The 192975-nt window shown below is 55.3% G+C and carries 214 protein-coding genes, 7 tRNA genes and 4 pseudogenes (1 of these 225 only partly in view); 73 read left to right on the top strand and 152 right to left on the bottom strand.

What is annotated here, in order from left to right; translation table 11 throughout:
* Positions 1–220: 220 nt before the first annotated feature.
* Positions 221–949, top strand: a complete 729-nt coding sequence (locus E3E51_RS08460) for an alpha-glucosidase (protein ID WP_167912647.1) — start codon at positions 221–223, stop codon at positions 947–949.
* An 8-nt stretch (positions 950–957) separates the two neighbouring features.
* Here the strand turns inward: E3E51_RS08460 and E3E51_RS08455 are convergent, their stop codons facing one another.
* Both E3E51_RS08455 and E3E51_RS08450 read right to left on the bottom strand, forming a co-directional pair.
* Positions 958–1275: a P-II family nitrogen regulator gene (locus E3E51_RS08455; RefSeq protein WP_167912698.1), complete on the bottom strand. Its 318-nt coding sequence runs from the start codon at positions 1273–1275 to the stop codon at positions 958–960.
* 65 nt (positions 1276–1340) lie between these two features.
* Positions 1341–3332 carry a 1,4-alpha-glucan branching protein gene (locus E3E51_RS08450; protein ID WP_167912646.1) on the bottom strand — a complete coding sequence of 664 codons (1992 nt, stop codon included), beginning with the start codon at positions 3330–3332 and terminating at the stop codon, positions 1341–1343.
* Between the two features lie 129 nt (positions 3333–3461).
* Here E3E51_RS08450 and rqcH point away from each other — a divergent pair, with 129 nt between their 5' ends.
* Entirely contained in the window at positions 3462–5414 is a 1953-nt protein-coding gene (gene rqcH / locus E3E51_RS08445) for a ribosome rescue protein RqcH (RefSeq protein ID WP_167912645.1), read from the top strand.
* Here rqcH and nikR read toward each other — a convergent pair.
* Positions 5411–5827 carry a nickel-responsive transcriptional regulator NikR gene (nikR, locus tag E3E51_RS08440; protein ID WP_167912644.1) on the bottom strand — a complete coding sequence of 139 codons (417 nt, stop codon included), beginning with the start codon at positions 5825–5827 and terminating at the stop codon, positions 5411–5413. The genes rqcH and nikR overlap by 4 nt on opposite strands.
* A 251-nt stretch (positions 5828–6078) precedes the next feature.
* On the opposite strand from nikR, the gene E3E51_RS08435 reads away from it, so the two are divergent.
* Positions 6079–6525, top strand: a complete 447-nt coding sequence (locus tag E3E51_RS08435; protein ID WP_167912643.1) for a hypothetical protein — start codon at positions 6079–6081, stop codon at positions 6523–6525.
* Here E3E51_RS08435 and E3E51_RS08430 read toward each other — a convergent pair.
* A complete protein-coding gene (locus tag E3E51_RS08430; RefSeq protein WP_167912642.1) occupies positions 6522–7523 on the bottom strand; it encodes a TIGR00341 family protein in 1002 nt (333 codons plus the stop codon). The genes E3E51_RS08435 and E3E51_RS08430 overlap by 4 nt on opposite strands.
* Positions 7524–7639: 116 nt before the next feature.
* Between E3E51_RS08430 and E3E51_RS08425 the strand changes: the two genes are divergently transcribed.
* Both E3E51_RS08425 and E3E51_RS08420 read left to right on the top strand, forming a co-directional pair.
* Positions 7640–8989, top strand: coding sequence for a hypothetical protein (locus tag E3E51_RS08425; RefSeq protein ID WP_167912641.1), 1350 nt, complete (start codon positions 7640–7642; stop codon positions 8987–8989).
* A gap of 245 nt (positions 8990–9234) precedes the next feature.
* Positions 9235–10557: a TrpB-like pyridoxal phosphate-dependent enzyme gene (locus tag E3E51_RS08420; protein WP_167912640.1), complete on the top strand. Its 1323-nt coding sequence runs from the start codon at positions 9235–9237 to the stop codon at positions 10555–10557.
* 14 nt (positions 10558–10571) lie between these two features.
* Here E3E51_RS08420 and asd read toward each other — a convergent pair whose 3' ends face one another.
* The 18 genes from asd to E3E51_RS08330 form a co-directional block, all read right to left on the bottom strand.
* Entirely contained in the window at positions 10572–11576 is a 1005-nt protein-coding gene (gene asd, locus E3E51_RS08415) for an aspartate-semialdehyde dehydrogenase (protein WP_167912639.1), read from the bottom strand.
* Between the two features lie 9 nt (positions 11577–11585).
* Positions 11586–12461, bottom strand: coding sequence for a homoserine kinase (locus tag E3E51_RS08410; protein WP_167912638.1), 876 nt, complete (start codon positions 12459–12461; stop codon positions 11586–11588).
* The gene (locus E3E51_RS08405; protein WP_167912637.1) at positions 12461–13528 is read right to left on the bottom strand and encodes an aspartate kinase; all 1068 of its coding nucleotides are present in this window, start codon (positions 13526–13528) and stop codon (positions 12461–12463) included. The genes E3E51_RS08410 and E3E51_RS08405 overlap by 1 nt, the downstream gene beginning before the upstream one ends.
* Complete coding sequence (locus E3E51_RS08400; protein ID WP_167912636.1) at positions 13528–14538, bottom strand: methionine synthase; 1011 nt, start codon at positions 14536–14538, stop codon at positions 13528–13530. Before E3E51_RS08400 ends, E3E51_RS08405 begins: the two co-directional genes overlap by 1 nt.
* A 1-nt stretch (position 14539) precedes the next feature.
* Positions 14540–15469, bottom strand: a complete 930-nt coding sequence (locus tag E3E51_RS08395) for a 5-methyltetrahydropteroyltriglutamate--homocysteine methyltransferase (protein ID WP_167912635.1) — start codon at positions 15467–15469, stop codon at positions 14540–14542.
* A complete protein-coding gene (locus E3E51_RS08390) occupies positions 15466–16524 on the bottom strand; it encodes a methylenetetrahydrofolate reductase C-terminal domain-containing protein (RefSeq protein WP_167912634.1) in 1059 nt (352 codons plus the stop codon). Before E3E51_RS08390 ends, E3E51_RS08395 begins: the two co-directional genes overlap by 4 nt.
* On the bottom strand, positions 16514–17620 hold the full coding sequence (locus E3E51_RS08385; RefSeq protein ID WP_167912633.1) for a cystathionine gamma-synthase family protein: 1107 nt from the start codon (positions 17618–17620) through the stop codon (positions 16514–16516). The genes E3E51_RS08390 and E3E51_RS08385 overlap by 11 nt, the downstream gene beginning before the upstream one ends.
* A gap of 250 nt (positions 17621–17870) precedes the next feature.
* On the bottom strand, positions 17871–19529 hold the full coding sequence (locus E3E51_RS08380) for an ABC transporter ATP-binding protein (protein WP_167912632.1): 1659 nt from the start codon (positions 19527–19529) through the stop codon (positions 17871–17873).
* A gap of 51 nt (positions 19530–19580) precedes the next feature.
* On the bottom strand, positions 19581–20240 hold the full coding sequence (locus E3E51_RS08375; protein ID WP_167912631.1) for a Ribonuclease P protein component 3: 660 nt from the start codon (positions 20238–20240) through the stop codon (positions 19581–19583).
* The gene (locus E3E51_RS08370) at positions 20237–20692 is read right to left on the bottom strand and encodes an RNA-binding protein (RefSeq protein WP_167912697.1); all 456 of its coding nucleotides are present in this window, start codon (positions 20690–20692) and stop codon (positions 20237–20239) included. The genes E3E51_RS08375 and E3E51_RS08370 overlap by 4 nt, the downstream gene beginning before the upstream one ends.
* 48 nt (positions 20693–20740) lie before the next feature.
* Positions 20741–21868, bottom strand: coding sequence for a hypothetical protein (locus E3E51_RS08365; protein WP_167912630.1), 1128 nt, complete (start codon positions 21866–21868; stop codon positions 20741–20743).
* Positions 21865–22941 (bottom strand): hypothetical protein, encoded by a 1077-nt coding sequence (locus E3E51_RS08360; protein WP_167912629.1) that lies wholly within the window; start codon positions 22939–22941, stop codon positions 21865–21867. The genes E3E51_RS08365 and E3E51_RS08360 overlap by 4 nt, the downstream gene beginning before the upstream one ends.
* On the bottom strand, positions 22928–24067 hold the full coding sequence (locus E3E51_RS08355) for a hypothetical protein (RefSeq protein ID WP_167912628.1): 1140 nt from the start codon (positions 24065–24067) through the stop codon (positions 22928–22930). The genes E3E51_RS08360 and E3E51_RS08355 overlap by 14 nt, the downstream gene beginning before the upstream one ends.
* Positions 24057–25319, bottom strand: coding sequence for a hypothetical protein (locus E3E51_RS08350; RefSeq protein WP_167912627.1), 1263 nt, complete (start codon positions 25317–25319; stop codon positions 24057–24059). The genes E3E51_RS08355 and E3E51_RS08350 overlap by 11 nt, the downstream gene beginning before the upstream one ends.
* Positions 25320–25401: 82 nt before the next feature.
* Entirely contained in the window at positions 25402–25716 is a 315-nt protein-coding gene (locus E3E51_RS08345) for a DUF4855 domain-containing protein (RefSeq protein WP_167912626.1), read from the bottom strand.
* Between the two features lie 2 nt (positions 25717–25718).
* Positions 25719–27242 carry a hypothetical protein gene (locus E3E51_RS08340; RefSeq protein ID WP_167912625.1) on the bottom strand — a complete coding sequence of 508 codons (1524 nt, stop codon included), beginning with the start codon at positions 27240–27242 and terminating at the stop codon, positions 25719–25721.
* The gene (locus E3E51_RS08335; protein WP_167912624.1) at positions 27227–28150 is read right to left on the bottom strand and encodes a hypothetical protein; all 924 of its coding nucleotides are present in this window, start codon (positions 28148–28150) and stop codon (positions 27227–27229) included. Before E3E51_RS08335 ends, E3E51_RS08340 begins: the two co-directional genes overlap by 16 nt.
* A 257-nt stretch (positions 28151–28407) precedes the next feature.
* Entirely contained in the window at positions 28408–28992 is a 585-nt protein-coding gene (locus tag E3E51_RS08330) for a 50S ribosomal protein L15e (RefSeq protein ID WP_167912623.1), read from the bottom strand.
* A 127-nt stretch (positions 28993–29119) separates the two neighbouring features.
* Here E3E51_RS08330 and E3E51_RS08325 point away from each other — a divergent pair, with 127 nt between their 5' ends.
* On the top strand, positions 29120–30190 hold the full coding sequence (locus E3E51_RS08325) for a Xaa-Pro peptidase family protein (protein WP_167912696.1): 1071 nt from the start codon (positions 29120–29122) through the stop codon (positions 30188–30190).
* Here the strand turns inward: E3E51_RS08325 and E3E51_RS08320 are convergent.
* The 5 genes from E3E51_RS08320 to E3E51_RS08300 are packed head-to-tail and all read right to left on the bottom strand — an operon-like array spanning position 30177 to position 34325.
* Positions 30177–31748 (bottom strand): amidohydrolase family protein, encoded by a 1572-nt coding sequence (locus E3E51_RS08320; RefSeq protein ID WP_240924287.1) that lies wholly within the window; start codon positions 31746–31748, stop codon positions 30177–30179. The two genes, E3E51_RS08325 and E3E51_RS08320, sit on opposite strands and share 14 nt — an antisense overlap.
* Positions 31749–31799: 51 nt before the next feature.
* Entirely contained in the window at positions 31800–32180 is a 381-nt protein-coding gene (locus E3E51_RS08315; RefSeq protein WP_346765960.1) for a DUF257 family protein, read from the bottom strand.
* A 47-nt stretch (positions 32181–32227) separates the two neighbouring features.
* Positions 32228–33409, bottom strand: coding sequence for an RNA-guided endonuclease TnpB family protein (locus tag E3E51_RS08310; RefSeq protein WP_167912621.1), 1182 nt, complete (start codon positions 33407–33409; stop codon positions 32228–32230).
* Complete coding sequence (locus E3E51_RS08305; protein WP_167912694.1) at positions 33390–33998, bottom strand: IS607 family transposase; 609 nt, start codon at positions 33996–33998, stop codon at positions 33390–33392. Before E3E51_RS08305 ends, E3E51_RS08310 begins: the two co-directional genes overlap by 20 nt.
* Positions 33999–34043: 45 nt before the next feature.
* Positions 34044–34325, bottom strand: a complete 282-nt coding sequence (locus tag E3E51_RS08300) for a DUF257 family protein (protein WP_167912620.1) — start codon at positions 34323–34325, stop codon at positions 34044–34046.
* A 254-nt stretch (positions 34326–34579) separates the two neighbouring features.
* Between E3E51_RS08300 and leuS the strand changes: the two genes are divergently transcribed.
* Positions 34580–37480 carry a leucine--tRNA ligase gene (gene leuS / locus E3E51_RS08295; RefSeq protein WP_167912619.1) on the top strand — a complete coding sequence of 967 codons (2901 nt, stop codon included), beginning with the start codon at positions 34580–34582 and terminating at the stop codon, positions 37478–37480.
* Here leuS and E3E51_RS08290 read toward each other — a convergent pair.
* A complete protein-coding gene (locus E3E51_RS08290) occupies positions 37468–38007 on the bottom strand; it encodes a hypothetical protein (protein WP_206204522.1) in 540 nt (179 codons plus the stop codon). The genes leuS and E3E51_RS08290 overlap by 13 nt on opposite strands.
* 207 nt (positions 38008–38214) lie before the next feature.
* Between E3E51_RS08290 and E3E51_RS08285 the strand changes: the two genes are divergently transcribed.
* On the top strand, positions 38215–39018 hold the full coding sequence (locus E3E51_RS08285) for a class I SAM-dependent methyltransferase (RefSeq protein ID WP_167912693.1): 804 nt from the start codon (positions 38215–38217) through the stop codon (positions 39016–39018).
* Here the strand turns inward: E3E51_RS08285 and E3E51_RS08280 are convergent.
* The 5 genes from E3E51_RS08280 to E3E51_RS08260 form a co-directional block, all read right to left on the bottom strand.
* On the bottom strand, positions 39008–39517 hold the full coding sequence (locus E3E51_RS08280; RefSeq protein ID WP_167912617.1) for an Lrp/AsnC family transcriptional regulator: 510 nt from the start codon (positions 39515–39517) through the stop codon (positions 39008–39010). The genes E3E51_RS08285 and E3E51_RS08280 overlap by 11 nt on opposite strands.
* Before the next feature lie 154 nt (positions 39518–39671).
* Positions 39672–40979 (bottom strand): cytosine permease, encoded by a 1308-nt coding sequence (locus E3E51_RS08275; RefSeq protein WP_346765962.1) that lies wholly within the window; start codon positions 40977–40979, stop codon positions 39672–39674.
* A gap of 24 nt (positions 40980–41003) precedes the next feature.
* Complete coding sequence (locus E3E51_RS08270; protein WP_167912616.1) at positions 41004–42098, bottom strand: aminopeptidase P family protein; 1095 nt, start codon at positions 42096–42098, stop codon at positions 41004–41006.
* A complete protein-coding gene (locus E3E51_RS08265; protein WP_167912615.1) occupies positions 42088–43833 on the bottom strand; it encodes a hydantoinase B/oxoprolinase family protein in 1746 nt (581 codons plus the stop codon). The genes E3E51_RS08270 and E3E51_RS08265 overlap by 11 nt, the downstream gene beginning before the upstream one ends.
* A gap of 4 nt (positions 43834–43837) precedes the next feature.
* Positions 43838–45910 (bottom strand): hydantoinase/oxoprolinase family protein, encoded by a 2073-nt coding sequence (locus tag E3E51_RS08260; protein WP_167912614.1) that lies wholly within the window; start codon positions 45908–45910, stop codon positions 43838–43840.
* Between the two features lie 249 nt (positions 45911–46159).
* On the opposite strand from E3E51_RS08260, the gene E3E51_RS08255 reads away from it, so the two are divergent.
* Positions 46160–46483 (top strand): cupin domain-containing protein, encoded by a 324-nt coding sequence (locus E3E51_RS08255; RefSeq protein ID WP_167912613.1) that lies wholly within the window; start codon positions 46160–46162, stop codon positions 46481–46483.
* 5 nt (positions 46484–46488) lie between these two features.
* On the opposite strand, the gene E3E51_RS08250 is transcribed toward E3E51_RS08255, so the two are convergent.
* The 5 genes from E3E51_RS08250 to fni all read right to left on the bottom strand — a co-directional run bounded on the left by E3E51_RS08250 (position 46489) and on the right by fni (position 53326).
* Positions 46489–48009, bottom strand: a complete 1521-nt coding sequence (locus E3E51_RS08250) for an MFS transporter (protein WP_167912691.1) — start codon at positions 48007–48009, stop codon at positions 46489–46491.
* 91 nt (positions 48010–48100) lie between these two features.
* On the bottom strand, positions 48101–49132 hold the full coding sequence (locus E3E51_RS08245; RefSeq protein ID WP_167912612.1) for a polyprenyl synthetase family protein: 1032 nt from the start codon (positions 49130–49132) through the stop codon (positions 48101–48103).
* Positions 49133–49203: 71 nt separating this feature from the next.
* On the bottom strand, positions 49204–50526 hold the full coding sequence (locus E3E51_RS08240) for an RNase J family beta-CASP ribonuclease (protein ID WP_167912611.1): 1323 nt from the start codon (positions 50524–50526) through the stop codon (positions 49204–49206).
* A gap of 133 nt (positions 50527–50659) precedes the next feature.
* Positions 50660–52015, bottom strand: a complete 1356-nt coding sequence (locus E3E51_RS08235) for a hypothetical protein (RefSeq protein ID WP_167912610.1) — start codon at positions 52013–52015, stop codon at positions 50660–50662.
* A 192-nt stretch (positions 52016–52207) separates the two neighbouring features.
* The gene (gene fni, locus E3E51_RS08230; protein WP_167912690.1) at positions 52208–53326 is read right to left on the bottom strand and encodes a type 2 isopentenyl-diphosphate Delta-isomerase; all 1119 of its coding nucleotides are present in this window, start codon (positions 53324–53326) and stop codon (positions 52208–52210) included.
* Between the two features lie 136 nt (positions 53327–53462).
* Between fni and E3E51_RS08225 the strand changes: the two genes are divergently transcribed.
* The 4 genes from E3E51_RS08225 to E3E51_RS08210 are packed head-to-tail and all read left to right on the top strand — an operon-like array spanning position 53463 to position 57593.
* Positions 53463–55397: an aldehyde ferredoxin oxidoreductase family protein gene (locus tag E3E51_RS08225; RefSeq protein WP_167912609.1), complete on the top strand. Its 1935-nt coding sequence runs from the start codon at positions 53463–53465 to the stop codon at positions 55395–55397.
* A complete protein-coding gene (locus E3E51_RS08220) occupies positions 55398–55955 on the top strand; it encodes a 4Fe-4S dicluster domain-containing protein (RefSeq protein WP_167912608.1) in 558 nt (185 codons plus the stop codon).
* Positions 55955–56404, top strand: a complete 450-nt coding sequence (locus tag E3E51_RS08215) for a 4Fe-4S dicluster domain-containing protein (RefSeq protein WP_167912689.1) — start codon at positions 55955–55957, stop codon at positions 56402–56404. The genes E3E51_RS08220 and E3E51_RS08215 overlap by 1 nt, the downstream gene beginning before the upstream one ends.
* A 4-nt stretch (positions 56405–56408) precedes the next feature.
* Positions 56409–57593 carry an FAD-dependent oxidoreductase gene (locus E3E51_RS08210; protein WP_167912607.1) on the top strand — a complete coding sequence of 395 codons (1185 nt, stop codon included), beginning with the start codon at positions 56409–56411 and terminating at the stop codon, positions 57591–57593.
* Here E3E51_RS08210 and E3E51_RS08205 read toward each other — a convergent pair whose 3' ends face one another.
* The 7 genes from E3E51_RS08205 to E3E51_RS08175 all read right to left on the bottom strand — a co-directional run bounded on the left by E3E51_RS08205 (position 57594) and on the right by E3E51_RS08175 (position 62820).
* On the bottom strand, positions 57594–58304 hold the full coding sequence (locus tag E3E51_RS08205; RefSeq protein ID WP_167912688.1) for a hypothetical protein: 711 nt from the start codon (positions 58302–58304) through the stop codon (positions 57594–57596). It abuts the gene before it with no gap.
* Between the two features lie 68 nt (positions 58305–58372).
* Complete coding sequence (locus E3E51_RS08200) at positions 58373–59164, bottom strand: isopentenyl phosphate kinase (protein WP_167912606.1); 792 nt, start codon at positions 59162–59164, stop codon at positions 58373–58375.
* Complete coding sequence (locus tag E3E51_RS08195) at positions 59161–60165, bottom strand: mevalonate kinase (protein ID WP_167912605.1); 1005 nt, start codon at positions 60163–60165, stop codon at positions 59161–59163. The genes E3E51_RS08200 and E3E51_RS08195 overlap by 4 nt, the downstream gene beginning before the upstream one ends.
* On the bottom strand, positions 60162–60500 hold the full coding sequence (locus E3E51_RS08190; RefSeq protein ID WP_167912604.1) for a DUF86 domain-containing protein: 339 nt from the start codon (positions 60498–60500) through the stop codon (positions 60162–60164). Before E3E51_RS08190 ends, E3E51_RS08195 begins: the two co-directional genes overlap by 4 nt.
* On the bottom strand, positions 60497–60805 hold the full coding sequence (locus E3E51_RS08185) for a nucleotidyltransferase family protein (protein WP_167912603.1): 309 nt from the start codon (positions 60803–60805) through the stop codon (positions 60497–60499). The genes E3E51_RS08190 and E3E51_RS08185 overlap by 4 nt, the downstream gene beginning before the upstream one ends.
* A 37-nt stretch (positions 60806–60842) precedes the next feature.
* Positions 60843–61721 (bottom strand): MEMO1 family protein, encoded by an 879-nt coding sequence (locus E3E51_RS08180; RefSeq protein ID WP_167912602.1) that lies wholly within the window; start codon positions 61719–61721, stop codon positions 60843–60845.
* Positions 61722–61755: 34 nt separating this feature from the next.
* Positions 61756–62820: a pyridoxal-phosphate dependent enzyme gene (locus E3E51_RS08175; RefSeq protein WP_167912601.1), complete on the bottom strand. Its 1065-nt coding sequence runs from the start codon at positions 62818–62820 to the stop codon at positions 61756–61758.
* Between the two features lie 69 nt (positions 62821–62889).
* On the opposite strand from E3E51_RS08175, the gene udp reads away from it, so the two are divergent.
* A complete protein-coding gene (gene udp / locus E3E51_RS08170; RefSeq protein WP_167912600.1) occupies positions 62890–63723 on the top strand; it encodes a uridine phosphorylase in 834 nt (277 codons plus the stop codon).
* 1 nt (position 63724) lies between these two features.
* Positions 63725–64798 (top strand): hypothetical protein, encoded by a 1074-nt coding sequence (locus E3E51_RS08165; RefSeq protein ID WP_167912599.1) that lies wholly within the window; start codon positions 63725–63727, stop codon positions 64796–64798.
* A gap of 415 nt (positions 64799–65213) precedes the next feature.
* Here E3E51_RS08165 and E3E51_RS08160 read toward each other — a convergent pair.
* Positions 65214–65291: transfer RNA gene (locus E3E51_RS08160), tRNA-Gly, on the bottom strand.
* 112 nt (positions 65292–65403) lie between these two features.
* Here E3E51_RS08160 and E3E51_RS08155 point away from each other — a divergent pair.
* Positions 65404–65481, top strand: a tRNA-Arg gene (locus E3E51_RS08155).
* Positions 65482–66207: 726 nt separating this feature from the next.
* Complete coding sequence (locus E3E51_RS08150) at positions 66208–67689, top strand: TROVE domain-containing protein (RefSeq protein WP_167912598.1); 1482 nt, start codon at positions 66208–66210, stop codon at positions 67687–67689.
* 31 nt (positions 67690–67720) lie between these two features.
* Here E3E51_RS08150 and E3E51_RS08145 read toward each other — a convergent pair whose 3' ends face one another.
* From E3E51_RS08145 to E3E51_RS08125, 5 genes are all read right to left on the bottom strand, one after another.
* Complete coding sequence (locus E3E51_RS08145) at positions 67721–69058, bottom strand: FAD-dependent oxidoreductase (RefSeq protein WP_167912597.1); 1338 nt, start codon at positions 69056–69058, stop codon at positions 67721–67723.
* Between the two features lie 123 nt (positions 69059–69181).
* Entirely contained in the window at positions 69182–69985 is an 804-nt protein-coding gene (mtnP, locus tag E3E51_RS08140; protein ID WP_167912596.1) for an S-methyl-5'-thioadenosine phosphorylase, read from the bottom strand.
* Positions 69986–70026: 41 nt separating this feature from the next.
* Entirely contained in the window at positions 70027–71328 is a 1302-nt protein-coding gene (locus E3E51_RS08135) for a hypothetical protein (protein WP_167912687.1), read from the bottom strand.
* Between the two features lie 91 nt (positions 71329–71419).
* The gene (locus E3E51_RS08130) at positions 71420–71629 is read right to left on the bottom strand and encodes a hypothetical protein (RefSeq protein ID WP_167912686.1); all 210 of its coding nucleotides are present in this window, start codon (positions 71627–71629) and stop codon (positions 71420–71422) included.
* Between the two features lie 82 nt (positions 71630–71711).
* Positions 71712–72566 carry a damage-control phosphatase gene (locus E3E51_RS08125; RefSeq protein WP_167912595.1) on the bottom strand — a complete coding sequence of 285 codons (855 nt, stop codon included), beginning with the start codon at positions 72564–72566 and terminating at the stop codon, positions 71712–71714.
* 415 nt (positions 72567–72981) lie between these two features.
* On the opposite strand from E3E51_RS08125, the gene E3E51_RS08120 reads away from it, so the two are divergent.
* From E3E51_RS08120 to E3E51_RS08100, 5 genes are read left to right on the top strand one after another with little or no spacing between them, the layout of a single operon-like run.
* Complete coding sequence (locus E3E51_RS08120) at positions 72982–74328, top strand: signal recognition particle protein Srp54 (RefSeq protein WP_167912594.1); 1347 nt, start codon at positions 72982–72984, stop codon at positions 74326–74328.
* Positions 74325–74564, top strand: coding sequence for an Lrp/AsnC ligand binding domain-containing protein (locus tag E3E51_RS08115; RefSeq protein ID WP_167912593.1), 240 nt, complete (start codon positions 74325–74327; stop codon positions 74562–74564). Before E3E51_RS08120 ends, E3E51_RS08115 begins: the two co-directional genes overlap by 4 nt.
* 4 nt (positions 74565–74568) lie before the next feature.
* On the top strand, positions 74569–75069 hold the full coding sequence (locus E3E51_RS08110) for a YkgJ family cysteine cluster protein (protein ID WP_167912592.1): 501 nt from the start codon (positions 74569–74571) through the stop codon (positions 75067–75069).
* A gap of 54 nt (positions 75070–75123) precedes the next feature.
* Positions 75124–75840, top strand: a complete 717-nt coding sequence (locus E3E51_RS08105; RefSeq protein ID WP_167912591.1) for a phosphoribosyltransferase family protein — start codon at positions 75124–75126, stop codon at positions 75838–75840.
* A gap of 5 nt (positions 75841–75845) precedes the next feature.
* Entirely contained in the window at positions 75846–76172 is a 327-nt protein-coding gene (locus tag E3E51_RS08100) for a hypothetical protein (RefSeq protein WP_167912685.1), read from the top strand.
* Here E3E51_RS08100 and E3E51_RS08095 read toward each other — a convergent pair.
* Positions 76158–76607, bottom strand: coding sequence for an Lrp/AsnC family transcriptional regulator (locus tag E3E51_RS08095; RefSeq protein ID WP_167912590.1), 450 nt, complete (start codon positions 76605–76607; stop codon positions 76158–76160). The genes E3E51_RS08100 and E3E51_RS08095 overlap by 15 nt on opposite strands.
* Positions 76608–76677: 70 nt before the next feature.
* Between E3E51_RS08095 and E3E51_RS08090 the strand changes: the two genes are divergently transcribed.
* A tRNA-Arg gene (locus E3E51_RS08090) sits at positions 76678–76755 on the top strand.
* A 649-nt stretch (positions 76756–77404) separates the two neighbouring features.
* On the top strand, positions 77405–78160 hold the full coding sequence (locus tag E3E51_RS08085) for a metallophosphatase family protein (RefSeq protein WP_167912589.1): 756 nt from the start codon (positions 77405–77407) through the stop codon (positions 78158–78160).
* On the opposite strand, the gene E3E51_RS08080 is transcribed toward E3E51_RS08085, so the two are convergent.
* Together E3E51_RS08080 and E3E51_RS08075 are read right to left on the bottom strand one after the other, a co-directional pair.
* Complete coding sequence (locus E3E51_RS08080) at positions 78132–79454, bottom strand: lipopolysaccharide biosynthesis protein (protein WP_167912588.1); 1323 nt, start codon at positions 79452–79454, stop codon at positions 78132–78134. The genes E3E51_RS08085 and E3E51_RS08080 overlap by 29 nt on opposite strands.
* Before the next feature lie 24 nt (positions 79455–79478).
* On the bottom strand, positions 79479–79778 hold the full coding sequence (locus tag E3E51_RS08075; protein ID WP_167912587.1) for an FUN14 domain-containing protein: 300 nt from the start codon (positions 79776–79778) through the stop codon (positions 79479–79481).
* 112 nt (positions 79779–79890) lie between these two features.
* On the opposite strand from E3E51_RS08075, the gene E3E51_RS08070 reads away from it, so the two are divergent.
* A complete protein-coding gene (locus E3E51_RS08070; RefSeq protein ID WP_088179880.1) occupies positions 79891–80217 on the top strand; it encodes a PadR family transcriptional regulator in 327 nt (108 codons plus the stop codon).
* Positions 80218–80286: 69 nt separating this feature from the next.
* Here E3E51_RS08070 and E3E51_RS08065 read toward each other — a convergent pair whose 3' ends face one another.
* From E3E51_RS08065 to E3E51_RS07805, 53 genes are all read right to left on the bottom strand, one after another.
* On the bottom strand, positions 80287–80445 hold the full coding sequence (locus E3E51_RS08065) for a 50S ribosomal protein L40e (protein WP_012571071.1): 159 nt from the start codon (positions 80443–80445) through the stop codon (positions 80287–80289).
* Between the two features lie 58 nt (positions 80446–80503).
* Positions 80504–80591, bottom strand: a tRNA-Leu gene (locus E3E51_RS08060).
* A gap of 40 nt (positions 80592–80631) precedes the next feature.
* Positions 80632–81237 carry a 30S ribosomal protein S2 gene (rpsB, locus tag E3E51_RS08055; protein ID WP_167912586.1) on the bottom strand — a complete coding sequence of 202 codons (606 nt, stop codon included), beginning with the start codon at positions 81235–81237 and terminating at the stop codon, positions 80632–80634.
* Positions 81238–81250: 13 nt separating this feature from the next.
* On the bottom strand, positions 81251–82276 hold the full coding sequence (locus E3E51_RS08050) for a hypothetical protein (RefSeq protein WP_167912585.1): 1026 nt from the start codon (positions 82274–82276) through the stop codon (positions 81251–81253).
* Between the two features lie 6 nt (positions 82277–82282).
* Positions 82283–82456, bottom strand: a complete 174-nt coding sequence (locus tag E3E51_RS08045; protein WP_055430129.1) for a DNA-directed RNA polymerase subunit K — start codon at positions 82454–82456, stop codon at positions 82283–82285.
* Positions 82457–82477: 21 nt separating this feature from the next.
* Positions 82478–82555, bottom strand: a tRNA-Pro gene (locus E3E51_RS08040).
* Between the two features lie 16 nt (positions 82556–82571).
* A complete protein-coding gene (locus E3E51_RS08035; RefSeq protein ID WP_055430130.1) occupies positions 82572–82769 on the bottom strand; it encodes a DNA-directed RNA polymerase subunit N in 198 nt (65 codons plus the stop codon).
* A 34-nt stretch (positions 82770–82803) separates the two neighbouring features.
* Positions 82804–83211 (bottom strand): 30S ribosomal protein S9, encoded by a 408-nt coding sequence (locus E3E51_RS08030; RefSeq protein WP_167912584.1) that lies wholly within the window; start codon positions 83209–83211, stop codon positions 82804–82806.
* An 11-nt stretch (positions 83212–83222) separates the two neighbouring features.
* Positions 83223–83651, bottom strand: coding sequence for a 50S ribosomal protein L13 (gene rplM / locus E3E51_RS08025; RefSeq protein WP_167912583.1), 429 nt, complete (start codon positions 83649–83651; stop codon positions 83223–83225).
* 6 nt (positions 83652–83657) lie between these two features.
* On the bottom strand, positions 83658–84023 hold the full coding sequence (locus E3E51_RS08020; protein ID WP_167912582.1) for a 50S ribosomal protein L18e: 366 nt from the start codon (positions 84021–84023) through the stop codon (positions 83658–83660).
* Positions 84024–84091: 68 nt separating this feature from the next.
* Positions 84092–84179: transfer RNA gene (locus E3E51_RS08015), tRNA-Leu, on the bottom strand.
* A gap of 1 nt (position 84180) precedes the next feature.
* Positions 84181–84966, bottom strand: coding sequence for a DNA-directed RNA polymerase subunit D (locus tag E3E51_RS08010; RefSeq protein WP_167912684.1), 786 nt, complete (start codon positions 84964–84966; stop codon positions 84181–84183).
* Between the two features lie 28 nt (positions 84967–84994).
* Positions 84995–85417, bottom strand: a complete 423-nt coding sequence (locus tag E3E51_RS08005; RefSeq protein ID WP_167912581.1) for a 30S ribosomal protein S11 — start codon at positions 85415–85417, stop codon at positions 84995–84997.
* Entirely contained in the window at positions 85414–85956 is a 543-nt protein-coding gene (locus tag E3E51_RS08000) for a 30S ribosomal protein S4 (protein WP_167912580.1), read from the bottom strand. The genes E3E51_RS08005 and E3E51_RS08000 overlap by 4 nt, the downstream gene beginning before the upstream one ends.
* A gap of 10 nt (positions 85957–85966) precedes the next feature.
* Complete coding sequence (locus E3E51_RS07995) at positions 85967–86416, bottom strand: 30S ribosomal protein S13 (RefSeq protein ID WP_088179872.1); 450 nt, start codon at positions 86414–86416, stop codon at positions 85967–85969.
* A gap of 39 nt (positions 86417–86455) precedes the next feature.
* Positions 86456–86542 (bottom strand) — tRNA-Ser (locus E3E51_RS07990).
* Positions 86528–87115 carry a class I SAM-dependent methyltransferase gene (locus E3E51_RS07985; protein ID WP_167912579.1) on the bottom strand — a complete coding sequence of 196 codons (588 nt, stop codon included), beginning with the start codon at positions 87113–87115 and terminating at the stop codon, positions 86528–86530. The genes E3E51_RS07990 and E3E51_RS07985 overlap by 15 nt, the downstream gene beginning before the upstream one ends.
* Before the next feature lie 40 nt (positions 87116–87155).
* Positions 87156–87830 carry a hypothetical protein gene (locus E3E51_RS07980; protein WP_167912578.1) on the bottom strand — a complete coding sequence of 225 codons (675 nt, stop codon included), beginning with the start codon at positions 87828–87830 and terminating at the stop codon, positions 87156–87158.
* A gap of 338 nt (positions 87831–88168) precedes the next feature.
* Complete coding sequence (locus tag E3E51_RS07975) at positions 88169–89173, bottom strand: RNA-guided pseudouridylation complex pseudouridine synthase subunit Cbf5 (RefSeq protein ID WP_167912577.1); 1005 nt, start codon at positions 89171–89173, stop codon at positions 88169–88171.
* Positions 89112–89423 (bottom strand): type II toxin-antitoxin system HicA family toxin, encoded by a 312-nt coding sequence (locus E3E51_RS07970; protein WP_167912576.1) that lies wholly within the window; start codon positions 89421–89423, stop codon positions 89112–89114. The genes E3E51_RS07975 and E3E51_RS07970 overlap by 62 nt, the downstream gene beginning before the upstream one ends.
* Positions 89395–89616 carry a type II toxin-antitoxin system HicB family antitoxin gene (locus E3E51_RS07965; protein ID WP_167912575.1) on the bottom strand — a complete coding sequence of 74 codons (222 nt, stop codon included), beginning with the start codon at positions 89614–89616 and terminating at the stop codon, positions 89395–89397. The genes E3E51_RS07970 and E3E51_RS07965 overlap by 29 nt, the downstream gene beginning before the upstream one ends.
* Positions 89617–89664: 48 nt before the next feature.
* Complete coding sequence (locus E3E51_RS07960; protein WP_167912574.1) at positions 89665–90372, bottom strand: SDR family NAD(P)-dependent oxidoreductase; 708 nt, start codon at positions 90370–90372, stop codon at positions 89665–89667.
* 74 nt (positions 90373–90446) lie between these two features.
* Positions 90447–90698 carry a 50S ribosomal protein L14e gene (locus E3E51_RS07955; RefSeq protein WP_167890261.1) on the bottom strand — a complete coding sequence of 84 codons (252 nt, stop codon included), beginning with the start codon at positions 90696–90698 and terminating at the stop codon, positions 90447–90449.
* Between the two features lie 13 nt (positions 90699–90711).
* On the bottom strand, positions 90712–91293 hold the full coding sequence (gene cmk, locus E3E51_RS07950) for a (d)CMP kinase (protein WP_167912573.1): 582 nt from the start codon (positions 91291–91293) through the stop codon (positions 90712–90714).
* A gap of 10 nt (positions 91294–91303) precedes the next feature.
* Positions 91304–91576, bottom strand: a complete 273-nt coding sequence (locus tag E3E51_RS07945) for a 50S ribosomal protein L34e (RefSeq protein ID WP_167912572.1) — start codon at positions 91574–91576, stop codon at positions 91304–91306.
* A 42-nt stretch (positions 91577–91618) separates the two neighbouring features.
* On the bottom strand, positions 91619–92146 hold the full coding sequence (locus E3E51_RS07940) for an EMC3/TMCO1 family protein (protein WP_167912571.1): 528 nt from the start codon (positions 92144–92146) through the stop codon (positions 91619–91621).
* On the bottom strand, positions 92139–92729 hold the full coding sequence (locus E3E51_RS07935; protein ID WP_167912570.1) for an adenylate kinase: 591 nt from the start codon (positions 92727–92729) through the stop codon (positions 92139–92141). The genes E3E51_RS07940 and E3E51_RS07935 overlap by 8 nt, the downstream gene beginning before the upstream one ends.
* Positions 92730–92805: 76 nt before the next feature.
* On the bottom strand, positions 92806–94251 hold the full coding sequence (secY, locus tag E3E51_RS07930; RefSeq protein WP_167912569.1) for a preprotein translocase subunit SecY: 1446 nt from the start codon (positions 94249–94251) through the stop codon (positions 92806–92808).
* 36 nt (positions 94252–94287) lie between these two features.
* Positions 94288–94734 carry an uL15 family ribosomal protein gene (locus tag E3E51_RS07925; protein ID WP_167912568.1) on the bottom strand — a complete coding sequence of 149 codons (447 nt, stop codon included), beginning with the start codon at positions 94732–94734 and terminating at the stop codon, positions 94288–94290.
* Positions 94735–94745: 11 nt separating this feature from the next.
* The gene (locus E3E51_RS07920) at positions 94746–95213 is read right to left on the bottom strand and encodes a 50S ribosomal protein L30 (protein WP_167912567.1); all 468 of its coding nucleotides are present in this window, start codon (positions 95211–95213) and stop codon (positions 94746–94748) included.
* 11 nt (positions 95214–95224) lie between these two features.
* Complete coding sequence (rpsE, locus tag E3E51_RS07915; protein WP_088179860.1) at positions 95225–95932, bottom strand: 30S ribosomal protein S5; 708 nt, start codon at positions 95930–95932, stop codon at positions 95225–95227.
* Entirely contained in the window at positions 95929–96534 is a 606-nt protein-coding gene (locus E3E51_RS07910; RefSeq protein WP_167912566.1) for a 50S ribosomal protein L18, read from the bottom strand. The genes rpsE and E3E51_RS07910 overlap by 4 nt, the downstream gene beginning before the upstream one ends.
* A 10-nt stretch (positions 96535–96544) precedes the next feature.
* Complete coding sequence (locus tag E3E51_RS07905) at positions 96545–96991, bottom strand: 50S ribosomal protein L19e (RefSeq protein WP_167912565.1); 447 nt, start codon at positions 96989–96991, stop codon at positions 96545–96547.
* A gap of 5 nt (positions 96992–96996) precedes the next feature.
* Positions 96997–97380 carry a 50S ribosomal protein L32e gene (locus tag E3E51_RS07900; RefSeq protein WP_167912564.1) on the bottom strand — a complete coding sequence of 128 codons (384 nt, stop codon included), beginning with the start codon at positions 97378–97380 and terminating at the stop codon, positions 96997–96999.
* Positions 97381–97390: 10 nt separating this feature from the next.
* Positions 97391–97945 carry a 50S ribosomal protein L6 gene (locus tag E3E51_RS07895; protein ID WP_167912563.1) on the bottom strand — a complete coding sequence of 185 codons (555 nt, stop codon included), beginning with the start codon at positions 97943–97945 and terminating at the stop codon, positions 97391–97393.
* A gap of 10 nt (positions 97946–97955) precedes the next feature.
* Entirely contained in the window at positions 97956–98348 is a 393-nt protein-coding gene (locus E3E51_RS07890) for a 30S ribosomal protein S8 (RefSeq protein ID WP_088179855.1), read from the bottom strand.
* An 11-nt stretch (positions 98349–98359) separates the two neighbouring features.
* Positions 98360–98530: a 30S ribosomal protein S14 gene (locus tag E3E51_RS07885; RefSeq protein WP_014012546.1), complete on the bottom strand. Its 171-nt coding sequence runs from the start codon at positions 98528–98530 to the stop codon at positions 98360–98362.
* 1 nt (position 98531) lies between these two features.
* Entirely contained in the window at positions 98532–99083 is a 552-nt protein-coding gene (locus E3E51_RS07880; protein WP_167912562.1) for a 50S ribosomal protein L5, read from the bottom strand.
* A gap of 11 nt (positions 99084–99094) precedes the next feature.
* Positions 99095–99826 carry a 30S ribosomal protein S4e gene (locus E3E51_RS07875; RefSeq protein ID WP_167912561.1) on the bottom strand — a complete coding sequence of 244 codons (732 nt, stop codon included), beginning with the start codon at positions 99824–99826 and terminating at the stop codon, positions 99095–99097.
* Positions 99826–100191: a 50S ribosomal protein L24 gene (gene rplX, locus E3E51_RS07870; RefSeq protein WP_167912560.1), complete on the bottom strand. Its 366-nt coding sequence runs from the start codon at positions 100189–100191 to the stop codon at positions 99826–99828. The genes E3E51_RS07875 and rplX overlap by 1 nt, the downstream gene beginning before the upstream one ends.
* A gap of 10 nt (positions 100192–100201) precedes the next feature.
* Positions 100202–100627 carry a 50S ribosomal protein L14 gene (locus E3E51_RS07865; RefSeq protein ID WP_055429656.1) on the bottom strand — a complete coding sequence of 142 codons (426 nt, stop codon included), beginning with the start codon at positions 100625–100627 and terminating at the stop codon, positions 100202–100204.
* 5 nt (positions 100628–100632) lie between these two features.
* Positions 100633–100968, bottom strand: coding sequence for a 30S ribosomal protein S17 (locus tag E3E51_RS07860; RefSeq protein ID WP_088179851.1), 336 nt, complete (start codon positions 100966–100968; stop codon positions 100633–100635).
* Positions 100965–101342: a ribonuclease P protein component 1 gene (locus E3E51_RS07855; protein ID WP_167912559.1), complete on the bottom strand. Its 378-nt coding sequence runs from the start codon at positions 101340–101342 to the stop codon at positions 100965–100967. The genes E3E51_RS07860 and E3E51_RS07855 overlap by 4 nt, the downstream gene beginning before the upstream one ends.
* Entirely contained in the window at positions 101228–101494 is a 267-nt protein-coding gene (gene yciH / locus E3E51_RS07850; RefSeq protein WP_206204009.1) for a stress response translation initiation inhibitor YciH, read from the bottom strand. Before yciH ends, E3E51_RS07855 begins: the two co-directional genes overlap by 115 nt.
* Positions 101495–101530: 36 nt before the next feature.
* On the bottom strand, positions 101531–101731 hold the full coding sequence (gene rpmC / locus E3E51_RS07845; RefSeq protein WP_167912558.1) for a 50S ribosomal protein L29: 201 nt from the start codon (positions 101729–101731) through the stop codon (positions 101531–101533).
* Positions 101718–102350 carry a 30S ribosomal protein S3 gene (locus E3E51_RS07840; protein ID WP_088179848.1) on the bottom strand — a complete coding sequence of 211 codons (633 nt, stop codon included), beginning with the start codon at positions 102348–102350 and terminating at the stop codon, positions 101718–101720. The genes rpmC and E3E51_RS07840 overlap by 14 nt, the downstream gene beginning before the upstream one ends.
* Positions 102351–102355: 5 nt before the next feature.
* Positions 102356–102826: a 50S ribosomal protein L22 gene (gene rplV / locus E3E51_RS07835; RefSeq protein WP_167912557.1), complete on the bottom strand. Its 471-nt coding sequence runs from the start codon at positions 102824–102826 to the stop codon at positions 102356–102358.
* A 10-nt stretch (positions 102827–102836) separates the two neighbouring features.
* On the bottom strand, positions 102837–103238 hold the full coding sequence (locus tag E3E51_RS07830) for a 30S ribosomal protein S19 (RefSeq protein WP_088864072.1): 402 nt from the start codon (positions 103236–103238) through the stop codon (positions 102837–102839).
* Between the two features lie 2 nt (positions 103239–103240).
* The gene (locus E3E51_RS07825) at positions 103241–103960 is read right to left on the bottom strand and encodes a 50S ribosomal protein L2 (protein WP_058937894.1); all 720 of its coding nucleotides are present in this window, start codon (positions 103958–103960) and stop codon (positions 103241–103243) included.
* 13 nt (positions 103961–103973) lie between these two features.
* Complete coding sequence (locus tag E3E51_RS07820) at positions 103974–104234, bottom strand: 50S ribosomal protein L23 (protein WP_167912556.1); 261 nt, start codon at positions 104232–104234, stop codon at positions 103974–103976.
* 6 nt (positions 104235–104240) lie between these two features.
* The gene (gene rpl4p / locus E3E51_RS07815) at positions 104241–105008 is read right to left on the bottom strand and encodes a 50S ribosomal protein L4 (protein ID WP_167912555.1); all 768 of its coding nucleotides are present in this window, start codon (positions 105006–105008) and stop codon (positions 104241–104243) included.
* A gap of 10 nt (positions 105009–105018) precedes the next feature.
* A complete protein-coding gene (locus tag E3E51_RS07810; protein WP_167912554.1) occupies positions 105019–106062 on the bottom strand; it encodes a 50S ribosomal protein L3 in 1044 nt (347 codons plus the stop codon).
* 1 nt (position 106063) lies between these two features.
* Positions 106064–106834, bottom strand: a complete 771-nt coding sequence (locus E3E51_RS07805; protein WP_167912553.1) for a putative RNA uridine N3 methyltransferase — start codon at positions 106832–106834, stop codon at positions 106064–106066.
* A gap of 1167 nt (positions 106835–108001) precedes the next feature.
* On the opposite strand from E3E51_RS07805, the gene E3E51_RS07800 reads away from it, so the two are divergent.
* The gene (locus E3E51_RS07800; protein WP_167912552.1) at positions 108002–109084 is read left to right on the top strand and encodes an ATP-binding protein; all 1083 of its coding nucleotides are present in this window, start codon (positions 108002–108004) and stop codon (positions 109082–109084) included.
* Between the two features lie 191 nt (positions 109085–109275).
* On the opposite strand, the gene E3E51_RS07795 is transcribed toward E3E51_RS07800, so the two are convergent.
* From E3E51_RS07795 to E3E51_RS07785, 3 genes are all read right to left on the bottom strand, one after another.
* Complete coding sequence (locus E3E51_RS07795) at positions 109276–110418, bottom strand: RNA ligase (protein ID WP_167912551.1); 1143 nt, start codon at positions 110416–110418, stop codon at positions 109276–109278.
* A gap of 144 nt (positions 110419–110562) precedes the next feature.
* Positions 110563–111111: a 50S ribosomal protein L16 gene (locus tag E3E51_RS07790; protein WP_088179840.1), complete on the bottom strand. Its 549-nt coding sequence runs from the start codon at positions 111109–111111 to the stop codon at positions 110563–110565.
* A gap of 89 nt (positions 111112–111200) precedes the next feature.
* Positions 111201–112364: an MFS transporter gene (locus E3E51_RS07785; protein WP_167912550.1), complete on the bottom strand. Its 1164-nt coding sequence runs from the start codon at positions 112362–112364 to the stop codon at positions 111201–111203.
* A 165-nt stretch (positions 112365–112529) separates the two neighbouring features.
* Here E3E51_RS07785 and E3E51_RS07780 point away from each other — a divergent pair, with 165 nt between their 5' ends.
* Positions 112530–113684, top strand: coding sequence for an alanine--glyoxylate aminotransferase family protein (locus tag E3E51_RS07780; RefSeq protein WP_167912683.1), 1155 nt, complete (start codon positions 112530–112532; stop codon positions 113682–113684).
* A 29-nt stretch (positions 113685–113713) separates the two neighbouring features.
* The gene (locus tag E3E51_RS07775) at positions 113714–114499 is read left to right on the top strand and encodes a hypothetical protein (protein WP_167912682.1); all 786 of its coding nucleotides are present in this window, start codon (positions 113714–113716) and stop codon (positions 114497–114499) included.
* Here the strand turns inward: E3E51_RS07775 and E3E51_RS07770 are convergent.
* Positions 114492–115073, bottom strand: a complete 582-nt coding sequence (locus tag E3E51_RS07770) for a Flp pilus assembly complex ATPase component TadA (protein WP_167912549.1) — start codon at positions 115071–115073, stop codon at positions 114492–114494. The genes E3E51_RS07775 and E3E51_RS07770 overlap by 8 nt on opposite strands.
* A gap of 199 nt (positions 115074–115272) precedes the next feature.
* Here E3E51_RS07770 and E3E51_RS07765 point away from each other — a divergent pair, with 199 nt between their 5' ends.
* Both E3E51_RS07765 and E3E51_RS07760 read left to right on the top strand, forming a co-directional pair.
* Positions 115273–116175: an asparagine synthetase A gene (locus E3E51_RS07765; RefSeq protein WP_167912548.1), complete on the top strand. Its 903-nt coding sequence runs from the start codon at positions 115273–115275 to the stop codon at positions 116173–116175.
* Positions 116176–116282: 107 nt separating this feature from the next.
* Positions 116283–117461, top strand: a complete 1179-nt coding sequence (locus tag E3E51_RS07760; protein ID WP_167912547.1) for an aminotransferase class V-fold PLP-dependent enzyme — start codon at positions 116283–116285, stop codon at positions 117459–117461.
* Positions 117462–117470: 9 nt separating this feature from the next.
* Here E3E51_RS07760 and E3E51_RS07755 read toward each other — a convergent pair whose 3' ends face one another.
* The 4 genes from E3E51_RS07755 to nuoE form a co-directional block, all read right to left on the bottom strand.
* Complete coding sequence (locus E3E51_RS07755) at positions 117471–118850, bottom strand: ATP-binding protein (protein ID WP_167912546.1); 1380 nt, start codon at positions 118848–118850, stop codon at positions 117471–117473.
* Between the two features lie 144 nt (positions 118851–118994).
* The gene (locus tag E3E51_RS07750) at positions 118995–121853 is read right to left on the bottom strand and encodes an NAD(P)-binding protein (protein ID WP_167912545.1); all 2859 of its coding nucleotides are present in this window, start codon (positions 121851–121853) and stop codon (positions 118995–118997) included.
* A gap of 1 nt (position 121854) precedes the next feature.
* Positions 121855–123657 carry an NADH-quinone oxidoreductase subunit NuoF gene (gene nuoF, locus E3E51_RS07745; RefSeq protein WP_167912544.1) on the bottom strand — a complete coding sequence of 601 codons (1803 nt, stop codon included), beginning with the start codon at positions 123655–123657 and terminating at the stop codon, positions 121855–121857.
* Positions 123650–124114 carry an NADH-quinone oxidoreductase subunit NuoE gene (gene nuoE / locus E3E51_RS07740; RefSeq protein WP_167912543.1) on the bottom strand — a complete coding sequence of 155 codons (465 nt, stop codon included), beginning with the start codon at positions 124112–124114 and terminating at the stop codon, positions 123650–123652. Before nuoE ends, nuoF begins: the two co-directional genes overlap by 8 nt.
* 167 nt (positions 124115–124281) lie before the next feature.
* Between nuoE and shyB the strand changes: the two genes are divergently transcribed.
* From shyB to E3E51_RS07700, 8 genes are all read left to right on the top strand, one after another.
* Positions 124282–125286, top strand: coding sequence for an NAD(P)-dependent hydrogenase/sulfhydrogenase 2 subunit beta (gene shyB / locus E3E51_RS07735; RefSeq protein WP_167912681.1), 1005 nt, complete (start codon positions 124282–124284; stop codon positions 125284–125286).
* Complete coding sequence (shyC, locus tag E3E51_RS07730) at positions 125283–126158, top strand: NAD(P)-dependent hydrogenase/sulfhydrogenase 2 subunit gamma (protein ID WP_167912542.1); 876 nt, start codon at positions 125283–125285, stop codon at positions 126156–126158. The genes shyB and shyC overlap by 4 nt, the downstream gene beginning before the upstream one ends.
* Positions 126155–126895 carry an NAD(P)-dependent hydrogenase/sulfhydrogenase 2 subunit delta gene (gene shyD, locus E3E51_RS07725; protein WP_167912541.1) on the top strand — a complete coding sequence of 247 codons (741 nt, stop codon included), beginning with the start codon at positions 126155–126157 and terminating at the stop codon, positions 126893–126895. Before shyC ends, shyD begins: the two co-directional genes overlap by 4 nt.
* Entirely contained in the window at positions 126892–128139 is a 1248-nt protein-coding gene (gene shyA, locus E3E51_RS07720) for an NAD(P)-dependent hydrogenase/sulfhydrogenase 2 subunit alpha (protein WP_167912540.1), read from the top strand. The genes shyD and shyA overlap by 4 nt, the downstream gene beginning before the upstream one ends.
* A gap of 123 nt (positions 128140–128262) precedes the next feature.
* Positions 128263–128946: a DUF257 family protein gene (locus E3E51_RS07715; RefSeq protein ID WP_240924284.1), complete on the top strand. Its 684-nt coding sequence runs from the start codon at positions 128263–128265 to the stop codon at positions 128944–128946.
* Entirely contained in the window at positions 128933–129592 is a 660-nt protein-coding gene (locus E3E51_RS07710; RefSeq protein WP_167912539.1) for a DUF257 family protein, read from the top strand. Before E3E51_RS07715 ends, E3E51_RS07710 begins: the two co-directional genes overlap by 14 nt.
* A 4-nt stretch (positions 129593–129596) precedes the next feature.
* Complete coding sequence (gene pbp11 / locus E3E51_RS07705) at positions 129597–129917, top strand: tRNA-binding protein Pbp11 (protein ID WP_167912538.1); 321 nt, start codon at positions 129597–129599, stop codon at positions 129915–129917.
* Between the two features lie 9 nt (positions 129918–129926).
* Positions 129927–130772 carry a TatD family hydrolase gene (locus tag E3E51_RS07700; RefSeq protein ID WP_167912537.1) on the top strand — a complete coding sequence of 282 codons (846 nt, stop codon included), beginning with the start codon at positions 129927–129929 and terminating at the stop codon, positions 130770–130772.
* Here E3E51_RS07700 and E3E51_RS07695 read toward each other — a convergent pair.
* The 3 genes from E3E51_RS07695 to rtcA all read right to left on the bottom strand — a co-directional run bounded on the left by E3E51_RS07695 (position 130748) and on the right by rtcA (position 132632).
* Positions 130748–131068, bottom strand: coding sequence for a nucleotidyltransferase domain-containing protein (locus E3E51_RS07695; protein ID WP_167912536.1), 321 nt, complete (start codon positions 131066–131068; stop codon positions 130748–130750). The genes E3E51_RS07700 and E3E51_RS07695 overlap by 25 nt on opposite strands.
* Complete coding sequence (locus E3E51_RS07690; RefSeq protein ID WP_167912535.1) at positions 131043–131456, bottom strand: HEPN domain-containing protein; 414 nt, start codon at positions 131454–131456, stop codon at positions 131043–131045. Before E3E51_RS07690 ends, E3E51_RS07695 begins: the two co-directional genes overlap by 26 nt.
* Before the next feature lie 147 nt (positions 131457–131603).
* Positions 131604–132632, bottom strand: a complete 1029-nt coding sequence (gene rtcA, locus E3E51_RS07685) for an RNA 3'-terminal phosphate cyclase (protein WP_167912679.1) — start codon at positions 132630–132632, stop codon at positions 131604–131606.
* An 89-nt stretch (positions 132633–132721) separates the two neighbouring features.
* Here rtcA and E3E51_RS07680 point away from each other — a divergent pair, with 89 nt between their 5' ends.
* Positions 132722–133312, top strand: coding sequence for a hypothetical protein (locus E3E51_RS07680; RefSeq protein WP_167912534.1), 591 nt, complete (start codon positions 132722–132724; stop codon positions 133310–133312).
* Here E3E51_RS07680 and E3E51_RS07675 read toward each other — a convergent pair.
* Together E3E51_RS07675 and E3E51_RS07670 are read right to left on the bottom strand one after the other, a co-directional pair.
* Complete coding sequence (locus tag E3E51_RS07675; RefSeq protein ID WP_346765959.1) at positions 133293–134141, bottom strand: hypothetical protein; 849 nt, start codon at positions 134139–134141, stop codon at positions 133293–133295. The two genes, E3E51_RS07680 and E3E51_RS07675, sit on opposite strands and share 20 nt — an antisense overlap.
* A gap of 101 nt (positions 134142–134242) precedes the next feature.
* Positions 134243–134755 (bottom strand): metallophosphoesterase, encoded by a 513-nt coding sequence (locus E3E51_RS07670; RefSeq protein ID WP_167912533.1) that lies wholly within the window; start codon positions 134753–134755, stop codon positions 134243–134245.
* A gap of 144 nt (positions 134756–134899) precedes the next feature.
* Here E3E51_RS07670 and E3E51_RS07665 point away from each other — a divergent pair, with 144 nt between their 5' ends.
* The 9 genes from E3E51_RS07665 to E3E51_RS07625 all read left to right on the top strand — a co-directional run bounded on the left by E3E51_RS07665 (position 134900) and on the right by E3E51_RS07625 (position 145192).
* Positions 134900–135394 (top strand): DNA replication complex GINS family protein, encoded by a 495-nt coding sequence (locus tag E3E51_RS07665; protein ID WP_167912532.1) that lies wholly within the window; start codon positions 134900–134902, stop codon positions 135392–135394.
* The gene (locus E3E51_RS07660; protein WP_167912531.1) at positions 135394–138921 is read left to right on the top strand and encodes a DNA replication licensing factor; all 3528 of its coding nucleotides are present in this window, start codon (positions 135394–135396) and stop codon (positions 138919–138921) included. The genes E3E51_RS07665 and E3E51_RS07660 overlap by 1 nt, the downstream gene beginning before the upstream one ends.
* Positions 138922–138975: 54 nt before the next feature.
* Positions 138976–139422, top strand: a complete 447-nt coding sequence (locus tag E3E51_RS07655; RefSeq protein ID WP_167912530.1) for a translation initiation factor IF-2 subunit beta — start codon at positions 138976–138978, stop codon at positions 139420–139422.
* Positions 139423–139552: 130 nt separating this feature from the next.
* Complete coding sequence (locus E3E51_RS07650) at positions 139553–141121, top strand: carboxyl transferase domain-containing protein (RefSeq protein ID WP_167912529.1); 1569 nt, start codon at positions 139553–139555, stop codon at positions 141119–141121.
* Positions 141122–141139: 18 nt separating this feature from the next.
* Positions 141140–141514 (top strand): OadG family protein, encoded by a 375-nt coding sequence (locus E3E51_RS07645; RefSeq protein WP_167912677.1) that lies wholly within the window; start codon positions 141140–141142, stop codon positions 141512–141514.
* A gap of 2 nt (positions 141515–141516) precedes the next feature.
* Positions 141517–141969: an acetyl-CoA carboxylase biotin carboxyl carrier protein subunit gene (locus E3E51_RS07640; protein ID WP_167912676.1), complete on the top strand. Its 453-nt coding sequence runs from the start codon at positions 141517–141519 to the stop codon at positions 141967–141969.
* A 6-nt stretch (positions 141970–141975) separates the two neighbouring features.
* Positions 141976–143181, top strand: a complete 1206-nt coding sequence (locus tag E3E51_RS07635) for a sodium ion-translocating decarboxylase subunit beta (protein WP_167912528.1) — start codon at positions 141976–141978, stop codon at positions 143179–143181.
* A gap of 122 nt (positions 143182–143303) precedes the next feature.
* Positions 143304–144149, top strand: coding sequence for a CBS domain-containing protein (locus tag E3E51_RS07630; protein WP_167912675.1), 846 nt, complete (start codon positions 143304–143306; stop codon positions 144147–144149).
* Positions 144150–144190: 41 nt separating this feature from the next.
* Positions 144191–145192 (top strand): homoserine dehydrogenase, encoded by a 1002-nt coding sequence (locus E3E51_RS07625; protein WP_167912527.1) that lies wholly within the window; start codon positions 144191–144193, stop codon positions 145190–145192.
* Here E3E51_RS07625 and E3E51_RS07620 read toward each other — a convergent pair.
* Positions 145189–145563: a hypothetical protein gene (locus E3E51_RS07620; protein ID WP_167912526.1), complete on the bottom strand. Its 375-nt coding sequence runs from the start codon at positions 145561–145563 to the stop codon at positions 145189–145191. The two genes, E3E51_RS07625 and E3E51_RS07620, sit on opposite strands and share 4 nt — an antisense overlap.
* A 60-nt stretch (positions 145564–145623) precedes the next feature.
* Between E3E51_RS07620 and E3E51_RS07615 the strand changes: the two genes are divergently transcribed.
* Positions 145624–146148, top strand: a complete 525-nt coding sequence (locus E3E51_RS07615; RefSeq protein ID WP_167912525.1) for an ASCH domain-containing protein — start codon at positions 145624–145626, stop codon at positions 146146–146148.
* Here E3E51_RS07615 and E3E51_RS07610 read toward each other — a convergent pair.
* From E3E51_RS07610 to E3E51_RS07575, 8 genes are all read right to left on the bottom strand, one after another.
* A complete protein-coding gene (locus tag E3E51_RS07610; protein ID WP_167912524.1) occupies positions 146145–146771 on the bottom strand; it encodes a ZPR1 zinc finger domain-containing protein in 627 nt (208 codons plus the stop codon). The two genes, E3E51_RS07615 and E3E51_RS07610, sit on opposite strands and share 4 nt — an antisense overlap.
* A gap of 66 nt (positions 146772–146837) precedes the next feature.
* Entirely contained in the window at positions 146838–147242 is a 405-nt protein-coding gene (gene sepF / locus E3E51_RS07605) for a cell division protein SepF (protein WP_167912523.1), read from the bottom strand.
* Positions 147243–147423: 181 nt separating this feature from the next.
* Positions 147424–148233, bottom strand: coding sequence for an exosome complex protein Rrp42 (gene rrp42, locus E3E51_RS07600; RefSeq protein WP_167912522.1), 810 nt, complete (start codon positions 148231–148233; stop codon positions 147424–147426).
* 1 nt (position 148234) lies between these two features.
* Positions 148235–148984: an exosome complex exonuclease Rrp41 gene (rrp41, locus tag E3E51_RS07595; protein WP_167912521.1), complete on the bottom strand. Its 750-nt coding sequence runs from the start codon at positions 148982–148984 to the stop codon at positions 148235–148237.
* Positions 148981–149751 (bottom strand): exosome complex RNA-binding protein Rrp4, encoded by a 771-nt coding sequence (gene rrp4 / locus E3E51_RS07590; RefSeq protein WP_167912520.1) that lies wholly within the window; start codon positions 149749–149751, stop codon positions 148981–148983. Before rrp4 ends, rrp41 begins: the two co-directional genes overlap by 4 nt.
* On the bottom strand, positions 149748–150458 hold the full coding sequence (locus tag E3E51_RS07585; protein ID WP_167912519.1) for a ribosome assembly factor SBDS: 711 nt from the start codon (positions 150456–150458) through the stop codon (positions 149748–149750). Before E3E51_RS07585 ends, rrp4 begins: the two co-directional genes overlap by 4 nt.
* Before the next feature lie 11 nt (positions 150459–150469).
* Positions 150470–151252, bottom strand: coding sequence for an archaeal proteasome endopeptidase complex subunit alpha (gene psmA / locus E3E51_RS07580; protein WP_167912518.1), 783 nt, complete (start codon positions 151250–151252; stop codon positions 150470–150472).
* 78 nt (positions 151253–151330) lie between these two features.
* The gene (locus E3E51_RS07575) at positions 151331–151552 is read right to left on the bottom strand and encodes a hypothetical protein (RefSeq protein ID WP_167912674.1); all 222 of its coding nucleotides are present in this window, start codon (positions 151550–151552) and stop codon (positions 151331–151333) included.
* Between the two features lie 55 nt (positions 151553–151607).
* Between E3E51_RS07575 and E3E51_RS07570 the strand changes: the two genes are divergently transcribed.
* On the top strand, positions 151608–152057 hold the full coding sequence (locus tag E3E51_RS07570; RefSeq protein ID WP_167912673.1) for an HIT family protein: 450 nt from the start codon (positions 151608–151610) through the stop codon (positions 152055–152057).
* Here E3E51_RS07570 and E3E51_RS07565 read toward each other — a convergent pair.
* Positions 152047–152364 (bottom strand): nucleotide pyrophosphohydrolase, encoded by a 318-nt coding sequence (locus tag E3E51_RS07565; protein WP_167912517.1) that lies wholly within the window; start codon positions 152362–152364, stop codon positions 152047–152049. The genes E3E51_RS07570 and E3E51_RS07565 overlap by 11 nt on opposite strands.
* A 9-nt stretch (positions 152365–152373) precedes the next feature.
* Complete coding sequence (locus E3E51_RS07560; RefSeq protein ID WP_167912672.1) at positions 152374–152661, bottom strand: hypothetical protein; 288 nt, start codon at positions 152659–152661, stop codon at positions 152374–152376.
* Between the two features lie 81 nt (positions 152662–152742).
* Between E3E51_RS07560 and E3E51_RS07555 the strand changes: the two genes are divergently transcribed.
* The 4 genes from E3E51_RS07555 to E3E51_RS07540 all read left to right on the top strand — a co-directional run bounded on the left by E3E51_RS07555 (position 152743) and on the right by E3E51_RS07540 (position 156677).
* On the top strand, positions 152743–153003 hold the full coding sequence (locus E3E51_RS07555; RefSeq protein WP_346765958.1) for a hypothetical protein: 261 nt from the start codon (positions 152743–152745) through the stop codon (positions 153001–153003).
* 5 nt (positions 153004–153008) lie between these two features.
* Entirely contained in the window at positions 153009–153287 is a 279-nt protein-coding gene (locus E3E51_RS07550; RefSeq protein WP_167912516.1) for a hypothetical protein, read from the top strand.
* 84 nt (positions 153288–153371) lie between these two features.
* Positions 153372–155276: an indolepyruvate ferredoxin oxidoreductase subunit alpha gene (gene iorA, locus E3E51_RS07545; RefSeq protein WP_167912515.1), complete on the top strand. Its 1905-nt coding sequence runs from the start codon at positions 153372–153374 to the stop codon at positions 155274–155276.
* A 90-nt stretch (positions 155277–155366) separates the two neighbouring features.
* Positions 155367–156677 (top strand): hypothetical protein, encoded by a 1311-nt coding sequence (locus tag E3E51_RS07540; protein ID WP_167912514.1) that lies wholly within the window; start codon positions 155367–155369, stop codon positions 156675–156677.
* Between the two features lie 254 nt (positions 156678–156931).
* Here E3E51_RS07540 and E3E51_RS07535 read toward each other — a convergent pair whose 3' ends face one another.
* Positions 156932–157615 (bottom strand): DUF4152 family protein, encoded by a 684-nt coding sequence (locus E3E51_RS07535; protein ID WP_167912513.1) that lies wholly within the window; start codon positions 157613–157615, stop codon positions 156932–156934.
* Positions 157616–157671: 56 nt separating this feature from the next.
* Between E3E51_RS07535 and E3E51_RS07530 the strand changes: the two genes are divergently transcribed.
* Complete coding sequence (locus E3E51_RS07530) at positions 157672–158148, top strand: hypothetical protein (protein WP_206204520.1); 477 nt, start codon at positions 157672–157674, stop codon at positions 158146–158148.
* Here the strand turns inward: E3E51_RS07530 and E3E51_RS07525 are convergent.
* Entirely contained in the window at positions 158114–158434 is a 321-nt protein-coding gene (locus E3E51_RS07525; RefSeq protein ID WP_167912670.1) for a hypothetical protein, read from the bottom strand. The genes E3E51_RS07530 and E3E51_RS07525 overlap by 35 nt on opposite strands.
* A gap of 54 nt (positions 158435–158488) precedes the next feature.
* On the opposite strand from E3E51_RS07525, the gene E3E51_RS07520 reads away from it, so the two are divergent.
* A complete protein-coding gene (locus E3E51_RS07520) occupies positions 158489–159535 on the top strand; it encodes an AI-2E family transporter (protein ID WP_167912512.1) in 1047 nt (348 codons plus the stop codon).
* Here the strand turns inward: E3E51_RS07520 and E3E51_RS07515 are convergent.
* Together E3E51_RS07515 and E3E51_RS07510 are read right to left on the bottom strand one after the other, a co-directional pair.
* Positions 159462–160007, bottom strand: a complete 546-nt coding sequence (locus E3E51_RS07515; protein WP_167912511.1) for a nicotinamidase — start codon at positions 160005–160007, stop codon at positions 159462–159464. The two genes, E3E51_RS07520 and E3E51_RS07515, sit on opposite strands and share 74 nt — an antisense overlap.
* A 252-nt stretch (positions 160008–160259) precedes the next feature.
* Positions 160260–160658, bottom strand: coding sequence for a DUF2240 family protein (locus E3E51_RS07510; protein WP_167912510.1), 399 nt, complete (start codon positions 160656–160658; stop codon positions 160260–160262).
* A 53-nt stretch (positions 160659–160711) separates the two neighbouring features.
* On the opposite strand from E3E51_RS07510, the gene E3E51_RS07505 reads away from it, so the two are divergent.
* A complete protein-coding gene (locus E3E51_RS07505; protein ID WP_167912669.1) occupies positions 160712–161098 on the top strand; it encodes a PaaI family thioesterase in 387 nt (128 codons plus the stop codon).
* Here the strand turns inward: E3E51_RS07505 and E3E51_RS07500 are convergent.
* Complete coding sequence (locus E3E51_RS07500) at positions 161068–161886, bottom strand: helix-turn-helix domain-containing protein (protein ID WP_167912509.1); 819 nt, start codon at positions 161884–161886, stop codon at positions 161068–161070. The genes E3E51_RS07505 and E3E51_RS07500 overlap by 31 nt on opposite strands.
* An 83-nt stretch (positions 161887–161969) precedes the next feature.
* Here E3E51_RS07500 and E3E51_RS07495 point away from each other — a divergent pair, with 83 nt between their 5' ends.
* Genes E3E51_RS07495 through E3E51_RS07480 form a run of 4 tightly spaced genes read left to right on the top strand, consistent with a single transcriptional unit; the run spans position 161970 to position 165279 of the window.
* Positions 161970–162692: an ABC transporter ATP-binding protein gene (locus tag E3E51_RS07495; protein ID WP_167912668.1), complete on the top strand. Its 723-nt coding sequence runs from the start codon at positions 161970–161972 to the stop codon at positions 162690–162692.
* The gene (locus E3E51_RS07490) at positions 162693–163754 is read left to right on the top strand and encodes an ABC transporter permease (RefSeq protein WP_167912508.1); all 1062 of its coding nucleotides are present in this window, start codon (positions 162693–162695) and stop codon (positions 163752–163754) included.
* Positions 163755–163803: 49 nt separating this feature from the next.
* A complete protein-coding gene (locus E3E51_RS07485; RefSeq protein WP_167912667.1) occupies positions 163804–164094 on the top strand; it encodes a PadR family transcriptional regulator in 291 nt (96 codons plus the stop codon).
* A 3-nt stretch (positions 164095–164097) separates the two neighbouring features.
* Positions 164098–165279 carry an MFS transporter gene (locus E3E51_RS07480; RefSeq protein WP_167912507.1) on the top strand — a complete coding sequence of 394 codons (1182 nt, stop codon included), beginning with the start codon at positions 164098–164100 and terminating at the stop codon, positions 165277–165279.
* A 64-nt stretch (positions 165280–165343) separates the two neighbouring features.
* Here E3E51_RS07480 and E3E51_RS07475 read toward each other — a convergent pair whose 3' ends face one another.
* From E3E51_RS07475 to E3E51_RS07465, 3 genes are all read right to left on the bottom strand, one after another.
* Positions 165344–165559, bottom strand: coding sequence for a hypothetical protein (locus E3E51_RS07475; RefSeq protein ID WP_167912666.1), 216 nt, complete (start codon positions 165557–165559; stop codon positions 165344–165346).
* A gap of 39 nt (positions 165560–165598) precedes the next feature.
* Complete coding sequence (locus E3E51_RS07470; RefSeq protein ID WP_167912506.1) at positions 165599–165853, bottom strand: hypothetical protein; 255 nt, start codon at positions 165851–165853, stop codon at positions 165599–165601.
* Between the two features lie 83 nt (positions 165854–165936).
* Positions 165937–168162 (bottom strand): DHH family phosphoesterase, encoded by a 2226-nt coding sequence (locus tag E3E51_RS07465; RefSeq protein ID WP_167912665.1) that lies wholly within the window; start codon positions 168160–168162, stop codon positions 165937–165939.
* 203 nt (positions 168163–168365) lie between these two features.
* Here E3E51_RS07465 and E3E51_RS07460 point away from each other — a divergent pair, with 203 nt between their 5' ends.
* Positions 168366–170594, top strand: coding sequence for a methyl-accepting chemotaxis protein (locus E3E51_RS07460; protein ID WP_167912505.1), 2229 nt, complete (start codon positions 168366–168368; stop codon positions 170592–170594).
* 16 nt (positions 170595–170610) lie between these two features.
* Here the strand turns inward: E3E51_RS07460 and E3E51_RS07455 are convergent, their stop codons facing one another.
* Together E3E51_RS07455 and E3E51_RS07450 are read right to left on the bottom strand one after the other, a co-directional pair.
* Positions 170611–171774 carry an MFS transporter gene (locus tag E3E51_RS07455; RefSeq protein ID WP_167912504.1) on the bottom strand — a complete coding sequence of 388 codons (1164 nt, stop codon included), beginning with the start codon at positions 171772–171774 and terminating at the stop codon, positions 170611–170613.
* Between the two features lie 161 nt (positions 171775–171935).
* Entirely contained in the window at positions 171936–173414 is a 1479-nt protein-coding gene (locus E3E51_RS07450; protein WP_346765957.1) for an S-layer protein, read from the bottom strand.
* Positions 173415–173469: 55 nt separating this feature from the next.
* On the opposite strand from E3E51_RS07450, the gene E3E51_RS07445 reads away from it, so the two are divergent.
* From E3E51_RS07445 to E3E51_RS07425, 5 genes are read left to right on the top strand one after another with little or no spacing between them, the layout of a single operon-like run.
* On the top strand, positions 173470–174009 hold the full coding sequence (locus E3E51_RS07445) for a DUF2391 family protein (RefSeq protein ID WP_167912503.1): 540 nt from the start codon (positions 173470–173472) through the stop codon (positions 174007–174009).
* Positions 174010–175041: a DUF3226 domain-containing protein gene (locus tag E3E51_RS07440; RefSeq protein WP_167912502.1), complete on the top strand. Its 1032-nt coding sequence runs from the start codon at positions 174010–174012 to the stop codon at positions 175039–175041. It abuts the gene before it with no gap.
* 40 nt (positions 175042–175081) lie between these two features.
* Entirely contained in the window at positions 175082–175786 is a 705-nt protein-coding gene (locus tag E3E51_RS07435; RefSeq protein WP_167912663.1) for an HAD family hydrolase, read from the top strand.
* Between the two features lie 32 nt (positions 175787–175818).
* The gene (locus E3E51_RS07430; protein WP_167912501.1) at positions 175819–176001 is read left to right on the top strand and encodes a hypothetical protein; all 183 of its coding nucleotides are present in this window, start codon (positions 175819–175821) and stop codon (positions 175999–176001) included.
* Between the two features lie 3 nt (positions 176002–176004).
* On the top strand, positions 176005–176259 hold the full coding sequence (locus E3E51_RS07425) for a type II toxin-antitoxin system RelE/ParE family toxin (protein ID WP_167912500.1): 255 nt from the start codon (positions 176005–176007) through the stop codon (positions 176257–176259).
* Positions 176260–176488: 229 nt separating this feature from the next.
* On the opposite strand, the gene E3E51_RS07420 is transcribed toward E3E51_RS07425, so the two are convergent.
* From E3E51_RS07420 to E3E51_RS07405, 6 genes and pseudogenes are all read right to left on the bottom strand, one after another.
* Complete coding sequence (locus tag E3E51_RS07420; RefSeq protein ID WP_167912499.1) at positions 176489–176881, bottom strand: type II toxin-antitoxin system VapC family toxin; 393 nt, start codon at positions 176879–176881, stop codon at positions 176489–176491.
* Positions 176868–177089, bottom strand: coding sequence for a hypothetical protein (locus tag E3E51_RS07415; protein WP_167912498.1), 222 nt, complete (start codon positions 177087–177089; stop codon positions 176868–176870). Before E3E51_RS07415 ends, E3E51_RS07420 begins: the two co-directional genes overlap by 14 nt.
* Before the next feature lie 56 nt (positions 177090–177145).
* The gene (locus E3E51_RS13285) at positions 177146–179035 is read right to left on the bottom strand and encodes a DNA polymerase domain-containing protein (protein WP_346765961.1); all 1890 of its coding nucleotides are present in this window, start codon (positions 179033–179035) and stop codon (positions 177146–177148) included.
* A gap of 24 nt (positions 179036–179059) precedes the next feature.
* A pseudogene (locus E3E51_RS13280) lies at positions 179060–180757 on the bottom strand (LAGLIDADG family homing endonuclease); the annotation flags it as partial.
* A gap of 18 nt (positions 180758–180775) precedes the next feature.
* Positions 180776–182251: pseudogene (locus E3E51_RS13150) on the bottom strand (DNA polymerase); the annotation flags it as partial.
* Between the two features lie 83 nt (positions 182252–182334).
* A complete protein-coding gene (locus E3E51_RS07405; protein ID WP_167912497.1) occupies positions 182335–182901 on the bottom strand; it encodes a hypothetical protein in 567 nt (188 codons plus the stop codon).
* A 301-nt stretch (positions 182902–183202) separates the two neighbouring features.
* On the opposite strand from E3E51_RS07405, the pseudogene E3E51_RS07400 reads away from it, so the two are divergent.
* A pseudogene (locus E3E51_RS07400) lies at positions 183203–183522 on the top strand (transcription antitermination factor NusB); the annotation flags it as partial.
* On the opposite strand, the pseudogene E3E51_RS07395 reads toward E3E51_RS07400, so the two are convergent.
* The 3 genes and pseudogenes from E3E51_RS07395 to E3E51_RS07385 all read right to left on the bottom strand — a co-directional run.
* Positions 183523–183873, bottom strand: a pseudogene (locus E3E51_RS07395) (DNA polymerase); the annotation flags it as partial.
* Between the two features lie 73 nt (positions 183874–183946).
* The gene (locus tag E3E51_RS07390; RefSeq protein ID WP_167912496.1) at positions 183947–185020 is read right to left on the bottom strand and encodes a hypothetical protein; all 1074 of its coding nucleotides are present in this window, start codon (positions 185018–185020) and stop codon (positions 183947–183949) included.
* A gap of 19 nt (positions 185021–185039) precedes the next feature.
* On the bottom strand, positions 185040–185864 hold the full coding sequence (locus E3E51_RS07385; protein ID WP_167912495.1) for a hypothetical protein: 825 nt from the start codon (positions 185862–185864) through the stop codon (positions 185040–185042).
* Between the two features lie 222 nt (positions 185865–186086).
* On the opposite strand from E3E51_RS07385, the gene E3E51_RS07380 reads away from it, so the two are divergent.
* Positions 186087–187442, top strand: a complete 1356-nt coding sequence (locus E3E51_RS07380) for an RsmB/NOP family class I SAM-dependent RNA methyltransferase (RefSeq protein ID WP_167912494.1) — start codon at positions 186087–186089, stop codon at positions 187440–187442.
* Here E3E51_RS07380 and E3E51_RS07375 read toward each other — a convergent pair.
* On the bottom strand, positions 187439–188056 hold the full coding sequence (locus E3E51_RS07375; protein ID WP_167912661.1) for a TIGR00296 family protein: 618 nt from the start codon (positions 188054–188056) through the stop codon (positions 187439–187441). The two genes, E3E51_RS07380 and E3E51_RS07375, sit on opposite strands and share 4 nt — an antisense overlap.
* A gap of 94 nt (positions 188057–188150) precedes the next feature.
* Between E3E51_RS07375 and E3E51_RS07370 the strand changes: the two genes are divergently transcribed.
* Genes E3E51_RS07370 through E3E51_RS07355 form a run of 4 tightly spaced genes read left to right on the top strand, consistent with a single transcriptional unit; the run spans position 188151 to position 191505 of the window.
* Positions 188151–188453: an MTH1187 family thiamine-binding protein gene (locus E3E51_RS07370; RefSeq protein ID WP_167912659.1), complete on the top strand. Its 303-nt coding sequence runs from the start codon at positions 188151–188153 to the stop codon at positions 188451–188453.
* Positions 188446–189579 carry a DUF373 family protein gene (locus E3E51_RS07365; protein ID WP_346765956.1) on the top strand — a complete coding sequence of 378 codons (1134 nt, stop codon included), beginning with the start codon at positions 188446–188448 and terminating at the stop codon, positions 189577–189579. Before E3E51_RS07370 ends, E3E51_RS07365 begins: the two co-directional genes overlap by 8 nt.
* Positions 189557–190618 carry a hypothetical protein gene (locus E3E51_RS07360; protein ID WP_167912493.1) on the top strand — a complete coding sequence of 354 codons (1062 nt, stop codon included), beginning with the start codon at positions 189557–189559 and terminating at the stop codon, positions 190616–190618. The genes E3E51_RS07365 and E3E51_RS07360 overlap by 23 nt, the downstream gene beginning before the upstream one ends.
* 41 nt (positions 190619–190659) lie before the next feature.
* On the top strand, positions 190660–191505 hold the full coding sequence (locus E3E51_RS07355; protein ID WP_167912658.1) for a deoxyribonuclease IV: 846 nt from the start codon (positions 190660–190662) through the stop codon (positions 191503–191505).
* On the opposite strand, the gene E3E51_RS07350 is transcribed toward E3E51_RS07355, so the two are convergent.
* Positions 191502–192975: the 3' portion of a radical SAM protein gene (locus tag E3E51_RS07350; RefSeq protein ID WP_167912492.1), read on the bottom strand. Its footprint extends 134 nt past the window's final position; only the last 1474 of its 1608 coding nucleotides appear in the window; its start codon lies off the right edge, out of view; it ends in the stop codon at positions 191502–191504. The genes E3E51_RS07355 and E3E51_RS07350 overlap by 4 nt on opposite strands.

Raw genomic sequence — 192975 nt, 5'->3', positions numbered from 1 at the left:
ATGGCCATCAAGAAGAAGTACGGCGAGGAGCTTGCAAAGAACGAGGTGCTCATAAAGGTCTGAGGTGATGAAGATGGACGCAGGCGCTCTGGCTTTCCTAGTCTTTGCTTGGGGCTCCATATTCATATTAATGTACTGGAGCATTACCAAGCTCCTGCACCATGAAAAGCAGCAAAAGGCTTAAAGCTCCCTTTTCTTTTACATTTAGGAGGTGCGGTTAATGAAAAGCGCAGAGATTCTGCGAGATGTTGCGCAGACGTTAGAGGATGTTGAAAAAAGGATAAACTCACTCAAAAACCTCTCAGATAAAAATAAACAGAAGGCCCTCAGGCTCATCCATGAGTCCCGCGAGAACTTCCTCAAGCTATCCGAAACCCTCGCCGTGGACAACGAAGAACTGGCCAACTTCTTCCTCAAAAGAGCGGTCAGACTGAAGAACAACACGACGGACAAATACATCGAGAAAATGGGGGAAAGGGAGTACATGAAGGACGTTACCGCGATGAACAAGTACTCCAAGGTTGCACCGTACGACTTCGCGGGTGAGGTCAAGGTTCTCCGCAGGGCGTACTTTGCATTCCTCGCGGGTATGGTCCCGTTCTATATCATCTCGGGCATATTCGGCCCGATGTACGCGTTCACCGCGCTGATACTGATAATCCCCACGCTCCTGGCGATGCTGAGTCTGAGGAAGAGGGGCAACCTCGGCCTGATGCTCTCGTTCGCCGTGATGCCCATCCCGATGGTCATGGGGGCGTTCTCGATAAGGTACGCAATCTACGCGTTCAACGATCCGACGGAGCTCTCAAGGATAGCGGAAGCTTTCGGCAGGAGCATATCGTTCGCCCAGGGGGTCGTAGCCGTTATAGGCGTTCTCGGAGCGGCCATACTGATCCTGCTCGGATACGCGAGCTACATGCTCTACAAGCACAGGCATGCGTTCCTATGAAAAAGCCCTCAGTAGAGGGCTTCGTTGCCCTTCTCCCCCGTTCTTATCCTCACTGCATCCTCCACAGGGAGGATGAATATCTTTCCATCTCCGGGTGTTCCGCTCCTCGCGTTCCTGACGATGACGTCTATTACCTTCTCCAGGTCTCTGTCCTTCACGACGATCTCAATCTTCATCTTCGGGAGGAGGTCGTAGGGCGGAACGCCTCCCTGAACGCCCCTCCCCTGCACGGGGTAAGCCGTCATGGGCACGATGCCTACCTGCTTGAGGGCGTTCTTCACGCGGTCGAAATCGTTTCCCCTAATAATCGCCTCAACCTTTTTCATGGCAACCACATAGATAGTTTGTCAAAACTTCAGAAAAGGCTTTCGAAACGAAACAAAAGGAAGATTCAGGAAATCTGGGCCAGAAACTTCCTCAGCCTTTTGGGTGAGATACGCGTTTTCTTGGCCAGCTCCTCAAGATCGGCACCCTTGAGGTCTTCGATGCTATGAATCCCTGCCCGCCGGAGCTTTGCCAGCGTTTTCGGCCCGATGCCCTTTATCCGCAGAAGGTCGCTCTCACCTGTGGGGGACTTCCTCTTCCCCCGCGCCAGGGACTTTCTGGATTTGCCCGAGCTGGGCCTCTTCACATTTCCGGGAGGTCTAACGGCCATCTCCTTGACGACCTCCGTGGCGTAGGCCCTCTCCGGAAGCTCCTCCCTCGGCCGTTCAACCGGCTCTTCGCCCCTTTCGGGCGGAACCTCCGGCGGTTCGACGTACTCCTGAACCTCCGGTGGACTCTCGCTCACGTAGCCGCCGACAAGCACAGGAGTGAATGGATTATCGCGCTCCTCAAGCCCCTTAAGGAGCCCAACGTCAAAGCTTCCGGTTTTGACGTACCTCACCAGCTCGTTGGCCAGCCTGTGAAAGTCCCCGCTGTGCACCAGAACCCGCCTCTTTCCGTACTCCCTCGCCTGACCGGTCGTTATAAGAAACTGCCAGTCGCTGGCTTCGAGTATCAGCAACTCCCTCGCGAGCTGTTCGAGGATTCTATCGGTGGTCCTGTCCCTTCCGTAGTACGCGCTCGCCAAGGCCACCATACGCTCCTCGGCGCTGTAGACGTGCCCCCACGTCCACTCGGTCTCCGCGTTCCACCACGTCGAGTGGTCCGCATTGGCCCCCCACGATCCCTCTGGGAGTTCAATCTCATACCTCTCGCCGGTGTAGCGGTCAAGGAACGCCGAAAGCGTCGTGGTGAATATTCCCCTCTCCGCCATCAGCTCAAGAACCCTGCCAAGCCATTTGACGCCCTCGAACCACCAGTGGCCGAAGAGCTCCGTGTCGTAGGGCGAAACGATTATGCCCTTCTCCCCGAACCTCTCCTCGAACTCACCCAGCAGCCTCTCCGCCAACGAGACGAAGTGCCTCGCGTGCTCCTCGACCCGCTCCAGGGCCTTCTCAGGGTCGTAGAACTCCTTCTCGCCGAGATCAACGTTTTTCCCTGTCACACGCCAGTACTGGCCGCCGCTCTTCTCGGCCTTCCTGTGGAACTCCCTGTACCAGAAGTCGCCGGGATAGCCGTAGTGCGCGCTCCAGACCTGGTGGCCGGTTTCCCGGTTGCGGGCGAAAACAGCCACCCGGGAACCCCTAATCCAGTAGGGCCTCAGCGTGCTCTTCTCTCCCTCGTAGAGCGGGATCTCGCCGTAGCCCTTCGTCACCGGGCCCTCATCGACCAGGTTGCTCTCCACAAAGAAGTACTCGATGCCGAACTCCTCCAGGAATTTTTCTATGCCCTGCCTCTCAACCTTCCTCCCGTCCGGCAGCTCCCACTCCCCCGCCGGCCTGTAGGCGCATTCGGGCAGCCATATTCCCCTCGGCCTCCTGCCGAAGTGCTTCTCGTAGGTCGCTATCCCGTTGGCGAGCTGGGCCCTTATCGCCTCGTCCCTGCCTAGGAGTGGCAGGTAGCCGTGCGTTGCCGCTGAGGTTATCACCTCGATGTATCCCGCGTCCTGGAACTCGCGGAACTTTCCTATGATGTCGCCGTTTATGGCCCTCCAGTAGTCGTAGACCTTCCTGAAGTGGTTCAGGGAGGCCCTAACTGCCCTCTCGTCGTACTTGCCCGATTTCAGGTCTTCCTCGGTGGTCTCAATCTTCCGGGTTAGGTACCTCTCGAACTCGGCCTTGATGTAGTCGTCGGCCAGCTGCTCGGCCAGGACGGGGGTTATGTTGATCACGAGCTGGAACCTCACCCCCGAGGAGCGGAGGCGCTCGAACTCCATGAGAAGGGGCAGGTAAGTTTCGCTCATGGCCTCGTAGAGCCATTCCTCCCCAAAGGGCCATTTGCCGTGCTTCCTAACGTAGGGGAGGTGGGTGTGGAGGACGAACGTGAAGTAGCCTTTCACTCTGTATCACCGAGGGTGTTATCGCACTTGGAGTATTTAACCTTATCCAGAACAGAGTTGGGCCCGTGAACACTTACGAACACCGGTTAGGTTTAAAGGGTGGAGGGACAATCCGTGAGGGGTGAGAGGATGAAGGAAGAGATGAGCAGCGTTGATATCCGCTACATCGTGAGGGAACTGCAGTCCCTGGTTGGCTCTCGCGTTGACAAGATTTACCACGACGGCGACGAGATTAGGATAAAGCTCAGGACGAAGGAGGGGAGGCAGGACTTAATCCTCCAGGCCGGGAAGCGCTTCCATGTGACGACGTACGTGAAGGAGGCGCCGAAGCAGCCGTCGAGCTTCACCATGCTCCTCAGGAAGCACCTCAGCGGCGGGTTCATAGATGCGATAGAACAGCACGGCTTCGACAGGGTAGTGAAGATTCGCGTTGGGGACTACACCCTCGTCGGCGAGCTATTCAGGAGGGGAAACGTGATACTCGTGGACGGGGAGAACAGAATCGTTGCGGCGTTACGCTACGAAGAGTACAAGGACAGGGCGATAAAGCCCAAGGCGGAATACCGGTATCCCCCAGCCAGGGAGAACCCGCTCGATGTAACGCGGGAGAGATTCATTGAGCTAATGCGTGAAAATGAGGAACTTGAGCTCGTGCGCGCCCTGGCGAGGAAGCTCAACATGGGCGGAATGTACGCGGAGGAGATTTCCATCAGGGCAGGATTTGACAAGACGACCCCGGTTAAGGAGCTGAGCGACGACGACCTGCTGAGGGTCTACGAGGCGATGATGAACACGTTCAACGATGAAGCGAGACCCAACATAGTCATCAAGGACGGAAACATGCACGACGTCGTTCCGATAGAGCTGAGAATCTACGAGGGATTCGAGAAGCGCTATTTTACCACCTTCAGCGAGGCCCTCGACGAGTACTTTGGAAAGATAACCCTGGAGAAGGCAAAGGTCGAGCAGACGAAGAGGCTTGAAGCCAAGAAGAGGCAGCTCCTCATGACGCTCAAGAAGCAGGAGGAGATGCTCAAGGGCTTCGAGGAGGGTGCGAAGGCCAACCAGGAGATAGGGGACCTGATCTACGCGAACTACGCCCTCATAGAGAGGCTTTTGGAGGAGTTCAGGAAAGCCACGGAGACCCTCGGCTGGGACGAGTTCAAGAGGAGGATAGAGGAAGGCAAGAAGGCCGGCAACAGGGTCGCGCTCATGGTGAAGGGAACCGACCCGAAGGAGAAGGCCGTCACGATAGAGCTTGAGGGGAAGAAGGTCAGGCTGTACCTCAACAGGAGCATAGGCGAGAACGCCGAACTCTACTACGAGAAGGCCAAGAAGTTCAGGCACAAATACGAGGGGGCGCTTAAGGCCTACGAGGACACGAAGAGGAAGCTTGGCGAGGTAGAGAGGCTCATCGAGGAGGAGCTCAAGAAGGAGCTCAGCGTTAAGAGGATAGAGAGGAGAAAGAAGAAGTGGTTCGAGAAGTTCCGCTGGTTCGTTTCGAGCGAGGGCTTCCTTGTTCTGGCCGGCAAAGACGCCGGCACCAACGAGATTCTCATAAAGAGGCACATGGACGATAACGACCTCTACTGCCACGCCGACGTTTACGGCGCCCCCCACGTCGTCATCAAGGACGGGGGGAAGGCCGGAGAAAAGACCGTCTTCGAGGCCTGCCAGTTCGCGGTTTCGATGAGCAAGGCATGGAGCAGGGGCGTTTACAGCGAGGACGCATACTGGGCGCATCCGAGCCAGGTCACCAAGCAGACGCCCAGCGGCGAGTACCTGGGCAAGGGGGCCTTCATGGTCTACGGCAAGAGAAACTGGCTCCACGGGCTTCCGCTCAAGCTCGCCGTCGGCGTAATCAACTACGAGGGCGAGGACTTCGTGGTCTGCGCGCCCATCGAGGCCATAAAAGCCCACACGGACCGGTACATCGTAATCCGGCCCGGCTCACTCAAGAAGAGCGAGCTGGTGAAGAAGATAAAGGGCATCCTCGAAAAGTGGGGATACAAGGTAAGGGAAGAGGACATCACCTCCGCCCTGCCGCCGGGGAACGGCGAGATAGCTGATGTCGTTGGCTAGACCAGCTCCTTTCCCGTTCCCGTCATCACCAGCTTGCCGTGCTTTACACCCTTGAGGCTCAGCAGCCTGTCCGCTATCTCCTTTATCCTGTTCGCTTTGCCCTTAACTATGACAACCTCCAGGCAGTTGTGCTCGTCCATGTGGACGTGAATGCTGGAGATTATCTCGCTCAGATAGTCGTGCTGGAGGTCGAGGAGTTCCTTGACCACCTCCGCCTCATCGTGGTTGTAGAGCATGGTTATCGTGCCGGCGACCTCACCCTCGCCCTGCTCCCACTCGTGCCGGACTATGAAGTCCCTCATCATGTCCCTTATTGCCTCGCTTCTGTTGACGTAGCCCTTCTCCTCGATTATACGGTCGAACCTTTCGAGCAGCTCATCCGGAACCGACACACCAAAGCGAATAATCTTCATGACACCACCGTATCATTTTTGGAGCCAATCGTTAAAAGCTTGACTTTTTCTTTTCACGGGCCCCCGCCTTTTGAGATGGGTGGGCATCTGGAAAATTAGCCTCCAGCGAAGAAAGCGGGATTATCCCATTCCCACGCCTGGTGTTTCACTGACCTCCTCCTAGCTGGGGGCGAGGTTCGGCTTAACCCCTCACCATTGACGGGAAGGAGGTCATGCGAAAGCCTTTTATTCGGGCCCGAGAAGGTAGCCCCATGGCGATGGAGGAACTCTACGCAATAGCCCAGAGGGAGCTCGCCAAGGACCTGGTGTTCGAGATAGACGAGGAGCCAGTGACTCTCTCCATACGGGGCGTTCTGCTGGCGAGAACCGACTCCAAAAGCTACAACTTCTCCTTCTTCGAGCTGAGCGAGGACGAATTCGTTCTCGCGGTTCAGATGAAGGGCTTCGTCGTCTACCTCGGCATCGAATCGGACGAGGAGCTGGAGGAAGAGGTCTATCCCGAACTCGTCAGGGCTCTCCTGGAGCACCTCACGCCGCAGATAGCCCTACTCATCACGAAAGCTGAGAAGGAGTACTCCGGCAGGGCCGACCTGCTCCTCGACGACGAGATGGGTCCTGACATGAAGGAGTTCTTCTACGGCCTCCTGGTCAAGCACAGGAAGGGAAAGCCGGTCTACGAGCAGACCGAAGTGGCCTAGCCGAGGAGTTCCACCAGGACAAGGGCGGCGAGCATAATTGCCAGCACCAGCATCGTCCTCTTCGTGTACAGCTTCGCGGCCCTCCGCTCGTAATAGCTCCTGGGAGAGACGTTAAGGACGTAGAGTCCAAGGAGGGAGCCGCTGAGAAGACCGAGGACGTTCTCAACGGTGAGGGCGAGGGAGCCCCTAAAAATCCCCCACCAGCCCATCGCAAGGGATATCCCAATCACAGTCGTCGGTGGAACGAGGGCGGCCGCGATTGAAACCCCTGCCAGAATCTCGGGGATTCTGCTCACTATGGCAACTATTCCGGCGTAACCGAGGATTAGGGCCAGGAATATGTAAACCAGGCCCGAGTCGCCGCGGACGAGTATCTCATGGGTTGGTTCGGGGGGCATTGAGCCCGCAAACCTGAGGGCCAGGGATACAAGGAAAGCGGACAGGAATATGACGCCGAGGAGTTTGAGAATGGAGGAAACGGCATCGAGGGCATCCCTGCCCCTGCCCATGACGATGTTGAGGGAGAAGCCGTAGAGCGGGCCGAGGATCGGTGAGAGAAGCATCGCGGAGATTATCATGACTATGCTGTCGTTGATGAGGCCGAAGAGGGCTATGATCGAGGCAACGGCACCGAGGGTGAGCTGAATCGGGTCGACCCGCGCCTGGTTGTTGGCGTTCTCGATGAGCCCCTCTATGGCCGCCAGGGTCCAGCGGCGCTTGAACTTTTTAAGGGACTTTACCGAGTTGGCGTACTTCACGGACTTCCCGCTGACGGGGGCCCAGGTTATCGATGAATGCCCCTTCCGCAGGTCAACAGCCTTCATCAGCTCATCGACGACGTCGTTAATCACGAAATCCGGCACGAGAGCGGTGAATTTGAGCGCCCTATGCTCGTTGCTCTGCACCTCCTCGGCGTAGAACTGAAGGCTCCACTTGGTCAGAACCTCCCTGACCTTCTCACCCTCGCCCTCGTCGCAGTAGATTTCCAGCCGAAGCATGGCCCATCGGAGGGACTACGGGCCCGGCACTAATAACCCTTGTGGAAACACTTCAGGATAATTTGAAGCGATTGTAAACCTTATAACCCTCTGCGACGTAGAGGGTAAGGGGGAACATGGCGGGCAAACTGATTGCTTCCGTTGCCGTTTCGGCGTTGCTCTCATCCCTCGCGTGGATAATCCTCCAGCTCAACCACCTCCTCGGAGTCCTCCTCTTTATCTCCGCGGTTATCGTACCCCCAGTGGTTTTCAGGAACTACTACAGCAAAAGGCCCCTCCGGCTGGCACCGTTTCTGGCGGCATCGCTCATCCTGATGCTCCTCTTAATGCCCCCTCCAGTCACGGGCCCGAACGTCGAGTTCGGCCTACACTTTGTTACGGACTGCCGGGGGAGAGAGGGCGTCACCTGGCCGCTGGGAGGTGGGGAGCTTACCTGCTCCTGCAACGAAACGGTTGCGTACTCAACGATTCTCGTCAGCGGGGCTGCCTGGAAGTCCGCAGGGGTCAGACTTCCCGTCCTCGGTCGTTCTGTGACCATATATGAGCCAAGAGGGAAGGCCGATAGTGCCTACCTCGGGGCCGTGGAACGCGTCGAATCGGAGGGCTACCTAGGGATTGTGGAGAACTACGGAACGTACTCTCGCATCATGAGAGACGCCCTCTTCGCTAAGGGCGAGGAATGTATATATCTGGCCGAAACAAGGATTCTCGGTGGAGGTATCGCCGTTATCTCGGCGCGGGGCCCCTGCAGGGGCGTCAAGGGGTTTGCGCTTCGCCGGCACGAGTACTACCTCTGGAACGCGAGCGAGCCGCCGATTTTTAGAGAATACCGCTTCAACTGGAGCCCAAGCGGGAGCGTCAGAGTCGGAAGGTTTCTGCCATCGGACTGGCCGGAGGAATGGGTGAGGAACACCTACAAAGCCATAGGAATCGAGCTCAAGGGAACCGGATACGTCAAGCGGATGGAGGGAAAAAGCGGGGACTGCAGGTGGTCCCTCTGGGTAAGGAATGAAGAGTCGCACTACGTTGCCCTTAATGGGAAGGAAATCCTCGTTTTAAGCGGAAAAACCGGAGAAGTGAAAAACTTGGCGGAGGAGATTTCACCCTGCGGGCTGAGGAACGGCCGGGAAGTTAGAGGGCCGGCGCCTGAGGAGGTGCTCAACGCCGTAATTGGGGAGCTCAACGGGAGCCTCGTCCTGAAACCCGCCGGAGAGCCTGCCCTCTGGGCCCTCGCTGGAAAGGAGTTTTTGACATCTGTGGGTGAGAAGAACGTCAGCGTGACCCTTCTCGTGTACGGAATTCGTGGACAGTGCGACTACGCCCGCTACCTGCTCGACACTTCCGACGGAAGAACGACCTCCATCTGTCTCGAACGCGGAGGATACTTCATCGCTGTGGCAGTTAAAGGGGAAGCCAAAGATGTACAATTCGTCTTATCGTCAATAAAGCAACCGAAAAGAACTTAAGGGAGACTGACTTCCATACTCCGATGTCCCATGGCTGTCAGGAGTGATCGTTTTTGGCTTTGAGGGGACGCCCTTGATTCCAGGGAAAGCGGTTAGGCGGGATTGTTTTTGGCGCTGAGCTGAACAGGGGGGCTTGTTTTTGGCCGCACAGTTCTGTCACTTAAACGCTCCGGTTTAGTCCTCACGCTCTTATTCCCTCACCCTTTGGGACTTCCCTTCTCGAACGGGTTAAAGGAGGTGCTGGAATGAAAGCCGTTCTGCCGGATTCGAAAATACCAAAGAGGTGGTACAACATACTGCCGGACCTTCCGGAGCCGTTAGCCCCGCCACTCGACCCGGAGACCGACGAGCCGATGGATCCGGAGAAGCTGCTGAGGATTTTCGCGGGGGAGCTCGTGAAGCAAGAGATGAGCACCGAGCGCTACATCGAGATTCCAAAGAAGGTCCGCGAGCTGTACGCCAAGATTGGAAGGCCAACGCCGATTTTCAGGGCGACAAACCTCGAAAAGGCCCTCGGGACGCCGGCGAGGATTTACTTCAAGTACGAGGGAGCAACCGTAACGGGAAGCCACAAGATAAACACCGCCCTGGCTCAGGCGTACTACGCGAAGGAGCAGGGGATAGAAAGGCTCGTGACCGAAACCGGTGCCGGCCAGTGGGGAACGGCTCTGAGTTTGGCAGGAGCGCTTTTAGGTCTCAAAGTTCGCGTTTACATGGCGAGGGCGAGTTACCAGCAGAAGCCCTACAGAAAGACGATAATGCGCCTCTACGGGGCTGAAATCTACCCGAGCCCAAGCGACAGGACTGAGATAGGAAGGAAGTTTCTCAGGGATGACCCGAACCACCCTGGCGGCCTTGGAATAGCGATAAGCGAGGCTATCGAAGATGTTCTCCGCGACGAAAAGGCCCGCTACGCCCTCGGGAGCGTTCTGAATCACGTGCTCATGCACCAGACGGTGATAGGCCTTGAGGCCATGGAGGGGATGAAGGAGTTCGAGGAGCCGGACGTTATAATCGGCTGCGTCGGCGGTGGAAGCAACTTCGCCGGCCTTGCCTACCCCTTCGTGAGGGACGTCCTGAGCGGAAAGGCCGACTACGAGTTCATAGCGGTCGAGCCAAGGGCGGCGCCGAGCATGACAAGGGGAGTTTACAGGTACGATTTCGGGGATTCCAGCGGCTACACTCCAAAGATGAAGATGCACACCCTCGGACACACATACTACGTCCCGCCGATTCACGCCGGAGGGCTCCGCTACCACGGGCTCGCTCCAACGCTGAGCGTCCTGATAAACCACGGAATAGTTAAGCCGGTGGCGTACCACCAGAATGAAGTCTTCCAAGCCGCGGAGCTGTTCACCAAAACCGAGGGCATAATCCCCGCCCCCGAAAGCGCCCACGCGATAAAAGGCGTCATAGACAGGGCACTAAAGGCGAAGGCGGAAGGGGAGGAGGAGGTGATACTCTTCAACCTCAGCGGCCACGGTCTTCTCGACCTCAAGGGATACGAAGATTATCTGGACGGAAGACTGGAGGACTACGAGCCGGACCACTTCCCGGCCCTCGGCTGACCCCTTTTCATTTTTTAGATGTAGCCGAGCCTCTTCGCGAGCTCCGCGTTGAGGAGCGATCCCCCGGCCGCCCCGCGGACGAGGTTATGGCCCGTAACCACGTACTTGAAGAATGAACCGCTCCCCTCCAGCCTCCCGACGGTCACAGTAAAACCCCGTCCCCTGTCCCTGTGGAGCCGCGGCTGGGGAACGTTGGTGTAGACGAGCGGCCTCTCGTAGCTTGGGAGGCCAAACTTCGCGAGGGGATCGAACGACTCGAAGGCCCCCCTGATTTCATCGGCACTTCCGCGCTCAAGCTCTATGAAGACTGCCTCGGTGTGCCCGTGCAGAACCGGGACGCGCGTCGCTATCGCGGACACCTCAAAGGGTGCCGGTTCTATCCCCTCCCCTCTCAAACGTCCGAGGATTTTCCTGCTCTCGGTCTCAATCTTCCACTCCTCACCGCGTATGAGTGGAACCACGTTGTCCTGTATAGCGAGGGCAGAGAGGCCCGAGAAGCCCGCGCCGCTGATGGCCTGCATCGTGGCCACGTGAACCCGTCCGATTCCAAACTCCATGAGCGGAGCGAGGGAGACGGTTAAGACCGCAGTGGAGCAGTTCGGGTTCGTAACTATGAAGCCGTCCCAGCCCCTCTTTTCACGCTGGGTCTCGATGAGCTTCAGATGCCCGGGGTTGACCTCAGGGACGAGTATGGGCACGTCCTCGTCGTAGCGGTGGGCCCTGGCGTTGGTGAAAACGGGAATTTCCTCGGCGAGCCTCTCCTCGACTTCCAGGGAGAGGGAAGCGGGCAGGGCGTTGAAGACGAGCCCCACGTCCGGGTCTTTGAGGAACTCCTTCAGGGAGACGACCTCGATGTCCCTGAACTCCTCTGGGGAGTCGTCAACGAGTTCGCCGTAGCGCCTTCCTGCCGAGCGCTCCGACGCGACCAGCTTCTCAAGCCTGAACCAGGGATGTCCCGCGAGGAGCCTCACGAAAGTCCTCCCGACCATGCCAGTTGCCCCAAGAACGGCGACGTTCATTGGAATCACCTACCAGACCGCCCCAATTCCGGCTTTCGTAACGTAAACCTCCGAATCGACTCCCATCTCGGCAAGGGTCTCTGCAACCGCCATCCCTATCTCCTCTGGATTATCCCCCAGAGCGAACACCGCAGGACCCGAGCCAGAGACCGAGAGCCCATAGGCGCCGGCTTCAAGCGCGGCTTTCCTGACCCCATCGTACCAGGGCATGAGCTTCCTTCTGTACGGCAGGGCTATCGGGTCGTCCAGGAGTCTGCCCACGGCGGGTAAATCGCGCTCTTTCAAAGCTAGAACAAGGGAGCTGGCGAGCGAAAGGGCTCTAACAGCGCACCCCAGTGGAATCCTCTCGGGGAGAACTGCCCTGGCCTCCCTGGTTGGAATCTCAAGCAGGGGAAGAACAACGACGATGTCAAAATTCACGGGGATCCTCCAGACCCGAAGGGGCCCGGTCGACTCTATAACAGTGAAATCGCCGTAGTATGCGGGAACAACGTTGTCACCGTGAGCGCTACCCGAGGCGTACCTCTCCCCCTCCATCGCCGCCCGGAGTATGAGGTCTTCATCCTCGACGCCGAGAACCTTGGCCACCGCCAGTGCCCCAGCCAGGGACGAGGCCCCGGAGCTTCCGAGGCCGCCCCCTGGCCGTATCCCCTTCCGAAGCTCCATCCTGAGGGCAACCTCTTCCCCCAGGAGCGAGGCGAGGGCCTTCGCTGAGACGAGCGCAACGTTTCTTCCATCGGAGGGAACATCGAAGCCCTTAACCCTCACCTCCCACTCGTCGGATTCCCTGAAGGTCAGCTCATCGTAGGGCTCTCCTATGCCGACTCCGAATACATCGAAACCAGGTCCAAAGTTCGCTATGGTCGCATGGACTCGAAGGCGCATCACACCACCACCGGGAATGCGAGTTTCCTCGTGCCCATGAGGGCCCAGTGAAGGGAGTTTAGGAAGCCTCCGAGGGAGGAGCGCTCCACCCAGAACGAAACCACCCTGACGCCGTCAAGCTCGAAGGTCTCGCCTTCGTAGCCATGAACCGCGTCGGCGCCGACGACCGAGACCCGGAAGAGTCCGCCCTCCCTGGTGTGGGCGATGATCGGCGTCCCCGAGTCGGTGTCACCCACGACGGTGGAGAAGGCCCAGTCGTCAGTCCTGCCGAGGAGCAGCGGAACTTCAAACTCGGTGGCCCGGGGATGCAGCGCCCTCATGCCGAGGAGTGAGGCTACCCTCGCCCTCTCCCTTGAGACGAAGGGTACAGGGCGGGCGAAGGGAACCCTCCTCGGATCGGCGGTGTAGATTCCATCGACGTCGCCCATGATGAGAACGGCATCCGCACCTATCGCCTCCCCGAGGACGGAGGCGGTGTAGTCGCTCCCATTCCTCCCAAGGGTCGTCCTGAGGTCGAGGTGGCCGCCGATGAAGCCCGGAACAACCGCTACAAAACCCTCCTCAACGGCCTCCCTCACCGGGGCGCTCCGGGAGAGGGTCTCCCTGAAGTTGACCCCCGCGTTCCCGAAGTTGCCGTCGGTCGCTATGACCTCCCAGGGGTCGAAGAGCACAACCGGAATTCCCCTCGACGAGAGGGCCTCGGCGAAGGCCCTTGCCGACAGCAGTTCGCCGAAGGAAACCACGTGGTCACGGAACGCCCTTAAACTCGGGAAGGAGTCCCTCGACTCAACCGATTTCCTCAGCTCCCGGAGGAGGGGCGAAAAGATTGAGGGGTCGAGGCCGTGCCTGAGTGCGAAGTCCCTGTGGAGTTCGCCTATGCCCCCAATGCCGTCCCCGGTTTCGGCAAGCATGAGCAGGGCGTCCGTGACCCCTTTCAGGGCGGAGACGACGACGGCCACCTCCCCGGCATCCCACAGGCGGGCGGTGAAGGAAACCGCCTCGTCGAAGTTCCTCCTCATCGAGCTCCCACCGAACTTGGCGACGAGCCTCCTCCCGGGACAGAGCATCAGACCGACCTCCTGAATGGTATGGTCTCCTTCCCTTCCCTCGCGAGCTCCTTCCTAACAATCTTGACGCCCTTGACCATGTTCACGAGCTTCCCGTAGGCTATCCTCCTGTCGAGGAGCTTCAGCCCGCAGTCGGGGTTGATGTAAAGCCTCTCTGGCTCGACGTACCCCATGACCTTCCGTATCGCCCTCGCAACCTCCTCCGGACTCTCGACGCGCGGGTTGTGGACGTCAACCGCGCCGAAGCCGAGCTCCCCGTGGGCGAGCTTTCTAAGGAAGTCCATGTCGCGGAAGTTCCTGTTGGCGAACTCAAGGGCGAACTGGCTGACGTTGAGCTCATCGAAGTAGTCGGCGAGGAGGTGGTAGTTGGAGTAGCAGACGTGGAGGCCGAACTTCACATTAACCCCCTTCACCGCCCTGTTGATGGCCTCGACCGCTATGGGCACCTCGTCCGGGTGGTTGAGCATCGCGGGTTCGTCGAGCTGGATGAACGTTGCCCCCTCCTTTTCGAGGAGCCTGAACTCCCTGTTGAGGATTCCGGCGAGCTCAAAGGCCAGCTCCTCCTTGCTCGAATAGTACTCGTTGAAGCTCCACTCTGCTATCGTGTAGGGACCGGTGATCGGGACCTTAACCACCTCCCGCGTCGTGTTAGCTTTGATTATGCGGAACTCGTCGAGGACTAAGGGCTCGCTGTACTCAAGCTTTGAAACCGCTGATGCCTTGTTGAAGTAAGCATTACCCCAGACCCTGACGGGGCCGTAGAAGCGGAAGCCCTTTATCCTGGCCGTGAAGTGCTCCGTCATCTCGCTCCTGCCCATCTCACCGTCCCAGGGGATGTCTATTCCGGCCCTCTCGTGCTCCCTTAGAACGGCTACGCTCGCGTCCCTGACTGCCTCCCTGAAGTCGTCCTCCGGGAGCCTGCCGAGGGAGTAGAGGTTATACGCCCGCAGGAGCCACCTCGGCTTGGGATAGCTCCCTATCACACTGGTTGGAAGGATTGGAAGCTCCACTTCACTCACCCCCAAGTCTTCCGAGGAGTTTCAGCTTCCTCCACGCGACGCTCTCGGGGAGGAAGTCGAGGAGAGTGTTCGGCGTAACGTAGAGTTCCCCGTACCTCCGGAGGAAGGGCCTGAGCCTGTCCGCGAGCCTGTCACGCCTCTCCATCTTCGTTCCCCTCGCGTTTACTATCCCGAGCCCGAGTCTCCCGGAGTAGCTCTCCGGAACGGAGCCCTCGATGAGGTCGAAGTTCACGATGACGCCCTCCGGGAGAACCCTCGGGGTTCCGAAGTAGGTGACGACCCAGAGCTCCCTCACCCCCGCGAGGTTTTCTATGAGCCTCTTCGCAGTTCCTGGCGATACTGAGTCGCTCTTCTCCCGCGTTGCCCTCGAAAGCTCTGCTGAGAGGGCCGGCTCCTGAAGTTCGACGAGCTTTACCGGCAGTTCCTTCATGAGCTCGGCCAAAACTTCGGCGTAGGCCTCCGCCAGCTCGTCGAGGCTTTCATAGGCCTCGTTTATCGAGTGATATGCGAGAGTCACCGGCCCGGGGAGGACGGCTTTGAGCGTCGCTTCGGGGTAGACTTCTTCCTTTATCCCAAGGGCAGCGTTGAGCCACTCTGAAATCGGGTTCTCCTTCAGCGAGAGCTCGCCTCTGACCACCGGGGAGCGGTAGAAGAAGTTGTTCTCGTAGAACTTGAAGAGCCCGTTGACCTCGACGCCGTCTACGAACCTTATCAGCGGGTTGAATATGTCGTCCCAGCGGTAGAGGCCGTCGGTGATTACCCTTATGCCGACCTCCCCCAGCTTCACAAAGGCCCGCCTCGTGTGCTCCAGGTAGGCCTCTTCGAGCTTCTCCTCGCTCAATCTGCCTATGGAGTACTGCTCTATTTTCTTTGCCAGCGAAACCGGCCTCGGAAGGCTACCGATTAATGCCGGAACTATCATCCGAACACCTCCTTGATCAATTCTTTCGCCTCCTCCCAGAGTTCAAGCCATTCATCAACGGTTTTCGAAACCACAATCAGATTGACTCCCCCTTTCACGTCGAGCGCCTTAACCTCCTCAAGGAGCACCTCAAATGTCTCGTTGCCCGTTGGAATGCCCATCCTCTCAAGGAATGGCTTCATTTCCTGCCGCAGGGGGTAGAGGAGCGAAACGACGACCGGAACGTCGGCCCCGTAACTCCTCTCGACCTCCCTAAGGGTTTCCGAAATCGCCCGGACGCTCTCCTTCCTTGCGACGACCTGGGTGAAGAAGACCTCCGCCCCGGCGACGAGCTTCCGAATGAGCCTCCTTGCCTCGGCCCTCGGTCTGTAGTGGGGACTCATCGCCCCCGCAACCCGGGGGCGGCTATCAACAGGGACGCGCTCGCCGGGAGGCAGTACGCCCGCAAAGACGAACCTTGCGAGCCTAATTAGGTTCGGCGAATCGAGGTCGAAGACGGGTTTGCTGGGCATCGAGAGGCCGGGCCAGTCCCCGGTCGTGAGCAGAACGGCCTCAAAGCCGAAAATCTGGGCAGTTCTGAGCTCAGATGCCAATGCCGAGAGATTTCTGTCCTTGGCAGTTATATGGGGCATCACGCCGAAGTTTGAACCGATGTCCCTCAGACGGATGCTAAATGCAACGGGGTCAAAGTGTGGGTAGCCGAGGGGATTGTCTGGAACCGTGAAGAGGTCTGCATCTACTGCGCTCATAATCCTGAGTATGTCCCTCTCGGAGCGTATGGTTCTGACCGGAAACTCAACGGTGAAGGCTTTGCTGCGTTCGATGTTCTTCCAGAGGAATGAATCCACCGGCTTTGAGTCCGATTCAACCAGCCTCTCAAGCTCCGCCAGGAGAGGATGCTCGTCAAAGAGCATCCACGGCTCAAGGGAGGAGAGGCGCTCGATTACACCGGTCCAGGGGCAGGGCTTGCCGTTAACCTCACATGCCCCGTCAAGGACTCCGCCACAGGGCCCGTTGAGAAGCTTTCTTGGACAGGTGTATACCCTAAGTCCCATCACCCCCCAACGCTTTGTCAACGTCCTCGATGAGCTCGTCAACGTCCTCAAGGCCAACCGAGAGGCGTATCAAGCCGTCGGTGATTCCGAGGAGCTTCCTCCGCTCCACCGGCATCGTCTTAGCGGCGCTTATGGCAGGGTAGGAGGCTATGCTCTCAACGCCCCCGAGGGAAGGAGACGGAAAGATTCTCCTCAAGGAACGGAGGAAGCTCACCGCCCCGGCCTTCCCGTCCGCATGCTCGAAGGAAACGACGCCCCCGTAGAGGGACCTTTCAAAGAGCCTGCGCGCGGTTTCGTGGTGGGGGTCGTCCCTCAGCCCGGGGTAGTGCACTTCGCTCACCTTTGGATGCTCGCTCAGGAACTCCGCGATGGCCAGCGAACTCCGGCTCTGCCTCTCAAAGCGGACTTCGAGGGTCTTCATGCCCCTCACAACGAGCCAGGCCTCGACCGGCTGAATTATTGAGCCAAGCCTCCTGCGCCAGTGCCAGATGGAACTCGCGTCTAGGCTCCCGAGCACTATCGCTCCGCCAAGGACGTCGTTGTGACCGGCGATGTACTTGGTGAGGCTGTGGATTACAGCGTCGGCACCGGCCTTAAGCGGATGAAAGACGAGGGGCAAGAATGTGTTGTCAACGACGACCCTCGCCCCAACTTCCCGGGCCCTCTTCACGACCTCAGGGACGTCTATCACCTTCAGGGTGGGGTTGGTCATTGTTTCGAGGAGGACGAGGGACGTGCCGGGGGTTATTGCTTCGACGAGTGACTCGGCGCTGGGGTAGGCGAGCCTGACGCGGATCCCGAACTTGTGGAGTTCCTCCGCTAGCTGAATCGTCGTCCCATAGGCCTCCATTGGAAGGAGAACCTCGTCCCCGGAGGAGAGCTGTGAAAAGTAAAGGCAGCTTATCGCCCCCATTCCGCTGTTGAACGCTAAGGCGTCGCTCCCGCCTTCGAGGGCCGAGAGCTCGCGCTCCAGAACCCTGACCGTTGGGTTCTCCTCCCTGCTGTACTTCAGGTCGAACCCCCTGTCCGAGACCTCTGTTTCTCCTGGCTGTCTGAACGCAACTGTAACGTAGACCGGCTCGTGGAGGGGTTTCATATCACCACCGTCTTGGAATGGGGGGTGCAATTTATATATTTTTCGACATATTTTTGGGTACTAAATATTCCTACTAGTTATACAACTCAGAAAAGTTACAGAGAAGGAGTTTAAACTCCCCTTTTTCAGCCGGTTTTTAACATATTGCCGGCAAATTTTGGCATGTTTCTTATCAGAATTTAAAAATAAAAGCAAACCAGCTTCCAGCGTTTTCAGGAAGCCGAAACCGGTACGAAAGCAGTTCAGACGCTCAGTTTCGTCTCTGCTCCATGAACAGCTCGCGGTAGCGCGTGCAGTTCTCGAAGAGCTCGTCGTGCCGCCCCCTGCAGACGATTCTACCCCTATCAAGCACCCATATCTCATTCATTCCCCTGACCGTTGAGAGCCTGTGGGAAATGACGATTAACGTCATCCTGCTTTCCAGGAGCCTCTTGAGAACCCTCGCCTCCCTCTCGGAGTCCATGCCCGAGGTGGCCTCGTCGAGGATGAGAATCCTCGGGTTCCTCGCCAAGGCCCTCGCGAGGCCAATCCTCTGCCTCTGCCCCAGCGAGAGGTTTTTACCCCCTTCCTCAATCCGATAATCGAGGTCAAAGTCAGCGAGCTCCACAGTCTTTAGAAGTTCCCTTAGCCTCTCGTCCGGGATTTCCCTGCCGAGCGTCAGGTTCTCGCGCAGGGTTCCGGTGAAGAGGTACGGATGGGAGGGAACGTAGATGAGTGACTCGCCGAGCAGGGAAGCCGGCGGACAGTTCCCAACGCTCACCTTGCCTCCGCTCGGCTCGATAAGCCCAGCAAGGAGTAAAGCGAGTGTTGTCTTCCCAACCCCGGATGGCCCGACTATCCCGAGCTTTCCGCCCTCCGGAATTCTTCCGATTATCCCATCAAGAATCTTTGAATCCCCGTAGGACAGGGAAACGTCCCTCAGTTCCACCTCGTAGGACTCGGGGGAGCAGACCGGCCTTTCCCGCTTTGGAATCTCCCGCTCGATGACGCCCCATATCCTCTCGATAACCGGAACCGCGCGGTGGTAGCTACTCCAAAAGAAGGCGAAGCGCTCGACGGGGTAGTAGACCCTTCCGAGGTAGGAGAAGACCGCCACCGCAGAGGAGAGCGTCGCCATGCCCTTCTTGACAAGAACGACGCCGGAGAGAAGAACGAGGAGAGGGAGAATCGTTGAGAGATATGACTGCAGGCCGTAGTTGGCACTGCTGTAGAAGGCGACCCTTTTGGATGCCTCAACCCATTCGTCGAGCTTCTTTGAGACCCTGTCCACGAGGTAGTCGAAAGCGTTGAGGGACTTCGCGTCGAGCCTGCCGTCGAGGCCCTCCTTGAAGTACTCCACCGTTTTAGAGTACCTCTTCCTCTCCTCGGCCGAGGCTGTCTTGAGGCCGTGGATGAAGGCCCTCAGCGAGAAGCCGTAGATGGGCAGGGTGAGGAGCGTTATAACGCCGAGGTAGAAGTTCAGCCTGAAGACAACGATGACCGAAACGAGGAGCGAGAATGCCTCGATAATCACCGCCGGGATTAGGGACATTCCCATCCTGCCGACTATCTCCGTGTCGGACTGGATGCGCGAGAGGGCATCGCCGGTGTCGATGTTTTCAGCCAAGAGTGTTGAGATGAAGAGCTTCCTCTTGAGCCAGGCGGCGGCCTTGGTCTCGGCGAAGTTGCTCACGAAACCGGAGTAGAGGTAAACGACCGTCGAGGCCGTGTAGAGGAGAACGATTATCCCGATGTACTCAAGGATTTCCCCCGTGCCCAGCCCTCCAAGGTTCGCGAGGAGGTCCCGGAGGTAGAATGGCACCATTGCCGAGAGGAGCGTCGAGATAGCCCCAAGGACTACGAGGAGAACCATGTAACGCCTGTGGGCCAGTCCGATTTGGAGGACCTTTCCAACGTTACCACCTAACAACGTTCCCCCCAGAACTGAGAAGATTGAAATATTTTTAAACTTTTCCACGGGTTAAACCGAAGAGAGGAGCCTTCGCGGATAGAAGTTCAAACCAGCCCTTGCCTTCGGCGTCTCCATGCCGATGCTTATTCCAAGGCTCATCAAATCCCTTGGAGAGCGAACTTCCCATTTGGTCTCGGCGGAGCTCGTTATGAACCTCGGAACCGAGTACTTGTCAACGAGCTGCCAGGTTTTGGCCATGAAGCGGAGGAGTTGAACCCTCTCGTAAGGGCCAGCGGTGAGGAGAGGGGAAAAGGAAAACCCTATAGCCACTCCCTTCCTTGCCGCAATCTTGGCCAGCACATGGTCGAAGCCCGGATCCTTCCTCCCCAGCCACGGGCTTATCAAGGCGTCAACACCGGCCTCAAGGGCGAAGCGGTTGACCCTCATATCACCGCCCAGGACGTAAAGCAAAGCTCTTAGGTTGCGGTTCTTCACCTCGCGGATGAGGCTGGGCTTTTTCGTAACGAGAAGGAGGGCTATTTTCCCATATTTATCGCGGAGCTCCCTGAGCTCTTCCTTAAGCTTCCCCCAGTCGGGGGAGCCTTCAAGGACGAGCTTTTTGGTGAAGACGACCTCGTCGAACCACTCACTGGCCAGATCGTATGCTTCACCGCTCCTGACGTCCATCTCAACGAAGTAGTCCCTTGAAAAGGAGACCTCCACGCTCATTCCTCCAGCCACTCCCGAACGGCTTTGACGACCGCTTCCTTCCTCATGGGAAAGGCCTTGACCTTTATCCTGACCTGGATGGTGTCGCCGCCCTCGTCCACCTCCGGATCGCCGAGGTACGCTTTTTGCTTGTTGAAGCGGACGTAGAGCGTCCCTTCCTCGTCCACCTTTTCATCGAGGTTCTCGATGAGGTAGCGCCTGTCCTCCTCGCTCAGCAGCCCTTTGAAGTAGTCAATGAACTTTCTAACGGCCCTGCTCCGCTTTATCTCCACGTTGACGACCTTGATGGGGTTTCCGAAGAAGCCCGTGGTCTCGTCTATATCAAAGATGACGTCCTCGTCGTCTATCTCTTCGGGAATGAACGTAGATATTGCCTCAAGAACCTTGTCCTCGTCCTCGGTGGCGTGGATGAACGTGGTAATCCTGACGTGATGCGCCCTTATCTTTGCCATCGCTCTCACCAGGGAAAGAAACGCGGAGGGGTTTAAAAGGCAACCGCTTTATATTTCCCTCTCGCTGACATTACTTTCCCTTCGCCTCCTGGCCAGGCTATAGCCTATGAGCACTCCAAAGAGGGCCCCTGCAACGAGCCCCAGAGGGAGCAGGAACCGGGAATAACCGGTCGGGGTGCTGGAGGTTTGTCCCATCGTTGTGCCCGTGGGCGTTTTTGGCGCGGTGACTGTCCCATTCTTTGATGCCCCGGCACAGAGAGGAACGTGGAACATCTTAACGTTCGGGGCAAGGGTTACCCCGCCGGGTTCTGTCGGGTCGTACTTTAACAGCGGAATGAAGCCGCGAGGGTACCAGAGGACACCGTAGTACGGCATTTCACTCCAGTTCGAGTAGGATTTAACGGCCGAATAATTGAACTTCTCACCCAGAAGGTCGGAACTCACCGGTTTCACGAGGTAATACCTGTTGGAACAGTTCATGAACATCATTTCGGGAATTAAGAGGAGGCTCTTACCATCCGCAAGCGCCATTGCTCCAGTAGAAAGCCCCGTTGTGCTGGGACCGAAGTAGCGGTTGAGAAGGGCCTTTGAAACGTTGAAGTAATAACCTATCTGAGATTTTAAGCCCGGTTGAAATATTATGTAATCCCCACGAGTCCTTGCATTGGATGGGACTAAGTCGAAGCTCGCCTCGTCATTGTTCAGAATAACCGTTGAGTTAGTGAGACAGGTCCCGTTGAAGCGATAGACTCCAATGATGTGCTTCGGGTAAGTGTACTTCCTGGGCAGGGCCGTTTCAGTGGCCCAGTGGTCGAGGAGCAGGTACCAGGAGCCGTTGTAGTATCCAACAATTGGCTTGATATGGGAAACACCACCAGCTAAAGAGCACGAGGGGTACTCCTCCATTAACACGAAGTACGCCCCGGATTCGTTCACGTAGAAGAGGTACTCGTGTGGAAGCATGTCTCCTTCGGGCGGGTAGCCGCTCGTGAAGTTTGTGCCGTTTGGGAACACGTAATAAACGTCTATCCTGACAAAAGCCGCGTCCTTGCCAGGAGAAACGTCGGAAGACGTTATGAAAACACCCGAACAGCCGCTCCACCCGCTCGCGTAGGGGAGGAAGATAAAGGAAAGGGCCAGCAAGAGGGCGATTGCTGTAGGTCCGTTATCCTTCATTGTTCATGCCTCCTTTTGCTCACGAACAAATAACCGATAACGACCCCAATAAGGATTCCAGGGATTAACGCCAGGGAAAATGCCCGAAGGTTCCACTCTGAGGAACCGAAAGCTGTAAATGTCGAAGTGGTGTTATTGGACGGAAGCACCGTGCCGTTGCATTCCCTTAGCTTCCAGGCCCCCTTTATCAGCGGGGTGGTCGTGTAGTTCCCCACCCCAACCTCAAGCACAGGAATGACCCTTAAGGTTTCCCGAAAGAGAAAAACGTAGTCCCTCGGCTCCCAGGACTTAAAGATAGGGATGAACTCGTTTCCCCTGAACGTCCCCGCGTAGGTTGTGTTGTTCCCGGGGAAGTACGAGAGCGTTGGGAAGTAGAGCACTATGGAGCCATCTTCAAGTCGGACGGCCGCCAGTGACTCCGCGAGGGCGGAGGAATTAGTCACGTTTAGGTACCTCTCAAAAGAGTCCAGCGGAACCGTCACCGGGTTTCCGCCCGGAAACGAGACAATTAGCTTACCGCCTTCTAGTTCCACTCTTCCATGGATTACTGAGGAGTAAGGGGCAACGGGAACGGGTTTGATGCATCCATTTCTTATCCGAAAAATCATCGGGCTGTCCAAAGACGTGTTGTACGGGCTGACGTTTGTGAGGGGGCGGCCGTTTATCCGGAGGTGAGGGGCACCCCCGTAGAGGAACAGGTACCACGAGCCGTTAGAGTAGAAGGCCGCTGAAGGGAAACTCGGGAGGTAATACAGCCAATTTCCACTCCAGACGTAGTAGCTCCGATTTGAAACGTAAAACAGAAACATCCAATCGGGGAGAGAGTCCTCAATGAGAATTCCCGCCGGTATCACCCTTCCGTGGACGAGCAAGTAGTTTACGCCGCTCAGGTTAAAGTTGAATGGGAGAACACCAATCTGGTAAGTGGAGACGGATACAAAGAAGTCGTCCCTTCCAGGAGAGACACTGGTTACAACGTTTACGCCGTTCACGACCTTCCCCCCGGCGCTGACCGCCGGAATAACCAGCAGGAGAACCAGCACTGAAACCGCGAGGAAGTTAATTCTCCTCATGCTTCTCCCTCCCCCGTCCCAGCACCGCTCCGATTATCAGTCCAATTCCCACGCCCGATATGCCCCCCATCAGAGACATGCCCACTGGAAGAGTGCCCGAGGGATTCCGAGAAGTTCCTGCAGGACTGGATGTCAGGACCCTTCTGGGTGTGGCCGTGGCGTTGCCTCCGGAAGCCGTTTTGCACAAAGGAACTCTAAACGGTTTGACCTCCTGGGCAAGGCTCACCCGGCCGGGTTTCGTCGGATCGTACCTCAGCAGGGGTATAAATCTCCCAGGATAAACGAGCACGCCGTAATACGGCATCCTCCTCCAGTCCGAGTAGGCCGCGACCACCGTGTAATTAGCCCCTGCTGGGTCGAACTTAACCGGCTTGAGGAAATAGTAGCTCCCGTTCCCCTCAAAGAACCCTTCGGAGGGGATTATCAGGACCGCACTGCGGTTCATAAAGACCACACCAAACACCGAGTTACGTGTCGTGTTCGGACCGAAGTGCCTGTTGAGGAGGGCCTTTGAAACGTTGAAAGGAGTCCACCCAAGGGAACCTTTAGCCTCAGGGTCAAAAAGCATGTAGTTCCCGTAGTCCTCTATCAGCGCTAACGTGCTCCCCTCCAGCTGCCAGGGGAATTCCGTCGAGTTCTCAACCGCTGTCTTTTCTAAACAGCTCCCGTTGAAGCGGTAGATTCCGATTGCATGCCTGGGCTGGAGTGACAGGCTTGTCCTGTTGTGGTCGAGGATGAGGTACCAGACGAAACGCCCCGAACCCTCGTAAGCATAGGAGGGGAACGTGAACCGAACTGGGGAGGGGGAGTCCGGGGTAATCGTCTCCACGAGGTAGGCACCGGAGCCGTTGATGTAGAAGAGATAATCAGTCCAGTTGTTCCACCAGCCATTATCCGGCGGATACCTTATCGGAGGATTGGGGATGTCATCCATGTCAAGCATGAAGTTTGGACTCCCCGTGCTCACGCGGTACACTCTGACGGCAATGAAGGCGGAGTTAAGGCCAGTGTTCCAGCCCGAGTTTGTTATTATAATTCCCCTGTAAACGTCCCCGCTCGCGTAAGGGAGAAAGATAAAGGAAAGGGCCAGCAAGAGGGTAATTGCTGTAAGCCCTTTACTCCTCATTTTTTTGCCTCCTGTTCTTCATTAGCAGGTACCCGATGAGAGCTCCGAGGATAAGCCCGGGGATTAAACCATACAGAAAAATCTTCCCGGTATTCTCCCCCGCCCTACAGGGGGGAACGGGGCGCAAAGCTCCGCCTGAGGAGGTGTTAACCTGCAAAACCTTCGGTCTGAAGGCTTTCACGGCCTCTGTCCGTTCCACAGCCGAGGAGTTTTCCGGAATCCTGAGCAGGGGAAACGTCCAGATGGAGTTTGTCGTGGAGTTGTAGAGGGCAACGCGGTACTCATTGAAACCCCCCGTTGAGTTGAGGGGAATCAATTCCTCCCCCATGAGACGAACAGTCCGGTTGGCAGGGGCTTTGCCCCACCATGCCCGGTCCCATTTCGTCCAGGCCATGAGCACCGTCCGGTTCCAGCGTTGCACCTTTTCCCCCGATTCATTTCCAGAGCAAAAAACATGGTAAACAATCCTGAGGTTTTCATGGTAGAGGTACATCCATTCCGGCTTATCCACCGGGAAACAGTACTCTTCCCCTTTGAACGTGCCCTCCGTGCAGTTAATGAGGTCTGGAACGGCCATCGTGAGCACTGGAGCGCTTAAACCGAGGTTTCTCCTCACGAGGTCCTCCGGAACAGTCCAGGAATATCCGGCCTGAGAGTGCGCGTAAGCCGGACTGGAATAGTCAACCGTGAAGTTCACGAAGTAGTGGCTACCGACCCTTATCCCCTTCACGTACGGGTAACCGGGGAGAGTGGTGGCATCTTGTGTGAGTATGCCGGGCATGGTGGCGGCAACGTCTGTAGGCTTGCCCACCGCCTGGACACGCGAGCCGTCGAACGCAAGATAGCCTTCCAGGAGGCTCATGTTGGCGTTGTAACCCTTGGACTTTAGAAAGGCCGTGAAAAGCGGGTTGACCTCACCGAGGTGGAATCGGAAATACCACGTTCTCCGCTTCTCACTGTACAGAATTACGGGAGCGCCTTCTTTGTCGCCCTCGTAGAGCAGGTATGCCCCGGAGGAGTTTAGATAGAAGACGTAGACGGTATCCCACAAGACCTCGGTGAGGTTGTACCGGTTCAGTTCGGAGAAGTTAAACCTATCGAAGACCGGAACCCACCCGTACAGCTTCGTATGAACGACTGCAATTGCATCCCCCGAACCAGGGATGACCGTCGTGTTGAGGGCGAGCATCTCAACCTTGACGTATGACCAGTGATACTCTCCTGCACGGACCGGCCCAAAAGCGGACGCCATAAAAACAAAGAGCGTAAAAAGAGCAACGAGAGTTTTTGTTGCCGTCATTTCTGCTCACTCTCCTAAACCAGGGATTTGGCAATCAAATGTAATCCGGACATTGTTCTTTCACGAGCCTCAGGTTCTCCACGTCGGCATCAAAGTAGTACGCCCTGTGCGGGAAGTTCTTGGCGTACTGTACATATTTACATGCCCGGGTTCTTAATTCCTCTGAACTTTTAACCCCATTGTCGCACTCCATCTCCATGTAGAGGTTGTTGAGGCTGTATTTATTCCTGAAATCCTCAAAATTAGTGAACCATTCCTTAAGGTTCAGAGTCTTCCTAAAGTAGTAACCTGACTGAGCGAATATGTATTTGAAGTACCCATCCAAGGTTTTAATATCCGTGTGCTCCAACGTTACCGCCTCCTCCTGTGTAGTGCGAGCAGGAGTAGAACAGCCGCTACACCGGTTATGATGAGTGTGAGTGCCCTTTTTGATAAGGGGATAGTGTTCTCGCCGGTTTGAGTGTTAACTGGTGAACTGGTGGTTCCATTAGTGGCTTCCCCTGCGGAGGAAATGGTGAGTTTCAGTTCCGCGAACTTCCCGTCTTTTAAAGTGTACACTTCACTCTTCGTGAAGAGTAGCCACTCTCCTGAACAATAAGTCACATTGTAGTTTCTTCCCCTCAAGCCAGCTGGAAGGGGCGTCCTCTCGCCCGTGAGCAGGTTCATGGCGTGAGTGGAGTTGAAGAGCATTATGGTATCACTCGTGTAGAGGATTAAACTGGAGTGATTGTTCTCTTTGAAAGCCGGGAATCCCAGGAAATCCTTAACCCCGTACCGGTAAGGGTAACCACTCGTCCTGAAAGTCCGTACTAGCTCCTTCTTACCCCCCTTAATGGCGAAGAGTTTCATCATCGTTACTCTCCTCTCACCCCCAGCCATCATACAGAGGATGAAAACACGCCCGTCAACCGACACTGGGGTAAGCTCACTGCAATCATTGAACGTCCCCACCCTTGAAAACCCGGTTCCATTGAAGATGAGAACGGTATCATTGAGAATCCCTGTGGATTGAATGAGAATTGGATTGCCGTTCCAAGCCAGTTTCTGGGGCCAATTCCCCCATGTAGCTATTGGAATGCCAATGCTCCCATTAGCATCCTCATGATGCACTCTCCGGGCAACGTTTCTCCCCAGCAGGTAAACCTCAATGTGAGTGAGATTCCCCTCGGCCCAATCCAAGACGAGCCAGGCCGTACTGCCGTTGTACGCGATTTCACTGCCGTACAATCCCTGTAGTGTAACATTCAAGAACACCACGCCACCGGTTTCATTAATCAGGGCGATTTTTTCCATCTTGTCACCTTCGAACCAATCCACCCCGGTAGCGAACCATTCTTTTATGGGTGGAACCCAGGTCATGGTTCCTGAGACGTTCAGGGGGATTAACTTATCATTCAGGAGGAGGTACATGTCCGTGGGGTAGTAGCACTCCCCGGTGGCAGGATTGTCGTTTGGACTGCTCTTCAGGAAGGTTAAGAGGTACTCCTCACCATTCCACCAGATTCTGAGGTCGTTGTATGCACAAATGGTACCGTTCACGAAAGTTTTAACGTGCTTGAGCGAACCGTTGTAAATGTAAAGCTCAACCACTGGCCCCAATCCCTTCTGGAGGAGCCAGTACTCCCCGTTCCAGTGCACTGGAGAGTACGTTCTCAAACTGAAGTTCAGGGGGCGCATTCGTGTAAAGCGACCGTCTTTATATGCCAGCTCCATCAGCTGATTGTTGCTCGTGTTCACGACGAGGAACGCAGCTTTATCCCCAATAGAGTAAACATTGATAATCTTGAGATTTTCGGCTGAAGAAACGAGAGGAAGGGTAATGAGCAGGGAAAGAACGAAAAATGATGCAATTTTAAAGCTCACCAATCGGGACAATGCCTCTTCACCTCGCGAGCGTTGTTCAGATCAACACCGTAGTAATATGCCCTTTTAGGCCAGAGACCTCCGACTTCCGATCGCCTTTGAGCAGAGACATAGTCACATGCTTTGTGTAGCAGTTCTGGATATTGGTTTATACTCCCATCTACTTCCAGTTCCAAATACCCGTTTGGGACATTTTTTCGTACCCAATTCAGAACCTCTACCAAAGCACTAACACCTGTTTCCGAGTCCAGGTAGGGATATTCACTAGGGGATCCATTCAAGGTTCCAGTATAGTACTCCCTCCATCTTTGGTAGTAATGTGGTTGTACAAAAACATACGTGAAATATCTTGCCAGAGACTTTATGTCAGTATTGTCGCGATTAATTGTATCATTAACATTTGGTATCCAGATGAATTGCTGGCCCCAGCCAAGGATTTTGTCGGACAGCTCTCTTATGGCACTCTCGCTGACCACTCCCTTCACGACCTGCCACGGATACTCCAGGTTCCAGTAGAAGCCGCGCTCCAGCCTGCCCGTGTTCATGTAAACGCCGTCAACCCAGCCCTTCCAGTAATCGAGGCCCCTGACCGCAGGTTTTACTGTATGGTGTGAGTCTTCAAACTCCTTCCACTGCTCCTTACCATCCTTAACGAGCACCGGGATCTCAACAAGGTACGGGAGCCCCGGGCTCACTTCCCGTTCAATCCACTGTGCGAGCTTTTTACCGTCGTTATAACCTGCTTCATAGGTATAGCCGCTCATCGGCATCTGTCCGAACTGCCCGTCTTTACCGCAGGTGTGGAGGGCTATTATGTAGTCAAACCCAAGATTCCCCAGCTCGGAAGTCGGCGTATTGGTATCAAATACTGCATAGTTCCCACCAAAAGGCTTGAAATACCAAAGTGCATACTTCGCCATGGTATCGCCTTCGAATTTTGTTAGTACATCATGCACAAATCATCCTTATAAATTTTACTATTTACTGCGATTAATTAATCTTCCCTTTTTTCCCAAGAATGAATTTTTTCGGAACAGGGTTTCACAATCATTCTTGGTCAGAAAAAGCCTGAGTAAGGGAGTTGCATGACAATGCAACGGGTTAGAATGAGAACCCGGAAGAGGCTTCAACCAAACTTCGAGCTGCTGATGGAGACAATTGAAAGAATAGAAGGGCCTCACTTGCCCTTGCCCTTGTTGGCCCTTATGCTGGGCCTGACCTTCTCGGCGCCCTTGCCCTTGTTCCTCAGGCCGCGGCTCTTCCTGCCGGCGCTGGTGAGTCCGCGGAAGACGCGACCCTTGTGGGCCTTTCCGGCTATCCAGTTGATCTTGGGGTCAGCCTTGATGACCGGGTGGTGCGGGTCGACCATTATGACCTCAAACCACCTGTACATTCCGTCCTCGCCGACCCAGTAGCTGTTGAGGACCTCAAGGTTCGGGAACTTGCGAGCGGCCTTCTCCTCGGCTATCCACTGGAGGCTCTTCTTCGGGCTGTACTTGACCATACCCATCTTGCTCGGCTTCCTTCCGCCTTTCCACCTGGGTCTCTTCCTTCCGCCCTTTCTCACGCGAACGCGAACCATGACATAGCCCTGCTTGGCCTGGTAGCCGAGGCTCCTGGCCCTGTCGAGCCTGGTCGGCCTCTCAATCCTAACGACAACAGGCTCACGGCGCCACTTTATCATCCTGACCTTGAGAAGCTCCCCAACGTAGCTCTTCTTGGGGCTCTTCCAGGCTTCCCTAATGTACTTGTACATTCCCATCTTGCTCCCTCCTTCCGTGTTTGTGGTTCTCCCTTACGGGAACATCCCGCGGGCTGAGCCCGCCCAGTCGGTCGAGGTTCGAGGTTGAGTTTTTAAGCCTTGCGGAGTAGTTAATACGGTGAAACCGATGCGCCTTCAAAAACTCGTATCCCTCATGAAGGAAAGGAACTTCGACGGTGCTCTAATAAGCCCCGGGACAAACCTCTACTACCTTACGGGGCTGAAGATACACGAAGCGGGCGAGAGGCTCACGGTGCTGATTGTAAGCGCTGACGGTGAGTACAGGCTTCTAGCCCCGAGCCTCTACGAGAACGTGGTCAGGAACTTTCCGGTTACGTTCTGGCGCGATGGGGAGAACCCCTACGACAAGCTCGCATGGATTTTAGCGGAACTCCACCTCTCAGACGGCAGGCTCCTGGTAGAGGACACGATGCGCGCCGACTGGCTGATGAACATCATAAGGCTCGGCCCCTTCGAGTTCTATCCCCTGAGCTCGCTCGTCAGGGAGCTCCGCATGGTGAAGGACAAAGGGGAGATTGAGGCCATGAAGCACGCTGCCAAGGCCGCGGACCGGGTTTTTGAAGAGATCCTGAGCTGGGACCTTGCGGGAATGCGGGAGCGGGAGCTTGCTCTGAAGATAGAGCTGACATTGAGAGAGCTCAGCGATGGAATCTCCTTCGAGCCGATAGTGGCGGGCGGTGAGAACGCGGCCAATCCGCACCACGAGCCGGGAAACAGAAGGCTCAGGAAGGGGGACATGGTGATACTCGACTACGGGGCCAAGTGGAAGGGCTACTGCTCCGACATAACGAGGACGATAGCCCTCGGAAGTCCGAACGAGAGGCTCGTGGAGATCTACGAGGTGGTTAAAGAGGCCCAGGAGAGGGCCTACCGGACGGTGAGAGCGGGGATAATGGCAAAGGATGTCGATGGGGCCGCGAGGGAGACGATAGCAAAAGCCGGCTACGGCGAGTACTTCACCCACAGGACCGGGCACGGCCTTGGACTGGACGTCCACGAGGAGCCCTACATAGGGCCCAATGGGGAGGTCGTCCTCGAAAACGGCATGACCTTCACGATAGAGCCCGGAATCTACATTCCCGGCCTCGGAGGGGTTCGCATAGAGGACGACGTCGTCGTTCATGATGGAAAAGGAAAGAGGCTGACAAGGGCAGAGAGGGAGCTTATAAGGCTTTGAAGACCCTTTTTCCTCCGAGGTACGTTTCCAGCACCTTTATTTCCCTCAGCTTCTTTTCATCTACCTCAAACGGGTCATCACTGACGAGTATGAAGTCCGCGAGCTTGCCCTCTTCGAGGCTTCCAAGGTCATCTTCCATGAGGACCTCCGCGGAACCTGCGGTGTACGCGTGGAGCGTCTCTTCGAGCGTCAGCGTCTCGTCCTCTGTTAGCGCCGCGAGGGGAACGCCTTCATACTTCCCGCGCGTTACCGCGGCGTAGACTGTTTCCCAGGGATCGAGGGGCTCCACCGGGGAGTCCGTGCTGAGCCCGAAGGGTATTCCTGCCCTGGCAATGCTCCTGAAGGGGTAGATCCACCCCGCGCGCTCCTCTCCAACGCGCTCAACTACCCACCAGTCGGTCATGACGAAGTGCGGCTGGAGCGCAAGACGGATTCCGAGCTTCTTTATCCTCTCTATCTGATCCGGCCGTGTGATCGAGGCGTGTTCTATCCTGTGGCCTGCCCTTTCGGCGTTTCCAATGGATTCGTAAACGTCGAGGACCATGTCCATCGTTGCGTCGCCTATCGCGTGAACGGCCATCTGGAGCCCAGCCTTGTGGGTTTTCCCAGCCACCAGCTCAAGCCACTCCTTCGTCACGTTGGGATGTCCACTCGTTTCCGCGTCGCTGTATGGCCCCGAGAGCCAGGCAGTCCTTGCGCCGAGGGAGCCGTCGGCGAGAACCTTTATCCCCCCGATTTTCAGTCTCTTCCCACCGAAACCGCGCTTTACACCGAGCCTTTTGAGCGATTCAAGAACCTCAAGATTCTCACCTGGATTCAGGTAGACCTTCACCCGGAGATTCAGCAGACCCTCCGCGTCAAGGGCGCTCAGAACCTTCAGGGCCCTCTCACCAACGCTGACGAAGCCCACCGCGGTTATTCCCCTCGACAGGGCGTATTCGGAAGCCTTGAGCATGTACGCCCTGTACTCCTCGTCGGTTATCATCTCCCTGAACTTCCCGACCGCGAAGCTGAAGGCCTCCTCCTTCACGATGCCTGTGGGTTCCCCGTTTTCATCCCTGAGAACGTCCTCCGAATCCCAGTCGATTAGTCCCGTCTCCTCAAGGGCCTTGGTGTTCAGAACGGCAGCGTGGAGACAGACGCGGGAGAGCATGACCGGCCTGTCGCTCACGACCTCGTCCAGATCGTGCCTCGTGGGCCAGCGCTTTTCCTCGAAGAGCTCCTGGTCCCAGCCGTGGCCGCGGAGCCAGCCATCCTTTTTCTCAGCAAACCTTCTAAGCCTTTCCTTCAGCTCCTCGATGCTCCGCACTCCCCGGAGGTCGAGCATGCCGAGGTACTCCCCGAGCTCGTCGAGGTGCATGTGGGAGTCTATGAAGGCCGGCAGAACCGTTCCCCCGCGGAGGTCAGTTATCTCAGCGTTCAGAACTTCGGCGGCCTTGAGGATTTCCTCCGTGCTCCCGAGCATTGCAATTTTTCCGTCCACCGTTAAAAACGCCTCAACGCGCCTGACGGGACGGAATGAGACGTAGACGTTCCCGTTTATAAAAGCACGTTTCAATCACATCACCGAATAGAGGATGGCAAAAGGGAAGAAAAGGGTTTCGAAGTGTCAGATGATGGCCTCAACCGAAACCTCTATCTCCCATCCCGTCATCCTTATGTCCGGGGATTTGCGTATCCTCCCGATCAGCCTGTTGCCGTCGAACCTGACGTCCAGGAAGGTGCTCGCAATCTTCTCCAGCTCGGGCAGGGGATTGATGGGAATCCTCTCACAGATGTTCCTGTCGAGCAGGTAGAACGCTTTTCTCTTCCGGTTTCCGAGGAACCGGTCTATGCTGGAGATTATCTCATAGAAGTTGCGGTAGCTGTCAACAAAAGCGAAGAGCTTTTCCAGCCCGATTACGGCATTTATGGCGCTCTCCAGGCCAGAGAAAGCCTTAGTACTGGCTTCCTCATACCTGCGCAGGTAGATTGAGGCCTCGCTCTCCACATTCACCCTGTCAACAACCCTTCCAACGTTGACAATTCCCGTTCTGGTTAGCCGTAACTTGTGTAAAGTTTGTAAACGTCGTTACGGATAACCTTCCCCGCTCTCATCTTCATCGTGGGGCTTTCGGGGGGAACGGTGACTCCCCACATCTTCAAGGCCCTCAAACGAATATTCCAACTCCCAACAACATCCCTGTCAGCCTCAAACCCACAATTCAAACACTTCAAAACCCTGCCCCCATTCGGGCTTAACTTACCCCCACATACCGGGCACAGGGAGGAAGTATGAGCAGGATTCACAAAAACAACCATAACACTCTTCAACTTCGCCTTGTATTCGATGAGTGATTGAAACTTCCTAAAACTCCAACGGTGAAGGCGACCATTCAGCTCAGCAGAATACCTGATTGACTCCCTGATTTCCGTTAAATCCTCTAAAGCAATCCCACCGTATTTCTCTGCTAACTCGATGATTTTGTTGGCGAGCTTGTGATAAAGGTCGTTAAGCCTGTTCTTCTCCCTCCGCCCGTATTTTTCAAGGAGTTCTTTCCTCTTCTTTCCAGTCCTAATCTTCCGCTGGATTCTTCTCCTCTTCACGAAATAACTCGTCCTAATCTCCCGCTCGTGAGTGATGATTTGGAGGAACTCTCCATTTGGGAGTGAAAGCGTAACGTTGTTCTCGTTCAAATCAACTCCAACAAAGGCTTTAGGCTCTTTAACCTCAACTTCCCTTGAGAAGGCAACATTGAGAAAAGTTCCTTTTGGAGTTCTCACTAACCACGCTTGGCCAATCTTCCAGTCCTTGAACCGCTCATGGTATTTGGCCGGGTAAAACTCTAACTGGATTCGTCCCCTGGGAGTGGAGAGTTTCACGGTTTTATTTTCCAAATCAAGTTTGAACAGGTGATCGTCCAGCATTATGACTTCTTTCTTAAAAACAGGCTTTCCATTGGCTTTACCCTTCTTTCTCCGCTTCCTAAAGCTTTTGAATATTGCCGTCGCCATCTGACAACCCGTGTAAAGGTAGTGACTCGGTAGTTCTGGATACTCTTTCCGGAGGCTCTTGTAAGTCTCCTTTTTCAGCCGGTAAAAGCTGGTTACATTGTTCTCAAAAGCGTGAGTGATGAGAAAGTTCACGATTTCCCGGTAAGTCTGGAAAAGCCCATCTAATCCTTCGGGTGTTCCCTTGAGTTTGAATTTTGCCGTGAGTTTAATCGTCTCTGAGGGCATTCTTTACCGCCTCAACGAGGCGTTTTTTCTTATGAGAACGAGCCCCGTAAAGCTTTCCAGCGAAGGAGGTTACGATGGCTAATAAGTCCTCAACAAGTTCTTTTTCTGGTGTTTTCTCCTCATCGTCGAAGATTACTTCAATCTCAACGCCGTGTGAGTTGAAGTATTGTTCGAGGTATTTGAAGCCGAAGCGGGTGAGCCTGTCCCGGTAAGTTATGATGACTTTAGTAACTTCTCCGCTCTCGACGAGTTTGAAGAGCTGTTTTAATCCCTTCCTGTTCTCGTTCAATCCGGAAGAAATGTCCGTAATGATTTTGGCCACTTGGTAGCCTTTGGATGAGGAGTAATTCTTAAGGTATTCAACTTGTCTTTCTAAGTCTTCCTTCTGGTCTCTGCTTGAAACTCTTGCGTAAATCACGACCTTATCAGGGATTTTGCCCTCAAGAATCCTCTTAATTTCGCTTTCTGGAACTCGGTATTCTTTGCCAACCCGATACGCCTTAATCTCGCCGGATTTTATTTTCCTAATTAGTGTCGGCTTGCTGATGCCTAAGAGTTGTGAGGCCTTGCCCGTCCGATAAAGCCTCATACCCCACTCCACCAAAATGAATTATGAGATAAAAACACTTAAACTTTACGCTTTTAACCCTTTATAAAACAGCCCCGTCTTCAGCACGAAGGCATCGTCGAAAATACCCCTCACCCCAAAGAACTTGAGGTGCTCGTTGATAACGTGGAGCGTGTCCAGATGATCGTCAACGACGAAGGGATAACCCCTGTCATCGGCGTAGCGTTTCAGAAGGAGCACCATGAAGTCAAGGGTGTAGTTGGGTGAAGTGTACTCGACGAGCACGGTTTCCCCGAATCCAATGGAATCCATGAACTGAAACACCTCGCCGAGCTTTTCCACAGCCACCACCCCACAGGTTAATCAAACGGATCCAAGATATATAACAACTTTGGTTCGGAAGATGCCGAAAAGTAAACTGCGGGAACCACCCAAGCCCAGCAAAAGATTTAAATATCAGGAATCCTACTCGCTCCGATGCCAATGAGGGGGGAGTGTCTTCTCCATCGCTCGAATCGCAACCGCGCCTGATTTCCCGGATAACCCCCCTATTCTGGAGTATCGCTCACGCTCTTTTGAAAAAATTCTGAGGAGGTATGGCCATGGCTGAGCTTAACTTCAAGGCCATTGAGGAGAAGTGGCAGAAGCGCTGGCTGGAAGAGAAGGCCTTCGAACCGAAAGCGAATGAAAAGCCCAAGGAGAAGAAGTTCTACATCACGGTCGCCTTCCCGTACCTTTCGGGGCACCTCCACGTCGGTCACGCGAGGACCTACACGATTCCCGACGTTATAGCGCGCTTTAAGAGAATGCAGGGCTACAACGTCCTCTTCCCGATGGCCTGGCACATCACCGGTGCGCCGATAGTCGGAATCGCCGAGAGGATAAAGCACCGCGACCCAAAGACGATACACATCTACCGCGACGTCTACAAAGTCCCCGAGGAGATACTCTGGAAGTTCGAGGACCCGAAGGAAATCGTCAAGTACTTCATGAAGGCCGCCAGGGAGACCTTCATCAGGGCTGGCTTTTCCGTCGACTGGACGCGCGAGTTCCACACGACGAGCCTCTTCCCGCCCTTCAGCAAGTTCATAGAGTGGCAGTTCTGGACGCTCAAGGAGGAGGGACTGGTCGTTAAGGGCGCCCACAGGGTCAGGTGGGACCCGGTCGTTGGGACTGCCCTCGGAGACCACGACATAATGGAGGGCGAAGACGTCCAGATACTGGACTACGTCATCATCAAGTTCATTCTCGAAGAGAACGGCGAGGAAATCTACATGCCGGCCGCGACGCTGAGGCCGGAGACGGTTTACGGCGTCACCAACATGTGGCTGAACCCCAACGCCACCTACGTCAAAGCAAAGGTCAAGCGCGGCGAGAAGGTGGAGAGGTGGATAATCAGCAAGGAAGCAGCTTACAAGCTCTCCTTCCAGGACAGGGAGATTGAAGTATTGGAGGAGTTCAAGGGCGAGAAGCTGATAGGCAAATACGTGAGGAACCCGGTCACCGGCGACGAGGTCATCATCCTGCCGGCAGAGTTCGTTGACCCGGACAACGCGACTGGAGTCGTTATGAGCGTCCCGGCTCATGCGCCCTTCGACCACGTGGCCCTTGAAGACCTCAAGAAGGAAACCGAGATTCTGCTGAAGTATGAAGTCGACCCGCGCGTGGTTGAGGAGATAAGCTACATCTCGCTGATCAAGCTGGAGGGCTACGGCGACTTTCCAGCTGTGGAAGAGGCTGAGAGGCTCGGCGTAAAGAGCCAGAAAGATGCTGAGAAGCTCGAAGAGGCCACCAAGAACATCTACAAGGCCGAGTACCACAAGGGAGTCTTCAAGATAGAGCCCTACGCAGGCAAGTCAGTCCAGGAGGCCAAAGACCTCATAGCCAAGGAGCTCCAGGAGAAGGGCATAGCCGAAATAATGTACGAGTTTGCAGAAAAGCCGGTCATTTCGCGCTTCGGCAACCAGGCGGTCATCAAGATAATCCACGACCAGTGGTTCATAGACTACGGCAACCCCGAGTGGAAGGAGAAGGCCCGCGAGGCCCTCGCAAACATGACCATCTATCCAGAGAGCAGAAGAACCCAGTTCGAGGCAGTCATAGAGTGGCTCGACAAGAAGGCCTGCGCGAGGAAAGTTGGACTGGGAACGCCGCTGCCGTGGGATCCCGACTGGGTCATCGAGAGCCTGAGCGACTCGACCATCTACATGGCCTACTACACGATAAGCAGGCACATGAACAGGCTGAGGGAGGAGGGCAGGCTCGACCCGGAGAAGCTCACGAGGGAGTTCTTCGACTACCTGTTCCTGGAGGAGTTCAGCGAGGAGCGCGAAAAGGAACTCGAAGGGAAGACCGGAATCCCGGCTGAAACCATCCACGAGATGAAGGAGGAGTTCGAGTACTGGTACCCGCTCGACTGGCGCTGCTCTGCCAAGGACCTGATACCGAACCACCTGACGTTCTTCATCTTCAACCACACGGCGATTTTCAGGAAGGAGCACTGGCCGAGAGGAATAGCCGTCAACGGCTTCGGAACGCTGGAAGGCACCAAGATGAGCAAGAGCAAGGGCAACGTGCTGAACTTCATCGACGCCATCGAAGAGAACGGGGCAGATGTGGTGAGGCTCTACATAATGGGCTTAGCCGAGCACGACAGCGACTTCGACTGGCGCAGGAAAGAGGTCGGGAAGCTCCGCAGGCAGGTTGAGCGCTTCTACGAGCTGGTGAGCGAGTTCGCAGGCTATGAGGCGGAGGAGACCGAGCTGAAAGACATCGATAAGTGGATGCTGCACAGGCTGAACAAGGCCATCGAAGGGGCAACCCAGGCGCTCGAAGAGTTCAGGACGAGGACTGCTGTGCAGTGGGCATTCTACAGCATCCTCAACGACCTGCGCTGGTACATGCGCAGAACCGAGGGCAGGGACGACAAAGCGAAGCGCTTCGTTCTCAGAAAGCTCGCCGAGGTCTGGGTCAGGCTGATGGCGCCGTTCACGCCGCACATCAGTGAGGAGCTCTGGGAGAAGCTGGGCGGAGAGGGCTTCGTGAGCCTGGCGAAGTGGCCGGAGCCGGTTCCGGAGTGGTGGAACGAAACCATCGAGGCCGAGGAGGAGTTCGTAAAGGCCCTCATCGAGGACATCAAGGAGATAATCCGCGTGGCAAAGATAGAGGACGCCAAGAGGGCATACGTATACACTGCACCGGAGTGGAAGTGGCGCGTTGTCGAGGTCGTCGCGGAGAAGAGGGACTTCAAGTCAGCCATGGCAGAGCTGATGAAGGACCCAGAGATGAGGAAGCACGGCAAGGAGATAAGCAAGCTCATCCAGAGGCTCATCAAGGAGAGGGCCTTCGATGTCAAGCGCATAAACGAGGAGAAGGCCCTGAGAGAAGCCAGGGACTTCATGGAGAAGGAGCTCGGAGTCGAGATAATCATCAACCCGGAGGAGGACAAGGGAGGAAAGAAGAAGGCCGCGATGCCGCTGAAGCCTGCGGTTTACGTGGAGTGATATGGATTTTGTTCTTCTTCCCATATTTTGACTATTATAGGTTTTTCAATAATTTGATATTTCCCATCAATTTTTGGATTCAAAATATGAACTTTATCTGATCCCTCTAGGTACAAATCTATACTGACTATCTCACCAGGATTGAAATCCTCGATAATAACTTGCAGGTAATTACCTCTGCCTCCCCATGTTTTTATGTTTCCTGTTCCCCTTATGCTATAGTTTTCCAAAAATCCCTCTGTTCTTATTTCAAATGAAACAAACTTAGAAGTGGCTTTCCCAATATTTTCGACTAATACTGTGACTACAGGGTCTGTTTGAGGTAGTTGCTCTTGGAGGGAGATTCTTATTAGTGGTTTTGGTTGTAAAGCACTGTTAATCTTATTGGCGATCAAAGTTGATGCTACACCTACGAGAATACCTACTATAAACCCTAAGATTTGTTTTTTGGTGCTAGGACTTAACATACTCTCCCCTATTAGTTTTTTAGATAGTGAGAGAAATTTAAGTTTTATCGTATTCAGCATTAATCTGAGTATACACAAAAAACCAAAAATCAACATAATGATAAAAGAGAATCGTAATGGCAGAGTTCACAAGCAACAGAAATGAGGGAAAAACCAAGAAGACATCCATTGAATTTTTAACCCCACCATTAATTCTCCCCAACTTATAAAACCTTTTCTCCGAAAAAGCCTTAAAGAGAACGTCTTTAGCCGTTTTCGGTGTCATCCATGCCCGTTGACGAAGAGACATTTAAGAAAGAAGTTCTTTCCAAGATTCCTCCCCGAAACGAGCCTCCCCTACCCTCAGACTGGCTTCACACCGAAATGCTCGAACGCTTCCGCGTCATCGGGTTCGCGCCTATCAAAGAGGGCATGAACGTCCTTGAGGTTGGCTGCGGTGCTCACGCGCTAACCACCGTTCCGTTAGCGTACCTCGTTGGCGAGACAGGTCGCGTTGTTTCCATAGACCGCTCCCGCTGGCGCTTCTTCGAGGAGGTGACGTCATCTGCAGGACTAAAACACAGGATAATCCCTCTCAAGACCGACGCAAGGGAGCTTCCCTTCCCGTTCAAGACCTTCGATTTAGCCGTTCTCGTTCACGGAATCAGGAGCCTGAAGAGCGAGGAAACAATGGTCAAGGTCATCTCGGAGATGCTTCGGGTTTCCGAAGAGGTCTTCATCGCAGAGAGCCTGCCCACAGCGAACAACGAGAGGCAGAGGGCACACCTTGAGCTCTACAACCTCCGTGAAGAGATTTTTGAGGCGCTGTTCGGCGAGAAGGACGACCTGCATTACCCCACGCTCGAAAAACTCCACGAGCTCGTAGAGGAAGCCGGGGGAGAGATAATCAAAAGTGGGACATTCGAATCTGGCCTGCCTCACTACCTCGCCTACATCCCCCGCGAATACGTGGGACGGATAAAAGACGAGAGAAAGCGCACGGAGCTTTTGAGGCGCTGGGATGCGGCCTACGAGAAATGGAAGAAAGGCGCGGAGCATCCGCCGGTTGGCTGGCTGGTGGCTAGAATTTAATTTTAAACGATTTGTACCAGGCTTTGGGGCTACCAATCGCGGGATATATCATGTAATGTTCGACTGCATCCCTGTTCCGGAGGAATTTGTCTATGTGGTACCTCAGCTTTTCGTTGTTGCTCTCCAGAAACCTCAGCAGAATGTCGTAGTCGCCGCCCAGATACTCCGTTACCTCATATATCCTCGGGTTGTTAATGGCATCCGCTAGAAATTCGTTTATTTCCTCCACCTTCGCATGCTGGTTGAGCTTTACCATTACATCGGCATATGCCACGTCCGCGGCTCTCAGGAGCAGAAGGCCGATAATCTGCAGGTATCCCTTCTCCTGGAGCCTCAATCTGCGACGTCGGACCGTTGTTATTGACACGCCCACCCGTTTAGCGATTTCAGTGTCGCTCATTCTGCCGTTTTCCCGCAGAGCTTGGTATATCTTCAGGTCAATATCATCGAGCTTGTTCTTGAAGATACCCTTCATGACAACAACTTCATCATCCTCCATCCAAACGCCCCCATGAAATCTCATGGCTAAAACTTAAATAAATTTTTCATCATTTCGAATGTTTGTGATCAAATTCCTGCATAAATCGACAAAATCTAAACATGGGCTTTCTAAGAGCAAAAGTCGCTGTGGACATAATTGAAAAGAAAAGGCGTCAAGAAAGCCAGTGCCTTGGTGTAAATTTGTCAGGGGACGTTGACGCCTTCAGTCTCATTAGGAGGTAGTAGGCAATTGATGTTATTATGAAGGTCTGGATTGCTGGAAGCCCAAAGAAGTGCTTGTACTGCATATAGTACCCCGAGAGTATTCCAACGACCAACGCTAGGGTGGCCATTAAGTTCCATCCCTGTATATCCTCCCACTCCTCCTTCCGTAGCACAAAAAAGTCCGTCATCATGACGGCCGCTATTGGGGGAAACACTATGCCCAGGAGCAGGAGGAAGTCCATGTACCTGCTCAGTATTCCCGCAAGCGCTAGGAGCATGCCCACTATAACTATGCCGGCGGTTGCCATCGCTCTAGCCCTCCCCGTCCGAAGGTTAAGCATGTTGGAGAGTGCAAGCCCCGGAGTGTAAACGTTGACTATCTGAGTGGTCCACTGGGCAACGAACATCATGAAGTACGCCCAGAACGGATATCCAAGCGCCACCATGACCGCGACGATGTCCCACGTGCCAACGCCCACAGCCATTATTGCACCAACGACCATCAGGATGAATCCCACCGCCATTGTGAGGGAAGGAACAAGAACCGCGTTCTTCCATCCCGGCTTTGTCTGTCTGCTGTAATCTGATATCATGACCCACTGAACCACGTTGACTCCTATAACCGTGGAAATGGCCACCGCTATAGTCATCTGCGGGGTGGGGTTCCAGTTTATTATCCCGGACACGCCATGCTTCATTACCGAGAGATAAACGCCGAGGCCGAATATAAACAGTCCCACTGGAACGGCAAGGTAATCCGTCCATTTCATTGAAGTATAGCCCAAAATTGCCGGGATTCCGAATATCACTCCAAGGATAACTACGATTAACGCCCACGCCCCCCAGCTAGCAGTGTAGTCTATCCCCAAGGCTATTGAAATCGCATTGGCCATTATGGCTGTTTGAACTCCCCACCAGCCGAGACCCATTATGATAACCAGCAGAGCCACCAGGGTTCTTGCCTGAAGGCTCCCAAAGGACTGCCTGGCTATGACCGTCGAGGCCCTGCCGGTTTTTGCACCAATGTAGGCGTTGAGGGAGTCGCCCACCCAAGTTATCAGCAACGCCACTGCAACTATCATCGCAACTTTCGCCACGCTAAAGCTCCCAACGAGTCCTGCACCCACCATCACAACGCTCAGAGTGAACTCCACCCCGGCGTACACCACGGCGGGGCTAACCCAGGATTCCCTGCGCTCCAGAGGCACAGCGTCTATAGCCACGTCTTTCTCCTCAGAATGCTTTAAATTCTCCACAATTCCCAACCAGACCACCTCCAGTTAGACACACAACAACTCCCTTGTGGCTTTGGTAAGTCTGAGTCCGTGTCCGCCCTCCACGAGGACGTCATCCTCAATCCGTACCCCAAATTTCCCGGGTAGGTAAATCCCCGGCTCTATTGTGAATACCATGCCCGCCCGCAGGGCTACGGAACTTTCCGGCGAGATGTAGGGCTCTTCATGTACGTCGAGGCCTAGTCCATGTCCCGTCCTGTGGATGAAGTACTCGCCGTAGCCGGCTTTTGCTATCGTCTCCCTTGCAACCGCATCAACATCCCTCGCAAGAACACCAGCACGAACAGCCCTGCAAGCCCCCTCCTGAGCCTCCTTAACTACCTCGTAAACAGTCAGCACGTTTTCACTGGGTTTTCCTACGACAACCGTTCGGGTTACGTCAGAACAATAGCCCCCGTACCTAGCCCCATAGTCGAATACCACGACATCGCCCTTTCGGATTTTCCGATCAGTTGACCGGTGATGGGGATTCGCACTGTTCGGCCCAGATGCCACAATCGGTTCAAAAGAAACCCCTTCCGCCCCTAAGCGCTTCATCGCGCAATCCAGCCAGGTAGCGAGCTCTTTTTCCGTTCTGCCCTCCAGCCCCTGCTCTAAGAGGGCGTAGAATGTCTTGTCCACTATCTCCGCCGCTTTCTGAAGAAACTCGACCTCCTCACGGCTTTTAATAACTCTAAGCTCAGACACAATCGGACCAATGCGCTCCAGCCGGTACTTCCCGAGTATTCCCGTTCCAAGGAGCAGTCCGATCGGCATGGCATCGTCAACAAAGAGCGACCCGCCCTCAGGGGCATGTTCGGATAGAACCCCTCTGAAAAGGCGGTACGGGTTTTCCCCATCCCGCCAGAGAAGGATTCTTCCGAACTCCCAGTTTCCAAGTTCATTTTCGTACAGCTGTGGTGCTATTACGACCGGCTCCCCCTCCGCCGGCAGGAGCAGGAGAAAAAGCCTCTCCAGCGAGCCCAGGGGCGCCATTCCGGTTAGGTAATAAAAGTTGGAGCCGGGAACTAGGACGGCTCCCACGGCTCCGTTCTCCCGTATCATGTGTTGAAGCCTCAGCAACCTCTCTCTATAATCCATTAACGCTGCCTCCCACTTTCTCTCTGAGCGATCTAGTCCGTTCCCAATCGACCTCCATCCTCTGCGGATCAATGACAACGCCATAGATTTCCCTGGCAGCTTCAAGGGAGATGAGATCATTCCTGTAGTCCTCCAGAACAAGCTCCGGGGCCCTTTCCAATGGGTTCCCCCAGCCCCCTCCGCCGGAGGTTCTGATGCTTATCAAATCTCCCCGTTTCAGCAACTCCGCAGAGATTCTGCGTATCTCCTCCCCCCTGCCATCACGATAGACAACGACCCTGTTTCCCGGGCCGGGGAGACCTCCGTCCACACCCCAAGGTGGGAAGTCGTGTCTGCCCACCTGGATCGTAACCAGGGCCTGACTGTTCAGTATTCTGTACTCCCTGATAACGCCGAAGCCGCCCCGGTGCTTTCCGTGTCCAGCGCCGTCCTCAACGTTCAGCATGTATCTCTCAACGAGAACCGGGAAGTTCCTCTCGTAGACTTCCGACGATGCTATATACGTCTCCCCATCCCCGCAAGCCACGAGCCCACTCGTTCCGTCCATGTCATGGCCCGCGCCCCATCCTCCGGGCTGGGGCTCGACTATTGCAAAAGGTTCGCCGGTCCGGTCGTTGATACCACCGACTATCGTTGCTATTATGGAGAGGAAATGCCCTGCGGTCAGCTTCTCTGGGATATGCGGTGCCAGCGCCTTCCAGACCAAATCGGTGGCAAAGGCTATTGCCTCCCAGTCCGTTGATGTTGGTGCAGGTTTTATGGGGTGGAAAACCGTACCCTTTGGTGCTATAATCTTCAAGGGGCTAAAGAATCCCCCGTTCGGATAGGCATGCGGATCAGTAATCGCCATGTATACCTCCCTGACCCCCGAGACCGTGGCGGGATATGGGGAATTTATGGGACTCATCACCTGCTCCGCACTGCCGGTAAAGTCCACGGTAACGTCTTCATCCGTTATCGTGATTTTTGCCCTCACGTAGAGGGGCTCCTCAGTCCCAGCGATGGAGCCGTCTATGTAATCCTCGGCCTCGAATTCCCCCTTCGGCAGTTCTTTGAGTTTCATTAGGGCATACTTCCTTCCATCCTCCAGAAGCTTTCTCATGGCAAGGAGGACGTTGTCAACACCGTATTTCTCAATGAGAGCCTGTATCCTCTTCTCCGCGACCTTCATGGATGCCGCCTGGGCCTCCATGTCCCCGAGCGTGTACTCCGGCAGGCGGGAGTTCTCAAGGATTATATCTATAACGTCCCTGTTGGGCTTCCCCTCACTGTACAGTTTGACGCAGGGGAGCTGAATTCCCTCCTGGTATATCTCCGTGGCATTGGGGTTCCAGCTTCCAAAGGCCATGCCGCCCACTTCGGTCCAATGTCCCTTGTTGAGTATCACGCCTATCAGCTCGTCCCTGTAAAAGACCGGCAGGGCAAGTGTGACATCGTTCAGGTGCGTTCCGGATTCATAGGGCACGTTGCTGACGATAACATCCCCCGGATGGAGGGAATCCCCCCATTTATCCAGAACCTCCCTAGCGGCAAAGTCGAGAACCCCAGAGAACGCGGGGACGCCGGGTGCCTGTGCAATCAGGTTACCTTCGGAATCCGTCATCCCAACGGCAAAATCTAGGACCTCGTAGATAACAGGGCTCTTGGCGGTCCTTGCAAATGCCTGGAACATCTCCTCGTTGGCAACAACGAGACCGTTCTTTATAACTTCCAAAGTGAATGGGTCCGCGCTCATTCCATCACCCCCTCCGGATAATAATGTTGCCATACCGATCCCTCACGAGTTCTTGGTTCTCAAGAACGAGGACCGTTGAGGTAGGATCCTCAAGAATGGCAGGTCCTTCAATCCCCGTCTCCACCGGTATCTTCCTCCTGTCGAGGACCGGCATATCGACGAAATCGCCGTGTATGAAGACGTTTCTGTGCTCCTTAACGGCATCATCCAGAGAAAGACCCTCGGCGTCGACTTCACGTATCGCCGGCCTTCTGACCTTTACGATTCCCACCCCATGGAAATTGACTATCTCCACGGGACTGTCCGGAAGCCTAAAGCTGTATGCCCTTTCATGGTATACGTGGAACTTTTCAATGATGTCCGGAATGTCGCTCTCTTCGAGGGTTCCAGTCTTTATCGGCACCTTAACGGTGTGTTCCTGACCCTTGTACCTCATGTCCGCATAGTGGAAAACCGTCAGCTCCCCGGCACTGATGCCTTCCTCCTCCTCAAATATCCTGGTTACCCTTTTATCGACCTCGGAATACGTTCTGTTTATACTGTCCACGTTCCCGGCCTCAACTTTGACAACGTTGGTGACTATCACGTCGTGTCTTATGTCGGTAAGCAGCATCCCCCACGCCGAGAAGACTCCTGGGGGTATCGTCGGGATTATTATTTTTCTAATCTCCAGATCCTCCGCTATAAACGGCGCAAACATCGGGCCCGAGCCACCGTGGGCTATTAAAGAGAACTCCCTTGGATCATAACCTTTCTGCACAGAGATTATTCGTATGGCGTTCGCCGCGTTCTCGTTGGCAATCCTGACTATCCCCTCGGCGGCCTCCTCCACAGAGATGCCGTAATGGTCAGCTATCTTTCCTACGGCATCCACCGCCAGGTCTCTGTATATCTTCATCTCACCGCCCAGGAGATACTCGGGGTTTATTAGGCCGTTCACCACGTAAGCATCGGTAACCGTTGGTTCGGTTCCACCCTTGCCGTAGCACGCGGGCCCCGGGTCTGCACCCATTGCCATTGGACCGACCCTGAGGTTCCCGACTTCATCAATCCATGCCACACTCGTTCCGCCGTTTCCAACCTCCTCAATCTCTATGACCGGGACCTTCACGGGGTAGCCGGGATTGAACTTATCGCGCCCAACGAAATATTCACTGTGAACCTTTGGTGTCAGGTTCTCGACAAGGCTGGCCTTGGTCGTGGTGCTGCCCCCGTCGAGGATTATCACGTTCTTTTCGCCCAGGAGTTCGGCTATCGCTATACCCCCAATGACACCCGCGATTGGGCCGGACTCTATTGAGTATATCGGAAACTCTTTGACAAAGCCAAAGGATGCCATTCCTCCGTTGGACAGCATGGAAAAGAAAGATCCCCCGTACCCCATGCCCCGTATCTCCCTCTCAAGAATGGAAAGGTACCTAACCATCTTCGGCTTCACAAACGCGTTAAGAACAGCGGTGTTTGTGCGCTCGTACTCACCCCACTCCCGGGTAATCTCGTGTGCCATCGTCACGGGGAGGCCCTCAAGCCCCTCCTCCTTCAGAACATCCTGGGAGATTCTGGCAGCTTCAATCTCATGGGAGGGATTCGCGTAGGAGTTAAGAAAGCTGATGCATATCGACTCCACCCCAGCATTGAGAAGCCGCTTCACCGCCCCCCGTACTTCGTCCGCCCTTAGGGGCTTCAGCTCACTGCCATCGCCCAGTATCCTCTCATCAATCTCTATACTCAGGTACCTCGGGACGAAGGGTTTGGGCTTTTTGTATCTGAAATTGTACATGTCCCTCCTGTTCGCCCTCTGGAGCTCAAGAATGTCCCTGTGCCCCCACGTGGTTAGCAGTCCAACCCTTGCCCCATCCCGCGTTATAATAGAATTTATGACGAGGGTCTGACCATGGATGACCATGATTACCCGGGACATATCCAAGCCGCTCTTTTTTATAGTATTCAAAACACCCGCCGACGGCTCCGACGGCGTTGTTTCCCCCTTAACCCAGACGAAATCGCCGGTTTCAGCGTCGTATCCAACCAAATCCGTAAAAGCCCCCCCTATATCAACACCCAATCGATATCCCATGCACTTCGCCTCCCGGATGTATGTTTAAATTTTCCACATTTTGTGCCCAAATTGTGTACAAATATCGAAATACGTTACTATTATTTAAACATTTTTGGGTAAAATTTTGCGATTATTGCCAAAAATACCATGGCAAGGGCCAAGTTCGCGGCAAATCTGTTCGAAGTATTGCGGTAAAAATTGCCACAGAAGTCTTTTATAGAACCAATTTAGACAAAAATTTGAAACATTAAAACGGAGATGATCCAGATGCCAAAGACGTTTAATTTTGAGGAGGAATGGTCAAAGAGTCCGGGGGAGGCAATAGAAGTTCTCGACATCGGCGGGGACATTCAGGTGGGGATACTCACAATGCCGCCCCGCTCACGGCTTCCTGAGGAGGGGTTCAGCATTCACGATGAGTACCATGAGTTTGCCTACGTTGTGGACGGAGACGTCATCCTGGTAACCAACGGAGACCGGTTCCCGGCAAGCACTGGGGAGTTCGTCTACAATGAACCAGGCACCCCCCACTACACACTAAACAACACTAACAGACCGGCCAGAATCCTGTGGATGCTCATCAGAAAATAAAGACATCACAAGGAGGCCCTTTCACCCTTCGGCAGGAGGAACGAGAGCAGGGCGCTGATGACAAGTATGCCCATCATGAAGATCACCGCAACCTTCATCGTGTCTATGAAGGAGTTGTTCACGATTTTAAGCACCGCGTCGTGGTATTCCGGCGGAACGTTCAGCTCGCCCTGCTGCATCTTGATTATCCACTGAATCACCGCCTCCTTTATCTGCTCCTTGCTACCCTCGAAGAGGCCGGACTCGTAAATCTGCCGGGTTATGCTGTGGATAACACCGAGAACCAGAACCGCACCGATGAAGGCCGTTCCGAGAGACAGGCCGAACTGCTTCTGGGCGTTGAATATTCCAGAAGCGTCCGCCTGCTGTTCCGGTTTGGCGCCCATCATGGCGAGGTTAGTTATCTGGGAGAATATCAGCCCGAAGCCGGTGCCGTAGAGGGCGAGGCCGATGGCGAAGTCGGAACCTTCCACACCAGGCTTCAGGACGCGCAGGACGAGGTAGAGACCAACGAAGGTCAGAACTATGCCGAGCTGGATTATCTGCTTTGGCGTGAGGTACTTCGCGAACCTCTGCCCGCTCATGGAGAAGATGAACATCATTATCGAGAGCGGGACTACGACGAAGCCCGTCTGGATGGCGTTGTAGTGAAGGTACTGCTGAACGAAAACCGGAATCGTGAACATTATACCCGCGAGGGTTATCTGGAAGAAGATGCTCACCAGGTTGGCGGCGGTGAAGACCTTGGACTTGAAGATGTCAACGTCTATGAGCACGTCCTCGCCCCGGCCCTTCCTCCCCTCCTCGTACTTCCAGAAGGCGACTAGAACCACCAGGCCGGCGACCATGAGGAGCAGAACCGGCGGATTGGAGAGGGGGTCCATTATCAGCACCGAGAGCGTGAGCAGGAACAGACCCACTCCAACGAGTGCCGCTCCGATAACGTCGAGCTTTATCCGCTTCTCAGGCTTGTAGTCGGAGAGTATCTTCATGTAGGCGAATATCCCCGCGGCGATGAAGGCCTCCATGAAGAAGCCAAGACGCCAGGTGATGTATGTCGTGAAGAAACCGCCTATTATCGGGCCGAAGGCCGCCGCCGCTCCGCCGACGCCTCCCCAGACGCCGAAGGCGAAGGCCCTGTCCTTGCCCGTGTACTCCTTGGTGATGTACGTAACCGTCGCGGGCATCATCATCGAGGCGCCGATGCCCTCAAGGATGGACCAGCCGAGAAGAAGAACCGCGAGGTTTGGAGCGAAGGCGGCCATCAGCGTTCCAACGGTGTATATGACCAGCCCCCTGAAGAAGACCTTCTTTGTTCCCCAGATGTCGGCGAGCTTCGCGCCGGTTATCATGAAGGCAGCCATGACGAGGGCGTAGAGCGTTATCGCGCCTTGGACGCCCGCCACGGTTGTGTCGAGGTCACTCACAAGGGCGCTGATAGAAACGTTCATCATCGTCGTGTCGATAAACATTATGAAGAGCGCCGCGCTCATTATGATAAGAACTCCCCACTTTGACTGTCCCATCCGGTTCACCAAAGTATGGTTACGGGGAGCGATGTTATAAGATTTTGCATGAGAACCCATTGGTGAAGGAATCAAAGGAAAAGGGTCAAGATCAGAACTCCCTCTCGACGAGGAACTCGGCGAGCAGCTCCAGGTCCTTCCTTGCCTCGCTCGCAGGGAGAACCTTCAGGGCTTCGTTGGCCTCCCTGACAAGGTTCTTGGCGTATTCCGCCGCATAGTCTATGCTGCCGTACTTCCTGAGGAGTTCGATAGCCTTGGCAACTTCCTCCTTGACCTTCTCGTCGTGTATCAGCGCGTCGCCCTTTGCATCGCCGGCGTACTTGCCGAAGACCTTCAGGAACTCGGCTTTATCCTCCTCGCTCGCGTGGTCGAAGAAGTGGCTCACTATCAGCGTCTTCTTACCCTTCCTTATGTCGCTCCCGACGGGCTTTCCGAGCTTCTCCTCGTCGGCTATGAGGTCGAGCACGTCGTCCCATATCTGGAAGGCTATGCCAACGTTCATTCCCCACTTGGCGAGGGCTTTGATGTACTCCTCGTTATCGGTGCCGACTATTGCGCCTATCTCCGCCGAACCCTCGAAGAGCGCCCCGGTCTTGCCGCTAATCATCGTGAGGTACTCCTCAACCGTAACCTCCTCCCTCGTCTCGAATTCTATGTCGAGCGCCTGGCCCTCGCAGAGCATGTTGGAGGTTCTGACAAGAACGTCGAGGATGCGAGCCTTCTTCTCCGGGTTCACATCGGCCTTGGCGATGGCCTCAAAAGCCTTGGAGAACAGCAGGTCGCCGGCGAGGATGGCCATGTTGACGCCCCAGACCTTGTGGACGGTCGGCCTTCCGCGCCTCAGCTCGTCCATGTCCATGATGTCGTCGTGAACCAGCGAGTAGTTGTGGATGAACTCGACCGCGGCCGCTGGATAGAGCGCCTTTTCCGGGTCGCCGCCCACAGCCTCGGCGGCGCGGAGAACCACGAAAGGTCGGACGCGCTTTCCACCTGCGAGCGGGTAGTGTCTGGATGCGTCGTAGAGGTTCTTGGGCTCCCTCTCCGGGAGGAGCTCGAATATAACGCCGTCAACGTTCCTTGCCATCCCCTTAACCCTTGCGAAGAGCTCATCGTACTTTCCCATCGTATCACCCCGTGAGTGGTGAAAGTAATCTAAAGGAAAAATAGGACAACTCTTTATCAGTTTTACCCTACTCACCTTATCTCAACCAGGTAGCCGTTCCTCGACACAAAGACGTCCCTGCCTATCAGGTAGCCCTCCTCCTCGGCGAGCTCGGCGTAGTGGGTGAGCATCCTGAAGTCCCCGTGCGCGGGAACTATGTTCTCCGGATTGAGCAACCGGAGCAGGTAGCGGTGGTCTTCCCTGCTGGCATGGCCACTGACGTGGAGGTCCTTTATCATCCTGACACCCCTCATCTTGAGCTTCGTCTCAAGGACGTAGCGCTGGGCCCTGTTGAGTGGATTGGGTATCGTTCCGGCGGAGAAAACCACGGTGTCGCGCTTGCCGATGTCGTAGAGCTCACCGTTGGCCATCCTCGTGAGGACCGCGCCGGGTTCTCCCTGGTGGCCGGTGACTATCAGCAGATAGTTCTCCCTCGCTCCGGAAACCTCCTTGAGAACCTTCCTGACGGCATTTGGACTCCTCACGGCCTTCGCGCCCTTCATCTTGATGAGGCCGAGCTGCTTGGCTATTCCCGTGTATTTGGCGAGCGAGCGGCCGACCAGGACCGCCTGCCTGCCCATCTTGTTGGCTATCCAGATGAGCTCCTGAAGGCGGGCAATGTGGCTGGCGAAAGTCGTCGCTATCAGCCCATCGGCCTCCATACCCTCGTAGAGGAAGAAGTCCTCAAGGAGCATCTGAGCTACCGCCTCACTGGGCGTTTTGGTCGGCTGCTCTATGCGTGTGGACTCGGGAATGAGAACCTTAACCCCTTCCTTCCCAAGCTCCCTCAGGCGCTTGTAGTCCGGCCTCTCCCCGAGCGGGTTGTTGTTGTCGAACTTGAAGTCGCCGGTGTGGACGACGGCACCCTCAGGGGTGTGGACGACGACCATGGAGGACTGCGGAATGGAGTGGGTTATCCTGACGAACTCTATCGCCAGGTTCTCACTCACCTGGACTATCTCGCCGTACTCGGTCTCGTACATCGGGTTCTTGACCTCGAAGTACTGCTCGCTCTTGACCTCGCCCTTCGCGAGCTTTATCGTGTAGGGTGTGCCGTATATCGGGACGTCAGGGTAGTGGGGAGCGAGCTTGGCAACCGCGCCGATGTGATCGAGGTGACCGTGCGTGAAGGTTATGGCGACAACCTTCTTGTTCCTTATCGACGAATCGTCAGGAATCGCACCGAGCTTCTGGAGTTCCTTCGTTGGAAACTGCTGGATGTTGACATCTTCATGGATGAGAACGCGGTCAAGCCGGATTCCCATATCGATTATAACAACTTCCCCGTTGTATTCTACGGCGGTCATGTTCTTGCCTACTTCCTCGTAACCGCTAACTGTATGGATTTTTATCATGTCTATTCCTCCTTACGCCCCCAGGCCTCTCCTGAGGCGTGGGGCTGCGTTGGTCTTAATTGTGGGCAGGGGTTTAAAAAGGTGTGCATTCTCACGGGAGCATAATAAATGGAAGAACAAGTAGAAAAAATAATCATGAATTAACTTCAATGTACAGGCCAACGGGAACGTGCACCCGCTCGTAACTTGTCCAGAGCCCGTGTTTCACCGGAATCTCGACTGTGTATCTGCTCTCCATAGCATAAAAAGTTACAGAACTCTGGGGTCCCTTGTTCTTAACATGCCCCAGCATGACGTAGCTTGCATAATCACTCGTACTGAAGCCAACTGATATTGCTGCAAACCATGGAGGGAGACGATAGCCTGAGAGAACCGTCAGAATCGCTCCAACGGGCACCCCAACGCCAAAGCTATGCCCATCAGTCCCGGAGTAAATCTTCCCGTAAAATTCATCAATTCCAACCCTGTCCTCTATGGCGCCCCTCACTTTTCCCGATTTTTCCATCCACTCGTCCGGGAAGTTATATGGGGGTTTTCCGAAAGAGGCTCCACTCGTGATAACCTTAATATCCCCCGATTTTCTCTTTATCGTAAAGCTGTCGATTTTTGCGAAGTATCTCTCGTTTCCGGTCGGCTCGCAGGAGAGGAGGCAGTAATATTCCTTCTGGTAAATGTAATGCACGGTGCCTTTAAGCCACACGTAACCCCACGAGTTGGAGGGAACAGTGATATCATCTCCACCAGAGAAATAGTCTGTTATTGACCTTCCCAGAACCTTCACGGTTATTGAATCCGGATCGAGGGTCACTCGTTTGGAGATTTCATCACCGAACGCCACCGTAACGTCCGGCCCCCAGTGTTTTTTGACCTGCATCGCAACGTCCGCCGTTCCAAAGACGTTGCTCTCCGCCTTGTTGTGAATTATAAGGATGGGGATTTTCACATTCCTATACGATTTCTGATCTACGGTCTCCCAGACATAATACACGTCGTGTGCCATGGGCTGAACCGTTGATGTTCTTTTCTCAAGCCTTTTCAGATCTTTGATTCTTGCTTCCTTCAAGTTTATTCTAAGTTTAAAGGTATTTGCAAACGTGTTCTCGATCAATCCTGTTTCAAAGCCCTCTGGAGGGAGCGTGTAGAGTTTCCCATCCTTAACAATCCACACATCAACGCCTATAAAAGCTGTTTTAGATCCCTTCTTCTTGGCGATTTCCTTTGCCGTCTTGAAGTTCAGGGAAGAGAGCTTGACAACGTTGTTGGAAAATATGAAGCGCTTCTCCATGCTTCCCCTCCTCAGGACCTTTATGGATCCATTCTCGTCAAATGTCCAGACGGTGTAGTAAACCTTTCCATAATCTGTCAATGGTTTCCCATTGGTGTCAAGAATAGTTACTCTGGCTCCCCCAATAGGGGACGCTTTGGTGTAACCCACAACTCCAACAATCAGCAGTCCCAAGAGGACTGCCATCAAACCTTTCCACTTCACACAGTTCGCCCCCATAACTTATCTGCAATACTAATTATGCAACTTTTAATTATAAACTTTACTTTTTTTATTCTACATAAAAATTCTCTTTCTTTTTACTAGTTATAGTTCTATTCGGAGTTAGGTTTTGCTTTCAAAATGAGCAAATAGAAAGAAGAGTAAAAGAGTCGCGTGAAAATAGAGGATGCAAAATCACCGACCCCGCAGGTAAGCCAACAGGGTGATCCTCTGCTCAAGCCACTCCCTCGTGAAGCCCGTAACCACGAGCGGAACCGTCCTGAGCTCCTCGACGTTTTTAGCCCCAACGAGGAACATCGCGTTCCTTATCTCCTCGATGTAGCGCCGGAGGACTCTGATTACCCCATCGACGTCGCCCTTAACAGCCGGCCTGAGGAGCGGCAACGCAACGCCGGCGAAAGTAGCACCCATAGCTAAAGCCTTCGCCATCGTTATCCCGTCGCGCATTCCGCCGGTGGCTATAACCGGCAGATCGGTGGCGTAGCGAACCTCGGCGACGCTTATTGCAGTCTTTATTCCCCAGTCCCAGAACCTGAGGGCAAGGTTCCTGCCCATCTCGTCCTTTGCCCTGTAGTACTCAACGCCGCTCCAGCTCGTCCCGCCAAGGCCGCCGACATCAATCGCGTCTATTCCAATGCTTTCGAGCCTTATTGCAACCTCCATAGAAACGCCGGCACCGGTTTCCTTCGCTATAATCGGGTAGGGGAACCCGGCCTTAAGCTCGGCTAAGGCCTTCAAAACGCCCCTGTACTGCGTGTCTCCCTCGGGCTGGACGCTCTCCTGGAGGGGGTTGAGGTGTATCGCCAGAGCATCGGCCTGAATGGTCTCGACCGCTTTCAGGGCCTCATCAACCCCGTATCTGTCGGGCATCGTCTCGGCGAACTGCGGTGCCCCGAGGTTGCCGACGAGGAAGACGTCAGGGGCGACGTCCCTCACGTAGTAGCTCTCCCAGGTCTCGGGCTTCCTTATCATCGCCCTCTGGCTACCGACTCCCATCGGTATGTTCAGCTCCTGGGCGGCCTTCGCTAAAGTCTTGTTTACTTTTCCGGCCAGCTGGGAGCCCCTTGTCCCGCCGGTCATCCCGGCTATGAAAATCGGGTAGTCAAAGCGCCTCCCGAGGAACTCGACGCTGAGGTCTATTTCCTCCTTGTCTATCTCGGGCAGGCTCATGTGGACGAAGTGAACGTCCTCAAAACCGTTGGAAACGTGGGCCTGGACGTTTCTCTTCAAGCAGTGCTCGATGTGCTCAAACTTCCTGATGATCGTGAGTTCCTCCCTATCAAAAGCCTCCATTCCAACCACCGAAAAGAGAACGGAGCGGAGGGTTAAGAGGTTTTTGGAACACAAAGGCGGTTTCATCCCAGGCAACGCTTATATACATCAACGTATGATTTGGTATATTACGGAATATTTAACGGAGGAATGAAAAATGTCAACACCATCAGGGCGAAATATCGGAAACATCCTGGTCATCGACCTAACGCGGGAGAAGATTGTTAAACGGGAAGCTTCGCCCGAGACCGTAAAGCAGTACCTCGGAGGAAGGGGCTTCAACTCAAAGGCCCTCTTTGACATGATACCCGGCAGGATAGACCCCTTGAGTCCGGAGAACGTTCTCGCACTGGCCAGCGGAACTCTCGCGGGGACGGCGCTGCCGATGACGAGCAGGCTTCATATAAGCACCCTTTCGCCCCTCTCGGGCATCCTTGGGGACGGAAACGCCGGCGGCGAGTTCTCGGCGATGCTGAAGTTCGCGGGCTACGAGCAGATAATCGTGACCGGAAGGGCCGAAAAACCGAAGTACGTCTTCATCGAGGACGACGAGGTTGAGATAAGGGACGCGGAGGAGCTCTGGGGCCTGACCACCGGCGAGACCGTGGACTGGCTGAGGGACGAGCACGGGGACGAGGTGAGCGTCGCGGGGATAGGGCCGGCCGGAGAGAACCTCGTGCGCTTCGCCACGACGATGGTGGACAAGTACCACTCCGGGGCGAGGGGAAGCGGCGCCGTGTGGGGCTCGAAGAACCTCAAGGCGATAGCGGTCATCGGGACTAAGGGAATCGAGCCGGCGGACCCGGAGCGGTTCTACAAGATGGCCAAAGAAGATATCGACTACTTCAACCGCAACGACTTCGTCAGGAGGATTTACTCCGTCATCGGGACCCACTACGGGCTGATACAGTGGTATCCGAGCTGGAAGTACTTCCAGGTTCCTCTCAGCGCGGAGGAGTTGCCTATCGGGCTAAGGCCGCAGGACTTGGCCGAGTACGAGGTCGGAAGAACCCAATGCTTCTCCTGTCCTCTCGCCTGCAAGGACGTCTACTACCTGCCGAGCACGGGCGAATACGGGACGGCGAGCGAGTTCGAGTCGATATACGCCCTCGGCAGCAATAACTGCATAACCGACACCGAGGAGATCCTGCGGATGGAGCACATGGCGGACGAGTACGGGATGGACGTTATGACGCTCGGCGACACGATAGCCCTCGCAAGGCTACTCCACGAAAGGGGAATCCTGAGCGATGAGGACGTAAAGGGCGTTTCGCTTGAGTGGGGCGACGCCGAGGGACAGATCCAACTCATCGAGATGACGGCATATAGAAAGGGCTTCGGGAACAAACTTGCAGAGGGTTACCGCAACTTCGCAAAGCTCTACGGGGAGGAGGCCTTAGCCTACTGCTACGACGTGAAGGGCGTGAACAGGGGCTGGTACGAGGTCAACTTCATCAAAGGAATATTCACCCTCTCCCACGCGACCTCGACGAGGGGGGCCGACCACTTGAGGGGCCGCTCGTGGGCCTACTGGGAGAACGACAAGCTAATGGACATCGAGGTCGTGAGGGGAATGCTTGAGGCCGGCCTGCCTGACTACAGGAAGGATCCCGTCGGGGCGCTCATATACGGCGAAAGGGCCTGCACCCTGGCGGATTCCCTCGGAAGGTGCAAGGGCTCGATAAACAGCTGGCTCCAGGCGGTTCCGCTCGTCTGGAAGTATCCGGTCTTCAAAGGGACGGCAATGCTCCTGACGGCCTTCACGGGTATGGAGTTCACCGAGAAGGACGTCATAGACGCAACGGACAGGATATACCTCACGGAGATGGCCTTCAACGTCAAGCAGGGGATTAAGAAGAAGCACTACGACGTCAAGTTCCCGCCCGAGTTCGCCGCGACGGAGAGGGCAAAGGCGCAGGTGAGGCGGCACTGGGAGCTCGTTGATGAGTACCTGGAAAGGCGCGGATGCGACGTGGAGACGGCCTACCCCAAGAGGGAAACGCTGGAGGGGCTCGACATCGGCTACGTCGCCGACCAAATCGAGGGGAAGGAGTTTCCCGAGTGGGACGGCCCGGTAGGGGAGGTGGCCTGAATGTTCGTACTGGCGGTCATCTACGAGAACTGCACCGGCTGCCACCTCTGCGAATTAGCATGCTCCTTCAAGCACCATGGCGTCTTCGACCTCTCGCTGTCGAGGATAACCATCCTCACCAAGCCCGAGGTGCAGACGTCGGTTCAGGTCTACTGCCTCCAGTGCCGCGATGCGGCATGCGAGAGGGTCTGTCCGATGGACGCGATAAGCAGGGACAGAAACGGGGCCTACATCATAAACTACGACCGCTGCATAGGCTGCAGGGAGTGCGCCTACGCCTGTCCATTCGGGGCGATAAGCTTTGAGGTGGAGGCGAGGCCGATAAAGTGCGACCTCTGCGGGGGTGAACCCGAGTGCGTGGCGGTTTGTCCGCACGACGCCATAGTTTACATGGAGGAAAAGAAAGCCGCAAGGGAGCTGAAGAAGGCCAAGGCTGCTGGAGTTGCCTACGGACTTTACGGCGGGAAGGAGACGTCAGAACATCCAAGGAAAAAGGCGGAAGAGGCCGTTGAATACCTGATGAAGCTAGTGGAGAAGAGCGGGGAGCTGGACGTCTGATGGAGTATCTCCTCCACGTTCTGACGGAGAAGTGCACCGGCTGCATGGACTGCGTCGAGGCGTGCCCGATCGAGGACGGGATCAGGGTTATTCCCCTTCCTATCCTTCAGGGGCGATGGGACATTGCAATCTGCCGCCACTGCAACCCGGCGCCCTGCGTCGAGGTCTGCGAGTTCGGGGCGCTCAGCGTTTCGGGGAATGGGGCTGTGATTCTGAACCAGTCCCTCTGCACCTCCTGCAAGGCCTGCACTGCGGTGTGTCCATTCGGCGCGGTCTTCCTGAGGCCCGACGGGACGATGGCGAAGTGCGACCTCTGCTCCGGAAGCCCAAGGTGCGTCGCGGCCTGCGAAGAGGGTGCCCTCGTCTACGAAAGGGTCGAGAGGAAGAGGGCTCTGATGAAGGAGAAACCTTCGGTGGTGGAGCTTCTCGAATTCAAGGGACTGCGGTGAGAGCATGGAAGGGAAAATCGTGATAGTTGGCGGTGGAATAGGGGGGCTCTACACGGCCTTCAACCTCATCGAAAACGGGGTAGATGCGGGGGGAATAACCATTGTCGCCAAGGAATGGCCTCCCTACACGAGGCACCGCCTTGCGGAGATAGTCTCCAGGGGGCTTTTTCCAGACGAGGCCGTACTCGGCCTTGCGGAGAACCTTCAAAGGGCGGGCATTGAGGTTGTGGAAGGTGAAGCCCTAGAACTCAGGGAGAAGGAAAAGCTCGTTGTAGTTAGAACCGGAAACGGAAAACGCCGGCTGAGGTACGGCAAGCTGGTGGTGGCAACGGGAGGAAAGCCCTTCGTGCCGCCGATAAAAGGGATTGAGAAGAGGGGTGTTATCGGATTCCACGGACGGAAAGACGTTGAGTTTCTCGCCTCTCTGGCCTCAGGAAGTAGAGTTGCAGTAATTGGAGCCGGGCTCGTCGGGCTGACGGCGGCGGTGGCGCTGAGGGAGAGGGGACACACCATCACCGTGGTCGAGGCGATGGAGAGCGTGCTTCCAGGCATTTTAAAGAGAGGGCTCTCCGGGTTCCTCGAAGAACACCTAGAATCCCTGGGAATAAGGGTTCTCACGGGTTCCCTCGTGAAGGAAGTTGCAGGGAATGGAAGGGTGGAGGGGATAAAACTGGCGGATGGGAGGAGACTCGATGTAGATGCGATTGTTCTAGCCACGGGCGTGAGGCCCAGCTCCTCGCTTTTGCGGGACGACGGGAGGCCGATAGAGATCGACAGGGTTGGAAGAACCGCGGTTCCCGACGTGTACGCCCTTGGAGACTGCGCGATGAGCTGGGACTTCATCACCGGAAAGGCCGTTTACCGCCCCCTGGGCTTCGTGGCCGGACATTACGCGCGGTTGATAGCAGAGGAGATAGCGGGAAAGGGCGCTCTCGACAGGGGAGTAATCCCCGCGGTCTACGAGAGGATTGGAAGGGCGGAGGTCTACTCCATTGGACTGACGCCTGCGGAAGCAGAGAGGTTCGGCTTTGAGGTTAAGGTGAAAATTTCGGATGGGCGGAACTGGAGGGAAGCCCTCCTAACGGACGAGAGGGGACGCGTGCTCGGATGGCAGAGGGTTCACCTCGGTCACTTCCATTCGATAGGCTCCGCGGAGGCGTACATCAAGATAAAGGAAGCCTGGGGGTAATCAGCCGCCCCCACACGGGAGCGTCACGTTGAAGACCCTGACCTCCACCCAGCCGCCGGTGGAGTCGATCCACGCCGAGAAGTTGAATTCAAAGAAGAATTCCAGGGATCCGTTCCCAAAGACCGGATACTTAGAACCGAAACGAAGCTCCGGTCTGAGCTCAACGTATCCCGGATCAACATCGCCTCCACCGATGTCATGGAAATAAGCGAATATGACCGGAATCGTTGAGCATTTTGAGATGTTCGTTGGAATAAGGGGAAGCTCAATTCTTCCACCTTCAACATCATTGGAAGCCACGTATGCCATCCTTATCAGCTCAACCTTCGGTGTGGCAAATCCGGGAGTGGGGTAATACCACACATTATAACCCACCCTGCCGGGCACTTCATCCCCTTTTACAGTACGAACGGTCAAGTTGAGCTTGGGGAATCCCCTAAACAGCGGCCAGAATTCATCCGAAACACGAACGCCGGAAGGATAAAAAACAAAGACAATGTCGTTGCCATTCACAATCCGGTCCAGGGCTTTTCGTTCAATATCCCACCTGATGACAAAAACACTGCCATTAGGTGTCTCTGATACGGAACTCTCAAGATTCAGGTCCTCGGGTTTGGCCATGAAATACCCCAGATAACCCAGTTTAAGGGACAGCTCAAAAACCAGGAACGCTAGAACGAAGACCACTGCAATCAGTTTCTTCTTTCTCATCCGCAACCCGGAGGAGATAACTCAATGAAAATAAAAAGTTTGCGATTTGCGGGTTGTCCGTGATGTCGTCATCTTCCAACCCTCGTTCCGAAGCCATCTCCCCTTATCGCCCCGCCCAGCCTTCCGGGGACCTTTCCGTTGACGAACCAGACCTCCGAGTGCTCTGCTATCTTCCTCGCCTCCTCCAGCTTGTTGCAGATTCCTCCGGTGACGTCGGTTCCAGCCGCCGTGCAGTGGAGATTCTCAAGGAGGTAATCTATCTCCTCCCTGCCGAGGTTCTGAATCAGTCTTCCCTCGCCGGGCCTGCCGTCGTAGATGCCGTCAACGTCCATGAGGAAGATGACCTTCTCCGGCTCAAGCATCTTGGCGAGGTAGGTAATGATCTGGTCGCCGGAGAGTATGTCTATGCCCTTCGCGAGGTCTATCGAGACGTCCCCGAAGAGAACGGGGATGAACCTGAGCTCCAGCAACCTTTCCACGACCTCAAGGTCCCCGTAGGCAACCTCACCGTTCTCGGTTATGAAGACGGAGGATGTCGAGACGGAGAAGGCCGGCAGGCCCTCGCGGACGAACGCTTTGATGAAGTTCGCGTTTGCCCGAAGCATGGCCTGATGCGTCTCGGTGAATCCTATCCTCCTGAAGTTGGCGGTCTCCCAGTCCCCGGGAAGGCCTTCCCTTATACCGTACTTTTTCGCCTCGGGATGGCCGAAGCTCCCTCCCCCGTGGACTATGATGAAGTTCTCACGGGGATAGAACTTGGCTATCTCCCTCGCTATGTTTCTGACAGTTTCATGGTCAAAGTTCTCGGGTTCAGCATTCTTATCGCTGAAGACGCTACCGCCGACCTTGACGATTATCATGGCAGGACCTCCTCTATCCTGAGTCCCTCGCGGCTTATCCTCGTTATCATCGGTGTTCCGCCGGCTATCGTTATGGCCGTCGCGACTTCGCTCTGGTTCTCCGGGGCCAGGGCATACATGCAGCCGCCACCGCCGGCGCCGGTTATCTTCGCCCCTATCGCCCCGGCGACCCTCGCGGCGTAGACCAGCTCACTGAGCTTTTTGGTCGAGACTCCAAGGGCATCTAGGAGGCCGTGATTGAGGTTCATGAGCCGCCCGAGCTGGGCGAAGCGGAGCTCCTCGTCGAGGTCGGAGGTTATAACGTCGCGGGCCTTCTCAACTATCTTGCCCATCGCGACGAGCACCGGTTCTATGACCTCGGGCATCTCCTCGTAGGTTCTCCTCACCATGGCCACCAGTTCCGTAGTTGACCCGCTCGAACCCGTGTAGCCAACGACTATAGGTAATTCCATGAAGGGCAGGTGCTCGAAGTTCCCCTTCTCGTAGTGGATGAAGCCGCCTATGGCCGAAACCGTTGGATCTATGCCGCTCGATGCCCCCTGGACGAGGAGCTCAACCTTATGACCCAGCTTTCCTATCTCCTCGTTGGTCAGCTCAAGGCCGAGGAGCTTTGAAACCGCGCCGATGGTCGCTACAGCCACGGCGGCGGATGAACCAAGGCCGGCCCCAACGGGAATCTGTGACGTTATCGAGACCGTGATTCCTTTTCCGTTCGCGTCGGCCTCCTCCCTCACCAGCTCTATCGCCTGTCGGACGTAGCTGAGAACCTCGGCGGCTTTACCGTAGTCGCTCTCGAAGTAAATCTCGTCCTCGGAGAACGAAACAGTAAGGCCCGGAACGCGTATGTCTTTGGCCTCTATCTTTATCGCACCCTTATCATTGAACTCCGCCCACACGTAGGTTCTGAGGTCTATGGCAGCCGCAATAGCAGGTTTGCCGTAAACGACGCTGTGCTCGCCGAAGAGTATAATTTTAGCCGGGGCAGATGCCAGAACCCTCATCTTTGACCCTCCAGAAGGTTTCTTATGACGGTTTCCAGTTCATCAAGCTCGTTCTGGATGGTGTACCAGACGAGCGAGAGGTCAACTCCGAAGTAAGCGTGAATCAATCTATCACGCATTCCCGCAATTTCCCTCCAGGGGATTTCCGGATGAATAGCCTTGAATTCCGCCGGGATATGTTTTGCCGCTTCCCCAATTATCTCAAGGTTTCGAATCACTGCATCAACTGTTTTCTCGTCTCCAATAAACTCGCCGAAGTCCATGCCCGCGGTATACCGTTTAATTTTCTCAATGGCCTCAAGAATGTCCTCAACGTAGAGGAGCGGGTCTCTCATAAGTACTTCACCTCTCTCAGAATCCGTTCTCTAAGGCGCTTTTTCAGGGCTTCTCTTGTCACGAGGTCAACTTTAACCCCGAGAAGTTCCTCAAGGTACTCTTGGAGACGAACAAACGTTATCAACCCAACGGGCCGTTCGAACTCCACGAGGATATCAACATCGCTGTCCGCTCGCTGCTCGTTTCGGGAATACGAACCGAAGACTCCAATACGCCTAACACCGTATTGCTCACTCAGTTCCCTCCTGTGAGCACGCAGGATTTTTTGAACATCTTCAAGTGTTCTAACTCGTGTGGTCTGCATGGTAGAAAATAAGAGAAGCCCCTTATGGCCTTTTCGTTCACCGCCTGAAGACTATGCTCGCGTAGCCTACGATGGCATCCGTAGAGCGGCTGACCTCGAAGCTCGTCGTGTAGTGGAGCAGTTCCGCCTCAAGCGCCCCGGCGGAGCGGGAGTAAACCATCGCAGTTCCGACCCCTCCAGGCCCGCACATGGTGTGGTTCATCTCGCGGAGCTCCCTGAACATGCCCTTAACGTCGAAGTCGAGGATTCTCCTTATCACCCTGAAGTCCCACTCCTTTATCCTGTGTGGAAGCTCATCTGCGCGAGCTCTAAAGGGCACGTAGCCGTACATCGGGCCGTAGTGCATGAAGTCGGTGCTCGCAATAACGACAACGTCCCTGCCGAGTTCCTCGCTCGCCTCAAAGACCGCCCTTCCTAGGTCTTCGGAAACCTCCTCGTCCTGAATGCCGAGGGCTATCGGCACTATCCTAACCTCCTTCCCCGCGAGCTCGGCCAGATACTGGATGAAGGGAAGCTGAACCTCTATCGAGTGCTCGTATTTGTGGGCCAGCTCGTCGAGGTCGGCTATTCCAGAGAGCTTTGCTATGGCCTTGGCCATCTCGGAATCAACATCGACGTCGCCGAGGGGTGTGCGCCACTTTCCGGAGGGATAGACCGCTATCGGAGAGCCGAGGCCGGTATGGTTCGGGCCGAGGAGTACGAAGGTCTCGGGGAGACCGTCTTCAAAGATGGCCTTGTACGTCCTCGAAGCCGTGTAGCCCGAAAAGACGTAGCCGGCGTGGGGCGCAACGCCGGCAGTAATCTTTCTCTCGCTCCCTTCCTCGCCAAGGTCGCCCAAGAACTCCTCCAGCATCTCGATGAGCGCTTCGCCCGACGGGTAGAAGCTGCCTGCAACGGCGGGGTACCTTACTTCCATTCTTCCACCTCCAGCGGTTCTTGTGATTCAAACCTTAAATACCTTTGACCATCTTCAGCCCTGAGCCGGTGAGCGGGAGGAGAACCCTTGAGCCAGCACTGATCTCCCCCGATTCCATCAGCTTCCAGAGCGCCGCGAGAACCACCGCGGAGGTCGGCTCGACGATGAAGCCATGTCTTTTGAGCCAGTTGAGCGCGCCCATCGTTTCAAGCTCATCCACGCTTACGCACAGGCCGCTGGTTTCCTTAACTGCCCTCCTCATCTCCCGGAGCCTCGGCGGTTCAGGAATCGCTATGCCATCCGCGGCTTCGTTTTTCATCGGCGAGCGCTCGCAAAGGCTCTCGTAGCCCGAGGCCTGAACCGCCACGAGCCGGGGAAGCCTATCAATCTCCCCCATGTCCTTGAGCTCCGAAAATCCTTTCCAGAGGCCGAGGAAGAGCGTTCCGCTTCCAGTTGGAGCGATAACATAGTCGGGAACGCCGAGCTGCTCGTAGACCTCAACGGCGGCCGTCTTTGTTCCCTCAAGGAAGTACGGGTTGAGCCAGTGGGAGACGTAGGTAATCCCACTCTTCTCCGCGAACTCCACCGCCCTTCCGTGAACGGCCATCCTGTCGCCGTCGACGAAATGAATCACAGCTCCAAGGTGCTGGAGGAGCGAGAGCTTTCCTGGGAGCGTGTCGTATGAGACAAAGGTGTGAACCCTGATTCCCGAAGCGAGGCCGTAGAGGGCAAAGCTCAGGGCGGCGTTTCCGGAGCTGTCGATGACGACCTCGGTGATGCCCTCCTCCCTCAGCTTCGCCACCGTCACCCAGGTGCCCCTGTCCTTGAAGGAACCGCTCGGCTGGAGGTATTCGAGCTTGACGAACCCGCTGACTTGGCCTATTGGGAGAGTGCTCACGGGGGTTATGGCGGGCGTTGCTGGAGGGAGGCAATCCTCATTCACCGGGAGGAGATTAAGATAGCGCCGCATATCGAGGTGGGGCAGAAGGCTGCCAAAGAAATCGACGTGGTTCCTCTTCACGAGCAGGGTTCCGCCGCAGTCACAGGTCAGGCGAAACGTCTCGCGGTACACCTTTCCGCAGTGTGAACAGACGAGCATGGTACCACCCAAGGGTTTTTAGGTTCGAGCGGCAATAAATAACGCACAGAGAATAAAAAGGTGGTTGTCATGGTTGAGAAGTTCGTTTCGGCAGAGAGACCCCAGACGGAGGAGGGTTACCAGTACCACATAGCCTGCAGGCCGGGGGATGTTTCGAGGTACGTCCTCCTGCCGGGAGACCCCGAGAGGGTGCCGAAGATAAGCTCCCTCTGGGACGAGGCAAGGGAGGTAGCATTCCACAGAGAGTACAGAACGCACACCGGGAAGTACAAGGGGGTTCCCATAAGTGTTACATCAACCGGAATAGGCGGCCCCTCGACGGCTATAGCGGTAGAGGAGCTGGCCGCGATAGGTGCGGACACCTTCATAAGGGTCGGCTCGACCGGCGCGATACAGCCGGGAATGGAGATAGGGGACCTGATTATAGCGAAGGCCGCCGTGAGGCTTGAGGGGACGTCAAAGCAGTACGTGCGCGTTGAGTATCCGGCCGTTGCGGACCTTGAGGTTACCCTCGCGCTGATAGAGGCGGCAGAAACTCTTGGAGTCCGCTATCACATCGGCATCACCGCCTCGACCGACAGCTTCTACCTCGGCCAGGGGAGGCCCGGCTTGAACGGCTACTTCCCGAGCTTCGCGAGGAACCTCCTCGACGACCTGAGGCAGGCCAACGTCACCAACTTCGAGATGGAGGCCGCGACGCTCTACACGCTTTCCAGCATCTACGGACTCAGAGCCGGCTGCGTCTGCTCCGTCTTCGCCAACAGGGTAACCAACGAGTTCGGCAAGGCAGGGGAGAAGGAGGCCGCCCTGGTTGCCAGCGAGGCCGTGAAGATACTCGCGGAGTGGGACGAGGAGAAGGAGAGGGCAGGAAAGAAAGTCTGGTTCCCGGGGCTGAGGGGTTGATATGGACGAGGGATTGCTGGAAGTCAAAAGGCTGCTCTCAGAGGGAAAGCCCGAGGAGGCCCTCAGAAAAGCGGCCGGAATAAGCGACCCCTACTGGCGCTCATACGCACTTAGATGGGTGGCGGAGGCACATTCAAAGGATCCCGAGAAAGCGGTGAAAATCGCCGAGTCAATACGTGTCCCGTCGATAAGGGACGAAACCCTCAGGTCGCTGGCATACCTCTTTTCAAAATCCGGAAAGTTCAGGGAAGCGCTGGAAGTGGCAAGGAAGATCAAAAATCAGTTCCTTCGAAAGAAGGCGCTCAGGGCGGTCAGCAACTTCCTGGCGAGGAGCATAATATCAAAGGGGGTCACGGAAATACGGCTCAGCGACCTCAACCTGGACGAGCGGGATATCGAAGACCTGAAACCCCTCCCCTACGGGCTGATATACCGGGACGGAAAGATAATGCCCGGGGCGAAAATTCTTCCCCTGAAGGGGGAGGTCAGGGAGGGTGTGATCGAAAGGTTCGAAAAGCTCGGGCGGAGGAAGATTCCAGCCCCCGAATTTCAGGAGGAGAGCAACCTGGAATACGTCTCGGACTACGTTCTCAGACTCATAGAAAAGGGGAGCCTCACCGAGGCCGAAAACCTTGCCAGGGGGCTCCCCGAGCCCATGAAAAGCTACCTCCTGGAGGAGATAGGTATAAGGTTCCTTGAATCCGGACTGGAAGGGGAGGCTGAGAGAATCTTCGGAGAGCTCACGACGGCCAACGTTCTCGGCTCAATGCTAGCGAGAAAACGGCTGAATGATCCAGACGCCGTCATCGCGTACCTCGGCAGGATTCACAACCCCGCAACGAGGCTGATGCTTGCGTACGAGGTAACCAAAAAGAACGGTTTGAACGAGAAATTTTTGAGTGCGGCCCTGATGTGGGCAACGGATGAGTGGAAAAAAGGGAGGATACTGAAGTTTCTGGCGTTTGAAATGCTGGAGGAGGCCAAGAGAACGGGAGACGAGAGACTGAGGAGAATATCGAGGGAACTCTTCGAGCTCGGGAGGAGCATTGAAAGAGAATACCGAAGTGCAATCTAACCGGCCAAAAACGCTCACCAGCGGAGCAACTTGAAAAGTTAGCAACTTCAAAAAAGCACTTAACCTTCCGTTATCCGTTAAGATGTTTGAAAGACAGTGAGAACGGCGCTGAAACTTCTGGGAAAAGCTTCATTAAAGATTTGTAGCTCTCCGCTCAAAAGCTTGAGTAGAAGAGATTTTGCTCGCGAAATCGCGCATTCTCAAAGGAGAACACCCTCAAACAATTCCCATCACAGGGTTTACTCTCCCCTTGACGCCCTCCGGGCGTCGATTTAAAGTTAAACCCGTACTCAAAGAGCAAATCGAAAAGTTCTCACACCCAAAACAGTCAGTTATAGAGGAAATCACTCAAAATTTAGCCTCTCAAAAGGAGCTACCAACTTTTGATCAAACTTTTGCCCTGCAAAAGTTTGTGTGGTGCGGTGGCCGGGATTTGAACCCGGGCCAGCGGCGTGGCAGGCCGCTGTCCTAGACCAGGCTAGACTACCACCGCGCTACTGCAGTTCAGGCCCGTAGAATACTCACCTTCGGGCGCTTTATAAATCTTTCGGTGAGCTGAGACGGTTAAATTTATAAAGCGTTGTCGAGAAGGGTTAGCGGGCAGTGCCCCGGTGGCCTAGTCTGGATAGGGCGCGAGGCTGCGGACCTCGAGGTCCGGGGTTCGAATCCCCGCCGGGGCGCCATAGGAACTTTTCTGGTGAAAAGTTGCTCGGTAGAGGTGCATCAAAGTTGGCATGCCTTTTGAGATGGTTCGTTCTCATAAGGGGTTTGCCTTCAAACTCGCCAGTTTTGAATGTGTTTTTCTCTCTTAGCGCCCTTCGGGCGCTGATATTAAAAATTAAAACACTTTAAAGAGTGTTAGTTTGATATTAAACCCCAGCTTAACTCGCTCTTTAGTTAGTGCATGACTGTTTTCTGTTCTTTGGCGAGGAGGGAATTCATTTCGCCAGCCTTTCTCAAAGGCTGAGCGCGAGAAAAAGTAAACCTCACAATAACCGCTTTCACCTTTGAGAATTTCAAGCCTCTTGGGAGTTATTGGAAGTGCAAACACTCCCAAAATCTTCCCTCACAAGAATCACGAACTTTGATGAAACTTTTTCCAAAAGTTTCCTTGGTGAGGCTTTTCCCAGAAGTTTCAGCGCCGTTCTCACTGTCTTTCAAACATCTTAAAGGATGGCGGAAGACTAAGCGCCCCCATCGACCTTTAAAATCGGAGGTTTCAAGGCTTGAACGCTGTTCGGCTATCGCCTTATTACTTTTCGACACAGTAAAGTTTATAAGGCCCAGAGTTTTAGCTCACCACGGCGGGAGTGCAGGCGGGGGATACTTCGCCTTGATCGCGGCGCCGGCCAGGGGGCCGGTGGGGGTTCGCCCCCTCCCCCGCCGATTTTCTCCGCCGGGGTGATACGGTGAAGTTCAACACGAGGGCTGAGCTTCTCAACTTCGAAGGCGGAAGAAGCTACCGTCCGAGCCCTGAGCTTGAGCTCTTTCTCAGGGCCGCGAGCAACTTCGTGAGGGAGCCGAAGTTTTATACAGGGTCGGACGAGGACTTCCGGGCGCTGTTGGAGGCGTTCGAGAAGGCAATAAGGGCAAACCCGGAGTACGTCGCAAAGCTCGTCGTCTACGCCCGCGAGGAGATGTTCCTCCGCTCCCTTCCAACGCTCGGAACGGTTATCCTCGCCAACCACGAGAGGTACAAGGGCACCGGCATACCGAGGAAAGTCGGCGAGAGGGTCTTCACGAGGCCGGATATGCTCACAGAGGCCATCGCTATGCAGTTCACCCTCTTCGGAAAGCCGATACCCAACAGCCTCAAGAAGGCCATAAGGAACAGCTTCACCCGCTTCGACAGCTACCAGCTCGCCAAGTACCGTTGCGACCGCTGTCAGGTCAAGCTCAAGGACGCCCTCCTGCTCACCCACCCGAAGCCGAAGAACAGGGAGCAGGAGGAGGCCTTCAAGGCGCTCATCGAGGGCAGGCTCAAGAACACCCGCACGTGGGAGGCCAAGGTCTCCACCCAGGGTTCCACCAGGGAAACCTGGAACGAGGTGCTCGACGAGTTCATACGCTATAAGCAGGTCTTCGCGCTCCTCAGGAACCTTAGGAACCTCATAGAGCACGAAGTCGACGGGGAGAAGTTCAGGAAGGCTATGGAGATACTCGCCGACCCGAAGGAGATGCGCAGGGCGAAGGTCTACCCCTACCGCTATCTCACGGCCTACTATATGCTCAGGAAGATGGACGTCAACTCCGCCGCACAGGCCGAGCTCAGGGACGCCGCCCTCAGGGCACTCAGGAAGGCCATAGAGGAGAGCGTCGTTATGCTCCCGGACTTCGACGGCAGAAACCTCGTGCTCGTCGACGTCAGCGGCTCGATGGGCTTTCCTCTCAGCAGGAGGGGCATCGTCACTATGAAGATGGTGGCGGCGTTCTACGGTGCGATACTCGCCAAGAGGTACGATACGACGATAGTCGCCTTCGCCGACGAATACCGCTGGATACCGAGGGGCGAGAGCGTCTTCGAGACCGCTGAGACCGTCTTGAGGAGCAACGTGGGCTGCTCTACTTATGCGTACAAGCCGATGGCCGAGATCCTCAGAAAAAGGGAGCACTTTGACAGAGTCTTCGTGCTCACGGACATGGTCGTCTACTCCGAGAACTACGGCGACGACGCGTTCCAGCGCGCTGTGAGGAGGTACAGAGAGAGGGTCAACCGGGAGATGAGGCTGATAACCTGGGATTTAGCCGGCTACGGTCAGGTCTACCTTGAAGAGCACGACGTCAGAAACGTCTACATAGGAGGCTTCACGGAGAGGGTCTTCGACCTCGTGAAGTACCTGGAAAAGGGAAATGGAATAGTGAGTGTAATAAACGAAAGGGTGTCGCTTTGAGATTTTTACTTTGCGCCTTTCCTTGTCCCTTTCAAGTTCTCAGCTTCGCCAAGGCGTCCTCCGCGGCCTGGAGAATCTGGTAGCCAACCGGCGAGGCCGTGAGGAGCGGGTGGGTGGCTATTTGGAGGGTGTAGAGTTCGCTCGCCGTGAGTCTCTTCTGTATCGCCAAAGCGAGGATGTTTATCATCTCCCCAACGCTTTTACCGCCGGCTATCTGCGCCCCGAGTATCGCTCCCCTGTCGCGGGAGAATATGAGCTTCACCGTGACCATCGAGGTGTCCGGGAACTTCGCGGGGTGCCTGTCCGGACCTTTTCCATAACCAACTATGACCTCGAAGCCTTCCCTCTTGGCGGCCTCCTCCGTGAGCCCGGCCGCGGCCAGGGTTAGGCCTGCCACGTTGGTGGAGTAAACGCCTATCGTCCTCCTGTTCTCCCTGACGATTTGGAGCTTGAAAAGGTTCGCACCCGCTATTCTGGCCTCGAAGGTCGCCGTTGAAGCGAGCATGAGGCCGTAGGGCTTGCCCGTGAAGAAGTCCCTGTGCTCGACGCAGTCTCCGACGGCAAAGATGTCGGGGTGGGATGTCCTCATGTACTCGTCCGTCCAGATGCCGTAACGGGTAACTTTAAGGCCGGTCTTCACAGCCAGCTCGACGTTTGGCCGGTAGCCAATGGAGAAAATCACAAGGTCTGCTGGGAGCTCCCTCCCGTCCACGAGCCGCACTCCTTCGACCTTTCCCTCGCCAACGAGCGCTTCAACCTGGCCGTAAACCACGTTTATGCCCCTCTCCCTCAGGCGTTCCTCAACCATTTCGCTGAACTCGGGGTCGAAGGAGTTCCTCAGCAGTCTGCTCCTAACTAGGAGCGTCACGTCCTTTCCGAGCTTCCGAATCTCGTCACCGACTTCCAGGGCTATGAAGCCGCCGCCGACGATGACTATCCTCTCGGCCGCCCGAATCTTCTCACGAAGGGCCTTCAGATAGTGGTAGTCCTTAGGAACGGTGTGGACGCCCTCCAGCTCGGAACCCGGTACGTTTGGAAATACCGGCTTCGAACCCGTTGCAATGATGAGCTTTTCCCAGGCGATTTCCCTTCCTGCCTTCGTTTTCACGACCTTACCCCTGGGGTCTACCTCAAGGACTTCATCCACGAGCACCTCGACGCCGAGGGGTTCGAGGAATCTCTCCACGGGAAGGATGTCGTCGTCGACGCTCTCAAAGGTCCCAAAGATGTAGGGGATTCCACACGGAACCATGCCAACGTCTTCCTTTTTGATGACCAAGACGCTCTTGTCAGGATAAAACCTCTTGGCGGCTATTGCGGCGGTCAATCCCCCAGCACTGGCACCGATAACTATAACATCGTACCTCATATTAGGCCCCCCTAAATGTTTTCGGCCTTATTTATGCACCAAAAGATTTTAACCTTTCGTTAACCTTGGGTTCAGAACTCGGGCACTGAGAATTTCATCGATGAAGGAAAAAGAACAGGGAGGTCAGTCTCCGGTGGCGCCCCTGAGGGCATCCTTACAGCCACAGCGCCTCTCCGTTGGGATGTACTTGATGGACTTCATAAGGAGGTACTTTATCTCCTCGCTCTTCTTGGCCATCAGCTCAACGACTTCGGTGTGGGTGAGCTTCTCCCCCGTTATTCCAGCGGCAAAGTTCGTGACGATGGCCACGCTGGCGTAGCACATCTCAAGCTCCCTCGCCAGTATCGCCTCGGGGCACTGGGTCATGCCAACGACGTCGGCACCGAGTATCTTCAGGGCCCTTATCTCCGCCCTTGTCTCAAAGCGCGGCCCCTCCATGCAGGCGTAGGTTCCCATGGGATGGTACTCAAAGCCCAGCTCCCTGGCTGCAGTTATGAGGGCCTTCCTGAGCTCCGGGCAGTAGGGGTCTGTGAAGTCCACGTGGGCGACGAATTTCCTGTCGTGCGGGCTGTCGTCGCCGTCGTAGAATGTGTAGTGCCTCGTCTTGGTGAAGTCGATAAGCTGGTCGAGAACGACGAAGTCGCCTGGCTTCATTGCCTCGTTGAGCGAGCCCACAGCAGAGGTTGAGAGGATTCTCTCGACACCCAGCTCGTGAAGGGCCCAGATGTTGGCGCGGTAGTTTATCTTGTGCGGCGGAACGCTGTGACCCTCGCCGTGCCTCGCGAGGAAGGCTATCTCCTCCCCGTCATACTCGCCTATCTTCACCCTGACCTTTCCGTAGGGAGTGCTTACGAACTCCTCCCTGACGTTCTGGAGTAGCTTCGGGTCGTAGACTCCGGAACCTCCAATAATCGCTACCCTCGGCATGGTATCACCTGGAGAGAAGAGACGAAGGGAAGCTTAAAACGTTAGCCCTTCTCCCAGAGAATCCGCTGATGTTCGGCCCTCTCCTCAATGTCTTCGCTCACCTCTCCCTCGGCGTGAAGTTCCAGTATCTTGGTCAGAATCTCACTGAGGAGCCACGAGCCCCATTTGGGGTCCTTGACCTCAAGGGCAGCGTCTATGGCCCCGTCGATGTCCCCGGCCTTGAGCTTCGCGACGGCTATGCTTCCGAACGCCAGTGAGCGGAGGTAGTGGCCGCGGACTAGCTGGGCGAACTTAAGGGCCCCCTCGAAGTCGCCAAGCTTGGCCAGATAGGTCGCCACCTTCACCCTGACGGAGTCCTCCATCGTGCGCTCGCCGATGGCCTCAACGAGGCGGAGGTACCTCCCGTGGGCGGACCTTGAGAGCAGCTGGTCCATTATGAACCCCGCTATTCTCTCAAACTCCTCACCCTCAAGGTGGTTTATCAGGTCAAAGAGAACGTCCTCCTTGTCAACGGAGGTCTTGACAATGCCCTCGATTATCGAGAGCCTTTCGTCCGGATAAACCCTGCCCAGGATGTCCATGACGAAGTCCAGCTCCCCCTGGTTTCCGAGGCCTATGAGAAGGGATCTCAGAACGTCAAAACCCGTGTCAGAGGACATTCCCAGTGCTATGTCCACGAATTTTTCGTAAGTCGCCGTCGGAACGTCCGAGTTCTTCAGGTAGACGGCCACCTCCTTCATGGCCTCCCCAAGCCAGTACTCGCTTTTGAGCTCGGAGAGAACCCTGATGGCACTCCCAAACTCCTCCCGCTTAAGGTGCTCCTTTATGGCCTCTATGGCGGCTATGGAGTGCCAAGGTTCGTCGTCTATCTGCTCTATGATAAGCCTCGCCCTGCGCATGTTCCCCTTCTTGAGGTAGACCCGGAGTATCTTCAGAAACAGGTCGTTGCGCTTCACGGAGTCTTCAACGTCTGTGGCGTAGAAGAGCGCATCGTCGGGCATGTCCAGCTCAAGAAGCCGTATAACCAGCTCTTCGAGGAGGTCGTCCTTTAGGGGTTCCGGAAAAGTCAGTATGGATTCGTAAGCCTGGTGAAAAACCTTTTGGGAGGTTTTCGAGTCAGCACGCTTGAGGTACGTTCCTATCTCCACAAGCGCCTTGACAAGGAGAACGGGGTTCTCAATAGAGGCGGCGGCGTTGAAGGCGTATTTGAATGCGGTTTTGTACTCGGATTTTTTGGCACGGTACATGTAATAGCCAATTTTAGCGTAGGTGACCGCTCTAATATACTTATCCCGTATATCAGAAGCCAGCCGAAGGGCCTCGCGATAAACGTCCACGGGCATTATTTCCACCGGAAAAATTTACGATATCGAGGTATTTAATTATTTCCAACATCCAAAACAGAAGGCAAAAGGTTAGTCAAAAAACGAAAATTCAGCCGAGTTCGTCATAAACCACGCCAACGACCTCTCCGTCGTCCAGGGAGACGAAGCTTACCTTGGTCTTTTTACCGCTTTTGGGGTCAACAACAACGAAATCCGGCTTGGACAGATACTTACTGGTAGGCATCCTCCAGACATCGCCGTAATGGGCCCTGAGCTCCCTCAAAAACCTTTCTGCATCACGTCTAATAACGGTTGTCATCGATATCACCACTAGTAGGTACTACTTTAAAATATAAAAAGCTTTCCCATAGACATTCGTCAAAGATAATATCGGCAATCGTCTAATATCTTCCCCGTACGCACACCATGGAACCCCTCGGAACTCCCAACTCCCTAGATATTGGGCAGCACTTCGCCTTGAGCAGGAAGAAGATTCTCGGGTCTTTTAGGTCGCTCAGAGTCTCGAAATTGGCCTGGCCCTTCGCGATTATCACGTCCACGCGGTTGAATAGCCGCAAAAACTCGGGCGATGCGTACTCCAAGGGCGTTCCCGGCAACCTAGAACCTGTGGAAACCACATTCGCGATTTCATTGAATTTCGCCTCGCGGAGGTCTTCGACGGTTGCATCGTTGATTATAGGCCCCTCCTTGGCGGCAACGTACACCTCAACGTTCGGGAACTCCCTCCTTATGCACTCTACAAATATCCTGTCAAAGTATATCTCGCCGCAGTTGTCCACTAGGTAGAGAAGCGACTTCGCGTTCTCCAGTTCAGAGAAAAGCTCGTCGCTGTGGTCGAGGTAGAGCTCATGGGACGCGAGACTGAGAACGTCTTCCTCGATCTTCTTTGGGTCGTAGCCAACGGCGAAGTCGATCAGATTTCCGACTATCGCGAGTTTGAGGGCCGTTCTGAGGTCATCCACACGACCGATGCCGCCCGCCACGTTCCTGGCAAGCTCGGTAGAGATTCTTTTGTATTCCCCGAACGGGTCATCCTTCCCAAGGAACTCATAGAGCTCCAGGAACAGCCTCCCGCCGTCCGTCGCTGGGACCGAGTCCTCCCTGAAAAATTCCCCCAGTCTCTGGGCGACGAAGAGCATCGCCCCTTTTCTCAGGGCCACATCGCTCGTGCTCATCTCGGCTATCTTTTGAGCTTGATTGACCGCACATGCAACGCACTCGTAGTGGATTTTCATGGGACCACCCAAGGGGAATAAAAAAGAGCCTTAATAAATCAAGCCCTCAGCATCTCGACGTACTCAAGCTCCTCGGGAATCGGCCTCCTCCTCTTCTTCATCTTCACCTCAACCATGTAGCCGTAGAGCGCGGTCATCCACTCCATCTTCCTCACCCCGTTTGATTTCTCCAGGGGAGTCTAGCCCATTGCAATGCTTAAAAGCTTTGTCAGCCCGCAAAATCCCACCTATGTCCATGAAAAGCCCATGCTCTTTCGAAAAAGCAGCAATGGAGATTTTTGTCAGTGAATGCACATAATTTGACAATTTAAAGTGCCGCAATAGCCGTTCTCTTGTCAAAAGCGTACATTTGAGCAGGGATTGAAAACCCAACCGTTTATAAACTTTGGAGACTCCATCACTACGGTGGGAGAAAATGGCTTTAGAGAAGCTTGGGAAGGCACTCAACACTGCCCTCAGAAAGCTCGCCCGTTCGAGCACCGTTGACGAGGCCACCATCAAAGAGGTCGTGAGAGACATCCAGAGGGCACTCATTCAGGCGGACGTTAACGTCAGACTGGTTCTTCAGCTGACGAAGACAATAGAAAAGAGGGCACTTGAGGAGGAGCCCCCCGCCGGGGCCTCGAAGAAGGAGCATATAATCCAGATAGTCTACGAGGAGCTCACCAAGTTCCTCGGAACAGAGGCGAAGCCCCTCGAAATAAATGAGAAGCCGACGATTCTCCTGACCGTCGGTATCCAAGGCTCAGGTAAAACCACGAGCGTGGCGAAGCTGGCGAGACATCTTCAGAAGAGGGGCTACAAGGTCGGTCTTGTCTGCTCGGACACCTGGCGTCCCGGTGCGTATTACCAGCTCAGACAGCTAGTTGAACCCTTTGGGATAGATGTCTTCGGCGATCCCGAGGAGAAGGACGCCGTGAAGCTCGCCAGGGAGGGCGTTGAATACTTCAAGGGCAAAGGCGTCGACGTTATTATAGTCGACTCCGCGGGAAGGCACAAGGAGGAGAAGGGCCTCATCGATGAGATGAAGCAGATAAGCGAGGCGATAAAGCCCCATGAAGTCATTCTCGTCATCGATGGAACCATCGGCCAGCAGGCCCACAATCAGGCGCTGGCGTTCAAGGAGGCAACACCGATAGGTTCAATAATAGTTACCAAGCTTGACGGCTCCGCCAAGGGTGGAGGAGCCCTCTCGGCGGTGGCTGCAACCGGAGCGCCCATAAAGTTCATAGGTGTCGGCGAGAGAATAGACGACTTGGAACCCTTTGACCCCAAGCGCTTCGTGTCAAGGCTCCTCGGCATGGGAGACATAGAGGGCCTTCTCCAGAAGCTCGAAGAGCTCCAGAAGGAGCAGGAATTCAAGGAGGAGGACCTTGAAAAGTTCCTCAAGGGAAAGTTCAATCTCAAGGACATGTACGCCCAGCTCGAAGCGATGCAGAAAATGGGGCCGCTTAAACAGGTCCTTCAGATGATTCCAGGATTAGGATATTCCCTACCAGACGATGCGGTTAAAGTCGGTGAGGAGAAACTGAAGAGATACAGGATAGTAATGGACTCCATGACGGAGGAGGAGCTGGAGCATCCCGAGATAATCAACTACTCAAGGATAAAGAGAATCGCCAGGGGCTCGGGGACGAGCGTCCAGGAGGTTAGGGAACTGCTTCACCAGTACAACCAGATGAAGAAGATGTTCAAGAGCATGGACAAGAGAAAACTTTCTAAAATGGCGAGGAAATTTAACTTTGGAGGGTTCGGCGTATGATTGAGGCCTTCGTGCTGGTTGTTGTTAAGCCCGGAACAGAGGAGAAGGTATACAACGCCCTGACCAAGGAAAAGAAGATAAAGGAAATATACCGCGTCTACGGGGAATACGACGTGATAATCCGTGTGGAAGTCGAGAACATCCACGAACTCGACAGGTTCCACGACGAAACCCTGAGGAAGATAAGCAACATAGAGATGACCGAGACGCTGATAGCGAGCTCGTACAGGGGGTGAAGGTTTGGAAAAGAGGTGGATCGCCAGGATTCACCTCGACACCCTCCAAGTCGAGTGCGACTCTTCTTTTAAATTTAAGTGCATCGAAAACTGCGGACAATGCTGCTACGAGCTTGAGATACCCGCCAGAGATGAGGATATAGCCCAAATAGAAGAGCTGGGATACAGTGCCTGGGAATTCGTCGATTACGAGAAAATGTTCTACCGGGGGGACAAGTTCCTGAGCTATGCCCTTAAAAAACGACCCTTCGACGGAGGATGTGTTTTCCTCGACCCCGAGACAAAGAGGTGCAGAATATACGACCGCAGACCTCTCGCCTGCAGGCTGTACCCGTTCGTCTTCGTGAAGCAGGGAAACGTCATGGAAGTATACGTCAAGAGGGACTCATTCTGCCCCGGCCTCAACCATCCCGAAGGGGAACCCATAACCAAGGAGTTCCTCCTGAGGGAGTACGGGGACGTCATAGAAGCCTACCGCAGAAAAGTTGTGAAGAGCAGGGAGTGACCGAAACATATTTATACATTTTCTTGTTAATTTTTGGCCACCGGAGGTGAGAGAATGAGTCAGCTAAAGTCCGTTCAGGAAAAGCTCAGACTCGTCAGGGTGCTCAGACTGCTCAAGAAGACCTACACCTATGAAGAGCTGTCCAGAATAACAGGCCTCCCCATCACGGTACTCAACAGGTACGTGAGGGGAAAGGTCCTTCCAAGCGCCGAGAGGACAAGGGAGCTTCTGAACCTGTTGCTCCCCTACATCAACATAGAGGAAGAGGTCAAGAGGAGGATAAAATTCGACGAGTACGGGTTCTTCGACAACATGCCCGTCCTCAGCGACACCTCCTTGATGAGCCTCATTGCGGAGGACGTTGCGAGCAGGTACATGGACAAGAACGTGGACAAGGTGCTCACCGCGGCAACCGATGGAATCGCCCTCGGCGTCCACGTCGCCAGAGAGCTAAGCGTTGATGTCGTCTACGCCAAGAAGAAAAAGGAAGTCGGAGTCGAGAAGTTCTACGAGGTCAGCTACGTGCCGAGCGCCTCTGGAAGTGTGACAACACTTTATCTGCCCCATTGGGCGCTCAAAAAAGGGGAAAACATCCTCATCGTTGACGACGTAATCAGGAGCGGTGAAACACAGAGGGCCCTCCTTGAGATGTGCAGACGGGCCGGGGCGAAACCAGTTGGCATGTTCTTCCTCATAAGTGTCGGCGACGTCATAGACCACCTGAAGAAGGACTACAGCATCCCCGTCGAGAGCCTTATCCGGCTGGAGTGATGCGGATGAAAGTGTTCATCTACAACGCCGATGGCCTCACGATACCGGTGGAGGTCGAGCTTGGCCTCCCCTTCAAATTCCGCTGCACCAAGGAGGAGTGCGGCAGGGAGGTCGTGATAGAGGGCGTCGTCAGGATGGCGAGCGAGGAGGAGTTCATACAGACCATCGAGAACACGATAGCGGAGAACTCTGACTTTAAAAAAATACGCGAGATAACCGCCAGGACGCTCATCTTCGAAGGAAAGGTGAACGGAAAGGAGGTAAAACTCCCGGTTGAGAGCTTTGACGACTTCGCAAAACGTTTCTTGGATGAGGTTCTAGTCCTCCGTTAGTTTAAGCCGCAGATCCTCCTTCACAACCTGCATTGCCACGCTCGTGTTCGTTTTTTCCACGCCTTCCAGCGAGAGGAGCCACTTAACGAAGCGGTTCATATCCGCCCGGTCCCTAAACTTGGCAACCACCACTATGTCGAACTCACCGGTTATGTCGTAGACCATTATCACCCGGTCGCTCCTGGCGATTTCCCGCTCTATCTCGACTATTCTCCTGCCCTGAGCTTTGACCCCTATGACAGTGGTGAGGCCAAAGCCAAGCTTCTCATAGTCGAGAATCGGCGCAAAACCTCTGATTATTCCCTCCTCCTCCATCTTTTTAATGCGGTTGTACACGGTTCCCACGGCAACCTTCAGTTCCCGGGCTATCTCACGGTAGGAGAGCCTAGCGTTTTCCTGAAGCAAAGAGAGTATCTTAAGATCCAGCTCGTCCACCGTTCTCACCACCGGGAAGAATACACCGTAAACTTTAAATACCCTTCCCTTGGAGGGAATAGCGGGCAGTGGACCGGTAGCCTAGCTAGGATAGGGCGGCGGCCTCCTAAGCCGCAGGTCCGGGGTTCAAATCCCCGCCGGTCCGCCAGCAATACAAACTTTTGCGGGGCAAAGTTCGATCAAAGGCTCGTGGTTCTTCTCAGGGCTCATGGTTTTGATGTGGTTTCCCACAGATGGGATTGTTTAAAAGGAGAACCAACTCAAATTAGCCCCGCCAGATCTGACCTCCTCCCGCCTTGAGGGGTGAGGGTTCCAGCGAGTTAACCCCTCGCCAACGGGCGGTTCGGTTTATGGGCAATCATCACCTACTCCCGTCACCAGTTTCGGTTCAACCCGAAGGCCCGGTCTTGGGCCCGTTATCCCTACGGGCGAAAGCCCGATTGGGGTTATCGTTTCAAAGGCCACCTTTAGATTTTCTAACCACTCAAAGGCGGTTTTTGAAAGGACGCCTACCGACGTCAACCCTCCAACGGCTGGAGGGTAACGTGAAACCCCTTTGAAGGGGCTGTCTTGCGGTGGCCTTTTCGAGGCCATACTACGCTAACCAAACTTAAACGGGTTTTGAGGATTTGAGGCCCGTTGGGTTGTTTACCCATACCCGCCCCAAAGGACAAGGCTTGGAAAAGAAAAATGTCAAATCCAGCGTGAGCAGATGCTTTTCCATAGGCTTCCCGAAAGATTTAAATATCCTTGAGCTTTTAGTTAATTTAGGTAAGAAAAAGTTGGAGGTGAGAAGGATGGTCTACGTTGCGGTTCTGGCGAACGTCAACGGCAACCTCCCAGCGCTGGCAAAGGCCCTTGAGAAGATAGAAGCGCTCAAGGAGGATGGCCACGAAATCGAAAAGTACTACATCCTTGGGAACGTGGTCGGCCTGTTCCCGTATCCGAGGGAGGTTCTGGACACCCTGGACGACCTCATAAAAAACAATAGGGTCAGCGTCATCCGCGGTGAGTTCGATCAGGTTATAGCCGCGAGTGACCCCCACTCGGAGGGACCGGACTACATAGAGAGGGTGGACTATCCGGAGTACGTCAAACGGGCGCTTAAGTACACATGGGAGAGCCTCGGCCATGAGGGCAGAGAGTTCATAAGGGACCTGCCGATTTACCTCGTTGACAGGATTGGAAAGAACGACATCTTCGGAGTCTACGGAAGCCCACTCGACCCATTTGGGGGAAAAGTCCTGCCGGAGCAGCCGACGAGCTACTACGAGGGAATAATGCGCCCCTTGAAGGACTACGAGATACTCTTCGTGGCCTCGCCGAAGTACCCGGTCAACGCCATGACCCGCTACGGAAGGGTCGTCTGCCCGGGAAGCATAGGATTCCCGCCCGGCAGGGAGCACAGGGCCACGTTCGCCCTGGTGGACGTTGACACACTCCACACGAAGTTCATAGAGGTTGACTACGACAAGAGGCTCATCGAGGAGAGGATACGCAGGGAAGGCCTTCCCAGGGAGCTCGTCAAGATCCTCTACCACGGAAGGATTTGAGGAGTTCCATTCCCTCCGTTATTTCCCTCCTCTCGTATGCAAGGAAAAGGAGGAATCCGAGGAGTAGGGCATACTTGGATAGGAATACCAGGGACTGAAGGAGCAGCGCCACGACCAGCGGAACGTATATTCGGGGGGATATCTTCAAAAGATTTCTGGCGTAGTGGGCGACGCCGATTAGGATGAGACCGTAGCCGAGGGCGAGGCCCACCATTACACCCACCGCCCCAAAGGCGGGGATGAGGTACAGCCATGAAAGGAGAACCGCAAAGGCCCCAATGAGCGCCACAAAGGTTCCTTTTTTAACGTAGGCGGTCGAGTTGAGGGCGACTATGCTGGGGTTGTAGGCTATGTAGACCTCCATCGCCATGAGGGCGAGGTAGAAGGCAGGACCGACGTCGAAGCCGAATATCGCCGAGAGAACCTCCCTGCCGGGGAGCATCAGGACGAATATGGCAGAGCCTGTGGCGAGTACCAAAAAAGCCGTTGTCTTCTCGGCGAGGAGCCTAACGTAGTCGTCCTCGTTCCTGCCGTACTTGTATGAAAAGAGGGGCATTATGGCAGACTGGAGAACCTGGGGGAGGTACGTTAGAAGGAATGCAGCAGAGAGTATAGCCGACACCACTCCGGCAACCTCCGGGCTGGATAGGTACTCGCTCATGAAATAGGGGCCCTGTATCAGGAAAACACCCGAGAGAGTTCCCAGGAATGCAAAGGAAGAATACGAGAGGAGCAGCTTCATCTCCCTTTTCCGGGGCTTTCCAATGAGGTTGAACTTCATCAGATAAGCGGCGGAGAAAACCGCTATCAGCCCCAGGAAGAGCAGGTACGGTGCGAGGACGTTGGGCAGTATAAATCCCACCATGAAGCCCGCGAAAGCCAGGGTTATTATGTACGCGTAGTGCTCTCCCCTGTGGATGCCGTAGAGGAAGTTTCTGAGGGTCAGCTGAATCCCCCTGAATGTTGCGAGGATTCCGAGGTAGAAGTTCAGGGGGAGCAGGAGCAGTCCGGCAAGGGGAAGGAGAAAGGCTGGAAGGGTTATGGAGCGTATTGAGTCGGTTTTGCCACCCCCGAGGAACTCGGAGGCGTACTTGCCGAGGGCTACCGCGAAAAAGCTCAAAGGTATGGCGGCAAAGAATGCCTTTGAGATAAGGGAGTTCGCCATTCCCAGCTCCTCAACGCCGAAGCGCCTCGCGGTTATCGCGCTGTACAGAAACCGGGTTAACCCCGTGAGGCCCAGGGCAATCACCGATGCCAGTGAGTGGCGCAGAATGACCCGGCGCTCGTAGCTCATGGATGGAGAAGGAAAGGGGGGAATTTAACCTTTGTGGAAGCCGAGGGCAAAACCGCCGAGGAATGCGGCAGTTCCAGGAAGGAGGGCCGTTACCTTCTCTCCAAGGGTCAGGATTTCATGGGTCCATTCCCCCGCCAGGTTAAAGAGCTTGTCCTTGTCGATTATAAGGACTCCCTTCTGCTCAAGCCACAGGAGACTGACCAGGTAGGCGCCGATTAGTGCCAGTGCCAGCTTCATAACTTTCTTGACGGCGTAGCCCGTCACGAAGCCCACCACTGCACCAACGCCCATGTCGCCCATCATGGCGCTTACGTCGAACTCCATAGTACGCTCACCTGTAGAATACTAGCCTCCCCGAGGATAAAACGTTTTTGCCAAAACGTTTAAATTACACGACTTCAAAATATTTCCAAAGCATAAAAGTAGGTGTGAGAACATGACGACCCCTATGGAGAGGCTCAAGAACAAGATAACGAAGGAGGTTCTGTGGCTCTACATCCTGAGGCTCCTGAAGGAGAGACCCATGTACGCGTACGAGCTCAAGGAGAGGATAAGGGAGGCCTTCAACTTCGAGCCCGCAACGGTCAGTTCGTACGTCGTCCTCTACAAACTGGAGAAGGACGGCTACGTTACCGCGGAGTGGCAGGAGAGTGAAACCGGAAAGCCGTCGAGGAAGTACTACAGGCTCACCCCTGAAGGCGAGAAGCTCTTCGAGGAGGGAATAGCATTTCTTGAGGACATGCTCTCGAAGCTCAAGGAGTGAACTTCTCCAAATTTCTCGTTTGACAATGTCAGAAAAGTGCAAAAGAGAAACCTTTGAGGGCCAGAGCCCTCAGCGTCCCATTCCACCGCGCGGCTCTCTCGCCTTCGGGCGGAGACCCTTGTAGCCGCACTTCCTGCACTTCTTGGCCTTCCACGGGTTGGTGGCGCCGCAGCGCATGCAGATGTACTTCCTAAAGATTCTGGCCTCAGCCTCTGGGAATCTCGCCATCGTGATCACCTCATGATCTTAAACCGTCTTCACCTACACGACTCGACTTTTAAAGCTTTGGTGCGGGGGACGGGATTCGAACCCGCGTAGCCCTTCGGCAGCGGATCTTAAGTCCGCCCCCTTTGGCCAGGCTCGGGCACCCCCGCGCGAGGGAGTGTAAAGCGAGGGGAATTAAAAGCTTTCCCCTCAGGTTCTGATAATCCTCATCTCAAAGTCCTCAACCGGAACCTTGAAGTCCTCCCTGCTCTCTATCTCCTTCCTGTTGTAGAGTACCTCCCTCGCGAGGATCCAGTAGATGAGCGCGAGAGCCTTTCTACCCTTGTTGTTGGTCGGAATCGCAACGTCGACGTAGCTGAGGAAGTTCTCGGTGTCAACGAGGGCCACTATCGGTATGCCAATCTCAATGGCCTCCTTCATAGCCTGGTGGTCGGCCCTCGGATCGGTGACTATGAGGACGTCCGGCTCCATGAAGTTCTTGACCTGCGGGTTGGTCATGGTTCCCGGCAGGAAACGGCCCGGAATGGCCCTAGCACCGGTAACGTCGCCGAACTTCTTGACCGGCTTCTGGCCGTAGAGCCTGACGCTGACAGCGAGGATGTTCGCCGGGTCGAACTTGGCCAGGAACTTGCCGGCAACGCGGAGCCTCTCGTCGGTCTTCCTGACGTCAAGGACGTAGAGACCGTCCTGTCTAACGCGGTATATGAACTTCTTCATGTCCTGGGTCTTCTGCTGGGTGCCGATGTGGACACCAGCGGCAAGGTACTGGTCGAGTGGAACAAGGTATTCCTCCATTCTTCACACCTCCTCATCCTTCAAAGGTTATTATCCTACCCCTTTCACCCAAATCTTCGGCTATTCTTATCAGCTCGTTCAGCTTGGCGATGGAGTCCCCCCGGAGCACCATCGCCGGGCAGCGCAGACCCACCGCGAGGTGGGCCAATGCCTCATCGGAGGACTCGTAGCGAGCCTCCGCGAGGATGGGGGTTATCCTCTCCGACTTCGCGTCGTTCACGAGGTTGTATAAGTCGGTGAGCGTGCCTAGGTTTATCGGCTTTATTGACAGGGCGTTGTAGTAGCGCCTGTCGAGTATGTCCTTCTCACGGAAGAGGTGCTCGCCGTCAACGAACACCCCGTGGGTACCGGCTATGAGTTCAAGGAAGAGCTCCTCGTCTCCGAGGGGCTTTATGTAGGCAACGTTGTTGTCCTCAACTAGAGAGAGCACTTCCTCGGTCTCCATCGAAACCTTCTGCACGAGCCCAATGGCAACTTCGAGGCCGAGCTCGTCGGTTGCCTTTTCCGTGGCCTTCGAAAAGGCCTCCACCGTTCCGGTCGCCGCGTGCTCAAGGACCTTGTTGGCGGCGTCGACGACATCGGTTATCTCCATGAGGTCACGGACCATCACGTAGTAGTCGAAAGCCTCACCGCTCGCTATCTCAAGGATTGGAACCGGCAACTCGGTCGTGAAGGTGCCGCCGATGTAGCTGTACAGGGGCATCCTCTTGACGCTCGCCGCGGCTTTGGCGACCGCTATCGAGACGGCCAAAGCCGTGTTGGCCCCGATGTGGCTGAAGTTCTCGGTGCCGTCTATCTCCCAGAGGTAGCTGTCTATGAGCTCCTGCTCGCTCGCGTCGAAGCCTATCAGCTCAGGGCCTATTATCTCGTCAACCTCGCTCACGGCGCGGTGGGCCTCTGCTATGTAGAGGCTCGGGTTCTCGTCCACGGGCGCGGCAAAGCGGCCGAAGCCAGAGCTCGTTATGACGTCTACCTCAACGGAATACCTGCCCCCCTTGAGCACCGCGACCCTGCCGATTACGTTCTCTATCACGGTCATTTTTCATCAGCTCGGCCTGATTACGGTGAGCGGAATTATGCCTTTCTCGAACTCAAGCAACGCGGCGTCGAGCGGCGTGATTCCTTCCGGGACGTCGATGAGTATGGGCGCACCCATCGCTATCTGGAGGGCCCTCGCTCCAATTATACGGGCCTTTTCAAACCTCGTGTACCTGAACATTCCAACCACCCGTGCAAATTTTGGTGGGGCCGCCGGGATTTGAACCCGGGTCTCCGGCACCCCAAGCCGGGAGGATAGACCAAGCTACCCCACGGCCCCCCAGAAATGTGGTTTTTCAGTATACCCTGTAAACCATTACCTGGTCGATGAGCTCGACGTGGCTCAGCAGGGTTCTCCTGCAGCAGTACCTCTCGATCCCGAGGTCGTCGAGGACCTTCTCGGGATCCTCGCCCTTCTCAACCCGGGCCTTGAATTCGTAGTATTTGTCCCCTATGACCTTTCCACACGTGAAGCACCTGACGGGAACTATCACCCGTATCACCTTCTTGAATATTAAAGGAAAGCGGTCAGCGGTAGGACTTCTGCCTCTTGGCGCGCGGACCCTTGGTTGAGCGGTTGGGCTTGTGCGGCTCGGTTCTCCTGCTGTCACCGACGAGCATGGTCCTGTCGTACTTCATAAACTTTTCCTTGAGGTTCATGTCGTTGGTCCACTCAACGAGTGCCCTGGCTATGGCGACGCGTGCAGCCTCTGCCTGTCCCATGAAGCCTCCGCCCTCGACCTTAACGTCTATGTCGACCTTGCCCACTATCTCCTCGCCAGCGAGGACGAGCGGCTCCATGATGGTGAAGCGGGCTATCTCCGGCTCGATGATCTCAACCGGCTTGTGGTTGATCCTGACGCGGCCCTTTCCTTCCCTGATGGTGGCCCTCGCGATGGCCGTCTTTCTCTTACCAGCAGTCTGGATGACCTTCATTTTCTCTCACCTCAGAACTTTCCACCGAGGAACTTGGCAACCTCGCCAACGGTAACGTACTTCGGGGTTGCGAGCCTTGACATGTGGGCCTCGATTATGGTCTCAAGCTCCCTGCCCTCGAACTCCTTTGGAACCCCAGCGTAGACCTTGAGCCTCTTGAAGGCCTTCCTTCCGCGGTCGGTCTTCCAGGGGAGCATTCCTCTGACGGTTCTCCTGACTATCTCGTCGCTCCTCTTCGGATAGAACGGACCCTTCCTCGGGTTGGTCCTGGTCCTCAGCTCGGTTCTCTGCTTGTACTTGGCGAAGATGTCCTCGCGGTTTCCGGTGATGATGGCCTTGTCGGCGTTGACTATGACAACTTCCTCGCCCTCAAGGAGCATCTTGGCGACCTTCGAGGCGAGCCTTCCGAGTATGAGTCCTTCAGCGTTAATTATCCTCATGGCCCATCACTCCATTATGATTACTCCACTACCCTTCGGGTTTCTCTCGATGAGCTCCTCAATGGTGAGGACCTCTCCACCGGCCTCGACTATCTTCTTCTTGGCCGTCTCGCTGAACTTCCAGGCGGCAACGGTGACCTTGTGCTCAAGCTTTCCTGCACCGAGGACGCTTCCGGGAACGATGACGGTGTCGCCGTCCTTGGTGTAGCGGTTGATCCTGCTGACGTTCACTTCAGCCCTCTGCCTCCTGGGCCTCTCAAGGCGCCAGGCTATGTCCTTCCATATCTTAACCCCTTCCTCATTAGACTTCTTTCTGAGGTAGCGGATGAGCCTCCTCAGGTTGATGTCAGTGGGTCCGGTTCTCTTGACCATGAACATACCTCCTTAACGCTCTCTCGCAGGTGGGAAACCGACAGGTCCAACGGGGTGAGCGTAAATACTGGTGCGGGGGCGGGGATTTGAACCCCGGAACCCCTACGGGACGGGACCCTGAATCCCGCGCCTTTGGCCAGGCTCGGCTACCCCCGCGTCAGTCGGACGCTAATTTATGGAGTTCGCTTATAAATCTATCGCTCTTCCTCATGAGGATTTTGAGGGCTATGGCCACGATTTCCTCAACGGGAAGTTCTCCATTGGTCTCCACTGTAAACACAAACGCCCCGGGAACTACCTCTTCCCTTATCTTGTCACCGAGGTAGGCCTCAAACTTTCTCGGCAGGTAGAATGCCTTGATGGTCGTAATGATGAGCTCCTCGCCAGTCTCCTCAACGGGAAGACCGCGCCTCTCTGCGAGCGTCTTAAGCTCCTCCCAGCTGGGAATCTCCTTGCTCACGTGGATTTTCGTGAGGTACTTGTAGTAGACGAAGCCGGGCTGCCACTTGGCGTGGTTCCTGCCGCGGCCGAGCTTGGCGTAGGCGTTGAGCGTGAGCCTCTGCCCCTCCGCGAGCTTGACTATCGGTATGTCCGGGTTGGCGGGCTTGACGCCCTCATCGTCGCTCTTGAGGTCGCCGGAGTAGACCATTCCGGGCCCCTCTACCTCAAGGGAGAGCGTAACGGTGTAGTCGTCGAGCTCAAGGGCATCCAGCGAGAACCTCTCAACCGGGGTGGTGAGCGGAATCATCGCCAGCCTGTGGGCGATTATCTCGTCAAAAAGGGCTGAATCGTTCTCGAAGAACTCGACTTCATCAATGGCAAAGGTGGGAACCTCAGCGAGGATGGTTCTCCTCAGTGCGTTGGCGAAGGGAACGTCAACTCCCTCCACGAGGAATTTAACCGAGTTCTCCCTTTTCTCAAGAATCTGAAACTTTGGCTCCATCGGCATCACCAAAAAAGAAGTTGTGGGGTCAGACGCGCCTGCCCCTTCTTCCGCCCTTCGGCCTGGTGCCGTCGTGCGGAATCGGGGTGACGTCCTCAACCCTTCCAATCCTCAGACCTGCCCTAGCGAGCGCACGTATGGCTGCCTGGGCACCCGGTCCGGGGCTCTTGCTCCTGCTTCCACCGGGGGCACGAACCTTGATGTGAACGCCGACGAAGCCCTTCTCCATGGCCTCCTCGGCGGCCCTTCTCGCGGCAATCATGGCCGCGTAGGGTGAGGGCTCGTCCCTGTCGGCCTTGACGACCATACCACCGCTCCACCTGCTGACGGTCTCGGCCCCGGTGAGGTCGGTGATGTGGATGATGGTGTTGTTGTAGGAGGAGTAGATGTGGGCAACTCCCCACTTCTCCTTCTTCTTAAGGTTAACCTGCTGCTGGGTTTCCTCGCTCATGCCTCACCACCCTGCTTGGCCTGTTCGATAACCATCCTCTCGGGGTGGCTCTCCTTCGCGAAAGGAGAGGTCTTCGAGTAGGCTATAGCGTCTTCCTCCTCCCTGAGAACGAGGTATCCCGGGGAGCGGATGATCTGTCCATTGACCTCGATGTGGCCGTGAACTATGAGCTGCCTGGCCTGCCTGATGGTCCTGGCGAGGCCCTTCTTGTAGACGAGGGTCTGAAGGCGCCTGTCGAGGACGTCCTCAACGGTGAGTGAGAGAACGTCATCCAGGACGGCATCGGCCGGGAGGAGGCCGAGCCTGTTGAGCCTCTGGAGGAGCTGAACCCTCTCGACCTCTGCCTGCCTGCCGCGGGCGGCAAGGAGGCGCCTGGCCCTACGCCTGAACTCCTTGAGCTGAGTCTCGTGCCTCCAGAGTTCCTTCTTGTTCTTGAGGGCGTACTTCTTCATGAGGACTCTCTCGCGGTCGAGCCTCTCCTTAATCCAGGGGTGAGAGGGAGTCTCATACCTCTTCCTCTGCCTCTTAGGGTCTCCCATCTAAACCACCTCACTTCTTCTTCCTTCTCACGCCAATGGTCGAGCCGTGCCTGAAGTTCGACCTGGTCCTCTGTCCGCGGAGCGGAAGGCCGAGCTCGTGCCTTATGCCGCGGTAGGCGCGTATTCTCCTGAGCCTGTTGACGTCCTCACGCCAGGCCATGACGAGCTTGGCGGTGATGAGGTGCATGTCCTTGCCGGTCTCGTAGTCCTTCGGCCTGTTGACTGCCCAGGCGGGTATACCGTGGGCGATCGGGTCTTCGAGCACCTTCTCAATCTTCTTGACCTGCTCGTCGGTGAGGTAACCGGTCTTCATGTACGGGTCGATTCCTGCAACCCTGAGCACCATGGTGGCGAAGTTTATGCCTATACCCCTGATGCCCGTGAGGGCCCATCTCAGCTGCTTATTTCCGTCCAAATCAACTCCCGCTACACGGACTATGTGTCTGAAGTTGTCCGTCATTACGAATACACCTCCATCTCAATCCTTCAGAGAGGATTTTGGCGCCGGGACGGGGATTTGAACCCCGGTGTCCAAGCGGACACGGGCTCTCAAGGCCCGCGCCATCCCAGGCTAGGCGATCCCGGCATACACGCGGTAGCCGCTCCCCTTAGCCAGCTCTCTCACTTCGGTGAAGTGGTCATCCATTAGAGCCTTAATATACTTTGCCCCCTGCTTCGTCTTAATCACCAGCTGCAGGAGGCCTCCATCGTTGAGATGCCGGGGAGCGTTTATAACTATTTCCCTCAGCACTTCCTTCCCCGCGTGCACCGGGGGATTAGTGATGATTGCGTCGAACTTTTCGCCCCTAACGGGTTCGTAGAGGCTTCCCCATCTCACCTCGGCGTTTCTAACGCCGTTGATTTTTAAATTTTTCCTCGCTATGCTGACGGCCCTTCTGTTCACGTCGGTCATGACGACATGGCCCACGAAGCGCGATGCCACTATTCCTATCGCCCCATAGCCGCAGCCCAGGTCGAGGACGCGCCAGTCCTCATCGAGTATCATGCTCTCTATGAGCAACTCCGTTCCCCTGTCTAGCTTCCCGAAGGAAAAGACACCGCTCGCTGTGATGAACCTGAAGCACTGCCCCCTGAGGCAGACCTCTATGGTCTTCGTCTTCAGCGGGACATTGGGCTCCTCGGAGTAGTAGTGGCTCATGGGGGGTGCTTCGTTGAGGGGTTTATAAAGGTGAAGGAGCTCAATTAGAAGAGACGAGCCACTCCTCCCACCGGTGACTTTCCCCATCTTTCAAAACACCGTATTCCCACAGGAGCAGGCGGGTCTTGGAGTCGATGACGAGCTTGAGGACGGCATCCTCTGTCTCCGCTCGCACCATGAGGCAATCCCTGCCGTTTATCCCCCCCACATCCTCAACGGTGAGGTTGGCACAGCACAGTTTCAGTGTGTAACCCTTCTCCGGCTTCAAACGCTCAAAGACGGGTGAGTAAGGATAACCTACCCTAAAGAGCTCAACCCCGGCCTTTTCCCCCTCAACAAAGATTGAACCGTCAGGCTGGTAAATAACCGCCCTTGAACCGATCACCTCAGCGCGGTCGGTGCCGTTGAAGGAGGAATGGCTCGGCAGCCACCAGTCGGTTCTGAACTCTCCGACCATAACCGTCCGCCCCTTCTCGCGGGTTACCGTGAAGACGGTGGTGGTGTTCAGCTCCAGCTTCCGGCCGGAGTACACGCGGGACTCGTATGTCAGCGTCACTTTTCCATCGAGGTTGTCGAGGCCGGTGGCGTTGAACCTCACAACAGGCTCCGCCATGCCTCGGGGCAGGCTGGTGTAGTAGAGCACTCCGGAGGCCATGACGAGGATAACGGCAAACCCCACGAGCAGGGCAACGCGCCTCATACCGTAGCCACCCACCCGTATTCTACCGTCAGCCCTTATAAGATTTTCCTTTCATTGATTGAAAAATTTTCGATTCTTTGTGATGTTAAAATAACGAACGAAATAAGGGATCCTAATCCACGAGTTGAGATGCACGCAAATTAGTCTTTGAGAAAGGGTAGGAAAACAAGCTTCAGGAAAAACCCCGCCACTTAATGTCGGCGCCCGAAGGGCGCTAAGGAAAAGAACTCTCACCAAGATGGGCAATTTAGAAGAAAACCCAAAATCAAAAACAACCCAAAAAGCATGCCAGCTTTGACGAAACTTTGCCCGGCAAAGTTTCTTAACGTGGGGCGGAGCCCCCTTGTCTTTCGTTACCAGAGTTTGGGATACCAGTCCCTCGGCATGAAGACCTTGTCAACATCAACCGCTATACCCTTGCTCTTCTGGAGCATTTCACCGCTCGTCATGGTGGCCTTGCCGAGTGCAACGAGTTCATCCTTGAGCGTCATGACCGCAACGAGGTCGCCCCTCTTGATGCCCTTGTTGAGCTTCACTATCCCTGGAACGGCCAGGTCGGCGCCGTAGGTTACGGCGGCAACGGCTGAATCCCTTATCCACACCTTGGGAAGGTGCTCCACAGCTTTTTCCATCGGCTGTATCGCCTTCCTGAAGTACTCCTCGATGCCGTCGTCCTTCCAGAAGTGGTAGTAGTCTACGAGGTCGTGAAGGGTCACGAGGGTTTCGTCCTCCTTGAAGGGACCGCTTCTCGTTCTCCTCAGCTCGGCCATGTGCGCTCCGACCCCAAGGGCAAGGCCGATGTGATGAATGAGCGACCTGATGTAGGTTCCTGCCTCGACTCCAACGCGGAAGAGCACATCTTTACCGTCTATCTCAAGAATCTCAATGTAGTAGACCTTCCTCGTCCTCAGCCTTCTCTTGACCGCGCTCCTCAGCGGCGGCCTCTGGATTATCTCACCCTCGAATTCCTTCATAACCGCGCGGATTTTGTTCTCAGGGACGTCGCCGTGGAGGTGCATCAGCGCGACGTACTCCTTTCCCGCGGGCAGGAGTGCCTGAACGACCCTCGTGGCCCTCTCAAGTGCAACCGGCAGAACCCCGCTGACCTTGGGGTCGAGGGTTCCGCCGTGGCCGGCCTTGCTCAGGTTGAAGAGCCTCTTGATCCACGCAACAACCTCGTGGCTCGTCGGTCCGGGGGGCTTGTCGAGGTTTATTATCCCGAACTGCATGTGCATTTCCATGGGCCTCTTCTCCGGCGGAAAGCCCCATTTTGGATTCGTCTCGGCCTTCTCGTCCTTAACCAGAACCTCTCGCTTTATGTCGGCCGGAAGGATTCTCCTCACTTCGTCCCTCGCCATGAGCATCACCTATGGGTCTTCCAACACCCTGATGAAATCCTCCTTTGCTTATTTGAGCAAGTCTCAGTACTCCCATCAACGTGCCGGCTTTTAACTCTTTGTGAAGCGGAACCACTGTTCCAATTTTTCTACCATCAATATACTTGACAAGCACTACCTGGCTGCCTCTTTGGCGAGACACTTCAAAACCAAACTTTCTGGTGAGCACTTTAATGACCTCTTCACCCGAGAGCCTTGGCAACTTCGACATTGAAATCGCCCACGAACTTTACTTTCTCAAGCTCCTCCCTCAGCTCAGGAAACTCCTCAAGATACAGCTCAACGGCCTCCTTAAGGTTCTCAATGGCCTCCTCTATTGTCTCTCCCTGAGTGGTTATCCCCGTAAAGACTTCACGAATTATGTAAACACCCTCCTCTTCCCAAATGACGGCATGGAGTTGCATTCAGCTCACCCCCCTTACAGTTTTTGGTTCGTAACTTAATAAATCCACCTAATACTTGAACCTGTAGGTGAACACCGGCCAGTTCGGGAGGTATTTGACGAGTTTCAGGTAGCCCGGCACAAAAACTTCCCGTTTGCCCTTTTCGAGCCCATTGAACACCGCCCGTGCAACCTCTTCCGGCTCTATCGAGCCCTTCGGAACCTTTCCGTTCCAGAATCCTGTCTTGACCTGCTTGGGATATACCCTCATAACATGGATTCCCCTATCCAGGAGCTCCTTTTCGAGGTTCACTGCCAGGTAGTGGAGCGCCCCCTTGGCGGCGCAGTAGGAGGGAATCTCCGGTACATTGACAAAGGCCACACCGCTGATTACGAAAACAACCGTTGAGCCGCTCCCGAGGAAGGGGAGAAGTTCCCGGGTCAGTTCAATCGGGGCCACGGCATTGACTCTGAAAACACCTTCCAGATCGTCCCCGGAGTGCCCAAGTAGGGGCTTTCTCAGGGCGAATCCGGCGTTGTTGATGAGCAGATCGAGTTTGCCAATGCCCAGTTCTCGCAAGGCCCCGGATATTCTCTCGGGGGAGTTTCGGTCGCGGAAGTCCGCGACAATATACTCAACGTTCCCCAGACTTTTGAGGCCCTTTAACCGCTCCCTGCTCCTGCCGACCGCTATGACCAAGTAGCCTTTTTCAACAAGCCCTTCAACCAGAAGCTTGCCTATGCCTCCAGTTGCACCCGTCACCAGTGCGGTTTTCATGGAACCACCGAAAGGTGTTGAAGAAGAGACTTAAAAGCGTTGGGAAGTAAGAAGAGGCCGAAAGGCCTCGGCAATCACTCAAGGCTGATTCCAGCGCTCTCAAGGGCGGCCTTGACAGCCTCGTCGTCGGCGCCGCGCTCAATGCTGACCTTCTCCGGAAGGGGCTCAAGGTGCTTGACGTTCATCCTCCTGCGCTTGACCTTGTTGAGGCCAGCGCCGGTAACGAGGACGAAGTTCCTGTCGATGACGTCCACGACGACTACCTTCTCTCCGGCCCTCCTTCCGGCGATTATAACGGCAAGCCTTCCGACTTCCATGGCTGGCATTCATCCCACCTCCTCATCTTTTGTTGCCCGGGTTTTCACCCGACCCCGCGTCACCGTCGGGGTAAAGGTGGTCGATGGCGGCCTTCACAATCTCGAAGACCCCATCGGGACCCCATTTGGCTGTGTTGATTATCAAGTCGTAAATCGACTTGTCGTCGATGTCAATTCCATAGAGGTTTAAATACCTTTTCCTGTTGCCCTTCTCACGCTCGGCGATTCCCACGAAGGCCTCCTCAACGGAGACCCCCTCGCGGCGGGCAACTCTCCTGGCGCGCTCCATTATCGGAGCGTCAAGCCATATCTTAAGGTCTGCATCCTTGACCATCCAGCCGGCGAGGCGGCCCTCAATAACGACGTTGCACTCCTTGGCTGCCTCCACCTGCCTCCTGTCAACCTCACGGTCGATCTCGGGGTGAAGTTCGGCGTACTCCTGGAACTCCTCAAGCGACATGCCCATTTCCTTGGCCATCTGCCGGAAGATGAGTCCCGCGTAGATGTGCTTGAATCCATAGTACTTGGCCAGGTTCCTGCAGAGTGTCGTCGTTCCGGAACCGGCCAAACCGCTGACCGTTATCACGAGGCAGCCCTTCGGCATGATTACACCTTCAGAGGGCTATGCCGGCTCTTACCTGCGCCTTCATAACCTTCCTCATGCAGCTCGGGCAGAGGTTCGGGTAGGGCCTCTCGGGCCTCTTTGCCGTCTTCGGGAGCTTCCTGAGCTCACTCGGCCTGCCGCGCGGAACGCCGTTGAGCGGCCTGCCGCACATGGCGCAGTGGGCAACCTTTGGCTTTCTGCGCTTGAAGTGTATGACGGTCCTTCCACCCGGAGTCCTGACGTACTTCCTTCTCCATGACCTTGACCTGTACATCGGCTTCATTCCTCTCACCTCGCAACCCCTATTTTCAGAGTGTTTTTAAATTTATCCCATGTCAAGGAGCTTCCTGAGAACGTAGCCGGTTACCATCGACGTCAGAACGTACCATCCGACGTAACCAAGCTCGCTCGGCGGAAGTGCGGAGTGCTGCCACCGGTGGAAGAAGTCGAAGACGAAGAAATTGAAGGGGGCCTTCACTATACCCACTTCAACGTACCATCTCCGGAGCCACGCGAAGAATATACCCGCTATCGGAAGGGTGATGAGCGAGACCTTCAGCATGGTGTCCTTCATGACCTCGCTCTGGAGCTTCATGAGCTCCATCTGCTCCTGCTGGAGCTTTTTGAGCTTCTTTTCATCCTTCGCAGCCTGGGCTTCCTTGTACTTCCTCTGGAACTCCTTGCTCTTCCTCTGGAGCCTCTTCACTTTCTCCTGGTCAACCATGAAATAGTTGACGAGGGTGAAGAAGGCACCGAGTATCACACCCGAAACCGTAACCACCCATATCGGGTGGTGGGCCTGTATCATGGGGCCGAACAGACCGTCAAGGAAAGCGTATATCCCCTCAATCATACTCTCCCACCGCCAGGTTAAGTACTTCAACAAGCTCATGAACGGCCTCTTCAAGGCCCTTATCCTCATGGTTCTCGATTATCTTGATGAGCGCGTTCGAGTGCATGGCGTAGCTCACGGCAGCGGCACGGTTCAAATCCTGGTGCCTCTGTATCTGCTCCTCAGTCTCAACGTCTCTGTCGCGCTTCAGGTCGCGGAGGCGCCTTCCGAGTATCTCGCTCGGTGTGGCCTCGATTATGACTATGAAGTTGGGGTTTATAACCTCAATAACCTCCCTGGGGAAGCCGAGGAGATATCCCACCGGCGTCCTTATGGTCGCGTGGGTGTCTATGAGTATCGGCTCGCTCTTGGACATCTCGACTATTCTCTCGGCAGCTTTCATCTGAAGCTCCTTCTGTATCTCGGGGTTCAATTTTCTCATCTCATCCCTGTGGCTCACAAGCCCGGCGGCAACTGCTTCCTCAAACATCAGGTCGCCGAAGTTGACGAGCCTGAACCTAACCTTCGTTTTTCTGAGGGCCAGCCGGGTTATGGTGCTTTTCCCCACTCCGGGAATCCCTGTTATCATGACAACAAACGGCATCACGCTCACCCAAGGAGGTTTCTGGAAGAAGTAATCGAACCGGGTTTAAAAGGTTTTGTGAAAGAAAAGAAAGACCTCACTTGGCAAAGAACTTCCTCAAAGCAGGGAACATCTCGGTGGCCTGTTCCCTTGCCACCTCCTCATAGAACCTGTAGAGGATACCAACCGTAAGGAGGATTCCGGTTCCGGTACCCAGGGCCCCAAGGAAGTCCGCCAGCACTGCGACTATCGCCAGGGTGAACGAACCCCAGAAGGTAACGTAGGGAATGTACCTGTTGAGCACCCTCTCCAGTATCCTCGGATCACGCCTGAATCCCGGAATCTGCAGACCAGCGCTCTGGAGCTGTCTGGCGATGCTTCTGGCGTCGAGGCCCGTAAGCTCGACCCAGAGGAATCCGAAGAGTATCGCCCAGAAGATGGTCATCAGAGCATAGACTAGGGCCCTGCCCGGGTCGGCTACGACGTGATAGATGTCCCTCGGCGGGTAGAGGTAGGTGACGAATCCGGTCAGTGGATACCCGTTTTCGTCGAAGGTTCCAAGGAAGGTGTAGCCGAAGTTGTTGAGGAGCCTGGCCCACAGCTGGATGTTTGAGTAAAGGGCAAAGGTTAGGATGATCGGTATATTGCTGACGTACATGAACCTTATCGGATACCTTCCGCGGACTGTGACGCGGCCGTAGCTGAGCGGTATCTCCACGCGCATGCTCTCAAGGTAGACGACCACGAGGAAGACGATTATCGTCGCCATTAAATCCATCATGTCGGGCAGTGTTCCCCTGTAGAGGGCTCCGGTTAAGTCACCGTAGAATAAATGCTGTATGAACGCTGGAATAGCGCCTATGATGGCAGGCCCCCCTGTAACCGGGTCGATGTAGTCAGGAGTCGTTGCGGGATTCAACGCCTTAGTGATGACGGTCTGGGAAACACCCGCGGCGATGAAGAGGCTGATACCGCTTCCGATTCCCCACTTGCTGACCAGCTCATCGAGGAGGATGAGCATCACGGAGGCTAACCCAAGCTGGAGTATGATGAGTATCGCCAGACCAATTCCAATGTACGCCTCACCGGCGGGTGTCGTGACGGTCTGGAAGGCGCCGAGGCTGGTGTCTACCCTACCGAATGCGCCAGCGAAGACGTAGATAGCTGCCTCGAAGAAGCTCATGAATACTGCGAACAGCTTCTGAGCGGCCTGGTAAAACCTTCTATCCTCATGATTGGAGAGATCAAGGTGAACTATCTCAGAACCGACAAGAAGCTGCATAATGATGCTCGCGGTGACGATTGGCCCAATACCAAGCGTCAGAAGAGAACCGCTCCTTCCGGCAAGGACGAACCTGAGCGTGGCGAAGTAGTCCTGAATCTGCGAGGGGATTCCATAGAGAGGAATCTCCGCAAGGACGAAGTACAGCAGCAGAACGATTCCCGTCCACATGAACTTCTCCTTGAGCGGCACGTGTCTCTTGGGCCGCTCGACCTCTGGGAAGTACCTTTCAATTGCGAACACTACGTTCCTGAACCCCATGATTAACACCCGCCAAAAGTTAAATTAAATGGGGAATCAGGCGAGGATAACCTCGCCGCCAGCGGCCTTTATCTTCTCCTCGGCCTTCGGGGTAACGTAGTAGGCCTTGATGGTGAGGGGCCTGGTGAGCTTTCCGGTTCCGAGAACCTTGTCGACGCCGAGCTGGGTGACGTCAACGACCACCTTCCCCTCCTCCTCGTAGGCAACGCCCATGTCAAGGAAGAGGGTGAGGTTCTCGTCTATGTCGCTGAGGTTTATGGTCTTAGGGGTATACTGGACGGCCTTGGGCCTGTGGAAGCCGCGCTTGCCGAGGTGGTCCGGGGCGTACTTGATGACCCAGGTCCACTTGGTGTTCTTCCTCTTTCCGGTTCCGGCCATTCCCTTACCGCCCTTGCTACCGCCGCCGCGGTGCTTCTTCTTGCAGCCCCATCCGTGAGTGTGACTTCCGCGGAGCTTCCTAACCTTCTTCTTCCTCCTTATCATCTCTCGCCACCTCAGAGCATTCTCTCAATGAGGTCGTTTATCCTCTCGCCGCGGTAGCCGAGGGCTCCGCCTTCCTTAAAGCTGCGCTTCTTGCTGCCCTTGAGGCCACCCCTCGGCGGGTGGAGCCTAAAGACCGGCTTGATGTTCGGCAGGTCCGTGAGCTTCATCTCGCCGGCGACGACCTTCTCCGCGAACTCCTCGATGGTCATGCCGAGCTTCTCCTTGACGTACTCGTCGGTTATCGGCCTGTTGCCGATGAGCCTGCCCCTCTTCCTGAGGAGCTTGGCAAGGGTCTCCTTGTCGATTTCGCCCCAGGTGATGTAGTCCTTGACCTTCTGAACCATTCCCTTATAGCTCGGGTTGTCGTCGACGAGGACGAGGTGGTTGATCCTGTGGAGGCGGAGCATGGCGAGGGTGTCCCTAACCTCTCCCCTCGCCCTTATCCCGCTCCTAAGCCTGATGAGTGCGAGCTTTGCCATCCTCTCTCACCTCACTCCAGCTCAAAGTTCGCCGGCATCTCCCTTCCGACGATGATACCGTACTTCTCCTCCATGCCCGGCTGGATTGCAACGCGGTTGGTGTTGTAGAGCGCGTTGAAGACCGCCTTGGCGAAGTTGACGGTGGTCCTCGTCTCACCCAGGCTCTGTGACCAGACGTCCTGAACGCCGGCGAGGCTGAGTATCTTCTTGCCGACGTCACCTATGACGAGGCCGAGGCCACGCGGTCCCGGCATGAGCTTGACGCGGACGCTTCCCTCTTTGCCCTCGACGGCGAACGGAATCGAGTGCGGCCTTCTGCACCTGCACTCCCAGGAACCACAGCCGCGCTTGATCTCGATGATGTTCATCTTGGCGTAGTTGATGGCCTTCCTGATGGCTATTCCAACCTCCTTTCCGTGGCCGATTCCGAGGCCGACGTAGCCGTCCCTGTTGCCGACGGCGGCGAGGACTCTAAACCTGATCCTCCTGCCGCTGTCGGTCATCCTGACGGTGAGGGCTATGTCGAGAACCTCCTGGTTCTCCCTCATGTTGACCTCCGGAAGGAGGACGTCCACTATCTCCGGCTCCTTAATCTGGTATCCCTTGCGGAATATCTCGTGAATGTCAGTTATCTGACCTTCCTTGACGAGCTGGCCGAGCTTGGTCCTCGGCTCCCACTCCTCCAAAACCCTCTGGGCGATCTCCCTCGGGTCGCTCATTCTCTCGCCTCCTCAAACTTCTCGATTATCCTCGCCTTGACCTCCTCAAAGTGCTCGGGGAGCTTCTCCGGAGCGAGACCCTTGACGAGGTATCCCGAGAACTGCTTCTTATAGCGCTCCTCGTCCTCTTCCTTGAGGGTCTTGGCGTAGTTGGCTATGTGCTCGCCGTTTATCCTGTAGTCCTCTGGATAAATCTCCTCGCTGTGCGGGACGTCCAGGCCCGCATCAACGGCTCCCTTGAGGACGGCGAAGATGCTCGAACCCCTGGTCGGCGGGTGGAGGCCTATGTCGAGGATGGCCTCTTCAACGCCTGCCTTCTTGGCCTTGTAGCCTATGAGGAGACCGAGCAGGTAGGCCGAAGGCGTGTTGCCGCCGTGTCCCTTCCAGCCGAAGTCCCTCATGAGTTCCTTCGTGTGGGCTGAAACCACAGTCCTGTCTCCCTTCGGGTCGTAGACGACGATCTGAGCCACATGGTGGTTGAGGGTCTTCCTCACGACAAGCCTGGGCTTCCCAGACTTGAGGAGGGCGAGCCTCTTGTGATAGTTAGTCTTACCCTCTCTCCTTCTCCTGAACGGAACCCTATATCTCGGTCCGCGTGCCATCTCTCTCACCTCACTCCTTCAGTATGTCGTGCTCCTGCATGAACATGTAGAGCTGCCTCTTGTTCTTGAACTGGCCGCCCTTGGCGCGGATGTAGAGCTTCCTGTAGGCGTGCTCGTCGAGCTTGCCCTCGGCCTTGAGCTTCCTGAGCTCCTTCCTGAGGGCCCTTATGGTCATCATCCAGCGCTCCTTCTTGCCCATCCTGGCGGTCTTCTTACCCTTCTTGCTTCCCGGACCCCTGTGGCGGCCCTTCTTCCTGGCCTCCTGGAAGGCCCTGGCGCGAGCCCTGCTCTGGCCCTTGACGGGCTTCTTTTTGATGACGCCGTCGTTGATGAGCCTTCTGATATCCTCCCTGGTGATGGCAGCCGCGACGTCATCAATCCTCTCCGGGTCGATCCAGACCCTGTTCTCACCGCACTTCAACAAATCAGCGGCAATCCTTCTCTGCATCTTGAGCATGAGTCTCACCTCGCGTTAAGAACCTTCACACCGAGCTCCTTCGCCCTGGCGAGTATAAGCTCTCTCTTCCTGGCGCCAACGGTTCCGGCTATCCTGGCGGCCTGCCTGGTCGGGTCTATGGCCTCAAGCTCTTTGACGTTGTGGACGAGGACTTCCTCGTAGCCGCTCGGGTGGAGTCCCCTAACGAGCCTCGGTGAGCTCCAGCCTATGCTCGGTGACCTGGCCTTGCCCTTCTTCTTGAGCCTCATCTTGCTGTCGATCCCCTTCGGCCTGCGCCACTTCGGGTCGTTCTTGAACTTCGGATAGCGCCACCACTCCTGGCGAAGGAAGCGGGGCTTCTTCCTCTTGATCCCGGCCCTTACCTTAAGGAGTCTCGCCTTCTCGTTCATTTCTCACACCTCAGAACTTTATCGGCTTACCAGCCTTCTCCACGATGTAAATTCCATCCTGGAAGACACGCCTGTCCCACTTGGTTATCCTGGTCGCCTGCTCGATGTTTGCAGCGGTCTGGCCAACGGCCTCCTTGTCGATGCCCTCGACGATGACATCGCTGCCCATGACCTTGACGGTGACTCCCGGGAGGATTTTAGCCCTCCTCGGGTTCTTCTCACCGAGGAAGTTCTCGATGACGACCTCGTCACCCTGGACCTTGACTGTCATTGGGAAGTGGCTGTAGACAATCTTGAGCTTGTAGGTGAAGCCTTCGGTTACACCCTTGATCATGTTGGCTATGTGGGCCTTGAAGGTTCTGGCTATGGCTATGTCCCTCTTCCTCGGGAATTCCTTGAAGACGACGACCTTACCGTCCTCTGTGAAGATCTGAACGCCCGGATACTTGAGCTCCCTCTGGAGCTCGCCCTTCGGGCCCCTGACCTTGACGGTGTTCCCCTCAACGGTGACCTCGACTCCCTCTGGAATCTCAACCTCTTCCCTTACCCACGCGTCTATCGGCATCTCTCTCACCTCAGTAGACGTAGGCTATCAGCCTTCCGCCGATTCCCTTCTCGATGGCCTCTTTGTGGGTCATGACGCCCTGGGAGGTCGAGACGATGAGGATACCGAACTCGAAGGCCGGAAGGAACCTCTTCTCCCAGGCCTCGTACTCCCTGGCCTTAACCGGGAACCTCGGCTTTATCGCTCCAGCCTTGTTGATCTTTCCTATGAGCTGCACCCTGTAGATGCCTGCCCTTCCGTCGTCTATGAACTCGAACTCACCGATGTAGCCGTTCTCCTGCATAACCCTGAGGACCTCTCCCATGAGCTTGGAGGCCGGCTTGAGGTAGACCTCCTTCTTTCCGACCCTCTCGCTGTTGGTTATGTGGGAGAGAGCGTTTGCCAGCGGGTCAAGCAAAGTCATCTCCTCTCACCTCACTCGTACTTCTTAAAGCCCAGCTTGGGGGCTATCTCTCTAAAGCAGTGTCTGCAGAGCATAAGGCCGTGTATCCTGATTATCGGGCCGTACTGGCCGCAGCGCATGCACCTTCTCGCACCCTTCCCAAACTTCCTGGGCTTCCTCTTGTTGTAGTCAGCCTTCGCCATCTCACAATCCCTCCACGGTAACCTTAAACTCCTCCATAGCGAAGACGATACCTTCCTCCTTGGTCAGCTTGTGCCTGTTCGGTATCTTCTTCCTCTGCCTCTTCCTCTTGGCGACCCTGAAGCCGGGCCTCTCAAGGGTGACGCAGACGTCCATACCGAAGATGCCTATCTCTGGGTCGTACTCGACGCCCGGTATGTTGATGTGCTCGTCTATTCCAAAGCAGAAGTTGCCGTGCTCGTCAAAGTTGGTCGCTTTGAGCTTGTTGTCCACAGCCGCGAGGAGTCTCCTGAGCATCTCCTCCGCCTTCTCGCCGCGGAGGGTGACCTTGACGGCTATCGGCTCTCCGCGCCTGATTCCGAAGTCCTTGTTGGTCTGCTTGGCCCTTCTCCTTATCGGCTTCTGGCCGACGAGCCCCTCCAGCATCTTCTCGGCCTTGGTGAGCCTCTCACCGCTCTCGCCAACTCCAATGTTTATGGTGACCTTGGCAATTCTGGGCTTCCTCATCGGGTGAGCTTCCCAGTCTGCAAGGATAGCCTCTCTGTTGATCTGCATCTCATCTCACCTCACGGAAGGGAAATCTCCGGCTTGTCCTTACCAACGACGAAGGCGTACTCCTTCAGAGTGTCGAAGAGCTCGCCGTTCTCGTCCTCGATTGTGACGACGTCCGGCCATCCCATTGGGAATCCCCTGACCTCGACGACCTTACCCTTCCTCGCAACGTTCTTACCCTGGGTAACGAAGACGTAAGCTCCAACCTCGAACGGGATGACCTCGATGACCTCCCTGTCAGGTACCCTCATGAGGACGGTGTAGGCCGTCCTGTACTTGTCCTTCTCGTCCATGGTGACGAGGTGGTTGCTTCCGTCGTGGAGGTTGAGCTGGACCTTGGCTCCCTTGACCATGCGCTTGTTGCTTATCCTGAGCGGCTTGATGTTGGCTTCCTTCTCGCTTATCGGGTGGAGTATGAGCTTGCCAATCCTGTTCGGGAGAACCCTGTAGTGCTCACCGGTCTCGGGGATGGAAATCACGTCCATGATTCCGACCGGGAACTTGTAGTCCTTCCTAACGCGGCCGTCAACGAGTATCTTGCCCTCGTTGAGAATCTTCCTCGCCTCGCGAGCGGTCTTGGCGTAGCCGAGGTAGTCCCTGACTATGTAGAGCAGCGGAATCGAGGTCCTCATGCTGTGCGGACCCGGTCTCGGCCTGACCGCCCACTTGTAGGTCTTCCTTGAGATGTACCACTGATTCGGAGCGGCAAGCCTCTTAAGGTGCCTCTTGGCTCCTTTCCTCGCCATCAACCAGCCCTCCTATTAATTATCTTCTCCCTCTTCTCGTCCTCAAGGTTGAGGTCTATTATCATAACGTTCGACGGGTGAACCGGGTAGAAGACTTCGGTTCCGTCGACCTTCTTCTGGGTGACCCCCTCGATGTGTATCCTGTACCTCTTGAGGTCAACCTCAAGGACCTTGCCTTCCTTGCCCTTGAAGTCGCCGCGCATAACGCGAACCTTGTCGCCCTCCCTGATCGGAAGGCTCCTCACGCCGTACTTGTTCCTGAGCTCCGGGCTCAGGGTGGCGGCCATTATCTTGCTCCTAAGGTGAAGGGGAGCGTTGTAGAGGAACTTCCTCTGCTTCTTGGGCTGTCTCGTCTTCAACTTCATCATTCTCACCTCACAACACTATGCTCGCTATGCTTCCGAGCCTTACCCAGCGCTCGGCGGCCTCCCTGGCTATGGCACCCCTGATTTCGGTTCCCCTCGGGACACCCTCCGGGGTGACTATCGCTGCCGCGTTGTCCTCGAACTTGACGCGCATGCCATCAAGGCGTCTGTACTCCTTCCTCTGCCTGACGACGACGGCCCTAACCACCTGGTGCCTGATGTCCGGCCTTCCCTTCTTGACGGCGGCGATGACCATGTCGCCGACACCGGCCGAGGCAAGCCTCCTCCTGGTGCCCTTGTAGCCAACGACGCCGATTATCTGGATGACCTTGGCGCCGCTGTTGTCGGCGACCTTGAGGTAAGCGCCTATCGGAAGAGCGCGAGTCGGCCTGACCGGGCTAATACCTCTTGTAGCACCTGCACCCTTCTTCGCCATTTAGATCACCTCTCGCCAGCCCTCTTGGTGACTGCAACGACAACCCAGCTCTTGGTCTTGCTTATCGGCCTGGTCTCGGCTATGAGAACCTTGTCGCCGACCTTGGCGTCTATGCACTCCGGGTTGTGAGCGTGAACCTTGCTCCTTCTGAGCTCATACCTCTCGTATTTTTTGAGGTAGTGGTAGTGCTGCCTCTCGACGACGACGGTCTTTTTGCCCTTGTCGCTGACGACTATTCCCTCGAAGTATCTGCCGTGTATCTTGAGGTGCCCGTGCCAGGGGCAGTGCGGGTCGTCGCACTTCTCAGCGGGAGGCTGAACCTTCAATCCAATCTCTCTCATTTTCGCCACCTCTTCTTCAATCTCATCTCGGGTCTTCCAATCAGCTCTTTTCCGTTGATTCGGATCCTTTTACCGCCAACTTCAAACTCAATCTCCACCACGTCCTTCGGGATAACCCAGACCCTCTCACCGCCGATGGTGAGGGTGTTCCTCGTCTCGTCAAGGACGTAGCCCTCGATGCCAACCAGCTCTGGATGAGATGCCCTTATAATTTTTGCTTTCAGCCCTATGAGCTCGCTCCAGATGATGTTTTTCTGATTCACTCGATTTCTATCAGGTCCTCTGAAAATCCAAGGTCTCCGAGCAACTTCTTGACCCTTTCTCTGTGGTCCCCCTGGAGCTCTATCCTTCCCTTCTTGACCGTTCCGCCGCATGCCAGCTTCGCCTTCAGCTTCTTTGCTATATCTTCGAGGTCAAACTCCTTTTCGTCTATGCCCTCGATTATGGTTTTAAGCTTTCCGTAGCGGGCCTTCTCTATGTAAACTCTAATTCTCTGCTGCTCCTTCAGGACCTCCTTAAAGAGCATCTCATCCAGAGGGTTAACAATCCTAGGCACTAACCATCACCTTTTCTCCCTAAGCTTCTCCTTCCTTATGGTCAGCAGGCGCGCGATATCGCGCCTGATGTTCCGGATGACCATGGGGTTCTCAAGCGAGGCCCCCATGGTGAGCACACCCCTCTCCTTGGCGAGTTCAAGGCGGAGCTCCCTGAGCTTCTTCTCGATCTCCTCGATGCTCATCTCCCTAATCTCACTCGGCTTCATTGGTGCTCACCTCTTCCTCGACGGGCTTCTCTATAACCTCTATCTCATCCGGGAGCTTGGCGTCGGGCGGCATGATGGAGACCTTAACTCCAATGACACCGAGCTTGAGCTTGGCCTGGGCGTAGCCCTTGCTGACGAGGGTCTCGGCCGGGTTTCCGACCTTGGCGAGATAGCCCTGGTAGAACCTGACGCTCTTGGCCCTCTCACCGGTGAGCTTTCCGCTCAGGCGAATCTCAACGCCCCTGGCGCCGTTCCTCATGATAGCCCTGATGGCCGAGTAGGCTGCCCTCCTGAAGTGGATGCCCCTCTCAAGGGCCTGGGCGAGCCTGACGGCCTGGACCTTGGCGTTGAGGTAGGGGTTCTTTATCTCCTCAACCTCGATCTGCGGGTTCTCAAGGTTGAACTTCCTTTCGAGGGTTCTAGTGAGCTCCCTAATGCGCCTTCCACCCCTGCCTATGACGTAGCCGGGGTTGGCGGCGAAGATGACGACCTTGGTTCCAAGGGGGGTCTTTTTGATGTCTATTCCGCCGTAGCCGGCGCGCCTAAGCTCCTTCTCAAGGTACTCGTCGATGAGCATCTCCTTAACGCCTTCCTTGATGAAGTATCTCTCGATCGCCAAAAGTCTCACCTCCTAACTTCCTCAACGACTATCTCGATGTGAGTGGTCTGCTCGTTGAACGGTGTGGCCCTTCCAAAGGCCCTCGGGATGTATCCGCGAAGCACTGGACCGCGCTGGGCAGCCGCGTGGATTATCTTGAGCCTGTCCGGGTCGAGGCCCTTCTGCTCGGCGTTGTTCTTGGCGTTGAGGAGGACCTTCTTGACGGCCTTGGCGACCTTAACAGGGTAGCGACCTGGACCGAAGCCCCTGCCAGGCTTGTGACCCTGGCTGTCGTTGAAGCGCCTCATCGGAACCGGTCTCTTGAGCGCTATAACGTCGTCGAGGTAGCGAAGCGCGTCGTTGAGCATCATACCCCTTATCTCCCTGAGGAGCTCGACGCTGTGCTTCGGGGATATCCTAAGGTCCCTTCCGCTGGCACGAGCCATCCTGTCCGGGTCAAAATTTTGGAATGAGTAGGAAAACCTGCCCCTGCTCATCTATACCACCTCACTTGATGGCCACGAACATTGACGACCTGGTCGCACCGACACCAGGCGAGCCGTGCTGGACTATCTTCCTCGTGAGGGCAAACTCGCCGAGGTAGTGGCCTATCATTTCCTCCTTGATCTCTATCGGGACGAACTCCTTTCCGTTGTAGACGTGGATGGTCATGCCGACCATCTCGGGGAGAATGACCATGTCCCTGCTGTGGGTCCTTATGGGCTTCTTGTACTTGCCCTTCTTGGCAAGCCTTATCTTCCTGAGGAGCTTCTTCTGCTCCGGGCTGAGGCCCCTCCTGAGGCTCCTCCTCTGCCTGCTCGGGAGGAGCTTGGCAAAGTCCTCAAGTGACATGTTGAGCAGTTCCTCGAAGCTGTAACCCCTGTACTTAAACTCCTTCTTTCTCGCCATCTTCACTTCCTCCTACCAGTTCTTCTCGCGGCTATGTGACCGACCTTCCTTCCGGGCGGGGCGCGCCTCGAAACGGTGCTCGGCCTGCCGATGTGGTGCTCCTTACCACCGTGCGGGTGGTTGACGGCGTTCATCTTAACGCCCCTCGGCTTCGGCCAGAACCTGTTCCTGGCCTTGGCGATGTAGTAGGCCTTACCCGCCTTAACGATTGGTTTCTCAAGCCTTCCGCCGCCGGCGACAACGCCTATGGTGGCCCTGCAGGTCGGCTTGAACTGCTTGAGCTCACCGCTCGGGAGCTGGACTATGACCTTGTCCTTCTCCCTGCTGACGACGAGGGCGTAGGCACCGCCTGCTCTAACGTACTTGCCGCCGTCGCCCGGAACTCCCTCGATGTCGTAGACGTAGCTTCCCTCCGGTATCATGGCAAGCGGGAGGGTGTTGCCGATCTTGATTGGAGCGTTCGGCCCGATGGCTATCTCCTCGCCGACGAGGATTCCCTCAGGGGCTATGATAAGCTTCTCCATGCCGTTCTCGAACTTAACGCGAGCCACTGGAGCGGTCCTTCCCGGGTCGTGGAGTATCTCGACGACCTTGCCGACGAGGGTCTTCTCCTTGGTAAGGTTGAGCGGAACGTACCTGACGGCACCCCTGTACCTGTGGGAGGGGGCCCTAAAGGTCGTGGTTCCCTTACCTCTCCTCTGCTGAATCAAACTCTTTCCCATCTCACTCACCCCGTCAGAACAATCCTATCCTGGCAGCAACCTCACTTGCGCTGTACTCAGGCTTAAGCTTCACGTAGGCCTTCTTCTCTCCCTTCATGGTTATGAGGGTGTTGACCTTCTCGACCTTGACCTCGAACATCGCTTCCACGGCCCTCTTGATGTCGGCCTTGGTGGCGCGCTTGTCAACTATGAAGGTGAGCTTGTTCTCGTTCTCGATCATCGCCACGGCCTTCTCCGTGACGACCGGCTTGATGATGACCTTGTACGGATCCATCTCTCATCACCCGTAAATCTCCCTAAGCCTCTCTATGGCTCCCCTCGTCCAGAGGGTAAGCCTTCCGGGGTGGGTACCCGGAGCGAGCAGCTCGGCACTGAGGTTCTCGACGGTGACGACGTCAACGCCCGGGTGGTTCCTCGCTCCCTGGACGATTCCCTCGTTCTTAGCCACGACGATGAGCGGTCCCTTGGCCTTCTTGTAGCGCCTTCCGCGCATCTTGCCCTTACCTGCCCTTATCTTGGTGTTCTTCTTAGCTCTCTCGATGTCGTCCCAGACGCCGAGCTTCTTGAATATCTCCCTGGTCTGGGCGGTCTTGAAGACCTTCTCAAGGTCGTCGGTGACGACTATCGGAACCTGCGGGACGTTGTCAACGATGTGGCCCCTGGCCCTGACGAGGTCGTAGTTAGCGGTTGCGGCGATGGCGCTCATTATGGCCAGCCTGCGCTCCTTCTTGTTGATGCCCTCCCAGATGACCTTCTCAACCTTGGGCGGGTGGGTTCTTCTTCCGCCCCTCGCGAAGGGGACGAAGGCGGCAAACCTCGGGGAGGTCTTTATCCTCTCAACCCTGGCCATTCCGTGGCCCTTTCCGATGTTCTCGGTGACCCTTCTCTTGCCGGCCATCGGGTCCCTGCCCTGCGGCTGTATCCTGTGGGTCCATGAGGCGATGACAGCCCTCCTGATGAGGTCGGGCCTGAACGGAGTGGCAAAGACCTTCGGAAGCTCTATCTCCTCCACAGGCTCGCCTTCGAGATTGAAAACCTTAACCTTCATCTATCTCACCTCACTGCTTGGATTCCCTACTGACGTAGGTTATCTGCGGCCTCTCAACCGGCGGCTTCTTCTTCGGCGGCCTTATAGCCGGCCTGACCCTGATGATCCTCTTGAAGGCTCCCGGAACGGTACCCTGTATCATGAGGAAGTCGCTCCTTATGACGCCGTAGTGCGGGAAGCCACCCTTCGGAGTGACATCTATCTCGTTCTTCTCGTCGAGCTTGAGCTTGCCGTTCTCACCTATGGCTATGAGCCTCTTGTTGAACTCGGTCCTGTGGTGGAAGCCCATCTGACCGGCCTGCGGGACGGTCCACATGACCCTGGTCGGGTGCCACGGACCGAGGTTACCGACGTGCCTGGCCTTGCCAGCCCTCTGGGCCTTGTGGAACTGTATCTTGATTCCCCAGCGCTTGACCGGACCCTGGGTTCCCTTACCCTTGGTGACCGCTATGACGTCGAGGAGCTCACCCTCGTGGAGAACCTCGCTCGCGCGGAGCTCCTTGCCTATCTTCTCCTTGGCGTACTCGAACTTGGCCTTGACGTCGTCGCCACCGATGGCGTACTCCATGACCTCGGGCTTCTTCTTGAGCTTGATGAGCCACGGCTGGGTGTGGACGAGAAGGCGGACGTCGACGATCTCGCCGTCGTTGACAAGGTCCTCAAGCTGACCGAGCTTGGCCTTGAAGGCCTCCTCGTCGTAGTTCTTCGGCAGGGTCTTTATCCTTCTCCTGACGTAGTCGTTGAGCTCGTGGAACCAGACCTCGGTGGCGGTTTCAAGTCCAAGGTAGCCCTGCCTGTAGGCCCTGATGCCGTAGACGAAGAGCGGCGGGACCTCGACCACCGTGACCGGCATGAAGATCTCCTTACCCTTGGTGAGCCCTGGCCTGTCGTCTATCATGAGGATGTGGGTCATGCCAGCCTTGTAGCCGGCGAAACCAAGCATCCTGACTTCGCTGTCCTGTGGCCACTTCCTGATTCTCGGGACTATACTCTTGGCCCTCTTTCTAGGGGAGTAAGCCAGTGAACCTCTCCTTGGCCTGTGTATTTTTCCCATCTCAATCCCTCCTTATGAGATTAAACACCGCGAGTGTGGCCAAGACGGCCTCCTCGGTGCGGACGGTTTTCGTCCGCTGATTCGGAATGGTGTTGAGGATTAGATCAAAGTCATATTCCTCCTCGCCGAGGAGCTCCATCACGCCTTTCCTCGGTGAGCCAAAGGCAAATCCGACCTCCCCCTCAAGCGGGGGAAGCTTCACCTCTCGAACGTCACGCCCCTTCCGGGAGGTGGCAATCGCCAAATCCAGCCTGGCCTTTTTAAGTGTTTTTGCCAGTGACTTTCTGGTTAGATGCACCCTGTAGCCCCAGTATTCAACCGGTTTCGCTGGTATTACTCTGAGAGGCCTTACCGAGACGATTCTGAACGTGGCTCTGCCCTCAACGTCCCCCTCCACCAAAGCGAGCTCGTCAAGGCCGATGTCCGCGTAGGTTCTCCTCCCTTTCCGGAAGGCGAAGCCCTCACGGATTTCGCCGACCCTCGGCTTCCCCTTGAGCTTGTGGTGGGGAGTCCTCAGCGGCGGGATGACGCCGACGTACCTGAGCTCCGGCATGAGGGGGAACAGCCTCTTTCTGAGGTACTGGGGCGTTTCCGCGTACTCCAGGATGGTCTTGATGAACCTTCCGTCCCTGCCACCGGCCCTGTAAATCCACACGTGTTCAACGCCGAAGATTGCGCAAGCCCTGGCTACCTGACCAACCTTGTACGTCCTGATTTTGGGGTCGTCGGTTTCTTCGAGGAGCGAATCCGGAATGAAGACGTGCCAGGCCATTTTTCCGTCATCCTTCGCTATGGTAACTTCAACGCTGAAGTGGGGTCTATGGAGAGTATTTAAAAGGCTTTCGAACCCTTCCACCCTTTTTTGGGCTGAGAGGTATGCAACTTTTTTGCAAAGAAACTTTGCTGACGCAAAGTTTCATCAAAAAGTTATGACTGTTTACTTGAGGGTTTTTGAGTCCGTGCACTTTAAAGAGGGTTCCTGAATACGGGTTTTCACTAAAATATCAACTCTTCAGAGTTCCACCCTGAAAAAGCGTCCGAAAGGACGCTAGTGACAAGTTGGAACTGTTTGAAATGGTTCATTCTTAGAGAAACCCTGCTAAAACTGGCTCTTTGGCAAGTGCACGACTGACCTTTTGCTCATTTTGTGAGAAGGACGTTTTTGGTCAAGCTTTCCTAAAGCTTGCTCTGTACTCTCAAACCCCCGAAGTGGGGCTTCGCCCCACAACCCCGTTTTCTCTGAAACTCCGGGGGGCTAACGCCCCCACACCCCCATTCAGCACTTTGCTTCGCAAAGTGCTGGCGGAAAGAGGTGTGCGTTCCTAAAAATGCTCGTTTTTAAGTGGTTCACTCTACAATTGCCACTTTTACAACGTTTCGCTCTCCACAAGGCGTTCCAAGAACGCCAGAATGAAAGTGAAACCGATTAACAGCCAGACATTAGAATTGAACCTTGTTTTCAAGCAGTTTTTAAATATGCACGCTTTTATTCTCTTTGGTTTAACAGAAGGGGACTCTTTTGGTCAAGCTTTTTCTAAAAGCTTGTTCGCCTTTGCGACGTCGAGCTCTGCTCGACGCAAGGGACGATAGTCCCGCAGAGTTTGACCAAGGTTCGTGGTTCTTTTTGAGATGCCAGAGTGAGATAGGATTCCTTTTTACAGGCTGTTTTGGGTTTGGAATTCTTCAATTATAGCTCCTCTCAAAGAGTTCCTCCTTTTTGACGCCCTTCGGGCGTCGATTAAAGTTGAACTCCATTTAAAATGCAAATTAACGAGAATGGAATTCACAGTAACTCCAGTGTTCGTTTCTTAAGGGAATCCTACCCAATCTGACGATTTAAGAGGAACCACTAACTTTGATGAAACTTTGCGAAGGCAAAGTTTCCGGGGAAAGCCTTTTAACTTGCAGGGGTGCAAGTAACTTGTGGGGGTGCAAGTTAATGCTGTTTTCACCTTACCCAAAGACTAAGAAGGAAGAACTCTTTGACAGGGAGAGGGAACTCAAGGAGCTTGAAGAGGCCGTGAAAAGGGGAGAACGGCTAATCCTCCTTCTTGGCCTAAGAAGGCTTGGAAAGAGCTCACTCCTCAACGTAACACTCAACGAGCTCACCTACCCCTCAATAAAAGTCGATGTGAGAAAAACCTACTCCGAGTTCTCATCTGTCAACAGGTACGTAATCGGGAAGATGCTCCTTTCAGGGATGAGCGGAAGGAAAAAACTAGTTGAAGAGGCAAAGCTTTTTCTTGAGAGGGTCCGGGGAGTAAGCGTTTCCAGACTCAGGCTGGAGATAACCTCAAAAGACTTCTCAATAACCGAACTCTTAGAAGCGCTCAACGAATACGGAGAAAAATCCGGGAGGGTCATCATAGCCTTCGATGAAGCCCAGTATCTGCGCTTTGGAGGGGCCACAAGGTACGATGGGATTTTGGCTTACGCAACGGACAATCTCGAAAACCTAACCTTCATCCTAACTGGCTCCGAAGTTGGCCTTCTCTTAGACTTCCTTAAGTTCGATGATCCGGAGGCACCGCTTTTCGGCAGATACCACCACGACGTAACCTTAGATAGATTCAGCCCGGAGATGAGCGCTGAGTTTCTGAGAAAGGGATTTGATGAAGCCAACTTCAACGTGAGCGGACGGGAGATTGAAGATGCCGTGGGAGAGCTCGACGGGATTCCAGGCTGGCTGGCCCTCTACGGATATACGCGGGTCACAAGAAAGCTTGGACACGAAGAGGCCCTAAATGAAGTTCTGAGAGAGGCCAAGAGTTTAATCCAAACCGAGCTGTCGAAGCTCTTCGCCTACAGTCCGAGGTACAGGGTCATTCTCAGGGCAATAGCCCTTGGATATTCACGGTGGAAGGACATCAAGGACTATTTAACGCTCAAGCTGGGCTACATCAATGATTCGAACTTTTCAAAGCTCCTCGAAAACCTCGTGAAGTCGGACTACGTGGAGAAGAGAGAGGGCAGGTATATCATCCCCGACCCCGTGCTTAAGAGGGTGTTCCGAGAGCTCTAACTTACACCCCGCAAGTTACTTGTAGGGGTACAAGTTAAATTGACTAACCGCTCATTAGCACTAAGCTGGATTAGTATCAGAGCTTAATCTGCCGAATCTCAAGGTGGGAATCAAGTATGCGGACAAACTTTCAGCCTGTGAGGATTACCCTGCCAAGATAATCCCCACCGGAATAATTTTTGAAGCATTGCTCAGTCCACGAAAGCCCTGCCGTTCCACAGCTCCCTCATCTCGCGCGTGGCGTCGGGATAAACCCTCTTGAAGGTTATCCTCCAGTAGCCGTTGCCCAAGTCCTCTATGTCTTCGATGTGGATTTTCACGCCGAGCCTCTCGAAGTGGGTCACCATTTTGTGGGCGGTGCTTATGCTCTTCACCCTCACCGTGAAGACCTCCTCGACCTCGCCGCCGTTGGCAACTTCGTGGATGCTCTCGACGAACGGCCTGAGGAGGGCCTTTCCAAGGGCTTTCGCATACTCGTCGAACTCCTCGCCCTTAACGTGCTTTTCGGCCAGGTAGAACGCGAGGCGCTTAATCCTCCCCATGAAGTAGCCGTGCGGCAGGTCGAAGAATATGTGGGAGCCTATCCTGACGTCGTTGATGTTGGCGTACGGCGTTACGTACTTCGCGATTCTCTTCATGTCGGGCGTTTTCATGACGATGCCCTCTCTCCTCTCCCTGCTGAGCCTTTCGATCAGCTCATGCAGCTCATCAATTTTCGAACGGTCGTAGAGGCCAAAGCGCCCCACCTGAGGAATCCCGTACTCCTCCGCGAGCTTATACCTCTCTTCCACTGGAAGGCTTCTCCCCGTTCCCTTCTCCTGGATGTCAAACAGGAAAAACTCTATGTCCTTCTTAACGTAGGGCGGCCCCTCGACGATGTACGGGCTTTCGGGCCCGGCCATCTCTCCAGCAAGGACTAGGTTTGGGTAGTCCCTGAAGAACTCCCCGTTTATGAAGTCGAGTATCCGCTCCGTCGTGAAGGGGCAGACAAAACCTCCCCTCGTGAGGGCAAGAACCCTATCCTTCACCTTCACGACACGGACGTTGTAGCCGTCCACCTTCTCCTCAACGTAGAAGGGTTTGTTCTTGAAGACCCTCCTGATACCGCTCTCCAGCTGGACGACGCGCTTTATGTGGGGGAACCCCAGAACAACGTCGCCGTTCTCAAAGACAACGGTTCCGCGCCGGAAGCCCTTGGCGGAATCGCGGAAGCGAACGTACCTGATGCCTTCGACTTCACCCTCCACAACCCCACCCTTGCCCTCAAGGACCGTCAGCCTGTCCTCGGGAACGCCGAGCTTGAGAAGCATGGCCTTGAAACCTGAGCTTACCATCATCCCACCAGTCTAAGTTGGACGGCATCGTTAATAATTATTATGAATTATTATGAACATACGATAAAAACATCGGCCAGGTGGCGGAACACACGGGCATGAAAATGTAGAAGAAGGCAATAGTGCGCGCTTCAGCGTTGCGCTTCAGCGCTTCATGGTGGAGAGAACCTTGCTGGTGATGTCGTTGCCTTCCTTGTCGTAGATTCTGTAGTATGCGCTGTAGGGGAGCTTCATCTTGGCCCTGTGCATGGCGCCGAGGGCGAACTTGAGGTGGTTCTCGTTCACCCAAACGGTGAGTATCTTCTGGTCCTTCTTGACGCGGGCGGCGAGACCTATCGGCTTTCCGAAGGGCCTCCTCATACCGTTTCCGTAACGGTCGGCCTTCCTTCCGGTGGCCATCGGGTTCTCTCTAAGCACCTGGAACGGGTAGACCCTTATCTTGAAGTGGAAGTTGCTCCTTCCGACGTTCTTCTGGAGGTACCTGTTCACCTGGATACGAATGGCCTCCAGGGCGTTCTGCCTTATCTGCATGGCCTGCTCGGCATGAAGGCTGACCTCGTACTGGAATTCAGCCGAAAGGTTGCCCATGTCGAAGATCGTTATCTTCGGACCTGGCGCACCGCGTATGTATTCCCTCCTCGTGTAAGCGGGCTTGTCAACGTCCCTATCAATCTTGGCTGGTCTCAGTCCCATACTCTCACCTCCAAATGAGCGTAAGCTAAGCCTAAATTTAGGCGAGTGCTCTCTTTTATAAAAGTTTTGGAGTTTCCGTCAAAGGGCACTTACTTCCCACCGCCTTTAAGCTTAACGCTCTGCCAGAGCAGGGCTATCGAAACAGGCGTGAATGCCAGCAGGGCTAGGTTGAGCGTTACAGCCCCGTGAACTTCCCCGAGCGAATAAGCAAAGCCGAACAGCATCCCCCCGAAGAAGGTCGAGAGGTTCTGGACGCCGTTGACGCCACCAATGGCCAGGGAGGAGCGGTGGTAGCTCGCCAGAACCTTTCTGGAAATCGGTCTGAAGCTCTGGAAGGCGAAGAGTGCAAGGAATATTCCCAGGAAAACCGTCGGAGCGGTCTTTACTGCCGCGAGGAGCGGCGAAAGTGCTGCCATTATGGACGTGAGCAGAACCATCCGCCTCTCGCTCCTCACGTCGGCGAGCCAGGAGACGCCGTAGCTGAGCATCGCGGCGAGAAAGCCCGCCCAGCCGATGAGCGTTGCGGTCGTTGCCTTCTCCATACCCAGGGCCTCGGAGACGTAGACATAGGTTATCTCGCCGGACGTGAAGGCCACTATCACCGCCATCAGCGAGGCAATGATTAGAACCCTCTTGGGTTCGAGGCTCGGCTTTTCACCGTCCAAGCGCTTCCTCTTGGGCGTTATTCTATCGTAGAGGAGGACGTAGCTGGCCACCATTATCAGGCCGGTCAGGATAAAGAACGCGGAGGAAATCCACATCTGGCCGCCCAGCCCGAGGTCTATCGTGTAGGCGTAGACGTAGTTTCCGAGGAGGGAAGCGATGCTGCCGAAGAAGAAGTAGACCGCGGTAACCCTTGCCCTTATTTCCTTCGGGGTGGCCACGGCTATGACGAACTGCGCCATCGGCCAGCTCAGACCGTTGAGAAAGCCGTTGAGGAGCTTTATCCCGGCGACCTGGAACCACGTCGAGGTCAGGGGGTAGAGCTGAACCGCCAGGGCGTTTCCCATCATAGCCACCGCACCGATATAAACGAGCCTCTTGCCCCTTTCGAGCATCAGCCCGCCGAAAACCGAGGAAAACGCCCTCGCGAGCACGAAAGACATCGAGACTATGGAAACGGAGAGCATCGAAGCCTTGAGTATATCGCGCGTGTAGAACGCTATGGCGGGGGTGGCGAGGCGAAAGGCTATCGTCCCGGTGAACGCCGAGACTATGAGAAGGACTATTCCAGCGAGGCGTCTTCGTTCCATCAGACCACCTTCTAAGCGTTAGGGCGAAGCTTTTAAAAGTGTTGACCATGCCGAAGATTTTTCAACCATCGACGGAATAAATGAGCGGGACTTCAACCAATCGGTGCACAATGCCATCGAACCCTTTTTATATTTAGCCTTCAAACTCCCGCCGAGGTGATGCTGATGGAACTCAGGTTCGAAATGGAGTATGAAGAGGCCTACAGGGAGGTTTACGAGCTCGTCAAGCCGAAGTACAGGCTCTTTACCGCCGGTCCAGTTGCATGCTTCCCAGAGGTTCTCGCGATAATGAGCGTCCAGATGTTCAGCCACCGCTCGGCCGAGGCAAAGGAGGTTCACGTTGACACCCTCAGCAGACTCAGGGCTTTTCTCGAAGCCGAGAAAGGCGAGATAATAATGTTCCCCAGCTCCGGAACCGGCTTCATGGAGGCTGCCGTGAGAAACACCGTGCCGAGGGGAGGAAAAGTTCTCGTCACGACCGTGGGAGCCTTTGGAGACAGGTTCGCCGAGGTAGTCAACTCCAACGGCAGGGAAGCGGTCATCCTGAGGAAGGAGCCGGGCTACGCCGTCAAGCCGGAGGAGCTCGACGAGGCCCTCAGAAAGAACCCCGACGTCGTTGCGGTGACCATAACCTACAACGAGACCTCAACCGGTGTCCTCAACCCGCTCCCCGAGCTGGCGAAGGTCGTTCACGAGCACGACAAGCTGCTCTTCGTCGACGCCGTTTCAGCCATGGGCGGCGCGGACATCAAATTTGACAAATGGGGTCTAGACATGATATTCGCCAGCTCCCAGAAGGCCTTCGGCGTTCCGCCGGGGCTTGCTGTCGCGGCTGTGAGCGAGAGGGTCTTTGAAATAGCCGAGAAGATGCCGGAGCGCGGCTGGTACTTCGACCTGCCGCTCTACAAGAAGTTCAACGGCAAGAAGAAGGGAACCCCCTCAACTCCCCCGCTCCCGCAGATATTCGGCCTCAACGTCGTGCTCAGGATAGTCGAGAAAATGGGCGGCAAGGATGCCTGGCTTGGAATGTACAAGAAGAGGAGCGAAACCATTCGCGAGGGCGTCAAGGAGATGGGACTCGGCGTTCTGGCTGAGCCCGGCTACGAGAGCCCGACGATAACCGCTGTCGTCGTCCCCGAGGGAATGAAGGGCGTCGACGTCTACAACGCCATGCGCGAGCGCGGCTTCGAGCTGGCCAAGGGCTACGGAAGCGTTGCCGAGAAGACCTTCAGGATTGGAAACATGGGCTACATGACCTTCGAGGACATCGAGGAGATGCTCGCCAACCTCCGCGAGGTCATAGAAAAGCTTAAGGGCTGAGCTCCCTTCTTTTTATTATAGTGGATGTCATGGTCTCGAAGAAGTGGATAACCGCCTGGCTCATCCTGAACTTCCTAATCTTCTGGTTCGTTGGACTGGCCTCAAGCGGCTATTCCCTCGAAGGCTACATGCCCGGGGAGAGCGAGAAGATTGACCTCTACACCCCAATCGTTTACACGGCCCCCGAGGACAGACCGGTGGGAATACTCTACATGGTGGACTACGACGGCGTTCTCTACTACTACATCGTCTGGGAGGATGAATACTTCAGCAACTCACTGATAGACAAGCTCTACCGCTTCTTCCGAGGCCTCGTTTACGGGGGCGCGACGCAGGACATAGAGGTAGTGAAGGTTAACCCCGAGAACGGCACCTTCTACTTCCAGACCTACGAACACACCGATGTCAACGGAAAGCTCCTGGAGAACGGGAGCTGCCTGTGGGTGGATGAGAACGAGGTCATTCCGAACTGCACGGTCAACGGAACCCACATCAACGTCTACGTCGTAACCTGGAACCACATGCTGTCCCTAATCCCCGCCGAAGGCACCGAGAGGGCGGTTCTGCCCATGAAGCACATGACCCCCAACGACTACGTTGCCCTCGGAATGTTCAGGAGGACGCAGAGAACGATAGCGGGCGTCGCCGTTAACTCCCTGCTTCTGGCGGTTGTGGCTACCCTCGCCTTCAACGGCATCATGTACGCCGCGTGGAGAAAGGGCTACCTCACGAGGGAAGGGCAGAGAAAGGTCAGAAATGAGATAAGGGATGGCTGGAGAAAGTTAAAGGAGCGGCTCAAAAAGCGCTCTAAATAACGGGCCTGAGCTCCCCGTTTTTTACCTCGTATACCCGGTTTATCCTCTTCATCCCGGTTCTCCAGTCCCTCTTGAGCTCCACGACGATGTCAAACTTGTCGAAGGTTTCGCCGCTTATCCTGAGCCAGTGCCTGACCTCACCCTTTATGTCGTCGGTGAGGGCGAGGGATGTCACGATGAAGGCGTAATCGTCTATAAGCTCGCGGAATATCCTCGCGGCGTCAACGGTGTGAAGGGTGTCGATGACGACGTAGTCTGGATTCAAGGCTTTGATTTTTGAGATAACGTCCGAAGTGCGCCTCTCAAGGGGCTGGCTGTCGAACTGAGTATCTATGACGACGATGTTTGGCTTGAAGGGCTTGAACTCGCCGTAGGCGGTTATAACGGCAACCTTCCAGTCACCGGGTATGAAGTGCATCAGCGCCTCAACGAGCTTGGTCTTTCCGGAGCGGCTGGAACCAACCACGAGGATGTCCTTCTTGGAGAGAACCGCGTTCTTCAGAACCTCAAACTGCTCCTCGGTCGCGGCACCGTAGCGTATCAGGTCCTCAGGCGTGAATATGTACACTCCCATGCTTTACCACCATACAAGGTTCTCGGCTGGCGTTATAACGCTATCGCCGATGGACTTTGATAAACGTCAAATAAAGCGCAGTGTATTGTCGTATATCCAAAAATCACTGCAGTTAAATGTCATATCTTGCCCAAAATCCAAAAGTTTTTGCACAAAGGCCATAAAGGGGAAAGTACGTGACAAAAAGTAGGTGGTAGATATGAACGCTCTCCAAATTGTGACCAGAAAAATTGAACCGGTCATGGAAGTACAGACGAGAGTGATTGACTATATGACAAGATACATGGTGGGCGAGGGCTTTAAGTGGATGCTCCCCGTGATGCTCAGCTCCATCACAGACCCCCTCTGGCCCGATCCGGCCGCAGAGGAGGCTCTCAGACCGCCCGAGGTCGAGGTCTACGGTTCGAGGCTGAGGCTGACCCACAGCATGATACTCCATAAACAGATGGCGGTGGCGATGGGTATAGATAAGCTCTTCATCCTCTCGCCGAACGTGAGGCTTGAGGGACGTTCAGCTGACGACGGAAGGCACGCCTACGAGTTCACCCAGCTCGACTTCGAGATAGCCTACGCCAGTATGGACGACGTGATGGGCCTCATCGAGGGCCTCATCAGCGGTCTGTTCAGGGAGGCGAGGAGCTGGGAACTTGAGAGGGAGGTGCCCAGAGTCAAGCCGCCCTTCAAGCGCTTCACCCTGGAGGAGATAAAGGAAGAGTTCGGGGACGAGGACGAGGCCAGCAACGCCATGGAGGAACCCTTCTGGGTTACCGATATTGAGAGGGAGTTCTACGACAGGGAAGACCCTGAGAGACCGGGGCACTTCAGGAACTACGACCTCTACCTGCCGGAGGGCTACGGAGAAGTCTCAAGCGGCGGCGAGAGGGAATGGGAGTACGAGGTCATAGTGAGGAAGATGAAGAGAGCGGGGATAAGCCTTGAGGCGTTCAGACCTTACATCGAAGTGGCGAAAGCCGGCCTCCTGAAGCCCAGCGCAGGGGCGGGAATCGGCGTCGAGAGGCTGATCCGCTACATGGTGGGGGCAAAGCACATAGCGGAGGTGCAACCGTTCCCTAGGATCCCGGGCGTTCCAGCGGTCATCTGAGAAGGTTACATTTTTCTTTTGAAAGCCTCGCCCTTTACGGCGGGGAGGAGGTCAGCTCTCTCGAAATCCATTTAAACGATTCGTTTCTTATTTCTTCGGGGGTTTCTATGAGGAGGAGTCTGTTTCCAGCACTGGGAAAGTTTAAGGCATACCTCAACACCGCAAGCCTCGGCCTGATGCCAGCAACCGCGGTTCTCGAAGCAACAAAGCTCCTCGACGACGTTATCGAGTTCCACGGGGAAGTCAACTCGGTCGACTACATGGACGAGGTCGTTCTAAAGCCGCTGTTGGACGAGGCGGCGAGGCTGATGAGGGTTAACCCGGAAAACGTCGGCCTCTCAATACAGACCACGGAGGGCCTCAGGAGGATTCTGATGGCACTTGAACCCAAGAGGGGAGGGAACATCGTCTCTCTCGATACCGAGTTTCCAACCGTGCCCGCGCTCCTCAAGAGCTACTCAAAGAGATTTGGCCTCAAGCTGAGGGTCGTTGAGAACAGGAATGGAGTCCACAGCATGGAGGACATCGAAAAGGCCATAGACGACGACACATTTGCGGTGGTCCTAAGCTCCGTCAACTGGGTCACCGGACAAAGGCTCAACCTGAGGGAGCTTTCACGGGCTGCCCACGAACACGGGGCCTGGCTGATAGTTGACGCAGTCCAGCACCTTGGAGCCATGCAACTGTTCCCGGAGAGGGAAGGCGTTGATGCGCTCTCGGCGGGCTCTGAGAAGTGGCTAATCAGCCCGGACACGGGGGCAGGTCTGATATACGTCTCGGACGAACTCTTAGGGGAGGCCAAGCCGATAACTGGATTACTCAACAACGAACCGCCGACGGGTGAATGGGGGCTCTGGTGGGGCCTGCCGGAGAAAGATCCCTGGGGCGAGCTGAAACCTGCTGGAGGCATCAAAAAGCTCGACTTCGGCGGAGGGCCGCCGTACCTCATAGCCGCAGCATTCAGGGCCTCGCTGAGGCTGATAAACGAGATAGGCATCGAAGAGATAGAGCACCACAACCTCAGGTTAGCGGGCAGGATAAGGGACGAGGTTCTAAGTGCGGGCCTTGAGGTTCTCGCGGAGGGCTCACCGATAGTCACGATAAAGACGGGATTGAGCTACGAGGAAGAGGAGAGGCTGTACGGAAAGCTCGCCGCGGAGGGAATCTCGGTCAGCCACCGCGGCGTTCTCGGACACTACGGGATAAGGGCTTCACCGCACCTGTACAACACGCATGAGGACGTTGAGACCTTCCTTGAGGCGCTGTTCGGGGGTATGGGAGAGTAAAGAAATGCGTCACAAGGGGAAAATGTCGTTGAAGTCTTCCAAATCCCATACAAGCCAGCCCTCGTCTTCCAACTTTTCTTTTCCCTCAATGCTCTTTGCCACTAGCCCGTAGCTTTTCTCCCATCCATCAAGCCCCACTAACTCTGCTTTCCTCTCCAAGTCCTTCAAAATTCCCCTCGCTTCCCTCTGGCCCAGGTCCTTCCACTTTACCTCGACAAGCAAAGCCTTCCTTTCCCACTCGTTCAAGGCAACCAAATCAATCTCCTCTCCCTTTCTCCACCAGCGACCTATCTTTGTAAACCTGAAGGGAAGCTTTCCAGCCCTGTTCAGCCCAATCAGGATTTGTCTCGCCACGTCCTCAAACGCAAAGCCAAGGTAGTGGTTAAAGTCCCGCCCAAAATCCTCAAGGGCCCCATCTGAAAATCCACTCTCAATCTCCTCGAAGTATGGGGCGATAAACCTGAACCAGAAAGCGAAGTAGAGGTCTTTGAACCGGTAGACCCCCCGCTTTGCCCTTCTCCCAACCGGCAATTCTCGCCGCAGAATCCCGAGGTCTTCGAGAATCCTGAGGTAGCGCGCCGTGTTCTTCGGCTCAATAAAGGAATACTGGGCGATTTCGTTGACGCGCGTCTTCCCCCTCGCGAGGGCTTCAAGTATCGTGTAATAGGTCTCTGGCTCCCTGAACTCCTCCTCAAGCAACTCCTTCGCCTCGCGAAAGAGGAAGGCGTTTGGGTCGAAGAAGTTCTGTATTATTTCACGCTCAACGTCTTTCCCGTTGAAAAGCTCAAGGTATCTCGGGACGCCCGAAGTTACCGCGTAGAGCTTTACCGAATCTTCTGGGGTCAAGCCCGAAAACCACTCGAAGAGGTGCCTGAAGCGAAGGGGCTGAAGGTTGAGCGTCGCGTCGCTCCTCCCGTAGAGCGGGCTTGAGTAGTCGAAGAAGCTCCTCTTTAACAGTCCAACGGACGATGCTGAGAGGACGAGCATAACACTGCTTTCGGAAAGAACCTCGTCAACGATGCTCTGGAACTCGGCCTCGACTTCTGAGTAGCGGAGCAGGTAGGAGAACTCGTCGAGGAAGACCACAAGCCTGCCCTTAGCTTGAGACGCGATGAAGCGGAACGCATCGGTGAACGTCGAGAAATTCGGGGTTGGAATCCCGAAGTGCTCCCCGATGGCCCTGTTGAACTTCGCGAGGTTGTACTCCCACACCCTTTTTTCGAACTGAACTGCTATCGCCTCTTTGTCCCTCAGAAACTCGCGAACGAGACGGCTTTTCCCAATTCTCCTCCTTCCTGTGACGAGAACGAGTGTGAAGCCATCCTGTCTATAAAGCATTTCAAGTGTTTTGAGCTCCCCTCCCCTGTCCACAAATTTTCGAATCTTCATAATATAATCGCAAGTCGAAATACATAAAAAGGTTTCGCTAAATCCATTCGGAGTTATTCAAATTTAGGTTAGTCCCTCTCACTGCTCCACACAAAACATACTTCAGGAGTATGATACTCCAGAGCAAGTCATAAAAAATAAAAATCACGAGAAAAGCTCCAGCGGCGAGTAGCCTTCCATTGCCCTCTCCATTTTCAGCTCCATTCCGAAGGCGTTGGTGACGGTTCCGCTCTTCTCGGCCCACACCCCCGCCGGGACCACAAGTACGTCGCCCTTCAGGTCCTCCACCGGCCTTCCGATCACGACGTAGGCCCCGCTCTCCGGGATTCCCCTTATTCCTGCCTTCAGCAGTCCGGCGGCGTTGACCCACTCGTGGAGGATCAAGGTTGGAACGTCGAGCGGTTCAGCTGGTCCCTCAAGTATCGCAACGTCGTAGCCCTCCTCGACGATTTCCTTGCCCTTCAGGAGTATCTTGAGCAGCGGGAACTTCTCCGGGTCTGCCTTCAAGAGAACCCTCTTGGCGTTCCTTATGTCGTCCAGCGTGGCCGTGGAGAGGCCTCCGCTCACGGTCGAGCCTACGGGAATGCCCTTCTCCTCAGCGAAGGCTTTGAGCCGGGCGATTTCCTCGTTCGTCAGCTCCGGTGTTAAGATCAGGGCGTAGCTCCTCTCGGAGAGGAACTTCTTGGCCTCTTCCCAGCTCACGGGCTCGCCGTTGAGGAGCGGCCCGGCGAGGTCTTCGGCCCATGGCCTGGCGAAGCGGCAGTAGTCGCAGAGGTGGCCGTTCCAAGAACCCTCCACCCTCGAAGCCCTTACGAGCATGCCATCGTAGACCTCCACGTTCATCTCACAGGCGAAGGAACAGCCGTTACAAACGGTTTTGACGGGCTTCGTCTTCCAGGGCCCGGGCTTGACGAAGGGAAGCTTCTCGGTTATTGCCCCAACCGGACAGAGGTCTATCATCTCCCCGATGAACCTGCCCTCCACCTCTCCGAGGCTCTCCCCGAGCGGCGGTGAGATTCTCGTCTTGAATCCGCGGAACAGGTAGTCGAGGACTCCCTCTCCAGCAACCTCGTGGGTGAAGTTGACGCACTGGCCGCAGAGAACGCACTTGTTGTTGTCGAGCGTCACCCACGGGTGGCTCTCGTCGATTTCGAACTTGTTCTGCTCCCCCTCAAAGGCGTACTGTTCGGCACCGTAGAGCGTGGCGTACTCCCTCAGCTTGCAGCGGAAGACCTCCATACAGCCGCAGCTCATACAGCGTTTCGCTTCTTCAAGAACCTGCTCCTCGGTTAGGGCCGGCTCGACCTCCTCGAAGGTTCTCTTCCTCTTCTCCGGATCGAGGAGCTTCACCTTCGCCCTCGGCTTTCTTTCAACGCTCTCGTAGTCCTTCTCGGTGACCCTCTTCCAGTGGTTGTAGGGCCTGAGGTCGAAGAGAACTCTATACAGGTCATCGTCGCTTAGGACTTCCTCGATGTGCTTCTCGGGCTCGGTGAGAACGGCTTTAGCCTTCTCCAGCTTGCCTTTAAGATACAAGTCTATCATTATCGCGGCCCTTCTTCCGGTGGCTATGCTCTCGATGACCGTTGACGGCCCGAGAACGAGGTCGCCACCGGCGAAGACGCCGGGAACGCTCGTCTGGAGCGTCACCTCATCGACGAGGGCCTTTCCGCGCTTCGCCTCGATGCCGAGGCTCTTCAGGAACTCCTCGTCGCAGTACTGACCTATGGCGAGGATAACGTTGTCCGCTTTGACTTTAAACTCCGAGCCCTCAATCGGTATCGGCCTCCTCCTTCCGCTGGCGTCCGGCTCGCCGAGGCGCATCTTGATGAGCTCTACCTCCTCGACCTTCCCGTCTCCGATAACCTTCACCGGGTTTGTGAGGAACATGAACTCGACGCCTTCCTCCATCGCCTCTTCAACTTCCCTCTCGTTGGCGGGCATCTCTGCTTTCGAACGGCGGTAAACGACGGTAACCTTTGCACCGAGTCTAAGAGCCGTCCGAGCAACGTCCATGGCGGTGTTTCCGCCGCCGACTACTATGACGCGCTCCCCGAGCTCGACCTTCTCGCCCATATTGACCTTCCTGAGGAACTCTATACCGTGCATCACTCCCTCAAGCTCCTCGCCCGGAATCCCCATCTTTCTGCTTCTCCACGCTCCGACACCGAGGAATACGGCATCGTACTTCTCGCGGAGCTCCTCAAGGGTTACGTCCCTTCCGAGGGCGGTGTTGGTCTTCACCTCTATGCCCGTGTTGATTACGGTCGCTATGTCCTTGTCGAGCACATCCCTCGGCAGCCTGTAGGGTGGAATACCGTAGCGGGTCATTCCGCCGAGCTCCGGCATCGCCTCAATTATCGTAACCTCGTGACCCATCGTCCTGAGGTAGTAGGCGCACGCTAATCCAGCGGGCCCGCCTCCGACGACGGCTATTCTCTTTCCGGTGGAGGGCGGAATCTCGGGCATCCACGGGCCGTGCTCAAGGTCGTAATCTGCCGCGTATCTCTTCAGCTGCCTTATCGCGAGGGGCTCCTCCACGAGGTTTCTCCGGCAGGCGTCCTCACAGAAGGCCGGGCAGACCCTTCCGAGCACGGCCGGCAGGATGTACTTCTCCTTCATCAGTTTGACCGCCTCGTGGTACTTGCCCATCGCTATGAGCGCGAGGTATCCCTGGACGTCGCTGTGGGCCGGACAGCCGTCCTGACAGGGGCCGATACAGTCGCCGTAATGATCCGAAAGTATGAGCTCAAGTGCAGTCTTCCTCATCGAAACGACTTCGTCGCTGAGGGTCTCCAACTCAAGCCCTTCCATCGGCTTGAGGGTGCACGAGGTGGTGACTCCCCTCTTGGTGGAGACGAGACAGAGCCTGCAGGAGCCGTAGGGGTCAATTTCGCCACTGTAACAGAAGCCGGGAATGTGCTCCCCAATTTCACGGAGGAAGTCTATGAGCGGCTTTCCTTCCGGAGCGTCGATTTCCTTCCCGTTGACTATGATTTTTACCATTTCACTCACCCCCCGCATCGACTATCTCTATGGCGTTGAACCGGCACACCTCGTAGCAGGTTCCGCACTTGATGCACTCCTCCTGGTTGATGACGTGGGGCTTGAGCCTCTCGCCGCTTATCGCCTTCACAGGGCAGAATATGGCACACGCCGTACAGCCGGTGCACCTGTCGGTGATGATGACGTACCTGATGAGCGGCTTGCAGACCTTGGCGGGGCATTTTCCTTGGATATGGGCAAGGTATTCGTCCCTGAAGTAACGGATGGTCGTTAGAACGGGATTCGGAGCCGTTTGGCCAAGGCCACAGAGCGAACCGGCTTTGACCTGATATGCGAGCCGTTCGAGCTTTTCGAGGTCTTCCTCCGCTGCCTCGCCCTTGGTGAACTTGTCGAGGATCTCCCACATCCTTTTGGTACCCAAACGGCAGAAGGTGCACTTTCCGCAGGACTCCTTCACCGTGAAGTCGAGGAAGAACTTGGCGACGTCAACCATACAGGTGTCCTCGTCCATGACGACCATTCCGCCGCTCCCCATTATCGCGCCGGTCGCGTTCACGCTCTCGTAGTCAACGGGCGTGTCGAAGAGGTACTCGGGGATGCAGCCGCCCGAGGGCCCGCCGAGCTGGACGGCTTTGATCCTCTTGCCGGTCTTCGTCCCGCCGCCTATCTCGTAGAGTATCTCCCTCAGCGTCATTCCCATCGGAACCTCAACGTTTCCGCCGTGCTTTATCTTGCCCGACAGGGCGAAGACTTTGGTGCCCTTGCTCTTCTCGGTCCCTATCGAGGCGTAGGCCTCCCAGCCGTGCTTGATTATCCACGGCACGTTCGCCCACGTTTCCACGTTGTTGATGTTGGTGGGCTTGCCCCAGAGACCCTTCTGGGCCGGATAGGGCGGCCTCGGCCTCGGCATTCCGCGCTTGCCCTCTATAGAGGCTATCAGAGCAGTCTCCTCACCGCAGACGAACGCTCCGGCTCCTTCCTTGATGACGATGTCGAAGGAGAACCCGCTTCCGAGGATGTTCTCGCCGAGGAAGCCCCTCTCCCGCGCCTGCTTCAGCGCTATCTTCAGCCTCCTTATGGCGAGCGGGTACTCTGCTCTCACGTAGATAAAGCCCTTTGTAGCCCCGATCGCGTAGGCGCCGATTATCATGCCCTCAATGACGCGGTGTGGGTCGCCCTCAAGGACGTTCCTGTCCATGAAGGCTCCGGGGTCGCCCTCGTCGGCGTTGCAGACTATATACTTCACGTCTCCCTTGGCCTCCCTCGCGAACTTCCACTTCAGACCGGTCGGAAATCCTGCGCCGCCCCTTCCGCGAAGCCCAGACTTGGTGATGACGTCTATTATCTCCTCGGGCTTCATTTTGAGGGCCTTTTTGAGGGCTTCATAACCACCGGCAGCAATGTACTCGTCGATGTTCTCGGGGTCTATGTAGCCGGAGTTTTCGAGCACTATCTTCCTCTGCTTGGAGAAGTAGCCATCAACGTCCCAGGTTTTCCTCTCGCCGTTCTCCCACCAGTCGCGCTTGACTATCCACTCCTCTATGGGCTTTCCGTTGATAACGTGCTCCTCTATAATCCGGGGGACCTTCTTGGGGTCGACGTGGCCGTAGGTGATTATCTCATCATCAGTGATGATGTCCACGAGGGGCTCCCGGTAGCACATACCGACGCAGCCTACTATCTTGAGCTTGACATCAATGCCCCTCTTCTCAAGCTCGGCCTTTATGGCCTCGTAGGTTTCCCTCGCGCCGGCAGCTATTCCACAGGAGTTCATGCCGACCGCTATGGCCTTGATTTCAGACATCGAGCTTCCCCTCCCTGAGCTTTCTCATCAGCTTCCTGACTTTATCGGGCGTGAGCTTGCCGAAGACCTTGTCGTTTATCATTATGACAGGCGCCAAGCTGCAGCATCCGAGACAGGCGACGCGCTCCAGCGTTACGAGGCCGTCCTCCGTCGTCCCCCCCTCTTCAATTCCAAGCTCCTCTGTTATGGCCTGGGATATGTTCACGGCGCCGTTTACGTGGCAGGCCGTGCCGTGGCAGATTTTCACGACGTATTTTCCGAGGGGTTCAAACCTGAACTGGGCGTAGAAGGTCGCCACGCCGTAGACCCTGCTGAGCGGAATTCCGAGGTAGTTCGCAATCTCCTCCAGGGCCTCTCTTGGAAGGTAACCGAAGCGCTCCTGGGTTCTCTGGAGAAGAGGGATTAGAGAACTCGGTTCCGGAGGATAAGAACGCATGTAATCGAACGAGGCTTCCATCTTGCATCACCGCAAGGATTTTTCGGAAAAGTTTCAACGTTAATGTTTATAAGCGTGCACTAAAGTACAAGTTTGTAACATCTGGTTGGCAACCATTTGTTTGAAAAATTCTTAAATCAATTCTTTACAAACTTAAAATTGCAAGCCCATTCGAGGCGGTGATGCCCTTGAGATACATAAAACTACCTTCCGAAAACTTTGAGAGGTTCTTCAAGTCACTTGAGGCCTGGGGTACCCTGTATGCCCCGGTAAAGAAGGGCGGCATCTATTCTTTCCAGGAAGTCCACGACCCGGCGGAGGTGGCGCGGGACTACAACAGAACCATGCTCCCGCCGAAGAAGTTCTTCTTCAGACCAAAGGAGGCCATTCTCAGGCTGAAGAACGGCCGCTGGGAGGAAGAAGTCGAAGCAGAACCGATGGTTCTCTTTGGACTCCATTCCTGCGATATCCACGGTCTTAAGATACTCGACAAGGTGTACCTTGACGAGCCTGCCGACCCGTACTACAAGAGCAGGCGCGAAAAGACCTTAATAATAGGAATAAGCTGTATGCCCGACGAGTACTGCTTCTGCAAGAGCCTCGGAACGCACTTCGCAATGGACGGCTTTGACCTGTTTCTTCACGAGCTTCCCGACGGCTGGCTGGTCAGAATCGGAAGCGTCCGCGGTCACGAGATAGCCTGGGAGAACGGTGAGCTGTTCGAGGAGGTGACCGACGAGGACCTCGCCAACTTCAAGGAGTTCGAGGAGAAGCGCGCGAAGGCCTTTCAGAAGGAAGTCCCCCAGGAAGGCCTCGCCGACATGCTCGATTTAGCGTACAACAGCCCGGTGTGGAAGAAGTACGCCGAGATATGCCTCGCCTGCGGCAACTGCAACATGGTCTGCCCGACGTGCCGCTGCTACGAGGTCTGCGACAGCTGGATGGACGCATACAGCTCGGTGCGCGAGAGGCGCTACGACTCGTGCTTCATGGAGAACCATGGACTCGTCGCTGGAGGCCACAACTTCAGGCCCACGCGATTGGACCGCTTCAGGCACAGATACTACTGCAAGAGCTATTTTGACCCCACCGCAGGCTACAACTGCGTCGGCTGCGGCCGCTGCGATGAGTTCTGCCCGGCGAAAATAGAGCACGTTAAGGTTCTTGAGGAGGTAAGGGGGTCCCTGAAATGAGCGAGAACCCGTACCAGACGTACGACGCAAGGATTCTCGAAGTGAAGGACTTAACGTCGAGGGAGAAGCTCTTCACACTGCGCTTCCTCGACCCCGAGGTTGAGGCCAAGTTCAACTTCAAGCCGGGGCAGTTCGTCATCGTTGACATCCGCGGCTTCGGAGAGTTCCCGATAAGCATCTGCTCCTCACCCACAAGGAGGGGCTACCTCCAGCTCTGCATCAGAAAGGTCGGCAGGATGACCAAGTTCGTCCACAAGATGAAGGAAGGGGACGTCGTGGGAATCCGCGGGCCCTACGGAAACGGATTCCCCATGGAGAAGATGGAAGGCTCAAACCTAATCCTTGTCGCGGGCGGTCTCGGAATGGCACCCCTACGCTCGGTGCTCTGGTACGCCATCGACACCGGCAAGTACGAGAACGTCTGGCTGCTCTACGGAACCAAGGCCTACGAGGACATACTCTTCCGCGACGAGATAATACACCTCCTGAAGCACGGCGAGGCCATGAACTGCTCGGTAAAGCTGGCGTACGAGGTTGAGAGCCCATCGTGCATCTACCTCGAACAGGGTTTCTCGGACAGGGTGTGCAAGGGTGTCGTCACCGACCTATTCAGGGGAGAGGAGTTCGACGTTAACAACACATACGCCCTCATCTGCGGCCCGCCGGTCATGTACAAGTTCGTCATAAGGGAACTCCTCGACAGAAAGCTCTCACCGGGCAGGATTTACATGACCCTGGAGAGGCGCATGCGCTGCGGTGTCGGCAAGTGCGGCCACTGCGTCGTCGGAACCAGCGTCTCCATGAAGTACATCTGCCAGGACGGCCCGGTCTTCACCTACTGGGACGCTCTCTCCACGAGGGGGTTGATATGATGGACAAGCTCAAGCTGGGGGTTTTCGAGCTTACCGACTGCGGCGGCTGTGCCCTCAACATGCTCTTCCTCTACGAGAAGCTCTTCGACATCCTCGAATTCTACGAGATAACCGAGTTTCACATGGCGACGAGCCTCAGCGAGGGAAACCACTACGACGTCGCCCTCGTAACTGGAACCGTCTCGACCCAGCGCGACCTGAACCTGCTCAAAGAGGCAAGAAATCACTCCGAGTACCTCATCGCCCTCGGAACCTGCGCAACCCACGGCTCTGTTCAGGCGAGCGTTGAGCGCCCCATCAGGGAGAAGCTGAAGGCAGTCTACGGGGACGAAGGCAACCCGATGCGTGCCCTCGACTCCAAACCGGTCGTCGAATACGTAGCCGTTGATTTTGCCCTGCCCGGCTGCCCGTACGACAAAAACGAGGTCTACCAGGTGCTCATGGACATAGCCAAGGGCATCGAGCCCGTCAGGAAGGACTACCCCGTCTGCCTTGAGTGCAAGCTCAACGAGTACGAGTGCGTGCTGGTAAAGAAAGGCCTTCCGTGCCTCGGTCCGATAACCTACGGCGGCTGCAACGCCGTCTGCGTGCGCTCGGGTCTGGGATGCATCGGCTGCCGCGGTCCGTTGCCAGGCGAGGTGAACCCCGCCGGGGAGTACGAGATACTCAAGGACCTCGGCTACGATGACGAGTACATTGTAAGGAAGTTCAAGACCTTCGCGAGGTGGGAGCCATGATAATCGAACTCCGCGAGTTCACGCGCGTTGAGGGCAACGGAAAGGCCGAGATAGTCATCGAGGACGGCGAGGTAAAGGACGTCAGGCTTAAGATCATCGAAGGGCCGAGATTCTTCGAGCTTCTGACCCTTGGAAGGCACTACTACGACGTTCCTGACCTTGAGGCTAGGATATGCGCCATCTGCTACCTCTCCCACAGCGTCGCTTCCGTCCTAGGAATCGAAAGGGCCTTCGGCGTTGAGGTTCCGGAGGAGATAGCCCTCATCAGAGAGCTCGGACTCATAGGCGAACTGCTTGAGAGCCACGCGCTGCACCTGTACCTCCTCGTTGCGCCGGACGTGTTCGGCTACCCCGACGCCATAAGGATGGCCACGAAGCACGGGGAGCTGGTGAAGGAGGGCCTCGCCCTGAAGGCCTTCGGCAACAGGATAAGGGTGATGGTAGGCGGCAGGGAGATACACGGAATAAACGTCAAGCCCGGCGGCTTCGGCAGGTATCCAACGGTGGAGGAGCTTGAGAGGGTGGAGAAGGAAAGCGAAGCCCTCCTCAGGCTGGCAAGGAGAGCGGTGAGGCTCTTCGCCCAGCTGGAGCCCTACGGCGCCCAGGCGAGGCACTTCGTCGCCACCGACGGCTACCTCTGGGGTGAAAAGCTGGTCTCTGACGAGGAAGGGGAGTTCCACTACACGGAGAGGATAGAGGAGCGCTCCTTAGTTTACAGCTTCGCCAAGCAGAGCCGCTACAAGGGTGAGGCGTTCTTTGTTGGGGCGCTGCCGAGGCTGCTCCTCAAGTCGGGGATGCTAACCCCCACAGCAAAGAGGCTCTTCGAAGAGCATCGGGAGAAACTGAAGACCGGCTACGTCAGCTACAACAACCTGGCCCAGGCGATAGAGCTCGTCTACTCCCTTGAGAGGGCAAACGAGATAGCGAAGACCCTTCTCGACAGGGGCATCGAAGGGGAGAACGTCCCTGTTGAGCCCAGGGAGGGCGAGGGAATAGGCTACGTCGAGGCCCCGAGGGGTGTTCTGATACACCACTACAGGATAGACGGCGAGGGCAAGATCTCATACTCCAATATAATCACACCAACCGCGCTGAACCACGCGATGATGGAGACCAGCCTACTGGAGGAGGCGGGGAAGCTGTACGGCGAGGCCGACGAAAGGGCGATGATAGGAAGGCTTGAGGAGACCGTCAGGGCGTTCGACCCGTGCATCTCCTGCTCCGTGCACCTGGTGAAGCTCTGACGATATTTCGTTACATATTTTTATTTTGAAACCCCCAATCCGGAAGAGTCAGATTTGTTGAGCACCAATAGCTTTAAACCCCAAAGAGTCTATATATTACTGATTAGACATAGAGAGTGAGGGATGCTCATGGAAGGCCTCAACGCACTACTTGCCCTCATAGAAAAGGTGAATCCCGGGGAGATCGTGCTGATTGAGTACCGCCCATCCTACATTCCGGAGTTTCTTACCAAGCTGCTGGTGGAGTATGGGCGAAAGAAGGGCGTCCCAGTTGTTATCGATGATAACTTTGACACCCTGCACGTTATCCAGAAGCACTTAAAGTTCTGGGGGATAGATGAAGACTTCAGAGATGTACTCGTTGTGAAGTCCGGCGGCAGGATGATGGTGGGAAACGTAGTAGCAGAGGTAGAGTTTAGTTCGGAGCCCCTCGTGTATATAAAGAAGTACGAAAAGACATTTAAAGAAGCCGTGTCGGGAGTTGAGAACTCGATAAACATCGTACTCGGCCTGGAGAGACTCTTCGCGTTTATCAACAGCCCAAGGGAGTACTACCTCTTCATAACAGGCCTCCAGAACATGCTAGGAAACCGCAGGAGAAAGGCGTTCTACCTTATAAACGAAAAGATAGCCTCAACGCTGGATTTCAACCCACTCCCAGAGCTGGAGTACATAGCAAGCACTGTCGTTAGGATCACGCCCACACCAACCAGTGCGAGAACGGTCTTCGTGAAGACGCCCATTAGGGAGTTCCTAGGCAGCGAGTTCGAGATTACACTGGAGGTGGTTCTTGATGCTTTCCGCTGAAAGGGCATACGAATACATAGATAAAATGCTCTTCGGGGACGTTGTCTTAGTGGAAAACGAGTCTCCATACGGGGTTGCCCTCGTAACCCATCTGATAGCAGAGTACAGCAGAAGGAAGGGTGTTCCCCTTTATATAAACGATGTCCTAGATTCCCTTCATGTTGTCAAAGAACATCTGAATTTCCTTGGAATCAACGAGGATTTCTCGGACGTATCCGTCATCAAAACTGGGGGACGAAAAAACGTTGGGAACGTAATCAAAAGAATCGGCCTCGACACCGATGCCACCAGGTACATAAACCACCACAAAAGGCTCCTACATGAAATAGCATCGGAAGGGAAGCACATAGCCATCACTCTGGGCATAGAGAGGCTTTTTGCTTTCTTCGGGAGCAGATACGAATTCTATCTAATGACATGGGCGATAAAAGAAAAACTCGGTGAGGGGAACCTTCTCTCGTTTTACGTGATAAACAAGAACATTGCATCAAACCTAAACATGAACCCAATCCCCGAGCTGGAGGAAATAGCCACAACAGTGGTGAGGGTTCAGCTGAGGAACAAGCGGCATGCCCTTGTCTTCGCCAAGGGACCAACCCTCCAGATAGCCGACGGCGACCTGATCGCGTACCTGGACGTCAGGTGATAGCATGGGGATTCTGGAAAAACTGTTCGGAAGGGCCCCCAAGGAAGTCGGGGGCGGGGAATTCATAGCATCCCGAAAACCGGTGGCACGCTTCAGGGTCGAGCAAACGTTGAACATCCTTGGAAAGGAGACGCTCATAGGAACCGTCGAAGGGATAATCTACCCCGGCTACAAGGTCAGGGGAAGGGACATCGCCCCAATTCGAGAAATTCAGAGGGAAAGGAAAAGGGTTGACTTCGCGGTTGACGGGGACAGGGTTGCACTGATCCTTGAGGGGAGGGCAAACGCTAAAAACGGCGAGGTCCTCGAAGTCTACCGGTCATGAGGTGATGGCATGATAATCTGGGACGACCACTTCCACGTTGACCCATACAGGGGGCTCTTTCTTGAGGCTGTGAGGCAGTTCCACGGGGCAGGGGGGACACATCTCGTCGTGGTTTATAAGACGGCCCACGACTACGGCTTCCCGGGACTTACCGCGGAGGACTTCATGAAGGCGATGGACTTCCACATCGGGCTCGTCGAGAAGATCAACAGAGAGACGCCCGTCAGGGCCTACGCCGCCGTTGGTGTGCATCCGGCGGAGTTCGTCCACCTGGCCGAGCGGAAGGGCCTCGAATACGCAAAAAGCGAGGTCATGAAGGCTTTAGAATACGCCCAGAGGCTCTGCCTTGAGGGGAAGGCCATAGCCATAGGTGAGATAGGCAGGCCGCACTACGAGGTGAGCGAGGAAATCTGGAACGCCAGCATCGAACTGATGAAGTACGGAATGAGCCTCGCTAAAGAGGCCGACTGCGCGGTTCAGCTCCACACCGAGAGCTTCGACGAGGAGAAGTTCCGCGAACTTGGGGAGTACGTGAGGGAAGTTGGAATAAAGCCGTACAAGGTCGTCAAACACTTCTCGCCGCCGCTGGTAAAGGTCGCCGAGGAAGTCGGCGTCTTCCCGAGCATCATCGCGAGCAAGAAGAACATCAAGGCGGCGATAGAGCAGGGTAACAGGTTCATGATGGAGACAGACTACATAGACGACAAAAGACGACCGGGAGCGGTTCTCGGGCCGAAGACCGTGCCGAAGAGGACGAAGGCCTTTCTTCAGAACGGCCTCTTTACCGAGGAGGACGTTTACAAGATTCACGTCGAGAACCCGAGAAAGGTCTATGGGGTAGAGGTGGAGGAGTAGAGCACCTTTCCCTCGCTCAGAACCGTTTTTATGAAGCTGTCCTCCCTTCTTTTAAACTCCCTCGACTTTATGACTACAGGACTTATCAGCTCCCCGTATTCGAGGAGGATATCAGTAACAATATTCATCAGCTCATCGAAATCAACGTCACCCACGATAAGGACGTCTATATCGCTCTCCTCGTCGTAGTCTCCCCTTGCGTAGGAGCCGAAGAGCACGATATTTTCAATGGAATGGCCAAATTGATCCTCCACTCTCCTGAGGAATTCATCAAGGGCTGAGGCTTTCTTTCCCATTGGTAATCTCCTCCAATGCTCGTTTTATCCTCTCAAGAAAACGCTCGGCATTTTCGACTACGCTCTCGGCTTCCTCTGTGGAGGGGGCGTAATAAACATCGTAATCTGCTCGTGACCTTAAAGTGAACGCTGACGTTAAATACTTGGCGTAAACCTTCTCAATGAAGCCATCATCCACAAAGTGAAGGCCAAACATCCTCACAACGCCGGAATGCTTTTTGGGATTTACCCCCTTCATTAGAAGCAGAGCTCTTGCCGCATGAAACATAGAATAGTAGGCGCGGCTTATAGCGTCCCTGAGTCTTCCATTCCGGAGAAGTAGCTGGGCGGAGGACAGCTCCTCCTCTGCAAGTTCAATATGCTTAGCGACCTCTTCCGGAACGGCCATCTTCTCACCCTTGTTAAAATGTGGGAGATTGTCCACTTAACATTTTTGCTCAAAACATGCTTCCAAAGAAGTTCTCACCAGAAGGAGGTCCTTCCAAGAAACCATCGCCAAGGGCGCAGAAATCAGAATGAAAAAAGCAGAGAAAAACTAGACCTCCGCCCTCCTCACCACCCCCACAGTCCCCGGCTCGCCGATTTCTCCCTCCACTTCAAAGATTTTGCCGAGGAACTGCTCCACGACCCAGACGTTCGTGACGAGGTGGTTGGTTATCTCCGCAACACCTATCTCCCCACCCGCGAAAGCTAAGAACGGTATCAGCTGGTCGCCGAGGAACCTGTCAACCGCTTTTCCGCCGGTCAGCTGGTCGAGGAGCTCGTCCGCCGCTTCCCTGCCAACAACCTCGGCGGGCTTTCCGCGCTTTCCTAGGGCGTCGCCGCCGAGCCGCAGCGAATCGGTTTCAGCCCACACGACGATGCCGCTTCCCGGCCCGAGGGAGCGTGATACCTCGGTCTCTATCTCGACTGGGACGCTGTAAAGCTCTTCAAGCCTCTCCCTGGCAGCCCTCGCCTGTCTCTCGGCGACGTGGGCCGGCAGATTTGTTGCGTGGCTTATCCCGGCAAAGCGCTCTATCCTACTCCACCCGACGGCCTCCAGGGGTTTCCTCTCCTCCCAAGGCTCGACCCTTCCGGTGACCAGCCCACCGCCCTTCGGGTAGTGGCCGCGCCTCTTGAGATCCATCTCGGCCTTAATCCCCATCTTCCCAAGGGCGTAGAGCGTTACATTCTTCAGGTAATCGACCGGCGGGCTCCAGGGGACGTCGGTTCCGCCGGTTATCTCGAAGCTCCCGCCCGTGAAGGCCATTGCCGGAAGCAGAGCCTGAAGCACGAGGGTTACACTGCCGGCCGTCTTTATGGGAACGCGGACGTGCTTCGGCTCTGCCTTTCCGGGTATGAACTCAAGAACCGTCGAGCCAACCTGCGCACCCTTAACCCTCGCGTTGCTCAGCTCCTTTAAAGCCAAAATTCCGTGGAGGTGCTGCGGTCTGAGACCGGGATTTGGCCGGTTAGCGCGAATCTTGGCGATCTTAACGGGCTTTTCGGTGATGACGGAGAGAGCCACTGCAGTCCTCAGTATCTGCCCCCCACCCTCGCCGTAGGAACCGTCTATCACTATCACCCTTCTCACCGGTATTAGTTTTGGTGGGGCCGCTAAAAACCTTGCCGAAAGGCTTTTACTCCATGGAACGAATTTCAAGCGGTGTGAGTATGGACGAACTTGAGTTCTGCATCAAGAGCATGAGCTATCCGCTGGGCATGTCCATCGAGGGCCTCCGGAGGGAGAGGGGCCGCGTTGCCACGATTTCGGGGGATACGCTGGTTGTGCCGGAAGCTCCCCTGGCGGTCCGGTGCTACCTCACTGCCCTGGCTGTCTTCGCAAGCCTCGACATGGTGGATAGAAAACGCCTGAGCGACGATTACAGGAGGTTCGAAGAGTTCAGGCTGAAGATTCTGGGCTCGGAGCTGGGAAATGCCGTTGGAAGATACCTCCGGGAGCCCTGGGAGCAGATCCGCGTGGAGACCCCAACGTCCATAGACTGGCTGGAGTTCGAGAGGAGGAGGGAAAACGTACGGCCGCACCTCAAAAGACTCGTGGGACTCTGGGAGCGAACCCGGAACCGCTCCGAGTTTCTAGCGGGGGCGGACTTTCTGAGCGAGCTGAGCGTTGACGATGCTTTGCTCTTAAGCTACCTGTCCGGTGAAGCCGGGATCAGGGAGCTCGTAAACGCCGCCCTCGGCAAGCACAACGGGGATTTCCGCGAGATGGTCGTTCGCTACTTCAGAGCCCTCCGAGGTTGAGCCTCACAGCGAGGGAAAGGGCCTCCTCCAGAGAAAGCCGCTTCCGCACCAAGAGAGCCCTGACGAGTCCAGCCAGAGCATCCACGTTTCTCAGGTTCAGTCTCTCCGGGGGGTAGTCCAAGAAACGCTCCGGTTCAACCTTGAAGCCCAGTCTCTCGGACAGCTCTGCCGCGAACTCCTCCACGGTGAGGGGAGGGAGGCGGATGATGGCTGGAAAATCCAGTGAGGAATACTTCCCGGCATCCTTTGTTTCCACGACGATGGAAAAATCCCGGTCCTTTTCAAGCAGTTCACGGACTTCCTTCAGCGGCGGCTCCCGCAGAAGAATCGCGTTCGGTGGGAGGAGTTCCTCCAGCCCGATTCCCCTCAGGTTCTCGACGAGAACATCGACGCCGAGGGAGAGCACGTCCAGCGGCTCGAACTCTGGAACGGGCCCCTCCCGCACATCTTCCCCTTTTTCAGAGGTTATGCGCCGATAGAGGGCCTCACTGACGAGTGTAAACTGGTAGATCCTCTCAACACCCTCCAGGTAGAGAACACCATTGGAGAGGAGTCTGAGGCCCAGCCTGGCGAGGGATGAGCTCAGCTTTTCCTCGCTCTTCGTGGTTATCGCCTTTCTTCCGCCAACTTCCTCAGTTCCTCTGCTGACGAGACGATAGTCGCCGGGGAAGAGACCCTTGGCACTGAAGAACTCCTCAAGGGTCTGCTTTGCCTTCCCCTCGCTGACCGCGTAGACCTTGATGAACTCCACGTTCTCTCCCTTGTCGACCCCTATCAGCACGACGGCATCGCGCCTTTCCTTCGGAATCAGTATATCCTCCATATCCATCGCCGTTCGTTTCTGCTGATTTGATAGTCGAAAAATCGGGAGCGCGGGAAGTTGGGAGGCCTTCAGAGACCCTCTGTAGAGACGCTCGTTAGAGACACTCTTTAGAGACTCATTGCCCCCAAGAGCTCTCCGGTGTCGAGGTTGACTATCCGCACCTCCCTCTTCCTGGTGTCGAGCAGGGCGACGCTCTTCACTCCTGTAACGTAGCCGCAGACCTCGCCGGGATTCACCAGGATCGTCCTGCCCACCTCGCGTATCTCGTAGCGGTGGGTGTGGCCGACTATGACAACGTCGTAGAGTCTGCTCCTGGCAAGCGCGCGGACGATGCGCTCATCGGTGCCGTGTGTCACGGCCATCTTCATGCCGTCGGCCTCGATCTCCAGTATCTCGTCGTAGATGCCCAGTGCCTCATAGAGGCCTTTCCTTTCGCCGTCGTTGTTGCCGAAAACGCCCTTAAGGGGCGCCCTGAGCTCCTTGAGTTCCCTGGCAACGAAAGGGGCAACGTAGTCGCCCGCATGAATGACCAGCTCAACGTTCCGCCCGTTGAACAGCTCGACCGCCTTTGCAATGGCAGGCAGGTTATCGTGGGTATCACTCATTATTCCTATCAGCATGCCCTCACCCATGGGAATTATGCCCTCAAGGCTTATAGGATTAACCGTGGAAAATTATATGAAAATTTCAGAGTTTTTCATGGGAAATCAGGGCAAAAATTATTAGGTATTTACGGGAATTGGTGTATCCGAGAGGGTGATGTCATGTTCACTGGTAGAGCAGTCATAGCGGTTAAAATCCTCCGTCCTCTGGGGGACTGGAGCGCCGGTGACGTCGTTCTCCTGGAGGACTGGAAGGCGAAGGAACTCTGGGAGGCCAGGGTAGTCGAGATTATTGACGAGACCGACAAGGTAATAGGCGAGATAGACCGCGCGATAGCAGAGGAGCGTGAGAACGAGCCCCTTATGCCCATTCCACCCGGACTGTACGAGAGGGCCGAGTTCTACATGTATTACCTGGAGAACTACGTGAGGATGAACGCCGGGGAGGGTATAGAGACCCTGAACGTCAAGCTGACCAAGCTCGCAAACCTGAAGAAGAAGCTGGAGCACCTGAAGACGATACGCTTCAACAAAATCCTGAAGGCGGTTATGCTGAGGCCCAACAGCCTGGAGCTCCTCTCACGACTATCGCCGGAGGAGAGGAGGATATACCTCCAGCTTTCCAGGATCAGAAACGAGTGGCTGGGTGAGGAGTGATGGACAGGGAGGACATGATAGAGAGGTACGCGCGCTTTCTGAGGGAGTACGTGGACGACAGCGGAAACGAAGTCTACCTGAACAAGCTCAAGGATTTGCTCACTGTTACCCCAAAGCGCTCGCTGGCGATAGACTGGACGCACCTCAACTCCTTCGACCCGGAGCTTGCTGGAGAGCTCCTTGAAAACCCCGAGGAGAGCATACTCGCCGCGGAGGATGCCATTCAAATAGTTCTCCGCGAGCCGCCCCTCCTCAAGGAGGAGGAGTTCAAGGTTCACGCGAGGTTCTACAACCTTCCGAGGACTCTCCTCGTCAAGGAACTGGGGAGCGAGCACATAAACAGGCTCATCCAGGTGGAGGGTATAATCACGCGCGTCAGCGAGGTGAAGCCCTTCGTCCAGAAGGCGGTCTTCGTCTGCAAGGACTGTGGAAACGAGATGATTCGCCTTCAGAGGCCCTACGAGAACCTCGTCAAACCTGCCAAGTGCGACGCCTGCGGCTCCAGAAACGTCGACCTCGACGTCGAGAAGAGCCGCTTCATAAACTTCCAGAGCTTTAGATTACAGGACAGGCCCGAGAGCCTGAAGGGCGGCCAGATGCCGCGCTTTGTCGATGCAATCCTCCTCGATGACATGGTGGACACGGCACTGCCGGGCGATAGGGTTCTGGCCACGGGAATCCTGCGCGTCATCCTGGAGCAGAAGGACAAGAGGCCGATTTTCAAGAAGGTTCTGGAGGTCAACCACATCGAACAGCTCAGCAAGGAGATTGAAGAGCTTGAAATCTCGCCGGAGGACGAGCAGAAGATTCGCGAGCTGGCGAAGAGGAAGGACATCGTCGATGCTATCGTTGATTCAATCGCTCCAGCGATATGGGGTCACAAGACCGTTAAGAAGGGAATAGCCCTGGCGCTGTTCGGCGGCGTGCAGAGGGTTCTCCCCGACGGAACGAAGCTCAGGGGAGAGAGCCACGTTTTACTGGTTGGAGACCCCGGTGTTGCGAAGAGCCAGCTCCTCCGCTACGTTGCCAATCTGGCGCCGAGGGCGATTTATACGAGTGGTAAGAGTAGCTCCGCAGCCGGTTTGACGGCCGCCGCAGTCCGCGACGAGTTCACAGGCTCGTGGGTTCTGGAAGCTGGTGTCCTTGTGTTAGCAGATGGCGGCTTTGCCTGCCTGCACCCAGATTCAAGGGTTCTCGTCGATGGAAAATACCGGAGAATCGAAGACCTCTTTGAGCTTGAGAAGTCCTACAAGGCACTCTCCGACGATCAAATCGTGGACATTCAGGAGAAGGAGATGGAAGTTACGGCCCTCGATCTCGGAAGCATAAGGACGAAGACCTCTAAAGCCACGATAATCCGCAGGAAGCCCTGGAAGGGCGAGCTACTCAGGCTGAAGTTCCGCTCGGGCAACGAGGTAACCCTAACCCCTGATCATCTCCTCATAGACGGTCAGACCCTTGAGTGGAAGGAGGCGGAGAGGTTTAATGTTGGCGAGAGCGTCATCGGGCTCGATAAAAACTTCAATCCTCGTCCGGATGAAATCGTCTCCATCGAGCGCGTTCCCTACGAGGGCTACGTTTACGACCTCTACGTGCCCGGTGAGCACAACTTTTTGGCTGAGGGAATCATCGTTCACAACTGCATCGACGAGTTCGACAAGATGAGCGACAGGGACAGGAGTGCAATTCACGAGGCGCTGGAACAGCAGAGCTACCACCACGACTTCGAGCTCCTCCTCGCCAACGGCAGGAAGGTGAAGATAGGCGAGCTGGTCGATTCGCTCATCGAGGCCAACCGCGATAAAGTGATAATCGGGAATGACACCGAGATACTGCCCGTTGAGGACATCAAGCTCTTGGCCTACGACATTGAGCGGAAGGAAATCGTAAAGGTCAAGGCCGACCGCGTGAGCAGGCACAGGGCGCCGGACAGGTTCATACGGCTGAGGTTCTCGAACGGCAGGGAGATAACCGTAACTCCGGAGCATCCGATTATGGTGTGGGAGAATGGAGAGATAACGGAGAAGCCAGCAGGAGAGGTCATGCGGGGCGATGTCGTTATTGGTGTTGCGAGCTACCCCATGGAGCTTTCCCCCGTCGAGGGTAACGAGTTTAAAAACCGCGGGGACGCCGAGGCGAGGGCAGACTACCTCTACTCCACAGGAAAGGTTGCAAGGGTGAAGCGCCTTACCGGGAGGTATCTGGTTGAGGCTGCCGAGAGGACATTTCCAAGGGACATTGTCGCGCATCTCAAAGCGGCCGCAAAAATCCTTGGCGTAAGGCAGCTCCCCAGTGAGAGACAGAAGCTGGCCCGTTCGCTCGTTCCCGAGGGCATCGTGCGCTCCTACCTCGAAAGGGTCACGGAGCGGATGGAGGCCATCAGGCATCTCGCGAATGAAAATCTCGGTGAGGCCCTTGGCCTGATACCAGGGCGCAGGATTTATGAGAGCAGCGGAATGACGCCCGAACACCTTCGCAGGAAGGCTGAGAGCGGGGAGCCGTGGGCACTCTCCGCAGCGAAGAGGGTCATCGAGGACGTTCTATTCAATGCGGAGAAATACCTCAGGAGGTTCATGGCATACTGGAACGGGAACATTAACTTCCTCAGGGTCATAAAGGTCGAGGAAGTCCCCAACGACCGCTGGGAGTGGGTCTACGATGTAACGGTTGAGCCGTACCACCTCTTCGTCTCCCACGGACTGGTTCTTCACAACACGATAAGCATCTCCAAGGCGGGCATAACGGCAACCCTGAACGCGAGGACGACGGTTATAGCGGCTGCGAATCCAAAATACGGCCGTTTCAACCGCCATAAATCCCTACCGGAGCAGCTCGACCTCCCACCGACCCTGCTCAGCCGTTTCGACCTCATCTTCCTGCTCCTCGACGAACCGGACGAGAAGGTTGACGCGAGCATAGCGGAGCACATCCTCAAGGTGCGCCGCGGCGAGGCGGAGGCCGTAACCCCCAAGATACCCTACGACCTTCTCAAGAAGTACATAGCCTACGCGAGGAAGAACGTTCACCCCGTTCTGAGCAGGGAGGCGATGGAGGAGATAAAGCGCTACTACGTCAGGATGAGGAAGGGCTTTAAGAGGCCGGGCGAGGACGACGGCGTACAGCCGATTCCGATAACGGCCAGACAGCTGGAAGCGCTGATAAGGCTCAGCGAGGCCCACGCCAGGATGCGCCTCAGTGAAACCGTCACCAGAGAGGACGCGAGGGCGGCGATAGCGATAATCGAGGACATGATAAGAAAGATAGCCGTTGACGAGGAGGGAACGCTGGACGTCTCGATACTGGAGGTCGGCAAGAGCTCCAAGAAGATAAACAAGATCGACAGGATGGTTGACATCATAAAGAGCCTGGAGAGCGAGGGAGAGTTCGGAGCCCCGGAGGACAGGATAATCGAGGCGGCGAAGCAGGCAGGTCTCGGCTCGGAGAACGAGATAAAGAAGCTCATCAACGACCTCAAGCGCGATGCCAGGATATACGAGCCGCGCGCGGGCTTCTACCGCGTGCTCTGATTCCCACCCTTTTTCCCCACTCCAAAAGGTTATAAACGTCTCCCGATAGTTAAGATGGAGGTGAGGAAAGTGAGCGAGAGGAAGGTTGACTTTTACGATTTCGAGGGTCTGCTCGATAAGGCTTACGAGGAGCTTCCCGAGAACGTCAAGCATCACACTTCCCGTTTCGAGGTTCCGGCCGCGGTCGTCACGATAGCTGGAAACAGGACTATAATCGAGAACTTCGTGGACATAGCCGAGGCCATGAACCGCGACCCGAACCACCTGCTCAAGTTCATCCTGCGCGAGGTGGCAACGGCCGGAACGCTTGAGGGAAGGCGCGTCGTCCTGCAGGGACGCTTCACACCGTACCTGATAGGCAACAAGATGAAGAAGTACCTCAAGGACTACGTCATCTGCCCCGTTTGCGGAAGTCCGGATACGAAGATCATCAAGCGCGGACGCTTCCACTTCCTCAAGTGTGAAGCCTGTGGTGCCGAGACACCGATTCAGCACCTCTGAATCCATTTTTCATCCAATCGTTGTACGATTGTACACATTTTTTCTTTGGAAGGCCTAACGGCTTTGAAAACTCTTTTAAACTTTACAAACTACAAGTAGGCGACACTCTCGGCAGTCAGGGGGAGTCATCATGGGCATGGAAGAGAAGGTTAACGACCTGTATGAGAGAAAAAGAAAGATTCTTGAGATGGGCGGCGAAAAGGCCGTCGAGAAACAGCACGCTAAAGGGAAGCTAACCGCACGCGAGAGAATTGAGAAGCTCCTCGATCCCGGAAGCTTCGTCGAGATAGGCGCGTTCGTCAGGCACCGCGGAACCGAGTTCGGCATGGACAAAAAGGAACTGCCCGCGGACGGCGTCATCACCGGCTACGGTACCATCGATGGGAGGCTCGTCTTCGTTTTCGCCCAGGACTTCACGGTCATGGGCGGTTCCCTCGGTGAGATGCACGCTGCCAAGATAAAGCGCGTCATGGAGCTTGCCCTCGAAGCGGGAGCGCCCGTGATAGGCCTCAACGACTCCGGTGGAGCGAGAATCCAGGAGGGCGTTGACTCGCTCAAGGGCTACGGCGAGATTTTCAAGATGAACACGATTCTCAGCGGCGTCGTTCCGCAGATAACCGCGATAATGGGGCCCTGCGCCGGCGGAGCGGTTTACAGCCCGGCGATAGGAGACTTCATCCTCATGGTGGACAACCCGGCGAGCTTCATGTTCATCACCGGGCCGCAGGTCGTTAAAGCCGTTACCGGCGTCGAGGTCACGCCGACCCAGCTCGGCGGTGCCATGGTTCACGCCCAGCGCGCAGGACAGGCCCATCTGGTCGGCAAGAGCGACGAGGAGGTTCTGGCGCTCATAAGGCGCCTCGTGAGCTACCTGCCCTCCAACAACATGGAGAAGCCGCCGCGCGTCAAGACGAACGACCTGCCCTTCAGGAAGACCGAGAGGCTCTACGAGGTAGTTCCCGACGACCCGAACAAGGGCTACGACGTGAGGGGGGTCATCTACGAGATAGTGGACAGGGATGAGAACGGCAACCCGGACTTCCTCGAAATACTCCCGTACTTCGCCCCGAACGCTGTGGTTGGCTTCGGAAGGATGAACGGCCAGACCGTCGGTATAGTCGCCAACAATCCGGTACACTTCGCCGGCGTTCTCGACATCGACAGCTCCGACAAGATAGCTCGCTTCGTTAGAACCTGCGACGCCTTCAACATCCCGATAGTCACCCTCGTTGACGTTCCGGGCTACCTTCCGGGAACCCAGCAGGAGTACGGCGGAATCATAAGGCACGGCGCAAAGGTCCTCTACGCCTACTCCGAGGCAACCGTTCCGCTCGTCACGATAATCCTTAGAAAGGCCTACGGTGGAGCGTACCTCGCCATGGGAAGCAAACACCTCGGCGCGGACTTCGTCTTCGCCTGGCCGACGGCGGAGATAGCGGTCATGGGGCCGGAGGGAGCGGCCAACATCATCTTCAGGAAAGAGATCGCCCAAGCAGAGAACCCGGAGGAGGTTCGCCAGCAGAAGATAGCGGAGTACAGGGAGCGCTTCGCCAACCCGTACGTCGCCGCCGCGAGGGGCTACATAGACGACGTCATCGACCCGGCCGAGACGAGGGCGAAGATAATCCTCGCGCTCGAAGCCCTTGAGAGCAAGCGCGTTAAGCTGCCGCCGAAGAAGCACGGCAACATACCGCTGTGAGGTGTTAGCATGGTCGTGATGAGCGAGTTCATGGAGGGCCTGAACCTGACGGTGCTGGGAGTCACCATAGTCTTCATGGTGCTCAGCATACTGGCGGTCGTTCTCTACGCGGTTGGCTGGACCGAGAGGAGGCTGGTGGAAAAGGAGGGCGGAGCTCCCTCCCCAGCCCCGGTTCAGCCTTCGGAGGTAGAGGGCGGGGAGAAAAAGCCCGCCATACCGCCAAGGGACCTCGCAGTCATAACGGCCGCGGTTCTCGCTTACACCGCGGAAAAGGCTTCACAGCTCAGGCCGCTGCCGTTCAAGAGGAAAGTTTCAGACGCCTGGCGCCTCTACGGCGTCCAGTCGAGCATGGAGGAAGTTGAGGACTTCAACTACGAACTTGGGAAGTGGTGAAGATGGCAAAGGTCAAGGTCATCGTGGATGGTGTTGAGTACGAGGTTGAAGTTGAGGATCTCGGAATGGGCCGCTTCAAGGTTGCATTTGAGGACAGGGAGTACACAGTTGAGGCGAAGGGCCTGGGAATCGACATGAGTTCTCTGAGCGCCGGCACTGCCCCCGCAGCCGCCACTCCCGCGCCTGCGCCCGTTGCCGCGCCTGCTCCGGCGGCTCCGACTCCAGCTCCAGCCCCCGCCGGAGAGGGCACCGTCACTGCGCCAATGCCGGGCAAGATTCTGAGGATACTCGTCAAGGAAGGAGAGAAAGTCAAGACCGGCCAGGGTCTCCTCGTTCTGGAAGCGATGAAGATGGAGAACGAGATTCCCGCACCAAAGGACGGAGTGGTGAAGAAAATCCTCGTAAAAGAAGGCGACACCGTCGACACCGGACAGGCACTAATAGAACTAGGGTGAAGGGCCATGGCTGGACTCGTGGAATCGATAATAACGTTCTTCCAGGGCATGGGACTGCTGAACCTTACGGCGGGCAACGTGATAATGATAATAGTCGGCCTCACGCTGGTCTACCTGGCCATAAGATACGAGATGGAGCCGCTCCTGCTGCTCCCGATAGGCATCAGCGCTGTGCTGGTGAACATACCCCTCGGCCACCTGGCCAACTGGCCCATAGCCCCGAACCTTCCGGATGGCATAGCGGACAACATATTCGCAACCCTCAGCTACCTCAACCAGCAGTACGGCCCGCCCGGAATCTTTGATATCATCTATTACACCCTTATAAGGACGGAAATCGTCCCGCTCCTGATATTCTTCGGTCTGGGAGCGATGACGGACTTCGGTCCGATGATAGCCGACCCGAAGACGGCACTCATGGGTGCGGCGGCGCAGATAGGCGTGTTCATAGCGATGCTCACCGCCCTGGCGCTCGGCTTCAACCTCCATCAGGCCGCGAGCATAGGCATCATAGGCGGCGCCGACGGACCGACGACGATATACCTAACCACAAAGCTCGCGCCGGAGATACTAGGGGCGACGGCGGTGGCAGCGTACAGCTACATGAGCCTAGTCCCTCTGATTCAGCCGCCCATCATAAGGGCCCTCACGAGCAAGGAGGAAAGGCGCATAAGAATGGAACAGCTAAGGCCGGTGTCAAAGAGGGAGAAGATAATATTCCCGATAATCAGCATGATCGTCATCGGTCTTATCGTTCCCAGTGCCGCTCCGCTCGTTGGAATGCTCATGATAGGCAATCTGTTCAGGGAGAGCGGCGTCGTCGAGAGGCTCAGCAGGGCCGCCCAGGAGGAGCTCATGAACATCGTCACCATATTCCTCGGCCTCGGTGTCGGTTCGACGATGCGCGCTGACAGCTTCCTCACCCAGGAGACCCTGATGATTCTCGGCCTCGGTATCGTTGCCTTCGCCAGCGCCACCGCAGGGGGAGTCCTCTTCGGAAAGCTCATGATGAAGCTCTCCGGAGGAAGGATAAACCCGATGATAGGGGCGGCCGGTGTTTCAGCGGTTCCGATGTCGGCGCGCGTTGTCCAGAGGATGGCCAGCGAGGAGGACCCAGGAAACTTCATCCTAATGCATGCGATGGGTCCAAACGTCGCAGGAGTCATAGGAACGGCCGTCGCGGCGGGTGTTTTCCTGGCCGTTCTCGGATGACTTTTCTCTTTTTCAAGCCCTCCTTGGCTGGATGAAGGTCAGTTCCCATCTTTTTGTCAATTTTTGAATGAAAAGCTTAAAATAGGAGAAGAGCGCTTTAGGTTAAAGCGGTGGTGAAGGAAATGCGCGTGAAGACTTTAATGACTCCAGACCCAGTGGCGATAGAGCTTCCGGCAACGAGGGAGTACGCCCTCAGCCTCTTTAGAAAGCATAAAGTAAGGTCATTTCCCGTCATCAACAAGAACACGAAGGCCCTCGTCGGAATAATAAGCATAAAGCGTGTTCTGCTCCATCCCGATGAGGAGCAGCTCGCGATGCTCGTTAAGAGGGACGTTCCCACCGTCAAACCAAACGATGACCTGAAGAAGGCCGTCAGGGCCATGCTCGATATGGACTACAGGCGCGTGGTCGTGGTTGACGATGAGAACAAGGTTCTGGGAATCCTCACGGTCGGAGACATCGTGAGACGCTACTTGGCGAAGAACGAGAAACTGAAGAACGTTACCATCGAGAGGTACTACCAGAAGAACGTCGGCGTCGTCTGGCACGGGACACCCCTCAAAGCCGCCCTCAAGGCGCTCCTTCTGTGCAACGCAATGGCGATCCCGGTCATCGACGACGAGGGCAACCTCGTGGGCATGGTTGACGAGACCGACCTCCTTAAGGACAGCGAGGTCATAAGGGTCATGAAGCAGACGTCGCTGGCTGCATCCAGCGAGGAGGACTGGATACTCGAAAGCAACCCAACGCTCCTCTTCGAGAAGGCCGAGCTCCAGCTCCCCAAGAAGCCCGTCTCAGAGATAATGAACCGCGAACTCGTCGTTGCAACGCCCCACATGAGCATCTACGACGTCGCCCAGAAGATGGTCAAGTACGAGATAGAACAGCTACCCGTCATCAAGGGGGAGGGAGAACTCGTCGGCATCGTTAGGGACATGGACATCATAAAGGTCATCCTCAACAAGTGAGCCCCTGGCTCAGTTTCCCCTTTTCTTACGGGTGATGCCAGGTGAAGGAGGTAAGGCTGTCGCTCTTCGGCTTTGGAAACGTCGGCAGGGCCCTCGCGCGGGTTTTGGTGGAGAAGAGTGCCGTCTTCCGCGAGAGGTACGGCCTGGAGTTCAAGGTCGTGAGCGTGGCGGACAGCAGCGCCGTCGTCTGGCTTCCGGTGGGGATGAACCTCACGGAGGCCCTGAACGTCAAGGAAACCCTCGGAAGGCTCTCCGCATGGACGAACGACTACGAGGTCTTCAACTTCTCGCCGGTTGAGGCGGTCAGGGAAATCGATGCCGATGTTGTAATCGACGTCACCAACGATAAAAACGCCCACACCTGGCATCTGGCGGCACTGAAGGAAGGAAAGGCGGTCGTCACGAGCAACAAACCACCACTGGCCTTCCACTATGCAGAGCTAATCGGCGAGGCTGAAAGGAGAAACCTCCCGTACCTTTTCGAGGCCACCGTGATGGCGGGGACTCCCGTGATAGGCCTCCTCAAAGAGACGCTCCTTGGAGACTCTGTGGAGGAAATCGAAGCGGTTCTGAACGGCACAACAACCTATATCCTCACGATGATGGAGGAGGGGGCATCGTTTGAGGACGCACTCAGAAAAGCGCAGGAGCTCGGAATAGCCGAGCGCGACCCCAGCGGGGATATACTTGGCATAGACGCCGGCTACAAGGCGACGATACTCCACTGCCTTGCGTTCGGCCCGACGACCTTCGACGAGATAGAGGTCAGGGGCATAGACGGTATCTCACCGGAAGACCTTGCGAGGGCAGGAAAGGCAGGCAGGACGGTGAGGCTGGTGGCGTCGATAGAGAGGGGCTCGGTCTCGGTTGAGCCGAAGGAAGTTCCGAAGGGGAGCCCCCTGGCGGTCTCGTCCACCCAGAACGCGGCGGTGATAAGGACCGACCTTCTGGGCGAACTGGTTATCCAGGGTGCCGGGGCGGGACTGAAGGAGACCGCGAGCGGCGTGGTGAGCGACGTTATAAAGGCGGCGCTGAAGGTTTAGGGGAGCTTCCCCACCTCCCTACCCCTGAAGATCACGGCCACCTCATCGCTTCTCCAATCCAGGGAAAGCTCGTCAACCTTAATGTAATCGAGAACCCTCCCCATCCACAGGGGTGAACCGTTCTTCAGAATCCTCACCTCGTAGACGGGGCCCTTCTTTCTAGCCGAAAGCCTGTACTCATTCCCGTCCCGTATAACCAGGTATCCCTCCATCGAAGAGAAGAAAAACCCAAAGCCCAGCGCCAGCAGGAAGGTTCCAAGAAGGTCCATTCCCCGCAGATACGTCACGATTGAGGCGCATAACAGAGCGATAAGAAGGAACGCGTAGTCCTTCCGAAAGGCCCTCAGTCTCCGGACTTCCATTAACTCCACCAAAGAGTAAATCCTGCCCAAATCTTTTAAGCTTTTCTCCCAATGGGGGATGGTGAAACCATGGAGCATGTGATAGCGCTCCACCAAGTCTACGCTGAGCTGATATTCCGAGGGCTCAAAACTGTAGAGCTGAGGAAAGCCAGGGCGTTCGGTGAGGGAGACACCGTTTTCCTCTACGTGGCCAGGGGGAACCCCTACGAGCTGAGAGACACGCTGAGGAGGCTCGGCCTCCACGAGGAGCAAACGCTGACGCGGAGGGGAACGATAGCTGGAGGCTTCGAGGTGGGCGAGGTAATAAAGGCCGACCTCGATACGCTCTGGGAGATGACCAAGGATACAAGCGGGTTAACCCTGGTTCACGGAGAGAACGGGAAGCGGTGGCTGGGCGAGTACATCAGGGAGTACGGCTACGCATTCACGATAGAAAGGCCGTTCCTATTCAAGGAGCCCATGAGCAGGGAGGAGATGAGGGAGCGCTACGGCGTTCACGTTGAGGGCATAATCCACCTCTCAAGAAAAACTAGAAAGCCCTGGGTGAGGGCTCTGATAGAGGACCTTCTGGCGCGAGAGGCCGTGTATCTCTAGTCACCTCTTTCTTCGCCTTCTTCGGGCTCGACGAGTACGTAGGGGCCGAGGCTGAGACTCTCGATTTCCTCCTGCGTCAGGAGCCTGCTCTTCACCTTCTCGCCGATGAGGGCGCTGTTGCCTAGGGGATCCATGACCCTCACGGTGAGCGGTTTTTTGCCCTCCTTGACCTCCTCGATGTACTGGAGTATCTCGTCTGCCTTCCTCACGGCCTCCTCATCACCCTCGCCCTGCCGGAAGTGCTTGGCCATTACCAGCGTTTCTCTAACGCGTTCGAGGATTCCCTCGACGTTGGTGACGAAGCCCTCCGCAGCTGGCCCGGGCTCTATCCTGACGCCGATTTCGTCAAGCTCTATCGTTCCGCTCTTGCTCCTAACGACGCGGGTAAAGAGGTCCTTTTCCTCCTCAACCCTTACGCTGTAGAGCTTCGGCGGCCTGTCCTCCAGCATCATGACGTCGGCGTTTCTGTAGCCGCACTTCTCGCAGATTATCGTGCTCTCCATGACCTTTCCGAAGTAAGGAATGTCGTGAACGTACTGGAGAACCTTAAGCGTACCCTTACCACCGCAGATTGGGCAGTCCCCCAGCCGAATCTCCTGAATCTCACCTTCCCTCCTGGTCATCTCGCACCACCGAAGAATAGACCCAGTTAACCCTTTATAAAATCGTAGGATAGAAAAAGAAAGCCGTCACTTGGTTATCTTGATGTCCGTCGGAACGAGGATCAGCTTTATCTCGTGCTTGCAGATTTTAGCGGCCTGTCCCCCGAGGGCACTGACCATCCCCTTTATCTGCTCGGCGACCTTCTCAAGAACCTCCGGCTTGACCTCAAGAGGAGTGAGGTCGACCAGGATTATGTTGCCGTTCTGGAGCTCCTCGGAGATTCTCTCAAGGTCGGCATAGCTGGTAACGACGATCTTCTTGAGGTACCTGACCTGGGGCTTAACGAGCTCCTTAGCAAGAACATCCTCCTCCAGAGGGACGACATCGATGTCACGCCTGGGGGCGGAGGTCTCCTTCTTGACCGCCGCCGGGGGCTTTCTTTTAGGAACGGGCTTGGAATCTTTCTTTTTAAGACTATCAAACAATCCCATACTGTTCCCCCCAGTTAATCGTAAGGGCTGGATTAATTTGGGTATTGGTGTTTATATCTCTTTCTGAAAAACTTACAACCTCTCAGTTTCCAAACTGGAAAAGCACCCACGATGATTGGAGGGTCCGACACCTTCTCGCAGTGGGGACAGGACTTTCGAAAGAGAAATGTACAGAGGGGGCTCACCCGGCCCTCACGGCCTCAAGAACCCTCTCCCTTATCTCGGCGGCCTTCTTCAGGGCGAGGTCAACCGAATACATGACCTCCTCCAGCTTGAAGCTGCCGCCCTCACTCTTCTGAACCGAGGAAATCATGCCGTTCTCGTCGGTGGTTATCGTTATCCTGCCGTCCATGACGCGCTCCTCGTCGAGGTTCGGGTCGGCCAGGAGGTTGCCGCCGATTTTGGCTATGGTCACCGGAATCGGCACCCTGCTTACCGGAAGCGGCTCGTACTCGTCGAGGACCTGAACCTCGTCGTTCTCCTCATCGTAGACGACCTTCGGCATCTTCGTGCTCAGCAGGGCCGCTATGGCGCCTATTCCGCTGGCATCGAGGAGGTTTCCGTCGTAGTCGAGGACGTGAACGTCGATGAAGACGACGCGGACGAGCTTGCCCGGGACTATCACGAGCTTCTCAAGCTCAACGGCTCCGCTCTCCCTTATGCCCCTGTCCACGACGCGCGCCAGCTCGATGGCGTTCTCATCGGGCGGCCCCGGCTCAAAGCTCGGGGAAGCAAGCGGCACAAGCTCAACGTTGGTCGTTATTACCCCCTTCTCCGGAAGGTCTGGGAAGGGCTCACCCATGTCCACTTTAATGCCGACGAGAACCTGGGTGTTGCCGAGCCTCACCCACGCCGAGCCCTCGGCCTTCTCGATGACGTTGACCCTGACCTCAAGGTCGCGGTAGTCCTCAAGACCGCGGCCGTCTATGCGCCTGCCCTCCTTGAGGAGGCTCAGGATGTGGTCGCGCATTATGCTGGCCATCACTTCCATCTCACTCACCTCCACCGACCTCCTCGGCTATTTTGAGATACTTGACTTTCAGCGCCTCGCGCTGCTTCTGGTAGACCGCCTTGGCGCCCTTGATGGCGAGCCTCACAGCCTCGACGAACTCATCCTTGGTGAGGTAGCCGTCCATCTGGAGGAGCGTTATGTCGTTCTTGAGGGGCATTATCGCGACCGGAACGTCCGCTTCGCCGTAGTTGTCCTCATCCTTGTTGAGGTCGAGGACTATCTCGCCTTCTATCTTGCCCGCGGCACAGGCGGCGACGAGGTCCCTCATGGGCACACCCGCGTCGGCGAGGGCGAGTGAGGCCGCGGTTATTCCGGCGACCCTCGTTCCCGCGTCCGCCTGGAGGACTTCGATGAATATGTCTATGGCCGTTCTTGGGAACATCTCAAGTATGAGCGCCGGCTCAAGCGCGCCCCTTATGACCTTGCTTATCTCGACGCTCCTCCTGTCCGGACCGGGCTTCTTGCGCTCCTCCACGCTGAAGGGTGCCATGTTGTACCTCACGCGGAGTATGGCCCTGTCCGGCCTCTGGAGGTGCTTGGGGTGAATCTCCCTCGGGCCGTAAACCGCCGCCAGAACCTTGTTCTTGCCCCACTCAACGTAGGCAGAACCGTCGGCGTTCTTCAGCACACCGACTTCCATCGTTATAGGTCTGAGTTCGTACTTCTTTCTACCGTCTATTCTCTTCCCGTTCTCATCTATGAGCTTTAAATCCTCTGGCTTGCCCATCATTCTCCTTCACCCTCTCCAGCATTTGGCTCTTCAATCTGGGGTATCTCATCAACGACTCCCCGCTCCTTGAGCTCCTGGAGCCTGGTAATGAGAAGCTCCTTGACCCTGTCGGTCAGTCCCTGAGTGTGGCTCTCCCTGTTCACTTTGAGTATCGCCTCGATGGCGAGCCTCTCCATTTCCTCCTTCCTGCCGCTGACCCAGACCCAGCCGTTCTGGCCGACTATTATCCTCGTCCCGGTCAGCTTCTTGATGAGGTTTATCATCGAACCGCCCTTACCGATGAGCCTCGGCACCTTGGAGGGAGTTATCTTCACTATCTGCCCTCCCCTGAGGGGGCCGCCCTTGAACGGCATGCCCCTCGTGGTCAGGTCTATCTGGTTTATCTCGTTGTACGCCTTTATCCTGGCGTAGATTATATCCCCGATGTCGAATATCTTTCTCAGGTCGGTCTTCAGGAGGTCTATGCGCTCCTCTGTGGCGTCCTGAACGCGCAGGTTGGCCTCGTAGGGTGCCCCTATGTCAACGCTCCAGTTGGAGAACCTGACGTCGGTTATCTTGCCGAGAACGTTGTCGCCCACCTCTGGGATGTAGGGTCCCTCAAGGGGTATCACCCTTATTGCGTCTCCCCTGATCTCAACCAGTCCAACGACCGTCGAGTATATCCTGTTGCCCTCCCTGAACGTTCCTCTTCCGCTCTTAAACGGCCCCTGGGCAAGGAGAGTCCCAGGAACCACCAGTTCCCTACTCTTTACAAAAATCCGCCTCATAGTCCCTTCCTCTCTATCAGTTTAGTTACCGCATTGCCCTTCGTGAGGGCGTTAAGCTTCTCATAAAACTCGTCCTCAATTCCCCCAGGAATCTCGATGAGGAACAGCCACGAGCCGTCGCCCGCCCACTCCTCACGCTTTATCTTTCCGAACTTCCGTACCTCCCCGTAGGCCCTGCCGACGTAGTCACCGGGTATCTTGACGGCTATGACCTTCAGCTCCATCTTTATCGGGAGGAGAGGCCTTATCGCCTTGATGACTCCGGGAACCTGTGCCTCAGCGTCCTTAAAGAGGTCAATGTGGACTCCGGCTTCCTCCATAGCCCGGAGGATTCTATCAACCGGATGCGGATAGCCGGTCCTCGGGTCGACGGCGTGCCTGTGAATCACCGTTGCTATGTAGCGCCTCTTGTCCTCAAGCATCTGCCTCCTCTGCTCCGCCGTCAGCTGAACCTCTCCTTTGCGGAGGATTGTCTTAGCCACCTCGTAGGGGTCGCTCGTCCCGAATATCTTCTCCATCTCGTGCTCGCTGGCCTTGTCGCCCTTGTGCGCATCTTTGAAAACGTAAGGAGTGGCGAGGATTTCCTCGATGGGAACGTCCTTGCCCTCCTTGAAATCCCTCGCGAGATAGGGGTCAACGAGTATCTCAAAGGTCTCGCCGTGAGTCTTGAGACGGGCGATGACGGCTTTATCAACACTTATGGGCATCGCCCGTCACCTCAGTAGTTGCTGTCCAGCTCGGAGTAGTCCTCTTCCTTCTCCTCAACTTCCTCTTCCGTGACCTCTTCGAGGATTTCATCGAGGTACTTGGCGACCTCTTCCTTTCCGAGCTTCTTCCAGCGCTTGTCCTCCATCGTTATGTAGGCAACCTCTATGCTGTCCGGACTCGGCTCCTCAAGGGTCTTCGCGAGGGCCATTATGGCGAGCTTCACCGCTCCGTCCATGGTTATGTCGTCGGTGTAGTGCTCCTCGAATATGGCCATCGCCGTGTTCCTGCCGCTGCCTATTGCCACGGCCTTCCACTCGAAGTAGGCCCCGCTCGGGTCGGTCTCGTAGAGTTCCGGCTTATCGTTGACGCCGGCCATGAGGAGGGCGGCGCCGAAGGGCCTCACACCGCCGTACTGGGTGTGGGCCTGCTTGAGGTCGCATATCTTCTTCACCAGAACGGTGAGAGGAACAGGTTCGCCGTAGGTGAGCCTGTAAACCTGGGCCTCAAGTCTGGCCCTGTCAACGAGAACCCTCGCGTCGGCGATTATGCCGCTCGGAGCGGCGGCTATGTGGTCGTCGATCTGGAAAATCTTCTCGTAGCTGCTCGGCTCAATAAGCTTGCTGGTTATCCTCTTCTCAACGGCGAGAACGACGCCTTCCTTCCACTTGACGCCGACGGCGGTTGCTCCCCTTTTAACGGCCTCCCGTGCGTAGTTTACCTGGAAGAGCCTCCCATCAGGGCTGAAAACAGTAATGGCCCTGTCGTAACCTGCCTGTGGTGGTACAAACGCCATTTTACATCACCTCTAACGTATTATCGTCATATCTCCTACTCTCTGGCCATAATTCTCGGACGGCCTAATTAAGCTTTTCTATTCACCCCGCAGGGCGAGCATTGCCATCTTTCTGGCTATTCTTCTGGCGAACTCCAGGGGAATGAACGCGATTACGAACAGTATGGCGGCCAGAATCAGCGACGGCTCCCGACCGAAGGGCTGAACTATCATCATGCCGAACGCAACTATGAGAAGCCCCATGCCAGCCGCCAGAAACCTCCGGTACGTTTTGTTCATCACATCCAAGGTCTCCCCCATCCTCTCCACCGAGGCATTTTTATTTGAAACCGGTTTTAAGTCTTTGGTGCTGCCGATGGAGTGTCCGTTCTGCAACGCGAGGCGGGAGGCAATCCTCCACGAGGACGACCTCATCAGGATACTCGTTGATTCCTATCCCGCGAACAGAGGACACCTGCTTGTGGTTCCCCGGAGGCACGTCGAGAGCCCGGATGAGCTGAGCCGGGAAGAAAAGGCCGCCCTGGTCCGGAGCGTGGAGCTCGCCATGGAAAAGCTGAGGGAAACCCTGAATCCTGACGGCTTCAACGTTGGGATGAACCTGGGGAAGGCCGCAGGCCAGACGGTTCCCCATCTGCACGTCCACGTCATCCCGCGCTGGGAGGGGGACTGCGCCCATCCAAGGGGCGGCGTCAGAAAGGCAGTGCTGGATTTGGAGGACGAGAACCTGAACCTGAAGGAGCGCTGGGTAAAGAACAGGATGCGCAAGGAAGAAATCGAAATGCTGAGGAAGGCGTTCAGCCCCTGAGCGGGTACTTCCTCCCGTTTTTCTCCAGCTTCCTCTCAACCGCCCCATCGAGGTCTATACCAAGCTCGTGGGCGAGGAGCGTGAGATAAATCACGACATCGGCTATCTCGTCGGCTATGGCCTCCTTTTTGGCCGGGTCTTTCACGGCCTCAAGTATCTCGCCATCGCTCTCCCACTGGAAGTGCTCAAGCAGTTCTCCCAGCTCGACAGCCGCCGATACCGCTAGGTTCTTCGGCGTGTGGTATTTCTTCCAGCCTCTCGCATCGCGGAAGGCCACGAGCTTCTCCTCAAGCTCCCGGAAGTCCATGGTACCACCTCAGTAGGCGTGCGCATCGGCTTTCCTGAGAAGCTCAAGGAGCCGCAAAAACTCATCGAGCTCCTCCTTTGAGAAATGTTCCTCCACGTCGTCCTCATGATCGAGTTTGGCGAGCATCTCACGCGCCTTTATCAGGTCATCTAAGTCCTCCTGAAGCTCCAGGACCCGCTGGGCAAACTCGTAGCTTGTGTGCGGGCTCTCAAAGACCCTGTTCTGGTTCGCGATTATCGCTATCTTCAGGCTGGCTATGGTCTCATCGACCAGCCCGAGGAGTTCTCCCACCTTCATCTTCACCACGTATTTATCTACCCACGGGGGTATTTAAGCATCCCGAAAGGCTTTTACGTTGAACGGGATAAAACCCGCACGGTGGTCCCGGTGGACTTCGACCTCTTCATGGAGAGGTATGGCTATAAGGTACTTTTTGGGATATTCGGGGTCGTCCTTCTAACGATACTCGGGGTTCTGGTGTTCTCTGCGTATTCAATTCTCAGACGCTACGGACTCTTCGCAGGTGGACTGTTCCTGCTCCTTCTGGTCGTCTACGCCCTCACCGTAAAGAGGCGCGTCATGGACGCTCAGGCTCAGGCCCACGCGAAGTACTTCTACGATGACAGGCCGAAGAGGTGAGGAAATTGGACGTGGGGATCTTTATGGAGAGGTACGGATACAAAATCCTCACCGTGCTCTTTGCCTCCATCGTGATTGGGGTGATCAGCGTCCCGTTTCTCATCATGTTCTGGGGCTTCTCGGGTTACGCACCAGTGGCCGGTGCCATCACGGTGGTCGCGTTCATCATAGGAATCCTCTTCATCATGGTTCCAGGGGACTGGCGCTCTGAGACCATGACGAGGACCTTCTTCCGGACGCACAACGAGGTTCACTACGGCAAGAATGAGAGAAAACGCCCGTGATTTTCCGAAAATTTTTCAATTTTCCTCGGGGGTTTTCTGAAGGTAGAGTTTTAACCCTTCGATACAAGTTTGAGCGGTGGTGATATGGAAGCGGTTAAGGCTTACCCTTCTGACTCTGTCGAGCCCAAGGCCCAAAAGAGGGAAAGAAAACTTCTCATGGGAAACGAAGCGATAGCCTACGGTGCCCTGGAGAGCGGCGTCGCCTTCGCCACGGGCTACCCCGGAACGCCCTCAACCGAGGTCATAGAAACGATAGCCCACCTGAAGCCGGAGGTATTCGCCGAGTGGGCCCCCAACGAGAAGGTTGCCCTTGAGGAAGCGGCCGGAGTTGCCTACACGGGACTGAGAACCCTCGTCACGATGAAGTGCGTCGGTCTCAACGTCGCCGCCGACCCTCTGATGAGCCTCGCCTACTCCGGCGTGGAGGGGGGCACGGTCATCCTCGTGGCGGATGACCCCGGGCCGCACACTTCCCAGACCGAGCAGGACGACAGATACTATGGAAAAATCTCCCTTCTGCCCGTCCTTGAGCCTGCCGACCCCCAGGAGGCCCACGACCTAATCATCTACGCCTACGAGCTGAGCGAGCGCTATAAAGTTCCCGTCATCTTCAGGACCACCACGAGGGTAAACCACACGACTGCCGATGTGGAAGTTGGCGAGTTCGTCGAGCTGGAGCGCGAGCCGAAGTTCAAGAAAGACATTGAGAGGTACGTTAGAGCGAGCATGGAGGGCAACAGGAAGAGGCACGAGTGGCTGAACGAGACCCTGGCGAAGATAGAGGAGGAGTTCAACGCGATGCCCTTCAACTGGGTCGAGGGAAGCGGTAGAATAGGCATCATCGTCGAGGGCGCACCCTACAACTACGTGAGGGAGGCTCTCCCGAAGATAAAGGGAGATTTCAAGGTTCTCAAGCTCTCAACGCCGCACCCGCTCCCGAGAAAGCTCGTGGTCGAGTTCCTCAAGGGTGTGGACTTCGCGATAGTGGTCGAGGACGGCGCGCCCTTCCTGGAGGAGGAAGTCAAGATAGCCGCCTACGAGGCCGGTCTCAACGTTCCAATTTACGGCAAGAGAACGGGCCACTTCCCCCTCGAAGGCGAGCTGACGCCGAGTCTTGTCAGAAACGCCCTGCTCAGGCTCATCGGCGAGGAGGGGGAGACCTACGAGAAGCCGGAGGAAGTCAAATACGCCGAAAGCCTCGCCCCGAAGAGACCTCCTGGAATGTGCCCCGGCTGTCCGCACAGGGGCTCCTACAGGGCCGCACTGGATGCACTCCGCGACCTCAAGCTCGGAAGGTACTCAGTACCAATACACGGCGACATAGGCTGCTACGCCCTCTCGCTCCTCCCGCCGCTTGAGGCGATATGGACCGAGTATGTGATGGGCGCGAGCATCAGTTTAGCGAACGGCCAGAGCGTGGCTCTTAACAAGAAGGTGATAGCCACCATCGGCGATTCGACGTTCTTCCACAACGGAATCCAGCCGCTGGTCGACGCGGTCTACAAGAACCTGAACGTTCTCGTCATGATACTTGACAACAGGACGACGGCGATGACCGGCCACCAGCCCCACCCGGGAACCGGAGGCAGCGAGACCGGCAGGAAGTTCAACGAGATCGATATCGAGGCTCTAGTCAAGGCTCTGGGCGTCAAGTACGTCAAGACAGTTGACCCCTACGACCTCAAGGCCACGAGGGAGGCCATCAAGGAGGCGATGGGGGTTGAAGGGCCGGCCGTGATAATAGCGAAGCAGGAGTGCGTTATACCTGTCATAAGGCGCGGCGAGATAGGGGAGATACCGGTTGTCGTCGAGGAGAAGTGCACCGGCTGCAAGGCCTGCATACTCCTGACCGGCTGTCCAGCCCTGGTTTACGACCCGGAGACGAACAAGGTGAAGATAGACAACCTGCTCTGCACCGGCTGCGGTGTCTGCAACCAGCTCTGCCCGTTCGACGCGATAAAGTTCCCGAGCGAGCTGGGTAGGGATTAATGTCGGGGCATCCGAAGGTGCTTACAATGGCAAAAAGGGGGCAACCTCTTTGTTTTTCTTATCGTTTTCATCGTGCTCCTTGAATATACCTTGCCAACCCCATATGTTGCTGCATCAAAGGATTGCGGCCCCCCGGACGTCCTGTTCATAAAGTCCGCCGCGGTAGTTGGAAAGGACGATGCCTTCGTCATCGTGGGCGCTGCCGATTACATACCCCCTCTATCGATGAATCTGACTTTAACCGGGGAGTTCGTACTCAGCTATTACATGAACGCCACCGAGATGCTGGAGGATTACACCTCCAGAGGACTGGAAAAACTGAAAAGTCCCTACTCCTACGACCCGGACTATGGAGCGTACGAGGGCCTGTTTGCAAACACGTATCTGTTTTACATCAACGCGAGTGGCGTTTACCTCGTGTATCCGCGCCGGTTTTCGTATCCCTTTTCGTATCCATTCATCCAGTACTCCGAGGGGGATAGAATCCTCTATGAGGACGAGGATCTGGGGTATCTGGGGCTACCAGCTCCTCTTCCGAGCATGCAACGGGATGAAGGCACGGCATATCCCTACCAGTACAGCTTTTATATCCTGAATGAGTCGTGCATAAAGCCGGCCCAGATGCTCGCCCTTCACCCCCTAAACCCATACACGGGGGAGCCCGTGGAATCCGCCATGTTAAATGGAAGCGTTTATAACTTTAACACAGGATTTGCATGGGTGAGCGTCAGCGTTCAGAATCCGCCCTGGGTGGCGTTCTCGTGGAACGTTTCAGAAGCAATTATCCGCCGGGGACTTGGATATTCGCCAGAGGAAGTTGAATTTGTCACGTCACCTCTTGAATACTGCTATCCCGACCTCGAAAAGGGCGTGAGCTTCTGCCGCCCCCTTACCCCCAACCTGACCCTGGCATATCTGGGAAACCTGCAGGTCTGGGCGATTCCAGAAAAGAGCGGAAACACATGCAGTTTTCACTACTACGTGACCACTGTTCGGAAGGAAAACGGCACTTATGCTGCCCAATTCCTGTACAACACCACAGATACCCGTGATATACCTCCGTACAGTATTCTGCTTCTCAACATGACCGGCTGGACACGCCACGAACCGGAACTCCTCTACACCGGCAATGTCGGGGATTACCGAGTCATTAAGCTCCTCAGATACACATCCAGCCCCGAGGCATGGAACAAACTGAACGTTAAACTTGCGGAGAACTTCACGGTATTCTCACCCGTTGAATGTGGAAAATCGGCCATCAACGCCACACGGGCGGGCAACACAACATGCCTCTCCCAGAACCCCGGGAAGAAGAACTCTCAAACGGTCCCTGCGGTGATGTACGCTTCCATCGGACTCCTGGCAGGGTTTATCGGAGCGACAATTTGGAGGAGAAGGTGACGGTTTATTCCCTCAGCGCTTTCGCTCATTGGTGTTTCAAAGAGGTAGCGGTACATAACGTTTGCATATAAATCACCGAACTCAGCCTCCAGCTCGTATGCCCTAAGCTCATCAAACTCGGCATTTCCCAAAATTCCCCTGAGTTTCCTAAAGTCCCCCTTTGGTCTTTTCCTCTCTCTTATGAGCTCCCTACGAAGCAATTCAAGCTCTAAGAGCCTCTTCAGCTCGTCAGGATCTCAGATTAACTCCTTTTCTCACTCCTTCCAAACTTCAAGCACCATGAAGCGCCTCACGAGCGGGTTCGGGTAGAGCTCCCAGCCGATTCCCCCGGTTTCCGCCTCGATTTCCCCGAAGAGACCGCCCTCGCGCGGGTCAAGGCTCTCGCCGTATATTTTTCCTTCCCTTATCTCAACCTTCATGTAGCGCGGAAGGCCGACGATGGCTTTCCCCTCCTTCCTCGCGTAGTCTATGGCCCACTTGGCGGTGTAGAGGCCGGCGTAGATTTCTGCTATCCTCACGGGAACGCTCGACTTCCCTATGGCGACCATTTCTATCCCCGTCTCCTCCCAGAATTTCGTTGCCAGCGGCCGAAGGTCTTTAGCTAAGTCCTTCCAGACCTCCTTTCCGCGGTCGGTTATCGTCAGCGCGTCGATCGTCGGCTCGTCGAGCTTCCGCACCTCTATTCCGCCGATTGTGGAGTCGAGGTGAATTACGTCGGGCTTAACGTCCCTCGCGAGTTCAACGGCCAGGAAAGCCTCGTCCCTTATCGCCTGCCTCCCGCTCATGTCGTAGTCGAGGGGGTTGGCGTACCTGACCCTATCGAGCGTTGCAGTCTTGTAGGGCTTCTCCACGAGGACGGCCGCAGTGGATATCAGGCCAAGGGGTTCATAGGTCTCCGTGAGCAGGGCACCACCCGTGTCAGCGGCGACTATTCTCATCGCAACCACCGTTAAGGACCAATTACCAATATACGAAGGGAGTCAAATATACATTGGTGATAGCGTTGGATGGGTCAGGCGATATTGTTTATGAAGCTTTGGGTTCTTACATAGACGGCCTCTGTGGTTCGGCCTTTCTGGGAGCCGCCAGGGGAAAGGTCGTCCTGTACAAGATGGGGACGTACCCCCTAACGCCCACGGATTCCCTTCCGTTTCTCTCCATCTTCTACTCCCACGGCATGCTGGAGATAACCGGGATATGGAACCGGAAAGGAAGGAGCGGGGCGTTTCTCATCAAGATGGTTCCATCCGGGATAGAGGTAAGGGACAAAGGCATCATCTACATAACGTTCCACCCCTCGGACGGCGGTATAGTGCTGGTCACCCTCTACGGAAACGAGGGTCTGGCAAGGACGCTGGAGAGTGCGGTTCTGGACTGCAGAACGGAAAGAAGGGAAGACGAGAAGATTCTGTCTTCCATGCTGCACATGAAGACCATCATCCCGCCCCAGTGGGAAACGCTGAATCCCTGAGCCTTTCCACATCTTTTCTCATTGCCTTTATGGTCCCCTCATCAAAGCCCGTCATCCTGGAATAGCGGACTATGACCTCGTGGATTTCAGGATGTCGGCCCATAAGGATTCCCATCATCTCGTTCACGGACATGAGAATCCCTGTGTCCTGGTAAACCAGATAGGCACCAATGGTGTGCAGAGCGTCCATATAGGCGTTGTATGCCATCTCGAAGCGTTTTTCTTCCAGGTAATGCTCGGCACGGCTTATATAGGCTAGAGCTTTTTCCCTCAGAGCCGTTTTCATCCCCAACACCACGTATGGTTTATAAAGGGAGACCTAATAAACCCCACGAGGAACATGAAGGCGGCGAGACTTGCCTGGGTTGCAACGGTGCTCATCATAGCCTACATAACGTGGAAGGCCATCAGTCCACTGATAACGCCGATATTCTTCGGCCTGATTCTGGCCTATGCGGCCCATCCAATACACAGGAGGCTCGCCCCCAGGCTCGGCGAAACCCGCTCCGCCCTGCTGCTCACGGTGGGAATGCTGGGGCTCGGCGGCGTGGTGACCTTCGAGCTTCTGATGATATCCGTTCAGGTCGCGGCATCGTTCTACCGGAGCGTCGTTGATTTCTTCAGGTGGCTCATGAACCAGCCGCTACCTCCGGAGGTTCACGATTTTCTCCAGAACTTCTTCAATCAGCTCATCCCAAGGCTGTCGGACTACATATCGAAGCAGGCATTCTCCCTCCCTATGTACCTCCTCCAGCTCGTCGTTTTCCTCTTCACCTTCTACTACGCACTCTCCAACGCGCATGAAATAGCAGAGGAGATACGGCTGGCGATTCCGGATAAGAACCGCCGTCTGGGCGAGGAGATATTGGAAAGTCTCAACAAAACCCTTGGGGCACTGGTGAGGGCCTGGCTGGTTTTGAACGTTGTAAAGGGCGTTCTGATGACGTTTGGCTTCCTCCTGTTTGGGGTCTCCGACCTCTACACCGCGATAGTGGCCGGTTTCCTGACGTTCCTCTTCTCCTTCGTCCCCCTCTTCGAGGGCTGGATGATATGGCTCATTGCGGCTGCGTACTTCGCCAAGGAGGCCATGTACCTCCATGCGATTGGGATAGCACTCTACGGCTTTCTCCTGGTCTCCCCGATGCCCGATTACACGATAAGGCCGATGATGGTGGCAAAGGACACGAACCTCGACGAGACCCTCGTCTTCATAGGGATGATAGGCGGAACGTGGGCCATGGGGGTGAAGGGCCTCATAATAGGCCCGATAGTGCTCAACCTTCTCCTGGTTCTCCTGAAAGAATGGAAGAGGGTCATATCTGGTAGAGAACCTTCACGCCGGCCCTCTCCATCTCCCTCAAAGCCCACTCCTCATCCTGGGGTTTGATTCCCTTCACCGCGTCGCGGAGGAGGTAGGTCTCGAAGCCGTTCTTAATCGCATCGAGGGCGGTCGCCTTAACGCAGTACTCTGTGGCGACGCCGCAGACGTAAACCCTCCTCACCCCGTTTCTCTTCAGTATCTCCGCCAGGTTCGTTCCCTCGAATCCCGAATAGGCCTCCTTATCGGGCTCCGTGGCCTTTGAGATTATCACCGCATCGGCGGGGAGTTCAACGACGAACTCCGCCCCTGGAGTGTTCTGAACGCAGTGCCTTGGCCACGGGCCGCCCTGCTCCCTAAAGCTGATGTGGTTCTCGGGATGCCAGTCGCGGGTGGCAACTATCAAAGCCCCCCTCTTCCTGAACTCCTCGATGTAGCGGTTGCACCTTGGAATTACTTTGTCCCCATCGGGAACCGGCAGGGCTCCCCCGGGCATGAAATCCCTCTGCATATCAACGACGATGAGCGCCTCCTCGGGCATGGTACCACCATAGAATAGTTCTCGTTTCTGGTTTAAACTTTGCCCGCTGCGTTTAATAGGGACCCCGCACTAAAAAGAACATGGCGGAAATCGTTGTGAAACTCCCTCCCGGCGTTGATGAGAGGCTCCTCAGAAGAAGCTCCGGAAGTTAATCGAGATGGAGCCCCTCATGAACGAGCTTTACGGCGTTCTGAAGGATGAGAAATCCTGGGACGAGCTTGAAGGAGGCGCCTATTCTAAGGCCGCCTGAGGTTAAACATCAATCCTGTCCCTGAACTGCGACATGTCGACGCCCCTGTCCATGCCGAAGAGATACGCCAGAACATTCTCGTCCAAGTCGCCGTAGCGTTCCCTCATGGACTTGATGCCCTCGATGACCTCCCCCCGCTCCCAGCCGAGGGAGTTCGCTATATACGTCACCATCTCGTTGAAGAGGTCCTCCTCGGCCTCCTCCTCAGACAACAGGGCTTCGTTGACGACCAGGAGACCGTCTTTTTCCTCAAGGAGGCCCGCCTCCAGTGACCTTTCTATGAGCTCCTTCGCGGCCTTCACGTCCATCAGGCGGAGGCTGAAGGCGAGTATCCCAACGAGCTCGCTCCGAGTGAACTCCGGAGAGCCCTTATACTCGACGGCGTGTTTTATTGGGTGCACGCAACCACCTAACTTTTTTAGGGCTAGGAATAAATAAACCTTTGGTGGGAACCATGGAGCAGAGGACGCACACCCTCACCTCAGAGAGGCTCGTCGGAAGGCCGGCGAGGATAGAGAAAGGCTACGCGGAAGTCATCCTGGAAACGACGGAAGAGATGACGGTTGACGAGTACGGCCTCGTTCACGGCGGCTTCACCTTCGGCCTGGCCGACTACGCGGCCATGCTCGCCGTGAACGAGCCCACTGTTGTCCTCGGAAAGGCGGAGGTCAAGTTCCTGAAGCCAGTCAAGACAGGAGAAAGACTTCTAGCGAGGGCCAGGATGGAGGAAGACCTCGAAAGGAAGAAGATAGTAAAGGCCGAGGTTTTCAACGAGAGGGGCGAGAAAGTCTTCGAGGGAACCTTCCACTGCTACGTCCTTGAGAAGCACGTGCTTGAGTAGTCATCAAGTTTGCGGAGGTAGTACTCCACGACCTCCCTCTGGATTACAGGGATAAAGGGTATCTTCACCAGAATGCCCCTGATGCCACCGTCCTCGTAGACGAGGAGCGACTCCCGGGAATCCCTGACGAACAGTCCCCTCACGACATAGCGCTCCCCAGTGGAGAAGAGGGCTCTCGCAACCGCCTCCATGAAGTCCTTCGGCTCACCCTCAAGAACCTTTGCGAGGGGGAGGTAGTACACGTCCCCCAGCTCCTCAAGCCGGCTCTCGCGGAACGTGGCCTTAGTTATAAGAAGGATTTTCGGCGTTATTCCATTCTCCCTCGCCCTCTCAAAGGCCCTCCTGAACTTCAAGACGAAAGTTGGTTCCAAGAAGGCCGTCACGAATTCCTCGCCGGCATCCCCTGCGAGCTCCTCGGCGCGGCTCCTCACACTCCACTCCCCCTGGAGGTACCACACCGGGAGCCACTCCTCCCGCCTCTCCCTCTGATAGCTCTTGAGCATTATTATTGCCTCCTCGGCCGAGCGGATGTACTCATCCCTAAGTGACGCTATCACATTCTCGGGTTCGACGGCTCTGAAGTACGCGGGACTGCCCTCACTGACCTCAACGAAGCCCCGCTCGTGAAGTCTCTTCAGGACGTCGTAGACCCTGGGCCTTGGAACGCCGCTTTCCCTGGCTATCTCGCTCGCCCTCGCCGGCCCTGTGATGACGAGGGCCGCGTAAACCTTCGCCTCGTACTCTCTGAGACCAAGCATCATGAGTTTCTCAACGAGTTCCTCAGTCATGGGATCACCTTTTAAAACTCTGTAACTCTATTAGTTACAACAATCTTATAACCCTTTTCCCAGAGAGTGTACCGGTGGTGTCGATGTCAGCCCTTGTTGTCAGGGGGCTTAGAAAGAGCTACGGGAACTTTGAGGCTCTCAGAGGACTTTCCTTTGACGTGAAGAAGGGGGAGATATTCGGCCTCATCGGACCAAACGGTGCCGGCAAGACGACCACGATAAAGACCATTGTCGGCCTCCTAAAGCCGGATTCGGGTGAAATCAGATTACTCGGTAAGAAAATGCCAGACAAGGAAGTCTTGAGAAAGGTAGGTTACATGCCTCAGGATCTGGCGCTCTACATGAACCTAACCGTCGAGGAGAACTTGGAGTTCTACTCACGGCTCTACGGCCTCTCACGGAATGAGTTCAAGGAAAGAAAGGACGAGATACTGAGGTTCGTCGGGCTCGAAAAGTTCAGGGATAGGCTCGTTGTGGAGCTCAGCGGGGGAATGCAGCGGAGGGCCTCGCTCGCGTGCGCCCTATTACACAAACCCGAGTTTCTCATACTCGACGAGCCGACGGTCGGGGTTGACCCGCACCTGAGGGCGAGCTTCTGGAGGTACTTCCGCGAGCTGGCTGAAAGAGGAGCCTCACTTCTTATCACAACCCACTACATGGACGAGGCGGTGAACTGCGACCGCGTGGCGATTGTAATGGATGGAAGGGTTCTTGCCACGGCAAGCCCGCAGGAGATTATGAAAAAGACGAACTCAGCCACGCTTGAGGAGGCCGTCCTTAAGCTCACTGGCTACGGGGGTGCTTGAATGAACTGGGAAAGGGTCCTGGCCATATCGAGGAGGAGCCTGCTGGAGCTGAGGCACGACAGGAGGCTCCTGAGCTACGCCATGGTCACACCGGTGGTTCTCATGGTGCTCTTCGGCCTCGCCTTCGGGGGGCACGTCCACGACGTTAAGGTGGTGGTTGTCAACGAAGACGGGAGCTTCGGCTCGGAGGTCGTGAGCAATCTCAACGGAAGCACATTCTCGGTCTCTCACGCGGAGAGCCTCGAAAAGGCGTTGAGAAAGCTGAAGGACGGGGAGTGCTGGGCAGTCATATACTTCCCTAGAAACCTGAGCGAAGGGATTGGAGTCTATCTCGACAGGAGCAATATAAACATAGCCGACGCAGTGGTTTCGGGCATTAACCATGCCCTCCTGAAAACCTTTGAGGAGAACGGTCTCAAATTCCCGGTTCGCGTCAGCTACACGGCCGTCTACGGCAGGGGCGCAAAGTTCATGGACACGTTCCTCCCGGGCGTCGTATCGCTCGCGGTGTTCCTAATCTCGACCGTGCTCTCAATCCTCTCGTTCATAGGCGAGAGGAACCTTGGAACGCTTGACAGGGCCCTGGCGAGTCCCCTGAGGGAGGAAGAGGTTGTCCTCGGCTATTCAATAGCCTCCGGCGTCATAGGAACCCTCCAGGCGGCGATAATGCTCGCCATAGCGGTCTTCGGCTTCAGTGTGAGCGTTGAGGGCAGCCTCATCCTAGCCTTCCTCCTCGTCTCGCTCCTTGCGATTGTCGGGGTCAACCTCGGGATACTCCTCTCGAACCTCGCCCGGAGCGAGGCCCAAGCAGTCCAGTTCGTTCCCATGATAGTCGTCCCGACTTTCCTACTCTCAGGCATCTTTTGGCCGGTGGAAGCGATTCCCAGCTACCTCAGACCGTTCTCATACCTCCTTCCCCCGACGTACGCGGTGGACTCCCTGAGGTCCGTCATGATTCGCGGCTGGGGCCTGACGAGAATATGGAGTGATGTGGCGGTTCTGGTAGGCTTCGGCATCCTCTTCCTGGGACTGGCGGTGATCAACATGAAGCGCCGCCGCTGAGCCAAAATTTTTTAAACCTAAATATCGCATCTCGATATCGGTGTTCGATATGAAGTACCGGGATTTCTTAGCTCTGCACATACTCCATCACGCGAGTGAGGAACCGGTTACAGGCTCGTTTCTGATGAAAGAACTTGAGAGACACGGCTACCGCATCAGTCCGGGAACGATGTACCCCCTCCTGCACTCCCTCGAAAGGGAAGGCCTCCTAAAGAGCCACTGGGAAGTAAAAGACGGCAGGAGAGTTAGGACCTACGAGATAACGGAAATCGGCAGGAGGACCCTCGACGAGGGCAAGGAAAGGCTGAGGGAGCTCTGCCTCGAACTGCTGGGGGAATGAGGAATGGAGGAAAGGGAGAAGAAAATATTCGGAATAAGCTGGAACGTCTTTTTACTTGGAATCGTCAGCTTCCTCAACGACATGAGCAGCGAGATGATAATGCCCGTTATGCCGAGCTATCTGATGGAGGTTCTCGACGCCGGAAAGCTGCTCAGCGGTTCCGTTATGGGCGCGATAGAAAGCATGAGTTCGCTGTTCAAGGTTGCCTTTGGCTACGTGAGCGACCGCTTTAGAAAGAGGAAGGTCTTCGTCTTCGCGGGCTACGCCCTCTCAACCTTCGCCAAAGGTGCCCTGGGGTTCACCCGCTACTGGTGGGACTTCCTCCTTCTGCGCGCGGTGGACAGGATAGGCAAGGGGGTAAGAACCGCCCCCAGGGATGCGCTTATAGCGGAATCGAGCGAGAAGGGGAAGACCGGAAAGTCCTTCGGCTTCCACAGGATGATGGACACCCTCGGAGCCGTCGCCGGCCCGCTCGTTGCCATAGCCCTCATCGAGCTCCTGAAGAGCCTTCCGGCGGAAACGGCCTACCGCTACATCTTCCTGCTCTCCGCGGTTCCAGGGGCGGTATCCCTGTTCGTTATAATCCTCTTCGTGAAGGACCGGGGCGGTGAGGTCAAGAGGAAGATAAAGGGCATATCCACTCTGAAGAACAGGAACCTGCAGCTCTTCCTCGCGGTGGTGGCGATAGGTGCCCTCGGAAGGTACAGCTACGCCTTCACGATGTGGAAGGCGCAGGAGCTCGGCTACTCCATCGTCCAGAGCATAGCCTTCTACGCCCTCTTCAACCTAATCTACGCCCTCTCGGCCTATCCCCTCGGGGTTTACTCCGACACCTTCGGCAAGAAGAGGATGATAACCCTCGGCTTCGGAGTTGCGGCTTTGGCGGCTCTGGCCTTTGCCTACGCGAGGGACCTTTACACGCTCATAGCGGCCTTCGTTCTCTACGGAATATACATCGCCATCGAGGACACGATACCCCGGGCGTACATGGCTGACCTGGCGAGGGAATACGAGAAGGGTACGATAATAGGGGCCTACCACACGGTCTTCGGCATCTTCGTCCTTCCGGCGTCGGTAATAGCCGGCTGGCTCTGGGGGAGCTACTCCCTGGCCTACGCCTTCACCTTCGCCGCGGCCATGAACCTCGTTGCCATGGTTCTAATGACCCTTGTGAGGGAGCAGTGACCCTCTTCCTCGCTTTTCTTTCCAAACCCCGAAGAGTCAGAGAAGGTCAACAAAAGGAATAAAATCAAGCGCCGAGCTTCTCAAGCTCATCCTTTCCAACGAGCAGGGGCCGCTCGGCCTCAATAACGTAGCCCAGCTCCCACCTGACCTCGCCCCTGTTCATCGCCTCTGCGTAGCGTTTGGCCTTCTCCTCCGCCTCCTCGAAGGAGGAAGCCTCGATGATCCTCCGGACGTACCATTTCATGTCGCCGAAGCGAAGCTTGAACTCCGCCATGTACATGGGCATCACCGTAGAAAGTTGGAGGGGAACTATAAAAACCTAAGGCTCAGCGGCCCGGTAGGTTCCTTCCTCCAATGTAGCCTCGAATATCCTACCGCCTTCCTTTGTTTTCAGTTCGACGATCACGGCCGAGGGCTCGCGCTCGACCTCTTCTTCAACCATCCTCTTGCTGAGAACCTGGATAAATGCATCCCCAAGGCGCTCGAACTCGAAAACGAGTGCATCGCCTTCCCAGCGGTGGCCACGGTAAGAAACGCCGCCCATTTTAAAAGTAACCTCAAGAACTATTCTCATCAACATTCCTCCAAACATTGCTCATCAGTACATCAGTCTGCGATGTTAAAAAGGTTTGGCATTGAAAGAAAAGGAAGGCGCTTTCAGCCCGTCTTCTTCAGCTTGACGACCTGCTTGGCGAATTCCTCAAGGACCTCCTTCCTCATGCCCTCAAAGAACTTTATCGAGCCGGCGTAGCTGTGGCCGCCGCCCTCTATGCCCGCGCTCGGCAGGGCCTCTTGGAGCTTTGGAATTATCTCGTTCAGGTCGAAGCCATAGGCGGCCATTCCGTCGGCGGCCCTGACCACCGCGAAGTCCGGGCCGTAGGCTAGCGTTAGAATCGGCGCGTCTTCACCATATTTCTCCTTGAAGTGGTCGTGTATCAGGCCGGAGAGCTTGCCCGGGGACGGATAGCTGAACTTTGGAGCAAAGAGCTCGATGTCTATCGTGTTGAATCTTATCCCGTTCGGCAGGACGACGCTCTTGACGTGCGGCAGCGAGGCCTTCAAAGCCTTCTCCTGCTTCTCCTTGACCTCAGGATAGATAGCGTTGATGAGCTCACGGTGCCTCTGAAGGTTGCCGGTGAGGAGGAGAATCTCGTCGATGATGCCGTGCCCGTCCATGAACTTCCAGAAGTAGGCCTCGTGGTCTATGACCTCGGCTATCTTCTTGAGATCCTCCTCATCGAGGCCCTTCGCTTTCTTCGCTATCTCAAGGTACTGGTGGAACTCCGGCGCCTTGCTCCTGTCGCCGGTTCCGGCTATCGCCGGGAGGTGCTTTATCCTGTCCTCCACTTCGGGGTTGATGAAGCGCGCCACTTCCGTTGCCAGCATTCCAGCGGTAAGCTCATAATAGCCGCGCTTTATGTGGTGCGGGTTGACGTGCACATCGACGTAGTCGTCCACCTTCGCCCTGTCCTCGCTCACCCACTCGCGCGGGTCGTGGTGGTCTATGACGACTATCGGGACGCCGAAGGCCCTTATGCGCTTGTAGGCAGGAATGTCCTCACTCGTTCCGCCGTTGTCGACAATAACCAAAAGCGGCAGTGGGTCTCCGAACTTCTCATGATCCTCGACCATAAATATGATGTCCTTGAGCACGTCCTCCAGCTCGTAGAAGGGTGCCCTGCTCGGCCTGCGCTTGAAGAGCTTCCATCTGGCACCGGAGTCGGGTGAGACCTCCTCGATGAGCGGAACTATCGCGTACTCCAAAGCCAAGCCGGAGGTGTAGCCGTCGGCGTCGGCGTGGTGTCTCAGCAGTATCGGTCTGCCCTCGTAGATCGCCCTGCGTATCATGAATGCCGCCTTCATTATCTTCGGCTTGAGCTTTTCGAGAACCTCGCTTTCGATGAGGAAGCCGACGTCCCGGGGCTGGGCGCGCCTGTCGAGCTCCTCCTCTATGCGCCTCTTTACTTCAGCAGCCTCCGGCCCCCAGAGCCTCGCCATGTCGCTGGTCTCTATCTGAATCTCGCCGGAGTGGAAGGCCACCTTACCTATTATCTCCACGATATCGCCGACGTTTATGTTCGGGTAGGCCCTAACCCCGGGCGCCTCGAAGGCGGCCGCCCACGTTATGCCAGTTCCGTCGGTTATCGTAAAGACAGTCGGGCCGCCGGTCACCTGTATCTGGGTGACCTTGCCGCGCAGCCTGACCGTCTGGCCGGCCATGTCCTTGCTCAGGTCACGGATGAGCGTCACAGGAAGCTCCTTCCGCACAACCACTTCCTTGTAGTGCTTGAGCGCTGACTCTATGAGGTCTATCTCGCCCTTGTCGGGCCTCACATCGAGAACCTGAACCAGTATCTCGTCGCCGGGCTTGTACTCCCTGCCGCCGAGGAGGTCCTTCCGCCTTATCAGGCCCCTAACGTGTGGGTTGAGCCTGACAAATACACCGAAGCGCTCCACCCTGTCGATGGTTCCCTTGTAGACGTTCCCGACCTCTATGTCCTCAACGTCGCAGGTCTTGTCGAGAACGTAGACGACCTTGTACTTGCGCATGCAGTCCGGACAGACCCAGGTTGTTTCCATGCCCGGCTCCCAGGGTTCTTTCACCTTGCCGCAGATGTCGCAGGCGAGGACGCGGCCGGTGCCGCCGCAGGTCGGGCAGGTGTCGTAAACCGGCACGACGCCCTTTCCGTGGCACTCGGGGCAGGGTATCTCGTCAACCTCGTCCTCGACGCCGATATAGTCGAGGTTGCGGTAGCCCTTCAGCTTCTCCCCAACCTTGAAATCGGCAGGAACGTAACCCCAGCCCTCACAAACGGGGCACTCCTTCTCGCCAGCCTTAACCTTCCCGGTTCCGTGGCACTCGGGACAGTCCTTAACCACCATGAGCATCACCGCGGTGGGTTCTCCGGGGAGCTTAAAAACATTAATCAAAACGAATCCCTCAGGGTGACATAATTTTCATACATTAGGTTCGTAGTTCGAACATACACAAAGAACTTAAAAAAATAGACGAACCACTAGAAACGCCCCGATAGTTGGCTAAAATGTAACACAAAATATTGTAAATAATACAAGGGGGCGACATGATGAGATTCCGCCGAAAGTTGTACGCGATGTTCCTTGGGATGGCCATGGTAGTCATCCTTTTGACGACACTAATTCAAATTAGAACCATAGAGGACATGGGCAACAAAATAGAGGAGAGCGTTGCCCCTACCCTCGGGGAGCACGCGCAGAGGATAGCACTACTTGAGAGTCAAAAATACGCAGTGATGATAGACGAACAGCTGCGTCCGCTCATCGTCGTCACGGAGTCCTACGCAGGATCCATAGGTTCCCTCTACGTGAAGGACGAGGTGTATCCGGGTTATTCGAGCACCCCCGCGTTCAGTGCCAGCGTTTTCAACAGGCTCTCTGAACTAAAGAACTCAAATAAAGACTTAATAAACGTTTACTACTCCGACTCGCGGGGCAAGCTCATAATAATCCCCCGGGCAGAGCTTCCAGAAGGGTACAACGCCACGAAGTCGCCATGGTACCAGAAGGCCGTGAGGGAGGGGCCCAGCTGGATTGAGCCTTACACGGATATAATAACGAACAAAACGGTCATAACCTACATCACCCCTGTAAAGTACGGGGGGGTAGTTAAGGGCGTTTTGGGAATAGACGTTGACTTCTCACTCCTGTCCCAGGAGATAATGAACACGAAGATAGGCAAGACAGGTTACCTCTTCGTCATAAGCCCCAACGGGACGGTGGTGATACATCCGAACCAGGATCTCGTCGGAAAGCTGAACATCTTTAACGACAGGAGATACGAGGCGCTCGCAAGGGCGATGAAAAACTCCGAAGAGGGCGTTGTTGAGCTCAATCTAGACGGAAAAAAGATGGTCGTTTCCTTTGCCAAAAGCAAAACTACGGGGTGGACAGTTGCGGCAGTCGCACCAGAGGACGAACTGGTGGGAGGCCTTATCAGCGCACTTGACAACGCAAAGCACGCGGCATCCCGGGAGGTTCTCTACGGAACGGTTGTCATGGTAACCCTCGCGGCGGGCCTTGTGCTCCTGAGCGTTAGATACCTCAAAAAGGCACTCCAGCCGGTGGAGCAACTGAGAAACGCCGCGGAGCTGATAGCTGCAGGCAGACTGAAAGAGGCCAGGGACGCGGTTGGAGCGATAGACTATCCCCACAGGGACGATGAGATAGGAAAGCTGATAACGGCGTTCGAGTCGATTTCATCCGACGTAATCGGCACTCTCAACGAGGTCATCGAAAAGCTGGAGGCAATGGCTGAAGGAAGGCTGGACTACAGCGTGGACACCCGGGCCAGGGGTGACCTCCAGAACATCATCGTTGCACTCCAGGGGACGTCCGCTAAGATGCGGGCCCTGATCGGCAACATCCGCAGGATTGGAATGGAACTCGACGAGCAAGCCGATGAACTGGCAGGAATAGCCGTTCACGTGAAGAACTCAACGGATCAGGTCAGCGAGGCGATAGAACAGGTCAGCATCGAGGCACAGAGACAGCAGGAGCACATAAACAGCATAACCGAGGGCATGCGCCTCGTTTCCGACGTCACAACGGAAACGTCCCGGGTCATGGAGGAGTTCGAGGGTGCCATCGACGAGGTCGTTAGAATAGCGCAGGAGGGCAGGAAGAAGGGCGACGAAGCCGTCAGAGACGTTGAAAGCATAAAACGATCAATGGCGTTCATAGAGGAGGCTGTCAACGCGGTCAGTGAGATGAGCAAACGCATAGGGGAGATAACACACGCCATAAGCAACATTGCAGAACAAACAAATCTCCTAGCCCTGAACGCGGCTATCGAAGCGGCAAGGGCCGGAGAAGCGGGTAGAGGTTTCGCGGTCGTTGCCCAGGAGATAAGGGGGCTGGCGGAAGAAAGCAAGAATGCCGCGGAGACAATCAGGGACATCATAGAGGAAATGGACGAGAAGGTTAGAAGGGCGGTTGAGGAAACACAGAGGGGCGTAAACAACGTGGCCAGCTCAACGGAAACCCTGAGCGAGAGCCTCGGCTACCTCGGATACATAGCGGAAATGGTACAGGAGGTCGGTGAAAAGGTGGCCGCGATAAAGGAGCAGACCGAGAGGACACACGAGGAAGTCAGCAGGGCCCTGCAGGCACTGGAGGGCCTGGCGGCGAGTGCAGAGGAAACCACCGCCAGCGCGGAGGAAGTTAACTCCGCCATGCAGGAGCAGAGAGCGGAGATAGAAGCCCTAAGCGCGGGAGCGGCCAAGCTGAGGGAGATAGCAAGAGAGCTCCGCGAGAACGTGGAGCAGTTCAGACTCTAAGATTGTTCGGTTCGGATTAATCCCCCTCCATTCTTTTCTTCCCGAAAAAGCCCCAGAACACCACCATCGAGAGGCTGTACAGGAAGGCGGTTATCAGGAACGGCCAGACCAGGGACATGTCGAAGAGAACGCCGCCCACGTACTGGCCCACCCCAAAAGTAGCCGTCCAGGCCAGGCTGTTAAGCGCCATCGCGGTGGAGCGCTCCTCTTCCCCAAAGAACCCCATCATGAAGGAGTTCCATATCGGGTTGACTATGTTCATCAGTATCGTCCTGAGGATGTACACGACCGCCGCAACGGGGAAGGCCGGCGAGAACGGAAGAGCGCCTATGAGGAGGCTCGCAGTCCCGTTGAAGGAGACGATTGTCTTAACGCTGCCGAACCTGTCGGCTATCATCGGCAGCAGGAACATCCCAATCCCCATTATGAACTGCTGGAAGGCGAAGAGCCAGCCGATGCTCTCCAGGCTCGTCCCAAAGCGCTGGTTGAACCAGAGCCCCATGTAGGGAATCGCTATTCCCGCACCCAGACCTATCAGCGCCCCGGGAAGGGCGAAGCGGCCTATCCTGACGAGGAGGCTCCGGTCAAGGTTCAGCCCGCGGGAATGCCTCTCAAGCACGGGCCTGACGAAGAGAACTACCGCGAACCGAATAGGTATGACCACGAGGACCAGGGAGAACACCTGCCCATAGCTCAGCCAGCGCGAGAGAAAGCCGGCGACGAGTATTCCGAGGGCAGATGCTATCGTGCCGATTCCCGAGGAGAGGCTGAACAGGTAGTGCCTCTTCCCGTCCTCCACCTCCCCGCTGAGCAGCGCCATGAATGAGGGAGACTCCAGCGCCATGCCTATCCCTATCAAAACGCCGCCCAGGGCGAGCATCCAGAGGGTCGGGTGGAGAACCTGAACGAGCCTCCCGAGGAACATCATGCTCACTCCAAGGAGGACGGTTTTCTTGTAGCCCACCCTCGCGCCGAACGGGCCCGAGAACAGCAGAACCGCCGCCTGGGCCAGCGTTGAGAGCGAGAAGACCATGCCTATGTTGGTGTAGTCGAAGCCGAGCGATTTTAGATAGAACGGGAAGATAAACCAGGCTATGTTGCCCCCGAAAGCGGAGGCGAATGAGTAGGCAACGAGCAGCCATGCGTCCCTTCCGAACCCGCGATAGTTCTGCAGTGACATGAACGTTCAGACCGCGATTTGAGTATATAAACCTACCTCTTCCTCCACCGAAAGATTTATTAAAAGAAGCCGGGAATTACTCAGCGTTTAAATCAAAAATGAGACTTAATTCTGGCTCGAATTGAGAGGATGAAATCATAACAGGAGGGTAAAATAAGATTTTACATTTCCTCCATGAACTTCTCCACGGCGAGTCTGGTCTCCCCGTAGGTTTTCCCTGCCAGGATTATCACCTTGTAGCTCGGGTTGTGCGGGTTCTTGAGCTCCTTTATCACGTAGCCTTTCCGGTTTATCTCGTCTTTGATAGCGCTGACAGCGTCCTTGCCGTAGGTCCGCTCCAGCAGCTCCCACGCCTTGTTGCTGACCCAGCCGCCGATGATTATGACGTTCTTGTCCGAAGGGAATTCCTTGAGCTGGGTGTCTTCAACTATAAAATCGTATACATCGTCAGTAGCCTCAATCTTCGGCGCGGTTATGGAGACATTCCCGGTTACGGAAGCAACGCGCACGAAGCGATAGCCCTCGATCCCGACTATCTTGTCATTGTTATCCTTCGCGAACACCGGGACTATCTCAAGCCCCCACTCGGTGGGCAACTTTAATGCGGAGCCCTCACCGATGAGGACATTCCTGAAGCTAGGACTCCCATTCGCATGGAGGTACAGAACGTAAAGGTTGTTAGTGGGGTCTATGTCCCACACCCACTGATCCCTGTACACATCCCCATCCTGGTACCGCCTAGCCTTTGAGTAGTACTCGTAGTTAAATATCACGGATTTCGTTCCGCCAATCCCCACAAAGAGACTGGTGGGAGCAAACACCAAAACGTTCCTGGCACCCTTTTCGAGCAGTTCATCGATTCTATTAGATGGGTAAGTGTCAAATACCTCAAAGTCCTCGTTTTCCTCGGCATCGAGGTACATCAAATAGTACCTGCCGACATGCATCACCTTACGCTTTACGAGCCCGCTGGGGTACGTGAGGTCCACCAGCATCGTCTCATCGCTGACTTTGATGTCAACAAAATGAATTTTCCATTCCCCAACGCTTAACGTCTCCAGAAGGGAGGTACTGGACTCGTTCACCTGAGAGAAAGAATACACGTAAACGACATCCACCCCATTAAGCCTGGTAGCAACGGCTCGATATCCGCCCCCAAAACCGAAAGGTGTCGTGTTCTCATTGAATATTAGCTCAACGCTACGATCAGTGAACTCAGCGGCCCTCCGAGTGGAGTTGAAATCAACGCACGAAAAGTTGACCTGGATAACTATCCCGTGCCCAACAGGCTCGTCGCTGACGTTAACGCCGACGTCGGGCATGTCAACGGAGTTGAGCTTATAGGTCTGGTTTTCATCGTGAATAAGCACGCTGTGGTACTCAACAGGTATGGAAACGGTTTTTGTGTACGTTCCCCTAGAAACACCCTGAAGAACCAGGAATGCACCAAGTCTCGAACCGGTTATAGCATCCTCGCCTACATGAACGGGCACGCCGTTGACTATCTTGGTGGTCGGAAGGACTATCACAGTGTTCGATGAGTTTATTCCAGTAACCGCCGCGTTAATCGGCGTGATGAGCATACCAAAGGTAACAACCAATAAAAGCAACAGCGATGCTTTCCTCATTTCCTCTATCACCGATTTAAAAATGCCACCCAATATTTATAACGTTTCCCTGGGAGTTATTCCCGCGATGATGAGTGAATCCAATACTGACCGGATGATGAACCCCGAACCTGAGCACCGGATTGAAAACGAAAGGCGAACCGGAATGGAGAGACGTCTCGAAGAGCTGTACTCCAGCATCGAGGAACTGAAAAGAGAGAACGAGATGAGAAAGGCCCCGGACAAGCTCGGCTGGGACGACATAGCCCAGGAGATAGTCGGAGCGGTCACCTTCGCCCTCCCCTTCCTGTTTACCGCGGAGCTCTGGGAGATAGCGAAGGACATCTCCATCGAGCGGGCCGTCGCGATATTCCTGATGACGCTGGCCGTGGCGTACCTCTTCATAGCAAAGTCCCGTATAGGAAACCTCAAGAGGGAGGAGCTGTTCCACGTGCCCAAGAGGCTGCTGACCGTGGCACTCATAGCGTATCTAATCTCCGCGGGGCTGATATCCCTGTATGGAATCAACTGGATAGCCGATTTCAACGCGGTTCAGTACCTGAACGCAACTGTGCTCGTGAGCACCTTCGCCGTGATAGGCGCAATAACCGTTGACATGGTGAAGTGAATGAGGATCGTAACTGGAGACAGGTTTGAGAGATTCGCAGATGAAAAGGCCATTCTATTCCCCGAGTACAGGAAGAACCGCGATGAACTAATCGACTTCGTTGATTCCCTGACCGGAGAAGAGACCGTCGTCACGGCGAGCCTTGAGCTCATCGATTTAATCGCCTGGAAGTTCAGACGGGGAGATGGGAACGTCCTGATATACTCCGACACGGGGAAGAGCCTCACAATGAAGGAGGCCTACGAGCTGAGGAAGTACCTCGATTTCGACGTTCGCGGCGGCTTTTCCGGTGAGAATGCAGGGACAAGCGTTCTGTTCGTCGAGGGGAAGACAGACTCCAAGTTCTTCAAGGCAGTCTTCAAGAAGCTCTTCGAGTTCAAGGAGAGCCGGGAGGCTCCATACAGCCTGCGGTTCATCGAGCGCGTCTTTGAGCGCGACAACTTCGACCTGCTGAAGCGCGAGGGAGATGGCTACTATCTCGCGGTGCTGCCGAGCGAGGGCAACTCCGGGGTTATAAGGAACCTCGGCAACTTCCTCAGGGCCATGGACGTCTTCGACTTCACAGTCGAGAGGCTTGGAGTCGCCATTGACATCGATGAGGACAGAGACGCCGCCCTGGCCTCGATAGCCGGAAAGCTCTCCGGCTTCAGGCACAGGAAAACACCCCGCGGCTACATCGTCGGGAGAACCGAGGTGGTTCCGCTGATAATCGGCCTGCCCTTCGGGGACGAGGTCATCGAGTGGAAGAAGCCGACCGTCGAGGATTTGATGCTCCACCTCATAGCGAGGGAGGGACTTCTTGAGAGGATAAAGCCGGGACTTAAGGCCCTAAACGAGAGCCTCGAAAGGAAGCTCAAGCCCAAGGAAGTCATGTACCTGGCGTTATCAGCTTACGGCCACTGGGGCAACCTGGAGGGATTCTATGAGCTGTTCGTCATGCGCTCCCGCTTCAGGAACCTCAAAGCGGTTCTAAGGGAGGCCGGACTCATGGAGGGCCTCGCCTACCTGGCTGGGAGGGAGCGGGGGCGTTGAGTTTTTAAATTCGCCCTCCGTATTACCCCCGGTGATAAGGATGAAGCTCGTCTCATTCGACGTCTGGAACACGCTCCTCGACATCAACGTCATGCTCGATGCGATGGCCGTTGAGCTCTCCAAGCTGATGGGGACGTGCATAATAGACGTCGTCGAGGGAATGATGCTCTCACGCGAGAGGATAAAGCGCATGAGGGCAGAAACAGCTGGAGACCCCTCTAGGGCCCTCGAAGAGAGCCAGGAAATGCTGGCAGAGCTCCTGGGAACAGACGTCGAACTCGTCAAGAGGGCCGCCGCAAGGGCAACGCTCAACGTTGGCGACGAGATAGTCCTCCCCGGAGCGAAGAAAGCTTTGGAGGGCGTCAAGAGAAAGGGGCTGAAGGTTACAGTGACCGGCAACGTGATGTTCTGGCCGGGTTCGTACACCCGGCTCCTGCTGGAGCGCTTCGGGCTTATGAACTTAATAGACAAAACATTCTTCGCCGACGAGGTTCTGGCTTACAAGCCGATGCCTGAGATGTTCAGGAAGCCGCTCGAAGCATTCGGTATAGAGCCGGACGAAGCAATACACATCGGCGACACCTACGCGGAGGACTTCGAGGGGGCGCTGAGGACCGGCATGTGGGCTGTCTGGATTAACCCGGAGGCAGAGGAGGTCAGAAAAATCCACGAAAAGGGCTTTGAGGTTCCAGGGGTTGAGGGAATTCTGGAGGTTTTGGAGGGGATTGAATCGGGAAGTATTTAAGGACAAAGAGATAAAGTTGTAATGGTGGGAACATGAGTGAGGTAGTTGAGAGACTGGAGCGCATTGAGAGATTACTTATGACCCTTAACGCCAAGATAGACAACTTCATTGGTTATGAGGAGTTAACGGAGAAGGAGAGGGAGGAGCTTAGAAAAATGCGCGAGGAGGTCAAACGGGGAGAGTTCGTCAGATTTGAGGAGCTTTTTGAGGAGTGACCAATGTACGAGGTTGTTTTTACAAAGAAAGCCGCCAAGCAGGTAAAAGCTCTGCAACCCGCGCATAGGAGAAAACTGAAAGAGATAATTCTCCGCCTTTCTGGGAATCCTTTCTCATACCCTTACAAAAAGATTCGTGGTGAAGAGCGCACGTACAGAATTCGTGTAGGCCAGTTTAGAATCCTTTACGAGGTAGATGACGAGAACTTCAGGGTTGTAATCTTCAAGATTGAGCGAAGAGAGAGGGCGTACAGGTGATTTCATTACATACCGGGAAGCTCATCATAGAGCTCTGCCCCCAGCTCTTGGAGGTTTTTAGGTATCCAAATGCTCTATCGAGAACTGCATCAACGTTTGCCCTAGCTTCGGCTCGAATCCTGTCCATCTTAACCCGCCATTCCGTGTTAGCCCCAATTTCCCGGCTACGTTTTCCATCGTCTCATACTCGAACTATCTCAAAAGATGTACTGGCATGGCCTTCCAGAAGTCATCGAACAAGCTTCGCCTCCACATAATTTCTGGCCGCGTAGTATTGCCTCTCGTCCGCCGTCAGGAGTTCAGCCTTTAGAGCCTCCGCTAAGGCTATGTAAAGGGCATCGTAGATTGTGATGTTCTCACTCAATGCTATTTCCAGCCCCCTCTCGAAGAAGTTTTGCGCCTCAAAAAGTGTTATCGAGCTCCCTAACGTCTTAAGAACGATTACCTTAACCTTTCCTTGCTCAATGGTTAGCTCTCCACGTCGCACTGCCTTCCAGATTGCATTCATGCCCTCAACGAGTGCATAGTCGAGCGTCGCCACGTGTGGCTCCGTTGGTACTTCTTCCCAACCTGGTTCCTGCAACACGACCTTCACAAGGGCCGAGGCATCAATGACTATCACGGTCCTCCCTCACGGACTTCGCTGCAAAACCCCTGCTCACGCTTCCACTCGCCTTTGCAAGCTCTAAGGCTTCCTGTATTCGTCTCTTTCTTTCTGCCTCGTCTATGCGCCTTCTTATGAACTCCCTGATTTCCTCGCTCCAGTTTATGTCAAGCTCCTTCATCTTGAGCTTCAACTCATCGGGAACGCGGACAGTAACGATGGCCATGTAATACACCTCGAAATACAGTTTGAAATACAGGGATAAAAGGATTTCGAAGGGAGTCACTTCTTCCCCTTCAGCTTGAGCCACGCCCCGAGGCCAACCTGCCTCGTTTTCTGATACCTGAGCTCCTCCTTCTTGTAGCCGAAGGCCTTCAGAATCCTCTCCACGGCCGGCAGGACCTGGTTTTCGATGTAGTACTCCGCGTCGTAGCGGTGCTTCGTCGGGTCGAACTCGTCAAACGGAATCGCCCTGTCGCCTATCCTTCCGGAGCCCTTTAGGACGATGTAGCTTATCACCGTGCCTGGGCGTATCTTTATTCCCCTCGCCGCGAGGCGCTTCGCTATGGCCACGTGCGGACCGGTGGCCTTGTAATCCTTCAGCTCCCTGGTAATCTGCTCGTGGATGACCAGCTTCTCCGGCGGAACCTCGTACTTGCTCAGCTTCTCGGTAACGTCCTTGACTATCCTGACGGCCTCCTCGACGTCACCGTGCCGCAGTATGGCCTCCAAGACCCTCGCCTGGGTCTCCTTCGCTATCTCGCTCCAGTCGCGCCGGACGATTTCAAGCCCGCGCGTGGTTATCTTGCCCTCCTCGTCTATGACCGCGTACTTCTTCTTCGTCACGAAGAACCCCCTGACGTAGAAGCCCTCGTATTCGAGTTCGAGAAGTCCCGGGAGTTTGGCATTTATGTATTTGAGGAACTCTTTGGCTTTTTTCTTGACGGTCTCAGCATCAGCCCCTGGTATAGTCGCGAAGAAACCGTCCGTATTATGGACGAGTATTCCATTCGCGAAGAATCTGTGGGTTCCTTCAACCTCAATATCGTAAACGTAGCCGTCGTAGGCTATCTCTTCAACTTTCTTGGGATACACCAAGTCGAAATCGTATTTGTAAGCTCTCTTCTTGCTTGTATGCCCCCCCAGGTTCTCGGAGAGTTTGGTGGCTTTTCTGTCGAGGAGAAAACCTATCCTCTCGGCAAAGCGATGCTTGTCCTTTATTCTGACGTGAACCGAGTGTGTCCCGCTCTCCTTTCCGAGGTATCTGTTAGGATTGGTCTCTACGAACATTGAATTCGAAACTCCAACGAGCCACAGCAACTTTCTGACCGAACTGCTGAGTTCGGGATTAACGCTTGTCAGCCTGACCTCGGGAACTCCCTTGCGAAGACTTACCGTTCCATCCGCTGAGAACAGTCCACGTAGAAATGCCTCTATGTATTCCCTTGGAAGATTGAACATGAACTCGGGAATCCTCTTGCTTCCGCTCTCGTCTTTGAAATATCTGACCATGAACCTCGCGAGCCACTTTGAGAGTATTGAAACGTCGCCCTTCTTGCTTTTGTCATAGTAATTGGAGATTATGCCCGTGTTTTTCAGGGGCTTCAGGATTTTCTCTTCAATCTCTTCCTTGTCCAGTCCGAGGGAAAGGCCAACGTAGTATTTGGCCCAGTTTGATTGTCCACCCCAGTTGCCATCGCCCACCAGCAGACCGATTAACTCCCAGAGCTTGACGGCAATTGGGTTAACCCTAATACCATGAGCAATTGCCCTGTTAGGTGTAATGAGCGACTTGACGCTTTCTCCTAGTTCTCCCGGCTTGACTTCGACGAGGCGCTCTTTCAAAGGCTTCCCGGGCTTCACCTTGCTGGTGTTCATGTAGCCTATTAACGAGTGATCCTCCGTCACATCAAGGTACCATGAGTTAGTGAACCATACGCGATAGATTCTCTTGTTCGTTCTGTGCCTCATGACGTAAGGGACACTCTTCCAGACAAGCCGTCCCCTGTTGTCCAGCGTTAGCGCCTCAACGCCTTCGAGAACGCAGTATTCCTTCTCCCCAATCCGATAATCAACGCGCTGGAAGAGTTCTTCAATCGCCACGAATTCAACCTTTCCGTTTCTTTTGATTATGATTTCGGTTTCGCCAGTAACACTGTCAGCGTAGAGCACTTTAAAGCCGAACCTCTCCTCTATTTCGTGAATGGTCGTTTCGATGTAGTCCCTGCCCCATGCCGTAACGCTCTCGGCACACTCCTTGCAGTACCATCTCGCCCTGGCGTAGCCGTAGTAGCCGTAATAGCTGTTGTGGGCATAGAGGAATCCAAAACCAGCTAAAAAGTTCTCGTCCTCTTCAACGCTCAAATCGTAGACATAACCCTTGTAGTGCTTCTTCTTGACGCCTTCAACCCTGTCGAGAACTACGTCGCCTTTGATGAGCCACTCGATGTGCTTGGCTTTTTCTCCATCGAGTTTTCCACTTTCCGTGAGCCCCTCAAACTTTTCGTAGCTCACGTTTCTCTGGAAAACCTTTCCGAACGTTTCTTCGAGTATTTCCTTAGGTATGACGTGGGAGTAATAGGCGTTCTTTTTCTTTCTGTAATCCGTGAACGGGAGTTCTTCGTTTACGTATACCCTGTAAACTCCGCTATCATGGCGAATCTTTATCGCTGAAACCCCAAGGGAGTTGAGCAGAAGAACGAGGCCATTTACCAAAAGCTCGCTCTTGGTTGAAAGGCGGACCCTCTTGCTCGGGTGAACGTCACCGTCGCCGATGAAGTAGCCCTCAATAAAGGCCCAGCGAACGCTTTCAGGAGAAGTGAAAATAGCCTCCGGAACCCTTTTGTTTTCCGCCAGCGTTCCGCAGAGGTTTTCAAAGATGATGTACGCCATTTTCCTCGGAATTTCGATGTAGTTTTTACCCCTCTTCACCCTCCCAAAGAACCTCTCTGCGAGACTCTCCATGTCATCGAGAACCCTCTGATTCTCGTTGTAGAGCTTCACTGTGTAGCTCCAGCCGTTCTTCTGGTTTCTCCACTTCCTTGCGTTGCCCTCACTCACGTAGTAGCCGAGGAGCTTTGCAAAGTCCTCTTCAATCTCTACGAATGGCCTCATCCTGAAGCCGTTCCTCGTCCCCACGAGCCAGTCCCTAAGTTCCTCCTCCGGCATTAGTGCGATAACATCGCGAACGGCGTTGAATTCGACGAGATACTCCCTCTTGTTGCCGTTGTAACGAACGGCTTCAACTAAGCGCTCGTACAGCTTCCTGTACCTTTCGAGCCCTTCTCTGTCTGTGACTTCATATCCGATTTTCTTTAGCCTCACGTAGCCGAGCCTTTCAAGGTGCTCTAGGTAGCGTCTCGCCGTTCTCGGCCTTTTCTCCTCGCCGGAAATCCAGCGTAGGGTTCTAAGCATCCCTTTGAAGAAGTTCTTTCTGCCCTTTACCGGAATCGTCATGATGAGGTCTTCAGTTTCCTCCTCAGACAGTTCAAGGAGAAGTTCTACTAGGTTGAGCATTTCCTTCCTTCTGGGCAGGTTTACGCGCCTTGGAACTGCAAGGAGATCTCCGGCCTTGATTTCGCCACCCGTTACCTCACGGAGCTCTCCGTCCCCATAGGCGAAAAGGCTGTGGCCCTCCGTCACGGTTATTCTCCGGCCGGAGCCCAAGACTATCTCATAGACGTCCCCGGAATAGCGGTGTCTTATCACCGCCTTCACCGGCATTACACGGGCTTTCTTGGACTTCCTGTCGAAGGAAAGGGCACGGATTCCTCTAACTTCAAGAACTTCCGTGTCGCCGTTCCTCTTCACCAGCTCCGAATCAGTCTCCATCAGCTTATCAACAAACTCCCCAATGCGGTGGAGTCTAACTTTGCCGTTCTCAACTAGCGGAATCCACTCCTCCGGCAGCAGACTGTTCGCCAGGATTTTGATGGCCTTCTGCCTGTAATCGAGGAGCTTCTTCTCCAGCGGGTCTATGCTGGCCTTCATCCTCTTCTTTATCTTCTGCCTCTCGTCGAGAAGGGCGCCCAAAAGGCTCGGGATGAAGCCCTGGACGTCCTTACAGAACTTGTGGCCGACCTGTGGGGCGGTGTCGTACTCTTTACAGCCCTCGCGGTTGAGCGTGTCCGGAGAGACGTTGTGAGTGATGATGATTGAGGGGTACAGACTCATGAAATCTAAGTACACAATGTTATCCCACAGTCCACGCTCCGGCTCCTTAACGTAGCCGCCGGCGTAGCCCCCGCGCCGTCTCGCAAGTTCCCGCTCGTCGGGCTTGTTTGGGGCGAGCTCGTTCCTCTCGTAGGCCTTCCTCAGGAGAAACCACTCGACGAGGTTGCCGGTGCTTGAGCGGGAGACGTCCCAGAGGCTCTGGCCTATCAGCCTTGAGAGCTGGGCCTCCATCGGGAAGAACTCTCTCCCAAGCTCATAGGTCACCTTTGCGTCCTCCATGGAGTAGCGCGCAACCCTCTCAAGCCCCTCACCGGTCTCCCAAGCTGTGGTTATCTCCTCCGGATAGACCTTCTCCTTCGGCGTTCCAAAGACTGCCTCGTAAACCGCCTCAAGGGTGTAGGTCGGCAGGTTTATCGTCCTCCTTATGACGGGGTATAGGTCGAAGTGAATCCTCCCCTTCACCTCGACCGCAAACCTGTCCCCCATGCGCTGTATTTTGGGCTCGCTTCCATCCCTTCCAAGCGTGAACTTTATCCCGAGCTTCTCGCACCGTTTCTTAAGGTAGGCGAAGTCGAAGTTGTCGCCGTTGTAGGTTATGAGGACATCCGGATCCTTCTCCTTCACGACCTTGAGGAAGCGCTTTATCATCTCCTTCTCGGTGGAGACGACTTCAACGTAGGGGAGGTCAATCTTTTTCCAGGTTATAACCCTCGCCTCGCCCTCGTCGGCGTAGCTTATCATCAGAATCGGCCCGGTTCCGAACTCCTCACCCTCGTGATAGAGCGTCTCGATGTCGAAGGACATCATCTTGAGCTCCTCGTCGCCCTCCATCGGGATTAAACCCCTGTCTATGAGGTAGCGCTTGGCGAAGGGTATGTCGTACTCGTAGATGTCAATGACGGCAGGATGCTTTCGTATCTCGTCCCTTATCGCCGGGACGTCCTGGGGGTGGGTGAAGTAAAGCTTCCAGACCTCTATCGGCCTGCCGAGGAACTTCTTCTTCACCTTCTCGGCGCGCTTCACCTTAACGACCCTGCCGTGGCGCCCGGCGGTTATCTTCTTGACGTCCTCTATGGCAGAATCGTCCTTCAGGAGGGCGTAGATGTATGGCTCGAACTCGCGGTCGTATTCTATCTTGAACTCGCCGTTCTCCTTCTTGAATATCCTTATGACGGGCTTCCCATCCTCTGTGATGTAGTCGGTATCGAGGATCATAACCAACACCTGTGGGATTATCGAACTGGAGACTAATAAACTTCGCCATACTTAAGAGAAAAGGATAAGAAGAAAACAAACAATCATGGATTTTCAATTTTTTGTATAAGGGCACTGCACTTCTGCTGAAGCTCGGCGTTAGCTTTCAAAAGCTCTTCGCTGGGATAGTTGCCATTCTTTCGCCACTCCGTTGCAAAGTCGTGGATCAGGTTTAACCCTTCGCGGATGGTAGAGACGTTGGCGGTTCCGTTTAGGAATGAACTTTGGGAAAGTTCTACGAATGTGATGCACTGGTAAGCTTGTGTCATGTTGGCCAACGTTTCATTGTCAGGAAAGTCTTCTGGGAAAATGTACAGCGCCGACCTTACAAGATTCGACTCCAACATCGAAAGATCCGAGGCCAGCTCCGCCATTGAAAGATTAAAAGTTCCGGCAGAGTCCTGCTCCAGCGAATTGAGGGCTATCTCCGAATGAAACTGAACATAACTTAGGGTCAATGCTGTCATTTGGCGGATGCAGAGCCTCTCGTAGTCCCTCTGTCCCTCTATGAACCTTTGAGAACCATATTCACCTATTGAATAATACAAAGCTCCTCCAATAACGATTAACGCGAGGATTGTGATGATGAGTCTATCCACCTTAAGTTCCATAGGTGAAGACCTCCTATTTGTGAATCTCAACAATAAAAAATGAAATCGAAAAGTTCAGTTGCCTGCACACCAGCTATGCCAAGTCTTAATCTCAACCCAATTTTATATTAACACAACAGACAACTCTTTATAAATTTTCCGCATATTGATAATAAAAATTCATCCTTTGTTTGTTTTTTTAAATATAAATTTATTCGGAGTTAGGTTTTACTCTTAGAATGAACAAAAAGAAGCCCGAGTAAAGGAGTTGCATACTCATGCACACACTACCACCTTTTTAATTGCCCCACGAAGCCCCTCCATGGAGCTGTTTTACCGCGTGAGCTTTCAGGAAGTGGTCGCCGACGCTCTGAGCCTCGTGAAGGAGCGCGAGCTCTCATCGAAGCACGCCCTTAAGCGGGTTTTTAAAAGGGTTGCCGGCAGAGACAGGAAAAAGGCGAGGGGTTTGGCACACGCCTACGTCTTCGAGATTGAGAAGTGGCGGGCGAAGATAGACTTCATAATCAACTCCGTGCTAAATGGTTCGACCGTTGATGACCTCGATCCCTACCTCGCGAACCTCCTCCGCATAGGGACGTTTGAAACCCACTTCCAGAAGGTCCTCCCGCTGTGGCAACCGATGGCAAAGGGTATGTAGTACTCGAAGATGTCGATAACAGCAGGATACTTCCTGATCCTGTCCCTTATCGCCGGAACGTCCTGGGGATGATTGAAGTAGAGAACCCAGACTTCCACGGGCGACCGAGAAACTTTTTCTTAACCTTCTCGGCGCGCTTCACCTTAACGACCCTGCCGTAGCGCTCGACGGTTATATTCTTAACGTCCTATATGGCCGAATCGTCCGCAAGAAGAACGTAGAAGTAGGGCTCAAAGTTTCCTGTCGTACTCTATCTTGAACTCGCCGTTCTCCTTTTTAAAAACCCTGATGACAGGCTTTCCATCCTCAGTAATGTAGTCTGTATCGAGGATCATGAGGCACACCAAAGATACGTCCACTTGAAACTTTTAAAATATAACCAGCACATAGCAGGAAAGAAAATAAAGACTAAGTCCCCGCAGTCATTTCATTGACGAGATCATACCAGCTCAAAAATCCCAGGGTCTCGCTCTTCAGCTCCAGTCCCATCAGGTAAAGCTTATACTTCTCGTATTGCCGCGAATCTGCGTTAATTACCTCACAAAGCGAGTGAAACTGCTTGAATTCCGGGAGCAATCGTGCGGCAAAAATGGGATCGAGCCAGAAGACCCCGGCGCGATGCAGCTTACTGAAAGTTTCCAAGACTACATCATCCATAGCCGAGAAGTTTACGACCTGTTTCTTGCCCCGTAGAGCGCTAGAAACCCTGTAATATGAGAGGGCGTAAGAATAGTCAAGGAGGGCCAACGCGTAATAGCCTCTTTTGTATTCTGAAATGGAATATTGGAGTGCAATAATGCCCTTCTCAGACCACCAAACCTGTTTCTTAAGACGGCTTAAATTTGAGTCTAATGCAGGTATGCTTTGGTTTAGAAATAGTCTCGCTTTCATACCCAGTGCAGTGTTATTAGAAGAGGACTTTTCGAGTTCGGCTATCTTGGAGTCAAGATACGGGAACACATAATCATTGTAGTATTGAGGGGCAATCTTAGCCCAGATGTAGTTGTCCAGGCTAACGTTTTCATTGCCCGTTGGCAAGTCCACTGTTCCATCCCCCACCAAAAACTCAAGCCATGCAAGGAGGGCGTAGGAGTTTGGATCAGAGACTCTAAACTCAAGGCTCTTAAGTGTTTTCACGTAGGCCCTCATTTTCAACTTTATATTCTGGTATTCCCAGGAATTGGTTCTAACGAGAGATGAATACATCTCAGGGGTTACATTAACAAGTTGAGCACTTACATTTGCGGCAAGTTCTTGGTACCAGTAATCAAAAGGACTGATCAGAGCAGAATTATTAGAATGTCCAATCCAAAGATTTAATTTTTGGGTCAATTCAGTTGTATCCTCGCAGCGCCCGTAGATAACAATATCCCCGCTGGGGTCGGGAATGGGTTTAGTGTTCATCGAAATTGAACGAGAGTAATATACGCCTGTGATTAGGAGAAAAACCAGAAAAAAAGCAAGTGGATAGACTTTCTTCATTGGTATACCTCCAGCATTTTCAAAGATTTCTCCTGAAGGTTATTTCAAAGGTGGTCGATGTATACACCCTTCCAACATACTTAGTTTCTACCAGCTGGGGATAAATCCCGTTCGCATCTACACCGGGTTTCGAAGGGATGCCAGATACCCATGAATACGAGTACCTATAATAAATGTCACTACTGGCAGCTGCTGTAATTTTGTATTTAAAAATTTTCTGGGAAGGATGCCGTCTCAAATAATCCTGGTAATTAAGCGCTCTAACCCAAAGAATCACACCTGCACTATTGGAATTCCCGGGGTATATAGTGATACTGTTCTTCCCATAATATGAGTTAGGTTCGTATTGACGTGTTGTCAGTAATTTGATACTGTCTAGTATCTGAGAAGCGTAAGGAATAAACCTGTCTAAAAGTGTCTTGAGCCAATTCGTTGCCAAAACAACCAAATCCTTATAGGGTCCCAAACCATCACCACTATTGTCTCCGACCCACAGAACCACAAATTCAACATCCGAAGGATTGTACCAGGTGTTTTGTAGCACTATTTTCTGGTTATGTGGCACAAAACAAGCCGATCCTGGGTAACAATTATTTTCCTCTATTGACGGGGTGATACCCACAGACAACTCAAAGACATTACCAATTTGGGCACCGAAGTTAGGATCCTCTCCATCAACCGATATGATCATCGCTGCTCTAGTGCTCATAGATCCATAAGAAAATGTGCGTATCGGACCATTGCCTTCATCTATGTGTGTATACGCCGCAGCTACTATGCCATTTGTAGGAATCGAGCTAACTATAAGCGCCAGCAGAATAACCAACAACGGTTTCCATTTCACATTGTTCACCTCCAATCTAATTTTGCATTACAAATAGGACTATTTTTCCTTATAAGCATTTCTATTTACTATTAGTAATTGCTTTTCCTTTTTTTTTCGAGGATAAATTTTTTCAGAGTTTAGTCTTACAATGAGAACTCATCAAAAGAAGCCCGAGTAAAAGAGTTGCATACTCATGCACACACCACCACCTTTTTAAACTCCCCCCGCAAAGCCCCGTCCATGGAGCTGTTTTACCGCGTGAGCTTTCAGGAAGTGGTGGCGGACGCGTTAAGCTTGGTTGAGGAGCGCGAGCTCTCATCGAAGCACGCCCTTGAGCGGGTCTTCAAGAAGGTGTCTGGTAGAGACCGGGACAAGGCGCGGGGATTGGCTCATGCCTACGTCTTCGAGATAGAGAAGTGGCGCGCCAAGATAGACTTCATAATCAACTCCGTCCTAAAGGGTTCGAGGGTGGAAGACCTTGACCCATACCTGGCCAACCTTCTGAGGATAGGCACCTTTGAAATCCACTTCAGGAAAGTGCCGCCGGCTGTGGCGACCGATTCAATAATCAGGGTCGTCAAGGAGCGCTTTGATTTCTCAAGGGCGAAGTTCGTGAACGCGCTCATGCACTCGATAGAGAAGTTCGACGTGGAGAAAGCCCTGAAAAGGCTCAAGGAGAAGGACAGGATAGAATGGCTCTCCGTCCGCTTCTCCCATCCCCGCTGGTACGTCGAGTACGCGGTGGAGCTTTTGGGCTACGATGAGGCGGTTAGGTTACTCCTGAGCAACAACAGGCCCCAGAGGTACTACGTCAGAGCAAACACCCTTAAGACCGACGTGGACTCGCTGAGGGACTACCTTGAGGAGAACGGCGTGAGGACGGCCTTAACCCCAGTTCCGGACGTCCTGAAGATACTCGAATACAAAACTCCGGTAACGAGGCTCGACTGGTACAGGGAAGGGAAGTTCGTTATCCAGGATCTGGCCTCTGCCTACGTTGCCCACGTACTGGCCCCCGAACCCGGCGAGAGGGTTCTGGACTTAGCAGCCGCACCGGGAAGCAAAACTTTCCACGCGGCGGCGCTGATGGAGAACAAAGGGGAGATAATCGCGGTTGATTACTCCTACGACAGGCTCATGCGCATGAAGGAGAAGATGAAGCTGCTCGGAATCAAAAACGTCAAACTTGTTCATGCAGACGGCCAGAGCTTTAAAGACAAGGCCAAGTTCGACAGAATCATCCTCGACGCGCCGTGCTCAAGCTCCGGAACCTACCGGCAGTTCCCGGAGGTGAAGTGGCGCTTCGATGAGAAGAAGATAAAGCGCATCATAAACGTCCAGAGGAACATGCTCCGCAACGCCTACGAGAACCTCAGGGAAGGCGGGGAGATGACCTACTCGACGTGCTCGATAAGGATCGACGAGGACGAGGAGAACGTCCTCTTCGCGGTTGAGAGGGTCGGGCTTGAACTGATGGACTACGACTTCAGCTGGGGCGATAGGGGCTTCCTTGAAATCGGCGATAGGGTTTTCAGAGCGTGGACTCACAGACACGACTGCAACGGATTCTTCATTGCAAAATTGAGAAAGGGCTAAACCAGCGGCTTCCTTTTGACCGGCCCTCCCGGTTTTTCCTCTTCAAATATCTCTGCCGTGAAGCGGTAAACCTTCGTGTCCTCATCCAGCCAGCAGTCGGGCGGAAGGCCGGCCTTCCAGCAGGTCTGGGCTAAGAACTCCTCCTCGTCCCAGCCCCACTCTATCGGCACCTGCGGGAGCAACAGGCCGGAATAGATGCCCTTCTCAATTATCAACCCATCGCGGCCGACCTTTATCTTCTTCGGCCTTTCCTCCGGCGGGCCCTCGATTAATTCGGGGGGTGTCAGGACGCTCACCTCGATAACCAGGTCGTCCAGCTCGCTTTCCCTCACGGGCGGGAAGCGCGGATCGTCGACGGCGGCGTAGATGGCCGCCTTTATCGTGGCCTCGACGAGCGGATATATAGGGAGAGGGAAGCCGATGCATCCGCGGAGGGCCATCTGGGGCGGCGCATGGCGTTTGTTGAGGGTCACGAAGACGCCCATTTTCTCCCACAGCTCGGGGGGCGTGTCCTCGGGAGGCTCTATCGTCCTTCCATTTCTGACGTACTCCTCTATTGCACTCCTCGCGAGCCTGACGAGGAACTCTCCCCATTCATCCTTAATTTTGTACATCCTCTTCACCATTGACTTCTAAGGTGGGAAGGGTTATTTATCTTTCCCGTAAGGCTTAAAAAATTGCCGAAGGAAGTTAAGTCGGGTGTCGAAGATGGTGATCGTCGAGTTCGTGATAGTGCCCCTGGGAGAGAAGAGCCTGAGCAGGTACGTTGCAGAGGTAGTAAAGCTTTTAGAGAGGAAGGGAGTTAAATATCAACTGACGCCGATGGCAACTATAATAGAAGTCCCGACCGTGAGGGAAGCTTTCGATATAATAGAGGAGGCGCACGAATTGATCTTCAAACTCGGTGCTTCCAGGGTTTCAACGACCGTAAGAATAGACGACCGGCGCGACAAGGACAGAGGCATGGAGGACAAGGTAAAATCGGTGATGGAGAAGGTGAGGGGTGGTTGATATTAAAGCACTGATTCTCGCTATAGACCGCGACGACGATTTCGGGACAAAGGCCGGCGTGGAGGGGCCGGTCATCGGGCGAGACGCCTGCATCGACGCCGCCCTAAAGCTCAGCCTTGCCGACCCCGAGGACAGCGACGCCAACGTCGTTTACGCGGCCGTTAAGCTTTATGGTGAGCTGAAGGAGAGCGGCGAGTTTGAAGACGTTCAGGTGGCCCTGATAACCGGACATCCCAAGGTGGGCGTCAAGAGCGACCTGGAGCTCGCCAGGCAGCTGGAGCTCGTCCTTGAGAGGTTTCCGGCCGATGGGGTTATCACCGTCACCGACGGCGCCGAGGACGAGCAGATATTCCCGATAATAACCTCGAAGGTGCCGATAATAAGCTCCCACCGCGTCGTGGTCAAACAGAGTGAGGGCATAGAAACGACCTACTACATCATCTATCGCTACATGAGGGAGATACTAAGTGATCCAGAGGTGGCAAAGGTAGTCCTCGGCATTCCCGGAATGATACTCCTGCTGTATGGAATTGCAAGGCTGATAGGGGTCTGGTACCCTGACAGCGTCAAGATAGTCTCCGCCACGATAACCGGAACAATACTCCTCCTGATAGGCGGCTACTTCTTCACCAAGGGCTTCCGCTTCAACGTCAGGGAGACCATAGCGAAGCAGTTCATCTTCGTCATATCCGTCATCGCGGGTGCCCTCATAATCAGCGGCGGCGCCATAAACGCCTACTTCAGACTGGAGGAGTACGCCAAGGAGATAATAGGCGGCTGGCCCGGAACGCCGCTCCTGGCAACGCTCATCTACATAAACGCCATAGCGGCCCCGCTGATAATCGGAATCTCCGTGATGATAATGGGGAAGAGCATACAGGCGTACCTCCGGAAGGACTACCACATATGGTACTACGTTTCGGCGCTCCTCCTGATGCCCGCGCTCTGGATAACCATCGACCTGACGACCAGGTACGCGATGGCCATACTCACGATATCCGACATAGATGTCTTCGCGAAGTTCCTGCTCGCCCTTGCGGACGTGGCGGTGGCGGTTCTCGTTGGAATCTACATGAGGGGAAAAGTTAGAGGATGGGAGAGAGTTGAGACTGGAACGAGCGCTTGATGAGTACGAAAAGCGGAAAAAGAAGGCCGAGAAAGAGGTTGAAAAGGTCAGGAAGAAGTACAGGGAGCACCTTAAGAAGAAAATCCGGGAGATTCTGAAGAAAATAGACTCCCTGGAGAAGAAGGACGTTCCCGGGAACGTGGACGACAACATAAAGAAAATCGTCATCGCGGAGAAGAAGAACTACGTCACGGCATTGAGAAACGCGCTGGCCAGCATAGAGACCATGGACGACCTCGGAAAGCGCCTTCCTGATCTAGCCAAGCTCCACGTGGGACATGGAAAGTACCTCCTCCTAATCTTCGAGAAGGACGTCTACGCCATCAACCGCCTGCTGAAGGAGCTCAACGAGGATTACGTGAAATACTACAACGAACTGGGCAGAAAAGGCCTGCCAGACCTCAGAGTCAGGGAACTCATCTCGGAGGTAGAAAAGACAAAGGAAAACATTGCCACCGCGGAGAGGGAAAAGCTAGAGCTGGGGAGGGAGCTGAAGGAAAAAGAAAGAGAGCTGGATGAATTCTACAGGGAACACGGCCTACAGAGGCTTGAGGAGGACATAAAAAATCTCTCCTCCTCGCTCAGAACTGCCGAGATGGAGGTTCGCTCAAAGGCATCAAAGCTCCAGAAGCCGATAAAGCGGATGCGCCTCCATGAACCGATAGCAGACGAACTCGTGGGGGACAGTTCGGTAGCCCTCAGAAAGCCGGACGAATTCATTTCCCTGCTCCAGAGGCTGTACCCCAGGCTCGACGGCAAGTACAGGAAAACCGCCCAGTGGCTGATGGAGAACCTCAAGGAAAGGGCAGACGCCATCGAGAGGGAGAGGGAGAAGCTTTCCGAACTCGAAAGGAAAAGAGACCGGATTCTGGCGGACGGAGATGCCAGGAAGAAGGAAATCTGGGAGATTCAGAGGCTCATCGAGGAGAAGGAGGCCGAGATACGGAAGCTCAAGCGCAAACTTGAGCACCTGGAGAGGGAGCTGGACGAGAGCCTGGCGAGGCTCGAAGAGATACTCGGGGAGTCAATAGAACGATAGGTTTATGAGTTAGGTTTCCCTAATTCTTTTGGGTGGTGAGCATGTTTAAAGTTGACAGGCTGCGCTTCGGAACGGCCGGGATACCCATCTCAACCCCAAAGCGCTCAACTATAGACGGGATAGCCCACGTAAGAAACCTCGGCCTCGATGCGATGGAGCTTGAGTTCGTCAGAGGCGTTAATCTGAGGCCGGAGCTGGCCAAGAAGATAAAACACGTCGCCAGAAAGCACGACGTTCTCCTGACGGCCCACGCGCCGTACTACATCAACCTGAACGCGGCGGAGAAATCCAAGGTCGAGGCCAGCAAGAAGAGGATAATCCAGAGCGCCGAACGGCTTCACGACGCAGGCGGCTGGAGCGTTGTTTTTCACGCAGGCTACTACCTCAAGCAGGATCCAGAGAAGGTCTACGAGAGGATAAAGGGCGAGATCAAGGATATAGTGAACAGCCTCCAGGACAGGGGCATCGAGGTGTGGGTAAGGCCCGAGCTGACCGGCAAGCCGACCCAGTTCGGAGACCTCAGGGAGCTGGTAAGGCTGAGCGAAGAGGTCGAGATGGTTCTGCCGACGATAGACTTCGCCCACTGCCACGCCAGGAACGTCGGAAAGTTCAACACCGCCGAGGAGTGGCGCGAGATGCTGAGCTTTATGGAGGACAGGCTCGGCAGGGAAGCCCTGGACAACATGCACATCCACATAAGCGGCATAAACTACACCTCGAAGGGCGAGAGGAACCACCTGAACCTCCAGGAGAGCGACATGAACTGGGAAGACCTGCTGAGGGTCCTCAAGGAGTTCAGGGTCAAGGGCGTAGTCATAAGCGAGAGCCCGAACATCGAGGGCGATGCAATTCTGATGAAGAAGAAATACGAGGAGATAAAGACCTAATAAGCCTCGACAAGACTCGGCTGGCCGTACCATCTGTGCTCATCAACCTCGATGTGCAAATCGAGCGGTTCGAGGGGTTTGACTTCGTAGCCCTTCTTTCTACCCCACTTCTCTATCTGCCTGAGGACGACCCTCACACCAAAGCGCGCGAGCGGATAGAAGGGAATCAGGAACGGGTTTCCACGGAGGAGCTTGGGCAACCCGCGCATGACCTCCTTCGCCAGGTGCTTCCAGGCGTAGTAGAGGTGGAGGAACTGGCCGTAGGTGATCATGTCCTCGATGCGGTAGAACTCCTCGCCCCTCAGGAGTCCCATGGGCACGAAGGCAAGCGGGGTCACCGTGAAGTGAGCCATTTCGCCGAGCCTAGCCTCAAGCTCCCTCTCCATCGTGACAATCAGCCGGGCCGTTTCTATCTCGTACTCGTCCGTATCACCGGGCAGACCGAGTATCGTCGTGTACGCGGGGAACCAGTAGTTTTTGTTGAAGACGTAGGTTCCGTTGAGCAGAACCCACGGCCACTCCTCGGGAGAGAACGGCTTCATCTTGTTGTTCATGTACCTGCCGATAAGCTCCGGGGCGGCGGTTTCAAAGCCGACCTGTATGCCGACCCAGTGGTTTGGACCGGCGTCAACGATGCCCGAGATAGCCTCTATCATGCCAGGCGCAGCCAGCGCCGCCGCAACGGTTCCGTGGGTAGGGTTCACGTTTCTTGTGTACTTCCTCGCGGTCTCAAAGAGCTCAACCACGGCATCCACGTTGGGGTAGAAGTTCCTCCTGTCCTCGACCATGTATAGAAAGATGTCCTCACTGTGCAGCCATGCGTGGTCTATTCCAGACCTGACGTTGAGCGCTATCTCAGCCTCGATTTTCTCAGGGGGTATAAAGCGCGCAACCCTCAGGTTTGGCTCGCAGAAGCGGCAGCCCCGCCCACAACCCCGCATGACCTCCACGAGCCCCTTGTAGGAGGGGGCCACGATAGTGGGTATCTCCTCCACCCTCGGCCAGTCCCTGATCACTATCGTCGCGTCGGCGCTTCCAGCCTCTATCTCCCTGAAAAGTCTTCCAGCAACGTGGTCGGCCTCCCCTATGACGACGTGGTCTATCCTCAGCATTTCCCTCTCGTCCTTCCTGAAGTCAAGCTGCCACGCTCCAGGGCCGCCGACAACGAGCTTGAAGTCCAAGTTCTTCTTTTCCCTTACCGCGTTTATCCTCTCAACTAGCTCCCTGAACTTAACGCGGGTGTAGTTCCCCCACTGGCCGCCGTTGGTGAACATCATGCTTACCGGACCGAGGCCGAGGGGGTCCATCTCGTAGAGGGAAACTATCGTCGTGTCCTCTCCTATGAACCCCTCTACCTTCCGTGGGTGCGCCACAACCACTTCATCCCTCGCAAATCCCTCCCGGAGGAGCGCCGCCTCGACCTTCCGGAGGCCGTAGGGCGCTTGGAGTAAGATGCCGTCTTCATCCGGG

The sequence above is a fragment of the Thermococcus sp. 21S7 genome, assembly GCF_012027615.1.
GTDB lineage: Archaea > Methanobacteriota_B > Thermococci > Thermococcales > Thermococcaceae > Thermococcus.
The sequence above is the reverse complement of the archived record's forward strand: the minus strand, read 5'-3'. Positions and strand labels throughout refer to the sequence as shown.

Excerpts from the sequence above, each read along its gene's own strand:
- E3E51_RS07985 (WP_167912579.1), bottom strand. The coding sequence starts at position 87,115 with ATGAGCCACTACTACTCCGAGGAGCCCAATGTCCCGCTGAAGACGAAG.
- E3E51_RS08330 (WP_167912623.1), bottom strand. The coding sequence starts at position 28,992 with ATGGGAATGTACAAGTACATTAGGGAAGCCTGGAAGAGCCCCAAGAAG.
- E3E51_RS07585 (WP_167912519.1), bottom strand. The coding sequence starts at position 150,458 with ATGCCCATAAGTGTTGATAAAGCCGTCATCGCCCGTCTCAAGACTCAC.
- E3E51_RS08085 (WP_167912589.1), top strand. The coding sequence starts at position 77,405 with ATGGTCTACGTTGCGGTTCTGGCGAACGTCAACGGCAACCTCCCAGCG.
- E3E51_RS07750 (WP_167912545.1), bottom strand. The coding sequence starts at position 121,853 with ATGGTAAAAATCATAGTCAACGGGAAGGAAATCGACGCTCCGGAAGGA.
- E3E51_RS08365 (WP_167912630.1), bottom strand. The coding sequence starts at position 21,868 with ATGAAGGATAACGGACCTACAGCAATCGCCCTCTTGCTGGCCCTTTCC.
- E3E51_RS07610 (WP_167912524.1), bottom strand. The coding sequence starts at position 146,771 with ATGACCAGGAGGGAAGGTGAGATTCAGGAGATTCGGCTGGGGGACTGC.
- mtnP (WP_167912596.1), bottom strand. The coding sequence starts at position 69,985 with ATGCCGAGGGTAGCGATTATTGGAGGTTCCGGAGTCTACGACCCGAAG.
- E3E51_RS08075 (WP_167912587.1), bottom strand. The coding sequence starts at position 79,778 with ATGGAGTTCGACGTAAGCGCCATGATGGGCGACATGGGCGTTGGTGCA.
- E3E51_RS08350 (WP_167912627.1), bottom strand. The coding sequence starts at position 25,319 with ATGGCGTCCGCTTTTGGGCCGGTCCGTGCAGGAGAGTATCACTGGTCA.
- E3E51_RS08080 (WP_167912588.1), bottom strand. The coding sequence starts at position 79,454 with ATGAGCTACGAGCGCCGGGTCATTCTGCGCCACTCACTGGCATCGGTG.
- E3E51_RS07415 (WP_167912498.1), bottom strand. The coding sequence starts at position 177,089 with ATGGCCATCGTTACTGTCCGCGTTCCCGATGAGTTGAAGCTCAAGATG.
- rpmC (WP_167912558.1), bottom strand. The coding sequence starts at position 101,731 with ATGAAGCCGAGTGAGATTAGGGAGATGAGCATCGAGGAGATCGAGAAG.
- E3E51_RS08360 (WP_167912629.1), bottom strand. The coding sequence starts at position 22,941 with ATGAGGAGAATTAACTTCCTCGCGGTTTCAGTGCTGGTTCTCCTGCTG.
- E3E51_RS08270 (WP_167912616.1), bottom strand. The coding sequence starts at position 42,098 with ATGGATTATAGAGAGAGGTTGCTGAGGCTTCAACACATGATACGGGAG.
- E3E51_RS07885 (WP_014012546.1), bottom strand. The coding sequence starts at position 98,530 with ATGGCGAAGGCTGACTACAACAAGAGGAAGCCCAGGAAGTTTGGGAAG.
- shyC (WP_167912542.1), top strand. The coding sequence starts at position 125,283 with ATGAGCGAGAACCCGTACCAGACGTACGACGCAAGGATTCTCGAAGTG.
- E3E51_RS07525 (WP_167912670.1), bottom strand. The coding sequence starts at position 158,434 with ATGAAAACGGCTCTGAGGGAAAAAGCTCTAGCCTATATAAGCCGTGCC.
- E3E51_RS07895 (WP_167912563.1), bottom strand. The coding sequence starts at position 97,945 with ATGCCGATAGACGCGTGGGTAAGGGAAGAGGTTGAGATTCCAGAGGGA.
- E3E51_RS07965 (WP_167912575.1), bottom strand. The coding sequence starts at position 89,616 with ATGCAACTCCATGCCGTCATTTGGGAAGAGGAGGGTGTTTACATAATT.
- E3E51_RS07470 (WP_167912506.1), bottom strand. The coding sequence starts at position 165,853 with ATGAGAATAGTTCTTGAGGTTACTTTTAAAATGGGCGGCGTTTCTTAC.
- rpsE (WP_088179860.1), bottom strand. The coding sequence starts at position 95,932 with ATGAGCGACCCGAGGGAGATCGCCCAGAGGGTTTTGGAGGAGTGGGAG.
- E3E51_RS07760 (WP_167912547.1), top strand. The coding sequence starts at position 116,283 with ATGAGGAGGAGTCTGTTTCCAGCACTGGGAAAGTTTAAGGCATACCTC.
- E3E51_RS07440 (WP_167912502.1), top strand. The coding sequence starts at position 174,010 with ATGAGGATCGTAACTGGAGACAGGTTTGAGAGATTCGCAGATGAAAAG.
- E3E51_RS07855 (WP_167912559.1), bottom strand. The coding sequence starts at position 101,342 with ATGCGGCGGAACGGTCAAGAAGGGAAGGATAGAGCTCCAGGGGGACCA.
- E3E51_RS08210 (WP_167912607.1), top strand. The coding sequence starts at position 56,409 with ATGGAAGGGAAAATCGTGATAGTTGGCGGTGGAATAGGGGGGCTCTAC.
- E3E51_RS07465 (WP_167912665.1), bottom strand. The coding sequence starts at position 168,162 with ATGGTGGTTAAGGACTGTCCCGAGTGCCACGGAACCGGGAAGGTTAAG.
- E3E51_RS07490 (WP_167912508.1), top strand. The coding sequence starts at position 162,693 with ATGAACTGGGAAAGGGTCCTGGCCATATCGAGGAGGAGCCTGCTGGAG.
- nuoF (WP_167912544.1), bottom strand. The coding sequence starts at position 123,657 with ATGTCTGAAATCAAGGCCATAGCGGTCGGCATGAACTCCTGTGGAATA.
- E3E51_RS08240 (WP_167912611.1), bottom strand. The coding sequence starts at position 50,526 with ATGATAAAAATCCATACAGTTAGCGGTTACGAGGAAGTAGGCAAGAAC.
- E3E51_RS07710 (WP_167912539.1), top strand. The coding sequence starts at position 128,933 with ATGCTTTCCGCTGAAAGGGCATACGAATACATAGATAAAATGCTCTTC.
- E3E51_RS07780 (WP_167912683.1), top strand. The coding sequence starts at position 112,530 with ATGGAACTCAGGTTCGAAATGGAGTATGAAGAGGCCTACAGGGAGGTT.
- E3E51_RS07655 (WP_167912530.1), top strand. The coding sequence starts at position 138,976 with ATGGAGGTGAGGAAAGTGAGCGAGAGGAAGGTTGACTTTTACGATTTC.
- E3E51_RS07940 (WP_167912571.1), bottom strand. The coding sequence starts at position 92,146 with ATGATTGAGGGGATATACGCTTTCCTTGACGGTCTGTTCGGCCCCATG.
- E3E51_RS08010 (WP_167912684.1), bottom strand. The coding sequence starts at position 84,966 with ATGGAGCCAAAGTTTCAGATTCTTGAGAAAAGGGAGAACTCGGTTAAA.
- E3E51_RS08410 (WP_167912638.1), bottom strand. The coding sequence starts at position 12,461 with ATGCGCCTTCGAGTCCATGCGACCATAGCGAACTTTGGACCTGGTTTC.
- E3E51_RS08430 (WP_167912642.1), bottom strand. The coding sequence starts at position 7,523 with ATGCTTCGGCTGGAAATCTACTGCGACGAGGGCGAGGGTGAGAAGGTC.
- yciH (WP_206204009.1), bottom strand. The coding sequence starts at position 101,494 with ATGCTCTTTAAGGAGGTCCTGAAGGAGCAGCAGAGAATTAGAGTTTAC.
- udp (WP_167912600.1), top strand. The coding sequence starts at position 62,890 with ATGGTTGAGAAGTTCGTTTCGGCAGAGAGACCCCAGACGGAGGAGGGT.
- E3E51_RS07755 (WP_167912546.1), bottom strand. The coding sequence starts at position 118,850 with ATGAAGATTCGAAAATTTGTGGACAGGGGAGGGGAGCTCAAAACACTT.
- E3E51_RS08245 (WP_167912612.1), bottom strand. The coding sequence starts at position 49,132 with ATGGGAAAGTACGATGAGCTCTTCGCAAGGGTTAAGGGGATGGCAAGG.
- E3E51_RS08390 (WP_167912634.1), bottom strand. The coding sequence starts at position 16,524 with ATGGGACTTAGGGTATACACCTGTCCAAGAAAGCTTCTCAACGGGCCC.
- pbp11 (WP_167912538.1), top strand. The coding sequence starts at position 129,597 with ATGGGGATTCTGGAAAAACTGTTCGGAAGGGCCCCCAAGGAAGTCGGG.
- E3E51_RS08175 (WP_167912601.1), bottom strand. The coding sequence starts at position 62,820 with ATGCTCGTCTGTTCACACTGCGGAAAGGTGTACCGCGAGACGTTTCGC.
- E3E51_RS08335 (WP_167912624.1), bottom strand. The coding sequence starts at position 28,150 with ATGGCGAAGTATGCACTTTGGTATTTCAAGCCTTTTGGTGGGAACTAT.
- E3E51_RS07425 (WP_167912500.1), top strand. The coding sequence starts at position 176,005 with ATGTACGAGGTTGTTTTTACAAAGAAAGCCGCCAAGCAGGTAAAAGCT.
- E3E51_RS08455 (WP_167912698.1), bottom strand. The coding sequence starts at position 1,275 with ATGAAAAAGGTTGAGGCGATTATTAGGGGAAACGATTTCGACCGCGTG.
- E3E51_RS08045 (WP_055430129.1), bottom strand. The coding sequence starts at position 82,456 with ATGTTCAGGTACACGAGGTTTGAAAAGGCCCGTATAATTGGAGCGAGG.
- E3E51_RS07455 (WP_167912504.1), bottom strand. The coding sequence starts at position 171,774 with ATGTCACTGCAGAACTATCGCGGGTTCGGAAGGGACGCATGGCTGCTC.
- E3E51_RS07495 (WP_167912668.1), top strand. The coding sequence starts at position 161,970 with ATGTCAGCCCTTGTTGTCAGGGGGCTTAGAAAGAGCTACGGGAACTTT.
- E3E51_RS08375 (WP_167912631.1), bottom strand. The coding sequence starts at position 20,240 with ATGAGCGTGGAGGTCTCCTTTTCAAGGGACTACTTCGTTGAGATGGAC.
- E3E51_RS07535 (WP_167912513.1), bottom strand. The coding sequence starts at position 157,615 with ATGAGAATAGTCGCCGCTGACACGGGTGGTGCCCTGCTCACGGAGACC.
- E3E51_RS08195 (WP_167912605.1), bottom strand. The coding sequence starts at position 60,165 with ATGAGGGTTCTGGCATCTGCCCCGGCTAAAATTATACTCTTCGGCGAG.
- E3E51_RS07380 (WP_167912494.1), top strand. The coding sequence starts at position 186,087 with ATGGAGCTGTTTTACCGCGTGAGCTTTCAGGAAGTGGTGGCGGACGCG.
- E3E51_RS07905 (WP_167912565.1), bottom strand. The coding sequence starts at position 96,991 with ATGCTCAAGATGCAGAGAAGGATTGCCGCTGATTTGTTGAAGTGCGGT.
- E3E51_RS08310 (WP_167912621.1), bottom strand. The coding sequence starts at position 33,409 with ATGCCCTCAGAGACGATTAAACTCACGGCAAAATTCAAACTCAAGGGA.
- E3E51_RS08355 (WP_167912628.1), bottom strand. The coding sequence starts at position 24,067 with ATGAGGAGTAAAGGGCTTACAGCAATTACCCTCTTGCTGGCCCTTTCC.
- E3E51_RS07765 (WP_167912548.1), top strand. The coding sequence starts at position 115,273 with ATGAACGCTCTCCAAATTGTGACCAGAAAAATTGAACCGGTCATGGAA.
- E3E51_RS07615 (WP_167912525.1), top strand. The coding sequence starts at position 145,624 with ATGGAGCATGTGATAGCGCTCCACCAAGTCTACGCTGAGCTGATATTC.
- shyD (WP_167912541.1), top strand. The coding sequence starts at position 126,155 with ATGATGGACAAGCTCAAGCTGGGGGTTTTCGAGCTTACCGACTGCGGC.
- E3E51_RS08065 (WP_012571071.1), bottom strand. The coding sequence starts at position 80,445 with ATGGCGAGATTCCCAGAGGCTGAGGCCAGAATCTTTAGGAAGTACATC.
- E3E51_RS08000 (WP_167912580.1), bottom strand. The coding sequence starts at position 85,956 with ATGGGAGACCCTAAGAGGCAGAGGAAGAGGTATGAGACTCCCTCTCAC.
- E3E51_RS07650 (WP_167912529.1), top strand. The coding sequence starts at position 139,553 with ATGGGCATGGAAGAGAAGGTTAACGACCTGTATGAGAGAAAAAGAAAG.
- E3E51_RS07925 (WP_167912568.1), bottom strand. The coding sequence starts at position 94,734 with ATGATAAGGAGGAAGAAGAAGGTTAGGAAGCTCCGCGGAAGTCACACT.
- E3E51_RS07695 (WP_167912536.1), bottom strand. The coding sequence starts at position 131,068 with ATGGGAAAGAAAGCCTCAGCCCTTGATGAATTCCTCAGGAGAGTGGAG.
- E3E51_RS08280 (WP_167912617.1), bottom strand. The coding sequence starts at position 39,517 with ATGGAGGATGATGAAGTTGTTGTCATGAAGGGTATCTTCAAGAACAAG.
- E3E51_RS07900 (WP_167912564.1), bottom strand. The coding sequence starts at position 97,380 with ATGAACGAGAAGGCGAGACTCCTTAAGGTAAGGGCCGGGATCAAGAGG.
- E3E51_RS07675 (WP_346765959.1), bottom strand. The coding sequence starts at position 134,141 with ATGGATATGGAGGATATACTGATTCCGAAGGAAAGGCGCGATGCCGTC.
- E3E51_RS07690 (WP_167912535.1), bottom strand. The coding sequence starts at position 131,456 with ATGGCCGTTCCGGAAGAGGTCGCTAAGCATATTGAACTTGCAGAGGAG.
- E3E51_RS08005 (WP_167912581.1), bottom strand. The coding sequence starts at position 85,417 with ATGAGCGAGGAAACCCAGCAGCAGGTTAACCTTAAGAAGAAGGAGAAG.
- E3E51_RS08070 (WP_088179880.1), top strand. The coding sequence starts at position 79,891 with ATGACGACCCCTATGGAGAGGCTCAAGAACAAGATAACGAAGGAGGTT.
- E3E51_RS07970 (WP_167912576.1), bottom strand. The coding sequence starts at position 89,423 with ATGTCGAAGTTGCCAAGGCTCTCGGGTGAAGAGGTCATTAAAGTGCTC.
- E3E51_RS08370 (WP_167912697.1), bottom strand. The coding sequence starts at position 20,692 with ATGGCAAAGATAAGGGCGCATCACGTCAGGATTACCACGTTCATCCAC.
- rplM (WP_167912583.1), bottom strand. The coding sequence starts at position 83,651 with ATGAGGATAATTAACGCTGAAGGACTCATACTCGGAAGGCTCGCCTCG.
- E3E51_RS08260 (WP_167912614.1), bottom strand. The coding sequence starts at position 45,910 with ATGGGATATCGATTGGGTGTTGATATAGGGGGGGCTTTTACGGATTTG.
- rrp42 (WP_167912522.1), bottom strand. The coding sequence starts at position 148,233 with ATGGAAGTGATGGCCAGCATAATGCGCGACCACATCCTGAGCCTCCTC.
- E3E51_RS07800 (WP_167912552.1), top strand. The coding sequence starts at position 108,002 with ATGCTGTTTTCACCTTACCCAAAGACTAAGAAGGAAGAACTCTTTGAC.
- E3E51_RS08290 (WP_206204522.1), bottom strand. The coding sequence starts at position 38,007 with ATGCTGAATACGATAAAACTTAAATTTCTCTCACTATCTAAAAAACTA.
- E3E51_RS08225 (WP_167912609.1), top strand. The coding sequence starts at position 53,463 with ATGTCAACACCATCAGGGCGAAATATCGGAAACATCCTGGTCATCGAC.
- rpsB (WP_167912586.1), bottom strand. The coding sequence starts at position 81,237 with ATGGAGGAATACCTTGTTCCACTCGACCAGTACCTTGCCGCTGGTGTC.
- E3E51_RS08165 (WP_167912599.1), top strand. The coding sequence starts at position 63,725 with ATGGACGAGGGATTGCTGGAAGTCAAAAGGCTGCTCTCAGAGGGAAAG.
- E3E51_RS07570 (WP_167912673.1), top strand. The coding sequence starts at position 151,608 with ATGGAGTGTCCGTTCTGCAACGCGAGGCGGGAGGCAATCCTCCACGAG.
- E3E51_RS08220 (WP_167912608.1), top strand. The coding sequence starts at position 55,398 with ATGTTCGTACTGGCGGTCATCTACGAGAACTGCACCGGCTGCCACCTC.
- E3E51_RS07935 (WP_167912570.1), bottom strand. The coding sequence starts at position 92,729 with ATGCCGTTTGTTGTCATGATAACAGGGATTCCCGGAGTGGGGAAAAGC.
- E3E51_RS07810 (WP_167912554.1), bottom strand. The coding sequence starts at position 106,062 with ATGGGAAAAATACACAGGCCAAGGAGAGGTTCACTGGCTTACTCCCCT.
- E3E51_RS08190 (WP_167912604.1), bottom strand. The coding sequence starts at position 60,500 with ATGAGAGACCCGCTCCTCTACGTTGAGGACATTCTTGAGGCCATTGAG.
- E3E51_RS07460 (WP_167912505.1), top strand. The coding sequence starts at position 168,366 with ATGAGATTCCGCCGAAAGTTGTACGCGATGTTCCTTGGGATGGCCATG.
- E3E51_RS08180 (WP_167912602.1), bottom strand. The coding sequence starts at position 61,721 with ATGGAAGTAAGGTACCCCGCCGTTGCAGGCAGCTTCTACCCGTCGGGC.
- E3E51_RS08265 (WP_167912615.1), bottom strand. The coding sequence starts at position 43,833 with ATGAGCGCGGACCCATTCACTTTGGAAGTTATAAAGAACGGTCTCGTT.
- E3E51_RS07515 (WP_167912511.1), bottom strand. The coding sequence starts at position 160,007 with ATGCCCGAGGAGGCGCTCATCGTCGTTGATATGCAGAGGGATTTCATG.
- E3E51_RS07960 (WP_167912574.1), bottom strand. The coding sequence starts at position 90,372 with ATGAAAACCGCACTGGTGACGGGTGCAACTGGAGGCATAGGCAAGCTT.
- E3E51_RS08460 (WP_167912647.1), top strand. The coding sequence starts at position 221 with ATGAAAAGCGCAGAGATTCTGCGAGATGTTGCGCAGACGTTAGAGGAT.
- E3E51_RS08205 (WP_167912688.1), bottom strand. The coding sequence starts at position 58,304 with ATGAGAAAGAAGAAACTGATTGCAGTGGTCTTCGTTCTAGCGTTCCTG.
- E3E51_RS07480 (WP_167912507.1), top strand. The coding sequence starts at position 164,098 with ATGGAGGAAAGGGAGAAGAAAATATTCGGAATAAGCTGGAACGTCTTT.
- E3E51_RS07355 (WP_167912658.1), top strand. The coding sequence starts at position 190,660 with ATGTTTAAAGTTGACAGGCTGCGCTTCGGAACGGCCGGGATACCCATC.
- iorA (WP_167912515.1), top strand. The coding sequence starts at position 153,372 with ATGGAAGCGGTTAAGGCTTACCCTTCTGACTCTGTCGAGCCCAAGGCC.
- E3E51_RS07370 (WP_167912659.1), top strand. The coding sequence starts at position 188,151 with ATGGTGATCGTCGAGTTCGTGATAGTGCCCCTGGGAGAGAAGAGCCTG.
- E3E51_RS08305 (WP_167912694.1), bottom strand. The coding sequence starts at position 33,998 with ATGAGGCTTTATCGGACGGGCAAGGCCTCACAACTCTTAGGCATCAGC.
- E3E51_RS07485 (WP_167912667.1), top strand. The coding sequence starts at position 163,804 with ATGAAGTACCGGGATTTCTTAGCTCTGCACATACTCCATCACGCGAGT.
- E3E51_RS07475 (WP_167912666.1), bottom strand. The coding sequence starts at position 165,559 with ATGTACATGGCGGAGTTCAAGCTTCGCTTCGGCGACATGAAATGGTAC.
- E3E51_RS07660 (WP_167912531.1), top strand. The coding sequence starts at position 135,394 with ATGGACAGGGAGGACATGATAGAGAGGTACGCGCGCTTTCTGAGGGAG.
- cmk (WP_167912573.1), bottom strand. The coding sequence starts at position 91,293 with ATGCCGAAGGGCTGCCTCGTGATAACGGTCAGCGGTTTGGCCGGTTCC.
- E3E51_RS08395 (WP_167912635.1), bottom strand. The coding sequence starts at position 15,469 with ATGATAGTTCCGGCATTAATCGGTAGCCTTCCGAGGCCGGTTTCGCTG.
- rpl4p (WP_167912555.1), bottom strand. The coding sequence starts at position 105,008 with ATGAAGGTTAAGGTTTTCAATCTCGAAGGCGAGCCTGTGGAGGAGATA.
- E3E51_RS08405 (WP_167912637.1), bottom strand. The coding sequence starts at position 13,528 with ATGCTCTGTCCCGGGAGGAGGCTCGTCGCCAAGTTCGGTGGGAGCTCG.
- E3E51_RS07560 (WP_167912672.1), bottom strand. The coding sequence starts at position 152,661 with ATGAAGGTGGGAGAACTCCTCGGGCTGGTCGATGAGACCATAGCCAGC.
- E3E51_RS07630 (WP_167912675.1), top strand. The coding sequence starts at position 143,304 with ATGCGCGTGAAGACTTTAATGACTCCAGACCCAGTGGCGATAGAGCTT.
- E3E51_RS07670 (WP_167912533.1), bottom strand. The coding sequence starts at position 134,755 with ATGCTGATAGGAATAATGAGTGATACCCACGATAACCTGCCTGCCATT.
- E3E51_RS07785 (WP_167912550.1), bottom strand. The coding sequence starts at position 112,364 with ATGGAACGAAGACGCCTCGCTGGAATAGTCCTTCTCATAGTCTCGGCG.
- E3E51_RS07975 (WP_167912577.1), bottom strand. The coding sequence starts at position 89,173 with ATGGCGAGGGACGAAGTGAGGAGAATCCTTCCGGCCGACATAAAGCGA.
- E3E51_RS07665 (WP_167912532.1), top strand. The coding sequence starts at position 134,900 with ATGTTCACTGGTAGAGCAGTCATAGCGGTTAAAATCCTCCGTCCTCTG.
- E3E51_RS08145 (WP_167912597.1), bottom strand. The coding sequence starts at position 69,058 with ATGAGGTACGATGTTATAGTTATCGGTGCCAGTGCTGGGGGATTGACC.
- E3E51_RS07805 (WP_167912553.1), bottom strand. The coding sequence starts at position 106,834 with ATGGCCTGGCACGTCTTCATTCCGGATTCGCTCCTCGAAGAAACCGAC.
- E3E51_RS07865 (WP_055429656.1), bottom strand. The coding sequence starts at position 100,627 with ATGGCGAAGAAGGGTGCAGGTGCTACAAGAGGTATTAGCCCGGTCAGG.
- E3E51_RS07860 (WP_088179851.1), bottom strand. The coding sequence starts at position 100,968 with ATGAGAGAGATTGGATTGAAGGTTCAGCCTCCCGCTGAGAAGTGCGAC.
- E3E51_RS07520 (WP_167912512.1), top strand. The coding sequence starts at position 158,489 with ATGAAGGCGGCGAGACTTGCCTGGGTTGCAACGGTGCTCATCATAGCC.
- E3E51_RS07645 (WP_167912677.1), top strand. The coding sequence starts at position 141,140 with ATGAGCGAGTTCATGGAGGGCCTGAACCTGACGGTGCTGGGAGTCACC.
- E3E51_RS07825 (WP_058937894.1), bottom strand. The coding sequence starts at position 103,960 with ATGGGAAAGAGTTTGATTCAGCAGAGGAGAGGTAAGGGAACCACGACC.
- E3E51_RS07505 (WP_167912669.1), top strand. The coding sequence starts at position 160,712 with ATGGAGCAGAGGACGCACACCCTCACCTCAGAGAGGCTCGTCGGAAGG.
- E3E51_RS07775 (WP_167912682.1), top strand. The coding sequence starts at position 113,714 with ATGGTCTCGAAGAAGTGGATAACCGCCTGGCTCATCCTGAACTTCCTA.
- E3E51_RS08255 (WP_167912613.1), top strand. The coding sequence starts at position 46,160 with ATGCCAAAGACGTTTAATTTTGAGGAGGAATGGTCAAAGAGTCCGGGG.
- E3E51_RS08185 (WP_167912603.1), bottom strand. The coding sequence starts at position 60,805 with ATGCAGACCACACGAGTTAGAACACTTGAAGATGTTCAAAAAATCCTG.
- E3E51_RS08285 (WP_167912693.1), top strand. The coding sequence starts at position 38,215 with ATGCCCGTTGACGAAGAGACATTTAAGAAAGAAGTTCTTTCCAAGATT.
- E3E51_RS08215 (WP_167912689.1), top strand. The coding sequence starts at position 55,955 with ATGGAGTATCTCCTCCACGTTCTGACGGAGAAGTGCACCGGCTGCATG.
- E3E51_RS08020 (WP_167912582.1), bottom strand. The coding sequence starts at position 84,023 with ATGGTCAAGAGAACCGGACCCACTGACATCAACCTGAGGAGGCTCATC.
- shyA (WP_167912540.1), top strand. The coding sequence starts at position 126,892 with ATGATAATCGAACTCCGCGAGTTCACGCGCGTTGAGGGCAACGGAAAG.
- E3E51_RS07880 (WP_167912562.1), bottom strand. The coding sequence starts at position 99,083 with ATGCAGATCAACAGAGAGGCTATCCTTGCAGACTGGGAAGCTCACCCG.
- rrp4 (WP_167912520.1), bottom strand. The coding sequence starts at position 149,751 with ATGAGGCGGATTTTTGTAAAGAGTAGGGAACTGGTGGTTCCTGGGACT.
- E3E51_RS07715 (WP_240924284.1), top strand. The coding sequence starts at position 128,263 with ATGCTCATGGAAGGCCTCAACGCACTACTTGCCCTCATAGAAAAGGTG.
- E3E51_RS07500 (WP_167912509.1), bottom strand. The coding sequence starts at position 161,886 with ATGACTGAGGAACTCGTTGAGAAACTCATGATGCTTGGTCTCAGAGAG.
- nuoE (WP_167912543.1), bottom strand. The coding sequence starts at position 124,114 with ATGGAAGCCTCGTTCGATTACATGCGTTCTTATCCTCCGGAACCGAGT.
- E3E51_RS08125 (WP_167912595.1), bottom strand. The coding sequence starts at position 72,566 with ATGAAAATCCACTACGAGTGCGTTGCATGTGCGGTCAATCAAGCTCAA.
- E3E51_RS07955 (WP_167890261.1), bottom strand. The coding sequence starts at position 90,698 with ATGCCAGCCATGGAAGTCGGAAGGCTTGCCGTTATAATCGCCGGAAGG.
- nikR (WP_167912644.1), bottom strand. The coding sequence starts at position 5,827 with ATGAAGATTATTCGCTTTGGTGTGTCGGTTCCGGATGAGCTGCTCGAA.
- E3E51_RS08385 (WP_167912633.1), bottom strand. The coding sequence starts at position 17,620 with ATGAAACCCCTCCACGAGCCGGTCTACGTTACAGTTGCGTTCAGACAG.
- leuS (WP_167912619.1), top strand. The coding sequence starts at position 34,580 with ATGGCTGAGCTTAACTTCAAGGCCATTGAGGAGAAGTGGCAGAAGCGC.
- E3E51_RS07830 (WP_088864072.1), bottom strand. The coding sequence starts at position 103,238 with ATGGCGAGAAAGAAGGAGTTTAAGTACAGGGGTTACAGCTTCGAGGAA.
- E3E51_RS07700 (WP_167912537.1), top strand. The coding sequence starts at position 129,927 with ATGATAATCTGGGACGACCACTTCCACGTTGACCCATACAGGGGGCTC.
- E3E51_RS08425 (WP_167912641.1), top strand. The coding sequence starts at position 7,640 with ATGGCGGGCAAACTGATTGCTTCCGTTGCCGTTTCGGCGTTGCTCTCA.
- psmA (WP_167912518.1), bottom strand. The coding sequence starts at position 151,252 with ATGGCGTTTGTACCACCACAGGCAGGTTACGACAGGGCCATTACTGTT.
- E3E51_RS07575 (WP_167912674.1), bottom strand. The coding sequence starts at position 151,552 with ATGGGGGAGACCTTGGATGTGATGAACAAAACGTACCGGAGGTTTCTG.
- E3E51_RS08120 (WP_167912594.1), top strand. The coding sequence starts at position 72,982 with ATGGCTTTAGAGAAGCTTGGGAAGGCACTCAACACTGCCCTCAGAAAG.
- E3E51_RS07375 (WP_167912661.1), bottom strand. The coding sequence starts at position 188,056 with ATGTACAAAATTAAGGATGAATGGGGAGAGTTCCTCGTCAGGCTCGCG.
- rplV (WP_167912557.1), bottom strand. The coding sequence starts at position 102,826 with ATGAGCAGGGGCAGGTTTTCCTACTCATTCCAAAATTTTGACCCGGAC.
- rqcH (WP_167912645.1), top strand. The coding sequence starts at position 3,462 with ATGAAGGAAGAGATGAGCAGCGTTGATATCCGCTACATCGTGAGGGAA.
- E3E51_RS08420 (WP_167912640.1), top strand. The coding sequence starts at position 9,235 with ATGAAAGCCGTTCTGCCGGATTCGAAAATACCAAAGAGGTGGTACAAC.
- E3E51_RS07565 (WP_167912517.1), bottom strand. The coding sequence starts at position 152,364 with ATGGACTTCCGGGAGCTTGAGGAGAAGCTCGTGGCCTTCCGCGATGCG.
- E3E51_RS08135 (WP_167912687.1), bottom strand. The coding sequence starts at position 71,328 with ATGCCCGTGGACGTTTATCGCGAGGCCCTTCGGCTGGCTTCTGATATA.
- E3E51_RS07910 (WP_167912566.1), bottom strand. The coding sequence starts at position 96,534 with ATGGCACGCGGACCGAGATATAGGGTTCCGTTCAGGAGAAGGAGAGAG.
- E3E51_RS08130 (WP_167912686.1), bottom strand. The coding sequence starts at position 71,629 with ATGACAACCGTTATTAGACGTGATGCAGAAAGGTTTTTGAGGGAGCTC.
- E3E51_RS08100 (WP_167912685.1), top strand. The coding sequence starts at position 75,846 with ATGAAAGTGTTCATCTACAACGCCGATGGCCTCACGATACCGGTGGAG.
- E3E51_RS07435 (WP_167912663.1), top strand. The coding sequence starts at position 175,082 with ATGAAGCTCGTCTCATTCGACGTCTGGAACACGCTCCTCGACATCAAC.
- E3E51_RS07945 (WP_167912572.1), bottom strand. The coding sequence starts at position 91,576 with ATGAAGCCGATGTACAGGTCAAGGTCATGGAGAAGGAAGTACGTCAGG.
- E3E51_RS07920 (WP_167912567.1), bottom strand. The coding sequence starts at position 95,213 with ATGGCAAAGCTCGCACTCATCAGGCTTAGGAGCGGGATAAGGGCGAGG.
- rrp41 (WP_167912521.1), bottom strand. The coding sequence starts at position 148,984 with ATGATGGGCAAGCCAGAGGATTTAAAGCTCATAGATGAGAACGGGAAG.
- E3E51_RS07445 (WP_167912503.1), top strand. The coding sequence starts at position 173,470 with ATGATGAGTGAATCCAATACTGACCGGATGATGAACCCCGAACCTGAG.
- rplX (WP_167912560.1), bottom strand. The coding sequence starts at position 100,191 with ATGAAGTTGAAGACGAGACAGCCCAAGAAGCAGAGGAAGTTCCTCTAC.
- secY (WP_167912569.1), bottom strand. The coding sequence starts at position 94,251 with ATGGGGTTCAGGAACGTAGTGTTCGCAATTGAAAGGTACTTCCCAGAG.
- E3E51_RS08115 (WP_167912593.1), top strand. The coding sequence starts at position 74,325 with ATGATTGAGGCCTTCGTGCTGGTTGTTGTTAAGCCCGGAACAGAGGAG.
- E3E51_RS07795 (WP_167912551.1), bottom strand. The coding sequence starts at position 110,418 with ATGGTAAGCTCAGGTTTCAAGGCCATGCTTCTCAAGCTCGGCGTTCCC.
- E3E51_RS07405 (WP_167912497.1), bottom strand. The coding sequence starts at position 182,901 with ATGGAACTTAAGGTGGATAGACTCATCATCACAATCCTCGCGTTAATC.
- E3E51_RS08250 (WP_167912691.1), bottom strand. The coding sequence starts at position 48,009 with ATGGGACAGTCAAAGTGGGGAGTTCTTATCATAATGAGCGCGGCGCTC.
- E3E51_RS08325 (WP_167912696.1), top strand. The coding sequence starts at position 29,120 with ATGCGCCTTCAAAAACTCGTATCCCTCATGAAGGAAAGGAACTTCGAC.
- E3E51_RS08200 (WP_167912606.1), bottom strand. The coding sequence starts at position 59,164 with ATGATAATCGTCAAGGTCGGCGGTAGCGTCTTCAGCGATAAGAATGCT.
- E3E51_RS07770 (WP_167912549.1), bottom strand. The coding sequence starts at position 115,073 with ATGGGAGTGTACATATTCACGCCTGAGGACCTGATACGCTACGGTGCC.
- E3E51_RS08435 (WP_167912643.1), top strand. The coding sequence starts at position 6,079 with ATGGCGATGGAGGAACTCTACGCAATAGCCCAGAGGGAGCTCGCCAAG.
- E3E51_RS07680 (WP_167912534.1), top strand. The coding sequence starts at position 132,722 with ATGGACGAACTTGAGTTCTGCATCAAGAGCATGAGCTATCCGCTGGGC.
- E3E51_RS07820 (WP_167912556.1), bottom strand. The coding sequence starts at position 104,234 with ATGGATCCGTACAAGGTCATCATCAAGCCGGTCGTCACGGAGAAGGCC.
- E3E51_RS07995 (WP_088179872.1), bottom strand. The coding sequence starts at position 86,416 with ATGACGGACAACTTCAGACACATAGTCCGTGTAGCGGGAGTTGATTTG.
- E3E51_RS08030 (WP_167912584.1), bottom strand. The coding sequence starts at position 83,211 with ATGAAGGTCATCCAGACTGCTGGTAAGAGAAAGACGGCCATCGCGAGG.
- E3E51_RS07635 (WP_167912528.1), top strand. The coding sequence starts at position 141,976 with ATGGCTGGACTCGTGGAATCGATAATAACGTTCTTCCAGGGCATGGGA.
- E3E51_RS07430 (WP_167912501.1), top strand. The coding sequence starts at position 175,819 with ATGAGTGAGGTAGTTGAGAGACTGGAGCGCATTGAGAGATTACTTATG.
- E3E51_RS07640 (WP_167912676.1), top strand. The coding sequence starts at position 141,517 with ATGGCAAAGGTCAAGGTCATCGTGGATGGTGTTGAGTACGAGGTTGAA.
- asd (WP_167912639.1), bottom strand. The coding sequence starts at position 11,576 with ATGAACGTCGCCGTTCTTGGGGCAACTGGCATGGTCGGGAGGACTTTC.
- fni (WP_167912690.1), bottom strand. The coding sequence starts at position 53,326 with ATGGAGGCTTTTGATAGGGAGGAACTCACGATCATCAGGAAGTTTGAG.
- E3E51_RS07875 (WP_167912561.1), bottom strand. The coding sequence starts at position 99,826 with ATGGCGAGGAAAGGAGCCAAGAGGCACCTTAAGAGGCTTGCCGCTCCG.
- E3E51_RS08105 (WP_167912591.1), top strand. The coding sequence starts at position 75,124 with ATGAGTCAGCTAAAGTCCGTTCAGGAAAAGCTCAGACTCGTCAGGGTG.
- E3E51_RS07890 (WP_088179855.1), bottom strand. The coding sequence starts at position 98,348 with ATGACTTTGCTTGACCCGCTGGCAAACGCTCTCTCCCACATAACCAAC.
- E3E51_RS07390 (WP_167912496.1), bottom strand. The coding sequence starts at position 185,020 with ATGAAGAAAGTCTATCCACTTGCTTTTTTTCTGGTTTTTCTCCTAATC.
- E3E51_RS08050 (WP_167912585.1), bottom strand. The coding sequence starts at position 82,276 with ATGACCGTGATAGAGAACGTAATCGGCAGGGTCGCGGTGCTCAAGGGG.
- E3E51_RS07790 (WP_088179840.1), bottom strand. The coding sequence starts at position 111,111 with ATGGGACTGAGACCAGCCAAGATTGATAGGGACGTTGACAAGCCCGCT.
- sepF (WP_167912523.1), bottom strand. The coding sequence starts at position 147,242 with ATGGGATTGTTTGATAGTCTTAAAAAGAAAGATTCCAAGCCCGTTCCT.